Source organism: Agromyces sp. NBRC 114283 (assembly GCF_030268405.1).
Taxonomy (GTDB): domain Bacteria; phylum Actinomycetota; class Actinomycetes; order Actinomycetales; family Microbacteriaceae; genus Agromyces; species Agromyces mediolanus.
Window position 1 is genome coordinate 501779 of sequence record NZ_BSQP01000001.1, and the last position, 220846, is coordinate 722624.

Sequence of the window (220846 nt, forward strand, 5' to 3'; positions counted from 1 at the left end):
ATGACGACCTCCTTCGCCCGAATGGGCTCCGCCTGCGCCAACCATATACCCCCATGGGGTATTCCGTCGTGCGGGTGTCGGGAGGGCGAGGGGAGGTCAGGCGGCTGCGTGGCGGGACTTCAGGTGCTTCTGCACCAGCTGCCAGGCGGCGAAGGCGAGCAGCACCGAGAACGCGACGTTCGAGACGAACGGCGTGATGGACTGGGCCGTCCACGTGCCGAGGGGCGAGGCGACGCAGGCGGTCACGCCGATGATCGCGGCCATCCGCAGGTCGACGTTGCGCCGGCGGGCGTTGCCGATCGTGCCGGAGATCGAGCCGGGCACCATCATCGCGAGCGAGGTGCCCTTCGCGACGAGGTCGCTGGCGCCGAAGAAGAACATCAGCACGGGCACGACGACGATGCCGCCGCCCACGCCCATGAGGCCGGACAGGATGCCGGTCAGCACGCCGACCGCCACGAGCGCCGCGCCGAGCCACACGTTCAGCTCGATCTCGGCGTCGCGCTGCGGCACCACGAGCCAGAGGCTCACGGCGACGACCGCGAGGAAGCCCAGGAAGCCCCAGAACAGCGCGGCGCGCGGCAGCCGGGCGAGGAGGTAGGTGCCGAGCTGGGCGCCGACGATCATGCCGACGGCGATGAGCGCGGCGGCGATCCAGTCGACGTGGCCGGTGAGCCCGTAGGTCACGGTTCCGACGACGGCCGTGGGCAGGATCGCCGCGGTCGAGGTGCCCGCGGCGATGCGCTGGTCGACGCCGAACAGCATCAGCATCGGCACGAGTACGATGCCGCCGCCGACGCCGAAGAGCCCGGAGAAGTAGCCCATCATGACGCCGAGCAGGATGAGGATCCAGATCGACAGGCGCGTGCGCTCCTGCATCATCGGCCGGCCTCCTCGAGCAGCTCGGCGGCGGCCTCGACGACGATCGCCGAGCCGTCGGAGCGCGGGTCGCTGGCGGCGTCGTAGCCGCCCGCGACGACGCGGATGAGGTTCGAGTGCCCGAGGTTCTCGTCGCGCGGCGGCACGAGCCTGGGCTTCAGCCCGCTCGCGTGCAGCGAGGTCAGCGTCGCCTCCGGCACATCCCGCTCGATCGTGATGGTGGCCTCGACGTCGCCGGCGTCCTGCACGCCGACGACCCAGCGCGGCGAGCTCGTCGCCTCGAGCGCGGAGGCGCCGGCGAGGGTGCGCAGCAGCAGGTGCGCGTGGATCTGCGGCTGCGCCTGTCCGCCCATCGTGGCCTGCGCCTGCAGCAGCTCGCCGTCGCGCAGCACGAGCACGGGCATGAGCGTGTGCGGCGGACGGAGGCCCGGTCCGAAGGCGGCGGGGTGGCCGGGGTCGAGCGAGAAGGAGGTGCCGCGGTTCTGGAACAGCACGCCCGTGCTCGGCTCCAGCACGCAGGCGCCGAACGCCCAGTAGACCGACTGCACGAGCGACACGGCCCAGCCGTCGGCGCTCACCGCGGTGAGCCCGACGGTGTCGCCGGTGGCGGGGAGGTCGGCGCGGAGTTCGTCGAGCGGCGGGACGTCGGCGGCGACGAGCCCGGCGGCGTCGATCGTGGCGACATCGGGGTCGGACAGCCAGGCGCCGCGCACGCGGTTGTTGTCGTGGAAGACGGCCGCGAGCGCTCCGGCCCCCGCGCCGAGGGCGTCGGCGGGGGTGCCGAGCAGGCCGGTCGCGAGCGCCCGGACGGTGCGCAGCAGAGAGAAGCCCTGCGTGTTCGGCGAGGCGGTGACGACCTCGAGCTCGCCGACGGTCTCGGAGATCGGCGCCTCGACGACGGCGCGGGCGGCTGCGGCGTCCGCCGCGGTGATGCGGCTGCCGAGGGCGGTGAGGCCGTCGATCCAGCGGCTCGCGGTCGCGCCGGTGTAGAACTCGTCGGGCCCGTGCTCGGCGATGCGGTCGAGGGTGTCGGCGAGCGCGGGCTGCACGAGCGGCTCGCCCTCGTCGAGTGGGCGGCCGCCGGGCAGGAACAGCGCGCGGCATCCGGCGTCCGCCTCGAGCGCGGCGCGTTCATCGCGGATGGCCCGGGCGACCGAGGTCGCGGTGGGCACGCCATCGCGCGCGTAGCGGCGGGCGGCCTCGAGCCGCTCGGCCCAGGGCAGACGGCCGCCGATGGCGGCGAGCGCTTCCCAGCCGCGGATGCCGCCGGGGACCGTGACGGTGTCGACCCCGCGCGAGGGCAGGCCGCTGTCATGCCGGGCGCGGAGCGCGTCGAGCGATTCGCCCGCCGCGGAGCGGCCGGTCGCGTTGACGAAGCTCATCTCACCCTGCGGGCTGCGCACGAGGGCGACGAGGTCGCCGCCGAGCGCCACGTTGTTCGGGTAGACGACGCAGAGAGCCGCGGCGGCGGCGATCGCGGCGTCGACGGCGGTGCCGCCGGCCCGCAATGCGGCCGCGCCGGCCTCGGTGGCGAGGTAGTGCGAGCTCGCGACGGCGCCGAGGGGTGAGCTGGTGGTCATGGGCAGGGCCTTCTCGTTGCGGTCGATCGCGACGCGTCGATCCGCACGGCGGATGCGTCGGTGCTCACAGCGTCGCACTTGGTCCTACCAACTGTCAAACTTTCGCCCGACGGTGGTGTCGGCCGGCGCGACGGCGGCCGGATGCCTCGGCTCAGTCCGCCTCGTCGCCCGTCCTGCCGGCCGCCAGCGCCGCCGCGGCGTGCTCGATCTGCTCCCGCACGGCGCCGATGTGCAGCGCCGCCTCGTGCTCGGCGACCTCGGGCTCGCCGGACGCGATCGCCGCGAGGATGCGGCGGTGCGCCGCGGTCGAGGTGTCTCGCCGCTCCTGCGTCTGCAGCGCGGTCGAACGGCTCGGCGCGATGAGGTTCGCGATCTGCTCGTTCAGCATCGCGAGCAGCGGGTTGTGCGTGTACTGGGCGATGGCCTGGTGGAAGGCCCGGTCGAGCTCGGCGTAGTGCTCCTTCGACTCGGGCGACGCCATCTCGTCGACGAGCTGCTCGAGCTGCACGAGGTCGCGCGGGGTCGCTCGCTGCGAGGCGAGCGCGGCGATGCGCGGCTCGATGATCGAGCGGAGCTCGAGAATGTGCGCGATCTCGCCGCCCGTCGAACCGAGCACCTCGGCGAGGGCCGCGCCCGAGGCATCCCGCGCGTCCGCCGGAGAGAGCACGACGGTGCCGCGACCGGGCTTGCGGTCGATGAGGCCGCGTCGTTCGAGTTCGTGCAGCGCCTGCCGGAGCGAGACGCGCGAGACACCGAGGCGCTCGGTGAGCTCGAGCTCGGGCGGGAGCTTCTCGCCGGGCTGCAGCGTGCCGTCGAGGATGAGCCGCTCGAGTCGGATCGACAGCCGATCCGGCACCGACAGCGTGCGGCCCTGCTCGATCTCAGTCCAGTCCATGCTGTTCCCTTCCGAGTCGATTGAAGCAGCTCGACCGCCCGCGCGGTGGATTCCGGACGGTCCGTCCTGCTCGCCGACGCCGGGCGTTGACGCCGGAGACGACCCCGGGTACTCTCCGACTAATCGTCCTACAAACTAACCAGTAGTCAAGGCCGAATCAACGAAGGAGTTGTCAGTGTCCGTCGAGCTGCAGATCACCCCGAGCGAGTACGCCGCCCGAGTCGCGGGCGTGCGCCGGCTGATGGCCGAGTCCGAGCTCGACGCGATCGTCGTGTGGGGGCGCGGCGGCGGCACCATCGAGCGCTACGGAAACGTGCTCTACCTGTGCGGCCATTACGCCGTCTTCCCCACCATCCGCGACGTCGCGGGCGTCTGGAGCGATCGCGGCTACGCCGCCGTCGTCGTCACCGCCGACGAGGTCGTGCTCTGCTCGGAGGACGTCGACGCCGAGCCCATCGGCGCCACCCGCCACCTCGCCCTCGACGGCCGCACCGGCGGCAGCCTCGGCGAGCTCGTCGGCGAGGCGCTGCGCGGCGGCAGCGGCCTCCGCATCGGCGTCGTCGGCAGCGACACGATGACCGCCAAGCAGCTCGCCGCCGTCGACCGCGCCACCGAGGGCCTGCGCCGCGGCGCGCTCGTGCTCGCCGACGACCTCGTCGAGACCGTGCGCTCCATCAAGTCCGAGACCGAGATCGCCCTGCTCCGTCGCGCCGGCGAGATCGGCAATCGCGCGCTGACCGCCGGCGCCGAGTTCCTCGTACCCGGCGCACGCGAGACCGACGCCGTCGCCGCGATGGTCGCCGAGCTCACCCGCAGCGAGGCCGTCATGGCGAACGCCTTCGTCTACACCTTCGGCGCCGAGGCGCCCGGCATCCCCGCCCCGCCCACCTACTCGAACCGGGTGCTGCAGACCGGCGACCTCTTCACCGTCGACCTCACCGGCGCCTACCGCGGGTACTTCTTCGACTTCGCGCGGAGCCGCGTCGTCGGCGCCGAGCCGACCGCGGCGCAGGAGGCGGCCTACCGCCTCGCCCGCACCTCCATCGACGCGGCCGCCGACGCGGCCAAGCCCGGCGCGACCGTCGGCGACCTCGCCCGCGCGGCCGACGAGCTGCTCGCCGAGGGCGGTTACGACTTCGAGCACGCCGAGTTCCAGGCCGGCGGCCACGGCCTCGGCCTCGGCTTCGAAGCCCCGTGGATCCGTCCCGAGAACGAGCGGCCCATCGAGGTCGGCATGACCCTCGCCCTCGAGCGCTTCGTCGTGATGGGCGGCACCGCCGCCACCTTCGAGCGCAACGTGGTCATCACCGCCGACGGCGCGGTCGACCTCGCCCCCGTCCTCGACCTCTGGTAGGCCGGCGACTCCCCCGCACGCAGCACCGCACCAGCAGCACCACTCCCGCACCCCCGAAGGAGTCCTGACATGTCCCGCACCTCTCATCGCGTCGCCGCGGCGGCGCTCGTCGTCCCGCTCGCCGTGGGCCTCGCCGCCTGCTCCGCCGAGCGCCCCAGCCCGAGCGCCGGCGGCGGCTCGGCCGGCGCCGAGCTCGACTGGATCACCACGACGCCCGCCGCCTCCGGCCCCATCGACTCGTTCACGTGGAACCTGACGAGCGGCGAGCCCGCCTCGCTCGACTGGATCTACGCCTACAGCGACTCGGAGAACACCACCCTCGCGAACATGTGCGAGAGCCTCATGCTGCAGACGCCGGACTTCGGCCTCGAGCCCGGCCTCGCCGAGAAGGTCGACCGCCCCGACGACACGACGATGGTGCTCACCATCCGCTCGGGCGTCACCTTCTGGGACGGCAGCCCGCTCACCGCCGAGGACGTCGTCTTCAGCCTGTCGCGCAACCTCGACGACGCGGCCGGCTCGTACTGGGGCGTGCCCTTCTACGACCGGGTCGCCTCCATCGAGCAGACCGGCGAGCTTCAGGTGACCATCACCTTCACCGAACCCGACGCGCTCTTCGAGCGGATGCTCGCGACCGCGGCCGGCGTCATCGGCTCGAAGGCGTACGTCGAGCAGGCCGGCGAGGCCTACGGCACCGCGTCGGGCGGCATCATGTGCACCGGGCCGTTCCAGTTCGACGGCTGGAAGCCGGGCACGAACATCACCATGTCGCGCTACGCCGACTACTGGAACGGCGACCGCGCTGCGCTCGCCGACTCCGCGACGCTCACCTTCGTCACCGACGAGTCGACGATCGCGTCGAGCCTGCTCTCGGGCGACATCGACGGCACCTATCGGGTGCCGCTCTCGGCGACCGAGCCGCTGATGAACTCCGACTCCGGCAGCTTCTACCTGGGGGCCAGCACCGACTGGGTCGCCGTGCGCCCCACCGAGAAGGACGGCCCGTTCCAGAACGCCGAGCTCCGCCGCGCGCTGAGCCTCGCCTACGACCGGCAGGCGCTCGCCGACACGGTCTACCGCGGCACCGCCGCGCCGTCGCTGACCCCGATCCAGCCGGGCGCGTGGGGCTACGCGAAGGACGTCTGGGAGCAGGGCGCCGCCGAGCTCCCGCCGGTCGCGCAGGACGTGGATGCCGCGAAGAAGCTCGTCGACGACGGCGGGCTCGCCGGCCAGAGCATCACCGTCGCGCTGCCCGCCGAGACGGAGGCCGACAACAAGGCCGCCGAGCTGCTCGCCGCGGCCGGCAAGGCCATCGGCGTCGAGGTCAAGACGCAGACCCTGCCGCTCACGAGCTTCAACGCGCTCTACTTCGACGCGGCCGCCCGCGCCGAGTACGACGCCTTCATCGTGAACGAGTACGGCGCCGGTGTCGCCGACCCGATCGTGTCCCTGAGCGAGTTCACCCCGCTGAGCGCCTACAACTACGGGCTGCTCGACGAGCCGAGCGTTACGGACAACGTGGCGGCCGCCTTCGGCGAGCTCGACGACACCGCCCGCGCCGAGTCCCTCGTGGCCGCGCAGGCCGGGCTCGTCGACTCGACGGGGCTCATCAACCTGGTGAACCCGGGCATGCGGCTGTACCTGAACGACCGCATCTCCGGCGCGACCGCCTCGCTCGCGTTCCTCTACTACCCGTGGGCGGCGGGCATCGGCGCCAAGTAGCGCCGAGCCCCGTCCGAACCCGACCGAGGAGGGTCGTCGTCTTGCCCCGCTTCATCGCCATCCGTGTGCTCGAGGGACTGGCGACCCTCCTCGTGTCCTCGTTCCTGATCTTCGGGGCGCTGTACCTCGCGCCGGGCGATCCGCTCAGCTACCTGATCGGCAACCGCACCCTGAGCGACGAGGCGATCGCCGCGCTGCGCGAGCAGTACCACCTCGACGATCCCTTCCTGGTGCGCTGGGTCGCGTGGCTCGGCGACGTGCTCTCGGGCGACCTCGGCCGCTCGATCACCTACCGCGACGACGTGCTGTCGCTGCTCGGGCCGCGGCTCGCGACCACGACGCTGCTCATCGCCTACGCGCTCGTCGTCATCGTCGTGATCGGCGTCGGGCTGGGCATCGTCGCGGCGCTGTCCCGCCGGGCGCTCAGCGACGTGATCCTCGCGGGCACCTCGATCGGCGTCGCCATCCCCTCCTTCGTGGCGGCCTCGACGCTCATCTCGGTGTTCGCGGTGGGGCTCGGCTGGTTCCCCGCGTTCGGGCCCGGCGACGGATTCTTCGACCGGCTCTACCATCTGACCCTGCCGGTCATCGCGTTGACGCTCGCCTCCGGGTCCTACGTGATCCGGGTGACCCGGGCCGCCCTCCGCGAGGAGGCGGCGCGCGACCAGGTGAAGGCGGCCGTCGCGCGCGGCCTGCCGCGCGGCACGATCATCGGCCGGCACATCCTGCGCAACGGCCTCACCCCGGTGGCGACGGTCGTCGGCCTCACCCTCACGAGCCTCATCGTGGGCTCCGTGGTCGTCGAGCGCGCCTTCGCGCTCGACGGCATCGGCGCCCTGCTCACCGAGGCCGTCGCGAAGAAGGACTTCGGCGTGGTGCAGGCGATCTGCCTGCTGCTCATCACCGCCGTCGTCATCGTCGTGCTCATCGTCGACGTCATCCAGGTCGTGATCGACCCGCGGGTGCGCGAGCGTCAGGGGATCGCCGCATGACCACCGTCGTCTTCGAGGCGCTCCGGATGCGCCGGCGCCGCACGCGCCGGAGCCGCGGCTTCGGCGTCACCGGCATCGTCGCGACCGCCGTCGTCGGGCTCGCGGTGCTCGCCGCGCTGCTCGCGCCGGTCATCGCGCCCTACGACCCGAACGAGGTCGACTTCGGCCTCACCTACCGCCCGATGGAGCCGTGGGCGCTGCTCGGCACGGACGGCTCCGGCCGGGACATCCTGAGCCGGCTGCTGTGGGGCGCCCGCACGAGCCTGCTCGGCCCGGCGGTCGTCGTGCTCGTCGCCGCGGTCGTCGGCACGCTGCTCGCGCTCGTCGCGGCGATCTCGGGCGGCTGGGTCGACCGCATCCTGAGCCGCATCTTCGACATCGGCTTCGCGTTCCCCGGGCTGCTGCTCGCGATCCTCGCGGTCTCGGTGCTCGGCCCGGGCTTCACGACCGCGGTGCTCGCCCTCGCGATCGCCTACATCCCCTTCATCGCGCGGATCGTGCGCAGCGTCGCGGTCGGCGAGATGTCGCTGCCGTACCTCAGCGCCCTCGTCACGGTCGGCCAGTCGCGCACCAGGATCGCCGGGCGCCACCTGCTGCCCGCCGTGATGCCGACGGTGCTCGCCCAGTCGACGATCTCCTTCGGCTACGCGATGGTCGACCTCGCGGCGCTGTCGTTCCTCGGGCTCGGCGTGCAGCCGCCCGACGCGGACTGGGGGCTCATGATCTCCGAGGGGCAGCGCGGCGTGCTGCAGGGGTACTGGGAGGAGGCCACGTTCGCGGGCCTCGCCATCGTGATCGTCGTGGCCGCCGTCTCGCTCATCGGCGACCGGCTCGCCGATCGGGTCAGCCTGAACCGGGAGGGACGATGACCGAGCTGCTGAAGGTCGAGGACCTCGTCGTCGAGCTCTTCGACGGCGCCGAATGGGTGCGCGCCCTCGACGGCGTGAGCTTCACCGTCGCGCCGGGGGAGATCGTCGGCTTCATCGGCGAGTCCGGCTCGGGCAAGTCGACGGCCGTCAACGCGGTCGCCCGCCTGCTGCCGGCCTCGGCGCGGGTGAGCGGCAGCATCCGCTTCGACGGGCGCGACGTGCTCGCGTTCCGCCAGCGCGAGCTCGCCCGCTTCCGCGCCGACGAGCTCGGCATGGTCTTCCAGGACCCGCGCGCCTCCGTGAACCCCGTCACCACGGTCGGCGAGTACGTCACCGAGGGGCTGCGCAAGACGAAGCGGATGCCACGGGCCGCGGCGTACGCGCGCGCCGAGCAGCTGCTCGGCGAGGTCGGCATCGCCGAGCCCGCGCAGCGCCTGGCGGAGTACCCGCACCAGCTGTCCGGCGGCATGCTGCAGCGCGCGGTGATCGCCGCGGCCCTCTCGACCGATCCGCGGCTCATGCTCGCCGACGAGGCGACGACCGCGCTCGACGTGACCCGGCAGGCCGAGATCGCCGCGATCCTGCGCGCGGCGACCCGCGAGCGCGGGCTCGGCACCATCTTCATCACGCACGACCTGGAGCTCGCCGGGGCGCTCTGCGACCGCATCTGCGTCATGTACCGCGGGCGCATCGTCGAGCAGCTGCCGGCCGAGGAGCTGCACGGCGGTGCGAGGCATCCGTACACCCTGGCCCTGCTGCGCTCCCGGCCGAGCATCGAAGAGCGGATGCCCCGGCTGCCCACGATCACGGCGGCCGACCGCGAGGCGTTCCTCACCGCGCCGGCGGTGGCCGCAGGCGATGCCGGCGAGGCATCCGCGTCGGAGGCATCCGCATCAGGGGCATCCGCGTCAGAAGGAGGTTCGCGATGAGCGCCGAGCAGCCGGGGGCGGTTCCCGCCGTCGTCGTCGACGACGTCACCCGCGTGTTCAGCAAACGCGGACGGCGCACCGTCGCCGTCGACGGCGTCTCCTTCACCATGCGGGCCGGGCGCGACCTCGGCATCGTCGGCGAGTCCGGCTCGGGCAAGTCGACCCTCGCGCGCATCATCATGGGCCTCGACCAGCCGACGAGCGGCCGGGTGCTCGTGCACGGCGAGGACCTCACCGCGAAATCGCGCTCGCGGGCCGAACGGCTGCGCCGGGCGAAGCTCGTGCAGATGGTCTACCAGGACCCGTACGGCTCGCTCGACCCGCGGCAGACCGTGCGCTCCTGCCTGGTCGAGGTGCTGCGCCTGCACCCGCCGCGCGGCGGCAACGTCGCGGCCCGCGCGAGCGAGCTCGGCGACCTCGTCGGGCTCACGCCGGCGCAGCTCGACCGCAGCCCGGTCGGCCTCTCGGGCGGGCAGCGGCAGCGCGTCGCGATCGCGCGGGCGCTCGCCGTCGAGCCGCGGCTGATCATCCTCGACGAAGCGGTCGCCGCGCTCGACATCTCGATCCAGGCGCAGATCCTGAACCTGCTCGCGGAACTCCGCGACGAGCTCGGCACCGCCTACCTGCTGATCTCCCACGACCTCGCCGTCGTGCGCCAGCTCACCGACGACGTCGTGGTGCTGCACCACGGTCGGCTCGTCGAACAGGGCGAGACCGGCGCGGTGCTCGACGACCCCGCCGAGGACTACACGCGGCGCCTGCGCGACAGCATCCCGAGCCGGCACTGGCGGGAGCCCGGCATGCTCGAGGAGCTCACCCGGGTGGGGTGAGGGTCGGGGCGCCGAGCTGCGCGGAGAGTTCGGCGGCGCCGCGCGCGGCCAGCCGGCCGGCGGCGTCGAGGTGGGCGCCGAGGCGCGGCTTCGGGGCGCTGATGTTCACCGCGGCGATGATCTGCCCGCGGAAGTCGTAGACGGGGGCGGAGACGCCGACGACGCCCGCCTCGAACTCCTCGTCGACCGTGGCGTAGCCGCGCTCGCGGATGCGCCGGATCTCGGCGAGGAGGCTGTCGAAGTCGGTGACGAGCAGCTTGCCGGGCGGCGGTGGCGGGGGCGGGACCACGCTCGGGCCCGAGGGGCGCGAGGAGGCCGGGCTCACGATCGCCTCGTCGTGCCCGTGCAGCTCGTACCAGGCGGCGAGCTCCTCGTCGGACCATCCGCTCACGAGTACCCGCCCGGCCGAGGTGCGCCAGGCCGCGGTGCTCACGCCCTCCCAGCCGAGGCCGCGGAACGCGTGCTCGCTGAGCTCGCTCGCGAGCGTCAGCACGCTGCCGCCGCGCAGCACGCAGAGGTGCGTCGTCTCGTGCGTCGCCGCGACGATGCGGCGGAGGTAGCCGGTGGCCTCCCGCACGAGCCGGGCCTCCGCGGTGCGGGCCGCCAGGGCGTAGAGCTGGTAGCCGAGGCTGTAGCCGAGGGTCACCGGGTCGCGGGCGACGAGTCCGGCATCGGCGAGCGTCGCGAGCGTGCGGGAGACCTGGCCTTTGTCGCGGCCGGCGAGCTCGGCGAGCCGCACGACCCCGAGGCCGCCCTGCTGCAGCGCCTCGTCGCTGCCGAGCGCCTCGAGCAGTTCGAGATCCCGCCGGAGCCCGGCCGAGTTGCGCCGCTGCCCGCTCGCGGACGTCGTCGGTGGAGTCATGGGGCCAGCGTAGAGGTGTGTTGACACTTGCGCAACAGTAGTTGCGCATATCGTGACCCCGACGTATCGTCGCTGCATCGACCACCGAGCCCTCGGCGGTTCTCGACGACGAGAAGGGAGCACGCGACGTGAACGCACTCGACCTCGACGGTCTGCTCACGTTCTGGGGCCGCCGGTGGGACGACATCCTCGAGCTGGTGCTCCAGCACCTCGCCGTCGTCGCGCTCTCGCTCCTCATCGCGACCGTCGTCGGCGTGCTCATCGGCATCCTGGTCTGGAACCGGCCGGTGCCGCGTTCGCTGACGATCGCCGCGGCCGGCGTCGCCCTCACCATCCCCTCGCTCGCGCTCCTCGCCCTGATCACCCCCGTGTTCGGGCTCGGCTGGACGCCCACCGTGCTCTCGCTCGTCTTCTACTCGCTGCTGCCGATCGTCCGGAACACCGTCGTCGGACTCCGCGAGGTCTCGCCGGCGATCATGGAATCGGCGAAGGGCATGGGGATGTCGCCGGCGAAGATCCTCTTCGCCGTGCAGCTGCCCATGGCCTGGCCGATCATCCTCACCGGGGTGCGCGTTGCGGCCCAGCTCACGATCGGCATCGCCGCGATCGCCGCCTACGTGGCGGGCCCCGGCCTCGGTCAGTTCATCTTCCAAGGACTGTCGTCCCTCGGCTCCAAGAACGCGCTGAACTTCGCGCTCACCGGAACGCTCGGCGTCGTCCTCCTCGCGCTCGTCGTCGACGGCGCCTTCGTCCTCATCAGCCGCTCCACGACGTCAAGGGGTCTCCGTGTCTGAATCCACCGCCACCGGCATCACCGCGATCGCGCAGCACACGAGCGGCGTCGAGATCGTCCTCGACCAGGTCGTCAAGGTCTACCCCGGCCAGCAGGCCCCCGCCGTCGAGGACTTCTCGATGACCGTCGCCCCCGGCGAACTCGTCATGTTCGTCGGCCCCAGCGGCTGCGGCAAGACCACCACCATGAAGATGATCAACCGCATCATCGAGCCGAGCTCGGGGTCCATCTCCATCGGCGGCCGCGACGTGCTCTCGCTCGACCCGAACGAGCTGCGCCGGCACATCGGCTACGTCATCCAGCAGATCGGCCTCTTCCCGCACATGACGATCGCCGAGAACATCGCGACCGTCCCGAAGCTCCTCGGCTGGTCGAAGCCGCGCATCGCGGAGCGGGTCGACGAGCTGCTCGAGACCGTGCAGCTCGACCCCGGCACCTTCGCGAACCGCTATCCGAAGCAGCTGTCCGGCGGACAGCAGCAGCGCGTCGGCGTCGCCCGCGCGCTCGCCGCGGACCCGCCCGTCATGCTGATGGACGAGCCGTTCGGCGCGACCGACCCGATCACCCGCGAGAAGCTGCAGGCCGAGTTCCTGCGCCTGCAGGAGTTGATCGGCAAGACGATCATCTTCGTCACCCACGACTTCGACGAGGCCATCCGGCTCGGCGACCGCATCGCCGTGCTCTCCGACCGCAGCCGCATCGAGCAGTTCGACACCCCGGCGAACATCCTCGCCGAGCCGGCCAACGACTACGTGGCCTCGTTCATCGGGCACGGCGCCGCGCTCAAGCGCCTCGCCCTCGTGCCCGTCGTGGAGGCGACCCTCGGCGCCGCGGTCGGGACGAGCGGCGCCCCGACCATCGAACTCGCCGGAAACCTCCGCGACGCGCTCGACGTGCTCGTGCTCACCGGGCTCCCGGCCGTCGACGTCGTCGACGAGCACGGGCGGGCGGTCGGCTCGCTGAGCGTCGACCGCATCTCCGCGGTCCTCGGCGCCGAACTGCCCGGCCGGTCGGCCGGCTCACGAGCGGGCGCACGATGACCGTCACCACCGAGACCCAGGCGATCGGCGCGACGCGCGCAGCCGAGGCGCCCGCGCGGCCGAGGTTCTTCACGTGGCGCCGCTTCACGACGCCGATCGTCGTGGTCGTGGTGCTCGCGCTCCTGCTGCTCTGGGTGTCGACGCTGCAGCTGGACTCGATCGAGCAGCGCACGCTGAACTGGGGCTACATCACGCTCCGAGTCGGCGAGCACCTGAGCCTCACCGTCGTCGCCTCCGCGCTCGTCGCCGTGCTCGCGATCCCCACCGGGATCCTGCTCGCGAAGACGCGCTCGGCGACCGTGCGGAACGTCATCCTCGCGATCGCGAACATCGGCCAGGCCACGCCCGCCGTCGGCGTCGTGATCCTGCTCGCCATCCTCTGGCAGACGGGGTACACGACGGCGCTCGTCGCCCTCGTCGTGTACGCCTTCCTGCCGGTGCTGCGCAACACGATGATCGGCATCCAGCAGGTCGACGCGAACGTGCGGGAGTCGGCCCGCGGCATGGGGATGACCCCGAATCAGGTGCTCACGCGCATCGAGGTGCCCCTCGCCGTCCCCGTGATCCTCGCGGGGCTCCGCACCGCGCTCGTCTTCTGCGTCGGCGTCGCGACGATCGCGACCTTCATCAACGCCGGCGGCCTCGGCGACATGATCGTCAACGGCCTGAAGCTGCAGCGCTACCCCGTGCTCGTCGTCGGCGCCGTGCTCGTCGCCTGCATCGCCCTGCTCATCGACTGGATCGCCGGCTTCGCCGAAGACCTGCTGAAGCCGAAGGGCATCTGAGCGGCCTCCGCTCCCGCCATTCCACCCCGCCCCACCCCCGAATCCCGCACACAAGGAGTCCATCAATGAAGACGCGCACCCTCCTGTCGGCACTGGCGCTCGCCGCGGCCGGCGCCCTCGCCCTCTCCGCCTGCTCCTCCGGCGGCGCCGCCACCGGCAGCCAGGGCACCGAACTCGAAGGCCTGAAGGGCGACATCGGCGCCAAGGACTTCTCGGAGCAGTTCATCCTCGCCCACCTCACGAGCCAGCTGCTGAACGCCCACGGCGCCGAGACCGTCGCGAACACGAAGCTCGTCGGCTCCGCCAACGTGCGCCAGGCGCTCGAGAACGACGAGTTCCTCGGCTACTGGGAGTACACCGGCACCTCCTGGATCACCTACAACGGCAACACCGAACCCGTGAAGGGCGAGGAGGCGCAGTTCGAGGCCACCAAGGAGGCCGACGCCGCCAACGGCATCGCCTGGCTCGACCCGGCGCCCCTGAACAACACCTACGCCTTCGCCATCCGCGCCGACAAGGCGAAGGAGCTCGGCGTGAAGACGCTGAGCGACGTCGCCGCCCTGCCGGTGGAGGAGCAGACCTTCTGCGTCGAGAGCGAGTTCTCCACGCGCGACGACGGCTGGCCGGGCCTCAAGGCCGCCTACGGCATCGACGTCCCCGACTCGAACGTCGCGCTCCTCGACACCGGCGTCATCTACACGGCGACGCAGAAGGGCGACGACTGCAACTTCGGCGAGGTCTTCCAGACCGACGGCCGCATCCCCGCGCTCGACCTCGTGGTGATGGAGGACGACCTGCAGTTCTTCCCCGCCTACCAGGGCGCCTTCACCCTCAAGCAGTCCACCCTCGACGAGTACCCCGAGATCGCCGACGTGCTCGGCCTCCTCACGCCGCTGCTCACGACCGAGCAGATGCAGAAGCTCAACGCCCTCGTCGACGTCGACGGCGAGGACCCCGAGGACGTCGCCACCGACTGGCTGACCGAGCAGGGCCTCATCTGATGAGCGAGGGCCTCCTGATCGGCGAGAGCTTCGTCGGCGACGGCGTGAACGCCGCGCACGTGAACACCGTCTTCGGGCACCGCGAGGGCCCGGCCGGGGTGGCGTGGGCGACCGCGCTCGCCACCCCGAGCGCGGGGCACGTGCCCTTCGTGACGGTGCTCCGGCCCTCGCTGCCGGTGAAGCCGCTCACCCTCTTCGTGACGAAGTCGGCGCCGGCGAGCGACGAGCACGGCCTGCTGATCTGGGGGCCCGCGCAGGCGGGCATTGCCGCCGGGGTCGCCGACGCGCTCGCGGACGGCGTGATCACTCGGGAGGAGGCGGACAGCCACGTGCTGATCGCCGCCGTCTGGGTGAACCCCGGCGCCGACGACGCCGACGCGGTGTTCGAGCACAACCGCCGCTCCGTCCGCACCGCCCTGGAGAACGGGGCCAGGCACCTCCCCGGGACCGACGGGGTCATCGCGGCCCGTCACACGCCGTCGAACCCCTTCTACACGCCGAAAGACCGAGCATGAAGATCACCGCCATCACCCTCACCCGGCTCCTGCAGCCGCTCGATCCGCCGTTCGCGGCGGCCTGGGACCCGAACCCCCGCACGGAGTTCGCGGCCACGCTCGTCACGGTGCACACCGACGAGGGCGTGACCGGCTACGGCTCCGGCGACACCATGGACGGCTTCGAGGCCTTCGAGCACCTGTTCATCGGCACCGACCCGCTGCAGATCCTGAACCAGGTGCGCCGCATCGAGACGATCAACTTCCACGGCGGCCGGTACTGGCCGCTCGAGGCGGCGCTCTGGGACATCATCGGCCAGGTCGCCGGGCTCCCCGTGAGCGTCCTCTTCGGCGGCGCGCGCGACCGGCTGCCCGCCTACGCGTCCAGCGGCGAGCTGAAGGCCCCGGAGGCGCGGGCCGAGTCCGCGCTCGCCGCGAAGGAGCTCGGCTTCCGCGCCATGAAGATCCGCATCGCCAGGCATCGGCTAGCCGAGGGCGTCGCCGCCGTGCGCGCCGCGCGGGAGGCGGTCGGGGAGGACTTCGAGCTCATGGTCGACCTGAACCAGATGTGGCGCATGTCGGGCGACATCGAGGCGGCGCTGCCGCTCGCGAAGGTGCAGCGCGTCGCCGCGGAGCTCACCGAGCTCGGGGTGCTCTGGCTCGAGGAGCCGCTGCCCCAGGTCGACGTCGTCGGCGCGCAGCGCGTGCGCGCCGAGACCGGCATCCAGATCGCCGGCGGCGAGATGGTGCGGAGCCTGCCGGAGATCATGGCGCTCATCGAGGCCGACGCCTTCGACGTCTATCAGCCGGATGTCGCGCTCGCCGTGGGCATGTACCGCGCCCGCCAGGTCGCCGAGTCGGCGAACCTCAGGCACCGTCTGTTCACCCCGCACACCTGGTCCAATGGGCTCGGTCTGCTGGCGAACCTGCACGTGGCCGCCGGCGTCGACGCCGGCCCCTATCTGGAGTTCCCCTTCGACCCGCCCGGCTGGACGGCCGAACGGCGCGACTTCTTCATGACGCCGCTGATGATCGACGCGGCCGGCGACCTCGTCGTGCCGGATGCCCCCGGGCTCGGCGTCGAAATCGACCACGACGCCGTCGCCCGGTACACGGTCTGACGACGAGCACGAGGAGCTGCACCATGACCGACTGGATCGCCGCCGCGGCGGCGCTCACCCCCGAGACCCGGCTGTTCATCGACGGCGCGTTCCGGGACGCCGCGGACGGCGCCGTCTTCGACACCTTCGCCCCGCGCGACGGCCGTCGGATCGCGAGCGTCGCTGCGGCTGGCGAGGCCGACGTCGACGCCGCGGCGCGCGCCGCCCACCGCGCCTTCGAGGCCGGTGTCTGGTCGCGGGCCGACCGCCGCGAACGGCAGCGCGTGCTGCTGCGGCTCGCCGAGCTCATGCTCGAGCACCGCGAGGAGCTCGCGCTGCTCGAAGCGCTCGACTCGGGCCACCCGATCGGCGACTCCCTCAACGTCGACGTGCCGAACGCCGCCCGCGTCGTGCGCTGGTACGCGGAGGCCATCGACAAGCTCACGGACGAGATCGCCCCGGCCCCCGAGTCCGCGCTCGCGCTCGTCACCAGAGAGCCGCTCGGAGTGATCGGCGCCGTCGTGCCGTGGAACTACCCGCTCATCATCACCGCGTGGAAGATCGCCCCGGCCCTCGCCGCCGGCAACTCGGTCGTGCTGAAGCCGGCGGAGCTCACCAGCCTGTCGGCGCTGAAGCTCGCCGCGCTCGCCGCGGAGGCGGGCGTGCCCGACGGCGTCTTCAACGTCGTCCCCGGGCTCGGCCCCGTCGCCGGGCAGGCGCTCGGCCGGCATCCGCTCGTCGACAAGATCGCGTTCACCGGCTCGCCGGCCGTCGGCCGCGGCTTCCTCCGCTACGCGGGCGAGTCGAACGGCAAGCAGGTGAGCCTCGAGCTCGGCGGCAAGTCCCCGCAGCTCGTGCTCGCCGACGTCGGCGACCTGGAGGCGTGCGCCTCGGCCGTCGCCTGGGGCATCTTCTACAACGCCGGGCAGACCTGCCACGGCGGCAGTCGCCTCATCGTCGAGGAGCGCGTGCACGACGAGCTCCTCGAGGAGGTGCTGAAGGTCGGCCGCTCGCTCGTGCAGGGCGACCCGCTCGACGAGCGCACGCAGCTCGGCACCATCGCGAGCGAGACGCAGCTCGAGCGCGTGCTCGGCTACGTCGACGTGGCGCGCGCGGAGGGGGCGACCGTGCACGGCGGCGGGCGCGTCCGCCCGACCGGGCTCGAGGGCGGCTACTACGTCGAGCCGACCGTCTTCGACGGCGTCGACAACGCCGGGCGCATCGGTCAGGAGGAGATCTTCGGGCCGGCGCTGGCCGTCACGACGGTGCGGGATGCCGAGGAGGGCGTGCGCCTCGCGAACGAGTCCGACTACGGGCTCGCCGCGAGCGTCTGGACCTCCGACGTGACGCGGGCGCACCGGATCGCCCGACGCCTCCGCGCCGGCACCGTCTGGGTGAACGCCTTCGACGTCGCCGACGTGATCACGCCGTTCGGCGGCTTCAAGCAGTCGGGCGCGGGCCGCGATCGCTCGCTGCACGCCTTCGACGCCTACACCGGACTCAAGACCACCTGGATCAACCTGGGCGACGGCGCGCTCTGACGCCCGCCCGATCTGCGAGAGAAACGCGAGAGAGCACAGCATGACGCACGCAGTCCTGCCGACGGTCGGCTTCATCGGCCTGGGCAACATGGGGTCCGGGATGACCCGAAACCTGCAGCGGGCGGGATTCCCGCTCGTGGTGAACGATCTGCGGCGCGAGGCGGCCGCCGAGCTCGTCGCCGGCGGAGCGCGCTGGGCGTCGACCCCGGCCGAGGCCGCGGCCGCGAGCGACGTCGTGATCACGATGCTGCCGACGCCCCGGCACGTGGACGCCGTGGTGAACGGGCCCGACGGCATCCTCGCGGGTATCGCCGACGGCGGCACCTGGGTGGACATGTCGACCTCCGTGCCCGAGGTGGCCGACGCGGTGCGCCGGGCGCACGGCGCACGCGGCCTGCGCATCCTCGACGCGCCCGTCAGCGGCATGTCGGTCGGCGCGGCGAACGGCATGCTGCAGATCTTCGTCGGCGGCGAGGCCGAGGACGTCGCGCGGCTCCGCCCCGTGTTCGAGGCCATGGGCGACCCCGAGCGGATCCTCCACGTCGGCGGCGCCGGCGCCGGCTACGCCGTGAAGCTCATGATCAACCAGCTCTGGTTCTCCCACCTCGTGGCCACGGCGGAGGTGCTCGCGATCGGCGTGAAGGCCGGCGTCGACCTCGACGTGCTCCGGGGCTCGCTCATCGCGAGCCCCGCCAACTCCAACTTCGTCGAGCACGACGTGCTCTCGATCCTCGACCGCGGCGACTACGACGAGGGCTTCGCGATCGCCCTCGCGTGCAAGGACCTCGGCCTCTCGATCGACCTCGCCCGCTCGGTCGGGGTGCCGGCCGAGCTCTCCGCCGTCGTGGAGCAGATCTACCGCCGGGCGAAGGCCCAGTACGGCGACCTCGCCGGGGAGATGACGCCCGTGCAGCTCTACGAAGACCTCATCGGCCGCCCGCTGCGCCGCGAGGCGGTGGCGGCATGACCGGCACCCGCCTGGCCCCGCTCCCGCGGCCGCTCGCCGAGATGGAGCTCGTGCTCGACCCCAAGCCCATCGCGTACTTCGGTCGCGGCCGGGTCGCCGAGGCCGGGGCGATCGTCGCCGCGCACGGCGCCCGCACGGTGCTCATCGTCACCGACCCCTTCCTCGCCGGCTCGCCGATCGTCGCCGCGGTGCGCGCTTCCCTCGACGCCGCCGGGCTCGCCGTGCACGTCTACGGCGAGGTGACGCCGAACCCGACGACCACGAACCTCGACGCGGGCAGCGATCTCGCCGCCCGCGTCGGCGCCGACGCGATCGTCTCGGTGGGCGGCGGCTCCTCGCTCGACGCCGCGAAGGGCATCGCCCTCGGCGCCGTGAACCCCGAGCGCGGGATCGAGCTCGACTACCGCGCCGCCTTCGCCCGCCCGGCGCTGCCGATCGTCGCGATCCCCACGACCGCGGGCACCGGCGCCGAGGTGAACGCCTTCGGCGTCATCACCGACGTCGTCGGGCACCGCAAGTTCTACGTCGGGCACGACACCGCGCTCGCCAAGGCGGCCATCCTCGATCCGGAGCTCACGGTTGGCCTGCCGCCGAGCGCGACGGCCGCCACGGGCTTCGACGCGCTGACGCACGCGCTCGAGTCCTATCTCTCCGTGCGGGCGAACCCCTATTCCGACGGCATCGCGCTGCAGGTGCTCGCGACCGTCTCGACCCACCTCCCGCGCGCGGTCGTCGACGGCGGCGACCTCGAAGCCCGCTCCGAGCTGCTCCTCGCGAGCCACGTGGCCGGCGTCGGCTTCTCGCACACGGGCCTCGGGCTCGTGCACGGCATCGCGCATCCGCTCGGCGGCCGCTTCGACATCCCGCACGGCCTCGCCCTCGCGATCGTCATCGGCGGCGTGCTGCGCCTGAGCCGGGACGTGCGCGTCGAGCGCCTCGCGCGCGCCGCCTTCGCGCTCGGCGTCGGCGACACCGCGGCGACGGACGAGGAGAACGCGGATGCCGCGATCGACGCCGTCACGGGTCTCGCCCGGTCGATCGGCCTCGTCGGCCCGCTCTCGCGCTTCGGGGTGACCGAGGACGCCCTGCCCTCGCTCGCCGCCGACACCCTCGCCGACGCCGTCACGGTGAACGCGCCGCTGCAGCCCAGCGAGGAACAGATCATCGAGATCCTGCGGGAGGCGCTGTGAGCGGCACGCAGCTCAGCGACGTCGCCAGCGCCAACTCCGGCTCCGGCTCCGGCTCCGCGATGCGACCGGCCGAGCGCGCCCTGCTCGCATCGCTGCCCACCGGGCTCCTCATCGACGGCGAATGGCGCGGGGCATCCGACGGCGGCACCTTCGTCGTCGAGGACCCCGCCACCGGCGCCGCCCTCCTCTCGATCGCCGACGCGACGCCCGCAGACGGGGAGGCCGCGCTCGCCGCTGCCCACCGCGCGCAGGCGGGCTGGGCTCGGACCGCGCCCCGCGAGCGCGCCGAGATCCTGCGCCGCGCCTTCGACGCCGTCACCGCCCGCGCCGAGGACTTCGCCCTGCTCATGACGCTCGAGATGGGCAAGCCGCTCGCGGAGTCCCGCGGCGAGGTCGCCTACGGGGCGGAGTTCCTGCGCTGGTTCTCCGAGGAGACCTCGCGTGTCTCGGGCCGGTACGCGACCGCGCCGGACGGCCGCAGCCGACTCCTGGTGCTGAAGCGTCCCGTCGGTCCGAGCCTGTTCATCACGCCGTGGAACTTCCCGCTCGCGATGGCGACCCGCAAGATCGCGCCCGCGATCGCGGCGGGTTGCACGATGGTGCTGAAGCCCGCCGCGCTGACTCCGCTCACGGCGCTCCTCTTCGCCGCTGTGCTCGAGGAGGCCGGGCTGCCGCCGGGCGTGCTGAACGTCATCCCGACGACGAGCGCGGGCCGCGTGACCGGCCCGCTCGTCCGCGACCCGAGGCTGCGCAAGCTCTCGTTCACCGGCTCGACCGAGGTGGGCCGCCGGCTCATCGCGGATGCCGCGGACCAGGTGCTGCGCGTCTCGATGGAGCTGGGCGGCAACGCCCCGTTCCTGGTCTTCGAGGACGCCGACCTCGAGCAGGCTGTCGAGGGCGCGCTGCTCGCGAAGCTCCGCAACGGCGGCGAGGCCTGCACGGCTGCGAACCGGCTGCTGGTGCACGAGCGGGTCGCGGCGGAGTTCGCCGAGCGGCTGACCGCGCGGATCGCCGCCTACCCGGTGGCCCGCGGCACCGAGCCCGGCGCGAAACTCGGCCCGCTCGTCGACGCCGGTACGCGGGACAAAGTGCACGAGCTCGTCGAGTCGGCCCGGGCGGACGGGGCGACCGTCGCGCTCGGCGGCAGGCCCGTTCCCGGCCCGGGCTACTTCTACGAGCCGACGGTGCTGACGAACGTGCCTGCGGACGCGCGGATCCTGCGCGAGGAGATCTTCGGACCGGTCGCGCCCATCGTGACGTTCGCCGACGAGGCCGAGGCCGTCGCGCTCGCGAACGCCACCGAGTTCGGGCTCGTCGCCTACGCGTTCACCCGGGATCTCGATCGGGGGCTGCGCCTCGCCGAGGAGCTCGAGGTCGGCATGTTCGGCCTGAACACGGGCATCGTGTCGAATCCCGCGGCGCCGTTCGGCGGCGTGAAGCAGTCCGGCATCGGTCGCGAGGGCGGCTTCGAGGGCATCGAGGAGTACCTGGAGACCACGTACGTCGGCATCGCCGACCCGTTCCGCGGCTGAGCGCTGGCGCCTCAGCCCACCACGCTCGGGTCCGCGACCTCGACGACCACGGGCGCCTCCGGCATCCCCGCCGCGCGCCACACCCGCACGACCGCGCCGACGCCCGGGACCTGCGTCTGCAGCAAGCGCTGGGACGCCCGCTCGAGCCGCCACTCGGCCGTGAGCCGCGAGCCGTCGGCGAGCTCCACGTCGAGCTCGAAGGAGGTCGGTGTGCCCTCCTCGGCGAGCTGGGTGCGGCGGGCGACGACGCGGCCGGCGGTGGGGGTCGCCGAGTCGCGGGCGGCGCTCCAGGCGGCCTGCGCCGCGCGGTCCTCGCGCGCCGCGGCGATCGAGCCCGTGAGCAGGAACCACGGCACCAGGCCCATCGCGCCGAGTAGCACCGAGAAGAGCAGGCTGAACCACGAGCCGGGCGTCTCTTCCGTCCAGAGCAGCACGACGCCCCAGGCGGCGGCCGCGGTCGCGACGGCGGCCGCGGCGGCGAAGGCGAGACGGCCGGGCGTTCCGAGCCGACGCGGCAGGCGCAACGCCACCGGGGCGGCCGCGTCGGCGACGTCGTCGAGCCGATCGACGAGGTGGACGGCCCTGGTGGCGGGCTGGGCGGCGCGCGTCATCGGCATGGGCGCATCGTAGTGCGCCGGGGTGTCCGCCCGACAGCCGGGCGGGGAGGCTGGCGCTCGCCGGCGACCCCGGCGACGATGGAAGGAGTGCCGCGCCGAGCGGCGCCGACGAGGGGAGCAGCATGCAGCAGGAATTCGACCTCATCGTGATCGGCGGCGGGCCCGTGGGCGAGAACGTCGCCGATCGGGCCGTACAGGGCGGGCTCAGCACCGTCATCGTCGAGCACGAGCTCGTCGGCGGCGAATGCTCGTACTGGGCGTGCATGCCGTCGAAGGCGCTGCTGCGCGCCGGAGCCGCGATCAGCGCGGCCCGTCGGGTGCCCGGCGCGGCCGAGGCGGTGACCGGGCAGCTCGACGTGCAGGCGCTCTTCGCGCACCGCGACGACGTCGTGAAGCACTGGAACGACAGCGGCCAGCTCGAATGGCTCGACGGGGCCGGCATCCAGCTCGTCCGGGGGCACGGCCGCATCGACGGCCCGCGCCGCGTCGTCGTCGACACCCCGGACGGCGGCAGTGTCGAGCTGCGCGCCCGCGTCGCAGTGGTCGTGGCGACCGGCTCGGATCCGCTCATCCCGCGCATCGAGGGGCTCGCCGAGGCCCGGCCCTGGGCGAGCCGGGAGGCCACGAGCGCGGAGCAGGCGCCCCGCCGGCTCGCGGTCATCGGCGGCGGCGTGGTCGGCGTCGAGATGGCCGCCGCCTACGCCTCATTCGGCACCGAGGTGACCGTCATCGCCCGCAGCGGGCTGCTGCGCGAGTTCGAGCCCTTCGCGGGCGAGCTCGTCGGCGAGGGGCTGACCGAGCAGGGGGCGCGGGTCATCACGGGCGCGTCGCCGGTGCGGGTCGAGCGGGACGGGGAAGCGGACGCCGCGGATGCCTCGGGCGGCGAGGTGCGCATCGAGCTGTCGACCGGCGAGACGATCGTGGCCGACGAGGTGCTCGTCGCGACCGGGCGCACCCCGCGCACCCACGGGCTCGGGCTCGAGACGATCGGCCTCGAACCCGGCGACTGGCTCGAGGCCGACGACACGCTGCGAGTGCCCGGGCACGACTGGCTCTACGCCGTCGGCGACGTGAACCACCGGGCGCTGCTCACCCATCAGGGCAAGTACCAGGCGCGCGCCGCTGGTGACGCGATCGCGGCGCGGGCGCGCGGCGACGAGGCATCCGACGCCCCCTGGGGCGCGCACGTCGCGACCGCCGACCATCACGCGGTGCCGCAGGTCGTGTTCGCCGACCCCGAGGTCGCCGCCGTCGGGCTCACGGCGGCCGGCGCCGAGCAGGCCGGGCTGCGCACCCGGGTGCTCGACTACGAACTCGGCTGGGTCGCGGGCGCCTCGCTGCTCGCCGACGGCTACCGCGGCACGGCCCGCATGATCGTGGACGAGGACCGCGGGGTCGTCGTCGGCGCCACCTTCGTCGGCCAGGACGTCGCCGAGCTCGTGCAGGCCGCGACGATCGCGATCGTCGGCGCGGTGCCGATCGACCGGCTCTGGCACGCGGTGCCCGCCTACCCGACGATGAGCGAGGTCTGGCTGCGCCTGCTCGAGGCCTACGGCCGCCCGGCCGCCTGACCCTGCCTGGCTCGCTGAGCTCAGCGAAGCGTGTCGACTTCGCTTCGACGAGCTCAGCGAACCAGAGGGTCAGAGCCAGCGCCGGAGCTTGAAGACCCCGTACAGCGCGGCGCTCATGCCGAGCATGAGCAGCAGCGCGAAGGGGTAGCCGAGGCTCCAGTGCAGCTCGGGCATGACGTCGAAGTTCATGCCGTACACGGTGCCGATCAGGGTCGGCGCGAACAGGATCGCCGCCCACGAGGAGATCTTCTTGATCTCCTCGTTCTGGGCGAGGTTCAACTCCGTCATCCGGCGCATCTCCTCGTTCTGTCGCTGGGCGACGAGCGTCGCCTCGACCTGCAGGGCGTTGTCCAGGATGGCGCGGAACGCCCCCGCCCGCTCGACGATCCGCAGGGCGTGGTCGAGCACGTCGCGCAGCGAACGGCGCAGCTCGACGTCGACGCCGTACTTGTCGGAGCCGCGGGCGAGCCCCTCGAGCATCCCGACGAGCGGCTGCGCCGCGCGCTGGAAGTCGAGCACCTCGCGGGCGAGCTCGTAGATGCGCCGGGAGACGCCCTCGACGCCGGAGAACAGCTGGTCCTCGATCTCGTCGATGTCGTTCTCGAGCCCCGCGACGACCGGGCCGTACTCGTCGACGACCTCGTCGAGCACGGCGTAGAGCACCGCCTCGGGGCCCATCGCGAGCAGCTCGGGGGAGGCCTCGAGCCGCCGGCGCACCCGCCGCAGGTCGGGCGCCTCGGCGTGCCGGATCGTCACGACGAAGTCGGGCCCGACGAACAGGTGCAGTTCGCCGAACTCGACCTCCTCGTGCTCGTCGACGTAGCGGGCGGGGCGCAGCACGACGAAGAGGGTGTCGCCGTAGCGCTCGAGCTTGGAGCGCTGGTGGCCGGTGAGCGCGTCCTCGACGGCGAGCGGATGCAGCTCGAACTGCTCGGCCACCGAGCGCACCTCCTCGGGGCTGGGGCGGTACAGGCCGATCCAGGCCATGCCTCCGCCGGAGCGCATCACCTCGGACGTCTGCTGCAGGTTCTCGGGGGTGGCGGTGCGGAGGCCGTCCACGTACACGCCGTTGTCGATCAGGGTCATCATTTCGTCTCACCTCGTCTGGGTCGATCGCGCGACGTCCACGACGTCGCGGGGGCTGCGCGCTCGGCGCGCGGATGCCACCGCTCGGACCAGCGAGGGGACGGATGCCTCGGGCGGACCTGCGATCGTGCCGCAGCCGCGCGGCGTCGGGGACGCGGGGCGCTGCGGGCGGGACGATCAGTGCCGCGGGAGACCGGCTCGAAGGGGCGAGGCGGCGGCGCGGCTACTATCACCGGACATGTCGCATCACCTGCCTTCGATCGGGGCGGCCTCGTGCCGGAGTCGGCGGGAGGCCCGGGGGCCGGGAGGGCCCCGGTAACCATAGGCCGGGGCATCCGACAAGTCAATGCGCGGCGTCGGCCGGGATGTCGGTGGCCGGCACGAGACTCGCGTCATGACCTCTCACACGCACGGCATCCCGCGCACGATCGACTACATCGAGATCTCCGTCACCGACCTGCCCGCCGCACAGGCCTTCTACGGCGCCGCCTTCGGCTGGGAGTTCACGCCCTACGGCCCGCAGTACGCGGGCATCCGCACGGCGGCCGAGCGCGGCGGCGAAGAGGCCGGCGGGCTGATGCAGGTCGACGAGGTCAGCACGGGCGGCCCGCTCGTGCTGCTCTACAGCGACGACCTGGAGGGCACCGCCGAGGCGATCACCGCGGCCGGCGGTCGGGTGACCCAGGGGCCGTACGAGTTCCCCGGCGGCCGTCGTCTGCACTTCGCCGATCCCAGCGGCAACGAGCTGGGCGTCTGGTCGGAGCGATAACCGCTCCCACCAGGCGAATCCTTCTGCGTCGGGAATACCGCACGCGCTCCAGAAGTTGAGTCAACTGTACTCAAGTTTCACCGGATCGACTTGACGCGTTCACCTCGATTTGCGACACTTGAGCCGTTGAGACTCAAGTCTTGACGGGGCCAGCAATGGCCGTCAGAGATGACAGAGACTTCGGCTGCGGGCCAGCACGGCCGAGCCGCGCGCTGAACCGGGGTCTCGCTCAGGCGCATCCGCGCCGCCGGACACCGGTCAGCAGAAGGAGAGAAACACATGTCACGAGCAGTTGGAATCGACCTCGGCACCACGAACTCCGTGGTCAGCGTCCTCGAGGGTGGCGAGCCCACCGTCATCGCGAACGCCGAAGGCTTCCGCACCACCCCCTCGGTGGTCGCGTTCACGAAGGACGGCGAGGTGCTCGTCGGCGAGACCGCCAAGCGCCAGGCCGTCACGAACGTCGACCGCACCATCTCGTCGGTGAAGCGCCACATGGGCACCGACTGGAAGACGCAGGAGATCGACGGCAAGCAGTACACGCCGCAGGAGATCTCGGCGCGCATCCTGCAGAAGCTCAAGCGCGACGCCGAGCAGTACCTCGGCGACACGGTGACCGACGCGGTCATCACCGTCCCCGCGTACTTCAACGACGCCGAGCGCCAGGCCACCAAGGAGGCCGGTGAGATCGCGGGCCTCAACGTCCTGCGCATCATCAACGAGCCCACCGCGGCTGCGCTCGCCTACGGCCTCGACAAGGGCAAGGAGGACGAGCTCATCCTGGTCTTCGACCTCGGTGGCGGCACCTTCGACGTCTCCCTCCTCGAGGTCGGCAAGGACGAGGACTTCTCCACCATCCAGGTCCGCGCGACCGCCGGCGACAACCGCCTCGGCGGCGACGACTGGGACGAGCGCGTCGTCGAGTGGCTGATCAAGCGCTTCAAGGAGTCGACCGGCGTCGACGTCTCGAACGACAAGATTGCGAAGCAGCGGCTCAAGGAAGCCGCCGAGCAGGCCAAGAAGGAGCTCTCGTCGAGCATGTCGACGAGCATTCAGCTCCCCTACCTCTCGCTCACCGAGAACGGCCCGGCGAACCTCGACGAGACGCTCACCCGCGCGCAGTTCGAGAACATGACGAGCGACCTGCTCGACCGCACGAAGAAGCCCTTCGAGGACGTCATCAAGGAGGCCGGCATCAAGGTCTCCGACATCGCCCACGTGGTGCTCGTCGGCGGCTCGACGCGCATGCCCGCCGTCTCGGAGCTCGTGAAGCAGGAGACCGGCAAGGACCCGAACAAGGGTGTGAACCCCGATGAGGTCGTCGCCGTCGGCGCCGCGCTGCAGGCCGGTGTGCTGAAGGGCGAGCGCAAGGACGTCCTGCTCATCGACGTCACCCCGCTCAGCCTCGGCATCGAGACCAAGGGCGGCATGATGACGAAGCTCATCGAGCGCAACACCGCCATCCCGACCAAGCGCAGCGAGACCTTCACGACCGCCGACGACAACCAGCCGTCGGTCGCGATCCAGGTCTTCCAGGGCGAGCGCGACTTCACGCGCGACAACAAGGCGCTCGGCACCTTCGAGCTGACCGGCATCGCGCCCGCGCCCCGCGGCATCCCGCAGATCGAGGTCACCTTCGACATCGACGCGAACGGCATCGTGCACGTGTCCGCCAAGGACAAGGGCACGGGCAAGGAGCAGTCGATGACCATCACGGGCGGCTCGTCGCTCTCGAAGGACGACATCGACCGCATGGTGCGCGAGGCCGAGGAGCACGCCGCAGAAGACAAGAAGCGCCGTGAGTCCGCCGAGCAGCGCAACCAGGCCGAGCAGCTCGCCTACTCGGTCGAGAAGCTGATCAAGGACAACGAGGACAAGCTCCCCGAGGACGTCAAGACCGAGGTCCAGGGCGACGTCGACGCCCTGAAGTCGGCGCTCGCGGGCGAGGACGACGACGCGGTGAAGACCGCGTTCGAGAAGCTCTCGCAGTCGCAGGGCAAGCTCGGCGAGGCGATCTACGCGCAGCAGCAGTCCGAGGCGCCCGCCGGTGCCGGTGAGGACCAGAACGCCAGCGGCCAGGCATCCGACCAGGCGTCCGACGAGGACGTGGTCGACGCCGAGGTCGTCGACGACGAGGACCCGTCGACGGGCTCCGGGCAGGCGAAGTAACCATGGCTGACGAGAACCAGAACCCCGACGAGCCGGTCATCCGCGACAAGCGGAAGATCGACCCCGAGACCGGTGCGGTTCGCGAGCCGTCGAACGAGACGGATGCCGCGGCCGACGCCGCGGCATCCGTCGACGAGGCCGAGCTCACCGTCGACGACATCCTCAACGCGGCGCAGGCCGAGGTCGCGGAGCCGAACGACGAGCACCTCGCCGACCTCAAGCGGGTGACCGCCGAGTACGCCAACTACCGCAAGCGCACCGAGCAGAACCGCGAGCTCGAGCGCGACCGGGCGGTCGGCCAGACGGTCGCCGCGCTGCTGCCCGTGCTCGACGACCTCGACCGGGCCGAGAAGCACGGCGACCTCGAGGGCGACACCGCCTTCGGCACGATCGCCGCGAAGCTCCGCCAGGTCACCGAGCGGCTCGGCCTGGTGCGCTTCGGCGCGGTCGGCGAGCCGTTCGACCCGCAGCTGCACGAGGCGATCTTCCAGCAGCCCGCCGACGACGTGGAGGTCGACACGGTCGCCGACGTCGTCGAGACCGGGTACCAGCTGGGCGAGGTCCAGCTGCGGCCGGCCAAGGTCGTGGTGAAGAGCCCGCAGGGCTGAGCCCCGGCAGACCGCCCCACGAGACGGGAGGAGATTCGCGCCAGGGGAGGATGGGATCGTTCGATCCGACCTCCGCCGCAGCGAATCTCCTCCCGCACTCATTCAGATACGACAGACTTCAAGAAAGGAGGTGCCGATGGCCAGTCAGGACTGGTTCGACAAGGACTTCTACCAGGTGCTCGGCGTCTCCAAGGACGCGAGCGACAGCGAGATCAAGAAGGTCTACCGCAAGCTCGCGCGCAAGTACCACCCAGACCAGAACCCCGGCGACGCCGCCGCGGAGGCGAAGTTCAAGGAGATCTCCGAGGCGAACGCCGTGCTCTCCGACCCCGAGCAGCGCAAGGAGTACGACGCCATCCGGGCGATGGGCTCCGGGGCGCGCTTCACGGCGCCCGGCGCCGGCGGCCAGGGCGGCTTCGAGGACGTCTTCGGCGGCATGTTCAACCAGGGCGGCGGCGGCCAGCGCTACACCTTCCAGCAGGGCGGCGACTACGACGACCTGCTCGGCGGGCTCTTCGGCGGCGGCCGCTTCGGGCAGCCCTCCGGAGGATACCGAGGCTTCGGCGGGCCGACCCGCGGGCGCGACGTCACGGCGACGACCACGCTCGACTTCATCACGGCGACCAAGGGCGAGCAGATCACCCTGCAGACCTCCGACGGCAAGCCGATCACGGTGCGCATCCCGGCCGGCGTCGCCGACGGGCAGAAGATCAAGCTCCGCGGCAAGGGCCACCCCTCGCCCGACGGCGGCGAGACCGGCGACCTCATCCTCACCGTGCACGTGCGCAAGCACCCGGTCTTCGAGCGCGACGGGCTGAACCTCCGCGTCACCGTGCCCGTGACGTTCACCGAGGCCGCGCTCGGCGCCACGATCCAGGTGCCGACCCTCGGCGGCGACCCCGTCAAGCTGCGGGTCGCCCCCGGCACCCCGAGCGGACGGGTGCTGCGCGTCAAGGGCCGCGGCGTCGAGACGAAGAAGGGCACCGGCGACCTGCTCGCCGTCGTGCAGATCGCCGTCCCCTCCCACCTCTCGAAGGAGGCGAAGGAGGCCGTCGAGGCGCTCGCCGCCGCCCTCCCCGACGAGGACCCGCGCGAAGACCTGCTCGCCAAGGCGCGGAGCTAGCCGTGAACGAGACGAGCCCGCTCTTCGTGATCTCGGTCGCGGCCGAGCTCGCGGGCATGCACCCGCAGACCCTCCGGCAGTACGACCGGCTCGGGCTCGTGTCGCCCACCCGCACCGCCGGCAAGTCGCGCCGCTACTCCATGCGCGACGTCGTGCAGTTGCGCGAGATCGCCCAGCTCTCGGCCGAGGGCGTGAGCCTCGAGGGTATCCGCCGGGTGCTCGGCCTCGAAGACGAGGTGCAGAGCCTGCGCGCCCGGGTGCGCGAGCTCGAGGCCGCGCTCGCCGACGAGATGCTGAACCGGCCGGGTCGCCGCGTGTTCGCCGCAGGTTCGGCCGGTGAAGTCGTCACCCTCAAGGCCGGCACGCGCGTGCGCCGCGAGAACGCGCTCGTCGTCTGGCGCCCGCTCGAGCACGAGTAGCGCCCCGACCGCGGCGAAGCGCGGCGGCCAGCGCCGAACGCGCGCAGCCGGCTCAGCGCCCCCAGGCCTCGGCAGGCGCCTCGATGACGTCGTACGGCCGCGAGCTCCAGTGCGTGCCGTAGCCGTAGTGGCTCGAGGCCCACGGCGAGGCCCAGATCGCCTGCGCCGTCGCGTCGGCGGAGTCGCCGCGCTGCAGCGCGGCGTCGACGGCCGGGTACCGTCCGGAGCGCAGGTTCTCGGCGGCGTAGTACGCCGCGACGGCGAGGTCAGGGTAGCTCCCCAGCCCTGAGCCTCCGCCCGAGCCCTGCCCGTTGTTGAGCGGGTTGTTGCGGTTCCACCAGTTGTCGGCGCCGTTCTCCTGGCGCATCCAGCGCATCATGAACGTGACGTTCTCTTCGGTCACCGGCCAGTCGCCCTCGATCAGCACGAGCTTCGCCCAGTCGAGGTTGGTGCCGCCCGCCACGAGGGTCTGGGTGCCCGTGGACGCGACGTACGACTCCTCGGCGACGCCGGGCAGGGCCGCGGCGTCGTGCACCTCGATCGACTGCACCGCGTCGGCGACGGTGTCGGCCGATCCGTCGGCGACGAGGGCCACGGCCGCCGGGTCGGGGGCCGGCGAGCTCGGTGCCAGCGCGAGCCCCGCGGTCGTGCCGAGCACGACGACGGAGGCGAAGAGGGCCGCGAAGCGGCGGGCGACGGGCGGCCGTGCGGCGTCGCTGCGGGGTCGCTCGCGCGCCGCCGCACCGGGGTTCGGGGCGACGGCCGGGTCGGTGGAGCGGGGGAACCGGCGGTGACGCATGCGGATGCGAGGGTAGCAAACCCGACTGGATCCCTCCAGAGCGCGCCCAGTCGGCGCCGGGTAGCCTGCCGAGGTGGACTTCACTGCGCTGCGCCGGCATCCCGACGTCGAGGGGCCCGGGCTCGAGGCATCCGATGCCGCCGACCGGCTGATCCTCGACGAGGCGAGGGCGGCCGTCGGGGCGCTCGCGCCCGGTGAGCTCGTCGTCATCGACGACGCCTTCGGGGCCCTCGCGCTCGGCGCGGTGGACCTCGGCGCGCACGAGGTGCGCGTGCACCAGGACCCGATCACGGGCGAGCGCGCGCTCGCCGAGAACGCCGCCCGGCTCGGGCTCGCGCACGAGGTGCGCTCGGAGCCGCTCGCGCCGGCGCTCGTCGCCGGGGCGCGGCTCGTGCTGCTGCGGCTGCCGCGCTCCCTCGACCGGCTCGACGAGATCGCCGAGCTCGTCGCCCGCCACGCGGCTCCCGACGTCGAGATCGTCGCCGGGGGACGCCTGAAGCACATGTCGATCGCGATGAACGAGGTGCTCGGCCGAGCGTTCGCGCGCGTCGACGTGAGCCTCGCGCGGCAGAAGTCGCGGGTGCTGCGCGCGAGCGGCGCTCGCGCCGAGCTGCGACCGCCGGCCGGCGCCGCGGATGCCCCGTCGAATGCCGCGCCCGCCCGGTGGCCGCGCCGCGAACGCCACGACGAGCTCGGCCTCGTGGTCGTCGCGCACGGCGGCGTGTTCGCGGGCACGAAGGTCGACATCGGCACCCGCTTCCTCCTCGGCCACCTCGCCGAGGCCGTGCCCGGCGCGGCATCCGCCGTCGACCTCGCCTGCGGCAGCGGCGTCATCGCGACCAAGCTCGCGCTCTCGCGCCCGGGCATCCGCGTCACGGCGAGCGACCGCTCGGCGGCCGCCGCGGCATCCGCCCGCCTCACCGCGCTGGCGAACGGGGTCGCCGAGCGGGTGACCGTGGAACGCGCCGACGGCCTCGAGCTCCTCGCCGACGCGAGCGAGCCGCTCGTGCTGCTGAACCCGCCGTTCCACAGTGACGCGGCGCTCTCCACGGGCATCGCGGGGCACCTCTTCGCCGACGCGGCGCGGGTGCTGGCGCCGGACGGCGAGCTCTGGTGCGTCTGGAACTCGCATCTGCGCTACCGGCCGCTGCTCGAGCGCCTCGTCGGCCCGACGCGGCAGATCGCGAGGAACGCGAAGTTCACGGTGACCGCCTCCCGGCGCTCCGAGCGAACCGCCGAGCGAAGCGCCGAGCGGGCGGGCGCGTGACGGCCGCCGAGCAGCCGGCCGACGACGAGCGGCCGGACCCGCGCCGGCTCACCTCCGTCGAGCAGCGCATCGACGCCGCCGCGCACCGCCTGCTCGCGGGCGCGTCCGAGCACGGGGCGAAGGCCAAACTGCTCGAGTTCCTCGTGTTCGGGGCGAAGCAGGCCTGGGCGTGCGTCTTCGGCGCCGCGCTCCTCGCCGTCATCGTCGCGGCGCGGCTCTGGTACCCCGACGACGCCTGGCTCGCGCGCAACGACGCGCTGACCCTCGCGGCGATCGCCATCCAGATCGTCATGCTCGCCACCCGCCTCGAGACCGGCCGCGAGCTCTGGGTGATCGTGCTCTTCCACCTCACCGGCACCGCCATGGAGCTGTTCAAGACCGACGTCGGCTCCTGGAGCTACGACGGCGACGGCATCCTGCGCATCGGCGCCGTGCCGCTCTTCTCGGGCTTCATGTACGCGGCGGTCGGCTCGTACATGGTGCGCGTGTACCGGCTCTTCGACCTGCGCTTCACGCGCTATCCGCGGCGCTGGCTCACGGCGGTCGTGGCCGCGGCGATCTACGCGAACTTCTTCGGGCATCACTTCATCGTCGACTTCCGCTGGCTGCTGCTCGCCGCGGTGGTCGTGCTGTGGTGGCCGACGATGATGCACTTCCGGGTGTGGCGGCGGGTGCACCGGATGCCCCTGCTCGTCGCGTTCGGCCTCGTCGCCCTGTTCATCTGGTTCGCGGAGAACATCGCGACGTGGGGTGGCGCGTGGCTGTACCCGGACCAGCTCGACGGCTGGCACCCCGTCTCCGCGTCGAAGCTCGTGTCGTGGTTCCTGCTCATGATCATCTCGGTGGTGCTGGTGACGTTCGTCTACCGGCCGCGGGAACCGGATGCCCCGACGGAGCGCTGACGGGGGTGCGCGTCCGGCGGCATCGTGTCAGGCTGGAGGCGTGACCGGGATCCTCGAAGCCACCGACGTCGAGTTCGACGTCGACCTCGACCGCGCCACCCGCGAGGGGGCGGCGCGCTCGTGGCGGGCGATCGTCTGGGACGACCCGGTCAACCTGATGAGCTACGTGAGCTACGTGTTCCGCAGCTACTTCGGCTACTCCCGCGAGGAGGCGGAGCGGCTGATGCTGCTCGTGCACACGACGGGCAAGGCGGTCGTCGCGACGGGCAACCGGGAGGCGATGGAGCGGCACGTGCAGGCCATGCACGGCTACGGCCTGCAGGCGACGGTGGCGAGGGCGGAGCCGTGATCGTCGCGGGCCGCAGCGGCGAGGGCGTCCGGCTCGTGCTCGAGGCCGAGGAGGCGATGCTGCTCTCCGAGCTCGCCGACCAGGTCGACTCGGTGCTGCTCCTCGGCGCAGGCGACGACCCGGCGATCGACCGGCTGCTGCCGAACGCGTACCCCGACGACGCCGAGGCGGCGGGTGAGTTCGAGCGGTACACCCGCGGCAGCCTCGTCGACGGCAAGCGGCAGGCGGCGCAGTCGGTGCGCGACGCGACCGACGTCAGCGACGGCCGCGACCTCGTCGAGATCGAGCTCGACGAGTCGCAGGCGTGGGGCTGGCTGACCTTCCTCACCGATCTGCGGCTGATCCTCGCCGAGCGGGTCGGCGTCACCGACGACGGCGGCTACGCGGAGGACGAGGAGCGCGACGACTACCTGCGCGCGGCCTACGAGTGGGCGGGCTTCGTGCAGGGCTCGATGCTGGAGATCCTCGACCCGATGGACGCCTGAGCCGCGTCCGAGCCGATCCCGCCCTCCGTTCGCGGGCTTCCGCGGGTGCGCCGCGCATGGATAGGGTGCGTACGCGGCGTCTCGGGATCGCGTCGCGATGATCGTGACGACGGGGGACGGGCATGCGCGGACGGATGTTGACGAAGGCGGCCCTGGTCGCGGCCGGTGCGGCGCTCCTCGGAACGGTCGCGGCCGCCCCGGCCGCCCTCGCCGCTCCCGCCCCGTCGCCGGCCGAGGTGCCGATCATCGCCGAATCGCTCCGGGACGGCACCTTCCTCCCCGCGGTGGAGGTGCAGGTGGGCGGGCGCCCCCTGACCCTCCTGCTCGACACCGGCTCGGAGGGGCTCGTCGTCTACCCGAACCGCCTCGCGGGCGACACGACGGTCGATCGCACCGACGTGGTCGCGGATCCGGACTACAACGGCGCCCACGTCTTCGGGCATGTCGCGCTCGCCGACGTCGCCATCGGCGGCGCGGCACCCGCCCGGCTGCCGTTCGTGCTCGCCCATCGCTGCGAGCCCGTCGACTGCCTCGGCGGGAACGACGGCCTCGACGGCATCCTCGGCGTGAGCCAGGGGCTCCGCACCTGGGGCGAGGCCGGGGAGACGCAGTACCCCTGGTGGTCGGCGATCGCTCAGCTGCCCGACGGCGCCGGCGAGGGCCACACCATCCGCATCACGCACGCGCCCACAGCGCCGGGCGAGCGGATCGGCACCCTGTCGCTCGGCGCCCCGCTCGTGGGCGAGGCGGATGCCGTCCTCCAGCCCGCGCTGACGGGCGGCGGCGACTACCCGGGCAGCGATCACCCGATGTTCGCGAAGCAGGCCGAGAGCTGCTGGTCGATCGCCACGACCATGAACTGTCTGCCCACGACCGTCGACTCCGGAGAGCGCGGCTCGGTGCTGATGGGCGACTTCGGGGCCTGGGCGACGCCGATCCCCTCGCCCACCCCGTTCCCGGGCGGCGGTGCCGAGGAGATCGCGCACCTGAACGCGGGCACGCCGATCTCCTTCGCGACCCCCGGTGGGGAGCCGTTCTGGACGCGGACCGTCGCCGGCGGCTACCGCGCCGCCGGACTGTACCAGCCGACCGGCGCGTCGCCGAGCGAGGAAGCGGATGCGGGCGCGGATGCGGATGCCGCGGCGCTCGCCGCGAGCGGCCCCTACTTCAACACCGGCAACGTTTTCTTCGTGGGCCGCTCGATCGGCTTCGACAACCTCACCGGCCGGATCGTCGTGGGCCCGGTCGACGGGCTCCCGGCCGCGGTCCAGCAGGTGAGCCTGAGCGAGGGCGACCGCCGCGTCGAGGTCGGCTGGACCGACACGCAGCCCGGAGTCGAGTCCTACGTCGTCCGGTTGAAAACGACGGCCGGCGAACCGCTCCAGGAGCGTGTCGTGCTCGGCGCCCCGGCGCCGCAGGTGTTCACGGGCGTGGCCGACGGAGTGGACGTCGTCGCCGAGGTGGCCGCCGCGAACGCGGCGGGCGTCGGCCCGTGGTTGGCCTCGCCGAACCCGGCGCGGTTCCGCCCGCACCTGCCCGAGACCGGCCCCGAGGTGGCCGGCCCGGCCCTCGGCGGCGCGCTCCTCGGGGCCGCGGGCCTGCTACTGCTCGCCGCGCGCGGCGCGATCGGATTCCGCACCCGCCGTACGCCCGCGCCCTAGAGTGGTGCCGAGCGCGGCCGGTGGTCGGGCGCGCCGCGGGGGAGGCGCAATGAGCACGACGCAGGAGCATCCGGCCGGAGCGGCGCCCAGAGAGCACGAAGATCCCGTCTCGCTCCGCGCCGCGCTGCGGCATCCCGCCGAGAGCGCCGAATCGCTGGAGTCGGTGGCGCTGCTCGCCGGCAGCGCGTTCTTCGTGGTCGGCGGGCTCGTCTCGCTCGCCGTCTTCTGGGGTCGTGACCTCCCCATCGCGGGCGGGCAGGGCTCGCTCGGCGAGTTCGTCGGCATCGCCGGGGCCGTCGTCGCGGTCGTGGCCTTCGTGCTCGGCCGGGTGCTCGTGCGGCGCACCGCGAACCCGGCGCTCCGCCGCGAGATCGGGCAGGGGCTGTCGGTGCCCGGCGCCCGGCTGCACTGGTTCGACGTCACCGCCCTCGCGATCGCGCACGGCGCCATCGCCCTGCTCAGCTGGTTCGCGCTCGCCACGGTGCTCGAGTTCTGCTTCCGCGACGCCGTCGTGTTCACCCTGCCGGGGGCGGCGCTCGCCGCGGTCGCGATGGCCCTGACCGGCTACGTGTGCTTCCTCTCGGCGGCGCGGATGACCCCGATGCTGCTCTCGCTCGTGCTGGCCGTGTTCCTCGTGGTCGGCGCGCTCACGAGCATGCTCTCCGCGAGCGATCCGCACTGGTGGAAGGAGAACCTCTCGGCGCTCGGCATGACGAACGACGTCTCCGCGATGGCGTTCAACCTGACGCTCATCGTCGCCGGCGCGATCGTCACGATCATCGCGCGGTACGCGACGGCGACGCTGCCCGCCGGGAACCCGCCCGACCGGCGCGGGCGCGACCTCGTGCGGATCGGCCTGATCCTCATCGGCGTGTTCCTCGCCTGCGTCGGGATCTTCCCTGTCGACCGCTTCTTCCTCCTGCACAACACGGTGGCGACGGGCATGGCGGTCTGCTTCGCGGCGATCGTCGTGTTCCTGCCTTGGCTCATCCGCAGCGTGCCTCGGGTGTTCGTCGGGCTCGGCTACGTCTACGTGGTCGTCATCATCGTGATGGCGGTGTTCTTCGCCACCGGCTACTACAACCTCACCGCGGTGGAGCTCGTCGCCGCGTGCCTGATCTTCAGCTGGATCATCGTGTTCCTGCGGACCGCGGGCGCGGCCGGTGGTGCGCCGCTCGGAGCGACCGACGTCGCGGGCGAAGGGCCAGCAGCGCCGCGCCGCTGACGAGCACGGCGAGCGCGCCGAGCACCGTCGGGATCGCGTCGGCGCCCGTCCGGGCGAGCGTCGGCGCGGCGTCGTTCGCGTCCGCCGCGGGGGATGCTGCGGCGGGCTCGATCGGTGCCCCGGGGACGGCCGGCACGCCGGGTTCGATCGGCACGCCGGGTTCGATCGGCAGGCCGGGTTCGATCGGCACGCCGGGGACGGTGGCGTCGTCGCCCGGTGCCGCCGTCCACGACAGCTCGGCGGTCGCGGAGATCGTGAGCTCGCGCGTCTCGGCGATCATCATGGTCTGCCGACGCGGGGTATTGGGCGAGGTCAGGAGCAGCCCGTCGTAGCCTTCCCCGACGAGCTCGGAGCGGACGGCCGCAGTCCCAGCCCCGGCGTCGGCGGGCACATCGAGATAGAGGTCCGTGTCGCGCGGAGGGCGGGTCGGATCGATCGGGGTGCCGTCGGCGGTCACGAGCGGGAAGCCGGAGGGGTTGTCGAGCACCAGCTCGCCCGCCGATGCGGTGAGGGTCAGCGGGCCGAGCTGCTGCCCGGCGACGCCGCTCACCTGCGGCGGGGTGATGCGCAGCTCAGGTCTGCTCGACTCGGCGATCCCCGTGTTCGTGGGACCGGTGAGGTGGTCGACGAGCGCCTGGATCCTTCGCGCCGTCGGTGAGGTCGTGTCGAAGCCGTCGTCGACCACCAGGCCCCGATAGACGAAGTCAGCCGGAGCCGGGCTCGAATCGGTGAGCTGCCAGATCGCCACTTGGGTGCCGGTGATCGCTTCGTCGGCGGTGAGTCCGACGATGCCGGCTCGATCGGCGATCGACTCGAGCGACGACTGCGGATACGAGTTCGACACGATCCAGGCGACGCGTTCACGCACGCGCTGATCAGTGGCGAAGAGGTTCTCACCGGGGAACGAAGCCCAACCGCCTACGTCCATCCGCTCGCCGAAGCCCGGCCACACGGTGACCTCGATGCAGTAGGCGAAGAGATCGGGGGTGCTCCCCGCTCGCGTGTAGACCGCGTAGAGCTGCGTGATCGCCGAGGTCGATCCCCAGGCGATGTGGTGTCCGTCTCGGGACTCGCTCCAGGCTCCGACCCGGGGATACCCCGGTTCGTCTTCGAGCGCCTGGGCCGGCGCGCTCACGAAGGGGGAGATGACCAGCAGCAGGGCGAGGAGGATCAGCGTGCTCCGGGCGCGCGTGAAGAGGGAGAGCTTCGGGTGCATGCCACGAAGAATACCTCAGTTTCCCGAACGGGATACCAAGGCTCCACCCCCCGTCGGAGGGTGATCGGGAACGTGCGCCTCAGGCGACCAGATCGACTCCGAGCTCCGCGAGCAGCCGCCGCACGCGCGTCTTGATGTCGTCGCGCACGCGGCGCACGGTCTCGAGGTCCTTGCCGGCGGGGTCCTCGAGCTCCCAGTCCTCGTAGCGCTTGCCCGGGAAGATCGGGCACGCGTCGCCGCAGCCCATCGTGATGACCGCGTCGGCGGCGCGCACGTCGTCGGTCTGCAGCAGCTGGGGCACCGCCTCGCTGATGTCGATCCCCTCTTCGCGCATCGCCGCGATCGCGACGGGGTTGATCGCATTGCCGGGCTCGGAGCCGCCCGATCGCACCTCGACCGCGCCGCTGGAGAGGGTGCGGGCGTAGCCCGCGGCCATCTGGCTGCGGCCGGCGTTGTGGACGCAGACGAAGAGGACGGTGGGGCGGGTGTCGGTCATGGGGTCCATGCTTCCTGACTCGGGTGAACGGATGCTATGCGCAGCTCGACGGCGACGCCGGTCCGCAGCACGAGGAGCTCGTCGAGGCGGTGCCACCGAGGCTCGACGAGCACACGCCGGTCGCGGGGAGGACGAGCTCGACGTTCGCCGCCGCGGCGCGATCGCCGGCGAGGTGGGCGACGATCGAGCGCACCTGCTCGTAGCCGGTGGCGAGCAGGAAGGTGGGGGCACGGCCGTAGGACTTCATGCCGGCGAGGAAGAACCCGGGTTCCGGATGCTGGAGCTCGGCGAAACCGTGCGGGCGCACGGTGCCGCAGCTGTGCAGGTTCGGGTCGATCAGCGGGGCGAGCCGTCTCGGTGCTTCGACCACCTCGTCGAGGTCGAGCCGGATCTCGCGGAGCAGCTCGAGGTCCGGGCGGAAGCCGGTGGCGTTCACGACCGTGTCGGCCGTGAGCTCCTCGAGTGCGTCGCCGCGATGCCCGATCAGCGTCACCCGCTCGTCGTCGCGGCGGAGCCGGACGATCTCGAAGCGGTCGACGAGGCGCACCCGCCCCTGCGCCACGAGCTGCTGCACGCGACCGCCGAGTGAGGCGCGCGCCGGCAGTTCGTCGTCGGCCGAAGCGCTGACGCGGACTGCCGCGCTGTTCCGGATGACCCAGGTGATCGTGGTGCTGGGTGCGGACGACGCGAGTTCGGCGAGCTCGAGCAGGGTGTTCGCAGCAGAATGCCCGGCGCCGACGACGATCGTGTGACGGCCGGCGAACCGCTCGCGCTCCGCGCCCAGGACGTCGGGAAGCGCGTGCGAGATCGCATGGCGGACCTCCTCGGCACCGAGCGGATCGAGTCCGGAGGAGGCGAGCGAGTTCGGGGAGCGATAGGTGCCCGAGGCGTCGATGACCGCGCGCGCCCGCATCTCATGGGGGCCGGCGGCTCCGGTGACGCGAAGGAGGAATGCGGTGCGCTCGCGATCCCGCGTGCGGGTGCGGTCGGCGCCGTCACGGCTGACGCCCGAGACCCGCGCTCCGGTCGAGAGGTGTTCGGCGATCGCCGGCAGTGCGGCGAGCGGCCGCAGGTAGGCCTCCACGAGTTCGCTCCCGGTCGGGAGGTCGTCTTCGTGGGGGTGGGTCCACCCGGCAGCCTCGAGGAGTCGACGGGACGCCGGGTCGACCAGGTGCCGCCAGGGGGTGAACAGGCGCGTGTGGCCCCAGCTCTGGATCGAGTCGGCCACCCGTTCGCCGGCTTCGTAGATCTCGAAGGGGATGCCGCGTTCGACGAGGTTCGCGGCGGCCGCGAGCCCGACGGGGCCGGCGCCGATGATCGCGACGGGGAGGCCGTCGAGGGGATCGTCGTGCAGGGTCGGGGTCGTCAGGTCGACGAGGGTCACGGGCGCCTCCTTGGCATCGAAGAACATCGATGCAGCTCAGCATCCACCCTGTATCGAAGAATGTCAATATGGCGTAGAGTTGCGTCATGACCGAGGTGATCGAGCTCCCCCTGATCCAGCAGGACAGCTGCTGCGCGCCAGTGGCGAGCGCGCCGATCACGCTCGAGCAGGCGGCGACCACCGCGGGCCTGTTCAAGGCCCTCGGCGATCCCACCCGCGTGCTGCTCCTCTCGATCGTCGCCGCCGCCGAGGGACAGGAGGCGTGCGTCTGCGACCTCACCGAACCCACCGGGTTGTCCCAGCCGACCGTCTCGCACCACCTGAAGATTCTGAGCGAGGCCGGCTTCCTCAGCCGCACCCGGCGCGGCAGCTGGGCGTACTACGCCCTCGTGCCGGGCTCGCTCGATCGCCTCTCGACGGTCCTCGCCGAATAGGCCGAGCTCGCACGCGGACGACGACGGGGCCGGATGCCTCGCGGCATCCGGCCCCGTCGATCGGGTCGCGCGATCAGCCCTGGCGGGCGAGCGCCTTCGCCTTGAGGAGGTCGTACTCCTGCTGCGTGATGGTGCCCGAGTCGAGCAGCGCCTTCGCCTTCGCGATCTCGTCGGCGGGGCTCGCCGAGGTGCCGGCGGCCTGGCGGATGTACTCTGCCGTGGCCTGCTGCGCCTGCACGGCGTCCTTCTGGGCGCGCTCGGCCATGCCGCGGCCGCGGGCGATCAGGTAGATCAGCGCCGTCACGAACGGGAAGAAGAGCAGGAAGATGATCCAGAGCGCCTTCCACCAGCCGTTGAGCTTGTGGTCGCGGAACAGGTCCGTGATGATCGCGATGACCGCCCAGAGGTACGCGAAGAACGCGAAGATCCAGATGGTCCACCAGATGATGTCCCAGAAGCTCTGCCAGAAACTCATGAGTGAGCCCTTCCGATTCGAGGATCGCGACCGCTCGAGCGGCCGGAGGTCGCACTCGGGCTCGCATCGCGGCCGGAGCCGCGTTCCCCCCGGATGATGCTTCCGTCTGCACCATAGCGCGACACGGCGTGTGGTGTCAGTAGTCCTTCCTACGCGCTACGCTCGGCCGCAAGGGGGGATCGCATGGCGGAGTGGGTCGCGTCGCTCGACATCGACGGCTGGAGTCTGCTCTTCGCCGCCCTCGCCCTCGTCGCCGGCTGGATCCTCTCCCGGCTCGCCCGGCGGGGCCTCACCAAGCTGCTCGTGCGCCTGCCGTCGCTCGGCGATGGCGCGAAGACCGCGATCGTGCGGATCGTGGTCTACGCGATCATCCTGCTCGGTGTGGGGGTCGCGCTCGGCTTCCTCGGGGCGTCGGTGCAGCCGCTCCTCGCCGTCGCGCTCATCGTCGGCGTCGTGCTCGTGCTGGTGCTCCGCGGCATCGCCGACAACTTCGCGGCCGGCGTGGTGCTGCAGACCAGGCGTCCCATCGAGGTCGGCGACGTGCTCACGAGCGACGACGTCGAGGGCGAGGTCGTCGAGCTGAACGGCCGCGCGGTCGTCGTGAAGACCTTCGACGGCCGCGTCGTGCACCTGCCGAACGGCACCGTGCTGCAGCAGCCGCTCGTCAACGAGAGCGCGCACGGCGCCCGCCGCAGCGAGGTCGAGGTGCGCGTCGGCGGCGCCGCCGACGGGATGCCGGAGGCCATCGCCGCGGCGGTGCGCGCCGTTGACGGGGTGCACCAGCGCGAGCACGTCGACGTGCTGAGCCGCAGCCGCTCGCCCGAGCGACAGGTCTACCGGGTGCGCTTCTGGCACCACCCCAAGCACGGCACCACCGTGAGCTCCGCCGTCGTCGATGCGCTCGCCGAGGCGTTCGCCGGACGGGGCATCCCCGCGACCGTGACGAGCGATCCGCCCGCCGCGCCGCTCACCCCGCCGTTCGAGATCTGATCGGCGCGATCGGAAGGAGCCGAGCATGCAGCGCACCCCCGCCTCCGAGGCGCCGGGCTCCCCCACGGTGCGACAACTCCTGCTGCTCTCGATCCCGGCGCTCGTCATCGGCGCCGCCTCCGCGCTCGTGCTCTGGCTCGTCGACCTCCTCGCCGAGCAGCTGCACGTCGTGCTGTGGGAGGCGCTGCCCGGCGTCTTCGGCGCCGACGCGGCGACGCCCTGGTGGATCCTCGTCGTGCTCACCGCGACCGGTGCGGCCGTCGGCCTCGTCGTCCAGTTCGCGCCCGGCCACGCCGGGGCCGACTCGGCGACCACCGAGCTCGATGCGCCGCCGATGCCGCTCCTGGTCGTGCCGAGCCTCGTCGTCGCGGTCGTGCTGAGCCTCGCGGGCGGGGTGAGCCTCGGCCCGGAGAACCCGATCATCGCGATCAACACCGCCCTGGCCGTGGCACTGCTCGCGCGGCTCTCGAAGGCCGTGCCGCAGCAGCTCGTCGTGCTGCTCGCGAGCGCGGCCACGATCGGCGCGCTGTTCGGCACCCCCGTCGCGGCGGCGCTCGTGCTGACCGGCACAGTCGCCGCGGTGAAGGCCGGCGGCGCGCTCTGGGACAAGCTCTTCCTGCCGCTCGCCGCGGCCGGTGCCGGCGCGATCACGATGCACCTGCTCGGCGGTTCCTCGATCGCGTTCACGGTGACGCCCATGGGCGAGGTCGAGCCGGTGTTCCTGCTCACCGGCCTGCTCGTCGCGACGGTGTCGGCGCTCGCCGGCATCCTCGCGGCCTGGGCGCTGCCCGCGGTGCACCGCGCGTTCCACTCGCTGCGGCATCCGCTGCTCTTCACGACCCTCGGCGGCCTGGTGCTCGGCCTGCTGGGCATGATCGGCGGGCCGATGACGCTGTTCAAGGGCCTGGAGCAGACCGGCGAGCTCATCGAGCATCCCGAGCGCTACGGGGCGGGTCAGCTCGCGCTCTTCGCCGGCATCAAGATCGTGGCGCTCGTGATCGCCGCGGCGGCCGGGTTCCGCGGCGGCCGCATCTTCCCCGCCGTGTTCATCGGCGTCGCGATCGGGCTGCTCGGGTACGCCCTGATCCCCGGCCTGCCGCTGTCGCTCGCGATCGCCTGCGGCGCGCTCGGCATCGTCCTCGCGGCCACGAAGGACGGCTGGATCGCGATCTTCGTCGGCGTCGCTCTGGTCGGGGACCCCCTCGTTCTGCCACTGTTGTGCGTGATCGTGCTGCCGGTCTGGCTGCTCGTGACGAAGGCGCCGGAGCTCGTGGTGCACCCGTCGGAGCGGCCCGGAGTCGTGACCCCGCCGGTGGCGTCGTGAGGGGGGATCACGTGCAACGACCGATGGTCGGACTGACGCGCCGCAACCTCGTCCGCGAGCTCGTCGCGGGCGTGACGCTCATCGCGATCGCCATCCCGCTGAACATCGGCTACGCCCAGATCGCGGGGCTGCCGGCGACGGCGGGACTCTACGCGCTCATCGTGCCGACGATCGTCTACGCGCTCACCGTCTCGAGTCGCCAGCTGGTGGCGTCGCCGGATGCCGCGGCCGCCGCCCTCGTCGCGAGCTCCATCGGCGGGCTGGCCGTGGCAGGCAGCGACGACTACGCGACGCTCGCGCTCGCGCAGGCGGTGCTCTGCGGCATCATGTTCCTGCTGCTCGCGGTGTTCAAGCTCGGCTTCCTCGCGAACTTCCTCTCCAAGCCGATCCTCGTGGGCTTCGTCGGCGGCCTCGCCCTCGACATCCTGGTCAGCCAGATCGCGAAGATGCTCGGCGTGAAGATCGACTCTGGCGGCGAGTTCGTCGACAAGGTGGCCGGGCTCGTGACCGGCCTCGGCACGACCAACCTCATCTCGCTCGCGATCTCCGTGCTCTCGGTCGTCGTGCTGCTGGCCGGCAAGCGCTTCCTGCCCGCCGTGCCGTGGGCGCTCGTCGTGCTCGTCGTCGCGACCGTCGTGGTCGTGCTCGCGAGCCTCGACGATGCCGGCGTCTCGGTGCTCGGCGAGGTGCCCGCCGGTCCGCCCGCGCTGACCTGGCCGGTCATCGACTGGACGACCTGGCTGCTGCTGATCCCCTCCGCGATCGCGCTCACCCTCGTGACCACCGCCGAGGGGCTGCTCGTCTCCCGCTCCTACGGCGAGAAGCGCGGATACCCGACGAGCCCGAACCGCGACCTCTTCGCCTTCGGCCTCGGCAACCTCGCCGCGGGCGCCTCGGGCAGCTTCGCCGTCGGCTCCTCGACCTCGCGCACCGCCGCGATGGACCAGGCGGGCTCGCGCACGCAGCTGCCCTCGCTCGTGCTCGCGGTCGGCACGCTGCTGCTCCTCCTGTTCGGCACGGCCCTGCTCGCCGACATCCCGAGCCCCGCGATCGGCGCGATCGTCGGCGTCGCGATCCTGCCGCTGCTCGGCATCCGCGACTTCATCGGACTGTGGAAGGCCGACCGCTTCGAATTCGTGGTCGGTGCGGTCTGCTTCCTCGTGACGCTCTTCATCGGCTCCATCCCCGGCATCGTCGTCGCCTTCGTGCTCGCGCTCGTGAACCTCGCGAAGCGCGCGGCGAACCCCGCGATCGACGTGCTCGCCTCGAGCGGCGAACCCAGCGACTCGCTGCTCGACGAGGCGCCGAAGGGCCAGGTCACCGCGCCGGGCGTGGTCGTGGTGCGCCTCGCCGCCCCGCTGTTCTTCGCGAACGGCTCGGTCTTCAGCGACGCCGTCAAGCGCGCGGTCGAGCGGGCCCGGGCGGCCGGCAACGGGCCGGTGCGCCACGTCGTCATCGACATGGAGGCGGTCACCGACGTCGATGTCACCGGCGCCGAGAGCTTCGAGGCGCTGCTCGCCTGGCTCGAGCGCGAGCGCATCGACCTCAGCTTCAGCCGGGTGCGGCCCGACGCGAAGGCGCGGCTCGAGCACCTCGGCCTGCTTGGCGAGCGGGCGAGCTACGAGACGAACCGAGCGGCGCTCGCGGCGCTCGCCGGAGAGGCGGCGCCTGGCGCCGGAGAGACGGCGCACCGCGCCACCGAGCGCGGCGGCGCCTGAGCCGACCGCGATCGAGACCAGGAGAGGACCGGGGGGACCGAATGGGCACAGAACAGGCAGCGACCAGCATGAGCGAGCGAGAGCTCGCCGAAGCGGTCGAGCGGCTCAGCACGCCCGACGAGCTCGACACCCCGTTCGGGCGGATCGAGCTCTTCGACGGGGTGCCGCGCGACGCGAGCCTCGCGACGCTCTACGACGGCCTCGACCTGATGCGGGCCGCGGAGGCGTTCTTGAACGCCATCCCGGGCGCCTCGCTCGTCGCGATGCGCCGCGGCCTGCGGGCCGCCGGGCTGACGAGCCCGGACATCATCGGCATCACCGACCCGAGGGCGAACTCGGGCGGCCTGTACCTCACGCCGAACACCGAGACGACCTACGGCACGACCTTCCTCGACCTCCGGGCCTGGGGCCCGACGGTGATCGAGGCTCCGCCGCAGTCGCTCTGCGTCGTCGACGACTTCTGGTTCCGCTACGTCGCGGACATGGGCATCCCCGGCCCCGACCGCGGGGCCGGGGGCAAGTACCTCTTCCTCCCGCCCGGCTATGACGGGGAGCGGCCGGAGGGCTACTTCACGTACGAGAGCCCGACGTACGCCAACTGGGTCGTGCTGCGGGCGCTCGGCGGCGTGCCGGCGATGAAGCGGACCCGCATCTACCCGCTCTCCGAGGCCGACGCCCCGCGCGAGAACGTCTTCGTGAACATCGCCGGCGCGAAGATCAACACGGTGCACTCGAACGACGTGGACTTCTTCCACGAGATCGACGAGCTCGTGCAGGAGGAGCCGGTCGAGGCGCTCGACGTGGAGCGCGCAGGTCAGCTCGCCGCCCTCGGCATCGTGCACGGGCAGCCCTTCGCCCCGGACGCGCACCGGCTCGACCTCCTCGACCGTGGAGCGAAGCTCGGCGCCGCGATCGCGCGAGCGCTCGTCTACAAGCCGCGCGACCCGGCCGCGTTCTTCTGGGAGGGCGTCTCCTGGAAGAACGCCTTCGTCGGCGGCAGCTTCGAGTTCCTGCGGAACGGCGCACGCCTCCTCGACGCGCGCACCCAGTTCCACTACTTCGCGACCGTGATCACCCCGGCGATGGCGCACGCGCAGGTGGGCGCCGGTTCGGCGTACGCCTACACGGCGGAGGACGCCGAGGGCCACGTGCTCGACGGCGGGGCGACGTACTCCCTCCGCATCCCCGCGGACCCGCCCGCGAAGAACTTCTGGTCGATCGACCTCTACGACACCCAGACCCGCTCGCTGCTGCAGGTGCCCGCGACGCCGTACCCGGCGCTCTCGAGCCTCGACGGCACGGTGCAGGCGGAGGAGGACGGCAGCCACGTGCTCTGGTTCGGTCCGACGGCGCCCGAGGGGCGCGAGTCGAACTGGATCCAGACCGTGCCGGGCAAGAGCTGGTTCCCGATGCTGCGGCTGTACGGCCCGCTCGAGCCCTGGTTCGACGGCAGCTGGCGGCTGCCCGAGCTCGTGAAGCAGTCGCTCGCATGAACGGGGTCATCGGCGGCATCCTGCCGCTCGCGCTGGGGATCGCGATCAGCCCGATCCCGATCATCGCGGCCATCCTGATGCTGCTCTCGCCGAAGGCGAAGGGCACGAGCGTCGGCTTCCTGCTCGGCTGGGTGCTCGGCATCGTCGTCGCGGTGGTGGTGTTCACCCTGCTGGGCGCGATCATCCCGGCCTCCGACCCCGACGCCTCGAAGCCGATCGCCGGCACCATCCAGCTCGTGCTGGGCGTGCTGCTGCTCCTCCTCGCGCTGAAGCAGTGGCGCTCGCGGCCGAAGGGCGACGCCGAGCCGACGATGCCGAAGTGGATGGCGGCGATCGACCAGCTCACGGCGGTGAAGGGGGCCGGGCTCGGCTTCCTGCTCTCCGCGGTGAACCCGAAGAACCTGCTCATGGCGGTCGCGGCGGGCGTCGCGATCGGCACGGCCGGGCTGAACGGCGGCGAGTCGACGCTCGCGATCGTGGTCTTCACGATTGTGGCCGCGTGCTCGGTCGCAGTCCCGGTCATCGCCTACCTCGTCGCCTCGGCCAAGATGGCGGGGCCGCTGGAGTCGCTGCGGCACTGGCTCGTGCACAACAACGCGACCGTCATGGCCGTGCTGCTGCTCGTCATCGGCGTCGTCGTCATCGGCAAGGGCATCGGGCAGTTCTGATGGCGGACGGCGGGCTCGCGCACGGCACGCGCGTTCTGCTCACCCTCGCGGCGGCGGTCGTCGTGTTCGCCGGGGTCTGGCTCGCCCGCGACGTGCTCGCGCCCGCCGCGGTCGCCGCGGTGGTCGTGATCATTGCGCACCCCGTACGCTTCCCGCTCGAACGCCGCGGCTGGCCGAGCTGGCTCGCGACGACCGCCGTGATCGTCGTCGCCTACCTGATCCTCGCGGCGCTCGCCGCGCTGCTCGTCGTCGCCTCCGCCCAGTTCGTCGCGATGCTGCCGGACTACGCCGACGAGCTGCAGCGCACCGCGACGGAGATCGCCGGCTGGCTCGAGTCGCTGGGCGCCACGGATGCCACGGCCTCCGCCGCGGCATCCGCCCTGCACCCCGAGACGCTCGTGCCGATCGCGGCCTCGATCGCCGACGCGGTGCTCGGCTTCGCGACGGCGTTCTTCTTCGTGCTGGCGTACGTGATCTTCATGGCGGCGGATGCCTCGGGCTTCCGCCGCGGAGGGGCCGCCTTCGGCGGCGGGCAGGGCGAGGGCATCGCGGGCCGCTACTTCACCGGCGTGCGCCGCTATTACGTCGTGAACGCGAGCTTCGGCGCGGTCGTCGCGGTGCTCGACGGGCTGCTGCTCTGGGCGCTCGGCATCCCCGCGCCGCTCGTCTGGGCCATCCTCGCCTTCGTCACGAACTTCATCCCGAACATCGGCTTCGTGATCGGGGTGATCCCGCCCGCGGTGCTCGCGCTCGTCGTCGGCGGCTGGCCGCTCGCGCTCGCCGTCGTGCTCGCGTACAGCGTCATCAACGTGGTACTGCAGGTGCTCGTGCAGCCGAAGTTCGTGAGCGACGCCGTGGGGCTCAGCCTCACGCTCACGTTCTTCTCGGTCGTGTTCTGGGCGCTCGTCATCGGGCCGATCGGAGCGATCCTCTGCATCCCGCTCACGCTGCTCGTGCGGGCGCTGCTCGTGGAGCCCGATCCGGGCGCCGGCGTGCTGCGCCGGTTGTCGGGGGTTCCGCCGGAACGCGAGCGGGCCTAGGCTCACGGACAAAAGGGGGGATTCATGGCGGAATTCGAGTACGGCCCGGTCGAGATCGTGGTCGTGGCACTGCAGAACGAACGGCCCTCGGCGGGCACCCTCGACGCGCTCGCGGAGCTCGTGGAGGCCGGGCAGATCCGGCTGCTCGACGCGCTGCTCGTCTCGCGCGACCAGGACGGCGGCATCGAGGCGATCGAGATCGAGGATCTCGGCGACGAGCTCGACGTGACCGCGCTCGAGCTGCCCGCGAGCGGGCTCGTGGGGCACGACGACGTCGCGGAGTTCGCCGAGACGATCGAGCGCGGCACCTCGGCGGTGCTGCTCGCGGTCGAGCTCGTCTGGGCCAAGCGGCTCGCCTCGCGCTTCGCGGAGGCGGGCGGCGTCGTGCTGGAGTCGGTGCGGATCCCCGCGCCGGTTGTGAACCAGGTGCTCGCCGAGGCGAGCACCGAGGCGGAGTAGGAGGCGGCGATGCCGTTCATCAGGCGAGTCGGACGCCCGGGGCTCATCGGCCTCGCGGCGCGCACCGCGGTCGTCGCCGGCACCGCGACGGCGGTGTCGGGCGGGATGGCCCGGCGCCAGCAGCAGAAGGCGCAGGAGCAGTACGAGGCCGAGCAGTACCAGGCCGCCCAGCAGCAGGAGGCGATGCAGCAGGCGGCGGCGCAGGCCGCGGCCGCGCAGGCCCCCGCGGCCCAGGCAGCGGCCCCGGCCGGAGCCGCGGCGCCCGGGGGCGACCTCGTCGGCGAGCTGCAGAAGCTCGCGACGCTGCAGCAGCAGGGGCTCATCACGCCCGAGGAGTTCGCGGCGGCCAAGGCCAAGCTCCTCGGCGCCTGACCCGCGTCCTCACGTTGCGCTGAAACCCGAGTTGCCCGACTTTCATGAAAGTCGGGCAACTCGGTGGTTCAGGCGGTGGTCACTCGCGGGCGAGTGCCGCGAGGGCCTCGAGCTCGAGGTCGAGGTACTGCTCCTCGCTCACGTCGACCGCGACGCCGAGCAGCTCCCCGCCCTCGAAGCGGAACGGGTTCGTGTACTCGCTGCTCACGGCATCCGCACTGTCGTAGCCGACGCAGAGGCCGTCGCCGCAGAGCGTGAACTTGCCGACCTGCGCGCGCATCGGCCCCTCGGCCACGACCTGGTCGTCGACGTACAACCGGCAGGTGCCGATCGACTCGCCGTGCTCACCCGCCGACTCGCGCACGAACTCCATGCCGAGCGCGTGGTCGCCCGGCTCCAGCGCCTCGGAGACGAAGTGCTGCTCCGGCGGGATGCCGAGGAAGTTGTACACGTAGTGCAGCCGGCCGTCCTTCAGGAACAGCGAGTGCCCGCCGAAGCGCGAGCCGTGCGCGAAGATCACGCCCTTCGTGCCCGCCTCGAGCCGCACGTCGGCGATGATCTTGAACGAGCGCCCGCGCACGTTCACCGCGACGCTCTCGGGCACGGCGCCCGTGTCGGGGTAGTAGACGTAGCGCGTGCGCGGCGGCTCGGCCTGCGGCCGTTCGACGGTCAGCTGATCGCGGGCCGATCGGTCGTCGAGCGGCAGGGCGTGGTTCTTCTCGGCCTCGGCGAACCAGACGTCGATGAGCTCCTGCAGCTTCTCGGGGTGCTCGGCCGCGAGGTCCCTCGACTCGGAGCGGTCGACGTCGACGTGGTACAGCTCCCAGCGGTCTTCGTTGAAACGGCCGTGCCCGGTGAGCGGGGCGTGGATGGCGGACGCCTTCCAGCCGTCCTTCCAGATGCCGCGGGTGCCGAGCATCGTGTAGTACTGCACCCGCTTCTCGGTCGGCCCGTCGGGGGCGGCGTCGAAGCTGTACTTCATCGACACCCCGTCGAGCGGGCGCTGCTCGACGCCGCGGAACACGGTCGGGAACTCGATGCCGATCACGTCGAGGATCGTCGCGACCACGTCCGTCGAGTGGTGGTACTGGTGGCGCACCTCGCCCTTCGCCCGGATGCCGGCGGGCCAGTGCACGATCATCGGGTCGCACGTGCCGCCCGAGAACTGCGAGTACCGCTTGAACATCTGGAACGGGGTCGAGAACGCCGCCGCCCAGCCCGTGGGGTAGTGGTTGTAGGTTTCCGGGCCGCCGAGCACGTCGATCTTCGCGAGATTCTCGGCGAGGTCGTCGGGGAAGCCGTTGAAGAACTTGTTCTCGTTCACCGAGCCGTCGGGCGAGCCCTCGCCGGAGGCCCCGTTGTCGGCGCAGTAGAAGATGAGCGTGTTGTCGAGCTGGCCGGATGCCTCGAGATAGTCGATCACGCGGCCGATCTGCGCGTCGGTGTACTCGCTGAATCCCGCGAACACCTCCGCCATGCGGCTGAACAGCCGCTGCTCGTCGGCCGAGAGCTCGGCCCACGGCTTCACCCAGTCGGCGGGGTTGGCCTGGTCCTCCGGCATCGGGTTGAACGGGGTCAGCTCCGTGTCCTCGGGCAGGATGCCGCGCTCGATCATGCGATCCAACACCCAGCCCCGGTACGCGTCGTAGCCGTCGTCGAAGGCGCCGCGGTACTTCTCGATGTACTCCTCGGGCGCGTGGTGCGGGGCGTGGTTCGCGCCGGGGCAGAACCAGGTGTACCAGGGCTTCGAGGGGTTCGAGGACTTCTGGTCGCGGATCATCCGGATGGTCTGGTCGGCGAGGTCCTTCGAGAGGTGGTACCCCTCCTCCGGCGTGTACGGGGGCTCGATGAAGCGGTTGTCCTCCACCAGATCGGGGTACCAGTTGTTCGTCTCGCCGCCGAGGAAGCCGTAGAAGCGGTCGAAGCCCATCGCCAGCGGCCACTGCGCCTTGCTGCCGCCGGCCGAGACGTCCTCCTCCGGCACGTTGTGGTTCTTGCCGACCCAGAAGGTCGAGTAGCCGTTCTGCTGCAGCACCTGGCCGATGGTGGCGCAGCCCTCGGGAATGTGCCCCGCGTACCCGGGGAACCCGTTCGTGGCCTCCATGATGCTGCCCATGCCGTTCACGTTGTGATTGCGGCCGGTGAGGAACGTCGAGCGCGTCGGCGAGCAGAGCGCCGTGGTGTGCCACTGGGTGTAGGTCAGCCCGTTCGCGGCGAGCCGGTCGAGCGTCGGCATGTTGATGCGCCCGCCGTAGGGCGACCACGAGGCCATACCCGTGTCGTCGTAGAGGATGACGAGGATGTTCGGTGCCCCCTCGGGCGCCTTCGGTCGCTCGTAGGGCGCCCAATCGGCCACCGAATCGCGCACGTCGAGCGCGATCTTGCCCGAGAACGCCGGCTTGCCTGTGGACTCGTTCGCCATGGATCCCCCCGGATGCCAGGCGGTCGCGCGGGCGACCGCGAATCAGCGCGGCAGCGTCGCCGCACCCCTCACGCTACTGACGGATGCCTCGCCTGGGAAGGGCCTCCGACCGGTGCGCAACCCCATGGTGCCCGGCTCGACCGGCCACCTAGACTGCGGACCATGCGCGCCACCCTGAGAGGCCTTTCGACCGTCGTCCCGGCCACGGTCCTCGTGCAGCCCGAGGTCCGCGACGTGTTCGCCGCGCAACCCGGGCTCAACCGGCTCGGCCAGCGCATCGTCGGCACGAGCTTCGACGTGTCGGGCATCGAGACCCGGCACACCGTGCTCGCCGAGCTCACCCGCACCGCGCAGGCCGAGAACCCGGTCTTCTACGACGCGGCGAGCGGTGAACTCCTGCTGCCGGGCACGAAGGCGCGCAACGAGCTGTTCATCGAGCACGCCACCCGGCTGTACCTCGAGGCCGGAGCGGCGGCCATCGCCGCGACGCCCGGCCTCGACGCCGCCGACGTCACGCACGTCATCACGGTGAGCTGCACGGGCTTCTACGCGCCGGGGCCCGACTACGTCCTCGCCCGCGACCTCGGCCTCGACCCCGGGGTGCAGCGCTACCACCTCGGCTTCATGGGCTGCTACGCGGCCATCCCGGCGCTGCGCTTGGCGAGCCAGCTCTGCGAGGCCGATCCCGACGCCGTCGTGCTCGTCGTCTCGGTCGAGCTGTGCACGCTGCACCTCCGCGCCTCGAACGACCCCGACACGATCGTCGCCTCCTCGCTGTTCGCCGACGGCGCCGGCGCCGCGATCGTGAGCACCCGCGAGCCGGAGCCGGGCGAGCCCGCGTACCTGCTCGACGGCTTCGCCACCCGGATCACCCCGGTCGGCGAGGGCGACATGGCGTGGAAGATCGGCGACCACGGCTTCGAGATGGTGCTCTCCACGGCCGTGCCGGCGATCATCGACGCGCACATCACCGGCGCCCTCGAGCCGCTCTTCGCGCAGGAGGACGGGCTCGCGGCCGCGCTCGCCGCGGATGCCTCGAGCGAGGCCGTCGAGCATTGGGCCATCCACCCCGGCGGACGCAGCATCCTCGACAAGGTGGAGGCGCGGCTGGCCCTGAGCGCGGCGCAGCTGGCGCCGGCCCGGGGCATCCTCCGCGAGTACGGCAACATGTCCAGCGCGACCGTGCTGTTCGTGCTGCAGCGCATCCTCGACGGCGCCGACGCCGCCCGCCCCGGCGGCGAGGCGACCGCCCGGCCCGCGATGCCGGGGGAGCGCGTCGCCGCGATGGCCTTCGGACCCGGGCTGACCGTCGAGTCCGCCCTGCTCACCGTGGCCGGCTGAGCGGGCCGACGATGGGCTGGTGGCGAGCGCTCGGCAGTCGGGATGCCGACGCTGTCGAGCTGATGGACGACCCCGAGTGCGACGAGGCGGCGCTCGCGAAGACCTATGCGCGCTTCACGCCCGTGAACCGAGCGGTGTCCGCGCCGCGCGAGCGCTACCTGCGGTGGATCCGGCCCCGCCTCTCGCCCGTGTTCGAGACGCGCCTGCTCGACGTCGGCACGGGGGCCGCCGACCTGCCGGCCCTCTGGCTGCGCTGGGCCGCCGCGGACGGGCTGCGGCTGCGGGTCACGGCGATCGACCCAGACCGACGTGCGCTCGACTTCGCCGCCGCACGCACGGCGGGCCTCCAGGGGCTCACCCTGCTCGACGCGACGACCGCCGAGCTCGCCGCCGCGGACGAGCACTTCGACCTCGTCTGCTCGAACCACGTACTGCACCACCTCGACGGCCGCGAGTTCGGCGCCCTGCTCGCGGACTCGGAACGGCTCGCCGAGCTCGGCGGCACCGTCGTGCACGCCGACATCGAGCGGAGCCGGCTCGCCTACGCGGCGTTCGCGGTGGGCACCCTGTCGTTCGAGGCGACGTTGCTGCGCGGCTCGTTCATCCGGGCGGACGGGCTGACGTCGATCCGGCGCAGCCACACCGCCGCCGAGCTCGAGGCGATTCTGCCGGCGGGGTGGCGGGTGCGGCGCGCGTTCCCCGCGCGGCTGGAGCTCGTCTGGCAGGCGGATGCCGCGGGGCGCTCGCGTGTCTGATGCGACCGTCACCCGGTGCGACGTCGTGATCGTGGGCGGCGGACCGGTCGGCCTGCTGCTCGCGGTGCTGCTCGCGCAGCGCGGGCTCGAGCCGGTCGTGCTCGAACAGCGCACGCGCATCGCGACCCGGCCGAAGGCGGTCGGCGTGCACGCGCCCGGCTGGCGGGCGCTCGAATCGGCCGGGGTCGCCGAGCGACTGGAGCCGAGCAGCGTCGCGATCGTCGGCGGCGCGGTCGAGTGCGACGGGCGGGTACTCGGGCGGATGCGGTTCCCCGGCGACGCCGCGGTGCGCTCGGTGCCGCAGCACCTCGTCGAGGCGGCGCTCGAGGCGAGGCTCGCCGAGCTGCGCCCGGGGGCGCTGCGGCGCGGGGTCGAGGCGGTCGGGATCGAGTCGGGCTCCGGCGCGGACTCGGCGCGGGCGGGGGTCCGCGTGCGGCTCCTCGATGGCGCGGAGCTCGCGGCGGACTACGCGGTGCTCGCGGACGGGGTGCGCAGCCGGCTCCGGGCCGAGCTCGGCATCGCCTGGCGGCTGCGCCGCGGGAGCGCCCGCTACGCGATGGCGGACGTCGCGGGACCAGGGGCGGGCGGTGTCGCCGCGGGATCCGCCGCGGACGCCCGGCTCTGCTTCGAGCGCGACGGGGTCGTCGAAGCGTTGCCGATCCCGGACGGGCTCCGCTGGGTGACGCACCTGGGGCGACCGGGACGGCGCCGGCCCGGTTCCTCGGGGGCCTCGGCGTCCGACTGGCCGGATGCTCCGGCCTTCGCCGTGCTCGTCGCGGACCGCGTGGGCGTGCGCCTCCCCGGCGACGTCGAGCCGAGCGGCTTCGTCGCCCGGCAGCGGCTCGCCGCGCGCTTCGCGGTCGGACGCCTCGCGCTCGCCGGCGACGCCGCGCACGAGATCAGCCCGATCGGCGGGCAGGGCATGAGCCTCGGCTTCCGCGATGCCGAGGAGCTCGCCGAAGTGCTGGCCGGGGTGCTGGCTGCCGCGTCACCGAGCGGCGGGACGGCGGGCCCGGGTGCCTCGGCGCCGTTCGGGGCCTACGCGCGGCGCCGTCGTCGGGCCGCCTCCCGGGCGATCCGCCGGGCGGCGTTCAACATGGCGATGGGCGGGCCGGCCCGAGGCATCCGCCTCGCCCTGCGGAACCTCGCCGTGCGCCTGCTCGCGCTGCCCCCGGCGCGCGCCGCACTGGCCCGCGTCTTCACGATGCGCGGGCTGTGAGGCGCCGGGCTCAGATCCGGCTGAGCACGAAGACCGGGATCTGCCGCTCGGTCTTCGCCTGGTAGTCGGCGTAGTCGGGCCAGGTCTCGTTGGCCCGGGCCCACCACTCCTCGCGCTCGGCGCCCTCGACCTCGCGGGCGAGGTAGTCGTGCTTCTCGTCGCCGTCCTGCAGCTCGACCTCGGGGTGCGCCTTGAGGTTCCAGTACCACTGCGGGTGCTCGGGTGCGCCGCCGCGCGAGGCGACCACCGCGTACTCGCCGTCGTGCTCGACGCGCATGAGCGCGGTCTTGCGCAGCTTGCCGGACTTCGCGCCGAGCGTCGTCAGCACGATGATGGGCCGGCCGCGGAGTTCGTTGGCCTCGGCGCCCTCCGACGCCTCGAAGGCCTCGGCCTGCTTGCGCGCCCACTCTGAGGTGCTCGGTGCGTACTCGCCCTGCAGCGGCATGGGGATTCCCTTCGTCGAAACGGCTGCGTCTGCAGCTTCAACGGTACGCCGCCCTGGACCCTTCCCGCCGTCGCAGTTCGTGCGCCCGGGGCATCCGGCCGAAGTCGGCGGCCTCCGGCAGAATGCTCAGGTGACCGGTATGAAGACGTTCTGGCAGGCCCTCCCCACCGAGGGGCGCTGGCTGCTGTCCACTGTCGCCATCCAGACGCTCGGGCGCGGCATGACGCTGCCGTTCACGATCATCTACCTGCACGAGGTGCGGGGCTTCGACCTCGGGCTCTCCGGGGCGCTGATGAGCCTCATCGCGGTCACCGGGCTCCTCGTCACCGGGCCGGGGGGCACCCTCATCGACCGCTACGGCGCCAAGCGGGTGCTGCTCGTCGGGCTCGCGGCGATGATCGCGGGCTGCACGCTGCTCGCCTTCGCCACCCATCCCGCGGTCGCTGCGGTCGCCCTCGTGCTCATCGGCGTGAACTTCGGCGTCTCCTGGCCCGGCTTCAACGCGCTCATCGCCACGGTCGTCGACGGCGAGGTCCGGCAGCAGTACTTCGGCGTGAACTTCGCGCTCGTGAACCTCGGCATCGGGGTGGGCGGCATCATCGGCGGCTTCTTCGTCGACGTGCACAACCCGAGCACGTTCACCGCGATCTTCCTCGTCGACGCGGTATCGACGCTCATCCCCATGGCCCTGCTGCTCGGGCCGCTGCGCCGTGTGCGCACGCAGGGCGACCCCGAGCCGGGCGAGGCGCCCGTCGCGGGGTACCGGGCCATCCTGCGGCAGCCGGCCGTGCTGTGGCTGACGCTCCTCACCTTCATCTCGGTGTTCATCGGCTACGGGCAGATGGAGGCCGGGTTCCCGGCGTTCGCCCGGCAAGTGTCCGAGGTGTCGACGCGGGTCGTCGGCCTCTCCTTCGCCGTGAACACCGCGGTCATCGTGCTGCTGCAGTTCACCGTGCTGCGGCTCATCAGCGGGCGGCGGCGCACCCGCGTCATGCAGGTCATGGCGCTCATCTGGGCGGTGTCGTGGCTGCTGCTCGGGGCCACCGGTCTGCTGCCCGACTCGCTCGCGGCGGCGATCGGCGTGCTCGCGTTCATGGGGGTCTTCGCCTTCGGCGAGACCATGCTGCAGCCCACGGTGCCCGCGATCTACAACGACCTCGCGAGCGACCGCAATCGGGGCCGCTACAACGCGATCAACTCCGCGGCGTTCCAGGGCGGCGCGATCACGGGCCCCATCGCCGCGGGCGTGCTGCTCGGCGAGGGGCTGTCAGGCTGGTTCATCGCGGTCATGGTCGCCGGCTGCGCCGCGATCTGCGTGCTTGCGATCGCCCTCGAGCGCCGGGTGCCGCCCGCCGCGAACGGGGTCACCGCCGACGCGGCGGCCGGCGGCGCTGCGGGCGCCGAGGCCCCCGAGGCGGCGGGCGACTCGCGCGAGCGCTAGCGACTGCGCGGCAGCGGCGGCACCATCGTGCGGATCGCCCAGCCGAACAGTAGGAACAGCACGCCCGCGCCGCCGGCGAAGAGCGCCATGCCGAACGAGATCACCGAGGTGAAGAGCGAAGCGCGCAGGAACGAGGCGTTCATCACGACGGGTCGCAGCGGGTCGTCCTGGTCGAGCTCGGCGTAGGTCTTGCCGTCGGCCATCTCGCGCGCGTGCATGTCGATGACCCCGGCCTGCACGAAGGCGTCGATCGGCCCGTCGACGACCTTGCCCGCGAGGATCGGGGCGTCGTCCGGGATCACGATGTTCTCGGCACGGAGCTGCGAGGACACGCCGACCCACGCTACGACGGCCACGACGATCAGCAGGATTCCGCCGATGATGCCGGCGAGCCCGGTCAGCCGCACCACGTTCACCTGCGTGCGGTTCAGCACCGCGCCGCCCGCCTCGAACTCTTCGGTCATGCGTCCATCCCCCTTGGAGCGCGGCCGCTCCGGGGTCGTCCGGAGCGCGTCCGATGCGCCCACCGTAGCGGAGGGGCCGCATCCGCGTCGAGGCATCCGCCAGCGCCACTTCGGCGTCGTCGCGCCCACTGAAGTGGCGCGCGGTGACCGACGTGGCGCTGGCGGGAAGGGATGGCTGCCGGGGCGGCTACTCGTCGAGCAGCTCGGCCTCGACGACGTCGTCCTCGCCGGCGGGCCCGGTGCCGGGCACCTCGGCGCGCGACACGGTCAGCGCCTCGCCGTCGTCGGCGAGCCCCACCACGACGGTGTCGCCGTCGCGGATCGAGCCGTCGAGCAGCGCCCGGGCGAGCCGGTCGTCGATCTCCCGCTGCATGAGCCGGCGCAGCGGCCGGGCGCCGTAGAGCGGGTCGTAGCCGCGTTCGGCGAGCCAGGCCCTGGCGTCGGGCGTGACCCCGAGCTCGAGCCGCCGCTCGTGCAGCCTGGCGGTGAGCCGGTCGATGTAGAGGCCGACGATCTCGCCGAGGTCCTGCTGGCTGAGCGCCGAGAACACGACGATGTCGTCGAGCCGGTTCACGAACTCGGGCTTGAACGACTGCCGCACGGTCTGCAGCACCGCCTGCTCCTTCTCGTCCCACGTGAGCGAGGGGTCGACGAGGTAGTGCGAGCCCAGGTTCGAGGTGAGGATCAGGATCGTGTTGCGGAAGTCGACCGTGCGCCCCTGGCCGTCGGTGAGGCGCCCGTCGTCGAGCACCTGCAGCAGCACGTCGAACACCTCGGGGTGCGCCTTCTCGACCTCGTCGAAGAGGATCACCGAGTACGGCCGACGCCGCACGGCCTCGGTCAGCTGCCCGCCCTGGTCGTAGCCGACGTATCCGGGCGGGGCGCCGACGAGCCGCGACACGGAGTGCTTCTCGCCGTACTCCGACATGTCGATGCGCACCATGGCGTGCTCGTCGTCGAAGAGGAACTCCGCGAGCGCCTTGGCCAGTTCGGTCTTGCCGACGCCGGTGGGCCCGAGGAAGAGGAACGAGCCCGTCGGGCGGTTCGGGTCGTTGATGCCCGCGCGGGAGCGGCGCACGGCGTCGGCGACCGCGGCGACCGCGGGCTTCTGGCCGATGAGGCGCTTGCCGAGCTCGCGCTCGAGGTGCAGCAGCTTCTCGGTCTCGCCCTGCATGAGGCGGCCGACGGGGATGCCGGTCCAGGCGGCGATCACGGCGGCGATGTCCTCGTCGGTGACCTGCTCGTTGACCATGCGGCCCTCGCTGGCGTCGGCCGTGGCATCCGCCCGCTCCGCCTCGACGAGGTCGCGCTCGAGGCGCTTGATGGTCTCGTACTCGAGCTTCGAGGCGCGCGCGTAGTCGGCCTCGCGCATGGCGCGGTCGCGCTCGGTGACGGCCTCGTCGAGCTGCTTCTTCAGCTCGCCGACGCGGTTCAACCCCTGGCGCTCGCGCGCCCAGCGCGCCTCGAGGGCGGCGAGTTCGCGCTCCTGCTCGACGAGGGTCTCGCGGAGCTTCGCGAGGCGCTCCTTGGAGGCGTCGTCCTTCTCCTTCTTGAGGGCGAGCTCCTCGAGCTTCATGCGGTCGACCTGGCGCTTGAGCTGGTCGATCTCGATGGGGCTCGAGTCGATCTCCATCTTCAGTCGGCTCATGGCCTCGTCGATGAGGTCGATCGCCTTATCGGGCAGCTGCCGCGAGGTGATGTACCGGTTCGACAGCGAGGCCGCCGCGACGAGCGCCGCGTCGGAGATGGTGACGCCGTGGTGCGCCTCGTAGCGGCCCTTGAGTCCGCGGAGGATGGCGATGGTGTCCTCGACGGAGGGCTCGCCGACGTAGACCTGCTGGAAGCGGCGTTCGAGGGCCGCGTCCTTCTCGATGTACTCGCGGTACTCGTCGAGGGTGGTCGCGCCGATGAGGTGCAGCTCGCCGCGGGCGAGCATGGGCTTCAGCATGTTGGACGCCGCGACGGAGCCTTCGCCGCCGCCGGCCCCCATGAGCAGGTGCAGCTCGTCGACGAAGGTGATGATGCCGCCCTCGGCCTCGTTGATCTCCTTGAGCACGGCCTTCAGCCGCTCCTCGAACTGGCCGCGGTACATGGCGCCCGCGACGAGCGCGGAGATGTCGAGCGAGACGAGCTGCTTGTCCTTCAGCGATTCGGCGACGTCGCCCGCGACGATGCGCTGCGCGAGGCCTTCGACCACGGCGGTCTTGCCGACGCCGGGCTCGCCGATGAGCACCGGGTTGTTCTTGGTGCGGCGCGTGAGCACCTGGCTCACCCGCCGGATCTCCGAGTCCCGGCCGATGACCGGGTCGAGCTTGCCGGCCTTCGCGAGGTCGGTCAGGTTGACGCCGTACTGTTCGAGCGCCGACTTCTGCTCCTCCTGCGAGCTCGGCGCGCCCTGCATGTTCGCCACTCAGTCGATCCTTTCTGGGAACTCGGTCCCGTCGTCCTAAAGTTGAGTCTACTGAACTCAACTTTGGTGCTCGGTTCGATATTCCTGGATGCCTCGGCGGAATCCCCCTGCCGCTCACGGTAGACCGGATGTCCCGGGGCCGCCAGGGCTCAGGGCGTGCCGGCATCCCCAGGGCGGCGATCGAGGAGCTGACGGATCAGCCTTCACCGCCCGGTTCCAATGACGGATCGGCCGCAGACCGCCCCGGCATTCGCGCGAGCGCCCCTACGATCGGCTCCATGACCGCGCTCACGCGCCGCTCGCGGATCGGCTACGCGCTCGGCGGCATCGCCTCCGGCACCTACGGCACCGTGCCGGGCCTCATCCTCATGCCGTTCCTCACCGACCTCCTCGGCGTCGAGGCGGCCGTGGCCGGCATGATCGTGTTCGCGCCGAAGGCCTGGGACTTCTTCCTGAACCCGGTCGCAGGCCGGATCAGCGACCGCTCGAGGCATCCGCTCGACCGCCGCCGGCCGTTCGTGCTGCGCGCCGGCATCCTGCTCGCGCTCGCTTTCGCCGCCATGTTCTTCGGCCCGACCGCCCCGCCGCTCGCCGGCGCGCTCTGGGTGCTCGCGCTGTTCCTCGCCTCGGCCACCGTGTACGCCTTCTTCCAGGTGCCCTACCTCGCGATGTCGGCCGAGATCACCGACGACTACAGCGAGCGCACCCGGTTGATCGCCTGGCGCGTCGTCGTGTTCAGCCTCGCCATCCTCGTGTCCGGCGCCACGGCGCCCGCGCTCGTCGAGCTCGCCGGCGGCGTCGCCGGGTACCGCCTCATGGCCGGGGCGATGGCGGTGCTCATCCTCGTCGGCACGATCGGCGTGTGGTGGGGCACCCGGCGGGTGCCGCTCACCCGCGAGGAGGTCGCCGGCGGTCGCCTCTTCGGGCAGCTCGCCGAGGTGCTGCGCGACCGCGACGCGCGGAACCTCATCATCGCGTACGTGCTGCAGGCCGTCGCGATCGGCATGGTGCTCGGCGGCGTCGTCTACGTCGCGCGGCACGTCGTGCACGATCCCGGCGTCGCCACCATCGCGTTCGTCTGCTTCGTCGCCCCCGCGATCGTGCTCACCCCGGCGTGGTCCCGACTCGGCCGGGCGATCGGCAAGCAGCGCGGCTTCGCCGTGGCGACCGGGGTGCTGACCGTCGGGCTGATCGCCCTCCTCGCCGCGCGCACGGGCGAGGTGACCGTGCTGCTCGTCGCCGCGGGCGTCGTCGGCGTCGGGTATGCGGGGACGCAGCTGTTCCCGCTCGCGATGCTGCCCGACCTCGCTGCCGAGGACGCGAAGCGCAGCGGAACCAACCGGATCGGCATGATCTCCGGCGTCTGGTCGGGCTTCGAGCTGCTCGGCTACGCGCTCGGCCCAGCCATCCTGGGCCTGGTGCTCAGCCTCGGCGGGTACCGCGCCTCGGCGGGCGACGTCGTCGCGCAATCGGGCGAGGCGCAGTGGGCGATCGTGCTCGGGGTGTCCGCGATCCCCGCCCTGCTCTGCGCCGTGAGCCTCCTGCCGCTGTCGCGGTACCGCCTGGACGCCAGGCTGCGGCGGGCCGCGGATACCGAGGCGGCGACCCGCGCGGCGGGCTGAGCCTTTACCAGCGCACGGGCACGCGGGCGGCGGAGCGCCCGTTGGCGTCGAGCAGGTGCCCGTTCCGCTTCAGCTCACGCAGCACCGTCCAGCGTTCGACGATCTCGAGCTCGGCGCCCCAGGCCTGCTCGATGCGCGGCAGCTCGGTGAGCGAGCGCGCGCGGACGCAGACGAAGAGCGGCGCACCGCTCACGAGGATGCCGACCCGGTGCGCCTCGGGCAGCTGCACCGCCCGCGCGGCGGCCGTCTCGACGTCGGCGGCGCGCCCCCAGAGCACGGCCCCGCGCCGGTAGCCCGCCGCCGGCATCGCGAGATCGCAGCCGAGCCGGAGCACGCCGGCCGCGACAGCCCGCTCGACCGTTCGACGGGCGGTCGCCTCCGAGACGCCGAGCGCGACGCCGAGGGCTGCGGCCGGCATCCGGGGATCCGCTTCGAGCGCATCGGCGAGCTCCGCGACCACCTCCGGTCGCGGCGGCCGAGCCTCCGCACCCCGCGGCGCGGCGCTGAGCGTGCGCTGCTGGGCGCGCGACAGCACCCGCAGCCGCCAGCCCGAGTCCTCCGCGGGGATCGCTGCGGCGATGTCCGCGCGGTGCACCTCGCCGAATCCGCCGAGCGTGCGCACGCGCTCGCCGAGGGCCGCGAGCCCGGCGCCGCCCGCGGCGAGCACGAGCCAGCCGGCGGAGGTCTCGTCGACGCTCAGCACCCAGCTCAGCCGGGCGAGCTCGTCGATTCGCTCGGGCGGCGTCGCGCGATCGAGCAGGACGACGGCGACGTCGGTGGACGAGGACCAGCGCTCCGGCGTCGGCCAGGCGGTGAGCCAGGCGAGGGATGCCTCGCGCAACGCCTGCCAGTGCCGGGCGACGGTGGCCGGGTCCGCGCCGACGGCCGCGGCGACGCGCGTCCATGGTGCCCGGGCGTCGATCTGCAGCGCGTGCACGACCGCGAGGTCGAGTTCGTCGAAGGCATCCACGTGACGGATCGTACGCAGGCGGGCCGAAGAAGTGAAGGATCGTATCCAGCGAATCGCGGGAAGGCGAGGGCTGCCTACGCTCGGCTGCATGGTGGCGAGCGAGGCGGCGGCGGGCGAGTCCGCGATGATGGCGACGATCGAGGACCTCGTCGCCATGGCCCCTCGGGCGACCGGCTCGCCGGGCGGCGCGGCCGCGGCGGACTACGTCGAGCGGCGCTTCGCCGAGGCGGGACTGCAGACCGAGGTGCTCGAGGTGCCCTCCTTCGCCTGGCGCGCCGAGGCGTGCGAGCTCCGGCTCGGCGACACGGCGTTCGCCTGCTCGCCGATCCTGCACTCCGGACTCGCCGGGCACGAGTGGACCGGCGAGGTGCAGCACCGGCTCGACGCCCCCGTCGTCGACATCGGGGCGGACCGGGTGCGCCGCCACGACGTCCGGGGCGCCGTCGTGCTGTTCGACCTCAGCTTCGACATGACCGTGGCGCACTCGCTGCCGCTCACCCTCTTCCTTCACGACCCGGGCCGCCGGGTGCTGCGCCGCGAGGTGCTCCGCAGCCGCAACCCCTACGTCACCTCGCTCGCCCGCACGATGCGCGAAGCCGCCGAGGCGGGCGCGGTCGGCGTCATCGGGGTGCTGCGCGACTATCCGGATTCGCGGAACTATCACAACGAGTACTACCGCCGCACGCTGTTCCCGCTGCCCGGCGTGTGGGTGACCCGCGCCGAGGGGGCGCGGCTGCGCGCAATCCTGGGTCAGCAGTCGCGAGCCCGGCTGACCCTCGACGTCACCCGCCGCGAGGTCGTCTCGCGCAGCGTGATGGGGGTGCTGCCCGGGCGCACCCGCGACGCCGTGATGGTCCAGTCGCACCACGACTCGATCGGGCCCGGCGCGGTGGAGGACGCCTCGGGCACCGCCGCGGTGATCGCCCTCGCTGAGCGCTACGGTGCGGCCGCGCGGGCCGGCGCCGAGCGCGAGAAGACGCTGCTGTTCGTCACCTTCGACACGCACTTCACCGGCTACCAGGCGCACCGGGCGTTCGCCAGGCGGCACGTGCTCGCCCGCGACGCGCCCTGGAACGTCGTGCTCAACGCGACGATCGAGCACATCGGGCTTCGCGCGGTCGAGGGCGCCGACGGCGGATTCGCCTCGACCGGCGAGACCGAGCCGCGCGGTGTCTTCGTGAACGTGAACCCGGCGTTCACCTGGCGCATCGGGCGCGCGGTGCGTCGCCACGGACTGCACGGCACGAGCCTGCTGGGCGCGGGCGCGCTCGAGTTCTTCGCCGGCGGCATCCCCACCGACGCCTCGTTCACCTTCGTCTCCGGGGTGCCGACCGTGAGCCTCATCTCGGGGCCGTTGTACCTCTACGACGACGCCGACACGATCGACCGCATCGACCGGGCGCAGCTCGTGCCCGTCATCGACTTCTTCGCCGACGTCGTCGACGACGCCGAGCGGCACGACGGCCGGCGGCTCGGCACGATGCCGGCCGGCCTCCGGCGACGCCTGCCCAGGGGGCGCTGGTGACGGGCGAGCGCCGCGTCGTCGCCTTCCCCGCTCGCGGGATCGACGGGGCGGTGCACGAGCAGACCGGGTTGCTCCAGCTCCCGGGTATGCGCCCGCCGGCGGGCGGCTTCCCGATCGTCGTCTACGGCCACATGACCACGGGCGGCTCGCCGCGCTCCGCGCCGAGCACGGGCGGGCCCTCGCATCCGGAATGGCGTCGGATGTCGCAGGGAGACGCGCTGTGCGACGCGCTGCTCGCCCGGGGCATCGCGGTGCTGCGCCCCGACTACGAGGGCATCGGCGGCCCGGGCGTGCACCCGTACCTGATCGGCGCCTCGCTCGCCGAGTCGATGACCGCGATGGTGCGGGCGCGGGCCGCGTTCGGTGCGCCGCTCGGGGACGCGTGGGTGGCGGCCGGCCACTCGGAGGGCGCGGTCGCCGCACTGCACGCCTCGGTCGCCGTCGAGCCGGATGCCGCGTCCCGCCTGCTCGGCACGGCCGCCTTCGCGCCGGTCACGCGCATGGACCGCAGCATCGCCGCCGCGGTGCGGCTCGGCGTGCGCTTCCCCGGCTCCGGGATCGTCTCGGCCCTGGTCGCGCTCATGCTTCGCGGGGCGGCGACGGGCGACGAGCGGATGCGGGAGCTCATCGCGAGCGACGGCCTGAGCCCGGCCGCCGAGGCGCGCTGGGCCGAGCTCGACGAGCGCTGTCTCACGGAGCTGGCCGGCCCCGACTCCTGGGGCGCGATCGCGCCCGGGCGGATCGGCGGCGCCCGCGGCGAGGAGCTGTTCCAGCGCCTCTTCGCGTCGTTCCGGGCGAACGAGGTGGCCGGGCTGCGCGGCTTCCGAGCGCCGCTGCGCATCGACGCCGCGCGCTTCGACGAGGTCGCGCCGGCGCCGCTCTCCGCCGCCCTGCTGCGCGCCTACCGCCGTGCCGGAGTCGAGCTGACGAGCCGCTGGTGGCCGACGCACCACTCCGGCACGATGCATCCGCAGCACGCGCCCTCGCTCGCCGCCGACTGGATCGCCGCGCGCTTCGCCGACGCCGCGCAGGCCTAGTCGGGCGCGTCGGATGCCGACGAGGCATCCATGCGTCGGAATAGAGCTGCGCCGATGCCTGTTGCCACCGACGTGGAACGCTTCGGAACCCTCTCCTTCGGTCACTACGGCCCCCTCGGCGGCGGCCGCGAGCTCACCGCCGCCGACTCGATGCTGCAGGCGATCGACCTCGCCCAGGGCATGGACGAGCTCGGCGTCAACGGCGTCTACTTCCGCGTGCACCACTTCGCCCGGCAGCAGGCCGGGCCCATGCCGTTGCTCGCTGCGATCGCGGCGCGCACCCAGCGCATCGAGATGGGCACCGGCGTCATCGACATGCGCTACGAGAACCCGCTGCACCTCGCCGAGGACGCGGCCGCCGTCGACCTCATCTCCGGCGGGCGACTCGCGCTCGGCGTGAGCCGCGGATCACCCGAGACGGTCGTGCGCGGCTACGAAGCCTTCGGCTACACCGGCTCGCAGGACCCGCGCGGCGCCGACCTCGCCCGCGACCACTTCGCCCGCTTCCTGCAGGCGATCGAGGGCGAGGGGCTCGCAGAGCGGGATCCCTCGTCGCCGTTCGGCGGCGGCACCGGGCTGCAGCGCATCGAACCGCACAGCCCCGGCCTGCGCTCCCGCATCTGGTGGGGCGCCGGCACCCGCGACACCGCCGAGTGGGCGGGGCGCGTGGGCGTGAACCTGATGTCCTCGACGCTCCTCACGGAGGACCGCGGCATCCCCTTCGACGAGCTCCAGGCCGAGCAGATCGAGGCGTTCCGCGCCGCCTGGCGCGAGGCCGGGCACGCCGGCGAGCCGCGCGTCTCGGTGAGCCGCTCGATCTTCCCGATCACGACCGCAGAGGACGAGCTCTACTTCGGCGGGCGCGACGAGTCGGACGGCGTCGGCTACATCGACGGCTTCCGGTCGACGTTCGGCAAGACGTACGCCGACACCCCCGAGCGCCTCGTGGAGCAGCTGCAGCGCGACGCCGCGATCCGCTCGGCCGACACGCTCATGCTCACCATTCCGTCGCAGCTGGGCGTCGCGTTCAACCTGCGCCTCATCGCGGCGTTCGCGGAGCACGTCGCGCCGAGCCTCGGCTGGAAGCCGACGACGGCCTAGCGGCCGCTGGGCATGACGTCAGTATCTGCGGGTGCTGCGGCGCGCTGACCCGCAGATACTGACGTCATGCCGGGCGGGGCGAGGCGGGGCGGGCGGGGTCGGCGGGCGCTAGCCGCGGCGGTCGGCGTGCTCGGGCGGCCAGACCACCTCGAAGCGCTCGAAGACGATGTCGTGCGCCTCGGTCCACTCGATGCCGAGGGCGGCGCCGACGCGGGTCCAGTAGTCGCGGTGGCCCGCACGCCAGCTCTCGAGCGAACGGTCGCCCTCGCCCTCGTCGAAGGCGAAGCGCTCGTCGACGCTCGTGAACGGCCCGACGCGCAGCTCCACCGAGCGGAGCACGACGCGGGGCCGCCCGCTCGAGTCGCAGGCGATCCAGTGGCTGCCGACGCGCGGGAGCGGCTCGCCCTCCGCCTCGAACTCCGCGACGAGTCCCGCCGTGGCCCGCTTCGGGCCGTCGATGACGAGGCCGAGGAGTTCGTCGGTGAGCTCGGCGTGGTCGCCGAAGCGTTCGATCGAGGGCGCCCCGCCCTCGACCCAGTGGGCCGGGCTGGAGGCGCGGTACTCGGCCCAGAGGGCGTGGGCGGCGTCGGAGTCGATCGGCGCGTTGTCCATGCTCCGAGTCTGACAGCTCGCGCGGGCCGGCCCGCGCGAGCAGGGGGACGGTCAGCGCGGGCTCGCCCGCCCGCGCGGACTCAGCCGTCGATCTCGACCGAGCGGATGGTCGTGCGCAGCACGCCGCCCGGCACGGGCACCTCGTACCGCGCCGGCATCCCGGGCAGCTCCAGGGCGAACCAGAACACGGCGGCGGGTGCGCCGTCATCGCCCGCGAGCTCGTAGCGTCGGCAGGCCGCGCGGCCGAAGGGGAGGTCGAGCTCCTCGTCGCGCACGGTCGTCGTCGCCTCCGGGAACGCCGCGTGCTCCTGCAGCTCGCGCCAGCTCACCCGGCCTCGGCTCGGCTCGCCCTCGACGGTGCCGTCGGCGGCGAGCCGCCACTGCTCGAGCGTCGCCCCCTCGGCGTCGCAGTCGACGAAGCGGTTGACCCGCTCGAAGCTCGCGCCGCCGGGCTCCTCGACGAGCAGCCGGATCGTCTTGCCCGAGCCGCTCGCGGCCCGGATCTCCTCGGCGGTGAACGGCGTCGGCAGCAGGCCGGGGGCGAGGCGGTGCGGGTCGGCGTTCGCGGCATCCATAGCGTCATTGTGCGCCTGCCAGGCGCCCGAGTCATCCGCCGGTCGGATCGGCCCCGGCGTCATGCCGCGTCATCTGCGGCGCCTTCCAGGAGAACTCCATGGTTTCTCATACGTTCGTGCGCCACGCTGGAATCCCGTCACCGCGCCCCGACGCGACCCGTCGACCACGATGAACGAAAGAGTCCCATGCAGAAGCGCACCAAGATCATCACCGTCTCGATCGTCGCCGGAGCCCTCGTGCTCGGCGGCGCCGCCGCGATCGCGGGCCCAATCGTCTACCGCGACCTGATCGCCGCGAAGCCGGACACGGCTCCCACCGTCACCGCCGCGCCCGAGGCGAGCACGAGCGATCCCGCTGAGGTCGGCGACCTCAGCGGCGACTGGACGGTCGCCGACGGCTCCTTCGCCGGCTATCGCGTCGACGAGGTGCTGAACGGCACCGACGTCACCGTGACCGGCCGCACGGAGCAGGTCACCGGGGAGCTGACCGTCTCGGGACTCACCCTCGAGTCGGCCTCCTTCGAGGTCGACGTCGCCTCCATCGCGACCGACTCGGCGAACCGCGACGACTACTTCCGCACCGAGGCGTTGCGCACCGACGAGTTCCCGACGGCGAGCTTCGTGCTCACCGAACCGATCACGGTGGATGCCGCACCCGCCGTCGGCGAGGTGCGGACCGTGCAGGCGACGGGCGAGCTCACCCTCGCGGGCGTCACGAAGCCGGTCACGGTCGAGCTGCAGGCCGTGCTGAACGGCGCGACCGGGCAGGTCGCCGGCAGCATTCCGATCACCTTCGCGGACTTCGGCGTCGAGGCGCCGAACCTCGGCTTCGTCTCGGTCGAGCCGAACGGCACCGTCGAGTTCTCGCTGGAGCTCAGCCGCGCCTGACCCGCACCGGATCGGCGAGCACCGTCGTGCTGTCGCGGCCGCCGTCCCGACCGTCGCCCTCGCGGTGGAACTCGTGGTCGGCGCCGCGGCGGCAGCGGCAGCGCACACGGATGCGCTCGCCGGTCTCGGGGACGGTGAAGATCTCCGCGTGCTCGGTGGGGGCGGCACCCGGGAAGGCGGGGGAACGGGTCATACCTGAGAGACGGCGGATGCCGCTCAGGATGACGCGGAACGCTCAGCCGTGCAGCGGTTTCACAGCTCAGCCGGCCGGACCGTCGACGACGCGATCGCGCCGGCTCGGATCGGTGAACACGCTCAGGTAGATCGCCTCGGCGAGGCCGGTCTCGCGGCTCGCGATGGCCTCGAAGAGGAAGCGGTGCCCGCGCTTCACCTCCGCCGCCATTGGGGCGTGGGCGACGAGCATGCGCATGCGCGCCTCGACCAGCCGGCCGATCTCGAGCAGCAGCCGGTTCTCCGCCATCACGTAGACCTGCCGGCGGAATGCGAACATGCGGTCCAGCAGCTGCTCGGGGTCGTCTGGCGAGAGGCGCTCCTCCTCCAGCAGGCGGGCCTCGAGCAGGGCGAGCTCGTCGCGCGTCGGGCGCTGCGCGGCGAGGCGGCTGGCCAGCACGTCGAGCGTCACGCAGACGTCGAAGAAGTCCGCGGCCTCCTCGGGCGGGATGGCCCGCACCCGGGAGGGAATGCGCGAGGTGCCGTCGGTCGCGAGCCCCTCGAAGCGCAGTGCGTCGATCGCCTGCCGGACCGGGATGCGGCCGACGCCGTACTCCTGGGAGAGGGCGCGCTCGGAGAGCACCTCGCCGGGGCGCCGGCGTCCGGCGATGATGTCGGCGCGGACCCCCTCGATGACCGGGGCCGCGTCGCTCGACTCCGCGTCGGCGGACTCCCCCTCGGCGGCGGTGCCGCCGGCCGGTCGCATGTGAACCGTCGTGCGCGGCGCACCCGGCGACAGCGCATCGTCGAGGCGGCGCAGCATCCGTTCCTGGCGGGCGGCCCGCAGGTGCGCGCTGAACTCGGCCATCGCCGCATCCGCCGCGTCCGCGTCCCGCGCCTCGAACGCCGCGAGGAACCGCCGGTAGTACGGCAGCGGCGCCGTCGCCGAGCGCTCCGCGAGGGCGAACATGCGCTGCGTGCGGCTGAGCAGCGCGTCGTGGATCTCGAGCAGCGGCCGGTTCGCGCTGGCGAGGTAGGTGTCGGAGCGGAATCGCACGCCGACCCGCGCGAGCTCGTCGCGGTCGCCCGCCGCCTCGGCGGCCTCGGCGGCGGCGACGTGGCCGCGGAACCGCTCGAGGTCGGCCTCGCCGCGCCGCACGGCGGCCGTGCGGACGGCGAGCCGGTCGAAGGCGTGGTGGAGTTCGGCGACGTCGGCCACGTCGGAGCGCGTCATGGGCCGCACGAAGCTGCCGCGCCGGGGGAGCTGGTCGACGAGGCCGTCGAGCGTGAGCCGCCGGATCGCGATGCGCACGGGCAGCCGGCTGACCTCGTACTCCTCGGCGATGGTGCGCTCGACGAGGTGCTCGCCGCCCGGCCTGGTGCCGTCGATGATGTCGTCGCGGAGCCCCCGAAGGACCCGCTCGACGGCGGTGTCGTCGTTGCTGCGTGTCCTCGGCATCCCTATAAGGGATACCACAGCGGCGTCCGGTCGGGGGAACCGGACGCCGCTGCAGTCAGCCACGCCCCACCGCCGGGTCGACGACGACGGAGCGCGGGTCGTGGGCCTAGCCGACGCCCTCGAGCGCGTCGGTCTCGGTGTTGCCGATCCGGGCGATGACCTCGGGGCGGCGCTTGGCGAGGTGCAGGTACCAGGCGATCGCGGCGATCATCGTCACGAGGAACAGGTAGGGGATGACGTTCAGCGGCCACGCCGGCACCGGCCACACGTTCGCGAAGAACACGTAGGCCATGGCGGCGACCGAGACGATCGCGCAGAACCAGACGAGCCGGTTGCGCATCTTCTCGCGCTGCGTGTAGGCCACGCAGGCGATCGCCACGAGCGCGTAGGCGACCATGTATCCGTAGGTGCCGTAGGTGTCGACCCACACGACGATGTCCATCGGGTTCACGCCGATCGCGAGCAGGACCAGGTCGAGCACGATCGCGGCGGGGCCGGCGATGAGCAGCACCCGGTGCGGCGTGAGGTGGCGGTCGTGGGTGCGGCCGAAGCGCTCGGCGACCACGCCCTCCTTGCCCATCACGTAGATGATGCGGCCGACGACGTTCAACGGGGCGACCACGACGGCGAAGAACGAGGCGCCGACGCCGAAGGTCAGGATCGGGGCGAACCAGGCCGGCATACCGATCTGGGTGGCGATGGCCTCGAGCGGGCTCGCGACGGTGCCGAGGTCCTCGCCGAGCACCGCGATCTGGGTGTACGCGGCGAAGACGTAGAGGATGCCGACGGTGACCGCGCTCCACATGATGGCCCGGGGGATCGCGGTGTACGGGTTGCGCGCCTCGCGGCCGAGCGCGTCGGCCGAGGAGAAGCCGACGAAGCCCAGGATGCCGAGCACCATGCCGGCGGCGACGCCCTGGAACGGCACGCCCTCGAAGGAGAACTGGGCCGGGTCCCAGGCGGCCGGACCGGCCCAGACGAGGGCGAGCACGAGCAGGATGAGGATGATCGTGACCGAGACGAGCTCGAGCACGAGCGAGACGCGGGCCGAGAGGCGGATGCCGCGGATGGTGAACAGCGTCGCGAGGCCGCCGAGCACGACGGCGAGCGCCATCGACCAGCCGAGACCCTCGGCGGGAACCCCGACGAGCAGCAGGAACTGGTTCATGTACGACACGGCGCCGCCGAGCGAACCGGCCGCGATGCCCCAGCAGCCGACGAGGAGGGCGATGCCCGCGAGGTACGCGCCGAACGGCCCGAGGCCCTTCGACACGTAGGTGTAGAGGGAGCCGGCCGAGGCGTGCCGCTTCGCGAAGACGGCGACGCAGTAGCCCACGGCGAGGATGACGAGGGTGGCCAGCACGAAGGAGAGCATCGTGCCGTTGCCGGCGCCGAGGTAGATGCCGGCGGCGGTGAACGCGATGACGGCGCTCGGGGCGATGTTGGCGATGGCCTGGGCGGCGAGCTCGGGCCCGCTCATGACGCCGCGGCGGAGGCCGGCGTCGACGGGGGCCTGCGCGGGGGCACCGGCCTGGGTGGGGGCGGTCATGGCAACTCTCCAATGAGTCGGGTGGGGGGAACGGAGGAAGAGCGGTGGTGCGGGGGTGCCGGCCCGGGCGGCCGGTCGAGCTGCGGCCGGCCGCCCGGATCGGCGGGACTGGCGTCAGGGGATGAGGAGGGTGCGCAGCGCCTCGCCCGACTCGAGGTCGTCGAAGGCTGCGGCGGCCTCGACGAGGGGGCGCCGGGCCGAGATGAGCGGGTCGAGCTTCAGCTGGCCGTCCATGTAGCGGTCGACGAGCGCGGGGATGTCGATCGAGGGGCGCACCGAGCCGTAGTTCGAGCCGAGGATGCGCTGGTCGGCCTCCGCGAGCACGAGCGGCTCGAAGCTGGCCTTCGCGCCGGTCGGCGGCAGCCCGACGATGACGGCGGCACCGCCGAGGCCGAGCATGCGGATGGCCTGCTCGGTGGTGACGGTGCGGCCGATCGCGTCGAAGGCGTAGTCGACACCGTCGGGGATGAGCTCGAACAGCTGCTCGACGGCGTCGCCCTTCGAGGCGTCGATGCGGTCGGTCGCGCCGAACTGCAGGGCGAGCTGGGTCTTCTCGGGCAGCACGTCGATCGCGACGATCCGCTCGGCGCCGGCGAGCTTCGCGCCCTGCACGACGTTCAGGCCGACGCCGCCGCAGCCGATGACGACGACGGTCGAGCCGGGCTCGACGGCCGCGGTGTTGAGCACCGCGCCGACGCCGGTGGCGACCGCGCAGCCGACGACCGCGATGACATCGAGCGGGGCGTCGTCGCGCACCTTCACCGCGCCGGAGGCCGGGACGACGACCTCCTCGGCGAAGGAGGAGACGCCGAGGTAGTGGTGCAGTTCCTCGTCGCCACTGCTCAGGCGCGAGGTTCCGTCGAAGAGCACGCCCTTCGGTGCGACCACGGTGGCGACCTTCTGGCAGCGGGCCTCGTGGCCCGAGCGGCAGTACCGGCACTCGCCGCACGGCGGCACCCAGCTGAGCACGACGTGGTCGCCGACGGCGAGGGAGGTGACGCCCTCACCGAGCTCGACGACCACGCCGGAGCCCTCATGACCCATGACGAGCGGAGCCGGGGCGTCCCATTCCCCTCGCTTCACGTGCAGGTCGGAGTGGCAGACTCCGGCCGCGGCGATCTTCACGCGGACTTCGCCGGCCTTCGGGGCGGCGAGGGCGACCTCGGCGACCTCGATCTGCGTCTCCGGCTCGCGGAAGACGATGGCTTTCATGATGCTCCCTTGGATCTGTTGCTGGGCATGCCGATGCTAGGCACGGAGTCGAGGGTCCGTCATTGCGAAGAAGTGTGAACTCAGGCCGATTCGATCGACATTCCGTACAATCGAGGGATGGCCCGGCGACTCGACTCCGTCGCCGCGACCCTCGGCGGCGAACTGGTCGAGGGCCGCGTCGACCCGTCGACCCCCGTCGACGCCGCCGTGCCGCTCACCGACTTCGCTGTCGTCGGCCACCCCGCGTTCGCGACTCTCGTCGTCGGCACCGCCGCCGAGCTGCAGGCGGCGCTCCGCGCGGGCGACGCGCGCGCGCTCGCGCTCGCCGGAGCCGTGCTCGTCGCCCCGGCTCCCACGACGGCGTTGCGCGCCGCGCTCGCCGAGGCGGGGGCGACGGCGATCTTCGGCCGGGGCCAGTCGCCCGAACTGCTGCACGCCGCGCTCGTCGCCCAGCTCGCCGACGACCGCGCCGCCGAGGACCGCCTCGTCACCACCGGCACCAAGGTGCTCACGCAGGTCGCGCGCCGCGGCGGCGCGCGGGCGGTCGTCGCCGAACTCGCGCATCGGATCGACGGCTGGGCGGTGCTGCTCGACGTGCACGGCCAGGTCATCACCACGGCCGGCGCGGGCGGCCTGCACGTGCAGGACGCCGTGGCCGTCGCGTTCCACCGGCCGGTGCGGGTGCGGCATCCGGGTCTGCAGGTGCACGCCGTCGGCCCCGGCGAGGACCTCACCGCCTACCTCGTCGTCTCCTCCCGGGAGGCCTCGACGAGCCGCACGCGGGATCTCGCCTCGCAGGCCGCCGCGCTCCTCGACCTCCTGCTGCGCACCCACGACCACGGCGGCACCGAGCGGCTCGGCCGATCCGTCATGGTGGACACGCTGCTCGCGGGCGGCCCGGAGGCATCCGAGCTGCTGCACCGCTGGGGCGTGCGCGACCGGAGCCTCACCGCGTTCGCGCTGACCAGCCGTTCGAAGGGCGTCGACCTCGAGCGCCTCGTGACCCGATGGCTCGACGAACTCGGCGCGGTGCACGTCGTGACGGAGTCGCACGAGCGGGTCATCGGCTTCCTCCGCGACGGCCAGGTGGACGCCTTCGCCCGTCGGGTCGAGGAGTTCCTGCTCGACGGCCGGGTCGTGCTGCGCCTCGGCCTCGGCTCCTCCGCCCCGGTGGACGCGCTGGCCCGCAGCGCCGGCGAGGCGCGGCAGGCACACGAGGCGGCCGTCGCCGACGCGCGCGCGGTGGTGCGGTACCGCGCGCTGCCGACGGTCGCCTACGTGCTCGACCGGCTCGACGAGGATGCCTCGGCGCGCATCGGCGATCTGCTCGAGCCGCTCGCGGGCGGTGACGGCGAGCTGCTGCGCACGCTCCGGGTCTATCTCGCCGAGCACGGGGCGCTCGGCGTGACCGCGACCGCCCTCGGCATCCACCGACAGACCCTGGCGACGCGATTGCTCCGCATCGAGGAGCTCACCGGGCTCTCGCTGGCGAGCCCCGACGACCGCACGGCGGCCTGGCTCGCCATCCGCGCCCTCGAGCGCTGAGCCGCGGCGGGAGCCGCGCGCTCAGAACCCGACGGTGAAGACGACGTGCTGCCCCTCGCGACGTGCTGCCTCGAAGAAGGGCCGGAGCCCGGCGAGCATCGCGAGCGCGTACTCCTGCTCGTCCGGGCCGAACTCCGGGTTCCGCAGCTCCTCCGGCATCTCGGCGTAGGCGGCGGCGAACGCCGCGTCGTCGAGGCCGGCGAGGTAGTCGGCGACCTCAGCGGCCTCGCCCGGGTCGAGGTGCGTGACCCAGGACTCGTCGTCGTCCTGCTGCAGTGCGCGTGCGCCGCCGATGACGCCGCGCGCCGGCCACTCGCCCGACTCGCCCGCCGGAGCGATCGCGCAGGCGATCGGGTCCCAGGCCTTGTCGGTCTCGCACGCCCTGGCCCAGACCTCGTCGTCGGCCTCGAGCTCGGCGAGCACGGCGCCGAGGCGCTCGTCGTCGCCGGCGGCCTCGCGCACGCGCGCGGCCTCGGCGTCGGTCAGGCGGAAGTGCACTCCGAGCTCCATGGCTCGAGTCTGCCAGGCGCGGCGCTCCGCTCGCGGGCGGCGGTCATGAGCGCCCCGATCATGGTCGCCCGACTGCCCGAGCTCTGCTCGATCGGATCGCACAGCGCTTAATTTGCAGCGCTGTGCGTTGAGATTCTGGTATCCCTGACATACGATTCTGTGCATCGATGCCGGTCGAATAGTGCAAACCCGAAGCCGACCGGAGGCGAGGGAACGTGGAATGGGGGCCGTCATGGCGAAGCAGACGACGCAGCGGAGGACCGCCGGTCTCCGGCGAGTGCTGGCCGCCCTCGGCATCGGGGCGCTCGTCGCCGGCGCGGCGGCGGTCGTGCCCACCTCTGCGGCCAATGCGGCGGAACCCTTCAGCGCCGAGTATCTCTACGGACAGGGAGTCGCTTCGACCGGCCAGCCGGTGTCCCGCGCCATTTACCAGATCGACGCCACGACCGGCGCGACCACGCAGATCCTGACGGCACCACCGTCCACGAGCAGCTTCAACTCGCTCGCGTTGACCGCAGACGGCAATGCGATGCTGATGACGAACACCACGACGGTCTTCATGTACGACGCACCGAGCGAGTCCTGGCGGCAGGCTGCGCGACCGTCGAACGACGCGGCGAGCAACTTCATGGGGGGTGTGAACTCGGTCACCGGGTACTTCTACTACGGCGGCAACCGCTGGGCGGGTGCACCGAGCGACACCTTCGTCTTCGCGGCCTACGATCTGGCGAACAACACCGTCATCCCAAACGCGCTCACCGTCACGGCAGCCGGCAACACGGGCTGGAACGGCGACCTGGTCTTCGATCAGCAGGGCAACATGTTCATCCTCTCCTCGGACGCGACCGGTGCGAACCCCGAGGGCTCCGTGGTATATCGCGTGAATGCCTCCGACGTCTCGACGCAGACCGGCGGTACCGCGACCGCGACCGCCGTGGGCCCGAAGATCATGGGCACCCAGTACGCGAACGGTACGGCGTATGGACCGGACGGGTACGGGTACATCTCGAGGAACGACGACAACCAGAGCGGACCGAGCACCCTGCTGCGAACGGATCCCGTGTCGTTCAGCCTCGTCGGGACCGTCGCGCTCAACCCACCGGTGCGCCTCGTCGACCTCGCTTCCCGTGTGTTCCACCCGACGGCGCTGGTGAACGTGGATCTCCCGCAGGGCCGGCACAGCGACACCGACCAGTTCCACCTGAGCTACCAGGGCCCCGAGCCGGGCGACCCGCTTCTCGAAGCCGAGACGACGGGCACCGAGTCTGGGCTGCAGGATCAGGAAGCGGGAGAGTACATCGGTCGCACGGCGACCTTCCCCGGCGACACCTACACCTTCTCGCAGTCCGCGGCAGGCACGACGAACTTCGGGAACTACCGCACCACGTGGGCATGCGTGAACCTCGAGTCCGGTGAGACGGTGTCGAGCGGCACCGGCAACTCGGGCAGTTTCACCGTGCCGGTCGCGCCGATCATCGACGTCGACTGCACCTTCACCAACATCCCGCTCAAGCCCGGCCTGACCCTCGAGAAGTCCGCGGATCGCACCGAGCTCGTCGCGGGGCAGACGATCACCTACTCCTTCCTCGTCACGAACACCGGCGATGTCGCCCTCGAGGTCGCGGTCAACGAGATCTCCTTCACCGGATCCGGCGAGCTGTCGGACGTGAGTTGCCCCCGAACGAGCCTTGCGCCCACCGAGGCGGTGACGTGCACGGCGACGTACGAGGTGACGCAGGCCGACGTCGATCGGGGCTCGGTCGACAACTCCGCCTCCGTGACGGGGACGCCGCCGAACGGCGGCGACCCGGTCACCTCTGATCCGGACAGCGTCCGCGTGCCGGGGGTCCCGGCGCCTGGGCTGTCGATCGTGAAGTCGGCTGATACGGACGAGCTCGTCGTGGGTGAGACGATCACGTACGAGTTCGTGGTGACGAACACGGGCAACGTGACGTTGACCGAGATCGTGGTGAACGAGGGCGCGTTCACGGGGTCGGGTGAGCTCTCGGCCGTCGACTGCCCGGTGACGGTGCTCGCGCCGGACCGTCAGGTGACGTGCACGGCGACGTACGAGGTGACGCAGGCCGACGTCGATCAGGGGTCGATCGAGAACTCCGCGACCGCGACGGGCACGCCGCCGAACGGCGGCGATCCCGTCACCTCCGAGCCCGACGAGGTCGAGATCCCGCAGGATGCCGCTCCGGGCATCACGATCGAGAAGTCGGCGTCGCCCGAGTCGACCGGGGCCGCGGGCGACGAGATCACGTACACCTTCCGGGTGACGAACACCGGCAACGTGACGCTCACGGACGCGAGCGTCACCGAGGGCGACTTCTCCGGAACCGGAGAGCTCGGGCCCATCGTGTGCCCCGACGGCGCCGCCTCGCTCTCGCCGGGGGAGTTCGTGGACTGCACGGCCGGCTACACGCTGACCCAGGCCGACGTCGACGCCGGTGGCGTGACGAACTCCGCGACGGCGAGTGGGACGCCGCCGAACAGCGGCGACCCGGTCACCTCGGAGCCGGACGATGCGCGCGTCGACATCCCGCCCGCGCCGGAGCTGTCGATCGAGAAGTCGGCCGATACGGACGAGCTCGTCGTGGGTGAGACGATCACGTACGAGTTCGTGGTGACGAACACGGGCAACGTGACCTTGACCGAGATCGTGGTGAACGAGGGCACGTTCACGGGGTCGGGTGAGCTCTCGGCCGTCGACTGCCCGGTGACGGTGCTCGCGCCGGACCGTCAGGTGACGTGCACGGCGACGTACGAGGTGACCCAGGCCGACGTCGATCAGGCGTCGATCGAGAACTCCGCGAGCGCGACGGGCACCCCGCCGAACGGCGGCGACCCCGTCACCTCCGAGCCCGACGACGCGAACGTGCCGTCCGAACGGAACCCGGGCATCGAACTGATGAAGTCCGTCTCACCCGCTGAGGGTGGCGCGGCCGGAGATGAGATCGTCTACACCTTCACCGTGCGCAACACCGGCAACGTCACCCTGACCGAAGTGACCATCGACGAGGGGGACTTCAGCGGCACGGGGCCGCTCGGCCCGATCGTCTGCCCCGACGCGGCGCTGGCGCCGAACCGGGCGCTCGAGTGCACCGCGAGCTACGTGCTGACCCAGGCCGATGTCGACGCCGGTGGCGTGACGAACTCGGCGACGGCGACGGCGACCCCGCCGGACGGCACCACGCCGCCCGTCTCGCCGCCGTCCTCCGCCGAGCTGCCGATCCCGCCGGCGCCCGGGCTCTCGATCGAGAAGTCCGCCGACCGGGCAGAGCTGATTGTCGGCGAGACGATCACCTACTCCTTCGTCGTCACCAACACCGGCAACGTGACCCTCGCCGACGTCACCGTCGAGGAAGGCGACTTCTCCGGTTCCGGGGAGCTCTCGGCGGTCAGCTGCCCGGCTGAGGCCGCCTCGCTCGCGCCGGGCGACCGAGTGACGTGCACGGCGACGTACGAGGTGACGCAGGCCGACGTCGACCGGGGGTCGATCGAGAACTCGGCGACCGCCAACGGCGTCCCGCCCGCCGGCGGCGACCCCGTGGGGTCTGAGCCGGGCGAGGCCCGCGTGCCCCAGGATCCGGCACCCGGCCTCTCGCTCGTGAAGTCCGCCGATGCCGAGCGGGCCGAACGTCCCGGCCAGCTGATCACCTACTCGTTCACGATCAGCAACATCGGCAACGTCACGGTGTCGGACATCGTGGTGAGCGACGACGACTTCTCCGGCGCCGGCGAGCTTTCGGCGATCGAGTGCCCGACCGACCCGCTCAGCCTCGCCCCGGGCGAGACCGCCGTGTGCACGGCGACGTACGATGTGCGGCCGGGGGACCTCGACGGCCGCCCGCTGATGAACACGGCGTCCGCGAGCGGGACGGGACCGGGCGGGACGCCGGTCACCTCGGCGTCTTCGACGGTCGCGGTGCCGACGTCGGCCCAGGCGTCGCCTGTCCCCGGGCCTGGACAGCTGTCCCGGACCGGGATCGAGCTGGGCGCGGGCATCCTGCTCCTCGTCGCGCTGCTCCTCAGCGTCGGTGCCGGGACGATCGTGGTGGCGCGTCGCAAGCGGGTCGACGGATGACGCGCGGCCGAAGCATCCGCGGGGTGCGCGGTGCCCTGGCCGCGCTCGCGGCGGTGGTGGTCATCGCCGGAGGCATGGTCGCGGGAACGGCCGGTGCCGCACAGGCGGCGACCGAGACCGGCTGCTCGACCGCCGATCCGGGCTCCGGCCGCTTCGCGACCACGCTCTGCTGGTTCGACCTCAGCTCCTACGACTCCGCCCAGGCGCGGAGCGCCGCCGGCCAGGAGATGGAGGTGCGGCTCCCCGGCGGCTCTCGGATGTCATTCACGCTGAAGACCTCCGGCGGGATGATCCAGACCGTACCCTTCCCGACGTGGAGCGGCGCCTACCTCGGCAACCGCGAGTACACCGGGGTGAGCGGCCGGCCGGCGCTCTACCAGACGGGCCATCGCACGACGACCGACCTGACGCTCAGCGACATCCGCGTGGTCAACGCGTTCGGCCAGGAGATGACGGCGTTCGCCCTCGTCGGCGCCGACGCCGAGAGCACCGACACGAACGAGTCCATCCGGTGGCGGTCGAGCAACCCGATCTTCTCCCTGACCGCGAACGGCTCCGACCCGGGCGTGGGCACGGCGTGCGACGGACGTCTGCCGGGTCTCGGCACCACCGAGGTGAGCTGCGCCGCCACCCGCACCGTCAACAAGACCGGCAACGCCATCGTCGCGAGCGAGAATCCGGAGTTCTGGACCCAGCGCATGGTCGGCGGCGGCGTGCAGGCCGTCGCCTTCGGCGTGCTGCTTTCGCAGGTGGAGCTGAACAAGCGAGTCGAGTCCCGCTTCACCGGCGATGACTTCCGCATCTCGATCGGCGGTGAGGACGGCACCTGGGTGTACAGCGGTTCCACCGGCCCGACCGGCGCGAGCGCGACCACCGGACGGCAGACGGTCGTCGCCAAGGGGATGGAGACGAGGTTCACCTTCGCAGAGCGCATGATCGCGGGCGAGCTGACGAACTACGACGCCTCGTGGTCCTGCACGCGGAACGGGGCGGCGGACCCGACGCTGCCGACCGGTCGCTCCCCCGGCTACCGGGCCGAGGTGCACGTGGGCATCGGCGACCTGGTCTCGTGCACCATCACGAACGCCAAGAAGGACACCGGCCTCTCCCTCGTGAAGCGGGTCGCCGCCATCGAGGACGTGAATGGCAACGGCATCACCGACGCGGGCGACCGGATCCGCTACACCTTCCGGGTCACCAACACGGGCGAGCTGCCGCTCACCGACGTGCGCATCGACGACCCCAAGCTCGGCAGCGTGAGCTGCCCGCCGGGCGAGCTCGCACCGGATGCATCGGTGGACTGCGCGGCGGACGCGCCGTACACCGTGACGCCCGAAGACGAGCAGGCCGGCGTCGTCGAGAACCGGGCGTCCGCGGCCGGCACGGTGAGCGGCACGAGCGACGACGTGAGCTCGCGGCCCGCGCGCACCCGCACGCCGGCCGAGGCCGCCGCGCCCGCGCTGTCGATCACGAAGGCGGCGAGTCCCTCGGCGGCGGAGGACTTCGTCGTCGGCCAGCAGATCAGCTACACCTTCGTGGTCACGAACACCGGCAACGTGCCGATCGACGACGTCACGATCAGCGAGGACGCGTTCTCGGGCAGCGGGGAGCTCTCGGAGATCCAGTGCCCGGCCGATCGCACCGTGCAGCCCGACGACACCATGACGTGCACGGCGACCTACACGATCACCCAGGCCGACGTCGACTCCGGCTCGCTCAGCAACACCGCGAGCGCGAGCGGGATGCCGGCGGGCGAGGAGGAGCCCGTCGCCGCCGACCCGGTGGAGGAGGAGCTGCCGAGCGACCCGAGCCCCGAGATCGGCCTCGAAAAGCGCGCGAGCCCGCGCACGGTCGCCCGCGCCGGTGAGATCGTGACGTACACGTTCCACGTGACGAACACGGGCAACGTCACGCTGAACGACGCCGAGATCACGGAGGTGTCGTTCTCCGGCACCGGCGGGCCGCTGGAGATCTCCTGCCCGCCCGGCCCGATCCTTCCGGGCGACTCCGTCGACTGCACCGCGAGCTACGAGGTGACGCAGGCCGACGTGGACGCCGGACGCATCGACAACACCGCGACGGCTGCGGCGACGCCCCCGCCGGGCCAGGCCCGCCCCGGGTCGGGCGAGTCGAGCGCCGTCGTCGCGATCCCCGCGGAGACCGGCCTGGCGCTCGAGAAGTCCGCGGAACCCGCCGCGTTCGGCGAGGTCGGGCAGCTCGTCGAGTACCGCTTCGTCGTGACGAACACCGGGAACGTGACCGTGAGCGGCATCGCCGTGGACGAGCTCGAGTTCAGCGGGAGCGGGGAGCTCTCCGCGATCGAGTGCCCAGGCACCGCGCTCGGCGGCGGCGAGTCGATGACGTGCACGGCGAGCTACGTGGTGACCCAGGCCGACCTCGACCGAGGGGAGCTCTCGAACGCAGCCAGCGCGAGCGGCACGGCGGTCGGCGACACCGAGCCGATCGAGACCCCGCGCAGCGACGCGGACATCGAGGCGGCGCAGGACCCGGCGCTCGAACTCGTGAAGTCGGTCGAGCCGGTCGAAGCGCGCATCGGCGACACGGTGCTCTACCGCTTCACCGTCACGAACACGGGCAACGTCTCCGTCGTCGACCCGTGGATCGACGAGACGGGCTTCACCGGCACGGGCACGCTGAGCGACGTGTCCTGCCCGGAGATCGTGCTCGCGCCCGGGGAGTCCGCGACGTGCACGGCCAGCTACACGGTCGGGCCCGACGACGGTGCCGCTGGGACGGTGCGCAACACCGCGGTCGCCTCCGCGTACCCGCCGAGCGGGGCGGCGATACCGCACTCGAACGTGTCCGATGCGAGCCTGCTCGTGCACGCCCCGCCGGTCGTGCCGATCGCGCCGCCGGCGCCTGGAGCCCCGCTGCCCGGCGAGCTCCCGCGTACGGGCGTCGAGGTCGGCGAGGGCGTCGTGCCCATCGTGCTCCTGCTGTTGACCGTCGGCGCCGGCGCGATGGTGTTGGCGCGTCGCCGGCGGGTCGGCGGCTGATGCGAGGGCGGCCGGCGCGGGCCGGTGCGGAGAACTGTGGAGGTCAGGTTGGCCGGAGCGATCGAGGTGGTCGCACTCGACGAACTGCACACCGTCTGGACGGCTGCGTCGCTCACGGCGTTGCTCGACTCGCGCCGCGAGCACGGTGGCCACTTCCAGCTCTCGGCGCTCGGAGCGTCGTTTCCCGTGCTCGACATTCTGATCGCCGGAGATGTCGCGGCCGTGCACTACTTCCCGCGCGCGAAGACAGCCGGGTATCAGGCGCTGGGTACCATCGCGGGTGCCGGCGACGCGGGAGTTCCCGGAGACCGCGCTCGGCGAGCGCATTCGTCTGCCGGGGTCGGTGCTGCTCGAGGTCGAAGCTGCGCTGCGCTGCGCCGCGGAGTTCGCCGAGACGAACGACCGCCCCACCGTCGTCGACTGGGTGCGGCTGTAGCCGACCTCGACGGCATCGCCGTTCACGCCGGGCCGCTAGCATGCGCGCATGGTGGGGACGGCTGCGGGGGACGGGCTGCTGGTCGAGACCGAGCTCGGCGCGGTGCACGGCGTGCGCCGTCGCGGGGTCCGCACGTGGCGCGGAATCCCCTTCGCCGCGCCGACGGGCGGAGCGGCGAGGTTCCGCGCGCCGCAGCCCGCGAGCGGCTGGGACGGCGTCCGCGCCGCGCATGAGTTCGGACCGGTCGCCCCGCAGCTGCGTCGTGGGCAGTTCATCGGCGCGGCCCCGCACCTCCCGCGCAGCGAGGACTGCCTGAGCCTCAACGTGATCTCGTCGGAGGGCGCCGGGCCGGGCGCCGGGTTGCCGGTCATGGTGTTCCTGCACGGCGGGGCGTACAGCGTCGGTTCCTCCGGCGAGTACCCCCGCCAGGGCGAGCTCTTCGCGGCGCGGCACGGGGTGGTCTACGTCAGCTGCAACTACCGGCTGGGCGCCCTCGGCTGGCTCGACCTCCGCGCCTACTCGACGCCGGGGCATCCGATCGAGGCGAACCTCGGCCTCCGCGACCAGCTCGCCGCGCTCGAGTGGGTGCGGCGGAACATCCGCGCCTTCGGCGGCGACCCCTCGCGGGTGACGCTCTTCGGCGAGTCCGCCGGCGCGAACTCGGTGACGACGCTCATGACGGTGCCCGCCGCCGAGGGGCTCTTCGCGCGGGCGATCGCGCAGTCCTCCCCGGCGAACGCCGTCTACCCGGCCGAGATCGCGCAGCGCTGGGCGGCCGAGTACGTGCGGCTGCTCAGCCGGCTCGTCGACGACGACGACCTGGAGAGCGAGGCGCCGGAGGACGCGGCCCGGATGCTGCGCACCGCCGACCCCGCGGTGCTCGCCCGCGCCACGACGGAGCTCGCCGTGCGCACGCCCGACGAGAACCCGGGCACGATCAGCCTGGCCCCGGTGATCGATGGCGAGTTCCTGCCGTGGCGGCCGCTCGACGCGTTCAAAGAGGGGCGCGCCCACCGCGTGCCGCTCGTGATCGGCACGAACGACCGGGAGGGCTCGCTGTTCGAGGGGCGGATCGACATCCTGCCGACGACGAAGCCGCGCATCCGGGCGATCTTCGCGAACACGAAGAAGAAGGCGCGCAAGCGCATCAAACGGCAGTATCCCGGGCTCCCGGATCGGCGGCCCGCCGCGGACTTCGCCGGCGACTTCACCTTCTGGTTCCCGAGCGTGAAACTCGCCGAGCGGCACGCGCGCTTCGCACCGACGTGGAGCTACCGCTTCGATGCGGCGCCGCGGATGGCCCGGCTGCTCGGGCTCGACGCGACGCACGGCCTCGAGCTGTTCGCGCTCTTCGAGAAGTTCGACACCCCCGTCGGCGTCGGGCTCACCGTGCTCGGCGGCCGGGGCATGTTCGTCGCCGTCGGGCGTCGCATGCAGGCGCGCTGGGCGAGGTTCGCCACGACCGGGAGCCCGGAGCTGGCGCGCGCTCCCGGCGGACGAGGCGTGGCGGGCCCGGGCGACGACGGATGGCTCGACTGGCCGCAGTACGGCGAGCCGGAGCGGTTGACCCTGATTCTCGATCGGCGGGACCGGATCGAGGCCGACCCCCGCGGTGAGCGCCGGGTCGCCTGGCAGCGCTTCGTCCCCCACGTCTGAGCGTGGAACTGGCGCGATGTCTCTGTTCGGACGCATTGCGCGGGAACCCACAGCGTTTCTACCTTGAATCCGAACGCTGGAATCCCATACGCTTCAGAGATCCGCAAGACACCGACGTTTGGAGGATCGAATGAAGAAGTTCCGAGCAGCGGCCCTGGCCGCGACCGCGGCCGCCGCGATGGCCGCCACCCTCGCGGTCGCGGCTCCGGCCGAGGCTGCCGGCATGCGCGCCATCACCGGCCGCATCTCGTGCACCGCGTATCCGAACATCACGATCGGCACGACCGCCGTCGCCCGCGGCACCGTACAGTTCCAGCTCAACAACCCGCAGAACACCAACAGCAACACGGTGAGCCTCGGCTACTCCGCCGCGTACGCGAACTGGGGCTGGAAGTTCTGGACCAACGAGGCCGGCAACTTCTACGCCTACGGCCTCGGTTCGAACGGGGACGTCTCCTCCGCCAACCGGTACTGCCAAGCGATCTGATGCGGCGTCGGCGCTTCCTCGTTCTCCTCCCGGTCGCCGTGCTCGCACTCGCGGGGTGCAGCCCGACCTCGCCCGCACCGTCGAGCAGCGGTATCGACTCCCTCTTCGCCGGCGCCGACGTGGCCAGCGAGCGGGCGGCCTGCCTGGTCGAGCGGGGGTGGGACGTCCGGCTCGAGGGCACGGCGATCGTCGGGAACATCCCGCCCGAGCAGATGACCGCGTATCAAGCCGACGACCTGGAGTGCTTGGAAGCGGCCGGCATCGATCCCGACGCGCCGCTGTCGGCCGATCAGTACGAGCTGATCTACGACTGGTACGTCGAGATCGAAGAGTGCCTCGACGGCGCCGGGTTCCCCGTGCCCGAGCGGCCATCCCGCGAGGCGTTCGAGGAGACGTACGACAGCGAGCCGTGGATCCCCTGGTCCGCCGTTCCGGATCTCGACGCGCAGCGTGCGGGCGAGCTCTGCCCCATCATGCTCGCGCCGACGAGCTGAGCCCCGCGAACGCGTGGCTCCACCTCGTGCGCGTGCGGTCGCCCATCCCCCCGCGGCCGCACGCGCACTCCCTCCGCCGAGATCCCCTCGTGGGCTGCGGTATTCGCTACTCTGCGTCCATGAGCTCGAACGAGCCGGATCGCCGTCGCCTCGACGACCACGATGCGGAACCCGTGGACGACGGCAGCGGCCCCGCCACCACCTCGGCCGAACGCCTGAAAGCCTTCACCGACGCGGTCGTGGCGATCGCGATGACGCTGCTCATCCTTCCGCTCATGGAGAGCGTCACCGATGCGGGCGCGGAGGGCGGCGGCGTCGTCGCCTGGTTCGGCGAGCACGCCGAGCAGCTGATGAGCTTCGCGCTGAGCTTCGCGCTCATCGCGACCTTCTGGCTCGCCAACCACCGGGTGTTCGCCAGGGTCGAGCGCACCAGTCCCGCGCTGCTCTGGCTCACGATCGGCTGGATGTTCACGATCGTGTGGCTACCGGTGCCGACGGCGATGCTCGGATCGATGGACACCGACGACGCGCAGAAGCTCGTCTACATCGGCAGCCTCGTGCTCACGAGCGTCATGTCACTCGCCATCCGCTGGTACCTGCTGCGGCACCCCGCGCTGCACTCGGTCGCCGAGCTGCGGCTGCGCCGCGGCATCCTCGCCGACGTCATCACGACCGGGCTCTTCCTCGTCGCCCTCGCTCTCTCGATCCTGGTGCCCGCGATCGGCTACTGGGCGCTGCTGCTGCTCGTGCTGGTGTCGCCCGTGCACACACTGCTCTGGCGTGCGCTCGGCCGGGGCGGGCGGCGCAGCTCGACGTAACCGTCGGCGGCGTCCTCCCGCGCATCGCCTGTGTCGACGCGGACGAAGCCGTGCCGTGCGTACAGCCGTTCGGCGGGGTCGCCCGCCCACACCGAGAGCCCGATCGCTCGACCCGAGGCATCCGCCTCAGTCGTGAGCGAGCCGAGCGCCGCGCTCGCGACGCCGCGGCCGCGGGCGTCCGCGCGGACCGCGAGGTCGACGAGGCGGAGCTCCTCGCCGCTGCGGTCCACGACCAGGTAGCCGAGCGCCTCCTCGGTGTCGTCCCGGCCGGCCGGCAGCAGCTCAGCGGTGCTCGCCGGACGGGAGACGCGCATCGCCTCGAACTTCGCCCGCAGCTGCGCGGCGACGAGCGACGCGGCGAACTCCGCCGGGACGCCGGGGAGGCGTTCACGCAGCACCTCGGCCGCGATCTGCTGCACGAGCGGATGCCGCGGGTCGTGCTCGGTGGTCATCGGCGCGTCAGGGGCGCGGCGGGAACTCGCCGACGAGCGCGATGACGAAGTACATGCCGAGCACGGGCGGCAGGTTGTTATGCGGTTGACTGCCGCCGGCCATGCCGAGGGCGTCGCCGCGCATCGTCGCGTCGGTGCTGCTCGCGTAGGCCTTGCGGCCGACCCGGCCGTAGCGGGGCTGCGCCCAGACACCGTCGGTCGCGGAGCCGGACGTGCCGGCCGCGTCGATCGCGGCGGGCGCGTGGGTGTGGCGCGGCATCTCGGTCGGCAGCAGGGTCACGGTCGCGCTGCCGACGTCCATCCCGAGCGAACGGGGGGTGAGCCCCGGCCCGTCGCCCTGCCCCATCGCGAGGTGGCCGTTCAGATTGGGCAGGGCGAACGTGGACTTGCCGTCGCCGCCGTAGGTGGTACCGAGCACGGAGTACAGGGCGGTGTTCTGCGCGATGGGCATGAGCTGCCCGTTGCAGGGCGCCCAGTTGTACGGCGCGTAACCGAAGGCGACGGTGCGGATCTCGCCGTAGTAGGGGTCTGCCATGATGCTCCGTTCGGACCAGGGCGCGTCAGTTGCGCGAGGGGAAGATCCCCTGGGTGGCGATGATGTAGTTGACGACGAGGAACGGCGGCCGGTTCTCGTGGCGCTGATTGGCGCCGACCGACGTGACCGCGCTCTGGCGCAGCTGCGTCGTCGCCGAGCCGGTGCCGTAGGCCGCCTGCTCCGTCTGCGCCCAGACCGCGCCGGCCGGCGAGGTGCCGGCGGCGGCGGCGTTCGTCGCCGTCACCTGGTGCGTGTGCATCGGCATCTCGTTCTGCGTGAGGGCGTGGCTCTCCTCGCCGAGGACGGCGCCCCAGGGAATGCTCGATCCGACGCCGATCGGGCTGCGGCCACGGAGGTCCGGCAGGGCGAAGGTCGTGACGCCGTTGCCGCCGTAGGTGGCGCCGAGCAGTGCGTACAGCGCCTGGTTGTTCTGGATCGAGAGGATGCGGCCGTCGCACGGGAGCCAACCCTTCGGGGCGAACTTGAATGCGACACGTCGGATTTCTCCGATGAATGGGTCTGCCATGGTTCGTCCCCTCAGAACTCGGACGGAAAGATGCCGTAGGTGGCGATGATGTACGTCACCGCGAGCGACGGCGGCATGTTCTCGTGCGGGAACGAACCGCCGACCTCCTGCACCGTCTGCGCCTGCATCGTCGCCGACGGGTTCGCGGCCTGGTACGCGCCCGTGGTCTGCGAGGACCAGATCGCGTCGCCGGGGGTGGTGCGGTCGGGCACCGCGGTGGCGCGGGCGGCGTGCGTGTGCGCGGGCAGCTGATTCGCGGTCAGCGTCACCTGCTCGACGCCGCCCGGCGTACCGATCACGTAGGTGTCGCCGCCGGGCAGTGCGCCCTGGTGCACCGGCACCCGACCACGCAGATCGGGCAGGGCGAAGTTCGTGACCCCGTTGCCGCCGTAGATGGTGCCGATGAGGGTGTAGAGCGCCTCGTTCTCGCTGATCGAGAGCAGCTGCCCTGCGCAGAGCTCCCAACCGACCGGTGCGTAGCTGCCCGCGAAGACGCGGATCTCGCCGAGGAACGGTTCGGCCATCAGACGGCTCTCCGATCGACGACGCCCTCGAGCGTCGGCGCGCCGCCGCCGACGCGCGTCAGGTACAGGATCGCGTCGGGTTCGCCGGGCGCGCTCAGGCGGTAGATGCCGTCGCGCGCCGCGTCATCCGTCGTGAACCGCACGGCGAAGCGGTGCTCCGCGTCGCCGTCGCCGGGGAGGTCGCCGATGAAGGCGAGCTCGAGCCGATGAGCGGACCACTGCGACGCTCCGTCGTACCCGGTGCCCTCGCGGCCGAGGAACTGGGAGCGGACGGGCAGCGCCGGGTCGGGGCCGGCGGCCGCGGCCGGCGGAGTCGAGGCGGTCGCCGTGCGCGCCGCCTGCTGCGCCTGCGCCGGCGCAGCGGTGCCGACCGCCGCGGCACCGAGCGCAGCCGCGCCGGCGCCGAGGGCGGTGCGGCGTGAGAGTCCTGACGTCACGTCGCTCCTGAGATCCCGAAAACCCCCCGAACTGGGCGGCGGGCCCACACTATCTCTCCGATCGAATCAGCCGATAGCATTCCGACGTACCCAGTTGGGGTGCAAACGCGCCCTCGAGACGGCGCATCGGGAAAGGGCTTCGTTTGCGGGCTGGACACGTCCGGAGTGCCGCAGCGGCGCTCTCCATCGCTGCACTGCTCGCCGGCGGGGTGTTCGTCTCGCCCCCGGCGTACGCCGCCGACGCGATCACCGTCACGACCACCGCCGACGGCGACGTCAACAACGCCTGCGGGAACGACACCGTCACGACGACGGCGGACCCCGTGACGCTCCGCAACGCCTTCTGCGTGGCGAGCAACCTCGGCGGTGCGCAGCAGATCTCGGTGCCCGCCGGCGAGTACCGGCTCGGCGCGGCCGGCGCGCTCAAGCTCGGCACGGCGCCCGGTGCCGACATCACGGTCAGTGGCCCGGCCTCGGGCGAGGCGGCGATCATCGGCAACGGCACGACGCAGCTGCTGAGCGTCGACCCCGCGGTGGGCGGCGGCGTCTCCGTGACGCTCGAGCGGCTCACCTTCCAGGGCGGGCGCGACGCGGAGGCCGGCGGCGGTGCGATCATCGCGGGCTCCGCCGAAGCAGCCGCCCGCGACGAGCTCGTCATCCGCGACGCCGTCTTCCGGGACAACCGCTCGACGGCCGGCTCCTTCGCCCCGGGCGGCGCGGTGCAGGTCATGGGCGGCAGCCTCACCATCGAGGACTCCCTCTTCGATCAGAACACGGCCGGCATCGGCGCGGGCGGCGCGGTCTTCTACCAGGCGCTCGGTGATCCGGCCGATCAGGCGCTGCGCATCACCGGGTCGACCTTCACCGGCAACTCCGTCGTCGCGGCAGCCGGCCTGGACAACGGCGGCGGCGCCGTCGCGTACGACGCGGCCGGGGCCGCCGTCGAGATCAGCGGCTCGGCGTTCAACGGCAACCAGGTGGCGACGAGCGACGGCTCGCCGGCCCTTGGCGGCGCGGTGCGTCAGCTCTCGGGTCCCGCCACGATCACCGCGAACACCTTCACCGGCAACACGGTCGCGGGTGCAGCGGGCTTCGGTGCCGCCGTCGCGCTGGCGAACGGGCCGGTCACCGCGCAGTACAACCGCATCGCCGGCAACACGGGCGGCGGGGCCGCGTTCCGGGCGGATGTCTCGAGCACCGTCGCCGCCACGCTGAACTGGTGGGGCTGCAACGCCGGCCCGTCGACCGCGCCATGCGATCTCGCGAACCTGCCGGGCGGCACGGTCGCGCCGCACCTGACGCTCGCCGCGAGCGCGGCGGCCTCGACCGTCGACTCGGGCACCTCGACCGCGCTCACCGCCACCCTCGGCCGTGACTCCGCGGGCCTGCCCGTCGCCCCCGCGAACCTCACCGCGTTCGACGGGGCGGCGGTCGCCTGGGCGGCCACCGGCCCCAGCGGTTCCACCGTCTCGCCGGCCTCGGCCGTCCTGAGCGCCGGCACGGCCGGCGCCACCTTCACGGCCGGTGCGACGGGCGGGGCCGGCGGTGCGAGCCTCAGCTTCGACGCCGCCACCATCCCGATCGCCATCTTGGTGCGCGCAGTGCCGAACTTCACGAGCCCGGCGAGTCTCGTCGCGCCGATCGGCGACGCCGTCTCCTTCCCCGTCACGGCGACGGGCGATCCGACGCCGGCGATCAGCCTCGTCTCGGGCGCGCTCCCGACCGGCCTGTCGTTCTTGCCCGGCGCGCCCGGCGCCGCGCACATCTCGGGCACCCCCACCGCCGGTGCGCGCGGCAGCCACCAGGTCGTGCTGCGCGCGGACAACGGAGCGACGGTCGAGCAGACGCTCATCATCGAGGTCGGGTCGGCTCCGGTCTTCGACGGGCTCAGCGATCTCACCGTGCCGCAAGGCGACCTCGTCGACGTCACGATCAGGACCACCGGCGACGTCGCCCAGCGGATCTCGCTCGCCTCGGGCGGGTTGCCCGCCGGGCTGAGCTTCGACGACGTGGGCGACGGCACTGCGACGATCACCGGGCGACCGACGGCGTCGGGCCTCTTCCCGATCACGCTCGAGGCGGGCAACCGGTTCGGGAACACCTCAGCGTCGATCGCCATCACCGTGACGGCCCCGCCGGCCATCACGAGCAGTGCGTCCGCGACCTTCACCTCGAACGGCACGGAGCAGAGCGTGCCGATCACCTTCACGCCGGGCTACCCTGCGGCGACCGGCGTCCCGCAGCTCAGCGGCGCGCCGTCCTGGCTCAGGATCGACACCACCTCGGGCACGCGGCTCGTCGGCACGCCCCCGGCGGATGCGGGCGGCACGCACACCTTCACGCTCTCGCTCGGCAACCCGACGGGGACGGCGACGCAGTCCTTCACGCTCACCGTCGAGTCCGCCCCGAGCTACCTCGGCCCGACCTTCTACTCGGTGGCGGCCGGGACGAGCATCGACGAGACGCTCGTGTTCTCGGGCGCCCCCGTCCCGACCGTCACGGCGCTCGAGAACTCCTCGCTGCCGACCGGCATCGCCCTCACCGACCTCGGCAACGGGCGCGTCCGGCTGCACGGCACCGCCGCCCCCGCCGACGCGGGCTTCTACACGACCCGCATCGACGTCGAGAACAGCGTCGGCGGGCTGCACCAGACGATCCAGCTCGTCGTCGGGCGCGCCCCCGCGATCACGAGCCCGGGCACCGCGACCTTCACGGTCGGCACCGCCGGCGAGCTGCCCATCACCGTCGACGGCGGCTACCCCGACGCCGGTGCGGTCGTCTTCGACGGCACGGTGCCCACCTGGCTCGGCCTCACCGGCCCGGTCGGCTCGCAGCGGCTCGTCGGCACCCCGCCGGCCGGCGCGGGCGGCACGGTCGAGGTCGGACTCCTCATCTCGAACGCCTACGGCAGCGACCGACAGCTCGTCCGCCTCACGGTGAACGAGGCGCCCGTCGTGACGCAGAACCCGGTCGACGCCTCGGTCGTCGCGGGGACCGAACTCGCGTTCACCGCCGCGGCGAGCGGCTTCCCGGCTCCCGGCGTGCAGTGGCAGCGCTCTTCCGACGACGGAGCCAGCTGGCAGCCGATCGCCGGCGCGAGCGATGAGACGCTGACGCTCACCGCCACCCTGACCGACGACGGCGTTCGGTACCGGGCCGTGTTCACGAACGCGGCCGGCGAGGCGACGAGCGCCGAGGCGACGCTCACCGTCGGCGAGGTGCCCGTCTTCGCGGCGCAGTCGGACGTCACCGTGCTGCCGGGCGGGGCCCGCACGATCGAGGTGTCCGCCACCGGCCATCCCGCCCCCGCGATCACCGCGAGCGCCCTGCCCGCGTGGCTCACCCTCGTCGACCACGGCGACGGCACCGCGACCCTGAGCGGCACCCCCGCGCTCGGCGACGCCGCGACGTCGGCGATCGAGCTCACCGCGACGAACGCCTCCGGCGACGACGTGCTCGAGTTCTCGCTCACCGTGACCGACGAGGTCGCCCTGCCCTCGCAGCTGCCCGCCGCGGTCGACGGGGTGCTCGGGGGCGTTCCGGCCGAGCTCCGCCGCGGCCAGACGCTCACGGTTTCCGGAGAGGGCTTCCTCCCCGGCGCGCCGATCGCGCTCGGCGTCTACTCGACGCTCACGCCGCTCGGTTCGGCGGTCGCCGACGCCTCGGGCGCCTTCTCCGCGGAGGTCACGGTGCCCGAGGCGCTCGCGGCCGGAGAGCACGCGTTCGCGGCGAGCGGCGTCGGAGCGGATGGCTCGGCGCGCCTCCTCGCCGCCGAGACAGAGCTCGTGGTGCCGGTCCCGGTGCCCGGCGACGGCACCGGCAGTGCGCCGGGCGGACTCAGCCAGACCGGCGTCGACACGCTGCTGCCGATGCTGCTCGCGGCGGGAGGCATCCTCGCGGGGCTCGCCCTGCTGGTGCTGCTCGCCGTCCGCCGCCGCCGGGGCGCCTGAGCCACCGGCGGCGCGGGCGGCCGGCGCGCGCATGAGGGCGTAGGCTCGCCCTCATGCGCGCCACCCTGATCCACGGCCCCGGTGACATCCGTATCGAGACGGTGCCCGACCCGGTGCTCTCGACCGGCCGCGACGCGATCGTGCGGGTCGTCGCGGCCTGCGTCTGCGGCTCCGACCTCTGGCCGTACCGCGGCGTGACGCCGACGCGTGAGCCGCGCCGCATCGGGCACGAGTTCGTCGGCGTCGTCGAGGCGGTCGGCGAACAGGTCGAGCGCGTGCGCCCGGGCGACTTCGTGATCGCCCCGTTCTACGTCTGCGACGGCAGCTGCGCGAACTGCCGCAACGGGGTTTCCACCTCCTGCCTGCACGGCGGTTGGTGGGGCTCCGCCGACCGCGAGGGCGGCTTCGCCGACGGCGCGCAGGGCGAGCGCGTGCGGGTCCCACTGGCCGACGGCACGCTCGCCGTCGTGCCCGGTCCGGTCGCCGACGAAGCGGTGCCGGGGCTGCTGACGCTCTCGGACGTCATGGGCACCGGGCACCACGCCGCCGTCTCCGCGGGGGTCGGCCCGGGGGACGCGGTCGCCGTCGTCGGCGACGGCGCGGTCGGACTCTGCGCCGTGATCGCGGCGAAACGGCTCGGCGCGACGACGATCATCGCGATGAGCCGGCACCCCGAGCGGCAGGCGCTCGCCCGGGAGTTCGGCGCCACGCACGTCGTCGCCGAGCGCGGCGACGCGGGCATCGAGGCGGTCCGCGAGCTCACCGGCGGGATCGGCGCCGACCGCGTGCTCGAGTGCGTCGGCACGAAGGAGTCGATGGACCAGGCGATCCGCTCCGCCCGCCCCGGCGGCATGGTCGGCTACGTCGGCGTGCCGAACGGCGGGCCCGAGCTGCCCGTGCGGCGACTGTTCGAGACGAACGTCGGGGTGAACGGCGGCGTCGCACCGGTGCGCGGCTACATCGAGGAGCTGCTGCCCGACGTGCGCTCGGGCGCCATCCGCCCGGGGCTCGTCTTCGACCTCGAGCTGCCGCTCGAGGAGGCCGCCGAGGCGTACGCCGCGATGGACGAGCGCCGTGCGGTGAAGGTGCTGCTGCGCCCGTAGCGCCCGGTCAAGCGATGCGCGGCAGACCGTCGTCGTCGCCCGGGCGCCGGGCGGCCGTCAGCCGCTGCGGCGTCGCCGGCTCCGACGGCGGGATCGGCCGAGGACCGCTGCCCTCGCCCGCCCAGCCCGGGGCGTTCGCGTCCAGCCAGGCGATGCGCGTGGCGTCGAGCGTGCCGTCGCGGTGCGCGCGCCGCTGCGTCTGCAGCCAGGTGCCGAGGCGGCGGGACCGCTCGACCGTCGACCGTTCGGAGGGCAGCCGGCCGCGCTCCGAGAGGTAGGCCGCGACCTCCGCGGCGCGGCGGAGCCAACTCGCGAGGCGCGGGTCGCGCCACTCGGGGATGCGGGCGTCGAGCCACTGCTCGCGCTCGGGGATCAGACCGCGGCGGCGGGCCGCCGAGCGCTGGTTGTTCAGCCAGACGCCGAGCTCGAGCTCCGCGGCGTTCGCGTCGTCGCTGCGGGCCGGCAGTCGGCCGTGCTCGGCGCGGAAGGCGAGAAGGCGCGTCGCGGTGTGCTCCCACGCCGTCAAGCGGTGGTCCCGCCACCCGGGGAGCTGACGGTCGAGCCAGCGCTCGCGCGACTCGTCGAGCTCGCCGGCGGCGACGAGGCCGCGCTGCCGCTGCAGCCACCTGGCCAGCGATCGCTCCTCGGGGTCCTCGGCGCGGCTCGCGGGCGCGCCGGCGCCGAGCGCGAGCCGACGGGCGAGCCGGTCGGCCTGCTGCCGCCACTCGCGCTCGTCGTCGAACCAGCCGACGACCGACGCGTCCAGCAGGGCGCGGCGGGCGTCGCTCAGGCGGCCGGCCCGCGCGGCGGTGCGCTGCTCGGCGAGCCAGGCGGCGGCGCGGCGCTCCTCGTCGCCGGCGTCGGCGGTGCGGGCCGGCGCGCGGCCGGCCGCGGCGGTGAAGGCGAGGAGCTCGTCGAGGCGCATTCGCCATGCGGCATCGGGGCGCTCGCGCCAGCTCGGGACCGAGCGGTCGAGTCGGGCTGCCCGCGCCGGTGGGAGCGAGCCGGCGGCCGCGAGCCGGCGCTGCCCGGCCAGCCATTCGCCGAGTCTGCGCTCCAGCGGGTCGGAGGCGTGCTTCGCGGGCAGGCGGTCGTGCGCCGCGACCCATCCGGCGAGTCGCCGCGCGGTGCGGGTCCACCGCGCGGCGGCCGGGTCGAGCCAGCCGGGCACTGCGTCGTCCAGTGCCCGACGACGCTCGTCGTCCAGTCGGTCGTCGGCCGCGGCCTCGCGCTGCCGGCGGAGCCAGCCCGCCAGCCGCCGCTCGAACTGCTCCCCGTGGGCCGCCTCGCGCGGGAACCGCCCCGTCTCGGCGACGAAGCCGGCGACCGCCGCGACGGTGTCGTCCCAGCCCTCGTCGGCGGGGCGCCGCCAGCTCGGCAGGTTCAGTTCCAGCCAGGCGAGCCGCTCGGGCGACAGACGGCCGGATGCCTCGGCCCGCCGCTGCGTGCGCAGCCACGTCGCGAGGCGCCGCTCGGCGGCGTCGTGCGCGCTCGGGGAGGGGTAGGCGCCCGTCTCCGCGAGATGCAGTCCGACGGCGACGGCCGTGCCGTGCCAGTCGGTGCCGCGGGGGTCGCGCCAGCCGGGAACGACGGAGTCGAGGTGGCGGAGCCGCCGCTCGGGCAGCGCGCCCGTGCGGAGCAGCTCGCGCTGCCGCTTCAGCCAGCGGGCGACGGCGCGCTCCGCCTCGGGGGCGTTCGCGGCATCCCGCGGCGGTCGGCCGGTGGTGGCGAGGTGCTCGCGCAGCCGTGCGACGCGCGCCTCCCACTCGCCGTCACCGTCGTGCAGGGCGACGCCGTGCCGCGGCGTCGGCGTCGGCGTCGGCGTCGGCGTTCGCATCGTGCGACGGGCGATCGGCGCGTCGTGGCGCGGGCGCGCGGCGGCGAGGCCAGGACCCGACGCCTGCTGCGTCGGCGCCGAGCTGTCGTCGCCCATTCCATACCCCGAATCCGGCGGCGCTGCGCGCACGCCACGGCGACCGCCCCCGCGGTCGCCGAGGCGGCCGGAGACATTCGGAACCCGAATCCGAACGCCGGAACACCGGCCGCTGCGGCGATTCTCACAGCCACTGCACAGCTTGGGCAAGGAGGTGGGAAGGGGCCCTGACGAATCCGCTTCGGGGGAGCGCGCTCACCCCCGGCGGATCCGCGTGATTCCGGGCGAGTAGCGGGTCGTCGGCGGGGGCGGACCCGTCCGGTTCACCCCCGGACTGGGGGACGCTCGGCGAGTCCGGCGCGTCGCATCCCGGTGATCCACGGCGTCGGGAACGCGATCGACAGCTCCCACGCGAGCTCGCAGTCGGGCTCGGCCGCGACGACCGCGGCGATGCGCTCGGCATCCGCCTCCGCGAGCATGTGCGTCGGGGCATCGACGCCCCGGTTCCAGGCGGCCATCGCGCGGCGCTTCGCCGCGTTCAGCAGCTCCTCGGGCGAGGCGACGGGCGCACCGTGCTCGAGCCAGCGGGACCGGCGCGCGCTGCCGGCGTCCTCGAGGGCCGGGCCGTCGAGTCGGTGCAGGCGGGGGCCGCCGGCGGTCTCCTCGTAGAAACGGCGTTCGCCGGTGCGCAGCACGCGGACGCGGTGGTAGCCGCCCGGATGCGCTTCGGGCGCGCCGGTCTCGCCGAGGTAGCGGGTCTCCTCGACGCCGCCGGCGGTGGTCCAGCGCAGCACGCGCACCCGGCCCGCCTCGTCGTGCCACTCGAGCACGCCGTCGGCGGCCTGGCCGGCGAAGCACAGCTCCTCGGGGTGCGCGGGCGTCGGGATGCGCCGGCCGAACAGCCACGCCTCGCGGGCGCCGGCGCGGTCGACCGCCCAGCCGACGGCGCGGTGCCGTTCGCCGCGGCGCCAGTAGGAGACGCCGTCGGCGTGCTCGCGGCGCTCGGTCCACCCCTCCAGCGGGTGCGGGGCGGTCGTGGTCTGTTCTGCTGGCATCGTGCTCGTTCCTCGGGTTCGGCCCTCGCGGGCCCTGGATCGTGTGTGCAGCGGGTGCGGGTCCACCCGCCGGGCCGCCGAATCGGTGCGTTCGGCGGTGTCCTCATTAGTGCGGACATCCCGGCAAGAGATACATGCGCGGCACGGTCCGCCTTTGTGCCGACTTGCCCGACTTTCATGAAAGTCGGGCAAGTCGGAAAGGGAACGGGGGAGCGCGCTTACCGCGGGCGGGCGCACGGCCGATAGTCGGATGCATCGAGGAGAGGCGGTCCGCATGTCGTTGCACGAACTCTCCGCCGTGCTCTGGCGCGAGCGGGAGCTGCTCGACGTGCTGCTGTACAAGCTCGAGGTGGAACGCCTGCTGCTCGCCACCGACCGCCGCCGGTGGCTCGGCCGGGCCGCGCACGAGATCGAGTTCCTCACCGCCCGCCTCAAGGAGGTCGGGCTCGCGCGTGCCGTCGAGTCCGCCGAGGTGGCCGAGGAGCTGCAGCTGCCCGCGGAGGCGACGCTCCAGGAACTCGCCGACGCCGTCGGCGACGAGGTCTGGCGCGATATCCTGCTCGCCCACCTCGCGGCCCTCCGAGAGGTGACCGGCGAGATCAGCGAGCTCCGCGATGCGAACGAGCAGCTGCTCAAGCAGGCCGCCCGGCCCGCCGGAGTCGCCCAGCACGCCGCCCGTCGCGGCACCACGACCTACGACGCTCGCGGCCTCACCCGGGACGTCGTCGAAGCCACCCTGGTGGACGAGGAGACCTGATGAGCACCTTCGGCGGGCTGAACACCAGCCACACCGCCCTGAACGCCGCGCGCACCGCCGTCGACGTCGCCGGTCAGAACATCGCGAACGTGAAGACGCCCGGCTACACGCGCCAGCGCGCGGAGCTCGCCTCCTCGCCGGTCGCCGGTCCGATCGGCGTGCTCGCGCTCTCGCGCCCAGGCCCCGGGCAGGGCGTCATGGTCACCGGCATCGCCCGCCTCGCGAACGAGATGCTGAACGAGGGGGTCCGCGAGGCCTCCGCGAGCTCCGGCTACCACGCGACCCGCGCGGCCGCGCTCGAGACCCTCGAGACCGGCCTCCGCGAGCCCGGCAAGGATGGCCTCTCCGCACGGATGCAGGAGTTCTGGGCCTCCTGGCAGGACCTCGGCAACGCGGCCGGCGACGGTGCGGCGGCGGCCGTCGTGCTGCAGCAGGCGGCCACCCTCGCCGCGCGCATCGCCGACGGCTCCCGCGCGGTCTCCTCGCAGTGGACGGCGCTGCGGAAGGATGCCTCGACGATGGTCGACCAGGTCAACCACGCCGCCGCCCGGGTCGCTGAGCTGAACGACACCATCCGCCGCTCCACCCTCGCCGGCGGGCAGGTCAACGAGCTCCTCGACGAGCGCGACCGCGTCGCCGCCGACCTCGCCTCGATCGCCGGCGGCCAGGTCTACGACCGCGGCGACGGCACCGTCGACGTGCTCGTCGCCGGCAACCCGATCGTCACGGGCACGACCGCGAACCGGCTCGTGCTCGCGGGGCCGACGACCCCGGGCGGCACCGGCGCGGTCTCCGTGCAGTGGGAACGCCGACCGGGCACCGCGATCGACCTCGACGGCGGCGAGCTCGCCGGTGCGCTCTCCATGCTCGCTCCCGCGTCGGGCGGCACCGGCGGCCCGTTGAACGAGGCGCTCGCCTCCTACGACGCGGTCGCGACGGCGCTCGCCGAGCAGGTCAACGCCGTGCACCGCACCGGCGCGACGCCGAACGGCACGACCGGGCTCGACTTCTTCGCCTTCGACCCCGGCGTGCCGGCCGCGCTCGGCCTGCGCGTCATCCCGACCGACGTCTCGGGCATCGCCGCCGCCCTCCCCGGCGCCGGCGCGAAGGACGGCACCATCGCCGACCGCATCGCCGGCATCGGTCGGGCCGCGGGCTCGCCGGACGAAGTCTGGGGCTCCTTCGTCGGCAAGGTCGGCATCGCCTCCGGCGCCGAGTCCTCGCGGGCGCAGGTCGCCGCGCTCGGCCTCGTCGACGCCGTCGGCCGGCAGCAGTCGGAGTCCGCCGTCGACCTCGACGAGGAGAACCTCGCGCTCGTCACCGCGCAGACCGCCTACCAGGGGGCCGCGCGGGTGTTCACCGCGATCGACGAGATGCTCGAAGTGCTGATCACCCGCACCGGCGTGGTCGGGAGGTAAGCCATGATGAACCGCGTCACCACGATGTCCATCGCGCAGTCCTCTGCGCGCAACCTGCAGCTCGCGGCATCCCAGCTGGCCAGGGCGCAGCAGCGCGCCACCGATTTCAAGGCCATCACGAAGCCCTCCGACGACCCCGCGGCCACCGCACGCGCCATGCAGGTGCGCGCTGAGCAGCGCGCGAACCTGCAGTACTCGCGCAACATCCAGGACGGCAACGCCTGGCTCTCGACGATCGACTCCGCGCTGCAGTCGACGACGTCGCTGCTCGGCCGGGCCCGCGACCTCACCCTGCAGGGCGCGAACGACGGCGCCCTCTCGCAGACGCAGAAGGACGCCATCGCCGCCGAGCTCGACGCAGTGCGCGACCTGCTGCTCGCGCAGGCGAACTCGAGCTACGCGGGCCGCCAGGTGTTCGCCGGCACCTCCGACCAGCCGGCGTTCGACGCGAGCTACGCGTTCTCCGGCGGGGCGGGCACCGTGGAGCGCCGCATCGACGCGGGCACCACTGTCCGTGTGGACGTCGACGGCTCGAGCGTCTTCGGCGTGGGCGCGGACTCCGTGTTCGCGACCATCGACCGCATCGCCGCCGGCCTCCGCGCCGGCACCCCGGTCGGGGCCGAGCTCAGCGCGCTCGACGTGCACCGCTCGGCCGTGCTCGACGCGCACGCCGCGGCCGGGGCCCGGCACGCGACTGTGCTCCAGTCGGTCGACCGTAACCTCGCGCAGAAGATCGACCTCGAGGCGACCCGCAGCCGGCTCGAGGACATCGACGTGGCCACCGCCGCCATCGAGCTCTCGACGAGCGAGATCGCGCACCAGGCCGCGCTCGCCGCCACCGCCCGCGCCGTGCGCCCGACCCTGATGGACTACCTGCGATGACCCGACTGACCTTCCTCGCCCCGCCCTTCGGGCTCGCCGACACGGACTTCGAGCTCGTCGCGGTCGACGGCGCGCCGGGCCTGCTCGCCCTGCGGGCGGCGTCGGGCGACGCGCGCCTGTACCTGCTGGATGCCTCGCTCCATCTGCCCGGCTACCACCCGATCGTGCCCCGCATCGACCTGGACGAGCTCGGCGACCCCGAGCCCGCCGTCTACGTCGTGGTGAACCCCTCTGCGGCGCCGACCACCGTCAACCTGCAGGCGCCCATCGTGGTCGCCGCCGACGGCCGCGCACGGCAGACCATCCTCGACCGCGGCGACTGGCCGCTCCGCGCCCCGCTCGCCGAGGTGCTCGCCGCCGCCTGAGCGCGAGCCCGCGCGGACTTCAGCGACCGAGCAGCCGCAACAGCTCCGACTCGGCGCCGGCGCCGATTTCGGCGGCCTCGCGGTTCGCGTCGGTGACGCCGACGACGATCTCCTCGCGCTGGATGCGCCGGTCGCGCGGTGCCTCGATGCCGAGTCGCACGGAGCTGTCGCCCCGCACCTCCAGCACCGTGATGACGATGTCGTCGCCGATGAGCACGCGCTCGTTCGACTTGCGGGTCAGTACCAGCATCCCTGCTTCGCTCCTCCTGGCCGCAGACTCCCCGGCGGCCGTCACCACCATCATGCGCGGCACCGGCGCGGAGCGCGCCGGAATCAGCGAACGGTCAGCGGCCGGTCGAGCGGAGCGGATGCTCCGTCGGCCCTCGCCCGCCGATCGAGCAGCCCGGAGTCGCGGCTCGCGACCGCCTCGAGCACGAGCCGGTGCTCGCCGAGCGACGCGAGCGTGCCCGGCGAGCGGGCGCTGAACACGCGCAGGCGCGGCTCGATCGTTCGGGCGAGCTCCCGCAGCACGCGATTGCCGGACATGTCGTGGAGCTGCGCGCGGACCGCGAGCGCGGCCTCGTCGAGCTCGGCGGGGCTCGCGTCGCCGCGTCGCGCCAGTCGTTCCGCGTCCTGGGCCCGCTCCTCGAGCCCGGTGAGCGCCTCGGGCGTCGGTCGCTCGGCGGCGAAGCGGACGGCGAGGCGGTCGAGCAGCCTGCCGAGGTCGAGGAAGCCGCTGAGCTCCGTCTCCGGGATGTCGCGCACCCGCGCGGAAAGCTGGCCCGAGCCCGGCGCGACGAGCCCCTCCTTCGCCAGCTCGCCGATCGCGCCCCGGACGTCGGCGCGGCCGGCACCGTACCGCTCGGCGAGGACCCGCGTCGGCAGCGGCTGGCCCGGCGCCCGCGCTCCGCTGAGGATCTCGGCACGCAGGGCGGCCGCGATGCGCTCGACCGCGTGCGGCTCGGTGCCCGCCGCGGCGGTCGGGTCGCCGAGTTCGCGACCGAACCCGCCGTTTGACTCGTCGAGCCGGCGGAGCGCCCAGACGCGGCGGGCGGTGCGGAGCTCGGCGTTGAAGCGCCGCGCGGCCAGCTCCGCGGCATCCGCGTCGCGCGCGGTGAACGCCGCGTCGAAGTCGGCGAGTGCGCGCGCCGGGTCGAGCTCCGCGTCGTCCGCGAAGGCGAGCAGCCGGAGCGACCGGCTGAAGAGCAGATCGTGGAGTGCGAGCAGCGGGCCGTTGCCGGTCGAGCCATAGACCTCGGCCCGGAAGCGTCCGCCGATGCGGATCAGATCGAGGTCGTCGCCGCGCTGCAGGGCGCGTTCGGCCGCGGCGATCTGGCGGCGGAACCCCGCGAGGTCCCGGCTGGTTCGGCGGTGTGCCGCCTGGCGGGCCGCGACCCGGTCGAGCAGCGACTGCACCTCGGCGAGGTCGGCGGCGTCGGACCTGGTGAAAGAGGTCACCCGCCAGCCCTGAGCGGATGACTCGTCGACGAGTCGCTCCGAGACGAGCCGTCGGATCGCCGTCCGCACCGCGTGACGGCTGACCCCGGCCTCGCGCGCGATCGGGAGCTCGATGAGTCGCGAGCCGCCCGGCAGCGTGCCGATGATGATGTCGCCGCGCAGCTTGCGGAAGACGCGGGAGGCGGCGGCATCGGTGTAGGCCGAGACATCGCCCCGGCCGGAGGCGCCCCCGAGGAATCCGGGGCTGCCGCGACGGAGTTCGGTGGTGCGCGGCTCGGCCGTGGTCGTGGGGCGGTGCGGATCGACGGAGGGGCGGGGGACGAGGCGATCGAGAACCATCGTTGGACTCTCCTGGCAGCGGATCGACGGGACGCGGCGGAGCCGTCGTGCGCGGTCGGGCTCGCCGAAAAGCGCGCTCCGGGGCTGCGTCGCCGCCGCCCCGGAGCGCCGGGGGTCAGAACATGGTGTTGTCGTTGGCGGCTTCGGCGGGGACCGGCTGGATGACGTCCCAGTGCTCGACGATCATGCCGTCGTCGACCCGGAAGACGTCGACGACGGCGGAGCCGAGCTGCTCGGGGGCGTCGGTCGAGCGCACGTGCAGGTAGACGAGGTCGCCGTCGGTGGCGCTCCGCACGATCTCGGCGCGAGACTCGGGGTTCTCGGCGAAGAAGCCGGTGAAGAACGAGACGAACGGCTCCTTGCCGTCCGGCACGGCCGGGTTGTGCTGGATGTAGTCGTCGGCGATGACCTCGGCCGCCTCCTCCGTCTCGTGCTCGTTGAAGAAGCGGTCGTAGAACTCGAGCACGAGCTCGCGGTTCGCCTCCTCCGCGGCGAGGTCGCGGCCGGATGAGTTCGCCGGCTCGGCCGGGGACGCGGCCGGTGCCGCTGCGCTGCAGGCCGCGAGCGCGAGCACGGCGGGAAGGGCGAGGGATGCCAGGGCGGTGCGAATGGATTTGGAAGTTTTCATGTTGCATACCAGCGTATGAAGGGCAGCCCCGCCGATTCGATGTCAGAAAAGGGATTTCTTGTGGTGAAAATCGGATCCGAGGGGATACCTGTCGTGCGCTTCCGTCGACCGGGGTCCGCGTCGCGGGTGGAGCTGGTCCGGGTGGCCGAGCTGCGCGACGGCGAGGCGGCGGCCGCGGCGCTGCGCGAGCCGCAGCGCCCGAGCTTCGATCTGCTGATCGAGGTCGGCGCCGGCCGCGCCACCCACCGGGTGGATCAGGTGGAGCACCGCCTTCGAGCCGGAGACCTGCTCTGGGTGCGCGCCGGGCAGGTGCAGCAGTGGGGCGAGCTGAGCGAGTGGGACGGGCGGGTCGTGCTCTTCCGGCCCGAGGTCATCACGCCGGCCTCCGTCGAACTCCTGCGACGGGCGGGTGTCGCGGGCCGCGCGCACTGGCGCCGGGGGAGCTACCCCGACGAGGTGGTCCCGCTGCTGCAGGCGCTCGAGGAGCTCGACCGGGGCGCGACGCGCTGCACCGCCGCCGCCGTCGAGCACGTGCTCGAGGCGATCCTGTTGCGGCTCTGCAGCGGTGCGGCGCCTGCGGACCCGCCGCGGGGATCCGCGGCGCTCTACGAGCGCTTCGTGGGCCTCCTCGACGAGCGCGGGCCGCGGGGCATCGGCCGCTCCGTCGAGTCCGCTGCGCAACTGCTCGGCTGCACGCCGAAGACGCTGACCGTGGCGGTGCGCGAGCACGGCGGCCGTACGGCCAAGCAGCTGATCGACGAGCGGGTGATTCTCGAGGCGAAACGGTTGCTGACCCACCTGCCCGACGCGCCGGTGCGGGACGTCGCAGCCGCGCTCGGCTTCCACGACGCCGCGAACTTCTCGAAGTTCTTCAAGCGTCATGCCGCGGTGACGCCGGCTGCGTTCCGTTCCTCATCGATTTGAGTTTCTGGTATCCCGCTTTGTAGAGTTGCGGCGGGAAATCCCACGCGGTCGACGAATCGGGTTGGTCGACTGCGGGACCAGGGGGCTGCCGTTCTGCAGAACGTCCCAGGCGGCCCCCTGGTTTCCTTCTCCGGGAGTTGGCATCCCAACTGGGGTGGATGTCGGCATGGTTCGGGAGACCGTTTCGCTCACAGTGGAGGGAAAATGTCGCGTCCGCGTACACGTATGTCCGGGTTCGGGATGGTTCGGCGGGGGGTTGTCTCGTCGGGTTCTGGGCGGGCGGGGGTGGTGCGCGGGCTTGCCGCGGGCACCGTGGCCCTGCTCGTGGTCGGGGGTGGTGGGGCGCTGAGTGCGCAGGCCGCCCCTGGGGATCCGTCCCAGGCGTTGGGGCAGTTCCTGGGGGCGGATCTGCTGCAACTGCAGGCCGCGGACCTGGCCTACGCCTACGCCTCGGATCCGGGCGGTCCGCCCAGTGAGGCCGACCCGTTCGATCTCGCGGTGCTGCAGGCACTGGGCCTGCAAGTCGACCTGATCGGGAACGGGCTGGTGCAGGTGCCGCTGCTGACCGACGGGACCGGGCCGGGTTTGTTGAACCTCGGCGAGATCGGCGTGATCAACAGTTACGCCGGCACCGCGTCCACGACGGACTCGGTCGCCGCGTCCGGCGCGGTCGCCGATGACGGCACGATCTCGGTGTCCGAGGACGCCGACCCGGCCGATTTCGGCAACACGACGGTGAACCTCACCGATCTGCTCGACCAGCTCGGCGTCGCCGCCGTCACCGACGAGCTCATCGACGAGGCCTCCCTGGAAGTCGGGGCCCTCGCCACCCGCGCCGCGAAGAACGGCGGCACCGGGATCACCAGCGACTACCGCGTCACCGACCTGAAGCTGAACCTCTCCAGCCCCGCGGTCGCGGGCCTCGCGACCCAGCTCCGGGGGACCCTGAACACGGCGACCACCGAGCTCACCAGCGACCTCGAAGCCCTCGCGGGGCCGGGCGGCGCCGTGCAGGGCGTGGTCGACGCGATCGCCGACATCCAACTCCTCGGCGTCGCGAACGTCAGCCTCGGCGACGCGACCATCGCCGTGACGCCGCCGAACCTGAGCCAGCTCGTGGACCAGCTCCTCGGCGGACCCAACGCGATCCTCTACAGCGACGACGGCGCCATCAGCGTGAACCTCACCGACGGCACCGTCTCGGTCGACCTCGCCGAACTCGTCAACCCCGGCGGACCCAACCTCAACGGGCTCCCCGCCAACACTTCAGTGCTCACGCCCGAGGTCATCGGGATGATCACCGACGGCGTGAACCAAGCCCTCGGCAAACTCGTCGGCCACCTCACCGGCGGCCTCGACGCCCTCCTCGAATCGACCCAGATCTCGCTCAACGTCGGCCTCAGCGTCGTCGCCCTCCCCGCCCTCGGCGGACTCCAACTCGTCAACGCCCCCATCATCATCAACGGCACCCTCACGCAATTCCTCAACGGCACCGCCACCACCGATGTATCCGGTCTGCGGTTGCTGCCTGGGGCGCCCAGCTGCCTCGGCGCATCCGTCGGCGGCATCTGCATGGGAGTGGATGTGAACCGGCTGCTGGGTGCCGTGCTCGGCACCGTGACCGACACCGTGCTGCCCACCGTGCTCGCGGGGCTGGCGGCCCCGGTTCGCGCGATCCTCACCAGCTCGAGTGCAGCGACCACCGCCGTGCTCGACGGCGTCGTCGGTTCGCTGCTCACCATGCTGCGCCCGGCGCTCGACGGCCTGCTCGCGAACATCGCGGTCATCCGCATCAACGAGCAACCCACCGAAGCCCCCCTGAACGAGGCCGGCGGCGATCTCGGTCCGGGCTCCTTCACCGTGCGCGCGCTCAGCGTCACCCTGCTGCCCAACGTCGCGAACACCGACCTCGCGAAGGTGACGCTCGCTTCCTCGACCGTGCTGGCTGCGGACGACGACGTCGTGCCGGTGGGCGTGGTGCCGGTGTTGTCGGGGTTGGCGCCGTCGGAGGGTCCGGTGGCTGGTGGCACGTCGGTGACGGTGTCGGGGTCGGATCTTGGTGGTGCGACGTCGGTGACGGTTGGTGGGGTGTCGGTGCCGTTCGAGCAGGTGAGCGGGACGGAGATTCGTTTCGTGACGCCGCCTGGTGTGGCGGGTCCGGTGGATGTGGTGGTGACGACGCCGGGTGGGTCGAGTGATCCGCTGCCGTTCACGTATGTCGAGGATGAGGTGCCGGTGGGCGTGGTGCCGGTGTTGTCGGGGTTGTCGCCGTCGGAGGGTCCGGTGGCTGGTGGCACGTCGGTGACGGTGTCGGGGTCGGATCTTGGTGGTGCGACGTCGGTGACGGTTGGTGGGGTGTCGGTGCCGTTCGAGCAGGTGAGCGCGACGGAGATTCGTTTCGTGACGCCGCCTGGTGTGGCGGGTCCGGTGGATGTGGTGGTGACGACGCCGGGTGGGTCGAGTGATCCGCTGCCGTTCACGTACCTTGAGGACGAGGTTCCGGTGGTGGCGGTGCCGGTGTTGTCGGGGTTGTCGCCGGCTTCGGGTCCGGTGGCTGGTGGCACGTCGGTGACGGTGTCGGGGTCGGATCTTGCGGGTGCGACGTCGGTGACGGTCGGTGGGGTGTCGGTGCCGTTCGAGCAGGTGAGTGACACGGAGATTCGTTTCGTGACGCTGCCTGGTGCGGCTGGTGCGGTGGATGTGGTGGTGACGACGCCGGGTGGGTCGAGTGATCCGCTGCCGTTCACGTATGTCACCGAGACGGATGCCGGCAACGGGAACGGCGACGGGAACGGGAACGGCGACGGGAACGGGAACGGCGACGGGGACGGGAACGGCAACGGGAACGGCGACGGCACCGGGAACGGCGACGGGAACGGCACCGGGAACGGGAACGGCACCGAGAACGGGAACGGCAACGGCACCGGGAACGGCGTCGGCACCGGGAACGGCACCGGGAACGGCAACGGCACCGGGAACGGGAACGGCACCGGGAACGGCAACGGCACCGGGAACGGGAACGGCACCGGGAACGGCGACGGCAACGGGAACAGCACCGGGTCTGGGAACGGGAACGGCACCGGGACTGGGAACGGCGCCGGCACCGAGAGCACCAACGCAACCGGCTCGGGCTCCGGCGGCGCCTCGACGGAGCGCGACGCGCTCAGGGGCGGCTCGCGCGGGGCGGGCGCGTCCGATGGTCTCGCCTCGACGGGCATCGATCTGGCCGTGGCCGTCGGTGCGATCGTCGCCGTCCTGGCCGGGCTCGGCGCGATCGTGACGTCCTCGCTCGGCAGTCGTCGGAAGGCCGGCGTCCGACGCGGCCAGCGCGCCTGAGGGGTGCAGCGCAGCGGGGGCCGGTGCGCTGCACCGGCCCCCGCCGCGTCACGATCAGGCGCGCGGCTGCCGCCAGCCGACGCGCGGACCGAAGCGCGAGATGTCGAGCGGATGCCTCGTCCGCTCCACCCCGACGGCAGCGAGCGCCGAGATCGGCAGCGCGGCATCCACCCGGGCGAGCCAGTACGCCGTGTCGTCGGTGCGCCGGCTGACGTCGACGGCGGCCCACACCTCGTCCGGCCGGAGCTCGGCGATCGCCGTGAGGTCGTCGTCGAGGCCCACCGACACCGCGAGCACGACCGCGGCGTGCTGCTCGACGGCACGCATCCGCGCGGCCAGCGCCGCCCGCCGGTCGGGTACGTCGGCCTCGGCATCCGCCGCCCGGCCGTGCAGCAGCAGGGGTGCGCCGGCCGCTTGGCCGATGAGTCCGCGCGCCGCCGTCTCGGCATCGTTGCCGAGGCCGAGGACGAGCACGAAGTCGCCCGCGGACGCGCGGTCGGCGACGAGCGGGATGCCGGGCGCCTCGAGCTCCACGAGTGAGGAGCGCACGGCCTCGAGGACGATCGGGCGGTCCTCGGCGTCGGCGAGCTCCGGCTCCGGCGAAGCGCTCACGACGCCGTCGCCGCCCGGGCCATCCGCCGCCGGCGCTGCCACCGGCGGCGCCGCCGGTGCGGGGAGCGGCGGCACCGCGATCGCCCGCTCGACGTCGGCCAGCAGGGTCGCGAAGGCTCGGCTCGACGTCGAGGCCTGCGGGCCCGCGGCCGGCTCGATCGCTGCGGCCGCGCGGGGGCCGGCGGGGCCTGCGCCGCCATCCGCCCGGTCCGCGTCGGCGAGGAGCGCCGCGATGCCCGCGCGGTCAACGCGCTCCGGGTCGATCCCGCCCGCGGGGGCCGCGTCGTCGGGCACGATGACCGTCGCCTCGATCTCCTCGTGCGCGAGGAAGCGGCCGAGCCCTTTGCGGGTCACCCGGGTCGCCTCGGTGATGCGGGCCTCCGGCCCGTAGGCGAGGAGCACCTGCATGCGCAGCTCCTCGAGACTGGCCGCCTTACGCCGGAAGCTCGGCATCGCTCCGGATCACCCCCACGGTCTCGATGGTGGCGGCGCCCGCGGACGCCTGCTGGTAGGAGAGCACCGGGGTCCCCGGCGACTGCGCCGCGACCAGCCGGTGCACGGCGGGCCGGAGCGCGGGAGCGCACACGAGGACCGCCCGACCGCCCTCGGCCTCCGCCGAGCGGATCCGGTCGCGCACGCCCGTGAGCACGCGCTCGATCGTCTCGGGCGGCAGCAGGATCTGGCTGCCGTGCTCGCTCGGCCGCAACCCCTCGAGCATGCGCTGCTCGAGCATCGGGTCGATCATCACCACGCGGAGCACGCCGTCGTCGGCGAACGCGGCCGGCAGCACCGCGCCCAGGGCGTCGCGAGCGGCCTCGACGAGCAGCTCCGGGTCGGTCGTCGTCTTCGCCCGCAGCGAGACGGCCTCGTAGATGCGCGGCAGATCGGTGATCGGCACCCGCTCCGCGAGGAGGCCCTGCAGCACCCGCTGCACCTCCGCGAGGGACAGCGGCGTCGGCGTGAGCTCCTCGACCGCGGCCGGATTCTCGGCCCGCACGCCCTCGGTGAGCACCCGCACGTCCTCTCGGCTGAGGAGGCGTGCGGCGTGGTCGCCGACGATGCTCGACAGGTGCGTCACGATGACCGACACGCGGTCGATCACGGTCGCGCCGAGCAGCTCGGCGTTGCGGCGCGACTCCGTCGGCACCCATTTGCCGGCGAGGCCCCACACGGGTTCGATCGTCGGCTCGCCGGGCAGCGACTCCAGGTGGTCGCCGAGCGCCAGGGCACGGCCGGGCGGCGCCTGCCCGCGACCCACCTCGACGCCTGCGACGCGGATCGAGTAGGTCGACGGCGGCAGCTCGACGCTGTCGCGCGTGCGCACTGGCGGGATGACGAAGCCCATCTCCATCGCGAGCTTGCGCCGCAGCGCCTTCACCCGGGCCAGGAGGTCGTCGGCCGAGCCGTTGACGAGGTCGACGAGGTCGGTGGCGAGGCCGATCTCGAGGGCGTGCACCCGGGCCTGCGCGAGCAGGTCCTCGGTGGTCTCGGCGCGGGGCGCCGCCGCCTCGATCTCGTCCGCCCGCGCCTGCTGTTCGGCGGAGCGCTCCCTCGTGCGCACCCGCTGGGCGAGCATGGCGAGCACGATGCCGGCGCCGAGGAACGGCAGGATCGGCATCCCGGGGATGAAGCCCATCAGCACCGCGGCGCCCGCCGCGATGCCGAGCGCCGTGCGCGACTGCATGAGCTGCGCCGCCGCGCTGTCGCCCATGTCGGTCTCGCTGTTCGAGCGGGTGACGACCATGCCCGTCGACACCGCCATCAGCAGCGCGGGGATCTGGGTGACGAGGCCGTCGCCGATGGTCAGCAGCGTGTAGGTGTTCAGCGCATCGCCGATCTCCATGCCGCGCTGCACCATGCCGATCGTGATGCCGCCGATGATGTTGATCAGGATGATCACGATGCCGGCGATCGCGTCGCCCTTGACGAACTTCGAGGCGCCGTCCATCGCGCCGTAGAAGTCGGCCTCCGCCGAGACCTCCTCGCGGCGGCGGCGAGCCTCGGTCTCGGTGATGAGGCCCGCATTCAGGTCGGCGTCGATCGCCATCTGCTTGCCGGGCATCGCGTCGAGGGTGAAGCGCGCGCCGACCTCGGCGACGCGCTCGGCGCCCTTCGTCACGACGACGAACTGGATGACGACGAGGATGAGGAACACGACCGCGCCGATGATGATCGAGCCGCCCACCGCCACGTGCCCGAAGGCCGCGATGACCTGCCCCGCGTAGCCCTCGCCGAGCACGAGGCGGGTGGAGGCGACGTTGAGGCCCAGCCGGAACAGGGTCGCCACGAGCAGCAGCGAGGGGAACACCGAGAAGTCCAGCGGCTTCTTCACGAACATCGTCGTCAGCAGGATGACGAGTGCGAAGAGGATGTTCACGACGATGAGGGCGTCGAGCATCCAGGCGGGCACGGGCACGATCAGCAGCAGCAGGATGCCGACGACACCGAGCGGCACCGCGATCATGGAGAGCCTGCGGTTCATCCGACACCTCCGGCGGGGGTCATGGTGGTCAGGGCGTGCACGCCGGCGACGCTGCCGCGGCGGCGGAGGGCCTGTACGAAGGTGAGCACGACGGCGACGGCCTGGTAGAGCTCGACGGGGATCTCCTCGCCGAGCCGGCACGCCGCGTGCAGGGCGCGGGCCAGCGGCACGTCGCGCACCATCGGCACGCCGGCGCGCTCGGCCTCCTCGCGGATGCGGGCGGCGATGTGCCCCTTGCCCTTCGCGACGAGGCGGGGGGCGCTGCGCCCGGGCTCGTAGCGCAGGACGACGGCGACGTGCGTGGGGTTCACGACGACGACGCTCGCGTCGGCCACCGCGGAGATCATGCGGTTGCGGCTCATGGCGAGCTGCCGGGAGCGGCGCTGTGACTTCACGAGTGGGTCGCCGTCGGTGTGCTTCGCTTCGTCGCGCACCTCCTTCTTCGTCATCATCGTGTGCTTGCGGTTGCGGCGGCGCACGACGAGCACGTCGAGGGCGGCGAGTACGAGGCCCACCGCGACGGCGGTGACGACGAGCGCGGCGACGCCGTCCGAGGCGGCCTGCAGCACGGTGGTGAGCGGCAGCCCGCCCGCGCCGGCGAGGATCGGCATGAGCGACTGCACGACCGACCACAGCACGATGCCGAGCACCGCGGTCTTCGCGAGCGCCTTCGCGCCCTGCCAGAGCGCCTGGAAGCCGAACACCCGGCCGATGCCCTTCACCGGGTCGAACTGCTCGAAGCGCCAGAACTTGCGCCGGAAGTGCACGCCGCCCTGCAGCACCGCCGCGGCGAGCACGACGATCGAGACGACGACGAACGCGAGGCCGAGGGTCGGCAGCATCGAGGCGAATCCGGCCTCGAGCGCCTGCGTCGCCGCGGCGCCCGAGGGGGCGGCGGCGACGTCCGCCACGAGGTGGAACTGCGCCACCGCGGCATCCGTCCCGACCGCGATCGTCGCCGGCAGCACGACGGCGATCGCACCGATGCCGACCCAGGCCGTGAGGTCCTGCGAGCGCTGCAGCTTGCCCTCGCGGCGCACCTCGCGCATCCGCTTGTCGGTCGCCTGTTCGCTGCGCTCACCGACGTCGCTCATCGCTCACCACCCCTTCCGCATCGCGCCGATCGCGGTCTCCGTGAGCGCGTCGACGACGCCGGGGAGGGCGACGAAGACGGTCCCGGCGAGGGCGAGCGTCAGCAGGATCTTCAGCGGGAAGCCCATCGCGAAGGCGTTCAGAGCGGGCGCGACGCGGGTCAGCAGGCCGAGGCCCGCGTCGGCGAGGAACAGCACGACGAGGAGCGGCCCCGCGATCTGCGCCGCGGAGACGAGGATGCCGCTCGCCGCGTCGACCGCCGACTCCGCCGAGCGGGCCACGTCGATGCCGACGCCGAGCGGGATCGCGTCGAACGACTGGAACATGCCCATCAGCACCACGAGGTACGCGCCCGACGCGGCCATCAGCGCGATCGCCGCGAGGTTGAAGAAGCGGGCGAACTGGGCGCCCTGCACCATCGACTGCGGGTCGAAGCCCTGCGCGAGCTGGAAGCCGCCGAAGAGGTCGAGCAGCCCGCCCGCCGACTGGATCGCGCTGAACACGGCGTAGACGAGGAAGCCGAGCAGCGCCCCCGTGCCGATCTCGGCGATGAGGGCGCCGAGGAAGCCGGCGCCGTCGGGCGGCGTGTAGCCGGGCACCACGGCGGGCGACACGGCGAGCCCGAGCGCGAGCGCGAGCCCCGCCTTCACCCGCATCGGCACCGCCCGGTTCGAGAACGGCGGGGCGATCACGAGGAAGGCGGCCATCCGCACGCTCGCGAGCATCACGGCCTCGAGCCAGGCGGGGTCGAAGGCGAAGTCCATCAGCCGGCCCCCACGAGGCTCGGGATGCGCTCGAACAGGCCGAGCGTGAAGGCGACGATCTCGCTGATCATCCAGTGCCCGCAGACGACGAGCGCGATGCCCACGGCGACCGCCTTCGGCACGAACGACAGCGTCACCTCCTGGATCTGCGTGATCGACTGCAGCAGCGAGATGGCGAAGCCCACGACGAGCGCCGTGAGCAGCGCCGGCGCACCGAGTTTCGCGGCGACGAGGAGGCCCTGGAGGCCGATGTCGAGGACGGCGGCGGTGTCCACTCAGCCTCCCCGGTAACTGGAGACGAGAGTCGTGGCGAGCAGGCCCCAGCCGTCGACGAGGATGAACAGCAGGATCTTGAACGGCAGCGAGATCATCACCGGCGGCAGCATCATCATGCCCATCGACATCAGCACCGCGGAGACGACGAGGTCGATGACGAGGAACGGCACGAACACGACGAAGCCGATGATGAACGCCGAGCGCAGCTCCGAGATGACGAACGCCGGGATCAGCGTCCACAGGTCGACCGCCGAGGGATCGGCCGGGTTCGGGAGCCCTGCGGCCCTGGTCATCAGCGCGAGGTCCTCCTCGCGCGTAAACGACAGCATCCAGTCGCGCAGCGGCGCGACGCCCGCTTCGAACGCCTGGCTCGCGTCGAGCTGGCCGGCGAGGTAGGGCTGGATGCCGAGCTCGTTCACCTGCGCGAGCACGGGCTGCATCACGAAGAAGGAGAGGAACAGGGCGAGGCCCGCGAGCACCTGGTTCGGCGGGATCGCGGGCAGCGACAGCGCGTTCCTGGCCATCGCGAGCACCACGAAGATCTTCGTGAACGAGGTCGTCATGATCAGTAGCGCCGGGGCGACGGCGAGCAGGGTGATGCCGATGAGGGTGACGATCGCCGAGGAGGGCGTGCCGTCGGGGCCGTTGATGGACACGCCGAAGCCGCCCTGTCCGGGATCCACGGGGGCGACGGGGTCGCTGGGCGGTTCCGGGACGGTGGGGTCGATCTCCACGGCGAAGCCGGCTGCGGAGGAGAGCACGACCCAGAGGAGCGCGATCAGGATGGAAGCGGCCGCGATGGCGGCGATCCGCAGAGGCTTCCCCGACCGGCTGCTGCCGGCCGAGGGGCGCGTCATATGCCGAGGCCCTCCTTCACCCCGGCGAGCGAGCGCTTCCATGTCTCGGCCGAGAGGATCGACCCGCGGCGCGATCCGTGCGATGCGGGTGCGGTGGAGGCCGCTGCGAGGGCGGCACGACGGGTGACGGGCGCGTCGGCGTCCGCCGACGGCTCGTCGAAGATGGCGAGGGCGTCGAGCCCGTCGAGGACGTCGTCCTCGCGGCATGCCGCCGACGGCTGCGCGGATGCCTCGACGGGCACCGGCTCGGCGGGCGCGACCGCGGCGGCGAGCACCGCGTCGAACTCGGCGTCGGGCACCGGCGCCGGTCGGTCGCTCAGCACGGACACTCCGTGCTCGGTGACGCCCAGCACCAGGCGGCGGCCGTCGGCATCCACGATCGCGACCGAGGCTTTCGGCGACAGCGACTGGCGCGCGACGACCTGGACGAGCCCCGCCTTCTTCGACCCCGAACGCCGCCGGCTGAGCTGGCGGTGCGCCACCCAGATGACGGCGAGGACGACGCCGAGGGCGACGACCACGCGGAGGACGAGGAAGACGGCATCCACTAGCGGGCGCCCTCCTGGGCGTCGAGGATGCGGGTGACGCGCACGCCGTAGTCCTGATCCACGACGACGACCTCGCCGTGGGCGATGATGCGGCCGTTCAGCAGGATGTCGGCGGGAGCGCCGGCGGAGCGGTCGAGCTCCACCACGGCGCCGGGCTCGAGGCCCAGCACGTCGCGCACCGTCATCCGCGTCCGGCCGATCTCGACCGTGAGCGCCATCTCGACGCCGTTGATGCGGTTCAGCCGCTCCTCGGGGTCGCCCCCGAGCGGGCCGCCCTGGCGCGCCGAGCGGCGCGGCCGCACGGCGAACCAGCCGACGATCGTCTCGCCGTCGAGCAGCTCGAAGACTTCGGCATCCGGGTCGTCGAAGAGCCCGGCTCCCTCGCGGACCTCGCCGAGCACGCCCGTGCCGTAGACACGGGCGGCGGCGGCGAGCGCGGGGTGCACGAGGTTCTGCACGGCGAGGCCGTCGTGGGCGATCGTGCCGACGCCGAGGAAGCCGACCGCGACATCGACCGAGACCTGTCCGACCGAGCTCGCCTCGAAGGATTCGGCCGGCGCCACCCGGCCCGCCGGGCCGCCGACCGTGTAGCCGTTCTCGCTCGGCAGGGCGCGGGCGAGCTCGGCGGCGGCGTCGGCGGCGAGCGCGGCGGAGGCGGTCGTGGTCATCAGGGGATCTCCAGGGTCTCGGTGATGGTGCAGGCGAGCCGGTTGCCGGTGCGGCCGATCGCGGCACGGCCGACGGCGCGACCGTCGACGGTGACGAGGAACGGCTCGCTCGCGGCGTGCGCGAGCGGGATCACGTCGCCGACGGCGAGCTCGAGGATGTCGTGCGGGGTGACCGGAACGGGGGCGAGGCCGACGCCGAGCGGCACCGGGGTCAGTTCGATCTGCGCCGCGACGAGGCTGCGGGCGCGGTCGGTCGCGACCACCGGGTTCGACTCGCCGAGGCCGCGCAGCACCGCGTCGGCCGGCAGGGCGAGGGTCGCCGTCGTCTCGCGCTCGGCGCACTCCACGATGAAGCTCGCGACGATCATGAGCGCGGACGTCGGCGCGGCCTGCGCGAATTGCGCCGTGTGGTGCAGCGAGTCGAACTCCGGACGGGCGGGGAGGATGCGGCCGAGCGAGTACTGCAGGTCGTCGAGGAGGTCGTCGAGGAGCGCGCGCAGCAGCTGCTGCTCGATCTCGGTGAAGGTGCGCTCGGGCTCGATGCGCTCGCCGGAGCCGCCGAGCATGTGCGTCATCCAGCCGAGGGCGGCCGAGGCGGGGAACTGGATGACGGCCTTCGCCTCGTCGCCCGCGAGCCGGCAGAGCACCATCGTCGTCGCGGGCGGCAGTGAGGCGGCGTAGTCGTCGTAGGTGTGCATGCCGACCTGGAGGAACGTGGCCTGGGAGCGGGCGCGCACGTTCGCGGTGAGCTGCGTGCCCCACTGCCGGGCGAAGCTCTCGAAGGCGAGCTCGAGCACACGGGAGTGCTCGCGGGCGAGCGTCGTCGGGCGACGGAAGTCGTAGGGCTCGGCGGCGCGCGTCGGCGTCTCGGCCTGCTCCTCGGTTCTCGTCAGCACGAATCCGACTATCGGTCGCGGTGCCCGGCGCGGTTAGCGCCGCCCGCCGAGCTGGTTCGCTGAGCTCGTCGAAGCGTTGGTTCGCTGAGCCCGTCGAAGCGCCCCTCGACGAGCTCGGGGAACCAGGCTGGTTCGCTGAGCCCGTCGAAGCGCCCCTCGACGAGCTCGGGGAGCCGGCCGGGCTACTGCCCCGCCGTCGTCGCGGCTTCGAGCTGGTCGTAGAGGGCGGGGAGCAGCGCCCGCACGTCCTCTGGCTGGTCGGAGACGACGACGAGGTCGACGCGGCGGTTCAGCGCCATCCCCTCCTCGTCGGTGCGCGCCGTGATGGGGCGGGCCGAGCCGTAGCCGATCGCGACCGCGCGCTCGGGCGCCAGCGAGCCCTGCTCGACGAAGTAGCGCACGACGCGGGCCGCCCGCCCGCTGGCGAGCTCCCAGTCGGTGGGGAACGGCCCCGGCGAGCCGTGCGGGTCGGCGTGCCCCTCGACGCGGATCTCGTTCGGGATGGTCGACAGCACGCCGCCCACGATCGTCAGCACCCGCTGCGCGAGCTCGCTGAGGTCCACGCTGTTGCCGGTGAAGTACGTCTCCGCTCCGACGAGCCGGATGATGAGGCCGTGCTCGTCGATGTCGAAGGCCACGGCCTCGCGCAGGCCGGCCTGCTTCAGCGCGGCATCGATGCGGTCGCGGATCTCGACGAGGTTCTGCAGCTCCTGCTTCGCGAGGTCGAGCGGGGTCGGCTCCTGCTCCGTCTCCTCGCTGCGCAGCTCGGCGGGCACGACGTAGCCGTCCGAGAGGTCCACCTTGTCACTGGCCTCCTGGCCGAAGCCGGTGGCGAGCGAGTTGCTGAGCGCCTGGAACTTCTCGGCGTCGACGGTCGACATCGCGAAGAGCACGATGAACATGCACATCAGCACGGTGACCATGTCCATGTACGAGGCCATCCAGCGCTCGTCGTTGTGGACCTCGCCGTTCGCCGCGCGGCGCTTCCGCCGGGCGCTCATGCCGCCTCTTGCTGCTGCCCCAGGCCCGGGGCGATGGCCCGCAGGCGCTCGCCGAGGAGTCGCGGTTGACTGCCCGACTGGATGGCCAGCGCACCCTCCATGACGAGGGTCATGTGCTCGGCCTCGAGCGTGGTGAGGCGGGCGATCCGGTCGCCGATCGGCAGCCAGATGAAGTTCGCCGACAGCAGGCCCCAGAGGGTGGCGACGAAGGCGGTCGCGATGGAGGGGCCGAGGGTGTCGGGGGAGTCGAGCTTCTCGAGCACGTGGGTGAGCGAGACGACCGTGCCGATGATGCCGATGGTCGGCGCGTAGCCGCCGAGCGCCTTGTAGAACTTCGCGGACTGCATGCCGTCGCGCTCCTTGGAGGCGATCTCCTCCTCGAGCAGCGAGCGCAGCTCGTCGCCGTCGGTGCCGTCGGCGATGTTCTGCAGGGCGTTGCGGAGGAACGGGTCGTCGGTCTCCGAGGCATCCTGCTCCAGCGAGAGGAGGCCCTCGCGCCGCGCCTTCTCGGCGATCTCGACGAGTCGGTCGATCGTGCCCTGCGGCTTCGCGGTCTTGCCGCGGAAGGCGCGGGGGAGCGCCTTGACCGCGCGGAACGCGTCGCCGAGCGTCGCGCCGGCGATGCCCACCGCGATGGTCGCGCCGAAGACGAGGGCCATCGGGGCGGGGAGGAGGAGCGCCTCGACGTGCGCGCCCTCGAGCGTGATCATCGCGTAGAGCGAGCCGAACGCGAGGACGAGGCCGATGAGCAGGGAGGGGTCCACGGTCAGTCCGCCTTCGGTGCCAGGGTCAGGCGGGTCACGGGGGCGGGGGTGCCACGGTCGAGCTCCTGCGCGCGGGCGAGCACCCGGGCGCGGAACTCGACGACCCGCTCGATGACCTCTTCGACGGACTCCGTCACGACGTAGTTCGTGCCGTCGACCATCAGGAGCGTCGTGTCGGGGGTCGCGTGGATGCGCTCGACGAGGTCGGCGTTCAGCGCGAAGCTGCTGCCGTTCAGTCGTGTCACGACGATCATGGGTCCCCCGAAGCTGCAGGGGCGACCGGGGCGGCCGCCGCTCTCCACTCTCGGCCGCGCGGTGTCCCGCCGTTAGGGGATGGGGCGCGCACGCTGTGGAGAACTCCGGCGCGAATATATCGAAAGCGATATTGTGGGTTCAGAAGGGCAGAGGGAACGGAGGGCCGCATGGAGATTTCAGCGAAGCGCGCAGCGCAGCTGCTGCGGGCCGCGAGGCTCAGTCAGAGCATTCCCCAGGCAGAACTCGCCCGACGTGCCGGCACGGCGCAGCCCGACCTGTCGCTCATCGAGCGGGGCCGGCGCACTCCGACGGTCGACACGCTCGAGCGGATCCTCCGAAGCGCCGGCCATCAGCTCATCGCGGCTCCCGTGCTGGGGCTCAGCGGAGTCGAAGCGGCAGCCGAGATCGCGTCGTCGATCGAGGGTGCTGACGGCGAGCGGGCGTTCCGGGTCTTCCTGAGCTACTCCGACGCGCTCAAAGCCGCCGATGCAACCGGCAGGGTCGTGCTCACCGCTGCAGAACCGGCCACGATCGGCGACCCCAAGTGGGACGCCGCGGTCGCGGGACTTAGCGCGTATTGGCTGGAACGGGGGCGACTCCCGATCCCTGGATGGCTCGCACGGGGAGACCGGAGGCTGCCGGAGGCGACCCCGCTCGACCTCGGACCGTACGTCGGTGCACCTGACCCTGATCGCGTACCGACGGCATTCCTCGAACGAAACGTGCTGCTCGACGAGTCGACCCTGGCGAGCGTCTGATGGCCGCACTACTGGGGCTCGCCGAACTCGAAAGCGGGCTTCGCGAGCTCGCCGCTCGGGTGCGAGCCGCGGGCATCGGAGGGGTGCGCATGTTCATCGTCGGTGGTGCGGCGCTCCGCCTCGGCTACTTCGATCGGCCCGCGACCTTCGACATCGATGCGCGGATCGAGCCGAAGGCCGTGCTTGCGCCGTTCATCGCCGATATCGCAGTGGAACGAGGCTGGCCGCTGGATTGGCTGAATGACGACGCGGCGAAGTTCATCCCCGGCTACGGCAAGACGGTCGAGTGGGTGCCATTGCATGACGACGCCACCATCTCCATCTGGCTCGCGCCCGCCGACGCACTGCTCGCGATGAAGCTCAAAGCGATGGAGGGGCGGCGGGGTCGTGATGAGCGCGATGTCGCCTACCTGCTCGCGATCAACGGCATCCGCCGCTCGGAGGACGCCGAGGAGTTGCTCGAGGAGTTCTTCCCAGGCGACGCTCTCAACGAGCAGGCGGCGGAACGACTCGAGCGCATCTTCGCCGCAGGGCTCCCAGAAATCGAACCGGTGCACGGGTCGGCGCTCGAGCTGTAGCCGACCCGCCTCCGCTCGCGCTCTGAGGCACGTAGCGACCGCGGTCAGCCGGCGAGCGCGTCGAGCCGCGGCCCGAGCAGGGCCCGCAGCAGCACCTCGAGGGAGGCGTTGACGCGCTCGTCGGTCCAGGCCTCAGGGTCCTCGACCGTCTTCACGTGGAAGCCGCGGCAGTAGAGGTAGAGGATGTCGGCGATGTACTCGGGGTGCTCGAGGTCGGTCGCCTCGGCGCTCGACACGAACTCCTGGTAGGTGGCGTCGGTGACCTCGCGCACGACGTCGTACGCGCGCCGGGTGTCGCCGCGCACGTCGCCGATGACCTCCACCCAGAGACTGCGGAGCACGTTGTCCTCGGGCGTGGTCGAGCACATCCAGCGGGCGACCGCGACGAGGCGCTCGATGCCGGTGGCGTCGCGCAGCAGGGAGGCGCGCTCGGTGCGCCAGTGCGACTGGGCGTGCTCGAGGGCGTTCACCATCAGGTGCGCCCTGGAGGGGACGAAGTTCGTGATGAACGCCGTCGACCGGCCCAGGCGCTCCGCGACGGCCCGCAGGGTCACGGCGCGCGTGCCCCGCTCGTTCGCGACGGCCACCGTGGCGTCGGCGATCTCGGCGAGGCGCTCGCTCTCGTCCACCTCGATCGGCATCTCGGCATCCCCCTCCGCGCGCCCGCATGGCGGGCTGATTGGACCCTAGTGCACCACCGTCCGGATGCGACCTTGACGGGTCTGTGCTCCAAGGCTACCCTTCATAAAACGTTGTTGTAAAACACGACGATATCTCGCCGTGTCGACCGACCATCGCCGCACCGCCGCGGCCCACGCGCCGCGCGGTGCCGCCCAGACCGAGAGGGAACGGATGCCACGATCCACCCATCGCCGCGTGGGCCTCGTCGCCGACGAAGCGGGCTTCTGGCACGAGTCCAGGGCCGACTTCGGCCCCTCCGTCGAGCCCGGCGTGCAGCTCGAGACGCCCGAGGCCCGCCGCCGCCTGCTGCACCTCATCGAACGGCTCGGCCTGCGCCGCCGGATGACCCCGCTCGAGCCGCTCGCGCTCGCCGAGGCCGATCTCGCCCGGGTGCACACGGCCGACTACCTCGCCGCGTTCCGGGCCCAGTCCGCCGGAGCGGGCGGCGAGCTCGGCGACTTCGCCGGCTTCGGGCACGGCTCCTACGAGATCGCCGTGCGCAGCGCCGGCGGGGTCGCCGCCGCGGTGCGCGCGGTGCTCGACGGCGAACTCGACCGCGCCTACGCCCTCGTGCGCCCGCCCGGGCACCACGCCGAGCCCGACCGGGCCCGCGGCTACTGCCTGCTCGCGAACATCCCGATCGCACTCGAGCTCGCCCGGGCCCGGCAGGGCCTCGGCCGCGTCGCGATCGTCGACTGGGACGTGCACCACGGCAACGGCGCGCAGCGGATCTACTGGGACGACCCGGACGTGCTCGCGATCAGCCTGCACCAGGACCGGCTCTACCCCGTCGAGTCCGGCGCCGTCGAGGAGCGCGGCGGCGACGCCGCCCTCGGCGCGACCCTGAACATCCCGCTCCCGGCCGGTAGCGGCGAGGGCGCGTACCTCGCCGCCTTCGACCGGGTCGTCGCCCCGGCGCTGCGCGCCTTCCAACCCGAGCTCCTCGTCGTCGCCTGCGGCTACGACGCCGCCTTCCTCGACCCGAGCAGCCAGATGGCGCTCACCAGCGCGACGTTCGGCGACCTCACCCGACGCATGATCGAGCTCGCCGAAGCGCTCTGCGGCGGGCGGCTCGTCATCGCCCAGGAGGGTGGCTACTCGCCGCTCTACACCCCGATCTGCGGCGCGGCGGTGGTCGCCGCCCTGCTCGAGGCCGAGGCGGAGACCGAACTGCACGACCCATACGGGCGGCACCTGCACACGCCCGAGCAGAACCTCCTCCCGCACCAGCTGGAGGCCATCGAACGTGCCGGCGCAGCCGTCGGCACCGCACCACCGACGCACCACTAGCACCACCAGCACCACGCGCACCACCAGCACGACCCACACCACCGCAGCACTCATCACCACGAGGAGTCAGCACCATGAGAAGCACCATCCCCCGGACGGCCCTGCTCGCGGGCGCCGTCGGCGTCGCCCTGCTCGCCGGGTGCAGTTCCACCCCCGCCGGCGGCGGCAGCAGCGACGGAGGCGGCGATCAGCGCCTCACCTTCGTGACCTACGGCAGCGCCTTCCAAGAGGCGCAGGAGAAGTCGATGGTCGACCCGTTCATCGCGGAGACCGGCATCGACGTCACCGTCGAGAGCCCCGTCGACCCCGCCAAGCTCAAGGTCATGGTCGAGGCCGGCAACCCCACCTGGGACGTCTACCTCGCCGGCCAGCAAGACGTGCCCGCCTACTGCGGCACCCTCTTCGAGGAGCTCGACCTCTCGAACATCGACGAGGCGGACTTCGCGCCCGGCACCGTCGAGAAGTGCGGCGTGCCCGTCGACACCTACTCGTACATGGTCGCGTACAACGAGGAGAAGTACGGCGACAACCCGCCCACCTCGATCGCCGACTTCTTCGACCTCGAGAAGTTCCCCGGCACCCGCTCGATGGGCAGCGACCCGGCCGAGGGCAACCTCGAGCTCGCGCTGCTGGCCGACGGCGTCACACCCGACGAGCTGTACCCGCTCGACTACGACCGGGCGTTCACGGTGCTCGACAGGGTCAAGGCGGACACGGTGTTCTGGAGCTCCGGCGCCGAGCAGGTCGCGATCATGGAGGAGCAGCGCGCCGACATGATCCTCGTCTGGTCGGGCCGCGGCTACGAGGCCGTGCAGAACGGCGCGCCCTACGCGCCCATGTGGGAGGACAACTCCTACCACTGGGCCTCGCTCGCGATCGTGAAGGGCTCGCCCAACCGCGAGGCCGCGCAGCAGTTCATCGACTTCGCCGTCTCGCAGGGCCCGCAGACGGTCTGGGCGGAGTCGATCGCGTACGGCCCGGCGAACCTCACGGCCACGCCGAAGCTCGACGCCGCGGCATCCGCCTGGGACTCGTCCCTGCAGGAGCACCGCGACCTCTCCTGGCAGATCGACAACGCCTGGTGGGGCGAGAACCAGGACGAGGTCGTCCAGCGCTGGACCGACTGGTCGGCCGGATGATCCGGGGTGCCGCCGGCCGAGCGCCGGCGGCACCCGCCCGTCCGCCCGCGCCGACGCGCGTCCCCAGCCAGCATCCGAGCCATCGACGGAGCCATATGAACGACCTCGCCCTCGTGGGCGGCACCATCGCCACCCTGCACCCCGGCACGCCGGACGCCGAATCGCTGCTCATCGAGCACGGCGCCGTGCGCCTCGTCGGCACCACCGAGGAGGTGCTCGCCGCCGCCCGGCCCGGCACCCCCGTCGTCGAGCTCCACGGTCGCACCGTGCTGCCCGGCCTCATCGACTCGCACACCCACGTCGAGTTCTGCGCGCTGAGCCGCGACTGGCTCGACGTGCGGCAGGCGCCCCGCGCTGAGACGCTCGCCCGGCTGGCGGCGGCCGTCGCCGACGGCGTCGACGGCTGGCTCGTCGCCCAGGGCACCTACGGGCAGGACCTGCCGAGCCGCGACGAACTCGACGCGGTGTCCCGGGAGGTGCCGATCCTCGTCCGGGAGAGCATGCACCGGCTCACCGCGAACACGGCGGCCCTGGAGCGGGCCGGGCTCGTCCGCGGCGCCACCTCGCCCGTCGGCACCCTCGTCGTGATCGGCGAGGACGGCGCCCCGAGCGGCGTCGTCGAGGAGGGCTACCACCTCTTCCCGGTGCCGGCCCCGCCGCCCGAGCGGCTGCGGGCGATGCTCCGCGACGAGCTGCGCGAGTCCTTCGCCAGGCACGGCGTGACCACCATCTACGAGCTGCCGGCGACGGCCGACGGCATCCGCGCCTATCAGGCGTTGCGCGCCGCCGGCGAGCTGCCCGCGCGGCTCAGCCTCACGCTGACCGTCGCGCCCGGGCTGCACGCGATCCTCCGCTCGCCGGAGCAGCTCGCCGAGACGGGGCTCGCCTCCGGCTTCGGCGACGAGCGGCTCTGGCTCGGCGGCCTCAAGGTCTTCCTCGACGGCGACGACACCTCTGCCTTCGACTCGGCGCACCTCGACAAGAGCCCGGGGCACTGGAGCACGAACACCCGCCAGTACGCCGAGATCGTGCACGTGCTGACGGTGGCGCACCGCGCCGGGCTGCAGGTGTGGATCCACGCGATCGGCGACCTCGCCCAGCACCTCGCCCTCGACGCGATCGAGGAGGCCGCGCGCGTCGCCGGCCCCGGCGACCGCCGCACGCGGCTCGAGCACGCTGCGAACCTCTGGGTCGACGACGCGATCGTGCGCCGGATGCGGGAGCTCGACGTGATCGCGGTGCCGACGGCGGGATTCATCCACGCCGACGCCGGCACGGGCGTCTATGCGTACCGAACGCTCGTCGAGGCGGGGATGCGCCCGCCCGGCAACTCCGACACGGGCGGCACGCAGCCCTTCGCGACGAACCCCTGGTTCGGCGTCGCCCGCATGCTCGACCGGCGCACCGGCTCGGGCGCGATCGTCGCCCCCGAGGAGGCCGTCGACGTCGACACCGCGCTCCGCACCTACACGGAGTTCGCCGCCGAGGCGGGCTTCAACGAGCGCCGCATCGGCGCCCTCGGGGTCGGCATGCACGGCGACTGCGCCGTCTACGCGGAGGACCCGCGCACCCTCCCGCCCGAGCGGCTCGCCTCGCTCGAGGCCGAGCTCACGGTCGTCGGCGGCGAGATCGTCTGGCACCGGGAGGGCTCGGCATGAGGACCGCGCGCTCCCGCACCTGGGCGCTGCTCCTGCTGCTGCCCGCGCTCGCCGTGGTGCTCGTGTTCTTCGTGTACCCGGTCATCGCACTGTCGGCGCGGAGCTTCCTGGAGCCCACGCCGGGCTTCGGTCAGTACGTCGATCTCGTCACGAACGAGACGACGGTGACGATCCTCGTGCGCACCCTCGTCGTGGCCCTGCTCGTGACCGTCGTCACGCTCCTGCTCGCGTACCCGTACGCCTACCTGATGAGCCTCTGCGGTCCCGGGATGCGCACCTTCCTGCTCTTCCTCGTGCTGCTGCCGTTCTGGTCGAGCCTCATGGCGCGCACCTTCGCGTGGATCGTGCTGCTGCAGCCGAGCGGGCCCGTCGCGGGTTTCCTCGGCTTCCTCGGCCTCGACGGGGTGAAGCTGCTCGGCTCGCAGCTGGGCGTCACGATCGCGATGACGCAGGTGCTGCTGCCCTTCATGGTGCTGCCGCTGTTCAACACGATGACCGGCATCGACCGGCGGCTGCTGAGCGCGGCGCACTCGATGGGCGCCTCGCGCCTCCGCGCCTTCCGCACCGTCTACCTGCCGCTGTCCGTGCCGGGCGTCGCCGCGGGCTCGGTGCTCGTCTTCATCCTGAGCCTCGGCTTCTGGGTGACGCCGCGGCTGATCGGCTCGCCGCAGCAGTCCCTCGTCGGCCAGCTGATCGAGACGAAGGTCGGCAAGCTGCTCGACTTCCCGGGCGCCGGGGCCATCTCGGTCGTGCTGCTCGTCATCACGGTCGTGCTGCTGCTCGCCGTCGGCGGCGGGGTGCGCGCGCTCGTGCCCGGCGCGAAGACGGACGGAGGCCGTGACGATGGATGAGACCACCCGCGCCGGCTGGGGCCTCCGCCTCTGGGCGATCCTCGTCGCCGTGCTGCTCGTCGCACCGCTGCTCGTCGTGGTGCCGATCTCCTTCGCGGAGAAGCGGAGCTTCAAGTTCCCGCCGGACGGGCTCTCGGTCGACTGGTACGTGAACCTCTTCACCGACCAGCGCTGGACCTCCGCGATCGGCACCTCGATCCTCGTCGGCGTGCTCGTCACCCTGATCTGCACCGTGCTCGGCACGGCCGCGGCCCTCGGCATCCACCGCCTCGGCGGCCGCGTCGCCGCCCTTGCGACCGGCGTGCTCGTCGCGCCGATGATCGTGCCCGGCATCGTCTCGGCGGTCGCGATCTACTCGGTGTATCTGCGCTGGCAGCTCACGGGCAATCTGCTCGGCTTCCTGCTGGCGCACACGGTGCTCGCGATCCCCTTCGTCATCGTGACGGTGACGTCGAGTCTCAGCACCACCGACCCGATGCTGGAGCGCGCCGCGGCGAGCCTCGGCGCGGGCCCGTGGCGCACCTTCGTCAGGGTCACCCTGCCGGCGATCGCGCCGGGCGTGGGCGCGGGCGCGCTGTTCGCCTTCGTGACCTCCTTCGACGAGGTCGTCGCGGCGAGCTTCCTGCAGTCCCCCGCGATCCGCACTCTGCCGATCGAGATGTTCGTCAGCGTCACGAACGAGGTCGACCCCACGATCGCGGCCGTCTCCACCGTCATCCTCGCCCTCACCACGGCGATCGTCCTGCTGCCGGCCTTCACCCGCCGGCGCTCCAGCCAGAAAGCGAGCAGCTCATGACCGACCGCAGCGCCACGACCGCGCAGCCGGCCCCCACCACGCGCACCGGTGGGGTGCGTCTCGACCGGGTCACGAAGCGGTTCCGCTCGGGCACGATCGGCGTCGACGACGTCTCCCTCACCGTCGAGCCCGGCGAGTTCGTCACCTTCCTCGGCCCGAGCGGCTCGGGCAAGACGACGACGCTGAACACGATCGCGGGCTTCGCGAAGCCGAGCTCGGGGCGGATCGAGATCGCCGGCGCCGACGTCACCGCGCTGCCGCCGAGCAAGCGCAACCTCGGCGTCGTGTTCCAGAACTACGCGCTGTTCCCGCACATGACGGTGCGCGAGAACATCGCCTTCGGCCTGCACGGCCGGGGGCTCTCGAAGGTCGAGATCGGCGCGCGCATCGAGGAGTCGCTCGCGATGGTGCGTCTCGACGGCCTGGGCGACCGCACGCCGAAGCAGATCTCGGGCGGGCAGCAGCAGCGCGTCGCCCTCGCCCGGGCGCTCGTCTACCGTCCGCCGGTGCTGCTCATGGACGAGCCGCTCGGCGCGCTCGACAAGGCCCTCCGCGACCGGATGCAGGTCGAGATCAGCCGCATCCACCGCGAGGTGGGCACGACGTTCCTCTTCGTCACGCACGACCAGGGCGAGGCGCTCGGCCTCTCCGACCGGATCGTCCTCTTCGACCGGGGGCGGGTCGTGCAGGTGGGCGCGCCGACGGAGCTCTACGAGCGCCCCGCCTCGCTCTTCGCGGCCGAGTTCCTGGGCGAATCGAACGTGTTCCGCGGCGAGCTGGCCGGGCCGGGCGTGCTGCGCTTCGGCGAGCAGCCGCTGCGCTTCACGGGCGACGGTCCGGCGAGCGGCTCGGCCGCGGTCGTCGTGCGGCCCGAGCGGCTGCGCCTCGTCGGGGTCGCGGATGCCTCCGGCGGTGCGGATGCCTCGGGCATGGAGAACCGCGTCGAGGCCCGGGTCGTGAACATCGCGTACTTCGGTGCGTTCCGCCGGGTGACCCTGCGCTACGCCGACGGCTCGAGCGGCCTGCTGCACGACGGTGTCGACGCCCCGGCGCCGATCGCGCTCGGCGACACCGTCACGGTCGGCTGGGACGCCGAGCACGCCGTCGTCGTGCCGGTGCCCGGCTCCGCGGAGCGGGCGGCGTGAGCGGCCTCGCGCTGGACGAGGCATCCGTCGTTCCCGGCCCCGCCGTCGCGTACCGCGGCGCCCGCGTGCTCGTCGACGACGAGGCCGCGCCGCGACCAGCGGAGCTGCTCGTGCGCGACGGCCGCATCGTGCGGGTCGCCGAGCCCGGCGGGATCCGCGACGCCGAGGAGACCGTCGACCTCGACGGCCTCGTCGTGCTGCCCGGCTTCGTCGACGGGCACTGCCACCTCGAGCTCACCGTGCAGGCGCTCGAGCACCACGTGCCGCTGCACGGGCACGCGAGCCTCGCCGAGATGCTCGACGTGCTCGCCGCCGCGCGCCGGGCCCGGCCCGAGGGCTGGATCGTCGGCCGCGGCCCCTTCGGCCTGCAGCGCGACGTCGCCGAGGGCCGGCTGCCGCACCGGGCCGAGCTCGACCGGGTGAGCCCGACCCAGCCGATCGTGGTGCTCGCCGGCCTCCACGTCGCCTGCCTGAACACCGCGGCGATGCGCGAGCTCGGCCTCGCCGATCCCGACGCGCTGCCGGGGTGGATCACCGTGCACCGCGACGCCGACGGCCCGACCGGGGTGTTCACCGAGGTGTGGGACCGGCTGCCCACGTGCACCGTCGAGGAGGCGATGGCCGCGCTCCGCGCCCACGCCGTGCCGGTGTTCTCCCGGCAGGGCACGACGAGCCTCAGCACGATCTCGACCTCGGCCGACGACGTGCGCGCCCTGCACCGGCTGGCGCAGTCGGGCGAGCTGCCGTTCCGGGTGCGCTGGTTCACGCACGTGCCGCGCACCGCGAGCCTCGACGAGGTGCTCGCCTGGGGCCCCGAGTCCGGCTTCGGCGACGAGCGGCTGCGCTTCGGCGGGGTGAAGATCTTCGTCGACGGCGAGGGCGGCGACGGACTCGGTCACGCCCGTGACGACGTGAAGTGGGCGCCCGAGGAGCTCGCACGCTTCGTCGACCGCGCGGACGCCGCCGGGGTGCAGCTCATGATGCACGCGGTCACGCCCCGGGCCATCCGCCTCGCCTGCGACGCCGTGATCGCGACCCGCCGGGAGCGCCCGGCCCGGGTGCGGCACCGGATCGAGCACGGCGGCGACTACGTCGACCTCGCCGATCTGCCGCGCATCGCGGCCGCGGGGGTCGGCCTTGTGGCGACGCCGCACTTCGCGACGTCGTCCGACGCGGACCGCGAGGGCTTCCAGCCGCTCGCGAGCCTCGTCGCCGCGGGGCACCGCGTGATCGGCGCGACCGACTCGACCGGCACCGTACCCGACGCCGTCGGCCCGCTCGCGAACATCGCCGGTGCGGCCGGACGCACCGGCGCCGACGGCGGGCCCTCGCCCGAGCGGATCCCGGTGCGCGACGCGGTGCGGATGTTCACGAGCTGGGCGGCCGAGGGCGTCGGCGAGGAGCGCGAGAAGGGGCGGATCGCCCCGGGCCTCCGTGCGGACCTCGTCGTGCTCGACGCCGACCCGTACTCGGTCGCGCCCGACGGGATCGGCGGCATCGGCGTCGAGCGCACGATCGTCGGCGGTCGCACGGTCGCGGAGCGCGCCCGGTGAGCGCCCGAGCGACCGCGCACGACACATCGTCCGGACGGCGTCCGGAAAGCCAGCAGTTGGAGGGTGGCGCCCCGACCGGGGCGTCCCGCATGATCGAACGGACGGCCGTCGTCGGACGGAACGTCGCATGGAGGGAACGATGACGGGCAACGGCGGAGTGTCGTGGTGGTGGCAGCAGCTGGGACTCCCGGCGCCGCGCAAGGGACTCGACGGCGACCTCGACGTCGACGTCGCGATCGTCGGCGGCGGCTATACCGGGCTCTGGACGGCGTACTACCTGAAGACCCTCCAGCCCGACCTCCGAGTCGTCGTGCTCGAGGCGCGCTTCGCGGGCTTCGGCGCCTCCGGCCGGAACGGCGGATGGCTCACCAACTCCGTGACCGGCGGTCGCGAGCGCTACGCGAAGTCACACGGCCGCCAGGCCGCCATCGCCCAGCAGCGCGCCCTGAACGAGACGGTCGACGAGGTCGCCCGCGTCACCGAGGTCGAGGGCATCGACGCCGACCTCGTGAAGGGCGGCGAGCTCAACGTCGCGTACGCGCCCGCCCAGCTGGCCCGCCTGCGGGCGTTCGCCGCGGCGGAGGCCGAGTGGCCCGGCGCCGACGTCGAGCTGCTCTCGGCCGAGGCATCCGCCGCCCGCGTGAACGTCGCCGGCACGCTCGGCGGCGTGTGGCACCCGCACTGCGCCCGCGTGCACCCGGCGAAGCTCGCCCGCGGTCTCGCCGCCGCCGTCGAGGCGCTCGGCGTGCCGATCCTCGAGCAGACGCTCGTCACCGAGATCCGGCCCGGCGAGGCCGTCACCGAGCGTGGCGTCGTGCGCGCGGGTCATGTGCTGCGCGCCACCGAGGGCTTCACGGCGAACCTGAAGGGCGAGCACCGCCGCTGGCTGCCGATGAACTCCTCGATGATCGTGACCGACCCCATCCCCGCCGCGGTGTGGGACGAGCTCGGCTGGGCCGGCCGCGACACCCTCGGCGACTTCGCGCACGTCTACATGTACGCGCAGCGCACCGCCGACGACCGCATCGCGTTCGGCGGCCGCGGCGTGCCGTACCGCTACGGCTCGCGCGTCGACACCGACGGGGCGACGCAGGCGCAGACGATCGAGTCGCTCACGGCGCTGCTGCGCCGCTTCTTCCCGGCCGCGGCCGAGGTGCCGATCGCGCACGGCTGGGCCGGCGTGCTCGGCGTGCCGCGCGACTGGGCCGCCACGGTGGGACTGGATGCCTCGACCGGGCTCGGCTGGGCCGGCGGCTACGTCGGCACGGGCGTCACCGCGACGAACCTCGCCGGGCGCACCCTCGCCGACCTCGTGCTGCAGCGCGACACCGAGCTCGTGCGGCTGCCCTGGGTGGGGCACCGCGCGCGCAACTGGGAGTTCGAGCCGCTGCGCTGGCTCGCGGTGCAGGGCATCTACGGGCTCTACCGCAACGCCGACCGGGCCGAGTTCGCCGGGCGCAGCACGACCGCGCCGACCGCACGGCTCGCCGACCTCATCGCCGGCCGGCACTGAGGCGTCCGTCCATCGCCCCGGGCGTGCTCGATCGCCCGGTGGCGCGTCCCTGAGAGGAACCAGCATGACCGTCGAGTTCGTCATCCAGTCCCAGCCGCTCGCCGCCGAGCTCGGCGAGCCGGCCCCGAAGCCGACCGCCACGACGCCCGACGTCGTCGAGGCGACGAGCCCGCTCTGGAGCGCGGGCGGCACCGAGGTCGGCTTCTGGGAGTGCTCGCCCGGCAGCTTCACCGCGCGCCGCGACGGGTACACCGAGATCTGCCAGATCCTTTCCGGCTCCGTCACCGTCGAGACGACGGGCGGGCAGCGGGCCACGATCGGCGCGGGCGACACGCTCGTGATGCCGAGCGGCTGGGAGGGCGTCTGGCACGTGCACGAGACCCTGCGCAAGACCTACATCACGATCGACGACTGAGCGGGGGCCGCTATTCGCGCGCGGGCACGAGCCTCGGCACGAGCCGCGCGAGCGCGGCGACCTCGGCGCCGACCGCGGCGGCACCGCGGCGACGTTCACGAGCATCACCGTGCCGAGGAAGCGGACGTCCCACAGCGTACGCCCGACCCCGTCGATCGACACGCCCATGAACGTCGCGAACAGCAGCAGGGCGAGCGCCGGATTCGTCGCCGAGGAGAGCGCCGGGCGGGCGGGATGGATGGCTCGTGGAGTCGAGTCCGGTGAATATAAGCTTGCAGAAATATCCCTCTGCAAGCTTATATTTGTCTCCGTGGCACATCTGACGGAGAATCAGGCGCTGGAGATACTCCAGCAAGCAGGAATGGACGCCCGCATCGAGGGCGCAGCAGATCTCAAGGTCGACGGCGCCCTGGTGAATCTCAAGGTCAGATCACGCCCGAGCCGAGCCGATCTCGTGCGCGAACTCGAGCGGCATCAGGCGCGACATCCGCGGGATGTGGTCCTCGGTTACGTCGTTCCTCGGATCACGCCGGCTCTCGAAGAGATCGCGCGACACAACCGGCAGGTGATTCTGGTGTCCGTCAACGACCGCACCATCATCCACGGCGAAGTACGCCACGAGCTCCCACTGCTCTCAGAACCTTCGGCCCGTCCACCGTCGAAACGCACGGCATGGGCGCGCTTCGGCCTCATGAGAGTGTTGGCGATGCAACTCCCGCTCAGACGACAGATTGAGCTGGCCGAGGCAGTGGGGGTCAGCCAACCGGCGATCTCACACGCGCTGCGCGAGTTGGGCGACGTAGCTCAGGCAGCGCGCAACGGATCCAAGACTGCAGCTGGCGAGCTCTTCGACCAGTTCGTCGATCAGTACCCTGGTGCCGGCGGGTTCACGACGGATTGGTTCAGGCTGGACACGCCCTCCGCTCAGGCGCACGACGTGCATCGGCAGTTCCCCGACACCCTCGTCTCGGGTGACGTCGGCGCCGACGAACTCGCGCCATGGCGAGTGGTCAGACGCGCCGCCGTCTATGCGACACGAGGCCTCCCGCTGTCGGAGCTCGACTTCGCAGAGGCCGACGAACGCGAAGCGACCCTCACGCTCACCGTTGCGAAGGACCCGACGATCTGGGCGACGGCCGCCGCATGGGGCCAGTTCAGTTCAGCCATCGCGACGGTCGACCCGATCCTCGTGGCGTACGACGTGTCGAAGATCGGGGGACCCGATACGGGCGAGGCTGTGCAGAAGGTTCGGGAGATGGTGGACCGGCGATGGAGCTGATCCACCGTGCGGTGACGACCGTGTCGACATCGAACGCCGACGATGCGGCGTTCCGAGCGCTGGCCGATGCGTCCGCGATCATCGAGGCCCTGCCCGATGCCCGGATCGTGGGCGGCCAGATGGTGGCGCTGCTGCTCGCGGCGTTTCCGGCATCGGAGGCGATCCAGCGCCGGACGGCCGACGCGGACGCTGCGATCACCGCCGAGATCGCAGCAACGGGAGAAGTGCATGAGGCGCTGACGGCCGCTGGATATCGGGCCGAACGCGGCAATTCCTATTTCAACGGGCGGCAGGAGATCGACCTGCTGGTTCCTGCGCCCACCGGCAAGTTCGGTCAAGAAGAGCTCGGCGGGCGGATGTTCGACGCGGCCCCGGGGATTCACCTCGCGTTGGCGGTGCGGCCCATCGTCCTCGAGGTGTCAGTCCTGCTCCTCGACGGGTCGACGCTTGACTTCACCACACGCGTCCCGACGCCGGAGACCGCGACCGTGATCAAGGCGTACGCGACCACGTCGCGCGCGGAGGCGAAGGACCTGGTCGACCTGCACAATCTGCTGACGATCGCCGACACCTATCCGGTCGAGGAGATCGGCGGGTGGGCCTTGACGCCCGGTCCGTTGACGGGTGCTCGTCTCGATGCTGCTCGTATCATGACCGCGCTCGCACAGCAGATCCGGTTCGATCCGACGGCCAGGGGTGCGGCGTACCGATTCCGCGGCTCACCGCGCTCATCCGGAAGCGCGTCGCGGCGAACTGAGCGTGAGCGTACGCGGTCCGTCTGCGCCACTTCGGCCGCGTTGCGCCAGTACAGGAGGCGCGTGGAGCACGAAGTGGCGCAGACGTTGCCCGCGACCCGGGCGACGCCGAAGCGCGCTCCGGCTAGCGCTTCAGGTTCGTCAGCTCCTGCAGCACCTCGTCGCTCGTGGTGATGATCCGGGCGTTCGCCTGGAAGCCTCGCTGCGCGATGATCAGGTTCGTGAACTCCTGCGAGAGGTCGACGTTCGACATCTCCAGGTAGCCGCTCGCGAGCTTGCCGTAGCCGGGGTCGCCGGCGGCGCCGAGCTCGACGGCGCCCGAGTTCGCGGTCGCCCGGTACGAGGAGTCGCCCGCCTTCTCGAGGCCGCCCGGATTGACGAAGGTCGCGAGGGCGATGCGTCCGACGGCCTGCGTCGCACCGTTCGAGAAGGTGCCCGTGATCGTGCCGTCCGGGCCGATCGAGTAGGCGTCGAGCGTGCCGGCGGGGCGGCCGTCCTGCCCGGCGACCTTCAGCGTGCTGAGGTCGGCGAAGCCGGTGACCCCGGCGAGGTCGATCGTCGCGCCGGCGACGGTGACCGAGGTGATGCCCGTCGGCTGTCCGTCGACGAAGGTCATCGCGCCGAGGTTGGTGCCGCCCGAGGCGACGTCCCAGCCGGTCGCGCTGCGCGTGAACGAGAGGGTGACGCTCGTGGCGTTGCCCGAGGCGTCGTAGACGTCGATGTCACGGACGATCTCGGTGCCGGCCGCGGCGTCCAGCGGCAGGTTGCCGGTGAACCGCACCGAGGTGGTCGGCACGGCCGGGGCGACGACGCCGCGGGGGAGGGTGATGTTCTGCAGCCCGGCGCCTTGGTTCACGACGCCGTTCTGCGCCATCCAGCCCTGCACGAAGCCGCCGTTCGGCGACACCAGGCGACCCTGCGCGTCGAAGTCGAACGAGCCGGCCCGGGTGTAGAGCGTCTCGCCGCCGGCGTTGACGACGAAGAAGCCGTCGCCCGAGATCATCAGGTCGCTCGCGCGGCCGGTCGCCTGCGCGGAGCCCTGCGTGAAGTTCGTGCTGATGCCGGCGATCTGCACGCCGAGGCCGATCTGGGCGGGGTTCGTGCCGCCGATCGCGGCGCCGGGCGCGCCGCCGCCCTGGATGAGCTGCGACAGCGTGTCCTGGAACTGCGTCGCCGAGCCCTTGAACCCGGTGGTGTTGACGTTGGCGATGTTGTTGCCGGTGACGTCGAGCATGGTCTGGTGGGCGCGGAGTCCGGAGATCCCGGAGAACATCGAGCGGAGCACGGTGGCGTCCTTTCGGTCGTGCGCTGGAGCGCGGGGTCGGTCGTGGTGGTCGGTGCGGTCGCGAGCGGATGCCGCGACGGGGTCAGGTGCGGACGGCGGAGAGCTTGTCGAGCGCGACGGAGACCCCGCCGACGTCGACGGTCGGGATCGGGCCGGCGAAGGACACGGAGCCGGCGACGCCCTTCACGGTCTTGCCGTCGGCGTCGAGGTACTCCACCTCCTTGCCGATCAGGGCGGCCGCGGCGGTGCGCATCTGCAGCGAGAAGGACTCCTCCTGCCGCTTCGACAGCGCCGTCAGCTGCTCCATCGTGGCGAGCTGCGTGGTCTGCCCGATCATGGCGTTGGTGTCCATGGGCGAGCTCGGGTCCTGGTTGGCGAGCTGGGTGACGAGCAGCTTCAGGAACAGCTCGCCGTCCATTTCCTGCTTCGGCCGGCGGGTCGCCACCTGGCCGGTGTACATGCTCGCGCCGGCGCTGCCGGCGGTCGCGTTCACGGAGTCGACGGTCATCCGGTGCCTCCTAGGCGATCACGTCGAGGCCGGTGCCGGGCGGCATCGGTCCGGTGGGGACGGGGGTCTGGGCGAGGGTGCGCGCGGGCGCGGCGGCGGCGCGCGGCTCCTCGGCGGGGGCGGCGGTGCGGGCGTCGTCGCCGGTCTGCCGTCCGCCGTCGCGGTCCTGCGGGGCGAGGTCGAGCGAGCCGGAGAGGCCGGCGGCCGCGCCGTCGCGGCGGAGGTCGCCGAGCGCCTGGCGCAGCGCCTCGCGGCCCGCATCGTTCGGGGCGTGCAGCTCGACGCGCACGTGCCCGTCGGCGCCGACGACGGCCCGCACGGTGACCGGGCCGAACTCCTCGGGGGCGACGCGCACCGAGACGAGATGCTCGCCGGGTCCGCGGCGGGCGAGGGAGACGAGGTGGCCGCCGAGCTGCTCGGCGAGCGGCGGCGTGGTCGCGGCGGATGCCCCGGCGGGGGCCGCGGCGGGTGCGGCGGGTGCCGCGGGTGCGGTGACCGCGACCGGTGCGGCCGGCGCGGAGGCCGCGAGCGAGGTGATCCCCTCGCCCGTCGGCGCCGTGGCCGGCGTCGCGGGGGCGGTCGCGGATGCCGAGGGGGCGGCCGCGCCGGGCACGGTCGAGCCGGGCGGCGGAGCGGATGCCTCGGCCCCGGCGCGAGCGCGCTCCGTGCCGTCGGCGGTGGCCTGGCCCTGACGCGCCGCTGCGGCGGGGTCGGCGGACGCCGCACCGCTCGCGTTCGCCGGCGCCGGCGCGGTGCTCGATGGGGAGCCGGCCGGCGCCTCGCCGTTCGCGCCGCCGCCGAGCCCGGAGCCCGGCTGTCCGCCGAGCCCGTCGCCGGTGACGCCGCCGGCGGGCGCGCCGCCGGCGACGCCCAGGGGGCTGACCGGGGTGCCGCCCGAGGTGCTGCTCGCCGCCTCGCCGCTCGCAGCCGTCCTCGCAGCAGACCCGGGCGCCGAAGCAGCGGCCGAGGCGAGCACGGCACCGGCCGCGGCGTCGCCGTCGCCCGCACCGCTCACGACGAGCGCCCCGTCCTGGACTGCGCCGGGCTCGGCCTGCGGCAGCCCGAGCCCGGGCCCGAGCCCGAGCCCGGGCCCGAGCCCGAGCCCGGGCTCCGCGGCGGGAGCCGGAACGGGAGCCGTCGGCGCGAAGGCCGCGGGGAGTGCGGCGGCGAGGGAATCGAGGGCCGCCTCGCTCGCCGGTTGCTGCGCGGCGCCGCCGTCGGGCGCCGGGCCGGTTCCCGCACCCGGAGCGGTGCCCGAAGCATCCGGCTGCTGCGCGGTGCCCGCGACGCCCGCGAGCGCGGCCGCGAAGCCGCCGTCGTGGGCCCCTGCGCTGCCCGAGGGGCCGCCGGTCCGCGTGGCGGGGGCGGGCGCGGGGAGCGCCGGGGCGATCGCGGTCATGCGGCGCTCCGGAGGATGGCCTGCAGCTGGGCCGCGGCGACGAGGTCGCCGAGCCCGCCGGCGCCCTGCGCACCCGTGCCGAGGCCCGATCCCGCTCCGAGGCCGGAGCCGAGCCCGGAGCCGAGCCCGCCCGTGCCGCCGAGGCCGAGCAGGGCGCTGAGCATCCCGGCCGTCCCGAGCCCCGTGAGCCCACCGCTCGACGAGGCCAGCAGCGCCTGCAGCTGCGCCGCGACCTCCGCGCCGCCGAGCCCACCGGCTCCGGCGGCGACCGGAGCGGCCGCGGCGGGCTGCCCGGCATCCGGCACGACCCGGCGGATCGTCAGCACGTCCGACTCGTCGAGGTAGTTCTTCTGGTACGAGACCGTGCGGCCCTCGTACGGCGCGTGCACGATCATGCCGTCGCCCGCGTAGATCACGACGTGGTCGGCGTTGTTCGTGATGATGAGGTCGCCCGGCTGCGCCTGCGCCATCGACGGCACCTCGACGCCGAGATCGGTCTGCAGCGAGACGCGGCGCTCCGCGTCGATGCCGAACTTCGCGAGCACCTGCTGCACGAGGCCCGAGCAGTCGACGCCGGAACGGTCGTTCCCGCCGAGCACGTACGGCACGCCGACCCAGGTCTTGGCCTCGGCGACGAGGTCCTCGCCGGTGACGCCCTGGGCGACCGGGCCGCTCTGCCCGAGCGAGGCGGCGGAGGCGGCGTTCGCGGCGGTGGTCCCGTTCGCACCGAGCGCGGCGAGCAGCGCCTGGGCGAAGGCCGTGCCGTCGCTCGCGGCGGCCTGGCGGCCCTGCAGCGCGGCGACGGTCTGGCTGATCTCCTGCATTCGGGCGACGGCGTCGACGGCGGCCATCACTCCTCCCCTCCGCGGGCACGACGCCCGTTCGCGATCTCGTCCAGTCGGTTCTGCTCGACGCGCAGCTCGGTCTCGAGCTCGGCCTCGACGTGCGCGGCCTCCATGCGTTCGAGGGTGCGCACGCGGCGGCGCGCCTCGTCGTGCGTGAGCTTCGCCTCGTCGACCTCGGCCTCGAGCAGGGTGCTCGCGGCGAGGAGCTCGGCGAGCATCGCCTCGCTCGAGGCCCGCGCCGCGGCGATCGCGCGCAGGGTCTCGAGCTGCGTGCCCGGCTCCCCGTAGGCGGAGAGCTCGCGCTGCGCCCTGGCGCGCAGGGCCTCGCTGTCGCGCAGCTTCGCGGTGCGCGAGGCGAGCACGCTCGCGGTGCGCTCCTCCTGCACCCGGCGCACCCGCAGCAGGCCGTCCAAGCGGAATCCCTTCATGCTGCGGCACCTCCGATCGCAGTGACGAGCGCCGCGAGGGCGGCGGTGGTCTGCTCCAGCGGCGTCGACTCGCCCAGCCGTTGCCCGAGGAACGCATCGATCGCGTGCTCGTTCGCGAGCGCCGCGTCGACGAGCGGGTTGGCGCCGGGCTGGTACGCGCCGACGTCGATGAGGTCCTGCGCCTGGGTGCGGGCGGCGAGGGCACGGCGCAGGGCGGCGGCGTCGGCGAGCTCCGCGGGCGGCGTGATCCGGCCGGCGACACGGGAGACCGAACCGAGCACGTCGACCGCGGGGTAGCGCCCGGCCACGGCGATGCGGCGATCGAGCACGACGTGCCCGTCGAGCAGCGACCTGGCCTGGTCGGCGATCGGCTCGTTGTGGTCGTCGCCGTCGACGAGCACCGTGTACAGCCCGGTGACCGAGCCGCTGGTGCCGGCGCCGGCGCGCTCGAGGAGCCGCGCGAGCAGCGCGAACGTCGAGGGCGGATAGCCGCGCGTCGCGGGCGGTTCGCCGGCCGAGAGGCCGACCTCGCGCTGCGCCATGGCGACGCGGGTGAGGGAGTCCATCATGAGCACGACGTGCGCGCCGCGCTCGCGCTCGTGCTCCGCGATCCGGGTGGCGAGCTGCGCGGCGCGCAGGCGCATCGGCGCGGGCTCGTCGGCCGTCGCCACGACGACGACCGAGCGGGCGAGGCCGGCGGGGCCGAGGTCGTCCTCGAGGAACTCGCGCACCTCGCGGCCGCGCTCGCCGATGAGCGCGATGACCGAGACCTCGGCCTCGGAGCCGCGGGCGATCATCGACAGCAGGGTCGACTTGCCGACGCCCGAACCCGCGAAGAGGCCGAGCCGCTGGCCGCGGCCGAGCGGCACGAGGGCGTCGAGCACGCGCACCCCGGTCTGCAGCCGTCGGTCGATGCGGGCGCGGTCGAGCGGCGGGGGCGAGGGATGCCGGAGCGGCACCTGCGCCTCGGCGCGGATCGGGCCGCGGCCGTCGATGGGCCGGCCGAGCCCGTCGATCACCCGGCCGAGGAGGCCGCGACCGACGGGGGCGGTCGCCGTGCCCGCGACGCGGTGCACGGGCAGCCCGACGGCGGGGGCGTCGAGCGGGGTGAGCAGCATGCACGAGGCCGCGCCGGGGCGCACGGCGACGACCTCCGCGGAGGCTCCGCCGAGCTCGACGACCTCGCCCACCGCGAGCGGCAGACCCTCGACCTCGAGCGCGAGGCCGACGGCGCTGCGCACCCGGCCGAGGCGGGCGGGTCGGGCCGCGTCCAGGGCGGAGCGGAAGGCGGGGGCGTCGAGGATCGTCGTCATCGCGACTCCCGGATGGCACGGCGGGCCCGGTCGAGGGCCGCGGCGATGCGGGCGTCGACGAGCCCGTCGGGCAGCTCGGCGATGGCGTCGGCCTCGCCGAGGCTGGCGTCGGCGACGAGTTCGAGGTGCTCGGGGGCCGCGGCGGCGACGCGGGCGAGGGCGGCGGGATGCATCCGCACGCGCGTGACGAGCGCTGCGTCATCGTGGTCGAGCGCCCGGCCGAGGGCGGCCCGGGCCGCTCCGTCCGGGTCGGCGGCGAGCTCGGTGCCGAGCACCGTTTCGGCGAGGGCGAGCGCGCCCTCCGCGAGCTGCCGCTCGGCCGCGGCGAGCACCGGCAGCGCCGCCGCCTCGAGCGCCGTGCGGGCGAGCACGAGCGCCTCGATCGCGGCGCGGTGCTCGGCGTCGCGGCGCGCCTCGCGCTCGGCGGCCTGCGCGGCGATCGCCGTCAGCAGCTCCTCGCGCTCGGCCTCGGTGCGTCGGCGGGCGGCCGCGAGCCCCTGCGCGTAGCCGCGCTCCTCGGCCGCGGCATCCGCCTCGCCCTGGCGCCCGATGCGCGGGAAGTCGATCGTGCCGAACGCGGCCTCACGAGACGAACTCATCGGCGTCCCCTCGCTGCACGGTGATCCGGCCCTCCTCGGCGAGCTCGCGGATGGTGCGCACGAGCTCGGAGCGCGCCTCCTCGACCTGCGAGACGCGCACCTGGCCGAGCAGCTCGACCTCGGAGTTCAGCAGCTCGCGGTTGCGCTCCGAGAGGTTGCCGCGGATCTTCTCCTCGACGGCGGCGGGCGCCCCGCGGAGGGCGAGGGCGAGCACGCCCATGTCGATGCCGCGCACGATGAGCTGCACATCGCGGTCCTCGAAGCGCACCAGGTCGGTGAAGGTCAGCAGCCGGCTGCGCACCTCGGCGGCGAGCTCGGGGTTGCGCTGCTCGAGCGCCTCCAGCACGGCCTTCTCGGTCGCGACCGGGGCGCGGTTGATGATGTCGACGAGCGGCTGCACGCCGCCGGTCACCTCGGCGGCGCTGCGCGGCGAGATCATCGACGCGGCGCGCGACTTCAGCACCTGCGAGACGATCGCCACGGCGGCGGGCGTCGCGCTCGACAGCCCGGCGATGCACTCGGCGACGTCGGCCCGGCGCACGTCGGGCAGCGCCGCGAGGATGTTCGAGGCCTGCGGGGTGCGCAGGTGGGTGAGCACGAGGGCGACGGTCTCGGCCATCTCCGCCTCGAGCAGCGAGATGACCTGGGCGGGCTCCGCGGCGTCGAGGAACTCGAAGGAGCGCCCGGCGAGCGAGGAGGCGACGCGGTTCATCACGCCGGTGGCGCGCTCGCTGCCGAAGGAGGACTCGAGCAGCCCCTCGGCGACGTCGAGGCCGCCGCGGGCGGCGAGCCGGCCGCGCATGGCGAGCTCGTGGAACTCGGCGATCGCGTGGTCCGCGGCGTCGAGGTCGACGCGCTGCAGCCGGATGATCTCGGCGGCGATCTCCTCGGCCTCGGTCTCGCTGAACTCCTTCAGCAGCGCGGCCGCCTGGTCGCGCTCGAGGTTCATCAGCACGAGGGCGACCTTCTGGGCGCCCGTCATCGTCGCGGCGTCGTTCACCCGGCGCTCCGATCATCGAGCATGGCGCGCAGCAGCTTCGCCGTGCGCTCGGGATCCTGCTGGGCCATCCGGGCGATGTCGCTGCGGCGGCTCTCGGCCGGGTCGGGGCCGATCGGCTCCGTCGGCGCGTCGAGGGCGATGGGCTCCGGCGCGGACTCGAGCACCTGCGTGTAGTGCGGCACGGCCTCCTCGAGCTCGAGCGGTTCGCGGCGCGGGCGCAGGCGGCGGGCGATGACGATCGCGCCGACGATCCCGACGACGAGGGTCACGAGGGCGATGGCGCCCCAGCGGATGAGCTCGGCCATGCGGTCCTGCTCGGCCTGCGCCTCGGCCGAGCGCAGCGCCTCGGTGGCCCGCTCGGAGTCGGCGGTGCTGAAGTCGACGAGCTCGACGTTCACGGCATCGCCGCGCTGGCGGTCGATGCCCGCGGCGGCGGCGACGAGGTCCTGGATCGCGTTCGAGGAGAGCCCCTTCGCCGCGGTGCGGTCGATCGCGACGGACACGGTCTGCCTGGCGACGGCGCCGGCCGGGATGCTGCGGGTCTCGGTGACCTTGTCGACGGCGTTGTTCTGCACCCGCTGCTCCGAGGTGTACGTGCCGTCGCCGCCGGTGCCGCCCGGGACCGCGATGTTGTCGGGGCCGAGCACGCCCGCCTGGGCGCCGCCCGTTCCGGTGTAGGTCTCGGTGTTCACCGACTCGTTGAGCGCCGGGGTGTCCTCGGCCCCCTCGAAGCGCTCGGTCGTCACCTCGGCGGACTCGTCGCTGATCGTCGCGGCGACGGCCACGCTGGAGTTGCCCGAGCCGAGGATCCGGTCGAGCATCTGCTGCACGGCCGTCGTGGTGCGGGTCTCGTAGTCGGCCGCGCGGCTCTCGGCCCCGCCGGAGGCGCCGACGCCGACCGCGGACAGCACGTTGCCGTTCGCGTCGACGACCGCGACGTCCTCGGCCTTCATGCCCTCCACCGCAGCGCTCGTGAGGTGCGTGATCGCGTTGACCTGCGTCGTCGAGAGGGTCGTGCCGGCGTCGGTCTCGATGAAGACGGATGCCGTCGGGTCGACCTTCTCGGAGACGAACACGGTCTCCTCGGGCAGCGCGAGCTGCACGGAGGCGGAGCGCACGCCCTTCATCGCCTTGATCGTCGACGCGAGCTCGCCCTCGATGGCGCGCTTGTACGTCACCGACTGCTGGAACGAGGAGGTCGTCATGCCGAGGTCGTCGAGCAGCGCGTAGCCGCCGCCGTCGGAGTTCGCCGGGAGGCCGGCCGAGGCCGCCTTGATGCGCTCCTCGTAGACGACCTGCTCGGGCACGAGCACCGTGGTGCCGCCGTCGGCGAGCTCGTAGGGCACGTTGCCGGAGCGCAGCTGCTCGACGACGGCGCTCGCGTCGGAGCCGGACAGCCCGCTGAACAGCGGCGTGTACGACGGCTTCGTGAGCCAGGCGGCGAGCCCGACGACGCCGAGCACGAGCAGGCCGACCGCGAGCACGGCGAGCACCCGCTGCGCGGTGCTGAAGCCGCCGACGAACGCACCGATCCGCGCGAGCCCGGCCTTGACGGGGGCGGGCATCAGGCCTGCATCCGCATGATCTCGTTGAACGCCTCGACGCCCTTGTTGCGCACGGCGGCGACGAGCTCGAGCGTGACGGCCGCGCGCGAGGACGCGAGCGTGGCCCGGTGGATGTCGGTGAGGTCGCCCGTGACGGCCTTCAGCGCGAGCGTCTTCGACTCGGCCTGCAGCGCCTGCGCGCCGTCGACGGCGCCGAGCACGCCCGCGAAGGCCGCGCCGCCGGTGCCGGCCACCCCGCTCGTGCGGCTCGCGTCCGCCTCGAGGTAGGCGCTCTGCGCCACCGCCTGCACACCGGCCTGCACGCCGTTCACTCCGGGGATGGGCATCAGCTGCGTCCGATCTGCAGGGCCGACATGTAGGTCTCACGGGCGCGGTCGACGACGGCCGCGTTCGCCTGGTAGCCGCGCTGCGCCATGATCAGCGAGCCCATCTGGCTGGACAGGTCGATGTCCGGGTACCGCACGTAGCCCTCCGCGTCGGCGAGCGGGTGCGCCGGCTCGTAGACCATGCGGCCCTCGGCGTCGCCGTACGCGGCGCCCTGCACGTACACGCCGGAGGTGCCCTCGCCGGCCTGGGCGATGACGTAGCGCGCCTGGAAGGCGTCGCCGTTCGTCGGCGTGGCCGTGTTGACGTTGGCGAGGTTGTCCGAGACCGCGTCGAGCCACTTGCGGTGCACGGTCAGAGCGGAGCCGGCGATGCCGATCGCGTCGAAGGTCATGGGGTCCTCCGGGTCATCCGTTGGTGCGCATCGCGGTGCGCAGTGAGGTGAACTGGCCGTTCGCGGCCTGCGCCGCGAACTGGTACCGCAGCACGGTGTCGATGTTCGACAGCGTCTCGGTGTCGAGGTTGACGTTGTTGCCGTTGAGCTTCGTCGGCTCGAGCGAGTTCTGGGTGGTCGCGCGCACGCGGCCGTCGCCGGCCTCGATGGAGGCGGCGAGGGCGTCCTCGAACTGGACGCGCTTGGCCGTGTAGAACGGCGTGTTCACGTTCGCGATGTTGTTCGCGATGGCCCGCTGGCGCTCGGCGAGGCCGTCGAGCGCGCTCGCGAGGGCGAGCGAGGAGACGGATTCGAGCACGATCCTCCCAGGGTGCGTGGTGGGGCCGATCCCTGGCCTCGTCTCGAGCGATCCGTGCTCGAAGGTCACTCTCGGTCGCGGGTGCCGCCGCCGTTAGCTGCGGTGCCGGAGCTGCGCAGGACGGCTCAGGCGGTGGCGTCGAGGTAGGCGGGGCGTGGGGCGGAGGATGCCGCGGCCCCCGCCGCACCGAGCCGGGCGAGCTCGGCGGCGGTGTCGTCGCGGTCTCGGCGCAGCTCGGCGGCGCGCGCGTCGATCCGCTCGCGCAGGGCGGCGGCCCGGGCGGCGAGCTCGGCGGGCAGACGGTCGAGTCCCGCGGGCTCGGGGAGCGTGGCCGGGCCGTCCGCCGCGAGCGCCAGCTCCAGCTCGTCGAGCCACCGGGCCCAGCTCGTGGACGGCTCCGAGGCGGCCGCCCCCAATGCGGCCGTCTCCGAGGCATCCGCTCCCTCGCCGAGCCGTTCGGTCGGCTCGAGCCGTTCGGTCGGATCGTGCTGCTCGGCCGGGACGGTCGGCTCAGCCGACACGCGCGACTCCGCCGAGCGGTGCGGCGACCGGCATCGCGGCGGCCTCGTGCCACGCCTGGCGGAGCGGCTCGAGCCGGGCCTGGCACTCGCGGGTGAGCTCCACGTCGCGCGAGATGTTCGCCCGCACGAGCGACTGGTACACGTAGTCGTAGATCGCCATGAGCCGGCTCGCGCCGTCCCAGACGCGCACGTCGAGGGTGCGCTGCAGCTCGCTCACGATGTCCTGGGCGTGCAGCAGCTGCGCGCTCGCCTCGCCCCACTGCTCCGCGAGCTGGGCCTGCTCGGCGCGGTCCAGGTCGAGCAGCAGTCGGTCGTAGAGCATGGTGAGCAGCTGCGCCGGGCTCGCCGAGAGGATGGCGGTGCGCTGGTAGTCGTTCAGCCGATCGGTCATGCCGACTCCTTCCGGGCGGGGATCACTTGTTCGAGTTCGACCACGTCGGCAGGTTCGCGAGCTGCGAGGCGAGGTAGTCGGACTGCTTGTTCATGCTGCTGAGGGCGACCTCGAGCGCCGAGTAGGTGCGCTTCAGGGTCGCCTCGCGCTGTTCGAGCCGCCGCGTCCAGGACTCGATCTGCTTGTCCATGTCGGCGATCGTCGTCTGACGCCCCTGGATCTGCTTGGTGAGCAGGCCGTCGAAGCGGTCGGCGTACCGGTCGGTGACCTCCTCGATGCGGGTCGCGACGGTGGCGAAGGCCGAGCGCACCGCGGCCGGGTTCGTCTCGAGCGCCTTCTGGAACTTCTCGGCGTCGAACTCGAGCTCGCCGTCCTTCGAGACGCTGATGCCGAAGGGGGCGATCGAGTTGCCGGCGACCGGGCCCTGGATGGCCGAGACGAGCGCCTGGCGGAGCGTGCGGATGTTCGAGTCGCTCGTGAAGCTGCCGACGACCGTGATCGGGTTGCCCGAGGCATCCGTCGACTTCGTGCTCGCGGACTTCGCGTCGATGAAGGCGAGCACGTCCTTGATCTTGTCGAGGAACGCCTGCGCGGCGGTGGCCGACTCCTTCGTGTTCGGCGCGATGTCGATCGTGACCGGGGCCGAGGTGACTTTCGAGATGGTGACGTCGACGCCCGGGAGCAGGTCGGTGAAGGTGTTCGAGGCGCTCGTCAGCTGCTGCTCGGCCGCCGTGCCGGCGAAGAGGGTGACCTGGGCGTCGGCGCCCTGGCGCAGCAGGGCCGCGCCGGGCTGATCGGTGAGCTCGGTGGCGGTGCCGGCGTCGACGTCGGCCTCGCTGCCGATGAAGACGCGGAAGGACGCTGCGGCGCCGGTCTCGGTCGAGGCGAGCTGGAGTCGCGAGAGGGCCGCGCCGCCGGCGTCGGTGCCGGCCTGGATGCGAGTGGCGCGGATGCCGAGCTCCGCGTTGTTCACGGCGCGGGCGACGTCCTCGATCGAGCTGCTGCTCGCGACGAGCTGCGTGCGCGTGCCGTCGGGGCGCACGATGGTGAGCACGGGCGGCACGCCCGGCAGGCTCGGCATCGCGGCCGAGACCATGACGTGCGCGCTCGCGACGCGGGTCACGGTGAGGTCGATGCCGCCGGCGGAGGCGCCGGGGCGGGTCGCGACCGAGACGGAGGGGTCGGTCGCGGAGGTCGTGAACTTCGACAGCGCTTCGGGCTTCGCCGCGCCCTGGGCGAGCTCCATGAGGGAGGCGAGGCGCGCGTTCAGCGAGAGCAGGTCGGTGACGACGGAGGAAGCCTTCGCCTTGCTCTGCACGAGGAGCGCGCGCGGCGCGGCCTCGGCGGCCATGAGCTTCGCGATGAGCTCGGTCGTGTTGAGGCCGCTCACGAGGCCGTCGAGGGAGATCCCCATGCGTTGCTCCTTGCGGTCGGTCGTGGTGCGGTGGAACGGGACGAACCCGGCGGTGACGGGGCGGAGTGCAGCGCCTCGGTCACCGCCGGGTTCGGTCAGATGATCCCTGCGGCTCAGCCGAGGAGCTTCAGCACGCCCTGGTTGGCCTGGTTGGCCTGGGCGAGCATCGCGGTACCGGCCTGCGAGAGGATGCTGGCGCGGGTGTAGCTGACCATCTCGGCCGCCATGTCCGTGTCGCGGATGCGCGACTCGGCCGCCGAGAGGTTCTCGGCCGAGACGTTCAGCGTACGGATGGTCGACTCGAAGCGGTTCTGCTGCGCACCGAGGTCGGCGCGAGCGGTCGAGATCGCCGTGATGGCGGTGTCGATCGCGGTCAGCGTGGTGTTCGCGGTCGCGTTGCTGGTGACGACGAAGCCCGCACCGGCGGCGGTGCCGTCGGCCGAGGCCAGCGTGCCGACCGAGGTGCCCACGTTCGCGAGGTTGATCGCGATCGTGTCGTTCGCGGTGTCGCCCGCGCCCACCTGGAAGTTCAGCGAGCCGCCCTTGAGCAGGTCGATCCCGTTGAAGTTCACGCCCTCCGAGACGCGGTAGAGCTCGAGGCTCAGCGCGTCGGCCTCCTTCTGGATGGCGGCGCGCGACTCGGTGTTGTTCGAGTCGGAGGCGCCCTGCACCGCGAGGTCGCGCATGCGGTGGAGGATGTTGTGAACCTCGGTCAGCGCACCTTCCGCCGTCTGGATGACGGAGATGCCGTCCTGCGCGTTGCGCGCCGCGACCTTGGTGCCGGAGATCTGCGAGCGCAGGCCCTCCGAGATCGCGAGGCCCGCGGCGTCGTCGGCAGCACGGTTGATGCGCAGACCGCTCGAGAGCTTCTCGAGCGACTTCGACAGCTCGTTCTGCGTGTTGGTCAGGTTGCGGTGCGCGTTGAACGCCGCAACGTTGGTGTTGATCTGCATACCCATGGTGTGATCTCTTCCTTGATCGGTCGCGGTCCATCCGTGGACCGTCGAGAGCCACTCTCGGTCGCGGCATCCGGGTCCGTTAGCCGCGGTTCGGGCCGCGTCGCCCCCGGTGGCCACGAGGACGGCGGGGAGTCAGCGCCGCGTGGGCGCCTCGGGATCGATCCGCTACGCTCGGGATACCATCACGTCGAGCGCGGCGACCCGGATTCCTGGCCCGCGCACCCGCACGCCGACCGCATCCGAACCGAGCAGGATCCCAATGACGAACCAGCCGCCCTCCCCGCCTCAGCTCCCGCCGCAGATCGTGCTGGCCGCCGCTCCGCCGCCCCCGCCCCGGGGGCTCAGCATCACCTCGATGGTGCTGGCGCTCGTGTCGATCGTCTTCGGGTTCACGTTCCTGCTCCCGCTGCTGTCGCTGATCCTGGGATTCATCGGCCTGAAGAAGGAACCGGCCGGCCGCGGCATGGCGATCACGGGCGTCGTGATCAGCGGGCTCATCCTGCTCGTCTGGGCCGCCGTCTTCGCCGTGGTCATCGTGATCGGCGTCGTGGCCGCCGCGAGCGCCGGGACGTCGTAGACGTTCGAGGAGCGGCCGGCGCGCGGGGATGCCGCGGCGGCCTCAGCCTGACGAGGTGCCGGGAACCAGCGGATTGCCGGGGCCGTGAAGCCGGCCCGTCGCGGGGTCGACCCAGTTGCCGGAGCCGGTCGCCCGGTGCCAGCGCTTGTGGAACGAGAGGTCGGTGCCCTCGGCTTCGACGACGGCTGCGCCGCACAGATCGCAGATGCGCAAGAGGACGACGTCGCCGCCCGCAGTCGTGACGGAGATCTCCCCGTCCGGGAATACGACGCCCATCGGCTCCTCCTCGTGCTGCACCCGACCATCGCGGTCAGGGTCCGAGTCTGCCACCGCTGAGCGCGCGCGACGTCAGTATTTGCGGGTCGCCGGGCCTCCGCACCCGCAAATACTGCCCGCATGCGGCGCAGTGGCCGACCGGAGGGGGTCACCTGAGCCGGGCCAGGGGGTGCCCGGCTCAGGCGAGTGTGGTGCTGCGGCGCCCGCCGAAGGCGCCGCCGAGGTCGTCGAGGTACTTCTTCGCCCGCGAGGTGCTCGGGGCCGGCACCTGCAGGGGCAGTTCGGTCTCGTCCGCGAGGTACCCCGCAGCGCCGAGGCGCAGGAGGCGCAGGCCCTCGCTGCGCTGCTGCGAGACGGCCGAGTGCGTGACGCCCAGTTCCTCGGCGAGCTCGGTGACCGCACGGTCGTGGAAGTAGATCTCCTCGATCACGTAGCGCAGCCGCTCGGGCAGCGCGGCGACCGCGGCGTGCGCGAACTCGATCCGCTCGCGCACGACGAGCTCCGCCTCCGGGAGCATGACCTCGGATGCCTCGTCGCCGACGAAGGCCTCGTCGTAGGGACCGACCCGGCGGGACGCGAGGCCCTCGTACTCGGAGGCCGTCGCGCGGTCGACGCCGAGCGCCGAGGCGAGCTCGCCCGTCGAGGGGCGACGGCCGAGGGCCGCGGTCAGCTGCTCCTGGACGGCGACCGTCTCCTTGATGGTCTGCCGGGTGCTGCGCTTCGCCCAGTCGGTGGCGCGCATCTCGTCGCGGATGCCGCCGAGGATGCGCTCGCGCGCGTAGGCGCCGAACGGCACGCCCCGTTCGGCGTCGTACGCGTCGACCGCCTTGACGAGGGCGACGGCGCCCGCCTGCGCGAGATCGTCGCGGGAGAGGTGGGTGGCGCTCGCGATCACCTTCGACACCAGGAAGCCCACGAGCGGCAGGTGCTCGACGATCATCCGATCGCGTTCGTCGGTCTTCACCGGGGGTCCCTCACTCTCAGTGCCGGGCCGTCGCGCTCCCGCGACGGTCACCCGGCGCTCAGTACATGCGCGGCGGCGCTCCCGCGGCCCCCGGACGCGGGGACGGTGAATTCCGGCGCGGGATCTCTGAATCGCTTCGGCGGATGCCGCGTCGGGATCCGGTGAGGATCGCGCCGCGCAGCGGGGGAGACGGCCGGATTCGCGGGGCCGGTGGATCGGCGGCGACCACTGCGTCGGATCCGGGGGATCCGCGGGGGCCTCCGGCGATTCGGCGCCGCGCACGATGGGCGCGTGGAACACCTCGACCGCCCAGCCGGGAACGCGCAGCCCGTCACGGCCCCGCGCGACTGGACGGTCGATCTCGCGAGCGACGATCCGCACGAGGTGCGCCGGGCCGCTGCGGAGCTCCTCGACGAGACCGTCCGCGCGGTGCGCGGGCTGCGTTCCCGCATGGGCCTCGGCGACGCCGACGTGCAGGACGCCATCGGCGAAACCCTGCTGGAGCTCGCGAAACGGCTCGAGGCGGGGCATCCCGTCCCCGGCGCGATCGTGCAGCGCGTGGCGACCACCGTGTGCTCCCGCTTCGTGAACGGGCCGGTTCGCCACGAGACGGCGAAGGCGCTGCGCATCCTGAAGGAACGCGTCGCGGCGGAGGAGGCGGTGCTCGGCCGCTCGCTGTCGAGCCGCGCGGTCGCCGCGCTCGCCGAGGAGGTGCGCCTCGGGCCGGACTTCAACCCGCGGCACCGCCCGGTGGAGCGCTTCCACCTCGTGGAGGGGTTCTCGAAACCGCTCTCGATCGACCGCTACGACGCCGACGTCGTCGACGTGCTGCTCTCGCGGGCGGTGGACGCGCGCGCCACGAGCGACGGAACCGCGGATGCCGCGGCCGCGGGGCTCTCGGGGGCCGCCGCAGGCGGGGCGTGCGACCGGCTGCTCGACCGGCTCGAACGCGGGCGGGTGACCCGCCGCGAGGCGAGGCTCGAGCTGTGGGGCGCCGTCGCCGCCGACGAGGAACTGCCGCGCCCGGCGCAGGGGCGTCTCGACCGTCGGCTCGCCGCCGACCTGCAGGCCTACGTCGAGGCGCTGCCGGAGGGGGTCGTCACGGCCTGCCGCGAGCAGCTCGACGGGCGGGAGACGCGAGCCGTGTTCGCGCTGTTCGCCCCCTTCGCCGATCTCGACGAGCCGCAGAAGGATGCGATCGCCGAAGCCCTCGCCCGTCGGGGCGGCTTCGCCACCCGGATCTGGGCGAGCGCGGTCGCGCAGGCGCAGCTGCCGGCGCGGGAGTGGTCGGCCGGCGCCGGGCTCTCACGGGTCGCGGCCATCCGTCCGCCGATCCGCGCGGTCGCGGGTGCGCGGGCCTAGCCTGCGGCCATGATCATCACCCCACCCGCGGCAGAGTCCGCGACGGGCACGGTCGCCGAGCTCTACGACGACGACCTGCGAGCGGACGGCCTCGTCTACGCGCACACCGCGGCGATGGCGACCAACCCCGAGGCGTACCGGGCGTTCGAGGCGCTGGTCCGGGCGGTCGTGCCGTCGATCGGCATCCGCCTGTACGAGGCGGCGACGCTCGGCGCGGCGCGCGCCATCGGCTCCGAGCACTGCCTGCTCGCGCACGGGCGCAAGGCGCTCCGTGCCGAGGTCATCGACGAGGCCGGGCTCGCCGCCTTCGCCGCGGGCGACGACTCGGGGTTCCGGAACGACGAGCGGCTCGTCATCCGCTATGCCGAGCGCCTCTCGCGCGATCCCGCGGCCATGACGGATGCGGACACGCAGGAGTTGCGCGACGCGGGCTTCAGCGACCGGCAGATCGTCGACCTGACCCTCGCCGCCGCGGCCCGGAACTATTTCAGCCGGGCGCTGCTCGCCCTCGCGGTGCCGGTCGACGAGGTGCCAGGGCTCGCTCCGGAGCTCGCGGAGGCGCTGCGCGCCGCGACGTGAGCGCCCCCGGCTGACGGCGAGGCACGGGCGGGGCCGGGATGCGGCCCCGAAGGGAGGCGGGGCGGCATCCCGGGTCTGCTGAGCCCGGAACCCGAACCGGAGCGTCAGGAGACGAACATCCGCTGACCCGATCTCCGACCGCTACCCGAGGCTGCCGGCGGCTCGACGGATATCCCACGAGCGGAGTGTAACTCCGGGGATACCACGCGGCAAGAGGGGCCCGCGGAGCCCGCCGAAGGGGGGCCGGCGGACTCCGCGGTCCCCGACTCCGATGCAACCCCTTGCCCGGAGCGAGGTGGGTGACCCCGAGGCTGAGCGTAGGGTGCGGTGTCGCTCCGGCGGGAATCGTTCGTGCGGATCATCCAACTCATGGCCCCTTGCCGACCACAGGGATACCAAGATCTCCAAACTGTGACCATCGCTCGGCTCCTCGGCGGCCGGATCGCCAATCGGGCGCGCAGGCTTCACCGACGGTGGCGCGGTGTGATTCAGTGGTCCTATGCGTGCACTGCTCCCCCGATCCTGTCCTCTCGCCCGCGACCATTCGACGCACCCGTGCCCGGTGCGCGTCGGTGCCTGAGCGGATCGCCTGGTACGACGCGGATCGCGTGCCCGACGACGCCGTCGCGCGACTGCACGCGCACTTCCGGGAGCGGCGCCCGGTCGGCGTGGTCGGCCAGGGTGAGACGCAGCGCGCGTTCTACGCCCGGCTGACCGTCACCTCCGCGGGGGTCCTCGAGGCCGAGGGTGTCGAAGCGTGGGGCGTGATCGAGAGCGCCGAGCACGGTGCGGTGCTGGTGCCCGCCGAGCTCGCCGCCGCCTCAGCGCTGCCGGCGCTGCCGCCCGCCCTGCAGCGGCTCGCCGCTCGCGTCGGCCCCGCGAATCGGCGCCTGCGGCAGGCAAAGGACGCGACCGATGCCAGGCCGGCCGTGCAGCGGTTCCGGGAGCGGTTCATCGCGGCCGCCGTCGCCCACGCCGAGCTGCACCGCAGGCTGGAGGAGTGGCAGCCGCGGGCCGAGCGGGAGCGCGACGCCGACTGAGCCGGGGCCTCGCGGGCTCGGTTCGGGCTAGGCCTCGATGTCGTCGAGGCGGTCGATGACCACCTCCAGGAGGCGGGCGAGTTCGCCGCGCTCCTCGTCGCTGAGATCCTGCAGCACGTCGGACTCGACGACATCGGAGCTGCGGATGGCGAGGCTGAACAGCTGCCAGCCCTCCTCGGTGAGGTTCACGAAGATGCGGGTGCGGTTCGCGTCGTCGGGGGTGCGTTCGACGAGTCCGCGTTCGGCGAGCTTGTCGAGCCGATGGGTCATCGACGACGGGGCCACGTTCGTGAGGTCGGCGAGCTGGCTCGGGGTGAGCGGTTCGCCGGCCTTCGCGAGGGAGGTGACGACCGCCCACTCCCCGGCCGTCACGTCGAGATCCGCGAGCTGTCGGACATACCACTGGTCGAGCTTCTTCGTGAGGCTCTGCACGGCCGTGATGACGCGCTGCACGGACTCCTCGCCGCCGGCGGCGACGTAGGTCGCGACGGCCCGGCGGTGCAGCTCCGGGGCGCTCGGGATGCGTCTGGCCATCTGGGAATTCTCGCACGGCTCGTTCGGTTGCTAATATTTCGACATCGAATAGTTCGTATTCGAAGCGCGCGGATGCCTCGGCCCGGTGCGGCGCCGGGAGAGCCCGTCGCGAGCACCATCCGGACCTCGGCCCGCGACGGCATCCCGTCGCGAGCCCACCGAAGCTGAGACTCTGAAAGGGGGCGCGACCCCATGCGCGCGAAACTGCTGATCTTCGCCTCCGCCATCGGCATGCTCGGCTGGGGGGCCGTGCTGCCCTACCAGTACGCCTACGCCGCGGACACCCGCGGCTGGGGCGCGCTCGTGGCCGCGGGGGCATCCTCCCTCTTCTCCATCGGCGCGCTCGTCGCCGCGCCCATCGCCGGGCGCCTGGCCGACCGCTTCAACCCGGTGCTCGTCGCCGTCGTCGCGCAGCTCATCGGCGCGGCCGGCGTCGGCGCGCTCGCCTTCATCGACAGCCCCGGCCTCTTCCTCGCGGGCATGCTCGTCTTCGGGCTCGGCCTCGCCGGGGCCGTGCCCGCGAAGCAGGTGCTCGCGCTGCAGTGGTCGACGAGCGACGACCGGCGCAAGGTGTTCGCCTACAAGTTCACGGGTGAGTCGCTCGGCATGGCGGCGGGCGCGTTCCTCGCCGGGCAGATCGTCGACCTCGGCCGGCCCGACGGGCTCGACGTCGGCTTCGCGATGGCGGCCGCGGGCTTCGTGCTCTCCTCGGCGATCATCGCGCTCGCGGGCCGCGGCGCCGTCGTGCCGAGCGAGTTCGCCGTCGCGGCGGTCGCCGACGGACGCCCGGTGACGGGCAGCGTCGGGGCGATCGAGGCCGCCACGGGCGCGATCGCGGCCGTCGACGTGCGCGCGGCCAAGCGCGACCGCAGCGTGGTCCGAGCGATCCTGCGCACGCCCGCGCTGCGGTGGACCGCGATCGTCACCGTCACGCTCGCGCTCGGCTTCTACGCCCAGTTCGAGTCCGGCCTTCCCGCGTACGGGCTCACCGTGCTCGGCGTCGACGCCTCGGCGATCGGCATCGCCGCCGCCGTCAACTGCATCGTGATCGTCGCGCTGCAGGTGCTCGTCGTGAAGCTCACCGCCAGGCGCAGCGCGCCGTCGCTGCTCATGGTCGTCGGCATGATCTGGGTGGTGTCGTGGCTCGCGCTCTCGGCCGCGCAGTTCGCGCCGGGCATCGCGACCGCGCTGTTCGTGACGACCTACGGCGTCTTCGCGATCGGCGAGACGATCTACAGCCCCGTGCTGAACCCGCTCACCGCGCAGCTCGCGCCGAAGGGCATGGTCGGGCAGACGCTCGGCACGATCGGCGCCCTGCAGACCGCGTTCTCGGCGGCCGGCCCGCTCGTCGCGGGCGTGCTGCTCGGCGCCGGGCTCGCCGACGTGTTCCTCGGCATGCACCTCGCCGTGAGCGTCATCGCGGTGTTCGCGGCGTGGCGGGTGAAGCGGGCCATGGAGGCGATGCCGGTGCCGGCGGCGTCCGAACGGGTCGACCCGCCGACCGCGCCGGTGCCGTTGCACTGAGGCGGGCGGCGGGCCGGCCCCCGCGCCGCGACCGGCTACTCGCCGACGGTGACGAAGTCGGCGAGCGGCTTGCGCTGGCGCGGGGCGACCTCGCGCTCGCGGAGCACGTCCGAGAGCCGGTCGACGTCGCCGAGCGCGCCGATCGTGGTGATCGAGACGACCTCGTGGCGCTCGTCGAGGCCGAACGCCTCGTGGATGGCCTGCGCGTCGAAGCCGCCCATCTGGTGCGTGTGCAGCCCCTCGTGCTGTGCCTGCACGGTGAGGTGCGCGACGGCCTGACCGAGGTCGTAGCGGGCCCATGGGCGCGGGCGGCCCTCGGCATCCACCGTCTCGGCGATGTTCACGATGAGCACGGCGGCCGAGTCGGCCCACTCCTTGTTGAAGCCGGCCATCGCGCCGTGCAGCGAGGCGAAGGCGGCGGTGCCGCGGCGGGCGACGATGAAGCGCCACGGCTGCGAGTTGTTCGCCGAGGGGGCCCAGCGCGCCGCCTCGAGGATGGTGCGGAGCTTCTCGGACTCGACGACGGCCTCCGGGTCGAAGGCGCGGGGGCTCCAGCGCTCGGCGAGCGGATCGATGAGCGGGGCCTCGGTGGCGGCCTTGCGGCTGGTGAGATCGGTGACGAGGGTCATGGTGCGGCTTTCGTGGAGGTGGAGTGCTGCCGGGGCGCCCTTGACCCGTGTATTCGAACGTATCGAGTTTCGAGCCTATTCCGTGCGCGTCGTCCGGGGTGCCGGGGAGCGGGCACAATACCCGTATGGATTCCGCAGCCGACGCGCCCGCGCGCGTGCCCGCCAGCGTGCTCGCGATCGACGCCGGGCAGACCGGGGTGAAGGTGCGGCACCGCTCCTCCGCCGGCGTCGTCGAGTGGGCCGAGCCGGGCGTCCGCACCGACCAGCCGTTGCCGCCGCAGCTCGCCGACGCGATCCGGGGCGCCGCCGCGCGCGGGCTCACGGCTGAGGCCGTCGGCATCGGCACGACCGGGCTGACCTCCCCCGACTTCGACGCCGAGCCGCTCATCGAGGCGGCCGCGCCGCTCGGCACGCGCGAGTTGATCCTCGCCCACGACTCGATCACCGCCTACCTCGGCGCCCTCGATGAGGCGCCGGGCGTCGTCGTCGCGGCGGGCACGGGCGTCGTCACGCTCGCGGTCGGGGCGACGGCCGTCGCGCGCATCGACGGCTGGGGCAACATCATGGGGGATGCCGGCAGCGGGTACTGGATCGGCCGCGCCGCGCTCGAGGCCGTCATGCGCGCGCACGACGGGCGCGGCGAGGCGACGGCGTTGACCGCCGTCGTGCGCGAGGAGTTCCCCGAGCTCGAGGACGCGTACATCGTGCTGCAGGGCGACGGGGAGCGGATCCGCCGGGTCGCCCGCTACGCCCGCGCCGTCGCCGAGCTCGCGGAGACCGACCCGGTGGCTGCCGGCATCGTCGACGGCGCCGCGCGCGAACTCGCGCACGCCGCCGTCACCGGCCTCCGCCGGGTCGGTGAGGACCTCGCCGCCGCGCCGACCGTGCGCGCCGTCGGCGGCGTCTTCGGCTCGACCCGCCTGGCAGGTGCATTCGAGCGCGCGGTGCGGTACGAGATCCCGGCGGTCGAGGTCGAGATCGGCTCGACCGACCCGCTCGACGGCGCCGCGCGGCTCGTCACCATGTCGGCCGGCAACCCGCTGCGGGGCCACGTGGCCGCCGCCTCGCGCTGAGCGCACTGACGGCGCGTGGCGCGCGCAGTCAGCGCGCGCGGTCAGCGCGCGGCGAGCTCCTCGCGGATGCCGGTGACGAAGGCGTCGATGTCGGCCTCGGTGGTGTCGAAGGAGCACATCCAGCGCACCTCGCCGCGCGAGGCATCCCAGTCGTAGAAGCGGAAGCCGCGCTCGCGGAGCCGGTCGGCGACGCCCTCGGGGAGCACGGCGAAGACGCCGTTCGACTGCGTCTCCTGCGAGAAGCCGAGGCCGGGCAGCTCGCCCGCCGCGATGCCGGCGTCGAGCGCGTCGCGCAGCCGGCGGGCCATCGCGTTCGAGTGCCGCGCGTTCTCGAGCCACAGCTCGCCCTCGTACAGGGCGATGAGCTGGGCGGAGACGAAGCGCATCTTCGAGGCGAGCTGCATGTTCAGCTTGCGCAGGTACTTCAGGCCCTCGGATGCCTCGGGGTTCAGCACGACGACGGCCTCCGCGCCGAGCGCGCCGTTCTTCGTGCCGCCGACGCTCAGCACGTCGACGCCCGCGTCGCGGGTGAAGGCGCGCAGCGGGACGCCGAGCGAGGCGCCGGCGTTCGCGATGCGGGCGCCGTCGAGGTGCAGCTTCATGCCGAGCGAGTGCGCGTGATCGGCGATCGCCCGCACCTCCTCGACGGTGTAGGCGGTGCCGAGCTCCGTGGTCTGCGTGATCGACACGACGAGCGGCTGGGCGCGGTGCTCGTCGCCCCAGCCCCAGGCCTCCTGGTCGATGAGCTCGGGGGTGAGCTTGCCGTCCTCGGCGGCCACGGTGAGCAGCTTCATGCCGCCGACGCGCTCGGGCGCACCGCCCTCGTCGGAGTTGATGTGCGCGGTCTTCGCGCTGACGACGGCGCCCCAGCGCGGCAGCATCGACTGCAGCCCGGTGACGTTCGCGCCGGTGCCGTTGAACACGGGGAACGCCTCGATCCCCTCGCCGAAGTGCCCGGCGAAGACCTCCTGCAGGCGCTCGGTGTAGGCGTCCTCGCCGTAGGCGACCTGGTGGCCGTCGTTCGCGGCCTGGATGGCGGCGAGCACGGCGGGGTGCACACCGGAGTAGTTGTCGCTGGCGAAACCGCGGAACGTCGTGTCGTGGAGCTGCGAAGTCACCGAACCATCCTGCCACCCGCTCCCTGGCAGCGTCTCACCGGGTGGCGCACGGAACGCGCGCCGCGCGCCCCGTCGACGCACGGATGCCGCGCGCCTGGCCCGCTGAGCTCGTCGAAGCGAGCTCGTCGAAGCGCGCGCCTGGCCCGCTGAGCTCGTCGAAGCGCGCCCGGTGGCTCAGGCCTCGACGGTCACGTCCGTGACGGCGCCGTCACGGTCGAGGTGCACGGCGGGCCAGTAGCCCTCGGGGAAGTGCTCGCCGCAGGAATCGTCGAGGTGCACGGTGACCGTCCCATCGGGGTGCGCCTCGATCGTCTGCAGCTCGAGGTCGCTCGCGGCGTCGTCGAGCTCGGCGGCGGTCGGCCCGCCCTCGCTGAAGCCCGTGACCACCGCGTCGCTCAACACCCGGCGGAGCGTCGGCAGCGCCTGCACGGTCTCCGCGATCCGCGGCAGCATCGCGCGCACCTCCTCGGGCGATCCGCTCGCCGCGGTGAGCTCCACGGACTCGCCGTCGATCTCGATGAGCGCCGAGTACCAGTCGTGGTCGAGGACCTCGCCGTCGAGCAGCTCGGTGCGGGCGCGCCGGAAGGCGCCGAGCTCGGGGTGGCTGATCTCGGGTGCGTCGCTCATGCCCCCACGGTAGCGGGCGTGCGCGTCGGGACGGGCGCCCCGACGACCGCGGCGATGAGCTCCTCGTAGGAGACGCCGGCGGCGGCGAACATGCGCGGCACCTGCGAGTGCGCGGTCATGCCCGGGATCGTGTTGATCTCGTTCAGCACGAGGCGTCCGTCCGGCGTGACGAAGAAGTCGAGGCGCGCGATCGCGTCGCAGCCGAGCGTCTCGAAGAGTCGGAGGGCGGTGTCCTGCAGCCGCCGAGCGGTGGCGTCGTCGATCGCCGCGGGCACCGTGAACCGCGCCGAGCCGTCGTACTTCGTCGCAGCGTCGAACACGCCGTCCCCGTGGATCTCGAGCGGCGGCGGGACGAGCAGTTCGCCGGCCGCCGTGCGGACGACGGCGACGTCGATCTCGCGGCCCACGACGGGCTGTTCGACGAGCACCCGTTCGTCGAACAGCCGCGCCTCCGCGATCGCCGCCGCGAACTCGGCCGCGGTGCGCGCGAGCCGCACGCCGTGGCTGGAGCCCGCGGTCGCCGGCTTCACGATGACGGGGCGGACGAACGGGATGCCGGCGTCGAGCTCGGCCGCGCTGTGGCAGCGACCCGGGGCGACGTCGACGCCGTTCGCAGCGGCGACGAGCTTGGTGAGCTCCTTGTCCATGGTCACGGCGCTCGCCGTCAGCGGGGAGCCGATCACTCGGATCCCGGCGAGCGTCGCGAGCGCGGCGAGCGCGCCGTCCTCGCCCGGGGCGCCGTGGATCATCGGGTAGACGGCGTCGCAGTCGGCGAGCAGTTCGAGTGCCGCGGCGAGGCCAGCCGCCGGGCTCGGGCCGAGCGGGCGCCCGCGGCTGCTCCAGCAGCCGTCCCGTTCGACGCGGAGTCGGACCGCCTCGACGCCGATCCGGGCGAGCGCGGCCTCGACGGCGGCGGCGCTCGCGACGCTCACGTCGTGCTCGGCGCTCGTGCCGCCGGACACGACGGCGATGCGCCGGGCGGTCCCTGCGGCGGGCTCCCTCGGGGGGTGCGGTCGTGACATGGCTGCCTCCTCGTCGTCGAGTCCAGCGGTCCGGATGTTGCGTGGGCGTATCGGAATCCGCAGACGGCCGCGCAACACGCCCGCCGCTGGACTGGCCGCATGGCCCCACCCGCATCCGAACTCCTCGTGCACCACGACGCGATCCGCGCGAACGCCGCGCACTTCGCGGCGTCGACCGACGGCCGCCTGATGGCCGTCATCAAGGCCGACGCCTTCGGCCACGGGCACGAGCGCGTCGCCCGGGTCGTGCTCGACGCCGGCGCGAGCTGGCTCGGCGTCGCCTCCTCGGAGGAGGCGCTCGCGCTGCGGGCGGGAGGCATCGACGCGCCGATCCTCAGCTGGCTGAACGCCCCCGACGCCGACTTCTCGGCGGCCGTCGCCGCCGACGTCGATCTGGCGGTGCCCAGCGCCGCCGTGCTCGGCGCGGTGAGCCGGGCGGCGGCGCAGCTCGGGCGGCGGGCGCGGGTGCACCTGCACATCGACCTCGGGATGGCCCGGGAGGGCTGCCCGCGGGAGGGCTGGTCCGCGCTCTGCGAACTCGCGCAGGAGCTGCAGTTGCAGGGCTCCGTGCGCGTCGTCGGGATCATGGGGCACCTCTCGTGCGCGGAGATCCCCGGCCACCCGCAGAGCCGGCTCGAGCGTCAGCGCTTCGTCAACGCGGTGCTGGCCGCGCGGCGGCGTCGGCTCTCGCCGAACGTCGTGCACCTCGCGGCCACCGCGGCGACGGTCACGGGTGACGGGGCGGGCTTCGGCCTGCACCGCATCGGCGCCGGACTCTTCGGCATCGACCCGTCCGGCAGCTCGACCTCGCTCCGGCCGGCGCTGTCGCTCGTCACGCGCGTCGTCGGGTCCCGCGAGGTCGAGGCCGGCACCGGGGTCGGCTACGGCCTCGATCACGTCGCGGAGGCGCGGACGAACCTCGCGCTGCTGCCGCTGGGCTACGCGGACGGCGTGCCGCGCGCCGCGTCGGGGCGGGCGGAGGTCCTCGTGCGGGGTCGGCGCCGCCCGCTCGTCGGCCGGTTCTCGATGGACATGGTCGTGGTGGACACGGGCGGCGAGCGGGTCCGGCCGGGGGAGCCGGTGACCGTGTTCGGTCCCGGCGACGCGGGCGAGCCGACGGTCGCCGAGTGGGCCGGCTGGGCGGGCACCATCGAACACGAGCTCGTGACGCGGGTCGGCGCCCGGGTGGCGCGCGTACACCGGGCGGATGCCCCGGCCGGCAGCAGCCTCGGGCGCACCGCATGAGCCGGGTCGAAGGGACCGGCCGGCCGGCGTCGACCGCGCGCAGCGGGCCGGCAGCGCCCCGCGAGACCTGGGGCGACGTCGTCAAGGGCGTGCTCATCGTGCTCGTCGTGTTCTGGCACGTCGTGATGAAGAGCTACCTCGAGGTCGACTGGCAGCTCGGCGTGCCGATCCCCGGGGCGTGGGGGCTGCTCGCCGACCTGATCTGGCCGTTCCTCATGCCGCTCTTCCTGCTCGTCTCCGGGACCTTCGCGGCGGCGGCGTTCTCACGGCCCTGGGCGCTCGTGCTGCGCACCCGGGTCGTGCGCTTCCTGTACCTCTACCTGCTCTGGTCGCTCATCCACACCGCGGCGCTCTGGGCGTTCCCCGACTTCCCGACGCTCGTGCCGCGGGGCGTCGCCGAGTTCGTCGAGGCCGTCACGATCAGCCCGCCGAACACCTGGTACCTCTTCGCGCTCGCGCTCTACTTCCTCGTGGCGAAGGCGCTCGCCCGGGTGTCGCCGTGGCTCGTCGTCGGGGCGGCCGCCGTGCTCTCGGTCGTCGTCGCGGCCGGCTACGTCGAGATCGTGAGCAACCGCGGCTCACTGCTCTACAACCTCACCTTCTTCCTGCTCGGGCTCCATCTCGCTCCGCACGTGCGCCGGCTCGCGGGCCGGGTGCGGCCGGCGCCGCTCGCGCTCTTCGGGGCGGGCTACCTCGCGGTGTTCGCGGCCATGCGGCTGACGGGCAGCGAGACGGTGCCCGGGGTCTGGCCCCTCGTCAGCCTCGTGGGGGTCGCGTTCGGTCTCGCCGCGGCGCCCGCCTTCGCCCGGATCCCGATGCTCGGACCCGGCGCCGCCTGGATCGGGCGGCGGAGCCTCCCGATCTACCTCCTGCACATGCCCCTGCTCGCCGTCGTCGACATCGTGCTCGTCGAGTGGCTCTCGCTCGTCTCGCGCCCCGTGCAGCTCGCTGCCGCCGTCGCGCTGCCGATCGCGGTGACCGCGGTGATCGTCGCGGCCTGCGTCGGGCTCGAGCGCGTGCTGGTCCGCGGCGGCGCCGACTGGCTCTTCGAGCTGCCCGAGCGGCGCACGGATGCCTCGGCGAGGGCCGCCGCCGTCGAGGCATCCGCTCCCCGTCCCGCGCCGCGACCGTCCCGCGGGCCCGCCTGGCGCGCGGTCGTCGTCGTCGCGCTCGTCGTCGCGAGCGGCGTCGTCGCCGTCCGGGCGACCGCGATCCCCGGCTGCGACGGGAATCCGCCGGTGCAGGCCGCGGCCGAGCCGGGGCGCGTGAGCATCGGCGCGGTCGGCGACGTGCTCATGCACGACGTCGGCCACGTGGTGCCCGCCGACGGCGGTGCGGCGCACTTCGACGCCGTGCGGCCGTGGTTCACGCAGGACCTCGTCACCGGCAACCTGGAGCAGGTGATCGCGGACGACCCCGGCTACGACAAGTGCGGCGGCGCTGCGGACTGCCTCGCCTTCCGCAGCGCCCCCGACACGGCCCGGATCCTCGACGGCTTCGACCTCATGAACCTCGCGAACAACCACACGGGCGACTTCGGCCCCGTCGGGTACGCCGACACCCGCGCGAACCTCGCGGCGAGCGGCATCCGCTCGGTCGGCGATCGGAACGAGATCGCCTGCACCCGCATCGGCGACACGACGGTCGCGGTGATCGGCTTCGCCCCCTACCGGGACACGAACCGGGTCACCGACCTCCGGCACGCGCGGCGGCTCGTCGCCGCCGCGGCCGAGAGCGCCGATCTCGTCATCGTGCACGCGCACATGGGGGCGGAGGGGCCGACGGCGAACGTCGTGACCCCCGGGCCCGAGGAGGCCTACGGCGAGCAGCGCGGCGACGTGGTCGCCTTCTCGCACGCGGTCGTGGACGCCGGCGCGGACCTCGTGATCGGGCACGGCCCGCACTCGCTGCGCGGGATGGAGTTCTACCGGGGGCGGCTCATCGCGTACAGCCTCGGCAACTTCGGCGGCGGCGGCGTGTTCGGCGCCGAGCAGGCGACGAGGTACGGCGCGTACCTCGACGTGACGCTCGAGGCCGACGGCCGCTTCGCCGGCGGGCGAGTGCGCTCGATCGACTTCGAGCAGGAGGGCGGCGTGCCGCGGCCGGATCCGGAGGGGACGGCGGCGCGGCTCATGGCCGAGTTCGGGGCGCGCGACTTCCCGGAGCGCGCGGCGCGGATCGGGGCGGACGGCACCATCGCGCCGCCGGATCCCGAGCGCCCGCGCTGAGGCCGATCGGTTCGCAGACCCGTCGCGGCTCGCGCCGGCCGAGCGGGTGTCGGACTAGACGCTCGCCGCCGGGGCGTCCACGTTCGCGACGTCGTCGACGGTCTGCAGCCAGTCGCCGTACTCCGCGACCCAGCGTTCGATGAGCCCGGCGGCGTAGTGGCTGGCGTCCCAGCCCGCGTAGAGCGACATCCGCACCTGTCGGCCGTCGCGCATGACGCGCACGGGATGCAGGCCGAACACCGCCTCGTTGGTGAGCACGGCGGCGCCCCGACCGGCGGCGGCGAGGCCCTGCGCCATGAACGAGGAGCTCAGCTCGGTGGCGTCGGGCAGGGCGAGGCCCGACTCCGCGAGCGCGTCGTCGAAGACCATCCGGGCCTGGTTCGTGCGGTCCATCAGGATCAGCGGATGGCGCACGAGCTCGGCGACCTCGACGTCGGGCCGGCCGTGCAGCGGATGCCCCGGGGCGACCTGCGCGCTGATGCCGATGGGGGAGAGCCGGTGCCCCGCCCAGTCCGCGGGCGGCGGCACCGTCGAGACGCCGAAGTCCGCGCCGAGCGCGACGGTGCGTTCGAACACGAGGCTCGGCTCGCACTCGATCGCGTCGATGACGGGATGCCTCGCGCCGTGCGCTGCGGCGAAGGGCGCCAGGGTGCGCAGGATCGTGGCGAACGGCGCGACGGCGACGAGCCGGGTCTCGAGCGGGCGCTCGAGGCCGACCGCGTTGCGGGCCATCTGCTCTCGGCGCACGAGGTCCCGCCCGACTCCGAGGAAGCGCCGACCCGCCTGGGTGAGCCGGAGCGCACCGTGGCCGCGCTCGAAGAGCTCGACGCCGAGCTCCTGCTCGAGCGCGCGCAGCTGCCGGGATACCGCGGGCTGCGAGATCCGCACCTGGCGGGCGCCCTCGGTGATCGACCCCGCCTCGGCGACGGCGAGGAAGTACTTGACGACGCGGAGCTCCATCGATGCCTCCAAGGCATGCCACAGACCGTTTGGGGATGTCGAAAGCATGCCATGGGCGGTCGCCGCGTGTGGAGGACGGGCGCGGGCATCGCCGTGAACTGGTACATTTCTTCATGCAAGGCCCTATGCGACCCGTGAGGTCGCTCGGAGGGTCTTGCACCCCGCGAACCCCTGGCCCAGGCTGGGGGTTCTTGCGTTGGCGGGCGTCACTCAGTCGAGCCAGTAGACCCCGTCGTCAGTGTCGTCGGGCCAGTGGGCGCGCGCCTGCAGATATGCGCGGACGGCGGCCGCGCTCGTGGCGTGCGGTGCCGTCCAGATCTCGGGGTGGCGCTGTCTGTGGCGGTGGTAGGCACCATACGCCAGGAGGTCGGCAGCTTGGATCAGCTGACTGTACCGGCTGTCCTGCATCATGGGATCCTCGAGGATGCGCCGCGAGCGCAGCTCGAGGGCGCGGTGCGCCGCACGGTAGGGGGCCGCTGATCGGACGGCGCGTTCCCAGATGTTCCGACGCTGCGCGGGGTCCAGCTCGGGTGCCTCGTCGGTCCCCTGCTGCCCGTCGTAGAAGACGAGGACTCGGGTGTCCCGCGCCTCCGCCCAGTCCTCGAGGCGTGCGACGAAACGCGCGTAGAGCGTTGCGGGCGACCGATCTGTCGAGCCGACGGTGAGGACCGTGAATGCGCTGCGCTTGCTGAGGTGGCTGAGCATGATCCGGCCGGTGGCGGCACGCTGCGCCGCGCCAAAGCGGCGGTTGTCGGCGGACGATTCGCAGTACCTCCCGCGACCTTTGTACAGCTCGTTGGCGTGCAGCTCGCGGAGCTTCGGAACCCCGAACGCCCGGTGGATCTCCCGCCTGCCCGAAAGCCAGGCGTCGAGCACCGACGTCCAGTGCGCGTCCTCGACGATCAGCGCGGTGAGGGTCGTTCCGTGTCTCGAATCGCCGGAGTCGTCCACGTAGCAGAGGTGCATTCGGGCAGCCCGCTCAGTTGAAGAGCGGGTACGGCCCGAGCAGCAGGCCGACGAGGAGTTCGGCGACGGCGGCGGCGGCGAGCGCGATGGCCGCGCCGGCGAGAGCCGGGCGGGCGAGTCGCCGGACCAGGACGACGCTGCCGCCGGCGATCGCCGCCGCCGCGAGGAGGCCCGCGAGCGCGAACTGGGCCACATGCGCGATCGGGGCGAACTGCACGAGGGACACGACGGTGAAGGAGCCGCCCCAGTACAGCGCGGAGAGGACGAGGCGGAAGCCGAGCACGACGAGGAGCGCGAGCAGGCCGGCGGCGAACGAGAGCGGAGCGAGGGGCGAGCGGGTCATGGCTGGACCGTAGTGGGCGGCCCTGCCCCGGCGACTCCGCCATCCACAGGTCATGCCATTGAGGCATGAAAACAGTGCAGATTCGGTATTCGACAGCATGATGCCGCCGCGCGCAGAATGGGGCGATCCCGGGACATCCACCTCGTCAGCACCCATCCCCCGCAACGGAGCACCCATGGCACAGACCGAGACGCGCCCCAGCGCCCGCACCTCCCCCGAGCGGCAAGGCCGCACCGCCCGCATCGCCGCCTTCCTCGGCACGACCGTCGAGTGGTACGACTTCTACATCTACGGCACCGCCGCCGCCCTCGCCTTCGGCCCCGTGTTCTTCCCGAACGTGGATGCCTCGACGGCCATCCTCGCCTCTTTCGCCACCTTCTGGGCCGGCTTCCTCGCCCGCCCGATCGGCGGCATGGTCTTCGGCCACCTCGGCGACAAACTCGGCCGCAAGAACACCCTCGTCGCCACCCTGCTGATCATGGGCGTCGCGACCTTCTGCATCGGCATCCTCCCCGGGTACGCGACCATCGGCGTCGCCGCGCCCGTGCTGCTCACCCTGCTGCGCGCCCTGCAGGGCTTCGCCGTCGGCGGCGAATGGGGCGGCGCCGTGCTGCTCGCCGCCGAGTCCGGGCCGAAGTCGAAGGCCGTGCGCGGCGGCATGTTCGTGCAGCAGGGCTCGCCTGCCGGCAACATCCTCGCCACGACGGCCTTCGCGCTCGCCGCCTTCCTGCCCGACGAGGCGTTCCTCGCCTGGGGGTGGCGGATGCCGTTCCTGCTCTCCGCGCTGCTCGTCGTCATCGGCCTCGTCATCCGCCTCCGCCTCGAGGAGCCCGAGGAGTTCGCCCAGACGAAGGCCGCCGCCGAGACCGTGAAGGTGCCCCTCTTCGAGCTGCTGAAGCACCACTGGAAGACCGTCGTCGCCGCCGTCTTCGCGAGCGGCCTCGGCATCGGCATGGCGTACTTCGTCAGCACCTTCATGCTCTCCTACGCCACCACCACCCTCGGCGTCGACCGTCAGGTGATGCTGAACATCCTGCTCGTGGGCGCGGTGATCCAGTTCGTCTGGCAGCCGATCGGCACCCGCATCGCCGAGCGGGTCGGCACGACGAAGTTCATGATCTGGAGCCTCGCCGCGAGCGCCCTGCTCGCCGTGCCGCTCTTCCTCCTCGTCACGACCGGCGAGCCCTGGCTCATCCTGCTCGGCATCGGCCTGTCGATGATCGCCGGCACCGGCTACTACGCGGTGCTCGCGGGCTTCCTCGCGCAGGCCTTCCCCGTCGAGGTGCGGTACAGCGGCGTCTCGCTCTCGTACCAGCTCTGCTCCACCCTGATCGGCGGCACGACGCCGCTGCTCGCCCAGCTGTTCCTGAACCTCGGCGGCGGGCACTGGGGCGGCGTGGCCGGCTTCTTCATCGCCCTCATCGTCATCACCGTCGCCGGCGTGCTCGCGCTCGCCGCGATCACCGGATTCTCCGCGGCGCGCGAGCGCGAGCTGCGGAACGCGGAGTAAGGAGCCGCACCCCGACATGCGCATCGACACCATCCTCAGCAACGCCCGCATCACGACGCTCGACCCCGAGCGGCCGACCGCGAATCGCGTCGGCATCCTCGGCGGCCGTGTCGTCGGCTTCGACGAGGAGCTGCACGGCGTCGTCGCCGACGAGCAGCTCGACCTCGGCGGCGCCCCCGTCGTGCCCGGGTTCAACGACGCCCACCTGCACTTCTCGATGCTCGGCAAGGAGCAGGTGCAGCTCGACCTCGCCTTCGAGCAGGCGCCCACCCTCGACGCGCTCTACGCGCGGGTCGAGGCGTGGGCCGCCGCGAAGCCCGAGGGCGCCTGGGTCATCGGCAACGGCTACGACCAGAACAAGATCGGCGCCCACCCCGACCGGGCCGTGCTCGACCGGATCGCCGGCGGCCGCCCCGTCTACCTCGTGCACAACTCGAATCACATGGCCGTCGCGAACACCGAGGCGTTCCGTCGCGCCGGGCACGCCGACCCCGACGCGCTCGAGGCCCCCGCCGGCGGCAGCATGGTGCGCGAGGGCGGCCGGGCGACCGGCCTGCTGCAGGAGCAGGCGATGCAGCTCGTGAACCACGTGCTGAAGCCCGTGCCGCAGGAGGAGCTCGTCGCCGCGCTCGCCGCCGCGAGCGAGTGGGCGCTGCGCAACGGCGTCACGAGCGTCACGGAGCCCGGCATCGGCGGCACCCTGATCGGGCACGGCCCCGCCGACGTGCGGGCGTTCCAGCTCGCCCGGGAGCGCGGCCTGCTGCGCACCCGGGTGACGCTCATGCCGTACATCGACGCGATCCACGATCTCGGGCCGCTCGGCGACGGGGTCGACGGCTGGGGCGTCGACCTCGGCATCCGCAGCGGGCTCGGCGACGAGTGGCTGCGGATCGGCCCGATCAAGGTCGTCTCAGACGGCTCGCTCATCGGCCGCACGGCGGCGATGTGCTGCGACTACGCGGACACCCCCGGCAACGCCGGCTACCTGCAGTGGCAGGCCGAGGAGATCCGCCGGTTCATCCTCCGCGGGCACGAGAACGGCTGGCAGCTCGCGACGCACGCGATCGGCGACGGCGCGCTCGACGTCGTGCTCGATGCGTACGAGGAGGCGCAGCGGCGGATGCCCCGGGCCGACGCGAGGCACCGGATCGAGCACGTCGGCGTCGCCTCCGACGAGCAGGTGCGCCGGATCGTCGCGGGCGGGCTCGTGCCCGTGCCGCAGGGGCGCTTCGTCTCGGCGCTCGGCGACGGCTTCCTCGCGGCTCTCGGCGAGGAGCGCGCGCAGCTCGCGTACCGCATGCGCAGCTTCGTCGACGCGGGCGTCGAGCTGCCGGGATCGACGGATGCCCCGGTCGTGCCGGGCGAGCCGCTGATCAGCCTGCACGACATGGTGAACCGCCGCTCCGCGAGCGGGGCCCCGATCGGACTGCACGAGGCGCTCACCCCGGCGCAGGCGCTGCGGGCGTACACGATCGGCTCGGCGTACGCCGTGCACGAGGAGGCGCGGAAGGGGGCGCTCTCGCGCGGCAAGCTCGCCGACCTCGTGGTGCTCTCGGACGATCCGCTGCGGGTGGCGCCCGAGCGCATCCGCGAGCTCGAGGTCGGGGCGACGATGGTGGGCGGCGTGTTCGGCTTCGACGCCGCCGGGGAACTGGCGCGGGCGACCGCGGCCTGAGCGGCGGAGGCCACTGCGCGAAGGGGTCGGATTCCGACTGAGCCACCGCATCGCGGTCGTGCTCCGGTCGGGATCCGACCCCCTCGGCAGGAGTGGGCCGGGTGGATCAGCCGGCGCTGGGGCGACGGCGGCGCGCCGCCAGCAGCCCGAGGCCGCCGAGGAGCCCGGCCGCCGCGAGCCCGGCCAACGGCAGCGCCCACTCGGTGCCGGTCGCCGCGAGGGAGCCCGAGGCATCCGCGCCGCTGCCGGCCGAGCCGGAGCCGCCGCCCGTCGAGCCGCCGCCGGTGCCGCCGGTGCCGCCGCCCGTGCCCGGGTCGACCGGGGTGGTGGCCGCCGTCGGCGTGACCTCGGCCGAGGGCTCGGAGTCCGCCGAGGTGCCGGCCTCGTTCGCGGCGACGACCCGCACCGTGTACGCGGAGCCGTTCACGGCGCCCCCGATCGTGCAGGCGGTGCCGGTCGTCGTGCAGCTGAGCGGCGCGGCGGCGGCGAGCACCGAGGCATCCGCGCCCGCCGTCTCAGCAGCAGGTGCCGCGGCGACCGGCGTCGCGGTCGCCGTGTAGCCCGTGATCGGCGCGCCGCCGTCGGACTCGGGCGCCGTCCAGGACACCGCGATCCGGCCGTCCCCGGCCGTCGCCGTCACGCCGGTCGGGGCGCCGGGCGCGGTGATCGCGGGGGCCGCGTCCTGCTCGAGGCGCACCTGGTCGACCGTCCAGAAGGCGCTGTTCGTGCCGGTGTAGTGGAAGCGGAACTGCGCGGCCCGCGCGCCCGCGGGCACCTCGAACTCGAGCCGCTCGAACCGGTTCGTGTCGATGCGGTAGTTCTTCAGCGACTGCGGCTCGCCGCCGTCGAAGCTCACCGAGACCTCGGCCGACTGGGGCCCGTCGATGAAGTAGTTCGTCGCGTAGGCGAGCGTCGCCGTCGCCGCACCGCTCAGCGGGTAGGCGGGGCTCACGAGGGTCGAGTCGAACTGGCCGGGGTCGTGGGTCTTGTCGTCCCACTCGTCGGAGTCGGCGACGGCGAACACGTCGCGGTTGCGCACGCTCGTCTCGCGCATCTGGCCGCGCTCCGCGCCGGTCCAGAAGTCGTCGGTCGCGAACGACCAGCCCGCCCACTCGGCGACGCCGCCCGCGGGCATCTTCGAATTGTCGATCGTCCAGCCGCTCGGGGCCTCGTGCGTCCAGCCGAGTACGCCGGCGCCGGGCCGGGTCTCGTCCTGCTGCGGCTTCAGCACCGGGCGCAGGGTGTCGAAGTCGTCGCCCTCGAGCTCGCCGAGCGCGGTGCCGTCGAGGCCCCAGGCGGGGTCGTTCGCGATGCCGTCGGCGGCGAGCACGGTCGGGGCGATGTCGGTGATCTTCACGTCGTGCCGCACCGAGCCCGCCTCGATGCCGGGGCCCGCGGCGATGACGAAGGTCTTGCGCTCGGCCGCGGAGTTGCCGCCGTGGCCGCCGGTCGGCGTGTGCCCGTGGTCGGCGGTGACGACGACGAGCCAGTCCTCGGCGGCCCGCGTCGCGCGGGCGTCGATCGCCGCGAGGATCTCGCCGAGCTGCGCGTCGGCCCGGCGCAGCGCCTCGCCGTAGGCGGTGCCGTTCGTGCCGACCGAGTGGCCGGCCCCGTCGACCTCGTCGAGGTGCACGAACACGTCGTCGGGGTCGCCCGTGGAGAGCGCCTGCACGACCTTCGCCGTCGTCCCGGCGTCGTTGCCGCCCGCGACGCGCTCGTCGACGGCGGGGCCGAAGACCGTCTGCGGGATCGGCGTCCACGTGCCGACGACGAGCGTCTCGCGCTCGGGGGCGGCCGCTTCGATGCGGGTCAGGTAGTCGGGGTACTCGGCGTAGTTCGGGTCACTGAAGCTGTTGTCGACGACGCGGTGCTTGTCGGGCCAGACGCCCGTGGCGATGCTCGACCAGCCGGCGCCCGAGATCGTGCCGGCCATCGGCTGCGCGTACAGATTGCTCGAGGCGGTGAGGCCGGCGGCGCGGAGGCCGGCGAGGGTCGGCATGCCCGCGGGCTCGAGGAAGTCGAAGCTCGCGCCGTCGATGCCGACGACGAGGGTCTTCACCGCGCGCTCGGGGGCGGCGGCGGGCTGGACGGCGGTCGGGGCTGCGGCCTGAGCGGTGGGCAGCGCGGCGGCCGGGGCTGCGGCCGCCTGGGCGCAGACCGGCACCGCGACGAGCGCGGCAGCGAGGAGCGAGGTCGAGACGGCGCGGGCGGCGCGGTTCGGCGAGGGCATGAGGGTCTCCGGACTTCGGGGCGATGCGGCGGCGGATGCCGCGCGCTGCCCAGTCTTCGGAGGGCCCCGAGGGTGGTTCAAGCGAAAACGCCGCTTGTCGAGACACGTTCGCCGCGGGTTCACGCGGATCCGGCGCGAACCGGCCGCCACGTCCCCCGAGGAAGGTGAACACCTCGCGAACCCGGGCCCGAGGTGTCGATACAGCTGGAAGGCCTCGCTACCCCCGCAGCGCCTCGGCGAGCTTCACCCGCGTGCCGGTGCGGAGCAGCGAGTTGCGGTACACGCGGTCGCCGATCGCGAGCGCGGCGAGGGTCGTCGCGACGAGGATCAGCAGCGAGAGCACCGGCTCCCACCACTCGGCCTGGCCGAGGAAGATGCGCACCGGCATCCCCACCGGCGCCGAGAACGGGATGTAGCTCATCACCGTCAGGATCGTCGGGTTGTCGAAGAAGAACACCACGGCGAAGTACGGGATCATCACGAGCATCGTCACCGGCGAGGTCACCGAGCCGACGTCCTCGGCGCGCGACACGAGCGCCGCCGACGCCGCGAACAGCGCCGCGAGCATCACGAAGCCGATCGCGAAGAACACCACGAACCAGATCACCGAGGAGCCGAGCACCCCGAGCAGCACCCGCTGCCCCGTCGCGAGCAGCCCGACGAGGGCGAGCACCGCGATCGCGATGATCTGCCCGAACGCGAGCACGCTGTTGCCGATCACCTTGCCCGTCAGCAGCTCGCGCGCCGAGACCGTGGACAGCAGGATCTCGATGATGCGGGTCTGCTTCTCCTCGACCACCGATTGCGCGATGGTCGAGCCGAAGGTGATCGCCGACATGAAGAACACGATGCCGAAGCCGAAGGCGATGAAGTACGCCAGCAGCGGGTCGACCGTCGCCGGGTCGAGCAGCTCGACGCCGGGCTGCGCCGACAGCGCCTGCACCACGCCGCCGGGAGCGCGGTCGAGCCCGATGACCTGCAGACCGGTCGGGTCGGATGCCTCGGGCACGATGATCGCGTCGACCTCGCCGTCGCGGAGCAGCGCCTCGCCGGCAGCCCGGTCGTCGACCGGCACGGCCTCGAGGGCGGGATTGCCCTCGACGGCCGTCGCGGCCGCGCCGACCACGGCGACCTTCGCCGGGTCGGACTTGCCGCCGAAGATGCCGCCGAGCACGACCGAGGCCAGCACGGCGAGCATCAGGATGCCGGTGGAGATGAGGAACGCCTTGCTGCGCAGGCGCGTGGTGACCTCGCGGCCCGCGATGAGGCCCACCGTCTCGGTGAACTTCGGCGTGCGGAGCTCGGCGGTGCTGCGTGACGTGCTCACTGCACGACCTCCTTGAAGATCTGGGCGAGCGTCGTGTGCTCGCGGGTGAAGCCGGCGACCTCGCCCCGGCGGAGGGCCTCGGCGAGCACCGCGCGGCGCGCGGCATCCGAGTCCGCCTCGAAGCGGGCCCAGCCCCCGTCGAAGTCGGTGACCACGATGCCGGGGAGCTCGCGCACCCAGCCGGCGTCGCCGTCGGTGAGCAGCTCCCAGCGCTCGGAGCCGTGCTCCGCGCGGAGCTCCTCGCCCGAACCGGCGGCGCGGATGCGGCCGCCGGCGATGATGACGAGGTCGTCGCAGATCCGCTCCACGATGTCGAGCTGGTGCGAGGAGAACAGCACGCGCGCGCCCGAGTCGGCCGCGTCGGACAGCACCGACTGGACCGTCTCGACCGCGATGGGGTCGAGGCCCGAGAATGGCTCGTCGAGCACGAGCACCTCGGGGCGGTGCACGAGCGCCGCGGCGATCTGCGCGCGCTGCTGATTTCCGAGCGAGAGGCTCTCGACGGGGTCGTCGTGCCGCTCGGCGAGACCGAGGCGCTCGAGCAGTTCCTCGGCGTTGCGGCGGGCCGCCGCCGGGGACCAGCCGTGCAGCCGCGCCAGGTAGACAGTCTGCTCCAGCACGCGCATCTTCGGGTAGAGGCCGCGCTCCTCCGGCATGTAGCCGAAACTGCGGCGGTCGGCGGTGCCGAGCGGGTGGCCGTCGAGCGTGACCGTGCCGGTGTCGGCGCCGAGCACGCCGAGCACGATCCGCATCGTGGTCGTCTTGCCGGCGCCGTTGCCGCCGACGAATCCGGTCAGGCGGCCGGGCGCGACGCGGAACGACACGTCGTCGAGGGCGACGCGCTCGCCGAAGCGCTTGCCGAGGTGCTGGAGTTCGAGCATGCTCCCACGCTAGGCAACCGGCACGCCGCGGGCATCCGCCGCACGACGGGTTCCCCCGCCTGCGCCGCCGCGCGCCTCCCCCCTGCGGGGGAGAGCCGCCTGGGAGGCGGCAGGGGCGGTGCCGTTCAGCCGGAGGGGGAGACGACCCCGTGCTCGTAGGCGAAGACCACGGCGTGCACCCGGTCGCGCAGGCCGAGCTTCATCAGCACCTTCGACACGTGGCTCTTCACCGTCGCCTCGCCGACCCACATGCGCCCGGCGATCTCGGCGTTCGACAGCCCCTCGGCGAGCAGCACGAGCACCTCGCGCTCCCGATCGGTCAGGGCGTCGAGCTCGGGCGGCGCGCTCGAGCGCGCGGGCGGGGCGGATGTCTCGTCGCCGGCGTCGTGCACCTGCGCGGGCCCGGGCGCGCCCGAGGCATCCGCGCCGTCCGAGCCGCTGCCGCCCGCGGCGAGCACGCCGTGCCGCCGCGCCGCCTCGATCACGCGCCTGGTGACGTCGGGCGCGAGCAGCGCCTCGCCGCCCGCGAGCACCTGCACCGCGTCGATGAGGCGCTCCGGGCTGGAGTTCTTCAGCAGGAAGCCGCTCGCGCCCGCCTCGAGGGCCGCGAAGAGGTAGTCCTCGCGGTCGAAGGTCGTGAGCACGAGCACCGCGGCCTCGACGCGCGGATCGGCGGTCAGCCGGCGGGTGGCCTCGAGACCGTCGACGTTGGGCATCTGCACGTCCATGCAGACGACGTCCGGCGCGAGCTCCAGGGTGCGGGCGACGGCGAGCTCGCCGTCCTCCGCCTCGCCGACGACCTCGATGCCGGGCTCGGAGTCGAGGATCGTGCGGAAGCCCGCCCGCACGAGGCTCTGATCGTCCACCACGAGCACGCGGATCATCGGGCTTCTCCGTTCGTCGCGGGCCGCCGCCCGTCGCTCTGCAGCGGGAACGCCGCCCGCACGAGATAGCCGCCGCGCGCCCGCGGCCCGAGCTCGAGCTCCCCGCCCGTGGCCGCGACCCGCTCGCGCATGCCGACGAGGCCGAGCCCGGCGGTCTCGCCCGCGTCGCCCGCGCTGCGCCGCACGATCCCCGTGTTCGCGACCTCGAGCTCGACGCGCTCGGCCGTCCAGCGGATGCGCACATCGGCGGTCGCCGCGGCGCCGGCGTGCTTGCGCACGTTCGTGAGCGCCTCCTGCGCGACCCGGTACGCGCTCGCCTCGACGAGCGTCGGCGCCTGGCGCGGCTCGCCCACCACGGCGAACGCGGTCGGCAGCCCGGCCGCGCTCGCCTCCGCGGCGAGGGTCTCGATCTGGGCGATGCCGAGCGTGCTGGCGGTGGGCTCCGGCTCGCCGTCGGCGCGCAGGGTGCCGAGCAGGGCGTGCAGCTCGGTCACGGCCTCGCGGGAGCTCGTCTCGATCGCCGAGAGCGCGTCGACCGCGGCATCCGGCTTCGAGGACAGCACCCGCCGCGCCGCCCCAGCCTGCACGCCGATCACCGAGACGTGGTGCGCGACGACGTCGTGCAACTCGCGGGCGATGCGCACGCGCTCGAGCTGGACCGCCTGCCGCCGCGAGCGCTCGCGCTCGGCGGCGAGCTCCGCCGTGCGCTGCTCGAGCGCCGCCCGCTCGCGCGCCGAGCGGTAGCTCGCGTCGCCGAAGTACCAGGCGCCGCCGAAGTACAGCAGATTGGTCAGCACGTTCACGAGGCCGTAGGCGAGGTAGGGGGAGAGGAAGCCCTCGCGCCCGAGCTCGGGCGCCACCTCCTGCACCGTCGAGAAGTAGATGAGCGACCAGAGCAGCCAGCCGAACATCGCGAGGACGATCACGAGCCGCACGACGAACGCGCGCCGGCGGTTGCGCCCCCACGCCCCGACCGTGTAGATCGCGATGAACAGGGCGATGTTGCTGAACAGCGCCTCGCTGAGGTACAGCACCGCGCCGGTGATGAACGCGGCGGACGCCACGACCGCGATGACGTCGGGGAAGCGCCGCCGCAGCGCCAGGGGCAGCGTCATCGCCGCGGCCCAGAGGAGCGAGGCCCACCACGGGCCGTCCTGGTTGTAGCCCGTCGCGCGGTAGAGCACGAGGCTCGCCGCGCTCGCCGCGGCGAGCACCAGGGCGAGCAGCACGTCGTTGCGCAGCTGCCGCCGGGTCGGTCCCGGGCGGACCCACTCGACGCCCTCGATCACGGGTGGGGCTGGGGGCTGCTGCTGCATCCCCTCACGCTAGCGGCGCGGATGCCTCGGGGCATCCGCCGTGCGGGGGAGGCGTCGCGCCCAGGCCCGGGCAGGGGCCCGCGGGGTTCCGGATGTCGGCGGCGGTGAGTACCCTCGCACCGTGGACGAGCAGCGGGGACCCACGGCCGAGGAGGGCGCGGCGCCGAGCGCGCCCGCGCCTGCGGCGTCAGCGCCGGCCGCGCCCGCCCCGCCCGCGAACGGCTTGCGCACCTTCGCCCAGGTGCTCGTGAACACGATGGTGGCCAACGTCACCACGAGCTTCCTCTGGTTCGCGCTCACCTTCTGGGTGTATCTCGAGACGGAGTCGGTGCTCGCGACGGGCATCATCGGCGGCGCGTACATGCTCCTCATCGCCTTCTTCTCGATGCTCTTCGGCACGATCGTCGACCGGCATCGCAAATACCGGGTCATGATGCTGTCGAGCGTCGTCACGCTGGCGTCCTTCGCGCTCGCGGGCCTGCTCTACGTGCTCCAGCCCGAGCGGGCACTGCTCGATCTCGGCGGCCCCTGGTTCTGGGTCTTCACGGGCGTCATCCTGTTCGGCGCCGTCGTCGAGCACCTCCGCAACATCGCGCTGTCGACCACCGTGACGCTGCTCGTGCCCGTCGAGCGGCACGCCAACGCGAACGGCCTGGTCGGCACCGTGCAGGGCCTCGCCTTCATCGTGACGAGCGTGTTCTCGGGGCTCGCGATCGGCCTGCTCGGCATGGGCGGCACCATGATCATCGCCGTGGGGCTGACCTTCGTCTCGCTGCTGCATCTGCTGTTCGTGCGCATCCCGGAGGCGAAGCCCGTCGTCGAGGAGGGGCGCCCGCCCGCCATCGACTTCCGCGGCAGCATCGCGGCGATCCGGCAGGCGCCGGGGCTCTTCGCGCTCATCCTCTTCTCGACGTTCAACAACCTCATCGGCGGCGTCTACATGGCGCTGATGGACCCGTACGGCCTCACCCTGTTCGAGGTGGAGTGGTGGGGCGTCGTGTTCGGCATCGCGTCGACGGGCTTCATCGTCGGCGGCCTGATCATCGCCAAGTGGGGGCTCGGGCGCAATCCGATCCGCACGATGCTCGTGGTCGTCATCGGCATGGGCCTGCTCGGCGCGTTCTTCACCGTGCGCGAGTGGTGGTGGCTGTACGCGGTCGGCATCTGGCTCTACATGGCGCTCGTGCCCGCGGTCGAGGCCGCCGAGCAGACCGTCATCCAGAAGGTCGTGCCTTTCACCCGGCAGGGGCGCGTCTTCGGCTTCGCGGCCGCGTTCGAGGCGGCCGCGGCCCCGATCACGGCGTTCCTGATCGCGCCGATCGCGCAGTTCTCGATCATCCCGTACATGCGTTCCGACGCCGGCTACGAGACCTGGGGGTGGCTCCTCGGCGAGGGCGACGCGCGCGGCATCGCCCTCGTGTTCCTCGTGAGCGGTCTTGCGACGGCCGCCCTCGGCCTCGCCGCCTTCGCCACCCGGGCGTACCGCACGCTCTCGGCCGAGTACCGCACGGCCGCGGCGACGACGCCCGACGAGGCGCAGGCCGGAGAACCCGGCGTGCAGGCCGACGAAGCCGAGGCGCAGGCCGGTGAGCCGGGGGCGACGCCGCCCGACGAGGCGCAGGCCGTCGCTCCCGAGGCCCGCTAGCCCGCTACCGCGCCAGCCGGTACGTCAGCCCGAGGTGCCCGGTGGGGAAGCTCACCGCGTGGTCGAGCTCCAGGCGCTGCAGGGCGAGCGCGTCCGGCGTGAACGAGCGACCGGCGCCGAGCAGCATCGGCACGACACGGAGTCGCAGCGTGTCGACGAGCCCGGCCGCGAGCAGCGCGTCCGCGAGCTGCAGGCTGCCCCAGACGATCACGTGCGCGCGCTCCGCCTTCAGCGCCGCGACCGACTCCGCGGGGTCGCCGCGCAGCAGCGTCGCCTCACCGTCGCCCCAGGGCGCCCGCTCGAGCGTGCTCGACACGACCCATTTCGGCAGCCGGGCGATCGGCTCGGCGACGGGCTCGGTGGCGGGGTCGGCGACGGGCCAGTACTCGACGAACATGCGGTAGCTGTTCGCGCCGAGCAGGATCGCGTCGACGTCCTCGAGGTAGGCGAGCTGGTCGTCGTCGGTCACGTCGAAGGCGGGCACCGCCTCGACGAAGTCGAGCCCGCCGTGCTCGTCGGCCGCGTAGCCGTCGACGGAGACGATCTGCTCGAGCGTCAGGCGGCCCATCAGCGCGCCCCGTCCGCGAGATGCTCCTCGAGCACGTCGAACGCGGAGGCCCAGCCGTCGTACACGTTGTCGTCGCCCGGGGCGGCGTCGATGCCGACGAGGTGGAACAGCATCTCGGTGCGCTCTTCGTCGAGCTCGCGCAGGAGCACGGTGATGAGCGGGGCGGCGTCGTCGGCATCCTCCGGCGAACCCCAGGTGAACGCGAGCCGCTCGGGCGGATGCACCTCCCGGTAGACGCCGGCGGTGGGGTAGCGGGAGCCGTCGGCGGGGTTGACCATCGTGTAGCGGTACCTGCCGCCGGGGCGGACGTCGAGCTCGAGGCTGCCCTCCTCGACGTCGATGCCGCGCGGGTGCCACCAGGCGCCCGCCTGCTCCGGCTCGGTCCAGGCGCGCCAGACGAGCTCGCGCGGGGCGTCGAGGATGCGGGTGATCGTGAACTGCGGTCGGTCGTCAGGCTCGGTCATCGCCGGTTCCCTTCAGTCGGCGGAGCTGCTCGTCGAGCAGATCGAAGCGCTCGTTCCACTCGCCGCGGTGCCGTTCGACCCACTCGGATGCCTCGTCGAGGGGCTCCGTGCGCAACGTGCAGCTGCGCCACTGGGCCTGGGCGGTGCGTTCGATGAGTCCGGCCCGCTCGAGCACCTTCAGGTGCTGCGAGACCGCGGGCCGGCTGATCGCGAACGGCTCGGCCAGTTCCCCGACGGTCGCCGAGCCCGAGCGGAGCCGCGAGAGCATCGCGCGGCGGGTGGGGTCGGCGAGCGCCTGGAAGACGAGACTGAGCTGATCGGTCATGTAAGCAACTCCTTAATTAAGGATTTGCTTAAATTAGCGCGACGGCAGTGTGGTGTCAAGGGTCGCGTTCGCGGAACGGGTGGAGTTCCTGCGGGCTACTTGCGCTTCTCGGCGCGGTCCTTCAAGAAGATGAGCGGCAGCAGCCAGCCGCCGAGCGCCGTGATGATCCACACGACCAGCGTCGCGAGCACCCAGGTGACCGCCCCGTCGATGTGGATGCCGCCCGGGAAGAGCGAGGCGATGAGCAGCGCGAGGAACGTCGTCACCAGGCCGATGCCGCCCAGCACCGCCGAGGCGTACTGTCGGGCGAGGTTGAAGACGAAGGGGCCGAGGATCGCCTGCGCCACGGAGAACACGATGATCGCGACGAGGAAGCCGCCCCACTCCAAGTGGAAGTCCGGCAGCACCCACGAGGCGACGAGGAGGCCGAGGGCGGCCGTCACGAGCGAGATCGCCAGCCGGATCAGAAAGCGCACCATGGCGCGAGCGTAGCGCGTGGGGCGCAGTCCGGGGTGCTCGGCTTCACGCCCGTGGTGCCGGAGGGGATGGGATGCCCCCCTTGCAGGGGGGGGATCCCTCGCCTACGGTGGAAAGGGATGCCTCGTCCGCGCGATGTTCCTCGTGCGCCGCGTCCCGAGCGGACCCGGCGCCACGCGGCGACCGCGTCCACCGGTGACGCGCACCGCAGGCACGCGCACCGCGACCGTGCGCCGCGGGCCTCCGGGCCGATGATCGCGATCGCTGCGGCCGGCGTGGCTGCGCTGTGCACCGTCGCCGCGGTCGCTGGCGTGCACGCGGCGATCGGCGACAACGATGGCCCCGCCGTGCAGCTCGCCCACCGCGGGGTCGATCTGCGCCCCGAGGCGGAGCGCGGCGGGTCGACGGAGCTGAACGACGGCTCGGCCGCCGGCTCGCCCGAGACTCCGGCGCCGAGCGCCCCGCCCACGGCGCCGTCCACCCCGCTGCCGACGATCCCCGCCCCGAAGCCCGCGCCCGAGCCGTCGCCGAGCCCGCGCCCGGAGCCACCGTCGCCAACGCCGACCCCCTCGACGCCGCCGAAGAACCCGTACCTCGACCCGGCCGACCCCCGCTTCGTCTCCGAGGCCGACCGCGCGGCGTGGTCGACCGGACAGCGGGCCGTGCGAGCGTGCATGGCCGAGGCCGGGTTCGAGTACCGGGAGTGGGAGTGGTGGAACGGCGGCACTCCGAAGCCCGCCGGGCTCGACGAGCAGCGCGACACCGCCTGGCGCTTCGCCCTCCAGGGCGACGAGGGCACCGCGGGCTGCGCAGCCGAGGCGGGCGATGCCCCCGCGATCCCGCCGGAGGCCGTGCCGCCCGGGCTCAGCCCGGAGACGGCCCCGCCGACGGAGGCGCCCGAGTCAGGGGGCGGCCCCGAATCCGGCGCTCCGCCCGCGAGCAGCGCCCCCGCGCCTGGAGCGATCGAGGCGCCGGGCTCCGTCGAGGCTCCGGTCGACTAGCGGGCGCCGCTGCGGGCCGTGTCGCGGCTCAGTGCGCGAGCGCGTCTTCCGCGACGAGCGGTTCGATCCACTCGAAGACCGGCTCCAGGGCGTCGCGCTTGAGGTGGTGCAGAGTGGCCTGGTCGACGCGGCGCGCCTTCACGAGGCCGCTGCGGCGGAGGATGTCGAGGTGGCGCGACGCGGTGGAGCGGGAGACTTCGATGCGCTCGGCGAGATCCGTGATCGACACCCAGTGCGCGCCGTTGAGCGCCTCGAGGATGTGCCGCCGCACGGGATGCGCGATGGCGTCGAAGACGGTCGATCGTTGACGGAGCACAGGCGCTCTCCTCTCTGAGATCCGCAGCGGGCGTCGGGGTCCGCGGTGAGCCACCGACAGCTTGCCCAGTCGCGCCGACGCTCGCCGCATCCAAGTGGATATAGGATATAGGAATCAAGCGACGGTGCAGGCCGTCGACCGATCCGACCCCAAGGAGGAGCCAATGCGGTTCGCCCGACTCGGTCGCCCCGGCGACGAGGTCCCCGTCCTGCTCGACGGCGACCGCGCCTTCGCGCTGCGCCCGCTCATCGCCGAGCTGGCGGGCATCCCCGACGACCCCGCCGCCCGACTCGACCTCGACGGCGCGTTCCTCGCCGCCGGTGGTCTGCGGGCCGCCCGCGACGCGCACGCCGCCGGCCGTCTGCCGGAGCTCGATCGCGCGGGCCTCCGCGTCGGCGCCCCGATCGCCCGGCCGAGCGCGGTGTACTGCATCGGCATGAACTACGCGGCCCACGCCGCCGAGTCCGGCGCCGAGCCCCCCGCCGAGCCCGTGGTCTTCATGAAGGCGCCGAACACGATCGTCGGTCCCGACGATGCCGTCGCAATCCCGCGCGGCAGCGCGAAGACCGACTGGGAGATCGAGCTCGGTCTCGTGATCGGCAGCCGTACCGACACGCTCGACGACCCGGCCCGCGCCAGGGACCACGTCGCCGGGTACGTCGTCGCGAACGACCTCTCGGAGCGCGACTGGCAGCTGGGCCGGGTCGGCGGGCAGTGGACGCTCGGCAAGTCCGCGCCGGGCTTCTGCCCGCTCGGGCCCTGGCTCGTGCCGGCGGATGCGTTCGATGCCGACGACGCGCGGCTCCGCAGCTGGGTGAACGGCGAGCCGCGGCAGGATTCGCGCACGGCCGATCTGATCTTCGGCATCGACCGCATCGTGTGGGAGCTGAGCCGCTTCCTCGTGTTGGAGCCCGGCGACCTCGTGCTGACGGGCACGCCCGAGGGCGTCGCCCTGTCCGGGCGATTCCCGTACCTGGCTCCCGGAGACGTCGTGGAGCTCGAGATCGACGGGCTCGGCCGGCAGCGCCAGGAGGTGATCGGCTGATGGGCGCCTTCGACGGGCTCGTCGCGATCGTCACCGGCGGGGCATCCGGACTCGGCGAGGCGATCGCCCGCCGGCTGCGGGCCGAGGGGGCGCGCGTCGCCGTCTTCGACCTCCGTGCCGCGGACGCGGCGCACGCCGATCTCGCGGTCTCGCTCGACCTCGGCGACGACGCCGCGGTGCGAGCGGGCGTTGAGCGCGTCGCGGCCGAGCTCGGCGGCATCGACGTGGTCGTGAACAACGCCGGCATCGGCGCCCAGGGCACCGTCGCCGACCACGACGACGCCGAGTGGCACCGGGCGTTCGACCTCAACGTGGTGGCGATCGCGCGGGTGAGCCGCGCTGCGCTGCCGCATCTCCGGCGCTCCTCGGCGGCGAGCATCGTGAACACCTCCTCGATCGCCGCCACCGCGGGGCTGCCGCAGCGCGCGCTGTACTCGGCGACGAAGGGCGCGGTGCTCGCGCTCACCCGGGCGATGGCCGCCGATCACCTCGCCGAGGGCATCCGAGTGAACGCGGTCAGCCCCGGCACCGCGGACACCCCCTGGATCGGCCGCCTGCTCGAGCGCGCCGCGGACCCGGTGGCCGAGCGCGCCGCGCTCGAGGCGCGCCAGCCGCACGGGCGGCTCGTCTCGGCCGACGAGGTCGCCGACGCGGTCGCCTATCTCGCGAGCCCGCGGGCCGGCTCGACCACGGGCGTCTCGCTCGCGGTGGACGGCGGGATGCAGGAGCTGCGCCTCCGCCCGCGCGGCTGAGGCGCCGCGCGCCCGCGCGGGTTGCGCCGGGCAGCCGCGGCGGCTATTCGGCCGCCTCGTCGGCCTGCGGGACGAGGCGGGCGCGCGAGGTCTCGAGATGCGTGCGCATGGCGAGCTCGGCGGCGTCGGCGTCACCGGCTTCGAGCGCGGCGAGGATGGCGGCGTGCTCGTCCGCTGTGTCGTCGGCGATGCCGTGCTGGAAGTACAGCCGGTACAGGTGCACGTGCGAGCGGAGCCGGATGATCGCGTCGGCGAGCAGGGGGTTGCCCGAGGCGCGGGCGATGGTGTGGTGGAACGCGGCATCCCGCTCGGCGAAGTCGCGGTAGTTGCGGAAGCCGGCCTCCGCGCCGTCGGATGCCGCGGCCTGCCGCATGCCGCGCAGCTGCACCGCGAGCTCCCCGCGGGCGACGGCGTCGAGCCGGGCCGTGGCGAGCCGGGCCGCCCGCGGCTCCAGCAGGATGCGCAGCTCGTACAGCTGGTCGAGGCCCCCCGCGTCGAGCAGCTCGGCCGCGGTGTAGCCCTTGCGGGCCTCGCGGAGCACGAGCCCCTCGGCCTCGAGTCGGGTGAGCGCCTCGCGCACCGGGGTGGGGGAGACGTCGAGCTGGCGGGCGACCCCGTCGATCGAGAGGCGCGCGCCCGGCGCGATCTCCTGGTCCATGAGCAGCGAGAGCAGGGCGTCGTAGACGTCGTCGACGAGGGCTCGACGCGGGGGGATGGTCACGCTCACGGCACCCAGGGTCATCCGGGAAGTCTACCGCCCGCCCTATTCCGTGCATCCTCTAGCTATTTCCTATAGGATCTACGAACAAGCCTCCCAAGGAAGTGAACCCATGGCCCGCATTACCCAGGCGACCGCGTCGCTCATCGACCTCGAGGTCGAGACCGTCCGCACCGACGCCACCCAGAGCTTCGAGAAGCAGGAGACCATCGTCGTCGACCTCACGACCGACGAGGGGCTCCGCGGCACCGGCTACTCCTACACGATCGGCACGGGCGGCCGCTCGGTGATCGAGCTGCTGCGCGGCACGCTGCTGCCTCAGCTCCTCGGCCAGGATTCCCGCGAGGTCGAGGCGCTCTGGCGGCGCCTGCACGACCGCACCCACGCCACCACCGTCGGCGCGATCACGAGCCTCGCGCTCGCGGCCGTCGACACCGCGCTCTGGGACCTGCGCTGCCTGCGCTCGAACGAGCCGCTCTGGCGCGCCGCGGGCGGCTTCCGCAACGCCGTGCCGCTGTACGACACCGAGAACGGCTGGCTGCACCTCGGCACGCAGGAGCTCGTCGACGGCGCGATCGCCGCGAAAGCGGCCGGCTGGAGCGGCACGAAGATCAAGGTCGGCAAGCCGCACATCGCCGAGGACCTGGAGCGGCTCGCCGCGGTGCGCGAGGCCGTCGGTCCCGGCTTCGACCTCATGGTCGACGCGAACCAGGCGTTCACGAGCGCCGAGGCCATCCGCCGCGCCCGTGCCTTCGAGTCGCTCGAGCTGTTCTGGTTCGAGGAGCCGCTGCCGGCCGACGACGTCGACGGGCACGTGCGACTCGCCGCCTCGACCGCCATCCCGGTCGCGGTGGGGGAGTCGATGTACTCGCTCGGCCAGTTCCGCGACTATCTGCAGCGCGGCGCCGCGACCGTCGTGCAGACCGACGTCGCCCGCATCGGAGGCATCACCCCCTGGCTGAAGGTCGCGCACCTCGCCGAGGCCTTCAACGCCGATGTCTGCCCGCACTTCCTGATGGAGCTCCACGTCAGTCTCGTCGCGGCGATCCCCAACGGGCGCTACGTCGAGCACATCCCGCAGCTGCGGGCCGTCACGAACGACGAGATCCGCCTCGACGGCGGCCGCGCGGTCGCCCCCGGGCAGCCCGGCCTCGGCATCAGCTGGAACCGCGACGCGATGGACGACCGCCGGGTCGCGTGAGCCGAGGCATCCGCCGCCCGCACCCGCAGCGTTCTCCGCACCCTCCCCCGCCCGCGAAGTACCCTCGACACGAATAGGACAAGGATGTCTCGAACCGCACTCCCCCCGACCGATCGCCCCGCCAAGCACAACTCGATGCTCGGCGTCGGCGCCGCCTCGCTCGTGGGCTCCGCCCTCGAGTGGTACGACTTCTACCTCTACGGCACCGCGGCGGCGCTCGTCTTCAACCGCATCATCTTCGTCAACTCCGACCCGCTCGTCGCGACGCTCGCCGCGTTCGCGACGTTCGCGGTCGGCTACCTGATCCGCCCGCTCGGCGGCCTCATCTTCGGCCGCATCGGCGACACCCACGGGCGCAAGTACGTGCTCGTGCTGACGCTGCTCGTGATGGGCGTCGCGACCTTCCTGATGGGCCTCGTGCCGAGCTACGAGCAGGTCGGCATCTGGGCGCCGATCATGCTCATCGTGCTGCGGCTCGTGCAGGGGATCGGCGCCGGCGCCGAGTTCGGCGGGGCGGCGATCTTCTCCGTCGAGCACGCGAACCCGCGCCGCCGCGGGCTGCACGGCGCCTGGCCCTCGGCCGGCGTGTACCTCGGCCTGCTGATGGCCTCGGGCGTCTTCGCGATCGTCACCCAGCTGCCGGAGGACGAGTTCCTCGCCTGGGGCTGGCGCATCCCGTTCCTGCTCAGCGCGGTCGTCGTGGTCGTGGCGCTCGTCATCCGGCTGAAGCTCGCGGAGAGCCCCGCCTTCGTCGCGCTGCAGGAGCAGGAGCACGCGCCCGCCTCCCCCGTGAAGGAGGTCTTCGCCCGCGAGAAGACGGCGATGCTCACGCTCTTCCTCGCGCAGACCCCGCAGAACGTGGTGTCCTCGATCAACCTCGCCTTCATCACCGCCTACCTCGTCGGCAACCTGCACCTCGCCTCCTCGATCGGGCCGCTCGCGACCACGATCGGCACCGCGGTCACGATGGTGCTGCTGCCGCTGTTCGGCTGGCTCTCCGACCGGGTCGGCCGACGGCCGGTGATCCTCTTCGGCATCGTGTTCTCCGCGATCTTCGCCTTCCCGTACTTCTGGCTGATCGACGGGGCGCAGGCGCCGTTCCCGATCGTGCTCGCCATCGTCGTCAGCCTCGGTCTCGGCGTCGGCGCGATGTTCGGCCCGCAGGCGGCGTACTTCGCCGAGCTCTTCACGGGCGGCGCGCGCTTCACGGGCCTCGCGTTCTCGCGTGAGCTCGCCGGCGCGGTGAGCGCGGGCACCACTCCGCTCATCGCCGTCGCGCTCGTCGCGGCGGTCGGCGGCGGTACCTGGGGTGTGGCGCTGTTCATCGTCGGCGCGTGCGTGCTCGGTGCCATCGCGGTGTGGTTCGGCGGCGGGACCCGTGGGCGCCGGATGAGCGCGACCACGGTCGAGGAGCTCAAGGCCTCGACGGGCTCCTTCGAGTCCTGAGGGGCCCGGCCCGGAAACGCGGAACGCCGCCGACGGATCCTCCGTCGGCGGCGTTCCGGCGTGCGGCGCTGCGGGCGCCACGGGCGCCACGGGCGCCGCGCGCCGCGGGCTCAGGCCGCGCGCGAGCCCTGCACCCGGCGGATGAGGTCCGCGAAGGCGCCGAGGAAGCCGCGCAGGTACTCGGCGAGGCCCTCGTCGGTCACCCGGCCGTCGGCCAGGAGGCCCTCGGTCGCGTGCACGAAGGTCTCGGGCTGGCCGAGCGTGGCCGCGTTCAGGTTGCCCAGGATGCCACGCAGGTGCTGCTGGGCCGCGGCCGTGCCGATCGAGCCGATGGAGGCGCCGGTGATCGCGACGGGCTTGCCGTCGAAGGCGTTCTGGCCCCAGGGGCGGGCGGCCCAGTCGAGCGCGTTCTTCAGCACGCCGGGAATCGAGCGGCTGTACTCGGGCGTCACGATCAGCACGCCGTCGACGTCGGCGATCGCCTGCTTGAAGTTCTGGGCGACCAGCGGGTAGTCGGCGTCGTAGTCGGGCGAGTAGAAGGGCAGTTCGGCGATGGAGATCTCCACGAGGCGCACGCCCTCGGGGGCGAGGTTCGCGAGGGCCTTCGCGTACTCGCGGTTGACCGAGGTGCTCGAGATGCTGCCGACGAGGTAGCCGATGGTGGTCACTGGTGCTCCGATTCCTGCCGGACTCCGTGCCCGGCCACCAGGACGCAACGGGATACCATGCGAACGTATTCCCGGCTCGGCCGATCCGCCGTCGAACTCGTCGGTCTCGCGACATCCGGCGGCCGGACTCAGTCCGCCGAGAGCGTCTCCACCCGGCCGTTCAGCGCCGCGGCATCCTCGTGCCAGAGCGCGACCACCCGCTCGGCGAAGCGCTCCTCGAGCCCCTCGAGCGCCTTCACCCGGAAGGTGACCGCCGCGCCGCGGTCGCCGGCCTTCCCGAGTCCCTGTGCGACGCTCTGCATCCACGACTCGCTCGCAGCCTTCACCGCGGTGTAGTTGGCGCCGCCCGCGGTCGGGTGCTCGACGGTCGTCGAGGAGATGATCGTGATCCGCCCGGCGGGGGAGCCGACGAGGTCGTCCCACAGCGCCCGGCTGAGGTGGCGCAGCGCCGAGAAGGAGCGCTCGAGCACGCGGTAGTCCTCCTCCGTCTGCCCGGGCAGCCCGCCGCCGCCCCGCCAGCCGCCGACGAGGTGCACGACGCCGTCGACGTCGCCGACGCGGCCGTGCACCCGCATCGCGAGCGGCCAGACCTGCTGCTGATCGGTGAGGTCGGCGAGCTCGGTGACGAGCCCGGGGAGCTCGTCCGCCATCGCCTCGAGGCGCCCCCGGTCGCTGCCGACCGCGACCACCACGGCGCCCGCGTCGAGCAGGGCGCGCGCGACGGCGCGGCCTGAGGCGCTCGTCGCGCCGGCGATCAGCACGACCCGGCCCGCGGGCCCGTTCGTCGAATCATCCACCATGTCGTTCTCCATCCGCTCGCTCCGTGCTCGCTCCGTGCTCGCCGTGTTCCATCGAAGCGAATCACCCCGAGCGCCGGAACGGAAGCTCCGTGCGCCCGGGGTGATCCGGTGAATCCAGTGCTCAGGCCTCGTCGGCGCCCGTGATGCCGACCGTCGACTCGATGACCGGCTTCATCTTCTTGTCGAGCGCCTCGAAGAACATCGACAGCGGGAACTCGTCGTCCATCACGAGGTCGGTGTAGCCCTTCGGCGGGCCCGCGAGCACCTCGCGGGGCAGGCCCTCGGCCCACACCGACGCGGGGTTCGGCGTGACCACCGAGGTGACGAGCTCGTACGCCTTCAGCCAGTGCACCGTCTTGGGGCGGTCGATCGACTCCCAGTAGAGCTGGTCGATCGCGTCGCCGAGCTCGACGACCGCGTCGGCGACGGCGTCCCAGTCGAAGCTCAGCTCGACGTCGCGCCACTCCAGCACGTGCTTCTGGTGCAGCCACGCGAACAGCAGCTGCCCGCCGAGCCCGTCGTAGTTGCGCACCCGGCTGCCGGTGATCGCGAAGCGGAAGATGCGGTCGAAGATGACCGCGTACTGCACGAGCTTGCCGGTCGAGCGCATCTGCTCCTCGACCTCGGTGAGCTCCTCGCCGGCCGCGAGGCGGGCGTCGAGCGCGCGCTGGATCTTGACCGACTCGCGGAAGGCGGTCAGGTCGCAGCGCAGCTCCTCGAGCGAGTAGAGGAAGAACGGCATCCGCTGCTTGATCATGAACGGGTCGAACGGCAGATCCCCGCGCATGTGGGTGCGGTCGTGGATGATGTCCCACATCACGAAGGTGCGCTCGGCCAGCTGCTGGTCGTCGAGGAGGCTCGCGGCATCGTCGGGCAGCTCGAGCTTTGTGATCTCGCTCGCGGCGCGCACGACGCGACGGTAGCGGGCGGCCTCGCGGTCCTGGAAGATCGCGCCCCAGGTGAACTGCGGGATCTCGCGCATCGCGACCGTCTCGGGGAAGAGCACCGCCGAGTTGGTGTCGTAGCCGGGCGTGAAGTCGACGAGCCGCAGGCTCACGAAGAGCTTGTTGCCGTAGTCGCCGGCCTCGAGGGCGGCGATGAACTCCGGCCAGATGGTCTCGACGACGAGCGCCTCGACGTGGCGGTCGGAGGAGCCGTTCTGCGTGTACATCGGGAACACGACGAGGTGGCGGATGCCGTCGACGCGGTGCCGCTGCGGCTGGAACTCGACGAGCGAGTCGAGGAAGTCGGGGATGCCGAAGCCGGCGCCCTGCCAGGTACGGAAGTCGGCCTGCAGCGCCGTCAGGTACGCGGCCTCGTGCGGGAAGCGCGGTGCGAGCGCGGCGACGGACTCGACGATCGTGTCGACGAGCGCGGATGCCTCGGGGCGGTCGGTCTCGACCGGCACCGAGCCGTCCTTCACCTGGAGCGCCTGCAGCCGGGTCGCCGCGTCCTTCAGCGCCAGCCAGGCGGGGTCCTGCTCGACCCCGGCCGCGAGGGCGATCGTCTCCGGCGTGACCGCGTCCTCCAGGACCTCGGGTTCGCCAACGATGGTGTCAAGAGTGGTCTGTGACATTCGGAACCTCCCGTCGTCGTGGTGGTCTGCGGCAGCGCAGAATCGCCGCCCATCCCAGGGTAGGCGCACGCGCTCCGCGATTGGTTGCGGTGCGACGCGGGAATCTTGCGCCGATCGAACGATCCACGCTGGCGATCGCCTGCCCGCACACGAATCCGAGAGCGGAGGCATAGGGGATGCATAGCGGGCGTGCGTACCGTCGCTCGAGGCCGGGCGACGGACTCCTCCGCACCGGCCCGGCGCACCGGCATCCGTCTCGGCGTCCGCCGAACTCGACCAGACGAAACGAGTCCCTCATGACCCACTCCCGCCCCTCCGCCGCCGTCGCCCTCGTCGTGCCGACGATCGCCCTCGCCGGCTCCGCCGTCGTCACGGTGATCGGCGCGATGTGGACCTCGCAGGCGAACGCCACGCTCAACGCCGCGCTCACGAGCGGCACCGGCACCGCCGTCGACGTCTACGGCAGCCAGTCGGAGATCGTCGTGTCCTCGGGTCTGCTCACCGGCGGCATCGTCGGCCTCGTCGTCTCGCTCGCGCTGTTCGCCGTGCTGATCGGCTTCGGCGCGCTCTCGCGCCGGGTGCCCGCGCCGGTGCTCGCGGCCGAGCCGCAGGCGGAGCCGGAGCTCGCGGCCGAGCCGGAGCCGGAGCCGGAGCCGGAGTTCACGGCCGAGCCGCAGACGGAGACGGCGCCGGAGCTGGAGCCGGAGCCGGCCGACGGTCCGAGCCCGGCTGAGCCGGGCGAGCACCGTGATTCACGGGGCTGACGCGCGGCGCGACGCACCTGGCCCCGCCTCGGCGCCGTGATCATGCGTGCACGCCACCCTGGTGCGCCGCTCGCTCCGCGGCCGCTCTCGAACCGTGCGCGCGGTCGCGGAACCGGGCGGCGGCGTCGCGCCGCCCGAGCCTCGTGGCGGCGGCGAGCCACCGGGCCCGACGTTCGGGTGACGAGAAGCGCACCGGCGTGAACCGAGTGACGCCGATCGCGCGAATCCCGACGTACGCGAGCGTCGCCCGCGACAGCGAGGTCTCCGCGGCATTGCGGTAGACGAGGCGGTTCCAGACCCGCGGGGCGTCCATCGTCATCATCAGGCGGGCGGTGCGCCCGCCGAGCAGGCGAGTGGAGACGTGACCTCGCCCGTGCCGGTAGGCGCGGCCGGAGAGGACGACGCGGTCGATGAACGCTTTCAGCACGGCGGGGTAGGTGCCCCACCACTGAGGGAACGCCAGGACGACGTGCTCGGCCCATTCGACGTCGTCGATGAACGAGCGGATCCGGGCGTCGAGGTGCGTCGTCGTGCCACCCGGCGCTCGGAGCTCCGCCCGTTCGGCGGCGACGAGCTCGAACTCGTCTCGCGCGAGGTCGATCACGCGCACGTCGGCGCCGCCGTCCCGCGCGCCCTCGATGTAGCGCGTGGCGAGCGCGTGCGTGAAGCTCCCGGCGAACGGGTGCCCGATGATCACGAGCGTGCGCCGCACCTCAGGCGCCCGCCCGCTCGAGGTGGGCGACGAGCAGCGCGAGATCGCGGTGCAGGGAGCCGAGCTCGACGCCGTCGACGCCGGCGAGGAGCCCCGAGAACGCGGCGTCGAGGGCGGGCCCAGCCCGTTCGATCAGCTGGAGCGCCGCCGGCGTCGGTTCGAGCAGGACCCGGCGCGCGTTCGCCGCGTCGGTGCTCGTCGTGACGAGTCCAGCCTCCACGAGGCCGGGAACGCGCTTGCTCACCGCAGCCTTGGTGATGCCGAGGCACTCGGCGAGCGTCGTGATGTCGGGCGGAGGGGCGATCGTCGCAAGCGTGGCGATGAAGACGAACTGTGCGTGGCTCACGCCGAAGCGCTCGCGCAGGAACCGGTCGCCGAACTGCTGCATCAGGGTGCTGAGGTGGTGGAGGGTGACCGTCAACCGGTCGCCGAGAAGCGCATTCACCCGGCTAGTCAACCAGTTGACACACGATGGTGTCAACTGGTTGACGAAACGGTTGGCGATAGCGTGCAGGCATGGTTGGAGACGAACTCCGGACCGCCGCCGAGGTGCGGGCCGCGCTCGCCGCGGCGTCCTCCCCCGAGCGCGCCGCCGGCGCCGCCCGCTTCTTCAAGACGGGCCCCGGCGAGTACGCCGAGGGCGACGTCTTCATCGGGGTCACGGTGCCCGCGACGCGCGCCATCGTGCGGCGCTCGCTCGCGCTGCCGGCCGCCGAGACCGCCGAGCTCGTCGCGAGCCCGATCCACGAGGAGCGTCTCGCCGGGCTGCTCGTCATGGTCGAGCGCTTCCGCCGGGCCGGGCGGCCGCGCGGGCGCGACGACGCGGTGCGCCGCGCCGAGCACGAGGCGTACCTCGCGGCCGTGCGCGCCGGCCGGGTCGACAACTGGGACCTCGTGGACGCGAGCGCCGAGGTGCTCGTCGGCGAGGTCGTCTACCCCGGCCCGAGCGCCGACGAGCCGCTGCCGCCGCTCGTCGCGGAGCTCGCGGCCTCCGCCTCGCTCTGGCAGCGCCGGGTCGCCGTGCTCGCGACCTTCGCGGCGATCAAGGGCGGGGACGCCGCGCCCACCCTCGCCATCGCCGAGCGGCTGCTCGACGACCGCGAACCGCTGCTGCACAAGGCCGTCGGCTGGATGCTGCGCGAGGTCGGCAAGCGGGTCGACCGGACCGCGCTCACCGGCTTCCTCGACCGCTTCGCCGCCCGGATGCCGCGCACCATGCTGAGCTACGCCTGCGAGCACCTCTCGCCCGAGGAGCGGGCGCGCTACCGGGCCCTGCGCTGAACGGGGCTGGTGCGCGGCCGGTCGCAGGTGCAGGCTGGACCCGGATGCGCGGCGCCGCTCCGCGCCGCCACGGAGCAGGAAGGATCGCGCCATGCAGATCGAACCCATCCACCACGAGCCGCCGTACCGGGTGGGCGTGTTCATCGGCAGCCTCGCGAGCGACTCGATCAACCGGCTGCTCGCCGGGGCGCTCGAGCGGCTGGCCCCGCCGGAGCTCGAGTTCCACGAGATCGTCTACCGCGAGCTGCCGCTCTACAGCCGGGACTACGACGCCGACTACCCGCAGGTGGCCCGCGACTTCAAGGCGGCCATCCAGGCGTCGGACGCCCTGCTCTTCGTCACGCCCGAGTACAACCGCTCGTTGCCGGGGCCGCTGAAGAACGCGATCGACTGGGCGAGCCGGCCCTGGGGGCAGAACGTGCTCACCGGGCGGCCGAGCGCGGTGATCGGCGCGTCGACCGGCGCGATCGGCACCGCGGTCGCGCAGCAGAGCCTGCGCAGCATCCTGAGCTTCTCCAACGCGCCGCAGATGAACTCGCCTGAGGCCTACCTGCAGTTCACGCCGGGGCTGATCGGCCCGGACGGCGAGGTGACCGTCGAGAGCACCGAGGAGTTCCTCGCGACGTTCATGCGCCGCTTCCTCGAGTTCACCACGCGCGTGCTGACGGTGCTGCCGCGCCCCGACTGAGCCTCACCCCCGACTTGCCCGACGTTCATGGAAGTCGGGCAAGTCGGGGGTGCGAGTCCGGTCAGCGCCGTCCGCGGCTCAGGCCCACTTGCGCACGGCCCAGCGCTCGAACAGGCCGACGATCGCGTCGGTCAGCTTGCCGAGCACGGCGAGCAGGATGATCGCGAGGAAGATGCGGTCGATCCGGCCGTTGTTGCCCGAGTCCACGAGCAGGAAGCCGAGGCCCATCGAACTCGCGATGAGCTCCGCGGCGACGAGGAACAGCCACGACTGCGCGAGCGCGAGCCGAAGTGCCGAGACGACCGAGGGCACCGCCGCGGGCAGCTGCACGACCGAGAGCAGCCGCACGCCGCGCAGGCCGAACGCCCGCCCGGCCTCCAGCAGCTGCCGGTCGACGTGCCGCAGCGCCGCCGCGACGATCGTGTACACGGGGAAGAAGGCGCCGATCGCGATGAGCACGACCTTCGACTCCTCGCCGATCTTCAGCCACAGGATGAGCAGCGGCACCCAGGCGAGCGAGGGCACCGCGCGGATCGCGCCGAGCGTCGGCGAGAGCAGGATGTCGCCGAGCTTCGACAGCCCGACGACGGCGCCGACGACGAGGCCGAGCGCGGCGCCCACGGCGAAGCCGATGAACACACGCTGCGTCGAGATCGCGATGTAGAGGCCGAGCAGGCCGCGCTCGGCGAGGTCGACCCCGGCCGTCCACACCATCTCGGGGCTCGGCAGCATCGAGACGGGCACGGCGCCCGAGGTCGAGGCGAGCTGCCAGGCGACGAGCAGCACGAGGGGGAGCAGCGCCCCGCCCGCGATCCGGAACCAGCGCAGGTCGACGAGGCGGCGGCGCGGGGCGACGCCCGAAGGCCCGGCCGGGCCAGCGCCGTCGGCACGGAGGTCGGATGCCTCGCGCCGGTCGATCCCGGAGACGCCGAGCGGCCCCGCGGCGGCGACCGCGAGGCCGCCGTCCGCGACGGGCGCGTTCGACTGCCGATCGACCGAGGTCACGCCCGCGCGCCCGTCCCCGGCGCCGGCGCGGCCGGTGCCGGGGTCGGTGCTCGTGAGCGCGTCCCCGCGCGAGGCATCCGCCGTCATCGGATCCGCCTTACTCGAAGCGCGACGCGTCCGCCTTGGCGGCGAACGTGTCGTTCACGATCGAGGCGAGCGCCTCGTCGACCTGCTGCTGGCTGGCGACGTCGCCGAGTTCGACGAAGATCGGGCCGATCTTCTCGAGCACCGCGATCTGCGCGTCCCCGGGCACGTGGTCGACGTCGAGGTTCGTGCGCTCGTCGATCACCTTGGTGGCCACGGCGAGGTCGAGGCCCGCGACGTCGGCGAGGATCTGCGCGGTCTCCTCGGGGTTCTCCTCGGCCCACTGGCGGGCGTGCTCGTAGGCGTCGACCACGGCCTGGGCGACCTCGGGCTTGTTCTGGATGAAGTCCTCCGTGGCGTTCAGGAAGCCGTAGGAGTTGAAATCGACATTGCGGTAGAAGAGGCTCGCGCCCTGCTCCTCGGCGCCGGCCATGATCGGGTCGAGGCCCGCCCACGCCTGCACCGAGCCGTTCTGCAGCGCGGCCCAGCCGTCGGCGTGCTGCAGGTTCTGCACGGTGATGTCCGACGCCTGGAGGCCCTCGGCCTCGAGCGACTGCAGCAGGAAGAAGTACGGGTCGGTGCCCTTCGTCGCCGCGACCTGCTTGCCCTTCAGGTCGGCGACCGAGGAGATCCCGGTGCCGTCGACCGTGACGAGCGCCGCCCACTCGGGCTGCGAGAAGAGGTCGATGACCTGGATGGGCGAGTTGTTCGAGCGGGCCAGCAGGGCGGCGGAGCCCGCGGTCGAGCCGACCTCGATCGCGCCGGCGCGCAGCGCCTCGTTCGCCTTGTTCGAGCCGGCCGACTGCACCCAGGTGACGTCGAGTCCGGCGTCCTCGAGCCAGCCCTGGTCCTTGATGACGAGGCTCAGCGGGTTGTAGGTGGCGAAGTCGATCGCGAGGGTCTGACCCTCGAGCGAGCCGGACTCGGCGCTCGGGGCCGGCTCGGCGGCCTGGCCCTCGCCGGCGACGCAGCCGGAGAGCAGCAGGGCGCTCGCCGCGGCGCCCGCGACGAGCGCGGTTCGGATGAGACTGGTGCGGGACATGTGACTCCTCGGGGGTGGGGTGCAGGCGGGGCCCGGCGCGCTCAGTAGGGGAACGCCGGGATGGTGCTGGTGGACTGGATGCCGCGGGCGGCGCCGTGCCGGTCGATGCCGAGCCCGTCGAGCAGGCGGCCTCGGAGCTCGGCGAGCTCGGCGGAGCCGCGGTCGCGAGGCCGGGTGCCGGGCACGACGACGGTCTGGCGGATGCTCGCTCCCGGCGTCGCGTCGGTGTTCGCCTCGGTGCCGAGCACGACGATGCGGTCGGCGAGCTGCAGCGCCTCGTCGACGTCGTGGGTGACGAGGAGCACGGTCGTGGGCTCGGCGGCGTGGACCTCGAGCAGCAGGTCCTGCATGCGCAGCCGGGTCAGGGCGTCGAGCGCGCCGAAGGGCTCGTCGAGCAGCAGCACGTGCGGCGAGCGGGCGAGCGCCCGCGCGAGCGAGGTGCGCTGCGCCATCCCGCCGGAGATCTCGCGCGGGCGGTGCTCGGCGAACTCGGCGAGCCCGACGAGTTCGAGCAGGCGGGCGACATGCGCCCGGCCCGCGGCGCGCGGGGTTCCGCGGGGCAGACCGAGGGCGACGTTCTGGGCGACGGTGCGCCACGGCAGGAGCCGGGGCTCCTGGAAGCCGATCGCACTGCGCGCGTCGTAGTCGGCGACGGGACTGCCGGCGATCGTGACCCGCCCGCTCGTCGGCCGGTCGAGGCCGCCCGCGATGCGCAGCAGGGTCGACTTGCCGCAGCCGCTCGGGCCGAGGATCGCGAGGATCTCGCCGGCCTCGACGACGAGGTCGACGTCGCGGAGCACCGGCCGGGGGCCCGCGGCGGTCGGGAACGCGCGACCGACGCCGCGGAACTCCACGGGCAGCGCGGCTGCGCTCGTGCTCGTCGGCGTCGCTGGCATCTGGGCTCCCGGGTTCCGGGCTCGCCGGAACCGAACGGCGGCGCCCATCGGGGGAGATCAGCGCGCAGGGCGGTGGTGGATGCCCCGACGGTACCCAGCCGACGCCCGCGCTGTCAGCCCGTCACGACCCATGGCGTAACACGGGGTGCGCGGAACCGCGGGCTCGTCAGCCGAAGATCATCGGCAGGTCGCCGTCGTCGTCGCCGCCGAGGTCGAGCTCGACGAGCACCGGCACGTGGTCGCTCGGCGCGTCGCCCTTGCGCTCGTCGCGGTGGATCGACGCGCTCGTGACGGCCTCGGCGAAGGCCTCGGAGCCGAGGATGAAGTCGATGCGCATGCCCTCGTTGCGGGGGAAGCGCAGTTGCTTGTAGTCCCAGTAGGTGAACAGGCCCTCGGGCACGCGGGCGCGCACCACGTCGCTGACGCCGGCGTTCTCGAGCGCGAAGAACGCCTCGCGCTCGGCGGGGGAGACGTGCGTCGTCTGGCCGACGATCACGGTGGGGTCGCCGTTGTCGACGTCGAGCGGGGCGACGTTGAAGTCGCCCATGAGGGCGAACGGCACCTCGGGGTGCGCGCTCGTCTGGGCGCGGGTGTACTCGGTGAGCGCCGCGTACCAGTCGAGCTTGTAGCTGTAGTGCGGGTCGCCCAGGGCGCGGCCGTTCGGCACGTACAGGCTCCACAGCCGCACGCCGTCGACGGTCGCGCCGATCGCCCGGGCCTCGCGGGGCAGGTCGGGGCCCTCGTGGCCCTTCAGGAAGCCGGGCATGCCGGGGAACTCGTGCTCGACGTCGTGGATGGGCGAGCGGCTCGCGATGGCGACGCCGTTCCACTGGTTGAGGCCGTGGATCGCGAGCTCGTAGCCGGCCTGCTCGAACGCCTCGTGCGGGAACTGCTCGGGCTTGCACTTGATCTCCTGCATCGCGAGCACGTCGACGTCCTCGCGCACCATCCAGTCGACGACACGGCCGACGCGGGTGCGGATCGAGTTGACGTTCCAGGTGGCGATGCGCATGGGATCCAGCGTATCCGCCGCATCCGACGGTCAGACGCTGACGGACTGCATGAGCAGCACGAGGAACCAGATGAACGTCACGCCGCCGAGCACCAGGCCGACGATCGAGGTGACGAGGCTGTACCGAGGCCACTTCGCGCCCGGCGCCCGGCTCAGCCGAAGGCCCTGGAGCGCGAAGAGCAGCGGGATGAAGCTCCCCAGCATCGAGTAGCTCCACTCCCCGCCCGTCGACCCGATCGAGGCGGCCATCCAGACGAGCGCGGCGCCGGCGACCACGGCGATCGTGCCGCAGACGCGTGCCGAGATCTCGTCGCGCGACGCTCGGGACTGCGACATTGCGGCTCCTCCTCGTGCTCGGCCAGGACCTTGGAAGTGTACCCAGCCGAATCGCCCGACTGCCGCGCGCCCGGCATTGCTGCCATGATCGAAGCCGAGCGAGGAGGCGACGATGGGATTCAGCGTCGAAGGCGTCGAGGGCATCGGCGAGATCACGGCGGGCGCCGATCTGGCGGCGATCATCGCGGGGGCCGCCTCGCTCGAGCACGGCGACATCCTCGTCGTGACCTCGAAGATCGTCTCCAAGGCCGAGGGCCGGATCGTCGAGGCATCCGACCGCGAGGCGGCGATCACCGCCGAGACGGTGCGCGTCGTGGCGACACGCGAGTACGACGGCGGCGTCACCCGCATCGTCGAGAACCGGCAGGGCATCGTCGGCGCCGCCGCGGGCGTGGACGCCTCGAACTCCCCGGACGGCACGGTGCTGTTGCTGCCCGTCGACCCCGACGGCTCGGCGCGCGCGCTCGCGACCGGGCTGCGCGAGCTCACCGGCCGCCGCGTCGGCGTCATCCTCTCCGACACGCTCGGCCGGCCGTGGCGCGAGGGGCAGACCGACATCGCGATCGGCGCGGCCGGCGTGCACGTCTTCGACGACCTGCGCGGACAGGTGGATGCCTCGGGCAAGGCCCTCGCGGTGACCATGCCGTGCGTCGCCGACGAGATCGCGGGCGCCGGCGAGCTCGTGAAGGGCAAGAGCGCCGGGGTGCCGGTGGCCGTCGTGCGCGGGCTCGATCGCTACGTGGGCGACCTCGACCTGCCCGGCGCCCGGTCCATCCAGCGGCCCTCCGACCGCGACCTCTTCCGGCTCGGCGCCGACGAGGCCTACGACGAGGGGTACCGTGCGGGCTTCGACGAGGCGCAGGCGGAGGGCGGCGAGCGCTGAGCGAGGGGCGCGCCGCAGCGGGCGCGCCGCGGTTCCGAGATCTTGGATCCAATTTGCGTGCCCGGCGCCCATCCATCCGCTAGCCTCGTCGCCATGAGCGAACGCGAGACCCGCACCGCCGGAGCGAGCGCGCCGAGCGCCGAAGCGCTGCAGAAACTGGCCGGTCGGCACCAGGCGGGATACCGCTCGGTCGGCACGATGGCCTACGACATCCTGCGCGACGCGATCCTCGACGGCACGCTCGCCCCCGGGCAGAAGCTCCGCCAGGAGACCCTCGCCGAGACGATCGGCGTGTCGCGGCTGCCCGTGCGCTCGGCGCTCATTCAGCTCGAGGCCGACGGCCTCGTCGAGTTCCATGCCCGGCGCGGCGCGGTCGTGAAGGCCCTGTCGGCGGAGCAGGCGCGCGAGGTCTACGACATCCGCGTCCTGCTCGAGATCGATGCGCTGCGGCACTCGATGGACGAGATGGCGCCCGAGCGCATCGCGCGCCTGCGCGAGCTCGGCCGCACGGCCGACGCCGAGGAGGAGGGCGCCGACTTCGTCGACGCCCGCACCCAGTTCTATGCGGAGCTCTACGGCGCGGCCGCCCGCCCGGTGCACTGGGAGATGATCGAGCAGCTGCGGCTGAAGGTCGGCCGCTACGTGCTCGGCTGGCGGCTCGTCGGCGGCGGCGAGCATGGGCACTCGCACGAGGAGCTCGTCGCGGCCGTCGAGGCAGGGGATGCGGATGCCGCGGCCGAGGTGCTGCGTTCGCACCTCACCGGCGTGCGGGACGCCGTGCTCGCCATGCTCTCCGCCGAGGGCGGCGCCGGCGCGCGCTGAGCCGCCGTGGCGACGACCGGCCGGCGCCGGCGCACTTGCTTTTGGATCCAGTATCCGAAAGACTGTTCCCGCGGGAGGTGGACCCGCCTCGCGAGTTCGCTCGCGTGACGCCGGTACGACGACGCGTCAGGATGGAGGGGTGTCAGTGCACATCGGTTACGCCGCCATGCTCGAGCAGTTCCCTCCGTCCGACGCGGTCGCCTTCGCCGCTGCGGCGGAGCGTCACGGCTTCAGCGGCACCATGGCCACCGATCCGTTCCAGCCGTGGTTGCCGCGTCTCGGCCAGGCCTCGCATGTGTGGAGCGTGCTGGGTGCGGTCGGCGCGGCAACCCGGGGCGACCTCGGCCCCGGCGTCACGACGCCGACCTTCCGCATGCACCCCGCCGTCGTCGCCCAGGCGAGCGCGACGCTCGCCTCGATGTACCCCGGCCGGCACTGGCTCGGCATCGGCTCCGGCGAAGCGATCAACGAGCACGTCGTCGGCGCGTACTGGCCCGAGCCGCCCGACCGCATCGCCCGCATGTTCGAGGCCGTCGAGCTCATCAAGAAGCTCTTCGCCGGCTCGATCGCCGGGCGCGACGTTCGCCACGCCGGCCCCAGCTTCAAGATGGAGTCCACCCGGCTGTGGACCATGCCGAAGACGGCCCCCGAGATCTACATCGCGACCGCCGGCCCCGTCACCGCGCGGCGGGCCGGCCGGGTCGCCGACGGGCTGATCACGCAGAGCGGCCCCTCCGAGCGGCTCGAGGTACTGCTCGCGCGCTTCGCCGACGGCGCCCGCGACGGCGGCCGCGACGCGGCCAAGATGCCCCGCGTGCTGCAGCTGCACCTCTCCTGGGCCCCGACCGACGAGGAGGCGATGCGCAACGCGCTCGCCGAGTGGCCGATCGCCGGCATGCGCTTCGGGCGCGGCGACATCCGCTCGCCGTTCGAGCTTGAGCAGCTCGCCCGCACCGTGCGGCCCGAGGACTTCGCGGGCCGCATGGTCGTCTCCGCCGACCCCGATCTGCACCGCGCCGAGATCCAGCGCCACCTCGACCTCGGCTTCGACCGCATCTACCTGCACAACGTCGGCCGCAACCAGCTCGAGTGGCTCGAGGTCTTCGGGCGCGAGGTCCTGCCGGGGCTGCGGCCATGAGCGGCGGCGACTGGGTGGTCGTCATCCCCGTGAAGCTCTTCGCCGCGGCGAAGTCGCGGCTGCGCCCGCAGCTCGGCGACGAGCAGCGCGCGGCCCTCGCCCGCGCCTTCGCGCTCGACACGGTGGATGCCGTGCGCAACGCCGAACGCGTCGCCGAGGTCGTCGTCGTCACCGCCGAGCCCGAACTCGGCGCGGAACTCGCCGCGCTCCCCGACGTCGAGCTCGTGCCCGAGTCGGGCGAACCCGGCCTGACCGCCGCGATCGAGCTCGGCATCGGGCACGTCAGGCACGGCGGCGGGCGCCACCTCGCGGTGCTCCTCGGCGACCTGCCTGCGCTGCGCTCGGCCGCGCTCGACGGGGCGCTCGAGGCCGCGTGCGGCCACCGGCTCGCCTTCGTGGCCGACCTCGAGGGGACCGGCACGACGCTCGTCACCGCGCTCGCCGGCACGGGCCTCGAGCCCGGCTTCGGGCCCGACTCCGCCGCGGCCCACCGGGCCGCCGGCTTCGCCGACCTCGCCGCCATCGGCAGCATCGACCTCGGCCTGCGGCGCGACGTCGACACCGTCGAGGCGCTCGAAGCGGCCCTCGGGCTCGGCGTCGGTCCGCGCACCGCCGAGGTCGTCGCCGCCTTCGCCGACGAAGCGCTCCCGCACGCGCCGGCCGAGGCATCCGATCCGCTCGCCCCGGACGCCGCGGAAGCCCCCGCGGCCCCCGCACGTTCTCAGTGATCAGCAGTTCCCAGCAGAAGGAGACCAATCGTGACCCTCACCCTCGGGTACAAGGCCAGCGCCGAGCAGTTCGACCCCCGTGAGCTCGTCGAGATCGCCGTCGCCGCCGAAGGCCACGGCATGGAGTCGGTGTTCGCGAGCGACCACTTCCAGCCGTGGCGGCACACGGGCGGTCACGCGCCGTTCTCGCTCGCCTGGATGGCCGCCGTCGGCGAGCGCACCAGCTCGGTGAAGATCGGCACCAGCGTGATGACGCCGACGTTCCGCTACAACCCCGCGGTGCTCGCGCAGGCCTTCGCCTCGCTCGGCCTGCTCTACCCCGACCGCATCATCGCCGGCTTCGGCTCCGGTGAGGCGCTGAACGAGATCGCGACGGGCTTCCGGGGCGCGGGCGAGCAGGACTGGCCCGAGTTCCGGGAGCGCTACGCGCGCCTCCGCGAGTCGGTGCGCCTCATGCGGGCGCTCTGGAACGAGGAGGGGCAGGTGAACTTCCAGGGCGAGTATTACTCGACCCACGACGCCTCGATCTACGACCGGCCCGAGACCGCCGTGCCGGTCTACATCGCCGCGGGCGGCCCGCAGGTCGCCAAGTACGCCGGCCGCGCGGGCGACGGCTTCATCTGCACCTCGGGCAAGGGCGCCGAGCTCTACGCCGATCAGCTCATGCCCGCCGTGAAGGAGGGCCTCGCCGCCCGCGACGACGGCCGCACCTTCGACGAGTACGACCGGATGATCGAAATCAAGCTCTCCTACGAGGAGACCGAGGAGGCCGCCCTCGAGAACACCCGGTTCTGGTCGCCGCTCTCGCTCTCGAAGGAGCAGAAGCACGACATCACCGATCCGGTCGAGATGGAGCGGGCCGCCGACGCACTGCCGATCGAGCAGATCGCGAAGCGCTGGATCGTCGGCACCGATCCCGACGCCGTCGTCGAGCAGATCGGCCAGTACATCGACTGGGGCTTCAACCACCTCGTGTTCCACGCGCCCGGCCACAACCAGCGCCGCTTCCTCGAGCTCTTCGAGCGCGACCTGGCGCCGCGCCTCCGCGCCCGCGGCTGAGGCGGCCGCACGCGAGCTCCGGGCCCGGCGCGTGGGTGAGCGCGCCGGGCCCGGCCCGGGCACCGGCCCGCCGTGTCAGACTCGTGACATGACGGCGACGGGCTGGGCGGTGCGCGATGGGCGGGCCGAGCTCGAGATGTCGGCGCTGCGCGCCCGCAGCGGGGTGATGCACGCCGTGCTCGCCGTCGCGCTCGTGCTCGCCGCGGGGGCGGTCGTCACCGCGTTCTTCGTGGCCGACGCGCGCGGCGGGGTGATCGGCCCGCAGCCGCTGCTGCTCCTCGGCGGGGCCGTGTTCCTCGCCGTCGCCGGCCTCGGCATCGTGGTCGCGCGGCCGTTCCGCCGCCGGGGGGTGCTCTCGATCAGCGCCGGTTCGATCCGATGGCGCGATTCCCGCGGCGAGCTCATCGTGCCCCTCTCGCAAGTCGAGCGGATCACGGTGCGCCGCCGGTTCCTCCCCGGGATCGACGTGGATGCCGGGCGTCGGAGCTGGGGGCTGCGCACCTCGGCGTCCATCCTGGATGCCGCGCGCGACGACATGCGACCGCTCTCGGCCCGCGCCCGGCGCGCCCTCGACGAGGCGGGGTTCGTGCCGAGCCCGAATGGGAACGTCACCGTCTGGGAGCGGGCGTAGTCGAGAGCCGAGCCCGCCCGCTCAGTGCAGGCCGGGGCGGTTCACGCTCGGCGGGATCGCGCAGTAGTCGTAGAAGTACCGGCTCGGCGCGCCCTCGTCCGAGAGGTCGACGATGACGTTCGCGCCGGAGTGCGGCAGCTCGTCGCCCGCGAGGGTCCAGACCGAGAAGTGCCAGATGCCGCGCACCGCGTCGTCGAGGAGGCCCTGGCCGTCGACCACGAGCACGGCGTCGGGGCCGTCGGCGTCGCCCGCGCGGAACGGCTCGACCGTGCCGCTGCGGAGCTCCGGCTCGGTCACGGCGCCGAGCGAGCGGCGCACGACGTCGTCGCCGGATGCCCCGGCGATCGCCTGCGCCAGGGCGTCGGCGAAGCGGGCGGCGCGCCCGGCATCCGCCCCGTCGACCGCGACGAGGCGTCGTCCGCGATTCGCGTTGTGCAGGAACTCGGCGGCGATGCCGTCGACGACCGATTCGCTCACGCCTCCAGGCTACGCGCTCGGGGTGCCGCCGGTGCCGGCCGGGACCGCGCCGGGGGCCGCCGTCGCCGCCTCCGCGGCCGCCCCGCCCGCGACCGCGACGAGCGGCCGGCCGGTGATCGGGTGGTCGATGATCTCGGCGCGGACGCCGTAGACCTCGTGCACGAGCTGCGCCGTCAGCACCTCGCGGGGCGGGCCTGCGGCGACGACGCGTCCCTCGGCGAGCACGAGGACGTGGTCGGCGTAGGCCGCCGCCTGGCTGAGATCGTGCAGCGCCGCGACGACCGTGAGCCCGCCGCGGGCGAGGCCCGCGAGCAGCTCGAGCGCGACGAGCTGGGCCGAGAGGTCGAGGTGGTTGGTGGGCTCGTCGGCGAGCAGCAGCTCGGGCTCCTGAGCGAGGGCGCGGGCGAGCGTGATGCGCTGGCGCTCGCCGCCCGAGAGCTGCCCGATCTGGCGCTCGCCGAGGTGCGCCGCGCCGCTCGCGGCCAGGGCGTGCGCGACGAGCGCGTGGTCGCGCGGACCGGCAGGGGCGAAGGCGCCGAGGTGCGGCGTGCGGCCGAGCAGCACGGCCGCCGAGACGGTGAGCTGCGGGTCGAGCTCGGCCTGCTGCTCGGCGAGGGCGACGAGGCGGGCGCGTTCCCGTCGGCGCATCCGGCCGAGCGCCCGGCCGTCGAGGGCGAGTGCGCCGTCGTCGGCCCGTTCGATCGCGGCGATGAGGTGCAGGAGGGTGGACTTGCCGGCCCCGTTCGGCCCGATGAGCGCGGTGAGCGCGCCGCCGGGCAGCGTCGCGTCGACGCCGTCGATGATGGTGCGGCCGCCGCGGGCGAAGCGCACCCGATCGAGATCCAGGGTCATGCGTTCCTCCTCGAGCGGAGCAGCAGCCACGCGAGTTCTGCGCCTCCGCCGATCTGGTGCTCGCCAGTCATGCGTTCCTCCTCGAGCGGAGCAGCAGCCACGCGAAGACCGGACCGCCGATGAGGGCCGTCAGGATGCCGACCGGCAGCTCGCGCGGATCGAACAGGGTGCGCGCCCCGGTGTCGGCCCACACCAGGAAGATCGCGCCCGCGATCGCCGAGAGGGGCAGCAGCGCGCGGTGGCTCGGGCCGATGACGAGCCGCACCGCGTGCGGCAGCACGAGGCCGACGAAGCCGATCGAGCCGCTCACCGCGACGAGCGCGCCGGTGAGCAGCGCGGTGCCGCCGAGGAGCAGCGCCCGGCTGCGGGCGACGTGCACGCCGAGCGCCGCGGCGCCGGACTCGCCCACCGCGAAGGCGTCGAGCGTGCGGGCGCTCGCGATGAGCGGCGCGCCGACGACGAGGAGCGCGCCGCCGGCGATCGCGACCGAGGTCCAGTCGGTGCCCGAGAGCGAGCCGAGCAGCCAGTTGAGGATCTCGCGGTAGCTGTCGTTCGTCGCGCTCCAGAAGATCACGAGGCTCGTGATGGCGCCGAACACGCTCGTGACGGCGACGCCGGCGAGCACGGTCGTCGTCGGGGCGAGCCGGCCGCCGCGCCCGGCGGCGAGGGCGAGGCCGAGGGTCGCGACGAGCGCGAGCACGGCGCCGCCGAAGGCCGCGAGCGGCAGCAGCAGTCCCCAGCCGAGCACGAGCACGACGACGGCGCCGACGGAGGCGCCGGAGGAGAGCCCCAGCAGGTAGGGGTCGGCGAGCGGGTTCCGGGTGATGGCCTGCATCACCGCGCCGCACAGCGCGAGGCCCGCCCCGACGGCCGCGGCGGTGAGCACCCGCGGCATCCGCAGCTGCCAGACGATGCCGTCGCGCAGCGGCGACAGCGTCGGCTCGCCGAAGCCGAGGTGCGCGGCGAGGCTCGCGAGCACCTCGCCGGGGGAGAGGTCTGCCGGGCCGAGCGTGACGGCGACGACGAGGGAGGCGGCGAGCAGCACGAGCCCGAGCAGCCCGGCCGCGACGGCGCGGCCGCCGCCGCGCCGCCCGCGCGAGGCGGGCCCGCGCGAGGCCGGGCCGCGCGAGGCCGGATCCGTCGGTGCGGCGCGCAGCCCGTCGACCCCGGCCGGGCCCGTGGCCCGCACCGTCGTCTCCGTCCGCCCGGCCGCGCGCATCAGCCCGCCAGCGTCGCGAGCTGCTCGACGAGCGACTGCACGGCCGAGACGTTGCGCACGCCCGCCTCGGTCGCGGGGAAGTCGACGACGAGGAAGCGCTGCTGCGCGACCGCCGGCAGCGCCGCCGTCACCGGGTTCTGCTGCAGCAGCTCGATCTTCGATGCGGCGGTGTTCCAGGGCGCGTCGACGAGCACGATCACGTCGGGCTCGGCGTCGACGATCGCCTCCCAGCTCATCGAGGTCCAGGTGTCGCGCACCTCGGCGGCGACGTTCTCGAGGCCGGCGGCGTCCATGATCATCTGCGGGGCGCCGATGCCCGCGCCGACGAAGGGCGTGTCGCTGCCCGAGCTGTACCAGAGCGCGGTGAGCCCGTCGGCGTTCGGCTCGACGGCGTCGAGCGCGGCGCGCTGCTCGGCGACGAGTTCGGCCGCGGCATCCGGCACGTCGAAGATCGCGCCGAGCTCCTCGAACTCGCGGAAGACCTCGTCGAAGGTGAGCGGGTCGGGCATGTAGCCGGCGCTCTTGCACGCGGCCGGGGCGACGTAGCTCGCGACGCCGAGGGCGGCGAGCTGCGAGCGCTCGCCGGCGCCTTCGGCGGAGAGGTTCGACTCCCAGCCGGCGTAGACGAGATCGGGCTCGAGCTCGAGGGTGGCCTCCTGCGAGGGCACCTTGTCCGAGACGGCCGGCACGCCGGTGAGGTCGTCGGCGTACTCCTCGGGCACCGGCCCGTCGCTGAAGGCCGTGCCGACGACGCGGTCGCCGAGGCCGAGCGCGAGCATGAGCTCGAGCGTGGAGGACTTGATCGTGACGACGCGCTCGGGCGCGGCGTCGAAGGTGACCTCGGTGCCGCAGTTGTCGAGCGTGAGCGGGTAGCCGCTCGCGGCCGGGGTGGATGCCTCGGGGTGCTCGGCCGAGGCCGGCGCGGCGCAGCCGGCGAGCGCGACGGTCGAGGCGACGGCGAGGCCGAGCGCGGTCGCGACGAGCGCGGGGCCGCCGAGGCGGGCGCCGCGGGCCGAACTGCGGGGACGGGTGGGACTGGTGGTCATGCGGGGTCTCCTGGGCAGGGGCGAGCGATGGGGAATCCGACGAGGTCGGCGACTCGCGGCCCAATCCCGGACCACTGACACCGGGCAATCCCGCCCGGCCGTCCCAGAAGAGCCTAGCTCCGAGCACGATCTCGGATCAATACTGGATTCTGGATCCAAGATACGACATGATGGGCTCGGCGGGCCCGATCGGAAGCTTCCGATCGACACCGCGGATGCCGATTCATCCGCCGCGTGCCGGGCCCCGCGCAAGGAAGCGTCGAGATCCGGGAGGACCCGCATGAGAAGCACAGGCGTCGAGTTCTACAGCGAGGGCGATCGCATCGCCGCCATCTGGCGCACGCCCGAGACGCCGGGCCCGTACCGGGCCATCGTGCAGGGGCCGGGGTGGCTCGGCCTCAAGGACGCGAAGCTCTACGTGCGCTACCACGAGGCGCTCGTCGCGGCCGGCTTCGCCGTGCTCGTCTTCGACTACCGCGGCTTCGGCGACTCCGAGGGCGACCGGGGCATCCTCTCGCCCGCGCGCCAGCTGCAGGACCTCGTGAACGCCGTGAGCTACCTCACCACCCGCGACGACGTCGTCGCCGACGCCATCGGCGTCTTCGGCACCGGCGGCACCGGCGGCGGCAACGCCGTGCTGCTCGCCGACGTCGACCCCCGCGTGAAGGCGGCCGTCAGCCAGGTGCCCGTCGCCGACGGCACCGACTGGCTGCATCGCATGCGCGAGGAGCACGCCTGGCTCGCGTTCCTCGCGAGCCTCGAGGAGGACCGCCGACTGCGCGTCGCCACCGGCCAGGGCCGGCTCGTGCACCCCCGCGAGGAGATCATGGTGCCGACCCCCGAGCGCCGCGCCACGAACATCAAGGCCGACGTCGACGACCGCATCCCCAGCGCCATCCCGCTGTCCTGCGCCGAGGAGATCCTCGCCTACCGCCCCATCGACGCCGCGAACCGCCTGCGCACCCCGCTCCTCGTGATCGGCGTCGAGGGCGACGCGACCACCCCCACCGACCACGCCGAGGCCCTCTACGCCGCGGCGAAGGGGCCGAAGCAGCTGATCATGCAGCGGCACACCACCCACTACGCGGCCTACGACCGCTACTGGGAGCAGACCACCCCGCTCATCGTCGACTGGCTCGACCGCTACGTGCGGCCGAGCGACGTCGTCGTGCGCACCACCACCTCGTCCGAGCAGGGCGAGACCATCGAGCTCATGGAGGCACCGAAGTGACCATCGACCTCAGAATCGCCGGCGGCACCGTCGTCACCCCCGCCGGCCCCGAGCGGGCCGACGTGCTCGTGCACGACGGCCGCATCGCCGGCCTCGTCGGCCCCGACGTCGCGATCGACGCCGCGCGCACCGTCGACGCCACCGGGCGCCTCGTGCTCCCCGGCATGGTCGACGTGCACGTGCACACCCGCGAGCCCGGCTACGAGCACAAGGACGACATCCTCACCACGACCCGCCAGGCGGCGGCCGGCGGCGTCACGACCATCTTCGGCATGCCGAACCTGAACCCGCCGACCGTCGACGTCGAGACCCTCACCGACGTGTTCGAGCGCTACGCCTCGACCTCGATCGTCGACTGGAACCACAACCCCGCGCCGACGAAGTTCGACGAGATCGAGCCGATGGCCGAGATGGGCATCAACGCCTTCAAGATCTACATGGTCGTCGACACGGGCCGCACCTACCCGCACCCGGCCGGCACGGGCATCCACGACCACGGCCACCTGCTGCAGATCATGGACCGCATCGCGAAGACCGGCAAGCGCTTCATCGTGCACCCGCACGACCAGGCGCTCATGGACTACATCGAGGGCGAGGTGCTCGCCCGCGGCGAGAACACGCCGCAGGGCTACGCCTCCGCGTACGCCGCCCGCGAGGGCGTCATCTGGGACACGGCGATCGACGTCGTGCTGCGGCTCGCCGAGGCATCCGGATGCCCCGTGCACATCGCGCACATCCAGACTCGCCGCTCGATCGAGGCGGTGCGCCGCGCGAAGGCCGCCGGCATCGACGTCACCTGCGAGGTGAACCACTGGGCGCCGTTCCTCTCCACCTGGAACGACGTCGAGACCCTCGGGCCGTACGCCCTGTCCTACTGGGTGCCCGACGACAACCGGGCCGCCATCTGGGAGGGCATGCGCGACGGCACCATCGACATCGCGAGCTCCGACCACGCGCCGCACACGCGCGAGGAGAAGGAGATCGGCTGGACCGAGATGTGGAGCGCGCACACCGGCACGCCCGGCATCCAGTACTACTACGAGCTCATGCTCGACGCCGTGAACCGCGGCGAGCTGACCCTCGAGCGGGCCGTCGACATGGTCGCGACCATCCCCGCCGACAAGTTCGGCCTCGCCGGCGTCAAGGGCACCATCCAGGTCGGCGCCGACGCCGACCTCGTCATCGCCGACCCCGCCCACGAGTGGACGATCACGAACGACGACGTGCTCTCGAAGATCGGCTGGACCCCGTACGACGGGCGCACCATCAGCGCCCGCATCGAGCGCACCCTCGTGCGCGGCCAGGACGTGTACGCCGACGGCGAGGTCGTCGGCGCCCCCGGTCACGGAAAGCTCGCGGCCGCCCCGGCCGCAGCACATGCGGCACGCGCCGCCGAACCCGCGCTCGCCGCGAAGGAAGGGAACTGACACATGAAATTCGGACTGCTGCTGCCGCACTTCGGCGAAGAGGCGAGCAAGGAGAAGCTGCTCGAGGGCTCGAAGCGTGCCGAGGAGCTCGGCTTCGACTCCGTCTGGGTGCGCGACCACCTGGTGTTCGAGCCGCACGGCGAGATGGAGAAGCCGAACCGCACCTTCTACGACGCGCTCACGACGCTCACCGCGATCGGCGCCGTCACCGAGAAGCTCGAGCTCGGCACGGGATCGCTGATCCCCTTCCGCCACCCGCTCGTCACCGCCCTCATGGCCGGCACGATGACCCAGCTCCTCGGGCCGCGCCTCATCCTCGGCTTCGGCGCCGGCACCTTCGACCACGAGTTCGAGGCGATCGGCTGGGGCGACCTCAACCGCGTCGACATGGTGCGCTCGAACGCCGAGATCCTGAAGCGGGTCTTCACCGAGAACGACGTCACCTACGACGACGGCATCTTCTCCTTCGAGAACGTGACGATCGAGCCGAAGCCCGTCGGCGGCAGCGTGCCGTTCTGGTACTGCGGCGCGACGCCGCGCTCGGCGCGCCTCGCGGCCGAGTACGCCGACGGCTGGATGCCGGGCCGCATCTCCCTCGCCTCGATGGCCAAGCGCATCGAGGTCATGAAGGAGATGACGGATGCCTCGGGCCGCCCGATGCCGACCGTCGCCGTCATCCCGCCGACCTCGATCGAGGAGACCCGCGAGGAGGCCCTGAAGCACGTGAACGTGCCCGGCCTGCTCGCCTGGGCCAACAAGGCCAAGTTCGCCGTCAAGCCGCCGTCGGGTAGCTTCGAGACCGTCGAGGACCTGGAAGGCCAGCTCATCGTCGGCAACCCCGATGAAGCGGTCGCCGAGCTCAAGAAGTTCGAGGCGACGGGCGTCGAGCACGTCGTGTTCGACTTCCGGTTCAAGTTCGACAAGTTCTTCGACCAGATCGAGCTGCTCGGCAGCGAGGTGCTGCCGAAGATGCGCTGACGCGGCAGCTCCGCCGCGCCCCCGAAATGGAGAATGAGATGACGACGACGTCAATCGAACGGAACGAGGCGGGTGCGCCGCTGATCTCGGTGCGCGACCTGTCGGTGAGCTACGACGTAGCGCGAACGGGCAAGCGGCTGACGGCCATCGAGGGCGTGGACCTCGACGTGCACGAGGGTGAGTTCATCACCGTGCTCGGGCCGTCGGGGTGCGGCAAGACGACGTTCATGAACGTCGTCGCGGGACTGGTGAAGCCGACGACGGGCACGGTGCTCGTCGGCGGCTCGCCGGTCACCGGGCCCGGGCCGGACCGCGCGGTCGTGTTCCAGGACTACGCGCTGCTGCCGTGGCGCACGGTCTTCGACAACGTGAAGTTCGGGCTCGAGATGCAGAAGGCGCTGAAGGGCGCCGGCTGGCGGGAGCGGGTGCAGGAGGCGATCGAACTCGTCGGCCTCGCCGGCTTCGAGAACTCCTACCCCCGGGAGCTCTCCGGCGGCATGCAGCAGCGCGTGGGCCTCGCCCGCGCGATCGTCGCGGAGCCGCGCATCCTGCTCATGGACGAGCCGCTCGGCGCCGTCGACGCCCTCACCCGTGAGGTGATGCGCGACGAGATCGAGAAGCTCATGGCGGCCACCGGCAAGACGGTGCTGTTCATCACGCACTCCATCGAGGAGGCCATCCTCCTCGGCGACCGGATCGTGGTGTTCAAGAGCCACCCCGGCGCCATCAAGGAGATCATCGAGACCGGGCTCGAGCGCCCGCGCTCCGAGCGCAGCATCCAGCACGACCCGCGCTTCCTCGAGCTGCGCGACCACCTCTGGGACGCCCTGCAGGGCGAGGCCACGGCGGCGGCGGTCTCGAAATGAGCGCCTTCCTCGCCGCCGGGCCGAACCTCGGCCGGGGCGGCATCGGCGCCTGGCTCGCCGGACTCAGTCCGGCGGGCAAGGCGGGCGTGCTCGCGATCGAGGTCGTGGTCATGCTCCTCGTGTGGCAGCTCGTCGTCGGCGTGTTCGGCTGGATCAACCCCGTGTTCCTGCCGCCGCCCACCGCCATCGCGCAGGGCTTCGTCGAGCTCGTCTCGGGCGGCGCGCTCTGGCCGAACATGCTGATCTCGGCGCAGGCGTGGCTCATCGGCTTCGCGATCGCCGCGGTGATCGCGATCCCGGTCGGCCTGCTGATGGGCAGCTCGCTGCCGATGGACCGGGTCGTCGGGCCGATCGCGTGGACGATCTACGCGACGCCGACGATCGCGTACCAGCCGCTCGCGAAGGCCTGGTTCGGCTTCGGCATCGGACCGGTGATCTTCCTGGTCGCGGTGAGCGCGCTGTTCCCGATCCTGCTGAACGTGGCGGCGGGCATGCGCACGACGAACGCCTCGATCATCCGGGCGGGCAAGGTGTACGGCGCGAGCCGCACGCAGCTGTACCGCTCGGTGTACCTGCCGTCGACGGTGCCGTTCCTCTTCGCCGGGCTCCGGCAGGCGGTCGTGCTCGCGACGATCGGCATGGTCGTGGCGGAGCTCGCCGGCTCGGCCTCCGGCATGGGCGCGCTCATCATCAAGGCGGCCAACACGTACCAGACCGACCAGGCGTTCGCCGCGATCGCGATCGTGGTGGCGTGGAGCGTCGGGATGACCCAGGTGGTGACCCTCGTCGAACGATGGGCCGCCCCGTGGACGAGGAAGGGCCGGCGATGACCGTCACCAGTGCGACCGGCACGATGCGCATCGTGCGCCCCCGGCGGGTGATCCGGCGGAGCGAGGCCAAGTGGACCTGGCTGCTCGTCGGCGTCATCGCCGCCATCCTGCTGATCTGGGAGGCCGCGGTCAGCTGGCTGCAGCTCATCCCGGCGTCGTTCCTGCCGCCGCCCTCGGCGATCGCGGTGTCGTTCGGCAAGCTGCTCGTCGACCCGGAGTTCTGGGGCGCGTTCGGCTACAGCCTCGGCAATGTCGCGATCGGCCTCGTCATCGCCGTCGTGGTCGGTGTCACCGTCGGACTCGCGGTCGGCTGGTCGCCGGTGCTGCGCTTCACCGTCGCGCCGTTCCTCTGGCTGCTGTACTCGACGCCGAAGGTGGCGCTCGCGCCGCTGTTCATCCTCGGCCTCGGGCTCGGCAGCGAGTCGAAGATCGCGCTGGTGTTCCTGCTCGCGGTGTTCCCGATCATCCTGAACACGATGGAGGGCGCCGTCACGGTCAGCACCTCGCTCGTGAACGCGGGGCGGGTGTACGGCGTGAACGGCATCGCGCTCGGCTGGAAGATCATCGTGCCCGCGACGCTGCCGTACAGCCTGTCGGGCATCCAGCGCGGTGCCGCGCTCGGCTTCACCGGCGAGGTGCTCGGAGAGTTCCTCGGCGGCACGGGCGGACTCGGGCACATGCTCGAGTACGCCGCCTACCAGTTCCAGATGGATGACGCGATCGCCATGGTCATCGTGATGGTGATCATCGCGAACCTGACGCTGCTGCTCATCTCCACGCTGCGACGCCGCCTGGCGCCGTGGTACGACGACCGGAAGATCGCGGGGGCCTCCTGATGCACAAGCAGATCGTCGTCCCCGAGGGCGTCTACCCGCCCACGGCGGACTTCAGCCAGGGGATCCGGGTCTCCGGCGGAGACCTGGTGTTCCTGAGCGGCATCATCGGCATGCGGCCGGACGGCACGATGCCGGCCGAGCCCGCCGCGCAGATCGAGCTCGCCTTCGAGAACCTCGTGAAGGTGCTCGAGGCGGCGGGGGCGACGGCGGCGGATGTCGTGAAGGTGAACGTGTTCGTGCGGGACGACTTCTCGCTCGTGCGCGACGAGCTGCGGGCCATCCGCGCTCGCTACTTCACGCACGACTTCCCGGTGTCGACGCTGATCCAGGTCGCCGGCTTCGCCGGGCCCGACTACCGCTTCGAGATCGAGGCGATCGCGGCGGTGCCCTCGGGCTGAGTCGCGGCGCTGCGTGCTCGGTGCTGCGTGCTGCGGCGCTCGTGGCGAGAGACTGCCGGCCCCCGTTTCATGCGCGATGACGGGGGCCGGCTTCGTCGTGCCCGCCCCGCGCTCCCAGCGCCCCTTCCCCCTTCCCCCTCCCCTCTCACCCCGGCAAGACGTCACTATTGGTGGGTGGCGGCGCTCGCGTACCCGCGAATAGTGACGTCTTGCCGGGTGGGGGCTGCCGGGATCGGGGAGGGGATGCCCCGTCCTTCGCGCGCCCGCGCATGCGAGTGCGCCACTTCGGCGTCGGTGCGCCAGCCCAGGTGGCGCAATCGGCACGAACTGGCGCGGCCGCCCCCGGCGAGGCATCCGCCCGCCGTCCGCCCGCCCGTGCCCCCGCCCCCGCCCCCGCCCGTGCCCGCGCCCGCCCGTGCTCCCCACCTGCCCGTGCTTCAACAAGACGTCAGTATTTGTGGGTGGCGGCGCTCGCGCACCCGCAAATAGTGCCGTCTTGCGGGTGGGGAGGCCGGGCGGGGTGCCGCGGCCGGCCAGACACGACGGAGCCCCCGCCGTCATGCGCTGCGGCGGGGGCTCCGAGGATCGGGGTGAAGCCCGATCAGGGGTACGGCAGGGTGGCCGGCGGGTCGTTCTCGACGCCGACGAGCTCCTGGGCCTTCTTGAGGTACGCGAGCTGCCCCGCGTCGAACTCGAGCGGCTCGAGCGACTGCGTCTCGATCGTGGTGTCCCACGCGTCCTGGTCAAAGTACAGGTTCGAGCAGGCGAGGTGCCCGTCGAGCACCCACACGCTGTCCGAGCCGCGGAGCGCCGACACGTCGAAGTCGTTCGCCTCGTAGATGTCGAGCACCTCGTCGACGTTCTCGGGGAACTCGCCCGGCGCCGGAGCGGTCATGAAGTCGGCCGCCTTCAGGGTCGCACGGAGGAAGCGGACGAGCGTGTTCGGGTTCTTCTGCGCCCAGTCGGTGCCGGCGACCTGCACGTCGTTCGCCCAGTTGCGCAGCGCCTCGACGACGATGTTCGCCCCGTGCTCCTCGAGCGCGGGCCGGTCGTCGGCGTAGAACGGCTGCAGGCTGATGCGGTCGTTGACGAAGAACTCGGTCCAGGACTCCGAACCGGGGCCGGGGTACACGACCTCGACGTTCACGGTGTCGAGGTCCCAGCCCTCTTCCTTGAGCACCAGCTTGCGCTGGAACTCGGCCGGGTCGCCGGGCGTGCCGGCGAGGGTGATCGTCGTGCCGTCGAGGTCCTCGACCGAGTCGATGCCCTGCTGCACCGCGAAGTCGAAGTTCTGCCGGCAGTAGTGTCCGCCGACGAGCTCGATCGGGACGCCGCCGCGGATTGCCTCGATGACGGTGCCGGTCGACTCGACGCCGATGTCGGCGCTGCCCGACGCGACGGCCGCGGTGACGTTGTCGGCGGTGATGACCTCGACGGTGAGGCCCTCCTCCTCGTAGTAGCCGAGGTCCGTGCCGAGCACGTACATCGAGTACATCGTGATGTCGGGGAAGGGGATGGCGACGGTGATGTCGGTGTCCTCGGCGGCGCCGGGTTCGCCGTCGCCGAGGTCGACCGGGCCGGACGGCGCCGGTGCGGCGGAGCTGCAGCCGACGAGCAGCGCCAGTGCTGCGATGCCGGCGGCAGCCGCCAGGCTGCTGCGGGGGATGGATTTGCGCATGACTCTCCATTCTTGGCGGGATAGACCCTCGCGGTCGGATCCCGCGGGAACGGCACCGTCCGCGAGTATGGATACGGTATCCAATCTGCTCCGGGCTGTCCATGCCCTCTTTCGAGCGGGTGGCGGAGGCGCTCGCGAGGTCGCGCGGTCGGTGCGAACGGCGGGGTGGCCGCGCGCTTCCCGCGACTCCACGAGGCGGAGTCGCGCGAATCGTGCGAAGTCGGGTCGGAACGGGGCGCGTTGCGCGAGCTGGCCCAGTGGGTTGGGGCGCCGGTGCGCCCGGCGGTGGGATGCTCGTAGCACTGGACGCGGATTGCAATTTTGGATACCGTATCCAGAAAGACGACGCGAGGAGGCGGAGTGCGGGCAGCGCTGCTCACCGATCACACCCTGGAGGCGCTCGCCGTCGCCGAGGTGCCGGTTCCGGCTCCGGGGGCGGGCGAGGTGCTCGTGCGCGTCGAGACCGTCGGCGTGAACCAGCTCGACCGCAACGTCATCGCCGGCATCGGGCCGGGTGCCGTCGCCAAGCTCCCCCGCGTGCTCGGCATCGACCCGGCCGGCACGATCGTCGCCGTCGGACCCGGCATGAGCGAGGCGCGCCTCGGCCGGCCGGTCGTCGTGAAGCCCAACATCCCCTGCGGGGAGTGCCGCAGCTGCGCCGCCGGCCGCGAGGCCGACTGCCCCGCGCAGACCGTGCTGGGCGTGCACCGCAACGGGGGCGCCGCCGAGTTCGTCACCGTGCCCGAGCGCAACGCGATCGACCGCGGCGAGATCCCCGCGGCCCTCGCCACCGCCGCCGTGCACACCGTGCCGATCGTCCTGAACGCCTTCGAGTCGATCGGCGTGGGCGAGGGCGACCGGCTCCTCGTCACCGGCGCCGGCGGCATGCTCGGTCAGATCGCCCTGCAGCTCGGCGTCGCGAGCGGGGCCGTGACCGTCGGGGCATCCCGCTCGGCGGCCCCCGCACCCGACGGCGCGCGCGTACTCCGCGCCGGCTCGCCCGCCGAGCTCCGCGAACGCCTCGCCGCCGAGGCGCCCTTCGACGCGGTCGTCGACGTCGGCGGACACGGGCCGACCTTCGCCGCAGGCATCGCCGCACTCGCCTGGGGCGGTCGCGCCGTGACCTGCGCCGCTTCCGTCGACCCGGTGCTCGAGCTCGACCAGCGCAGCTTCTACCTGCGCCGGCTGCGGCTCGTCGGCGTCGCGAGCGCCGACTTCGCGCAGGTGCGCCGGGCCCTGAAGCTCGTCGCCGAGGGGCGGGTCGTCCCGCCCGTCGTGGCGCGCTTCCCGCTCGAGCGGATCGCGGATGCCTACCGCGCCCCCCGCACGGCACCGGGCAAGGTCGTCGTCGAGGTCAGCGCAGCCCCCGTCCCCCGTGCAGCAAGAGGAGAGGACCTCCCCGCATGACCCCCACCCCCAGCGGCCCGCTCGCGGGCGTCCGCGTCATCGAGCTCGGCCAGTACATCTCCGGGCCCTACGCCGCGAAGCTCCTCGCCGACCTCGGCGCCGACGTCGTGAAGGTCGAATCGCCCGAGGGCGACCCCATGCGCCGCTGGGAGGGCAGCGGGCAGATGAGCCCGCAGTTCGCCGCGTACAACCGGGGCAAGCGCGCCGTCGTGCTCGACCTGAAGAGCGAGGCCGGGCTCGCAGCCCTCCTCGACCTCGCCCGCGACGCCGACGTGCTGATCGAGAACTTCCGCCCCGGGGTCGCCGCGCGCCTCGGCTTCGGCCCGGACGTGCTCGCCCGGGTGAACCCGCGCCTCGTCTCCTGCGCGATCACCGGCTTCGGCCCCGAGGGGCCGTACGCGAAGCGCCCCGCCTACGACACCGTCATCTCGGCCGTGGGCGGCATGTACAGCCAGGTCGTGCCCGAGGACCTGCTGCGGCCGCTCGGCCCCGCCTTCTCCGACCTGCTCTCGGGCATGTCGGCCGCGCAGGGCGTGCTCGCGGCGCTGCACGCCCGCGGCGACGCCGGCCCGGGCGAGCACGTCGAGGTCTCGATGGTCGGCTCGCTCATCGACTTCCTCACCGAGGCGGCCTCGACCTACCTCGAGACCGGGCAGGTCGCGGGCCCTGACTCCCGGCCGCGCCGAGCGCAGGCCTACGCGTGCCGCGGCTCTGACGGGCTCGACTTCGTCATCCACATGTCGGTCCCCGAGAAGTTCTGGACCGGGCTCCTCGAGGTGCTCGAGCGGCCCGAGCTCGCCGACGACCCGCGCTTCGCGACGCGCGAGGCCCGGGTGCGCAACTACGACGAGCTCGACGCGGAGCTCAAGGCGACGACGGCGCTGATGCCCCGGCAGCACTGGCTTGACCGGCTCGTCGCGCACGACATCCCGCACGGCCCGCTGAACACGGTCGCGCACCTCTTCGACGACCCGCAGATCGCCGCGATGCGGCTGGTCGAGGAGATCGAGGGACCGGATGGCTCGGCCCTCCGCGTCCCCGTGCCGAGCACGCGCTTCCACCGTTCGGGCCGGCCCGCGCTCGCCGCGGCCCCGCGGCTCGACCAGCACGGCGCCGAACTGCTCGGGGCACCGCTGCCCGGGGCTCCGCTGCTCGGGGCCGCGGCAGACGCGAAGCCCGAGGCATCCGCCCCATCCGCCGCATCCACCACCCCCGAGAGGAGCCGCGCATGAGCCGTCTCGACGAGCTCGTCGCCATCGACGTGCACACCCACCCGCAGACCGAGGAGTTCCTGCAGGCGATGGGCCAGCGCCACCAGCAGATGGCGAAGCACTTCGGCCGTGAGCGCCCCGTGGTCTCCTTCGCCGAGCAGGCCGACCAGTACCGCGAGCGCAAGATGATGGCCGTCATCGTGAACTCGGACTCCGAGACGACCTCGGGCATCCCGGGCGCGCCGAACGATCTGCTCGGCAAGGCGCAGCTCGACCACCCCGACGCCTTCATCGCCTTCGCGGGCATCGACCCGTGGAAGGGCGAGGCGGCGATCGCCGAGATCCGCCGCATGCACGCCGAGTACGGCATCAAGGGCGTCGGCGAGCTGAACGCGGCCCGGCAGAAGTTCCTGCCGAACGACCGGCGCTTCTTCCCGATCTGGGAGACCTGCGCCGAGCTCGGCCTCGTCGTGATGTTCCACTCGGGCTTCCCCGGCGCGGGCGCCGGCACCCCGGGCGGCGGCGGCTACCGGCTCGAGAACTCCCGGCCGGTGCCGTACCTCGACGACGTCGCGGCCGAGTTCCCCGAGCTGAAGATCATCAGCGCGCACCCCGCCTGGCCGTGGCACCTCGAGAACCTCGCGATGGTGTGGCACAAGTCGAACGTGTACCTCGACCTCTCGGGCTGGGCGCCGAAGTACCTGCCGCCGGAGGTGGTCCGTTACGCGGACTCGCTCATCACCGACCGGGTGCTGTTCGGCTCGGACTGGCCCGTGATGACCGCCGACCGCTGGATGACGGAGTTCGCCGAGCTGCCGTTCAAGCCCGAGTCCAGGCAGAAGATCCTCCTCGACAACGCGCGCGCCCTGTTCGGGATCTGAGCCGCGCCCCGACCTCGCATCCCCTCGCACCTCCGGAAGGACCCACATGGCCGAGCTCGTCCTGGCGGCAGCCACGCCGCACAACCCGCTGCTCTGGCGGGCGATGAACGACCCGGTGCCCGACGACCTGCAGCCGATCGCCGCGAACTTCGCGCGCATCCGCGAGGCGGTCGCGGCGCACGACGTCGACGTGCTCGTCGTCATCGGCACCGATCACGTGCGGCAGTTCTTCTACGACAACTCGCCGGCGTTCGTCGTCGGCAAGGCCGAGTCGTACCACGGCACCTGGGAGAACGAGGTGCGCACCTTCGGCATGGAGTACGTGGAGCTCGCCGGGCACCGCGAGCTCGCCGACGAGATCACCGGGCGCACGGTGCTGCCCGAGACGATCGACCTCGCCGTGAGCCTGGAGTGGCGGCTCGACCACAGCTACGTGATCCCGCTGCAGTACGTGCGGCCCGAGCTCGACCTGCCGGTCGTGCCGATCCACACGAACGCCTCGATGCCGCCCGTGCCCTCGGTGCGCCGCTTCGTCGCGCTCGGCGAGCACCTGCGCGACGCGATCGAGCGCTGGGACTCGGACGCCCGCGTCGCGATCCTCACCTCCGGGCACATGGCCAACGACGTCGGCGGCCCGCGCACCTTCGCGGGCTCGCCCGACCCGGACTTCGACGAGGCGGCCGCCTCGTGGATGCGTGACGGCGACCTCGAGGGCGCCATCCGCGTCTGCAGCGACTTCCAGCGCCTCCTCGAGGCGGGCTGCATGACGTATCAGTACCTGAACGCGGTGGCGGCGCTCGCCGCGATGGGCGGCCGCCCGGCCGACTTCGCCGAGGTGACGCCGTCGCGCTTCGCTTCGAGCCCGTTCTTCCTGTGGGGGAGCCGCTGATGAGCAAGTACATGGTCGACAAGTTCATCCGCGCGGTGGAGCTGAGCGACGCGGCGGTCGCGGCGTACGTCGCCGACCCGGCCGGGGTCGTGGACGCCTGGCTCGCCGGAGCCGGCGGGCCGACCGGGCCGAGCGACGACCGGGAGCTGACGACCGCCGAGCGCGACGCCTTCGCGGCGCGCGACTACGAGGCGCTCTACGCGCTCGGCGCGCACCCGTACCTGCTCTGGCACTTCACCGAGGCGGTGCACGAGCACGAGTACACGCCCGAGTCCGGCTGGCGCGAACTCGTCGAGCGCTACCGCGCGGCCGTGGCGCCGCAGGGGATCGTCGACTACATCCCGTAGGCGGCGCCGCTCGCGCTACTCCTCGACGCCGGGGTCGCCCCCGCGGAGGCCTCCGCGGTCGGAATCGGTCATCGGCTCGCCCCGTTCGGCGGGACCGGTGCCCGGCACGGGGCCGTCGCGACCGGCGTCGGCCCGGTCGATCGGCTGGGTGGTGCCCAGCGCGTCGTCTTCGTCGTCGTCCCGGTCGAGCTCGACGCGCCGCTCCTCGTCGGGGACGACGGCGTTCTCGGGCAGCTCCGAGTCGACGTAGGAGCCCTCGCCCTCCTCGGGCACGTACTCCTCGCCCGGGATCTGCGACTCCACGTAGGAGCCGGCGTCCTCCTCGGGCACCCAGTCTTCGTTCCTCGACATCGCGACCTCCCCTGCTCGCGTTCGTGCGGTGGACGAGGCCAACGCTCGCAGGCGCGGCCCGCCGCGGCAACGGGCTTGACACCCGGTGCAGGAACGCCGTACCCGGCACCCGCCGCCGCCGCCTTCTTCTCGACTTGCCCGACTTTCATGAAAGTCGGGCAAGTTGAGATCAGGCGGGGCGCAGGGCGCTCGCGAGGTCGAGGGCGGCGCCGGCGACGGCGGCCGAGGTGTCGGGGTCGCGCATCCAGAGCGGCGCGGCGTGCGCGCGGATGCCGGATGCCTCGAGCGCGGGCACGGCCGCGGCATCCGCCTCGTCGACGAGCCAGCCGTCGAGCAGTCCGCCGTTCGCGCGGGCGCCGTAGTGCCGGGCGACGGCCACGGCATCCGTCTCCACGCCGATCGCGGCGAGGCATGCGTCGGCCATGCCGCGCACGACCTTGCCGCCGATGATCGGCGAGACGCCGACGACGCGCGCCGCGGTCGCGCGCAGGGCGTCGGCGATGCCGGGGATCGCGGTGATCGTGCCGATCGACACGACCGGGTTCGAGGGGGCGAGCAGCACGACGTCGGCCTGCTCGATCGCCTCGACCACGCCGGGCGCGGGCCGCGCCTCGGCGATATTCCGTTGCCGGAATGCGCTCGCGGGCAGGCTCGCCCGGTGCCGGGTCCACCACTCCTGGAAGTGCAGCTCGCGCCGGCCGTCGTCGGTCGGCTCGGCGATCTCGACCCAGGTGTCGACCTCGGTGTCGGTCGCGGGCAGCAGGTGCACGCCGAGCGGCCAGCGGCGCTGCAGGCGTTCGCCGATCTCGGAGGGGGTGAGCCCCTCGCGGAGCCAGGAGGTGCGCGCGAGGTGCGTGCCGAGGTCGAGGTCGCCGAGGGTGAACCAGGGCCAGCCGACGCCCCACTCGCGCAGCTCCGCCGCGACGCGCTCGGACTCGCCGGCCCGGCCCCAGCCGCGCTCGGCGTCGTTCACGCCGGCGAGGGCGTAGAGCAGCGAGTCGAAGTCGGGCATGAGGCGGACGCCCGCGAGCCAGACGTCGTCGCCGGTGTTCACGACGACCGACACCTGATCGTCGGGTGTCGGCTGATCGGGTGGGACGGATGCCCCGGGCAGCGCATCGGCGCGGGCCGCCCGGCGCCGCAGTTCCTCCCTGAGCCCGCGCACGAAGCGCGAGCCGCCGACGCCGCCGGCGAGCACGGTGATCCTCACGGCTCCAGCGTAGGCGGCGCCGCGTGCACGTCCCGCTCACCCTCGGCCGTGCGCGCCGGTTCCGAGCTGCTCATCCGAGCAATCCATTGCCCCGAGCCGCGCCTCGGGAGAGGATGAGCCGAACAGGAACCATGAGCCACGAGTGCACGACGATGTGCGGTAGGAGGCAGCATGACCATCGTTCGAGCGGCGATCACGCAGACGAGCTGGACCGGCGACAAGGCGTCCATGCTCGACAAGCACGAGCAGTTCGCGCGGGACGCCGCGGGGCAGGGCGCGGAGGTGATCTGCTTCCAGGAGCTCTTCTACGGGCCCTACTTCGGCATCACGCAGGAGCAGAAGTACTACCGCTTCGCGGAGCAGGCCGACGGCCCCATCGTGCAGCGCTTCGCCGACGTCGCGAAGGAGCTCGGCACCGTCATGGTGCTGCCGATCTACGAGGAGGCCGAGACGGGGGTGTACTACAACACCTCGGTGCTCGTCGACGCCGACGGCACGATCCTCGGCAAGTACCGCAAGCACCATCTGCCGCACCTCGACCGCTTCTGGGAGAAGTTCTACTTCCGGCCGGGCAACCTCGGCTACCCCGTCTTCGACTCGGCGGTCGGCCGCATCGGCATGTACATCTGCTACGACCGGCACTTCCCGGAGGGATGGCGCGAGCTCGGCCTCAACGACGCGCACATGGTGTTCAACCCGAACGCGACGAAGCCCGGGCTCTCGAACCGGCTGTGGGAGGTCGAGGGACCGTGCGCCGCCGTCGCGAACGGCTACTTCGTGCTGCAGCCCAACCGCGTCGGCCGCGAGGACAACGAGTACGGCGAGCTCGCCGTCGACTTCTACGGCACGAGCCAGGTGATCGACCCCCGCGGCAACTTCGTCGGGGAGCGCGGCTCCGGCGAGCACGAGGAGATCCTCGTGCGCGACCTCGACCTCGACATGGTGCGGCAGATGCGCGACGACTGGCAGTTCTACCGCGACCGCCGGCCCGACTCGTACACCCGGATCGCGCAGCCGTGACCGCCGCAGCCCTTGGACCAGCAGCCCTTCGACAAGCTCAGGGAACCAGCATCGTGACGCAGCATCCCTTCGACCAGCTCAGGGAGCCAGGACTATGACCACGACCCTCATCTCGGGCGGCACCGTCGTCGGTGCGACCGGCCGCGGCGCCGCCGACGTGCTCGTCGACGGCGAGCGCATCGTCGCCGTGCTGGAGCCCGGCAGCACGCTGCTCGGCGCCGAGCTCGCCGGTTCCGTCGACCGGGTGATCGACGCGAGCGGCAAGTACGTCATCCCCGGCGGAATCGACGCGCACACGCACATGCAGCTGCCGTTCGGCGGCACGGAGGCCTCCGACACCTTCGAGACCGGCACCCGGGCGGCCGCGCACGGCGGCACCACGACGATCATCGACTTCGCCGTGCAGCGGTACGGCGAGCGGGTCGAGGACGGGCTCGCGGCCTGGCACGAGAAGGCGGCCGGGGAGTGCGCCATCGACTACGGCTTCCACCAGATCGTGGGCGGCGTCGACGAGGCATCCCTCCAGGCCATGCGCAAGCTGCCCGACGAGGGCATCACGAGCTTCAAGCTCTTCATGGCCTACCCCGGCGTGTTCTACTCCGACGACGCGCAGGTGCTGCGGGCCATGCAGGTCTCCCGCGAGACCGGCATGCTCACGATGATGCACGCCGAGAACGGGCCGGCGATCGACGTGCTCGCCGAGCAGCTCGCCGAGCAGGGCAAGACCGACCCCTACTTCCACGGCATCGCCCGCGCCTGGGAGATGGAGGAGGAGGCGACGCACCGCGCGATCATGCTCGCGAAGCTGACCGGCGCCCCGCTCTACGTCGTGCACGTCTCCGCGAAGCAAGCGGTCGAGCAGCTCGCCTGGGCCCGCGACCACGGGCAGCACGTCTTCGGCGAGACCTGTCCGCAGTACCTCTACCTCTCGCTGGAGGAGCAGCTCGGCGCCTCGAGCGAGCAGTGGGGCGCGTTCGAGGGGGCGAAGTGGGTCTGCTCGACGCCGCTGCGCAGCCGCGAGGAGCGGCACCAGGACGCGATGTGGCAGGCGTTGCGCACGAACGACCTGCAGATGGTCTCGACCGACCACTGCCCGTTCTGCATGAAGGACCAGAAGGAGCTCGGCCTCGGCGACTTCCGCAAGATCCCGAACGGGATCGGCTCGGTCGAGCACCGTATGGACCTCATGTACCAGGGCGTCGTGACCGGCGAGCTCACCCTCGAGCGCTGGGTCGAGCTCACGAGCACGACGCCGGCGCGGATGTTCGGGCTCGCCGGCCGCAAGGGCGCGATCCAGCCCGGCGCCGATGCGGACCTCGTCGTCTACGACCCGAACGGGCGCACGACGATCGGCATGCCGGTCGACGAGCAGGGCAACCCGACCGGCCGCACCCACCACATGAACATGGACCACTCCGCGTGGGAGGGCTTCGAGGTCGACGGGCACGTCGACGTCGTGCTGTCCCGGGGCAAGGTCGTCGTCGAGGGCGACGAGTACCTCGGCCGCAAGGGCGACGGCCGATACCTGAAGCGCGGGCTGTCGAGCTATGTGAGTTGAACGTTCCAGAGACGGAGGCACCACCCATGGACTTCGGCGTCGTCCTGCAGACCAACCCGCCCGCCTCGCGGACCGTGCACCTCGCGAAGCTCGCCGAGCAGTTCGGCTTCTCGCACGTGTGGACGTTCGACTCGCACCTGCTCTGGGAGGAGCCGTACGTCATCCATTCCCAGATCCTCGCGGAGACCCGGCGGGTGATCGTCGGACCGTTCGTCACGAACCCGGCGACCCGCGACTGGACGGTCACGGCGAGCGTGTTCGCGACGCTCAACGAGATGTACGGCAACCGCACGATCTGCGGCATCGGCCGGGGCGACTCGGCCGTGCGCGTGACGAACGGCAAGCCGACCACGATGGCGGAGCTCCGCGAGTCGATCCACGTCATCCGCGAGCTCGCGAACTCGCGCGCCGTGGAGTTCAACGGCGCGACGCTGCAGTTCCCGTGGTCGGTCGGCTCCCGGCTCGACGTGTGGGTCGCAGCCTACGGGCCGATGGCGCTGAAGCTCGCCGGCGAGGTGGGCGACGGCTTCATCCTGCAGCTCGCCGACCTCGACATCGCGGCGTGGATGATCCGCACGGTGCGGAACGCGGCCGAGGCCGCCGGGCGCGACCCCGACGAGATCGCGTTCTGCGTCGCGGCGCCCATGTACATCGGCGACGACCGCGAGCACATGCGCGAGCAGTGCCGCTGGTTCGGCGGCATGGTCGGCAACCACGTCGCCGACCTCGTCGCGCGCTACGGCGAGCACGGGCAGGTGCCGGAGGCCCTGACCGAGTACATCCGCGGTCGCGAGGGCTACGACTACAACAGCCACGGCCGGGCGTCGAACGACCACGTCGACTTCGTGCCCGACGAGATCGTCGAGCGATTCTGCCTGCTCGGCCCGCCGGAGGAGCACATCGAGAAGCTGCAGCGGCTCGCCGAGCTCGGCGTCGACCAGTTCGCCGGGTACCTGCAGCACGACAACAAGGAGGAGACCCTGCGCGTCTACGGCGAGCAGGTGATCCCGGCGCTCCGCGAGCACCTCGTCGCGAAGCGCTGACCGCCGAGCCGATCACCCAGTCGATCACCGAACGGAGCGCATAATGACCGATCCCGGGTCCGACCACACCGACGTCACCGACGAGCTCGCGCGCGAGCTCGACCGGGCGCACGTCTTCCACTCGTGGTCGGCGCAGGCGCAGACCTCCTCGCTCGTCATCGCCTCGGGGCGCGGATGCCGCGTCTGGGACCACGCGGGCGTCGAGTACCTGGACTTCTCGAGTCAGCTCGTGAACGTCAACATCGGCCACCAGCATCCGGCCGTCGTCTCGGCGATCCGCGAGCAGGCCGAGCTGCTCACCACCGTCGCCCCGGCCACGGTGAACCTCGCCCGCGGCGAGGCCGCGAAGCGGATCGTCGCCCGCGCGCCCGAGGGGTTCCGCCGGGTGTTCTTCACGAACGGCGGCGCCGATGCGAACGAGAACGCGATCCGCCTCGCCCGGCTCACCACGGGGCGCGACAAGATCCTCTCCACGTACCGCTCGTACCACGGCAACACGGGCGCGGCGATCGTCTCGACCGGCGACTGGCGGCGGGTGCCGAACGAGTTCGCCCGCGGGCACGTGCACTTCTTCGGACCGTACCTCTACCGCTCGGAGTTCTGGGCGCGGAGCCCGGAGGAGGAATGCGAGCGGGCCCTGCAGCACCTCCGCCGGGTGATCGAGTCGGAGGGGCCGCAGACCATCGCGGCGGTGCTGCTCGAGACCGTGCCGGGCACCGCCGGGGTGCTCGTGCCGCCGCCCGGCTACCTCGCCGGCGTCCGCGAGCTCTGCGACCGGCACGGCATCCTGCTGATCCTCGACGAGGTGATGGCGGGTTTCGGCCGCACCGGCCGGTGGTTCGCCTTCGACGGCTACGAGGTGCGGCCCGACCTCATCACCTTCGCGAAGGGCGTGAACTCCGGCTACGTGCCGGCCGGCGGGGTGATCATCGACGAGCCGATCGCGGCGGGATTCGACGAGCGGGTGTTCCCGGGCGGCCTGACCTACTCGGGGCATCCGCTCGCGATGGCCTCGATCGTCGCGACGCTCGACGCGATGGCCTCGGAGGGCATCGTCGAGCACGCGCGCGCGATCGGCGAGACGGCGATCGGCCCGGGGCTCGAGGATCTCGCCGAGCGGCACGAGCTCATCGGCGAGCTGCGCGGCGAGGGCGTGTTCTGGGCGATGGAGCTCGTCGCCGACCGCGAGACGCGCGAGCCGCTCCCGGCGCCGGCGATGGGGGAGCTCAAGGCGGCGCTGCTCGCGCGCGGGCTGCTGCCGTTCATGCAGGACAACCGCATCCACGTCGTGCCGCCGTGCGTCGTGACCGCCGACGAGGTGGCCGAGGCGATGGCGATCTACGACGAGGTGCTGAGCGCAGTGGGAGGCGCATTATGAGCGAACAGGAGTCGAGCGAGCACGACTTCGTCGAGCACTGGATCGACGGGGCCGCGACGAGCGGCGCGGGCGAGCGCACCGGGCCCGTCTACGATCCGGCCCGCGGCGTGGTCGCGCGCCGGGTGCGGTTCGCCGAGGCATCCGACGTGGATGCCGCGGTGGATGCCGCGGCGCGCGCCTTCCCCGCCTGGCGCGAGGTGTCGATCGCGAAGCGGCAGCAGATCATGTTCCGCTTCCGCGAACTGCTGGCGGCGCGGAGCGACGAGCTCGCCGCGATCCTCACGAGCGAGCACGGCAAGGTGCTCGGCGACGCCGCCGGCGAGATCGCCCGCGGACTGGAGGTCGTCGAGCTGGCGTGCGCGATGCCCGCGTACACGAAGGGCGAGTACTCCGAGAACGCCTCGACCGGCATCGACGTGTACACGGTGCGGCAGCCGCTCGGGGTGGTCGGCATCATCAGCCCGTTCAACTTCCCCGCGATGGTGCCGCTGTGGTTCTTCCCCATCGCGATCGCGTGCGGCAACACGGTGGTGCTGAAGCCGAGCGAGAAGGATCCGAGCGCCGCGGTCTGGCTCGCGCGGCTGCTGCAGGAGGCCGGGCTGCCCGACGGCGTGCTGAACGTGGTGCACGGCGACAAGGTCGCGGTCGACGCGCTGCTCGAGCACCCGGAGGTGCGCTCCATCTCCTTCGTCGGTTCCACCCCGATCGCCCGGTACATCTTCGAGACCGCCGCGCGCACCGGCAAGCGCGTGCAGGCGCTCGGCGGCGCGAAGAACCACATGCTCGTGCTGCCGGACGCCGACCTCGAGCTCGCGGCCGACGCCGCCGTGAATGCCGGCTTCGGCTCGGCGGGCGAACGCTGCATGGCGATCTCCGCACTCGTCGCGGTCGAGTCGATCGCCGACGAGCTCGTCGGGAAGATCGCCGAGCGGATGGCCCGGCTGCGCACCGGCGATGGCACCCGCGGTTGCGACATGGGGCCGCTGATCACCCGGGAGCACCGGGACAAGGTGGCCGGGTACCTCGATGTGGCCGTGGCGGACGGGGCATCCCTCGTGGTCGACGGGCGGGACCCGCAGGTGGACGGCGAGGCGGACGGCTTCTGGCTGGGGCCGACGCTCATCGACCGGGTGCCGACCGACTCGGCCGTGTACCGCGACGAGATCTTCGGACCCGTGCTGTCGGTCGTGCGGGTCGCGGGGTACGAGGAGGGGCTCGCGCTCATCAACGGCTCGCCGTACGGGAACGGCACCGCGATCTTCACGAACGACGGCGGCGCCGCGCGGCGGTTCCAGCGGGAGGTGACGGTCGGCATGGTCGGCATCAACGTGCCGATCCCGGTGCCGGTCGCGTACCACTCCTTCGGCGGCTGGAAGGACTCGTTCTTCGGCGATACGAAGGCGTACGGGCCGCAGGGCTTCGCGTTCTTCCAGCAGGAGAAGGCGATCACCTCGCGCTGGCTCGACCCGAGTCACGGCGGTGTCGACCTGGGGTTCCCGCGGCA

Annotated in this window: 217 protein-coding genes and 1 pseudogene (2 of these 218 cut by a window edge); 117 read left to right on the forward strand and 101 right to left on the reverse strand. The window is 72.8% G+C overall.

The window, feature by feature from the left end; genetic code table 11:
* From QSJ60_RS02410 to QSJ60_RS02425, 4 genes are all read right to left on the reverse strand, one after another.
* Positions 1 to 2, reverse strand: a 2-nt sliver of a protein-coding gene (locus QSJ60_RS02410) for an MFS transporter (RefSeq protein WP_285462368.1). 1282 nt of this gene lie to the left of the window's left edge; only 2 of the gene's 1284 nt are visible here; its start codon straddles the left edge of the window (only 2 of its three bases are visible, at positions 1 to 2); its stop codon lies off the left edge, out of view.
* 94 nt (positions 3 to 96) lie between these two features.
* Positions 97 to 882, reverse strand: coding sequence for a sulfite exporter TauE/SafE family protein (locus QSJ60_RS02415; RefSeq protein ID WP_352230680.1), 786 nt, complete (start codon positions 880 to 882; stop codon positions 97 to 99).
* The gene (locus QSJ60_RS02420) at positions 879 to 2459 is read right to left on the reverse strand and encodes a gamma-glutamyltransferase (RefSeq protein ID WP_285462369.1); all 1581 of its coding nucleotides are present in this window, start codon (positions 2457 to 2459) and stop codon (positions 879 to 881) included. The genes QSJ60_RS02415 and QSJ60_RS02420 overlap by 4 nt, the downstream gene beginning before the upstream one ends.
* 151 nt (positions 2460 to 2610) lie before the next feature.
* Positions 2611 to 3354: a FadR/GntR family transcriptional regulator gene (locus QSJ60_RS02425; protein WP_285462370.1), complete on the reverse strand. Its 744-nt coding sequence runs from the start codon at positions 3352 to 3354 to the stop codon at positions 2611 to 2613.
* 175 nt (positions 3355 to 3529) lie between these two features.
* Here QSJ60_RS02425 and QSJ60_RS02430 point away from each other — a divergent pair, with 175 nt between their 5' ends.
* From QSJ60_RS02430 to QSJ60_RS02455, 6 genes are all read left to right on the forward strand, one after another.
* Positions 3530 to 4708, forward strand: a complete 1179-nt coding sequence (locus QSJ60_RS02430; protein ID WP_285462371.1) for a M24 family metallopeptidase — start codon at positions 3530 to 3532, stop codon at positions 4706 to 4708.
* 69 nt (positions 4709 to 4777) lie between these two features.
* Positions 4778 to 6430: an ABC transporter substrate-binding protein gene (locus QSJ60_RS02435; RefSeq protein WP_285462372.1), complete on the forward strand. Its 1653-nt coding sequence runs from the start codon at positions 4778 to 4780 to the stop codon at positions 6428 to 6430.
* A gap of 41 nt (positions 6431 to 6471) precedes the next feature.
* The gene (locus QSJ60_RS02440) at positions 6472 to 7422 is read left to right on the forward strand and encodes an ABC transporter permease (RefSeq protein WP_189084093.1); all 951 of its coding nucleotides are present in this window, start codon (positions 6472 to 6474) and stop codon (positions 7420 to 7422) included.
* Positions 7419 to 8291, forward strand: coding sequence for an ABC transporter permease (locus tag QSJ60_RS02445; RefSeq protein ID WP_285462373.1), 873 nt, complete (start codon positions 7419 to 7421; stop codon positions 8289 to 8291). Before QSJ60_RS02440 ends, QSJ60_RS02445 begins: the two co-directional genes overlap by 4 nt.
* Positions 8288 to 9220 carry an ABC transporter ATP-binding protein gene (locus QSJ60_RS02450; RefSeq protein ID WP_230765345.1) on the forward strand — a complete coding sequence of 311 codons (933 nt, stop codon included), beginning with the start codon at positions 8288 to 8290 and terminating at the stop codon, positions 9218 to 9220. The genes QSJ60_RS02445 and QSJ60_RS02450 overlap by 4 nt, the downstream gene beginning before the upstream one ends.
* The gene (locus QSJ60_RS02455) at positions 9217 to 10050 is read left to right on the forward strand and encodes an ABC transporter ATP-binding protein (RefSeq protein WP_285462374.1); all 834 of its coding nucleotides are present in this window, start codon (positions 9217 to 9219) and stop codon (positions 10048 to 10050) included. Before QSJ60_RS02450 ends, QSJ60_RS02455 begins: the two co-directional genes overlap by 4 nt.
* Here the strand turns inward: QSJ60_RS02455 and QSJ60_RS02460 are convergent.
* The gene (locus tag QSJ60_RS02460) at positions 10034 to 10912 is read right to left on the reverse strand and encodes an IclR family transcriptional regulator (protein ID WP_285462375.1); all 879 of its coding nucleotides are present in this window, start codon (positions 10910 to 10912) and stop codon (positions 10034 to 10036) included. The genes QSJ60_RS02455 and QSJ60_RS02460 overlap by 17 nt on opposite strands.
* A gap of 128 nt (positions 10913 to 11040) precedes the next feature.
* On the opposite strand from QSJ60_RS02460, the gene QSJ60_RS02465 reads away from it, so the two are divergent.
* The 10 genes from QSJ60_RS02465 to QSJ60_RS02510 all read left to right on the forward strand — a co-directional run bounded on the left by QSJ60_RS02465 (position 11041) and on the right by QSJ60_RS02510 (position 21355).
* Complete coding sequence (locus QSJ60_RS02465; RefSeq protein WP_189084097.1) at positions 11041 to 11706, forward strand: ABC transporter permease; 666 nt, start codon at positions 11041 to 11043, stop codon at positions 11704 to 11706.
* Entirely contained in the window at positions 11699 to 12745 is a 1047-nt protein-coding gene (locus QSJ60_RS02470) for an ABC transporter ATP-binding protein (RefSeq protein WP_285462376.1), read from the forward strand. Before QSJ60_RS02465 ends, QSJ60_RS02470 begins: the two co-directional genes overlap by 8 nt.
* Positions 12742 to 13530: an ABC transporter permease gene (locus QSJ60_RS02475; protein WP_189084098.1), complete on the forward strand. Its 789-nt coding sequence runs from the start codon at positions 12742 to 12744 to the stop codon at positions 13528 to 13530. The genes QSJ60_RS02470 and QSJ60_RS02475 overlap by 4 nt, the downstream gene beginning before the upstream one ends.
* Positions 13531 to 13595: 65 nt before the next feature.
* Positions 13596 to 14531, forward strand: a complete 936-nt coding sequence (locus tag QSJ60_RS02480) for a glycine betaine ABC transporter substrate-binding protein (protein ID WP_189084099.1) — start codon at positions 13596 to 13598, stop codon at positions 14529 to 14531.
* Positions 14531 to 15046, forward strand: a complete 516-nt coding sequence (gene fae / locus QSJ60_RS02485; protein ID WP_285462377.1) for a formaldehyde-activating enzyme — start codon at positions 14531 to 14533, stop codon at positions 15044 to 15046. Before QSJ60_RS02480 ends, fae begins: the two co-directional genes overlap by 1 nt.
* Positions 15043 to 16146, forward strand: coding sequence for a mandelate racemase/muconate lactonizing enzyme family protein (locus QSJ60_RS02490; RefSeq protein WP_285462378.1), 1104 nt, complete (start codon positions 15043 to 15045; stop codon positions 16144 to 16146). The genes fae and QSJ60_RS02490 overlap by 4 nt, the downstream gene beginning before the upstream one ends.
* 23 nt (positions 16147 to 16169) lie before the next feature.
* Positions 16170 to 17666, forward strand: coding sequence for an aldehyde dehydrogenase (locus QSJ60_RS02495; protein ID WP_230765358.1), 1497 nt, complete (start codon positions 16170 to 16172; stop codon positions 17664 to 17666).
* Positions 17667 to 17706: 40 nt separating this feature from the next.
* Positions 17707 to 18633: an NAD(P)-dependent oxidoreductase gene (locus QSJ60_RS02500; RefSeq protein WP_285462379.1), complete on the forward strand. Its 927-nt coding sequence runs from the start codon at positions 17707 to 17709 to the stop codon at positions 18631 to 18633.
* On the forward strand, positions 18630 to 19823 hold the full coding sequence (locus QSJ60_RS02505) for an iron-containing alcohol dehydrogenase family protein (RefSeq protein ID WP_230765363.1): 1194 nt from the start codon (positions 18630 to 18632) through the stop codon (positions 19821 to 19823). The genes QSJ60_RS02500 and QSJ60_RS02505 overlap by 4 nt, the downstream gene beginning before the upstream one ends.
* A gap of 59 nt (positions 19824 to 19882) precedes the next feature.
* Positions 19883 to 21355, forward strand: coding sequence for an NAD-dependent succinate-semialdehyde dehydrogenase (locus tag QSJ60_RS02510; protein WP_230765381.1), 1473 nt, complete (start codon positions 19883 to 19885; stop codon positions 21353 to 21355).
* Positions 21356 to 21366: 11 nt separating this feature from the next.
* Here the strand turns inward: QSJ60_RS02510 and QSJ60_RS02515 are convergent, their stop codons facing one another.
* Entirely contained in the window at positions 21367 to 21972 is a 606-nt protein-coding gene (locus QSJ60_RS02515; RefSeq protein WP_285462380.1) for a hypothetical protein, read from the reverse strand.
* A 122-nt stretch (positions 21973 to 22094) separates the two neighbouring features.
* On the opposite strand from QSJ60_RS02515, the gene QSJ60_RS02520 reads away from it, so the two are divergent.
* Positions 22095 to 23543 (forward strand): dihydrolipoyl dehydrogenase family protein, encoded by a 1449-nt coding sequence (locus QSJ60_RS02520; protein WP_285462381.1) that lies wholly within the window; start codon positions 22095 to 22097, stop codon positions 23541 to 23543.
* A 69-nt stretch (positions 23544 to 23612) separates the two neighbouring features.
* Here the strand turns inward: QSJ60_RS02520 and QSJ60_RS02525 are convergent, their stop codons facing one another.
* Positions 23613 to 24629, reverse strand: coding sequence for a magnesium and cobalt transport protein CorA (locus QSJ60_RS02525; RefSeq protein WP_189084107.1), 1017 nt, complete (start codon positions 24627 to 24629; stop codon positions 23613 to 23615).
* Between the two features lie 394 nt (positions 24630 to 25023).
* On the opposite strand from QSJ60_RS02525, the gene QSJ60_RS02530 reads away from it, so the two are divergent.
* From QSJ60_RS02530 to QSJ60_RS02550, 5 genes are all read left to right on the forward strand, one after another.
* Positions 25024 to 25398: a VOC family protein gene (locus QSJ60_RS02530; RefSeq protein WP_285462382.1), complete on the forward strand. Its 375-nt coding sequence runs from the start codon at positions 25024 to 25026 to the stop codon at positions 25396 to 25398.
* Positions 25399 to 25677: 279 nt separating this feature from the next.
* A complete protein-coding gene (gene dnaK, locus QSJ60_RS02535; protein WP_230765385.1) occupies positions 25678 to 27567 on the forward strand; it encodes a molecular chaperone DnaK in 1890 nt (629 codons plus the stop codon).
* Positions 27568 to 27569: 2 nt separating this feature from the next.
* Complete coding sequence (locus QSJ60_RS02540) at positions 27570 to 28175, forward strand: nucleotide exchange factor GrpE (protein ID WP_285462383.1); 606 nt, start codon at positions 27570 to 27572, stop codon at positions 28173 to 28175.
* Positions 28176 to 28311: 136 nt separating this feature from the next.
* Entirely contained in the window at positions 28312 to 29298 is a 987-nt protein-coding gene (locus tag QSJ60_RS02545; RefSeq protein ID WP_189084111.1) for a DnaJ C-terminal domain-containing protein, read from the forward strand.
* A gap of 2 nt (positions 29299 to 29300) precedes the next feature.
* Complete coding sequence (locus QSJ60_RS02550; RefSeq protein ID WP_189084112.1) at positions 29301 to 29717, forward strand: heat shock protein transcriptional repressor HspR; 417 nt, start codon at positions 29301 to 29303, stop codon at positions 29715 to 29717.
* Positions 29718 to 29769: 52 nt separating this feature from the next.
* Here QSJ60_RS02550 and QSJ60_RS02555 read toward each other — a convergent pair whose 3' ends face one another.
* Positions 29770 to 30516 (reverse strand): hypothetical protein, encoded by a 747-nt coding sequence (locus tag QSJ60_RS02555; RefSeq protein WP_230765388.1) that lies wholly within the window; start codon positions 30514 to 30516, stop codon positions 29770 to 29772.
* 73 nt (positions 30517 to 30589) lie between these two features.
* Between QSJ60_RS02555 and QSJ60_RS02560 the strand changes: the two genes are divergently transcribed.
* The 6 genes from QSJ60_RS02560 (at position 30590) to QSJ60_RS02585 (ending at position 36405) form a co-directional block, all read left to right on the forward strand.
* Positions 30590 to 31783, forward strand: a complete 1194-nt coding sequence (locus tag QSJ60_RS02560) for a class I SAM-dependent methyltransferase (RefSeq protein ID WP_285462384.1) — start codon at positions 30590 to 30592, stop codon at positions 31781 to 31783.
* Positions 31780 to 32685, forward strand: coding sequence for a DUF817 domain-containing protein (locus QSJ60_RS02565; protein WP_285462385.1), 906 nt, complete (start codon positions 31780 to 31782; stop codon positions 32683 to 32685). The genes QSJ60_RS02560 and QSJ60_RS02565 overlap by 4 nt, the downstream gene beginning before the upstream one ends.
* A gap of 40 nt (positions 32686 to 32725) precedes the next feature.
* Entirely contained in the window at positions 32726 to 33034 is a 309-nt protein-coding gene (gene clpS, locus QSJ60_RS02570) for an ATP-dependent Clp protease adapter ClpS (RefSeq protein WP_230765391.1), read from the forward strand.
* Positions 33031 to 33519 carry a DUF2017 family protein gene (locus QSJ60_RS02575; protein ID WP_230765392.1) on the forward strand — a complete coding sequence of 163 codons (489 nt, stop codon included), beginning with the start codon at positions 33031 to 33033 and terminating at the stop codon, positions 33517 to 33519. Before clpS ends, QSJ60_RS02575 begins: the two co-directional genes overlap by 4 nt.
* A gap of 122 nt (positions 33520 to 33641) precedes the next feature.
* Complete coding sequence (locus QSJ60_RS02580) at positions 33642 to 35180, forward strand: pepsin/retropepsin-like aspartic protease family protein (RefSeq protein WP_285462386.1); 1539 nt, start codon at positions 33642 to 33644, stop codon at positions 35178 to 35180.
* 49 nt (positions 35181 to 35229) lie between these two features.
* Positions 35230 to 36405 (forward strand): DUF998 domain-containing protein, encoded by a 1176-nt coding sequence (locus QSJ60_RS02585; protein WP_285462387.1) that lies wholly within the window; start codon positions 35230 to 35232, stop codon positions 36403 to 36405.
* Here the strand turns inward: QSJ60_RS02585 and QSJ60_RS02590 are convergent.
* The 3 genes from QSJ60_RS02590 to QSJ60_RS02600 all read right to left on the reverse strand — a co-directional run bounded on the left by QSJ60_RS02590 (position 36311) and on the right by QSJ60_RS02600 (position 39501).
* Positions 36311 to 37621 carry a thioester domain-containing protein gene (locus QSJ60_RS02590; RefSeq protein WP_285462388.1) on the reverse strand — a complete coding sequence of 437 codons (1311 nt, stop codon included), beginning with the start codon at positions 37619 to 37621 and terminating at the stop codon, positions 36311 to 36313. The two genes, QSJ60_RS02585 and QSJ60_RS02590, sit on opposite strands and share 95 nt — an antisense overlap.
* Positions 37622 to 37700: 79 nt before the next feature.
* Entirely contained in the window at positions 37701 to 38117 is a 417-nt protein-coding gene (locus QSJ60_RS02595; protein ID WP_285462389.1) for an arsenate reductase ArsC, read from the reverse strand.
* 34 nt (positions 38118 to 38151) lie between these two features.
* Positions 38152 to 39501 carry an NAD(P)-binding domain-containing protein gene (locus tag QSJ60_RS02600; protein ID WP_285462390.1) on the reverse strand — a complete coding sequence of 450 codons (1350 nt, stop codon included), beginning with the start codon at positions 39499 to 39501 and terminating at the stop codon, positions 38152 to 38154.
* Positions 39502 to 39587: 86 nt separating this feature from the next.
* On the opposite strand from QSJ60_RS02600, the gene QSJ60_RS02605 reads away from it, so the two are divergent.
* Positions 39588 to 39935, forward strand: a complete 348-nt coding sequence (locus tag QSJ60_RS02605; protein ID WP_230765402.1) for an ArsR/SmtB family transcription factor — start codon at positions 39588 to 39590, stop codon at positions 39933 to 39935.
* 73 nt (positions 39936 to 40008) lie between these two features.
* Here QSJ60_RS02605 and QSJ60_RS02610 read toward each other — a convergent pair whose 3' ends face one another.
* Positions 40009 to 40410, reverse strand: a complete 402-nt coding sequence (locus QSJ60_RS02610; RefSeq protein WP_285462391.1) for an SHOCT domain-containing protein — start codon at positions 40408 to 40410, stop codon at positions 40009 to 40011.
* Positions 40411 to 40593: 183 nt separating this feature from the next.
* Between QSJ60_RS02610 and QSJ60_RS02615 the strand changes: the two genes are divergently transcribed.
* From QSJ60_RS02615 to QSJ60_RS02650, 8 genes are all read left to right on the forward strand, one after another.
* Complete coding sequence (locus QSJ60_RS02615) at positions 40594 to 41400, forward strand: mechanosensitive ion channel family protein (RefSeq protein WP_230765403.1); 807 nt, start codon at positions 40594 to 40596, stop codon at positions 41398 to 41400.
* 25 nt (positions 41401 to 41425) lie between these two features.
* On the forward strand, positions 41426 to 42724 hold the full coding sequence (locus QSJ60_RS02620) for an ion channel protein (RefSeq protein ID WP_230765404.1): 1299 nt from the start codon (positions 41426 to 41428) through the stop codon (positions 42722 to 42724).
* An 11-nt stretch (positions 42725 to 42735) separates the two neighbouring features.
* Positions 42736 to 44442, forward strand: a complete 1707-nt coding sequence (locus tag QSJ60_RS02625; RefSeq protein ID WP_230765405.1) for a SulP family inorganic anion transporter — start codon at positions 42736 to 42738, stop codon at positions 44440 to 44442.
* A gap of 68 nt (positions 44443 to 44510) precedes the next feature.
* Positions 44511 to 45935, forward strand: a complete 1425-nt coding sequence (locus QSJ60_RS02630) for a DUF1254 domain-containing protein (RefSeq protein ID WP_230765406.1) — start codon at positions 44511 to 44513, stop codon at positions 45933 to 45935.
* Entirely contained in the window at positions 45932 to 46603 is a 672-nt protein-coding gene (locus tag QSJ60_RS02635) for a GAP family protein (RefSeq protein WP_285462392.1), read from the forward strand. Before QSJ60_RS02630 ends, QSJ60_RS02635 begins: the two co-directional genes overlap by 4 nt.
* The gene (locus QSJ60_RS02640; RefSeq protein WP_285462393.1) at positions 46603 to 47643 is read left to right on the forward strand and encodes an AI-2E family transporter; all 1041 of its coding nucleotides are present in this window, start codon (positions 46603 to 46605) and stop codon (positions 47641 to 47643) included. The genes QSJ60_RS02635 and QSJ60_RS02640 overlap by 1 nt, the downstream gene beginning before the upstream one ends.
* A gap of 24 nt (positions 47644 to 47667) precedes the next feature.
* Positions 47668 to 48102 (forward strand): DUF6325 family protein, encoded by a 435-nt coding sequence (locus QSJ60_RS02645; RefSeq protein ID WP_230765409.1) that lies wholly within the window; start codon positions 47668 to 47670, stop codon positions 48100 to 48102.
* 9 nt (positions 48103 to 48111) lie between these two features.
* Entirely contained in the window at positions 48112 to 48474 is a 363-nt protein-coding gene (locus QSJ60_RS02650; RefSeq protein ID WP_230765410.1) for an SHOCT domain-containing protein, read from the forward strand.
* 79 nt (positions 48475 to 48553) lie between these two features.
* Here QSJ60_RS02650 and QSJ60_RS02655 read toward each other — a convergent pair whose 3' ends face one another.
* The gene (locus QSJ60_RS02655) at positions 48554 to 50896 is read right to left on the reverse strand and encodes an arylsulfatase (RefSeq protein WP_285462394.1); all 2343 of its coding nucleotides are present in this window, start codon (positions 50894 to 50896) and stop codon (positions 48554 to 48556) included.
* Between the two features lie 162 nt (positions 50897 to 51058).
* On the opposite strand from QSJ60_RS02655, the gene QSJ60_RS02660 reads away from it, so the two are divergent.
* The 3 genes from QSJ60_RS02660 to QSJ60_RS02670 are packed head-to-tail and all read left to right on the forward strand — an operon-like array spanning position 51059 to position 54211.
* Complete coding sequence (locus tag QSJ60_RS02660; RefSeq protein WP_285462395.1) at positions 51059 to 52237, forward strand: type III polyketide synthase; 1179 nt, start codon at positions 51059 to 51061, stop codon at positions 52235 to 52237.
* An 11-nt stretch (positions 52238 to 52248) separates the two neighbouring features.
* A complete protein-coding gene (locus QSJ60_RS02665) occupies positions 52249 to 52992 on the forward strand; it encodes a methyltransferase domain-containing protein (protein WP_285462396.1) in 744 nt (247 codons plus the stop codon).
* A complete protein-coding gene (locus tag QSJ60_RS02670) occupies positions 52985 to 54211 on the forward strand; it encodes an FAD-dependent oxidoreductase (RefSeq protein WP_285462397.1) in 1227 nt (408 codons plus the stop codon). Before QSJ60_RS02665 ends, QSJ60_RS02670 begins: the two co-directional genes overlap by 8 nt.
* Before the next feature lie 10 nt (positions 54212 to 54221).
* Here the strand turns inward: QSJ60_RS02670 and QSJ60_RS02675 are convergent, their stop codons facing one another.
* Positions 54222 to 54656 (reverse strand): nitroreductase family deazaflavin-dependent oxidoreductase, encoded by a 435-nt coding sequence (locus QSJ60_RS02675; protein WP_285462398.1) that lies wholly within the window; start codon positions 54654 to 54656, stop codon positions 54222 to 54224.
* 139 nt (positions 54657 to 54795) lie between these two features.
* On the opposite strand from QSJ60_RS02675, the gene QSJ60_RS02680 reads away from it, so the two are divergent.
* Positions 54796 to 56097 (forward strand): MFS transporter, encoded by a 1302-nt coding sequence (locus QSJ60_RS02680; RefSeq protein WP_285465241.1) that lies wholly within the window; start codon positions 54796 to 54798, stop codon positions 56095 to 56097.
* On the opposite strand, the gene QSJ60_RS02685 is transcribed toward QSJ60_RS02680, so the two are convergent.
* Complete coding sequence (locus tag QSJ60_RS02685) at positions 56094 to 56561, reverse strand: aromatic ring-opening dioxygenase LigA (RefSeq protein WP_285462399.1); 468 nt, start codon at positions 56559 to 56561, stop codon at positions 56094 to 56096. The genes QSJ60_RS02680 and QSJ60_RS02685 overlap by 4 nt on opposite strands.
* A gap of 187 nt (positions 56562 to 56748) precedes the next feature.
* Positions 56749 to 58962: an ATP-dependent Clp protease ATP-binding subunit gene (locus QSJ60_RS02690; RefSeq protein WP_230768673.1), complete on the reverse strand. Its 2214-nt coding sequence runs from the start codon at positions 58960 to 58962 to the stop codon at positions 56749 to 56751.
* A 287-nt stretch (positions 58963 to 59249) separates the two neighbouring features.
* Between QSJ60_RS02690 and QSJ60_RS02695 the strand changes: the two genes are divergently transcribed.
* Positions 59250 to 60593 carry an MFS transporter gene (locus QSJ60_RS02695; RefSeq protein ID WP_285462400.1) on the forward strand — a complete coding sequence of 448 codons (1344 nt, stop codon included), beginning with the start codon at positions 59250 to 59252 and terminating at the stop codon, positions 60591 to 60593.
* 4 nt (positions 60594 to 60597) lie between these two features.
* Here the strand turns inward: QSJ60_RS02695 and QSJ60_RS02700 are convergent, their stop codons facing one another.
* On the reverse strand, positions 60598 to 61563 hold the full coding sequence (locus QSJ60_RS02700; RefSeq protein ID WP_285462401.1) for an Lrp/AsnC family transcriptional regulator: 966 nt from the start codon (positions 61561 to 61563) through the stop codon (positions 60598 to 60600).
* An 88-nt stretch (positions 61564 to 61651) separates the two neighbouring features.
* Between QSJ60_RS02700 and QSJ60_RS02705 the strand changes: the two genes are divergently transcribed.
* The 3 genes from QSJ60_RS02705 to QSJ60_RS02715 all read left to right on the forward strand — a co-directional run bounded on the left by QSJ60_RS02705 (position 61652) and on the right by QSJ60_RS02715 (position 65226).
* Positions 61652 to 63088, forward strand: coding sequence for a M28 family peptidase (locus QSJ60_RS02705; RefSeq protein WP_285462402.1), 1437 nt, complete (start codon positions 61652 to 61654; stop codon positions 63086 to 63088).
* Positions 63085 to 64125: an alpha/beta hydrolase family protein gene (locus QSJ60_RS02710; RefSeq protein WP_285462403.1), complete on the forward strand. Its 1041-nt coding sequence runs from the start codon at positions 63085 to 63087 to the stop codon at positions 64123 to 64125. Before QSJ60_RS02705 ends, QSJ60_RS02710 begins: the two co-directional genes overlap by 4 nt.
* Before the next feature lie 72 nt (positions 64126 to 64197).
* Complete coding sequence (locus tag QSJ60_RS02715) at positions 64198 to 65226, forward strand: LLM class flavin-dependent oxidoreductase (RefSeq protein ID WP_285465245.1); 1029 nt, start codon at positions 64198 to 64200, stop codon at positions 65224 to 65226.
* Between the two features lie 108 nt (positions 65227 to 65334).
* Here the strand turns inward: QSJ60_RS02715 and QSJ60_RS02720 are convergent, their stop codons facing one another.
* Together QSJ60_RS02720 and QSJ60_RS02725 are read right to left on the reverse strand one after the other, a co-directional pair.
* Entirely contained in the window at positions 65335 to 65838 is a 504-nt protein-coding gene (locus tag QSJ60_RS02720) for an ASCH domain-containing protein (RefSeq protein ID WP_285462404.1), read from the reverse strand.
* 80 nt (positions 65839 to 65918) lie between these two features.
* Positions 65919 to 66413: a hypothetical protein gene (locus QSJ60_RS02725; protein ID WP_285462405.1), complete on the reverse strand. Its 495-nt coding sequence runs from the start codon at positions 66411 to 66413 to the stop codon at positions 65919 to 65921.
* A gap of 186 nt (positions 66414 to 66599) precedes the next feature.
* Between QSJ60_RS02725 and QSJ60_RS02730 the strand changes: the two genes are divergently transcribed.
* On the forward strand, positions 66600 to 67301 hold the full coding sequence (locus QSJ60_RS02730; protein ID WP_230768639.1) for a YceI family protein: 702 nt from the start codon (positions 66600 to 66602) through the stop codon (positions 67299 to 67301).
* Here the strand turns inward: QSJ60_RS02730 and QSJ60_RS02735 are convergent.
* From QSJ60_RS02735 to QSJ60_RS02750, 4 genes are all read right to left on the reverse strand, one after another.
* Positions 67288 to 67494: a hypothetical protein gene (locus QSJ60_RS02735; RefSeq protein WP_230768641.1), complete on the reverse strand. Its 207-nt coding sequence runs from the start codon at positions 67492 to 67494 to the stop codon at positions 67288 to 67290. The two genes, QSJ60_RS02730 and QSJ60_RS02735, sit on opposite strands and share 14 nt — an antisense overlap.
* Positions 67495 to 67560: 66 nt before the next feature.
* Positions 67561 to 68931, reverse strand: a complete 1371-nt coding sequence (locus QSJ60_RS02740; protein ID WP_285462406.1) for a GntR family transcriptional regulator — start codon at positions 68929 to 68931, stop codon at positions 67561 to 67563.
* A gap of 106 nt (positions 68932 to 69037) precedes the next feature.
* On the reverse strand, positions 69038 to 70411 hold the full coding sequence (locus QSJ60_RS02745) for an APC family permease (RefSeq protein WP_308085563.1): 1374 nt from the start codon (positions 70409 to 70411) through the stop codon (positions 69038 to 69040).
* Positions 70412 to 70594: 183 nt separating this feature from the next.
* Positions 70595 to 71692, reverse strand: a complete 1098-nt coding sequence (locus tag QSJ60_RS02750) for an alcohol dehydrogenase catalytic domain-containing protein (protein WP_285462407.1) — start codon at positions 71690 to 71692, stop codon at positions 70595 to 70597.
* Between the two features lie 117 nt (positions 71693 to 71809).
* Here QSJ60_RS02750 and QSJ60_RS02755 point away from each other — a divergent pair, with 117 nt between their 5' ends.
* Positions 71810 to 73237 carry a PucR family transcriptional regulator gene (locus tag QSJ60_RS02755; protein ID WP_230768648.1) on the forward strand — a complete coding sequence of 476 codons (1428 nt, stop codon included), beginning with the start codon at positions 71810 to 71812 and terminating at the stop codon, positions 73235 to 73237.
* A 21-nt stretch (positions 73238 to 73258) separates the two neighbouring features.
* Here QSJ60_RS02755 and QSJ60_RS02760 read toward each other — a convergent pair whose 3' ends face one another.
* Positions 73259 to 73747: a DUF1877 family protein gene (locus QSJ60_RS02760; RefSeq protein WP_230768650.1), complete on the reverse strand. Its 489-nt coding sequence runs from the start codon at positions 73745 to 73747 to the stop codon at positions 73259 to 73261.
* Between the two features lie 232 nt (positions 73748 to 73979).
* Here QSJ60_RS02760 and QSJ60_RS02765 point away from each other — a divergent pair, with 232 nt between their 5' ends.
* From QSJ60_RS02765 to QSJ60_RS02795, 7 genes are all read left to right on the forward strand, one after another.
* Positions 73980 to 77837: a CLIPPER-2 domain-containing protein gene (locus QSJ60_RS02765; RefSeq protein WP_285462408.1), complete on the forward strand. Its 3858-nt coding sequence runs from the start codon at positions 73980 to 73982 to the stop codon at positions 77835 to 77837.
* A 23-nt stretch (positions 77838 to 77860) separates the two neighbouring features.
* Positions 77861 to 80854: a CshA/CshB family fibrillar adhesin-related protein gene (locus QSJ60_RS02770; RefSeq protein WP_285462409.1), complete on the forward strand. Its 2994-nt coding sequence runs from the start codon at positions 77861 to 77863 to the stop codon at positions 80852 to 80854.
* A 280-nt stretch (positions 80855 to 81134) separates the two neighbouring features.
* Entirely contained in the window at positions 81135 to 81290 is a 156-nt protein-coding gene (locus QSJ60_RS02775) for a hypothetical protein (protein ID WP_285462410.1), read from the forward strand.
* Positions 81291 to 81338: 48 nt separating this feature from the next.
* Positions 81339 to 82946 (forward strand): carboxylesterase/lipase family protein, encoded by a 1608-nt coding sequence (locus tag QSJ60_RS02780; protein ID WP_285462411.1) that lies wholly within the window; start codon positions 81339 to 81341, stop codon positions 82944 to 82946.
* Positions 82947 to 83076: 130 nt separating this feature from the next.
* On the forward strand, positions 83077 to 83433 hold the full coding sequence (locus QSJ60_RS02785) for a hypothetical protein (RefSeq protein WP_230768656.1): 357 nt from the start codon (positions 83077 to 83079) through the stop codon (positions 83431 to 83433).
* The gene (locus QSJ60_RS02790; RefSeq protein ID WP_285462412.1) at positions 83433 to 83927 is read left to right on the forward strand and encodes a hypothetical protein; all 495 of its coding nucleotides are present in this window, start codon (positions 83433 to 83435) and stop codon (positions 83925 to 83927) included. The genes QSJ60_RS02785 and QSJ60_RS02790 overlap by 1 nt, the downstream gene beginning before the upstream one ends.
* Before the next feature lie 119 nt (positions 83928 to 84046).
* On the forward strand, positions 84047 to 84745 hold the full coding sequence (locus tag QSJ60_RS02795; RefSeq protein ID WP_189084162.1) for a TMEM175 family protein: 699 nt from the start codon (positions 84047 to 84049) through the stop codon (positions 84743 to 84745).
* Here QSJ60_RS02795 and QSJ60_RS02800 read toward each other — a convergent pair.
* From QSJ60_RS02800 to QSJ60_RS02820, 5 genes are read right to left on the reverse strand one after another with little or no spacing between them, the layout of a single operon-like run.
* Positions 84652 to 85197, reverse strand: coding sequence for a GNAT family N-acetyltransferase (locus QSJ60_RS02800; RefSeq protein ID WP_285462413.1), 546 nt, complete (start codon positions 85195 to 85197; stop codon positions 84652 to 84654). The two genes, QSJ60_RS02795 and QSJ60_RS02800, sit on opposite strands and share 94 nt — an antisense overlap.
* A gap of 7 nt (positions 85198 to 85204) precedes the next feature.
* A complete protein-coding gene (locus tag QSJ60_RS02805) occupies positions 85205 to 85732 on the reverse strand; it encodes a phage tail protein (protein ID WP_285462414.1) in 528 nt (175 codons plus the stop codon).
* A gap of 25 nt (positions 85733 to 85757) precedes the next feature.
* A complete protein-coding gene (locus QSJ60_RS02810) occupies positions 85758 to 86258 on the reverse strand; it encodes a phage tail protein (RefSeq protein ID WP_285462415.1) in 501 nt (166 codons plus the stop codon).
* An 11-nt stretch (positions 86259 to 86269) separates the two neighbouring features.
* Complete coding sequence (locus tag QSJ60_RS02815; RefSeq protein WP_285462416.1) at positions 86270 to 86782, reverse strand: phage tail protein; 513 nt, start codon at positions 86780 to 86782, stop codon at positions 86270 to 86272.
* On the reverse strand, positions 86782 to 87219 hold the full coding sequence (locus tag QSJ60_RS02820) for a hypothetical protein (protein WP_285462417.1): 438 nt from the start codon (positions 87217 to 87219) through the stop codon (positions 86782 to 86784). The genes QSJ60_RS02815 and QSJ60_RS02820 overlap by 1 nt, the downstream gene beginning before the upstream one ends.
* A 143-nt stretch (positions 87220 to 87362) precedes the next feature.
* Between QSJ60_RS02820 and QSJ60_RS02825 the strand changes: the two genes are divergently transcribed.
* Positions 87363 to 91169, forward strand: coding sequence for a beta strand repeat-containing protein (locus tag QSJ60_RS02825; RefSeq protein WP_285462418.1), 3807 nt, complete (start codon positions 87363 to 87365; stop codon positions 91167 to 91169).
* 53 nt (positions 91170 to 91222) lie between these two features.
* A complete protein-coding gene (locus QSJ60_RS02830) occupies positions 91223 to 92272 on the forward strand; it encodes a zinc-dependent alcohol dehydrogenase family protein (protein WP_285462419.1) in 1050 nt (349 codons plus the stop codon).
* Positions 92273 to 92279: 7 nt separating this feature from the next.
* Here the strand turns inward: QSJ60_RS02830 and QSJ60_RS02835 are convergent, their stop codons facing one another.
* Both QSJ60_RS02835 and QSJ60_RS02840 read right to left on the reverse strand, forming a co-directional pair.
* On the reverse strand, positions 92280 to 94205 hold the full coding sequence (locus QSJ60_RS02835) for a helicase associated domain-containing protein (protein ID WP_285462420.1): 1926 nt from the start codon (positions 94203 to 94205) through the stop codon (positions 92280 to 92282).
* A 263-nt stretch (positions 94206 to 94468) separates the two neighbouring features.
* Entirely contained in the window at positions 94469 to 95200 is a 732-nt protein-coding gene (locus QSJ60_RS02840) for a hypothetical protein (protein ID WP_285462421.1), read from the reverse strand.
* A gap of 274 nt (positions 95201 to 95474) precedes the next feature.
* Between QSJ60_RS02840 and flgN the strand changes: the two genes are divergently transcribed.
* From flgN to QSJ60_RS02860, 4 genes are read left to right on the forward strand one after another with little or no spacing between them, the layout of a single operon-like run.
* Positions 95475 to 95957 carry a flagellar export chaperone FlgN gene (gene flgN, locus QSJ60_RS02845; protein WP_189084172.1) on the forward strand — a complete coding sequence of 161 codons (483 nt, stop codon included), beginning with the start codon at positions 95475 to 95477 and terminating at the stop codon, positions 95955 to 95957.
* Positions 95957 to 97375, forward strand: a complete 1419-nt coding sequence (gene flgK, locus QSJ60_RS02850) for a flagellar hook-associated protein FlgK (RefSeq protein ID WP_189084173.1) — start codon at positions 95957 to 95959, stop codon at positions 97373 to 97375. Before flgN ends, flgK begins: the two co-directional genes overlap by 1 nt.
* 6 nt (positions 97376 to 97381) lie before the next feature.
* The gene (gene flgL / locus QSJ60_RS02855) at positions 97382 to 98257 is read left to right on the forward strand and encodes a flagellar hook-associated protein FlgL (RefSeq protein WP_285462422.1); all 876 of its coding nucleotides are present in this window, start codon (positions 97382 to 97384) and stop codon (positions 98255 to 98257) included.
* The gene (locus tag QSJ60_RS02860; protein ID WP_285462424.1) at positions 98254 to 98622 is read left to right on the forward strand and encodes a flagellar assembly protein FliW; all 369 of its coding nucleotides are present in this window, start codon (positions 98254 to 98256) and stop codon (positions 98620 to 98622) included. Before flgL ends, QSJ60_RS02860 begins: the two co-directional genes overlap by 4 nt.
* Before the next feature lie 19 nt (positions 98623 to 98641).
* On the opposite strand, the gene QSJ60_RS02865 is transcribed toward QSJ60_RS02860, so the two are convergent.
* The 3 genes from QSJ60_RS02865 to QSJ60_RS02875 form a co-directional block, all read right to left on the reverse strand.
* A complete protein-coding gene (locus tag QSJ60_RS02865; protein WP_285462426.1) occupies positions 98642 to 98872 on the reverse strand; it encodes a carbon storage regulator in 231 nt (76 codons plus the stop codon).
* An 83-nt stretch (positions 98873 to 98955) separates the two neighbouring features.
* Positions 98956 to 100419, reverse strand: coding sequence for a GntR family transcriptional regulator (locus QSJ60_RS02870; RefSeq protein ID WP_285462427.1), 1464 nt, complete (start codon positions 100417 to 100419; stop codon positions 98956 to 98958).
* A gap of 115 nt (positions 100420 to 100534) precedes the next feature.
* Positions 100535 to 101047: a nuclear transport factor 2 family protein gene (locus QSJ60_RS02875; RefSeq protein WP_285462429.1), complete on the reverse strand. Its 513-nt coding sequence runs from the start codon at positions 101045 to 101047 to the stop codon at positions 100535 to 100537.
* A gap of 93 nt (positions 101048 to 101140) precedes the next feature.
* On the opposite strand from QSJ60_RS02875, the gene QSJ60_RS02880 reads away from it, so the two are divergent.
* Both QSJ60_RS02880 and QSJ60_RS02885 read left to right on the forward strand, forming a co-directional pair.
* A complete protein-coding gene (locus tag QSJ60_RS02880; RefSeq protein WP_285462431.1) occupies positions 101141 to 101971 on the forward strand; it encodes an AraC family transcriptional regulator in 831 nt (276 codons plus the stop codon).
* 312 nt (positions 101972 to 102283) lie between these two features.
* A complete protein-coding gene (locus QSJ60_RS02885; RefSeq protein ID WP_285462432.1) occupies positions 102284 to 105307 on the forward strand; it encodes a choice-of-anchor G family protein in 3024 nt (1007 codons plus the stop codon).
* A 54-nt stretch (positions 105308 to 105361) separates the two neighbouring features.
* On the opposite strand, the gene QSJ60_RS02890 is transcribed toward QSJ60_RS02885, so the two are convergent.
* The 12 genes from QSJ60_RS02890 to QSJ60_RS02945 all read right to left on the reverse strand — a co-directional run bounded on the left by QSJ60_RS02890 (position 105362) and on the right by QSJ60_RS02945 (position 115521).
* The gene (locus tag QSJ60_RS02890) at positions 105362 to 106327 is read right to left on the reverse strand and encodes a hypothetical protein (RefSeq protein WP_285462434.1); all 966 of its coding nucleotides are present in this window, start codon (positions 106325 to 106327) and stop codon (positions 105362 to 105364) included.
* A 25-nt stretch (positions 106328 to 106352) separates the two neighbouring features.
* Positions 106353 to 108401, reverse strand: a complete 2049-nt coding sequence (gene flhA, locus QSJ60_RS02895; RefSeq protein ID WP_230767260.1) for a flagellar biosynthesis protein FlhA — start codon at positions 108399 to 108401, stop codon at positions 106353 to 106355.
* Entirely contained in the window at positions 108398 to 109495 is a 1098-nt protein-coding gene (locus QSJ60_RS02900) for an EscU/YscU/HrcU family type III secretion system export apparatus switch protein (RefSeq protein WP_285462436.1), read from the reverse strand. Before QSJ60_RS02900 ends, flhA begins: the two co-directional genes overlap by 4 nt.
* 3 nt (positions 109496 to 109498) lie before the next feature.
* Positions 109499 to 110257 (reverse strand): flagellar biosynthetic protein FliR, encoded by a 759-nt coding sequence (locus tag QSJ60_RS02905; protein ID WP_230767266.1) that lies wholly within the window; start codon positions 110255 to 110257, stop codon positions 109499 to 109501.
* Positions 110257 to 110532: a flagellar biosynthetic protein FliQ gene (locus QSJ60_RS02910; protein WP_189084186.1), complete on the reverse strand. Its 276-nt coding sequence runs from the start codon at positions 110530 to 110532 to the stop codon at positions 110257 to 110259. The genes QSJ60_RS02905 and QSJ60_RS02910 overlap by 1 nt, the downstream gene beginning before the upstream one ends.
* Positions 110533 to 111390, reverse strand: a complete 858-nt coding sequence (fliP, locus tag QSJ60_RS02915; protein WP_230767283.1) for a flagellar type III secretion system pore protein FliP — start codon at positions 111388 to 111390, stop codon at positions 110533 to 110535.
* Positions 111387 to 111938 (reverse strand): FliO/MopB family protein, encoded by a 552-nt coding sequence (locus QSJ60_RS02920; RefSeq protein WP_285462439.1) that lies wholly within the window; start codon positions 111936 to 111938, stop codon positions 111387 to 111389. Before QSJ60_RS02920 ends, fliP begins: the two co-directional genes overlap by 4 nt.
* On the reverse strand, positions 111938 to 112606 hold the full coding sequence (gene fliN / locus QSJ60_RS02925) for a flagellar motor switch protein FliN (RefSeq protein WP_230767288.1): 669 nt from the start codon (positions 112604 to 112606) through the stop codon (positions 111938 to 111940). Before fliN ends, QSJ60_RS02920 begins: the two co-directional genes overlap by 1 nt.
* The gene (locus tag QSJ60_RS02930) at positions 112606 to 113502 is read right to left on the reverse strand and encodes a flagellar motor switch protein FliM (RefSeq protein ID WP_229781532.1); all 897 of its coding nucleotides are present in this window, start codon (positions 113500 to 113502) and stop codon (positions 112606 to 112608) included. The genes fliN and QSJ60_RS02930 overlap by 1 nt, the downstream gene beginning before the upstream one ends.
* Before the next feature lie 182 nt (positions 113503 to 113684).
* Complete coding sequence (locus tag QSJ60_RS02935; RefSeq protein WP_285462442.1) at positions 113685 to 114503, reverse strand: OmpA/MotB family protein; 819 nt, start codon at positions 114501 to 114503, stop codon at positions 113685 to 113687.
* Complete coding sequence (locus QSJ60_RS02940) at positions 114500 to 115267, reverse strand: motility protein A (protein WP_189084191.1); 768 nt, start codon at positions 115265 to 115267, stop codon at positions 114500 to 114502. The genes QSJ60_RS02935 and QSJ60_RS02940 overlap by 4 nt, the downstream gene beginning before the upstream one ends.
* A 2-nt stretch (positions 115268 to 115269) precedes the next feature.
* On the reverse strand, positions 115270 to 115521 hold the full coding sequence (locus QSJ60_RS02945) for a flagellar FlbD family protein (protein ID WP_285462444.1): 252 nt from the start codon (positions 115519 to 115521) through the stop codon (positions 115270 to 115272).
* Positions 115522 to 115689: 168 nt separating this feature from the next.
* Here QSJ60_RS02945 and QSJ60_RS02950 point away from each other — a divergent pair, with 168 nt between their 5' ends.
* A complete protein-coding gene (locus tag QSJ60_RS02950) occupies positions 115690 to 116280 on the forward strand; it encodes a helix-turn-helix domain-containing protein (RefSeq protein ID WP_230767294.1) in 591 nt (196 codons plus the stop codon).
* 89 nt (positions 116281 to 116369) lie between these two features.
* Complete coding sequence (locus QSJ60_RS02955) at positions 116370 to 116858, forward strand: hypothetical protein (protein ID WP_285462446.1); 489 nt, start codon at positions 116370 to 116372, stop codon at positions 116856 to 116858.
* 44 nt (positions 116859 to 116902) lie between these two features.
* On the opposite strand, the gene QSJ60_RS02960 is transcribed toward QSJ60_RS02955, so the two are convergent.
* Positions 116903 to 117499 carry a TetR/AcrR family transcriptional regulator gene (locus QSJ60_RS02960; protein ID WP_230767299.1) on the reverse strand — a complete coding sequence of 199 codons (597 nt, stop codon included), beginning with the start codon at positions 117497 to 117499 and terminating at the stop codon, positions 116903 to 116905.
* Between the two features lie 211 nt (positions 117500 to 117710).
* On the opposite strand from QSJ60_RS02960, the gene QSJ60_RS02965 reads away from it, so the two are divergent.
* The 11 genes from QSJ60_RS02965 to QSJ60_RS03015 all read left to right on the forward strand — a co-directional run bounded on the left by QSJ60_RS02965 (position 117711) and on the right by QSJ60_RS03015 (position 130107).
* Positions 117711 to 118829 (forward strand): histone deacetylase-like amidohydrolase, encoded by a 1119-nt coding sequence (locus QSJ60_RS02965; RefSeq protein ID WP_285462448.1) that lies wholly within the window; start codon positions 117711 to 117713, stop codon positions 118827 to 118829.
* 74 nt (positions 118830 to 118903) lie between these two features.
* Positions 118904 to 119968: a polyamine ABC transporter substrate-binding protein gene (locus tag QSJ60_RS02970; protein WP_285462450.1), complete on the forward strand. Its 1065-nt coding sequence runs from the start codon at positions 118904 to 118906 to the stop codon at positions 119966 to 119968.
* 95 nt (positions 119969 to 120063) lie between these two features.
* The gene (locus tag QSJ60_RS02975) at positions 120064 to 121626 is read left to right on the forward strand and encodes an amidohydrolase (protein WP_285462451.1); all 1563 of its coding nucleotides are present in this window, start codon (positions 120064 to 120066) and stop codon (positions 121624 to 121626) included.
* Positions 121623 to 122477: an ABC transporter permease gene (locus QSJ60_RS02980; RefSeq protein WP_285462452.1), complete on the forward strand. Its 855-nt coding sequence runs from the start codon at positions 121623 to 121625 to the stop codon at positions 122475 to 122477. The genes QSJ60_RS02975 and QSJ60_RS02980 overlap by 4 nt, the downstream gene beginning before the upstream one ends.
* Positions 122470 to 123273, forward strand: coding sequence for an ABC transporter permease (locus QSJ60_RS02985; RefSeq protein WP_230767314.1), 804 nt, complete (start codon positions 122470 to 122472; stop codon positions 123271 to 123273). The genes QSJ60_RS02980 and QSJ60_RS02985 overlap by 8 nt, the downstream gene beginning before the upstream one ends.
* The gene (locus tag QSJ60_RS02990) at positions 123270 to 124418 is read left to right on the forward strand and encodes an ABC transporter ATP-binding protein (RefSeq protein ID WP_285462454.1); all 1149 of its coding nucleotides are present in this window, start codon (positions 123270 to 123272) and stop codon (positions 124416 to 124418) included. The genes QSJ60_RS02985 and QSJ60_RS02990 overlap by 4 nt, the downstream gene beginning before the upstream one ends.
* Entirely contained in the window at positions 124415 to 125971 is a 1557-nt protein-coding gene (locus tag QSJ60_RS02995) for an amidohydrolase (RefSeq protein WP_285462456.1), read from the forward strand. The genes QSJ60_RS02990 and QSJ60_RS02995 overlap by 4 nt, the downstream gene beginning before the upstream one ends.
* A 127-nt stretch (positions 125972 to 126098) precedes the next feature.
* The gene (locus tag QSJ60_RS03000) at positions 126099 to 127484 is read left to right on the forward strand and encodes an NAD(P)/FAD-dependent oxidoreductase (protein WP_285462458.1); all 1386 of its coding nucleotides are present in this window, start codon (positions 126099 to 126101) and stop codon (positions 127482 to 127484) included.
* 64 nt (positions 127485 to 127548) lie between these two features.
* Positions 127549 to 127899, forward strand: a complete 351-nt coding sequence (locus QSJ60_RS03005; RefSeq protein ID WP_285462460.1) for a cupin domain-containing protein — start codon at positions 127549 to 127551, stop codon at positions 127897 to 127899.
* A gap of 166 nt (positions 127900 to 128065) precedes the next feature.
* Positions 128066 to 129178, forward strand: coding sequence for a helix-turn-helix domain-containing protein (locus QSJ60_RS03010; protein ID WP_285462461.1), 1113 nt, complete (start codon positions 128066 to 128068; stop codon positions 129176 to 129178).
* Positions 129169 to 130107 (forward strand): hypothetical protein, encoded by a 939-nt coding sequence (locus QSJ60_RS03015; protein ID WP_285462463.1) that lies wholly within the window; start codon positions 129169 to 129171, stop codon positions 130105 to 130107. Before QSJ60_RS03010 ends, QSJ60_RS03015 begins: the two co-directional genes overlap by 10 nt.
* Here the strand turns inward: QSJ60_RS03015 and QSJ60_RS03020 are convergent.
* The 16 genes from QSJ60_RS03020 to QSJ60_RS03095 form a co-directional block, all read right to left on the reverse strand.
* Positions 130058 to 131218: a flagellar hook protein FlgE gene (locus QSJ60_RS03020; RefSeq protein WP_189084205.1), complete on the reverse strand. Its 1161-nt coding sequence runs from the start codon at positions 131216 to 131218 to the stop codon at positions 130058 to 130060. The genes QSJ60_RS03015 and QSJ60_RS03020 overlap by 50 nt on opposite strands.
* Before the next feature lie 82 nt (positions 131219 to 131300).
* Positions 131301 to 131726 carry a flagellar hook assembly protein FlgD gene (locus QSJ60_RS03025; protein ID WP_189084206.1) on the reverse strand — a complete coding sequence of 142 codons (426 nt, stop codon included), beginning with the start codon at positions 131724 to 131726 and terminating at the stop codon, positions 131301 to 131303.
* 10 nt (positions 131727 to 131736) lie between these two features.
* The gene (locus tag QSJ60_RS03030) at positions 131737 to 133125 is read right to left on the reverse strand and encodes a flagellar hook-length control protein FliK (protein WP_285462466.1); all 1389 of its coding nucleotides are present in this window, start codon (positions 133123 to 133125) and stop codon (positions 131737 to 131739) included.
* Positions 133122 to 133976: a C40 family peptidase gene (locus QSJ60_RS03035; protein WP_285462467.1), complete on the reverse strand. Its 855-nt coding sequence runs from the start codon at positions 133974 to 133976 to the stop codon at positions 133122 to 133124. Before QSJ60_RS03035 ends, QSJ60_RS03030 begins: the two co-directional genes overlap by 4 nt.
* A complete protein-coding gene (locus tag QSJ60_RS03040) occupies positions 133976 to 134398 on the reverse strand; it encodes a flagellar FliJ family protein (RefSeq protein ID WP_230767326.1) in 423 nt (140 codons plus the stop codon). The genes QSJ60_RS03035 and QSJ60_RS03040 overlap by 1 nt, the downstream gene beginning before the upstream one ends.
* On the reverse strand, positions 134395 to 135711 hold the full coding sequence (locus tag QSJ60_RS03045) for a FliI/YscN family ATPase (protein ID WP_285462468.1): 1317 nt from the start codon (positions 135709 to 135711) through the stop codon (positions 134395 to 134397). Before QSJ60_RS03045 ends, QSJ60_RS03040 begins: the two co-directional genes overlap by 4 nt.
* The gene (locus QSJ60_RS03050; RefSeq protein ID WP_285462469.1) at positions 135708 to 136310 is read right to left on the reverse strand and encodes a FliH/SctL family protein; all 603 of its coding nucleotides are present in this window, start codon (positions 136308 to 136310) and stop codon (positions 135708 to 135710) included. Before QSJ60_RS03050 ends, QSJ60_RS03045 begins: the two co-directional genes overlap by 4 nt.
* Positions 136294 to 137310 carry a flagellar motor switch protein FliG gene (gene fliG, locus QSJ60_RS03055; protein ID WP_308085220.1) on the reverse strand — a complete coding sequence of 339 codons (1017 nt, stop codon included), beginning with the start codon at positions 137308 to 137310 and terminating at the stop codon, positions 136294 to 136296. Before fliG ends, QSJ60_RS03050 begins: the two co-directional genes overlap by 17 nt.
* Complete coding sequence (fliF, locus tag QSJ60_RS03060; protein ID WP_285462470.1) at positions 137307 to 138875, reverse strand: flagellar basal-body MS-ring/collar protein FliF; 1569 nt, start codon at positions 138873 to 138875, stop codon at positions 137307 to 137309. Before fliF ends, fliG begins: the two co-directional genes overlap by 4 nt.
* A complete protein-coding gene (fliE, locus tag QSJ60_RS03065; RefSeq protein WP_285462471.1) occupies positions 138875 to 139201 on the reverse strand; it encodes a flagellar hook-basal body complex protein FliE in 327 nt (108 codons plus the stop codon). The genes fliF and fliE overlap by 1 nt, the downstream gene beginning before the upstream one ends.
* Positions 139201 to 139593 (reverse strand): flagellar basal body rod protein FlgC, encoded by a 393-nt coding sequence (locus QSJ60_RS03070; protein ID WP_285462473.1) that lies wholly within the window; start codon positions 139591 to 139593, stop codon positions 139201 to 139203. Before QSJ60_RS03070 ends, fliE begins: the two co-directional genes overlap by 1 nt.
* Before the next feature lie 13 nt (positions 139594 to 139606).
* On the reverse strand, positions 139607 to 139951 hold the full coding sequence (locus QSJ60_RS03075; protein ID WP_189084215.1) for a flagellar basal body rod protein FlgB: 345 nt from the start codon (positions 139949 to 139951) through the stop codon (positions 139607 to 139609).
* A gap of 125 nt (positions 139952 to 140076) precedes the next feature.
* On the reverse strand, positions 140077 to 140472 hold the full coding sequence (locus QSJ60_RS03080; protein WP_285462475.1) for a hypothetical protein: 396 nt from the start codon (positions 140470 to 140472) through the stop codon (positions 140077 to 140079).
* Entirely contained in the window at positions 140462 to 140863 is a 402-nt protein-coding gene (gene fliS / locus QSJ60_RS03085) for a flagellar export chaperone FliS (protein ID WP_285462477.1), read from the reverse strand. The genes QSJ60_RS03080 and fliS overlap by 11 nt, the downstream gene beginning before the upstream one ends.
* Positions 140864 to 140885: 22 nt before the next feature.
* Complete coding sequence (gene fliD, locus QSJ60_RS03090; RefSeq protein WP_189084218.1) at positions 140886 to 142277, reverse strand: flagellar filament capping protein FliD; 1392 nt, start codon at positions 142275 to 142277, stop codon at positions 140886 to 140888.
* A 113-nt stretch (positions 142278 to 142390) separates the two neighbouring features.
* The gene (locus QSJ60_RS03095) at positions 142391 to 143236 is read right to left on the reverse strand and encodes a flagellin N-terminal helical domain-containing protein (protein WP_285462479.1); all 846 of its coding nucleotides are present in this window, start codon (positions 143234 to 143236) and stop codon (positions 142391 to 142393) included.
* 259 nt (positions 143237 to 143495) lie between these two features.
* On the opposite strand from QSJ60_RS03095, the gene QSJ60_RS03100 reads away from it, so the two are divergent.
* Entirely contained in the window at positions 143496 to 143813 is a 318-nt protein-coding gene (locus QSJ60_RS03100; protein ID WP_285462481.1) for a DUF4190 domain-containing protein, read from the forward strand.
* Between the two features lie 42 nt (positions 143814 to 143855).
* On the opposite strand, the gene QSJ60_RS03105 is transcribed toward QSJ60_RS03100, so the two are convergent.
* Positions 143856 to 144089: a histidine ammonia-lyase gene (locus tag QSJ60_RS03105; protein WP_285462483.1), complete on the reverse strand. Its 234-nt coding sequence runs from the start codon at positions 144087 to 144089 to the stop codon at positions 143856 to 143858.
* A 178-nt stretch (positions 144090 to 144267) separates the two neighbouring features.
* Positions 144268 to 145053: a sigma-70 family RNA polymerase sigma factor gene (locus QSJ60_RS03110; protein ID WP_189084221.1), complete on the reverse strand. Its 786-nt coding sequence runs from the start codon at positions 145051 to 145053 to the stop codon at positions 144268 to 144270.
* Positions 145054 to 145344: 291 nt separating this feature from the next.
* Here QSJ60_RS03110 and QSJ60_RS03115 point away from each other — a divergent pair, with 291 nt between their 5' ends.
* The 3 genes from QSJ60_RS03115 to QSJ60_RS03125 all read left to right on the forward strand — a co-directional run bounded on the left by QSJ60_RS03115 (position 145345) and on the right by QSJ60_RS03125 (position 148034).
* Positions 145345 to 146415, forward strand: coding sequence for a hypothetical protein (locus QSJ60_RS03115; protein ID WP_285462485.1), 1071 nt, complete (start codon positions 145345 to 145347; stop codon positions 146413 to 146415).
* Between the two features lie 9 nt (positions 146416 to 146424).
* A complete protein-coding gene (locus QSJ60_RS03120) occupies positions 146425 to 146994 on the forward strand; it encodes a carboxymuconolactone decarboxylase family protein (protein ID WP_285462487.1) in 570 nt (189 codons plus the stop codon).
* Positions 146995 to 147566: 572 nt separating this feature from the next.
* Complete coding sequence (locus QSJ60_RS03125; protein ID WP_285462489.1) at positions 147567 to 148034, forward strand: hypothetical protein; 468 nt, start codon at positions 147567 to 147569, stop codon at positions 148032 to 148034.
* A gap of 27 nt (positions 148035 to 148061) precedes the next feature.
* Here the strand turns inward: QSJ60_RS03125 and QSJ60_RS03130 are convergent, their stop codons facing one another.
* Positions 148062 to 148568: a MarR family winged helix-turn-helix transcriptional regulator gene (locus QSJ60_RS03130; RefSeq protein WP_285462490.1), complete on the reverse strand. Its 507-nt coding sequence runs from the start codon at positions 148566 to 148568 to the stop codon at positions 148062 to 148064.
* A gap of 192 nt (positions 148569 to 148760) precedes the next feature.
* On the opposite strand from QSJ60_RS03130, the gene QSJ60_RS03135 reads away from it, so the two are divergent.
* Positions 148761 to 150092, forward strand: coding sequence for an MFS transporter (locus tag QSJ60_RS03135; RefSeq protein ID WP_285462492.1), 1332 nt, complete (start codon positions 148761 to 148763; stop codon positions 150090 to 150092).
* Between the two features lie 35 nt (positions 150093 to 150127).
* Here the strand turns inward: QSJ60_RS03135 and QSJ60_RS03140 are convergent, their stop codons facing one another.
* Entirely contained in the window at positions 150128 to 150721 is a 594-nt protein-coding gene (locus QSJ60_RS03140) for a nitroreductase family protein (RefSeq protein WP_285462494.1), read from the reverse strand.
* A 125-nt stretch (positions 150722 to 150846) separates the two neighbouring features.
* On the opposite strand from QSJ60_RS03140, the gene QSJ60_RS03145 reads away from it, so the two are divergent.
* Complete coding sequence (locus QSJ60_RS03145; protein WP_285462495.1) at positions 150847 to 151794, forward strand: BadF/BadG/BcrA/BcrD ATPase family protein; 948 nt, start codon at positions 150847 to 150849, stop codon at positions 151792 to 151794.
* Between the two features lie 41 nt (positions 151795 to 151835).
* On the opposite strand, the gene QSJ60_RS03150 is transcribed toward QSJ60_RS03145, so the two are convergent.
* The 3 genes from QSJ60_RS03150 to QSJ60_RS03160 form a co-directional block, all read right to left on the reverse strand.
* Positions 151836 to 152912, reverse strand: coding sequence for a threonine aldolase family protein (locus tag QSJ60_RS03150; protein ID WP_230767369.1), 1077 nt, complete (start codon positions 152910 to 152912; stop codon positions 151836 to 151838).
* A gap of 174 nt (positions 152913 to 153086) precedes the next feature.
* The gene (locus QSJ60_RS03155; protein ID WP_285462497.1) at positions 153087 to 153539 is read right to left on the reverse strand and encodes a hypothetical protein; all 453 of its coding nucleotides are present in this window, start codon (positions 153537 to 153539) and stop codon (positions 153087 to 153089) included.
* Positions 153536 to 154561 (reverse strand): D-alanine--D-alanine ligase family protein, encoded by a 1026-nt coding sequence (locus tag QSJ60_RS03160; RefSeq protein ID WP_285462499.1) that lies wholly within the window; start codon positions 154559 to 154561, stop codon positions 153536 to 153538. The genes QSJ60_RS03155 and QSJ60_RS03160 overlap by 4 nt, the downstream gene beginning before the upstream one ends.
* 99 nt (positions 154562 to 154660) lie before the next feature.
* Between QSJ60_RS03160 and alr the strand changes: the two genes are divergently transcribed.
* Positions 154661 to 155806 (forward strand): alanine racemase, encoded by a 1146-nt coding sequence (gene alr, locus QSJ60_RS03165; RefSeq protein ID WP_285462501.1) that lies wholly within the window; start codon positions 154661 to 154663, stop codon positions 155804 to 155806.
* Complete coding sequence (locus tag QSJ60_RS03170) at positions 155803 to 158034, forward strand: CapA family protein (protein WP_285462502.1); 2232 nt, start codon at positions 155803 to 155805, stop codon at positions 158032 to 158034. Before alr ends, QSJ60_RS03170 begins: the two co-directional genes overlap by 4 nt.
* Positions 158035 to 158088: 54 nt before the next feature.
* Here the strand turns inward: QSJ60_RS03170 and QSJ60_RS03175 are convergent, their stop codons facing one another.
* From QSJ60_RS03175 to QSJ60_RS03185, 3 genes are all read right to left on the reverse strand, one after another.
* Positions 158089 to 158994, reverse strand: coding sequence for a LysR family transcriptional regulator (locus tag QSJ60_RS03175; protein WP_285462503.1), 906 nt, complete (start codon positions 158992 to 158994; stop codon positions 158089 to 158091).
* Positions 158995 to 159204: 210 nt separating this feature from the next.
* Positions 159205 to 159945, reverse strand: coding sequence for a DUF3800 domain-containing protein (locus QSJ60_RS03180; RefSeq protein ID WP_285462505.1), 741 nt, complete (start codon positions 159943 to 159945; stop codon positions 159205 to 159207).
* 28 nt (positions 159946 to 159973) lie between these two features.
* Positions 159974 to 160303 (reverse strand): hypothetical protein, encoded by a 330-nt coding sequence (locus QSJ60_RS03185; RefSeq protein ID WP_230767385.1) that lies wholly within the window; start codon positions 160301 to 160303, stop codon positions 159974 to 159976.
* Positions 160304 to 160478: 175 nt separating this feature from the next.
* Between QSJ60_RS03185 and QSJ60_RS03190 the strand changes: the two genes are divergently transcribed.
* On the forward strand, positions 160479 to 161813 hold the full coding sequence (locus QSJ60_RS03190; RefSeq protein WP_285462507.1) for an MFS transporter: 1335 nt from the start codon (positions 160479 to 160481) through the stop codon (positions 161811 to 161813).
* Positions 161814 to 161829: 16 nt separating this feature from the next.
* The gene (locus tag QSJ60_RS03195; RefSeq protein WP_285462509.1) at positions 161830 to 163488 is read left to right on the forward strand and encodes an amidohydrolase; all 1659 of its coding nucleotides are present in this window, start codon (positions 161830 to 161832) and stop codon (positions 163486 to 163488) included.
* Positions 163489 to 163594: 106 nt separating this feature from the next.
* Here QSJ60_RS03195 and QSJ60_RS03200 read toward each other — a convergent pair whose 3' ends face one another.
* The 5 genes from QSJ60_RS03200 to QSJ60_RS03220 form a co-directional block, all read right to left on the reverse strand.
* Positions 163595 to 165718 carry an alkaline phosphatase family protein gene (locus QSJ60_RS03200; RefSeq protein ID WP_285462511.1) on the reverse strand — a complete coding sequence of 708 codons (2124 nt, stop codon included), beginning with the start codon at positions 165716 to 165718 and terminating at the stop codon, positions 163595 to 163597.
* 217 nt (positions 165719 to 165935) lie between these two features.
* Entirely contained in the window at positions 165936 to 167045 is a 1110-nt protein-coding gene (locus QSJ60_RS03205) for an ABC transporter permease (protein ID WP_285462513.1), read from the reverse strand.
* A complete protein-coding gene (locus QSJ60_RS03210) occupies positions 167042 to 167926 on the reverse strand; it encodes an ABC transporter ATP-binding protein (RefSeq protein ID WP_230767400.1) in 885 nt (294 codons plus the stop codon). Before QSJ60_RS03210 ends, QSJ60_RS03205 begins: the two co-directional genes overlap by 4 nt.
* A gap of 125 nt (positions 167927 to 168051) precedes the next feature.
* Entirely contained in the window at positions 168052 to 168810 is a 759-nt protein-coding gene (locus QSJ60_RS03215; protein WP_285462516.1) for a response regulator, read from the reverse strand.
* Entirely contained in the window at positions 168807 to 170126 is a 1320-nt protein-coding gene (locus tag QSJ60_RS03220; RefSeq protein WP_285462518.1) for a sensor histidine kinase, read from the reverse strand. The genes QSJ60_RS03215 and QSJ60_RS03220 overlap by 4 nt, the downstream gene beginning before the upstream one ends.
* A gap of 256 nt (positions 170127 to 170382) precedes the next feature.
* On the opposite strand from QSJ60_RS03220, the gene QSJ60_RS03225 reads away from it, so the two are divergent.
* A complete protein-coding gene (locus QSJ60_RS03225) occupies positions 170383 to 171771 on the forward strand; it encodes an MFS transporter (RefSeq protein ID WP_285465248.1) in 1389 nt (462 codons plus the stop codon).
* 4 nt (positions 171772 to 171775) lie between these two features.
* Here QSJ60_RS03225 and QSJ60_RS03230 read toward each other — a convergent pair whose 3' ends face one another.
* From QSJ60_RS03230 to QSJ60_RS03245, 4 genes are all read right to left on the reverse strand, one after another.
* The gene (locus tag QSJ60_RS03230; RefSeq protein WP_285462520.1) at positions 171776 to 172339 is read right to left on the reverse strand and encodes a dihydrofolate reductase family protein; all 564 of its coding nucleotides are present in this window, start codon (positions 172337 to 172339) and stop codon (positions 171776 to 171778) included.
* A complete protein-coding gene (locus tag QSJ60_RS03235; protein WP_285462521.1) occupies positions 172339 to 172803 on the reverse strand; it encodes an SRPBCC family protein in 465 nt (154 codons plus the stop codon). The genes QSJ60_RS03230 and QSJ60_RS03235 overlap by 1 nt, the downstream gene beginning before the upstream one ends.
* Positions 172790 to 173128, reverse strand: coding sequence for an ArsR/SmtB family transcription factor (locus QSJ60_RS03240; RefSeq protein ID WP_230767415.1), 339 nt, complete (start codon positions 173126 to 173128; stop codon positions 172790 to 172792). Before QSJ60_RS03240 ends, QSJ60_RS03235 begins: the two co-directional genes overlap by 14 nt.
* A gap of 95 nt (positions 173129 to 173223) precedes the next feature.
* Positions 173224 to 173607, reverse strand: coding sequence for a phage holin family protein (locus QSJ60_RS03245; RefSeq protein ID WP_230767418.1), 384 nt, complete (start codon positions 173605 to 173607; stop codon positions 173224 to 173226).
* 249 nt (positions 173608 to 173856) lie between these two features.
* Here QSJ60_RS03245 and QSJ60_RS03250 point away from each other — a divergent pair, with 249 nt between their 5' ends.
* Entirely contained in the window at positions 173857 to 174606 is a 750-nt protein-coding gene (locus tag QSJ60_RS03250; protein WP_285462523.1) for a hypothetical protein, read from the forward strand.
* A gap of 28 nt (positions 174607 to 174634) precedes the next feature.
* On the opposite strand, the gene QSJ60_RS03255 is transcribed toward QSJ60_RS03250, so the two are convergent.
* Positions 174635 to 174922: an ArsR/SmtB family transcription factor gene (locus QSJ60_RS03255; protein WP_230767421.1), complete on the reverse strand. Its 288-nt coding sequence runs from the start codon at positions 174920 to 174922 to the stop codon at positions 174635 to 174637.
* Positions 174923 to 175085: 163 nt separating this feature from the next.
* On the opposite strand from QSJ60_RS03255, the gene QSJ60_RS03260 reads away from it, so the two are divergent.
* Both QSJ60_RS03260 and QSJ60_RS03265 read left to right on the forward strand, forming a co-directional pair.
* Complete coding sequence (locus QSJ60_RS03260) at positions 175086 to 175967, forward strand: fumarylacetoacetate hydrolase family protein (RefSeq protein ID WP_285462526.1); 882 nt, start codon at positions 175086 to 175088, stop codon at positions 175965 to 175967.
* Positions 175967 to 176719 (forward strand): SDR family NAD(P)-dependent oxidoreductase, encoded by a 753-nt coding sequence (locus QSJ60_RS03265; protein WP_285462527.1) that lies wholly within the window; start codon positions 175967 to 175969, stop codon positions 176717 to 176719. Before QSJ60_RS03260 ends, QSJ60_RS03265 begins: the two co-directional genes overlap by 1 nt.
* A gap of 43 nt (positions 176720 to 176762) precedes the next feature.
* Here the strand turns inward: QSJ60_RS03265 and QSJ60_RS03270 are convergent, their stop codons facing one another.
* Positions 176763 to 177461 carry a GntR family transcriptional regulator gene (locus tag QSJ60_RS03270; RefSeq protein WP_285462529.1) on the reverse strand — a complete coding sequence of 233 codons (699 nt, stop codon included), beginning with the start codon at positions 177459 to 177461 and terminating at the stop codon, positions 176763 to 176765.
* 88 nt (positions 177462 to 177549) lie between these two features.
* Here QSJ60_RS03270 and QSJ60_RS03275 point away from each other — a divergent pair, with 88 nt between their 5' ends.
* Together QSJ60_RS03275 and QSJ60_RS03280 are read left to right on the forward strand one after the other, a co-directional pair.
* On the forward strand, positions 177550 to 178638 hold the full coding sequence (locus tag QSJ60_RS03275; protein ID WP_285462531.1) for a mandelate racemase/muconate lactonizing enzyme family protein: 1089 nt from the start codon (positions 177550 to 177552) through the stop codon (positions 178636 to 178638).
* Positions 178639 to 178722: 84 nt separating this feature from the next.
* Positions 178723 to 180084, forward strand: coding sequence for an MFS transporter (locus QSJ60_RS03280; RefSeq protein WP_285462532.1), 1362 nt, complete (start codon positions 178723 to 178725; stop codon positions 180082 to 180084).
* Between the two features lie 110 nt (positions 180085 to 180194).
* On the opposite strand, the gene QSJ60_RS03285 is transcribed toward QSJ60_RS03280, so the two are convergent.
* The 3 genes from QSJ60_RS03285 to QSJ60_RS03295 all read right to left on the reverse strand — a co-directional run bounded on the left by QSJ60_RS03285 (position 180195) and on the right by QSJ60_RS03295 (position 183128).
* Positions 180195 to 180752 carry an NADPH-dependent FMN reductase gene (locus QSJ60_RS03285; protein WP_230767436.1) on the reverse strand — a complete coding sequence of 186 codons (558 nt, stop codon included), beginning with the start codon at positions 180750 to 180752 and terminating at the stop codon, positions 180195 to 180197.
* Positions 180753 to 180880: 128 nt separating this feature from the next.
* Complete coding sequence (locus tag QSJ60_RS03290; RefSeq protein WP_189084259.1) at positions 180881 to 181552, reverse strand: SDR family NAD(P)-dependent oxidoreductase; 672 nt, start codon at positions 181550 to 181552, stop codon at positions 180881 to 180883.
* A gap of 121 nt (positions 181553 to 181673) precedes the next feature.
* Entirely contained in the window at positions 181674 to 183128 is a 1455-nt protein-coding gene (locus tag QSJ60_RS03295) for a DUF6421 family protein (RefSeq protein ID WP_189084260.1), read from the reverse strand.
* Positions 183129 to 183424: 296 nt separating this feature from the next.
* On the opposite strand from QSJ60_RS03295, the gene QSJ60_RS03300 reads away from it, so the two are divergent.
* On the forward strand, positions 183425 to 183892 hold the full coding sequence (locus tag QSJ60_RS03300; protein WP_230767531.1) for a hypothetical protein: 468 nt from the start codon (positions 183425 to 183427) through the stop codon (positions 183890 to 183892).
* Positions 183893 to 183932: 40 nt separating this feature from the next.
* Here the strand turns inward: QSJ60_RS03300 and QSJ60_RS03305 are convergent, their stop codons facing one another.
* Both QSJ60_RS03305 and QSJ60_RS03310 read right to left on the reverse strand, forming a co-directional pair.
* On the reverse strand, positions 183933 to 184604 hold the full coding sequence (locus QSJ60_RS03305) for an NAD(P)H-dependent oxidoreductase (RefSeq protein WP_230767441.1): 672 nt from the start codon (positions 184602 to 184604) through the stop codon (positions 183933 to 183935).
* A gap of 1 nt (position 184605) precedes the next feature.
* Entirely contained in the window at positions 184606 to 185049 is a 444-nt protein-coding gene (locus QSJ60_RS03310; RefSeq protein WP_230767444.1) for a MarR family winged helix-turn-helix transcriptional regulator, read from the reverse strand.
* Positions 185050 to 185120: 71 nt separating this feature from the next.
* Here QSJ60_RS03310 and QSJ60_RS03315 point away from each other — a divergent pair, with 71 nt between their 5' ends.
* Together QSJ60_RS03315 and QSJ60_RS03320 are read left to right on the forward strand one after the other, a co-directional pair.
* Positions 185121 to 185885: a DNA alkylation repair protein gene (locus QSJ60_RS03315; RefSeq protein ID WP_285462536.1), complete on the forward strand. Its 765-nt coding sequence runs from the start codon at positions 185121 to 185123 to the stop codon at positions 185883 to 185885.
* 91 nt (positions 185886 to 185976) lie between these two features.
* Positions 185977 to 186573: an NADPH-dependent FMN reductase gene (locus tag QSJ60_RS03320; protein WP_230767450.1), complete on the forward strand. Its 597-nt coding sequence runs from the start codon at positions 185977 to 185979 to the stop codon at positions 186571 to 186573.
* Positions 186574 to 186651: 78 nt separating this feature from the next.
* Here the strand turns inward: QSJ60_RS03320 and QSJ60_RS03325 are convergent, their stop codons facing one another.
* The 5 genes from QSJ60_RS03325 to QSJ60_RS03345 form a co-directional block, all read right to left on the reverse strand.
* On the reverse strand, positions 186652 to 187665 hold the full coding sequence (locus QSJ60_RS03325) for an ABC transporter permease (RefSeq protein ID WP_285462538.1): 1014 nt from the start codon (positions 187663 to 187665) through the stop codon (positions 186652 to 186654).
* A 10-nt stretch (positions 187666 to 187675) separates the two neighbouring features.
* Complete coding sequence (locus tag QSJ60_RS03330) at positions 187676 to 188704, reverse strand: aliphatic sulfonate ABC transporter substrate-binding protein (RefSeq protein ID WP_230767456.1); 1029 nt, start codon at positions 188702 to 188704, stop codon at positions 187676 to 187678.
* A gap of 41 nt (positions 188705 to 188745) precedes the next feature.
* A complete protein-coding gene (locus tag QSJ60_RS03335; RefSeq protein ID WP_285462539.1) occupies positions 188746 to 189600 on the reverse strand; it encodes an ABC transporter ATP-binding protein in 855 nt (284 codons plus the stop codon).
* A 166-nt stretch (positions 189601 to 189766) separates the two neighbouring features.
* Positions 189767 to 190612 (reverse strand): exodeoxyribonuclease III, encoded by an 846-nt coding sequence (locus QSJ60_RS03340; protein ID WP_285462541.1) that lies wholly within the window; start codon positions 190610 to 190612, stop codon positions 189767 to 189769.
* Positions 190613 to 190642: 30 nt separating this feature from the next.
* On the reverse strand, positions 190643 to 190948 hold the full coding sequence (locus QSJ60_RS03345; RefSeq protein WP_285462542.1) for a hypothetical protein: 306 nt from the start codon (positions 190946 to 190948) through the stop codon (positions 190643 to 190645).
* Positions 190949 to 191060: 112 nt separating this feature from the next.
* Between QSJ60_RS03345 and cofE the strand changes: the two genes are divergently transcribed.
* The 6 genes from cofE to QSJ60_RS03375 all read left to right on the forward strand — a co-directional run bounded on the left by cofE (position 191061) and on the right by QSJ60_RS03375 (position 196209).
* Entirely contained in the window at positions 191061 to 191831 is a 771-nt protein-coding gene (cofE, locus tag QSJ60_RS03350; RefSeq protein WP_189084269.1) for a coenzyme F420-0:L-glutamate ligase, read from the forward strand.
* Positions 191832 to 191924: 93 nt separating this feature from the next.
* Positions 191925 to 192653 (forward strand): GntR family transcriptional regulator, encoded by a 729-nt coding sequence (locus tag QSJ60_RS03355; protein WP_285462544.1) that lies wholly within the window; start codon positions 191925 to 191927, stop codon positions 192651 to 192653.
* A gap of 139 nt (positions 192654 to 192792) precedes the next feature.
* Complete coding sequence (locus tag QSJ60_RS03360) at positions 192793 to 193791, forward strand: TIGR03557 family F420-dependent LLM class oxidoreductase (protein WP_285462545.1); 999 nt, start codon at positions 192793 to 192795, stop codon at positions 193789 to 193791.
* Positions 193788 to 194519: a 2-phospho-L-lactate guanylyltransferase gene (gene cofC, locus QSJ60_RS03365; RefSeq protein ID WP_285462547.1), complete on the forward strand. Its 732-nt coding sequence runs from the start codon at positions 193788 to 193790 to the stop codon at positions 194517 to 194519. Before QSJ60_RS03360 ends, cofC begins: the two co-directional genes overlap by 4 nt.
* Before the next feature lie 30 nt (positions 194520 to 194549).
* A complete protein-coding gene (gene fgd, locus QSJ60_RS03370; protein WP_285462548.1) occupies positions 194550 to 195578 on the forward strand; it encodes a glucose-6-phosphate dehydrogenase (coenzyme-F420) in 1029 nt (342 codons plus the stop codon).
* An 88-nt stretch (positions 195579 to 195666) separates the two neighbouring features.
* The gene (locus QSJ60_RS03375; RefSeq protein ID WP_285462549.1) at positions 195667 to 196209 is read left to right on the forward strand and encodes a hypothetical protein; all 543 of its coding nucleotides are present in this window, start codon (positions 195667 to 195669) and stop codon (positions 196207 to 196209) included.
* A gap of 21 nt (positions 196210 to 196230) precedes the next feature.
* Here the strand turns inward: QSJ60_RS03375 and QSJ60_RS03380 are convergent, their stop codons facing one another.
* From QSJ60_RS03380 to QSJ60_RS03395, 4 genes and pseudogenes are all read right to left on the reverse strand, one after another.
* Entirely contained in the window at positions 196231 to 196686 is a 456-nt protein-coding gene (locus QSJ60_RS03380) for a nucleoside/nucleotide kinase family protein (RefSeq protein WP_285462550.1), read from the reverse strand.
* Positions 196687 to 197028: 342 nt separating this feature from the next.
* Positions 197029 to 197538: pseudogene (locus QSJ60_RS19130) on the reverse strand (ABC transporter ATP-binding protein); the annotation flags it as partial.
* Positions 197539 to 197605: 67 nt separating this feature from the next.
* Positions 197606 to 198727 (reverse strand): putative F420-0 ABC transporter permease subunit, encoded by a 1122-nt coding sequence (locus QSJ60_RS03390; protein WP_502871375.1) that lies wholly within the window; start codon positions 198725 to 198727, stop codon positions 197606 to 197608.
* A 29-nt stretch (positions 198728 to 198756) separates the two neighbouring features.
* Positions 198757 to 199803, reverse strand: coding sequence for a putative F420-0 ABC transporter substrate-binding protein (locus QSJ60_RS03395; RefSeq protein ID WP_285462552.1), 1047 nt, complete (start codon positions 199801 to 199803; stop codon positions 198757 to 198759).
* A 280-nt stretch (positions 199804 to 200083) separates the two neighbouring features.
* On the opposite strand from QSJ60_RS03395, the gene QSJ60_RS03400 reads away from it, so the two are divergent.
* Genes QSJ60_RS03400 through QSJ60_RS03430 form a run of 7 tightly spaced genes read left to right on the forward strand, consistent with a single transcriptional unit; the run spans position 200084 to position 206369 of the window.
* Complete coding sequence (locus QSJ60_RS03400; RefSeq protein WP_230767488.1) at positions 200084 to 201034, forward strand: alpha/beta hydrolase; 951 nt, start codon at positions 200084 to 200086, stop codon at positions 201032 to 201034.
* Complete coding sequence (locus QSJ60_RS03405; RefSeq protein ID WP_189084277.1) at positions 201031 to 202461, forward strand: dihydroorotase; 1431 nt, start codon at positions 201031 to 201033, stop codon at positions 202459 to 202461. Before QSJ60_RS03400 ends, QSJ60_RS03405 begins: the two co-directional genes overlap by 4 nt.
* A gap of 3 nt (positions 202462 to 202464) precedes the next feature.
* Positions 202465 to 203439, forward strand: coding sequence for an LLM class flavin-dependent oxidoreductase (locus QSJ60_RS03410; protein WP_189084278.1), 975 nt, complete (start codon positions 202465 to 202467; stop codon positions 203437 to 203439).
* 38 nt (positions 203440 to 203477) lie between these two features.
* Positions 203478 to 204305: an ABC transporter ATP-binding protein gene (locus QSJ60_RS03415; protein WP_285462555.1), complete on the forward strand. Its 828-nt coding sequence runs from the start codon at positions 203478 to 203480 to the stop codon at positions 204303 to 204305.
* A complete protein-coding gene (locus QSJ60_RS03420) occupies positions 204302 to 205135 on the forward strand; it encodes an ABC transporter permease (RefSeq protein WP_285462557.1) in 834 nt (277 codons plus the stop codon). Before QSJ60_RS03415 ends, QSJ60_RS03420 begins: the two co-directional genes overlap by 4 nt.
* Entirely contained in the window at positions 205132 to 205971 is an 840-nt protein-coding gene (locus QSJ60_RS03425) for an ABC transporter permease (RefSeq protein WP_285462559.1), read from the forward strand. The genes QSJ60_RS03420 and QSJ60_RS03425 overlap by 4 nt, the downstream gene beginning before the upstream one ends.
* Positions 205971 to 206369: a RidA family protein gene (locus QSJ60_RS03430; protein WP_285462561.1), complete on the forward strand. Its 399-nt coding sequence runs from the start codon at positions 205971 to 205973 to the stop codon at positions 206367 to 206369. Before QSJ60_RS03425 ends, QSJ60_RS03430 begins: the two co-directional genes overlap by 1 nt.
* A 601-nt stretch (positions 206370 to 206970) precedes the next feature.
* Here QSJ60_RS03430 and QSJ60_RS03435 read toward each other — a convergent pair.
* Positions 206971 to 208047, reverse strand: coding sequence for an ABC transporter substrate-binding protein (locus tag QSJ60_RS03435; RefSeq protein WP_285462563.1), 1077 nt, complete (start codon positions 208045 to 208047; stop codon positions 206971 to 206973).
* Between the two features lie 360 nt (positions 208048 to 208407).
* Between QSJ60_RS03435 and QSJ60_RS03440 the strand changes: the two genes are divergently transcribed.
* The 5 genes from QSJ60_RS03440 to QSJ60_RS03460 are packed head-to-tail and all read left to right on the forward strand — an operon-like array spanning position 208408 to position 212782.
* Complete coding sequence (locus QSJ60_RS03440) at positions 208408 to 209454, forward strand: alcohol dehydrogenase catalytic domain-containing protein (RefSeq protein WP_285462566.1); 1047 nt, start codon at positions 208408 to 208410, stop codon at positions 209452 to 209454.
* Entirely contained in the window at positions 209451 to 210686 is a 1236-nt protein-coding gene (locus QSJ60_RS03445) for a CaiB/BaiF CoA transferase family protein (RefSeq protein ID WP_285462568.1), read from the forward strand. Before QSJ60_RS03440 ends, QSJ60_RS03445 begins: the two co-directional genes overlap by 4 nt.
* Positions 210683 to 211546: an amidohydrolase family protein gene (locus tag QSJ60_RS03450; protein WP_285462570.1), complete on the forward strand. Its 864-nt coding sequence runs from the start codon at positions 210683 to 210685 to the stop codon at positions 211544 to 211546. Before QSJ60_RS03445 ends, QSJ60_RS03450 begins: the two co-directional genes overlap by 4 nt.
* Before the next feature lie 46 nt (positions 211547 to 211592).
* Entirely contained in the window at positions 211593 to 212435 is an 843-nt protein-coding gene (locus QSJ60_RS03455) for a DODA-type extradiol aromatic ring-opening family dioxygenase (RefSeq protein ID WP_285462572.1), read from the forward strand.
* On the forward strand, positions 212435 to 212782 hold the full coding sequence (locus tag QSJ60_RS03460; protein WP_285462574.1) for a hypothetical protein: 348 nt from the start codon (positions 212435 to 212437) through the stop codon (positions 212780 to 212782). Before QSJ60_RS03455 ends, QSJ60_RS03460 begins: the two co-directional genes overlap by 1 nt.
* A 15-nt stretch (positions 212783 to 212797) precedes the next feature.
* Here QSJ60_RS03460 and QSJ60_RS03465 read toward each other — a convergent pair whose 3' ends face one another.
* Positions 212798 to 213133 (reverse strand): hypothetical protein, encoded by a 336-nt coding sequence (locus QSJ60_RS03465; protein WP_285462576.1) that lies wholly within the window; start codon positions 213131 to 213133, stop codon positions 212798 to 212800.
* 169 nt (positions 213134 to 213302) lie between these two features.
* Entirely contained in the window at positions 213303 to 214343 is a 1041-nt protein-coding gene (gene cofD / locus QSJ60_RS03470; RefSeq protein WP_285462577.1) for a 2-phospho-L-lactate transferase, read from the reverse strand.
* A 171-nt stretch (positions 214344 to 214514) separates the two neighbouring features.
* On the opposite strand from cofD, the gene QSJ60_RS03475 reads away from it, so the two are divergent.
* The 5 genes from QSJ60_RS03475 to QSJ60_RS03495 all read left to right on the forward strand — a co-directional run.
* Positions 214515 to 215363: a nitrilase-related carbon-nitrogen hydrolase gene (locus tag QSJ60_RS03475; RefSeq protein WP_230767512.1), complete on the forward strand. Its 849-nt coding sequence runs from the start codon at positions 214515 to 214517 to the stop codon at positions 215361 to 215363.
* 94 nt (positions 215364 to 215457) lie between these two features.
* Positions 215458 to 216921, forward strand: a complete 1464-nt coding sequence (hydA, locus tag QSJ60_RS03480) for a dihydropyrimidinase (protein WP_285462580.1) — start codon at positions 215458 to 215460, stop codon at positions 216919 to 216921.
* A gap of 26 nt (positions 216922 to 216947) precedes the next feature.
* Positions 216948 to 217964: a TIGR03842 family LLM class F420-dependent oxidoreductase gene (locus QSJ60_RS03485; protein ID WP_285462582.1), complete on the forward strand. Its 1017-nt coding sequence runs from the start codon at positions 216948 to 216950 to the stop codon at positions 217962 to 217964.
* A 43-nt stretch (positions 217965 to 218007) separates the two neighbouring features.
* On the forward strand, positions 218008 to 219342 hold the full coding sequence (locus QSJ60_RS03490) for an aspartate aminotransferase family protein (protein WP_285462584.1): 1335 nt from the start codon (positions 218008 to 218010) through the stop codon (positions 219340 to 219342).
* Positions 219339 to 220846 carry the 5' portion of a CoA-acylating methylmalonate-semialdehyde dehydrogenase gene (locus tag QSJ60_RS03495; RefSeq protein WP_285462586.1) on the forward strand. 7 nt of this gene lie beyond the right edge of the window, so 1508 of the gene's 1515 nt are visible here — the first part of the coding sequence; it begins with the start codon at positions 219339 to 219341; its stop codon lies off the right edge, out of view. The genes QSJ60_RS03490 and QSJ60_RS03495 overlap by 4 nt, the downstream gene beginning before the upstream one ends.

Excerpts from the sequence above, each read along its gene's own strand:
- QSJ60_RS02415 (WP_352230680.1), bottom strand. The coding sequence starts at position 882 with ATGATGCAGGAGCGCACGCGCCTGTCGATCTGGATCCTCATCCTGCTC.
- QSJ60_RS02420 (WP_285462369.1), bottom strand. The coding sequence starts at position 2,459 with ATGACCACCAGCTCACCCCTCGGCGCCGTCGCGAGCTCGCACTACCTC.
- QSJ60_RS02425 (WP_285462370.1), bottom strand. The coding sequence starts at position 3,354 with ATGGACTGGACTGAGATCGAGCAGGGCCGCACGCTGTCGGTGCCGGAT.
- QSJ60_RS02435 (WP_285462372.1), top strand. The coding sequence starts at position 4,778 with ATGTCCCGCACCTCTCATCGCGTCGCCGCGGCGGCGCTCGTCGTCCCG.
- QSJ60_RS02445 (WP_285462373.1), top strand. The coding sequence starts at position 7,419 with ATGACCACCGTCGTCTTCGAGGCGCTCCGGATGCGCCGGCGCCGCACG.
- QSJ60_RS02450 (WP_230765345.1), top strand. The coding sequence starts at position 8,288 with ATGACCGAGCTGCTGAAGGTCGAGGACCTCGTCGTCGAGCTCTTCGAC.
- QSJ60_RS02455 (WP_285462374.1), top strand. The coding sequence starts at position 9,217 with ATGAGCGCCGAGCAGCCGGGGGCGGTTCCCGCCGTCGTCGTCGACGAC.
- QSJ60_RS02460 (WP_285462375.1), bottom strand. The coding sequence starts at position 10,912 with ATGACTCCACCGACGACGTCCGCGAGCGGGCAGCGGCGCAACTCGGCC.
- QSJ60_RS02475 (WP_189084098.1), top strand. The coding sequence starts at position 12,742 with ATGACCGTCACCACCGAGACCCAGGCGATCGGCGCGACGCGCGCAGCC.
- QSJ60_RS02480 (WP_189084099.1), top strand. The coding sequence starts at position 13,596 with ATGAAGACGCGCACCCTCCTGTCGGCACTGGCGCTCGCCGCGGCCGGC.
- fae (WP_285462377.1), top strand. The coding sequence starts at position 14,531 with ATGAGCGAGGGCCTCCTGATCGGCGAGAGCTTCGTCGGCGACGGCGTG.
- QSJ60_RS02490 (WP_285462378.1), top strand. The coding sequence starts at position 15,043 with ATGAAGATCACCGCCATCACCCTCACCCGGCTCCTGCAGCCGCTCGAT.
- QSJ60_RS02495 (WP_230765358.1), top strand. The coding sequence starts at position 16,170 with ATGACCGACTGGATCGCCGCCGCGGCGGCGCTCACCCCCGAGACCCGG.
- QSJ60_RS02500 (WP_285462379.1), top strand. The coding sequence starts at position 17,707 with ATGACGCACGCAGTCCTGCCGACGGTCGGCTTCATCGGCCTGGGCAAC.
- QSJ60_RS02505 (WP_230765363.1), top strand. The coding sequence starts at position 18,630 with ATGACCGGCACCCGCCTGGCCCCGCTCCCGCGGCCGCTCGCCGAGATG.
- QSJ60_RS02510 (WP_230765381.1), top strand. The coding sequence starts at position 19,883 with ATGCGACCGGCCGAGCGCGCCCTGCTCGCATCGCTGCCCACCGGGCTC.
- QSJ60_RS02515 (WP_285462380.1), bottom strand. The coding sequence starts at position 21,972 with ATGCCGATGACGCGCGCCGCCCAGCCCGCCACCAGGGCCGTCCACCTC.
- QSJ60_RS02520 (WP_285462381.1), top strand. The coding sequence starts at position 22,095 with ATGCAGCAGGAATTCGACCTCATCGTGATCGGCGGCGGGCCCGTGGGC.
- QSJ60_RS02525 (WP_189084107.1), bottom strand. The coding sequence starts at position 24,629 with ATGACCCTGATCGACAACGGCGTGTACGTGGACGGCCTCCGCACCGCC.
- QSJ60_RS02530 (WP_285462382.1), top strand. The coding sequence starts at position 25,024 with ATGACCTCTCACACGCACGGCATCCCGCGCACGATCGACTACATCGAG.
- dnaK (WP_230765385.1), top strand. The coding sequence starts at position 25,678 with ATGTCACGAGCAGTTGGAATCGACCTCGGCACCACGAACTCCGTGGTC.
- QSJ60_RS02540 (WP_285462383.1), top strand. The coding sequence starts at position 27,570 with ATGGCTGACGAGAACCAGAACCCCGACGAGCCGGTCATCCGCGACAAG.
- QSJ60_RS02545 (WP_189084111.1), top strand. The coding sequence starts at position 28,312 with ATGGCCAGTCAGGACTGGTTCGACAAGGACTTCTACCAGGTGCTCGGC.
- QSJ60_RS02555 (WP_230765388.1), bottom strand. The coding sequence starts at position 30,516 with ATGCGTCACCGCCGGTTCCCCCGCTCCACCGACCCGGCCGTCGCCCCG.
- QSJ60_RS02580 (WP_285462386.1), top strand. The coding sequence starts at position 33,642 with ATGCGCGGACGGATGTTGACGAAGGCGGCCCTGGTCGCGGCCGGTGCG.
- QSJ60_RS02585 (WP_285462387.1), top strand. The coding sequence starts at position 35,230 with ATGAGCACGACGCAGGAGCATCCGGCCGGAGCGGCGCCCAGAGAGCAC.
- QSJ60_RS02590 (WP_285462388.1), bottom strand. The coding sequence starts at position 37,621 with ATGCACCCGAAGCTCTCCCTCTTCACGCGCGCCCGGAGCACGCTGATC.
- QSJ60_RS02595 (WP_285462389.1), bottom strand. The coding sequence starts at position 38,117 with ATGACCGACACCCGCCCCACCGTCCTCTTCGTCTGCGTCCACAACGCC.
- QSJ60_RS02605 (WP_230765402.1), top strand. The coding sequence starts at position 39,588 with ATGACCGAGGTGATCGAGCTCCCCCTGATCCAGCAGGACAGCTGCTGC.
- QSJ60_RS02610 (WP_285462391.1), bottom strand. The coding sequence starts at position 40,410 with ATGAGTTTCTGGCAGAGCTTCTGGGACATCATCTGGTGGACCATCTGG.
- QSJ60_RS02615 (WP_230765403.1), top strand. The coding sequence starts at position 40,594 with ATGGCGGAGTGGGTCGCGTCGCTCGACATCGACGGCTGGAGTCTGCTC.
- QSJ60_RS02620 (WP_230765404.1), top strand. The coding sequence starts at position 41,426 with ATGCAGCGCACCCCCGCCTCCGAGGCGCCGGGCTCCCCCACGGTGCGA.
- QSJ60_RS02630 (WP_230765406.1), top strand. The coding sequence starts at position 44,511 with ATGAGCGAGCGAGAGCTCGCCGAAGCGGTCGAGCGGCTCAGCACGCCC.
- QSJ60_RS02635 (WP_285462392.1), top strand. The coding sequence starts at position 45,932 with ATGAACGGGGTCATCGGCGGCATCCTGCCGCTCGCGCTGGGGATCGCG.
- QSJ60_RS02640 (WP_285462393.1), top strand. The coding sequence starts at position 46,603 with ATGGCGGACGGCGGGCTCGCGCACGGCACGCGCGTTCTGCTCACCCTC.
- QSJ60_RS02645 (WP_230765409.1), top strand. The coding sequence starts at position 47,668 with ATGGCGGAATTCGAGTACGGCCCGGTCGAGATCGTGGTCGTGGCACTG.
- QSJ60_RS02650 (WP_230765410.1), top strand. The coding sequence starts at position 48,112 with ATGCCGTTCATCAGGCGAGTCGGACGCCCGGGGCTCATCGGCCTCGCG.
- QSJ60_RS02655 (WP_285462394.1), bottom strand. The coding sequence starts at position 50,896 with ATGGCGAACGAGTCCACAGGCAAGCCGGCGTTCTCGGGCAAGATCGCG.
- QSJ60_RS02660 (WP_285462395.1), top strand. The coding sequence starts at position 51,059 with ATGCGCGCCACCCTGAGAGGCCTTTCGACCGTCGTCCCGGCCACGGTC.
- QSJ60_RS02665 (WP_285462396.1), top strand. The coding sequence starts at position 52,249 with ATGGGCTGGTGGCGAGCGCTCGGCAGTCGGGATGCCGACGCTGTCGAG.
- QSJ60_RS02675 (WP_285462398.1), bottom strand. The coding sequence starts at position 54,656 with ATGCCGCTGCAGGGCGAGTACGCACCGAGCACCTCAGAGTGGGCGCGC.
- QSJ60_RS02680 (WP_285465241.1), top strand. The coding sequence starts at position 54,796 with ATGAAGACGTTCTGGCAGGCCCTCCCCACCGAGGGGCGCTGGCTGCTG.
- QSJ60_RS02685 (WP_285462399.1), bottom strand. The coding sequence starts at position 56,561 with ATGACCGAAGAGTTCGAGGCGGGCGGCGCGGTGCTGAACCGCACGCAG.
- QSJ60_RS02690 (WP_230768673.1), bottom strand. The coding sequence starts at position 58,962 with ATGCAGGGCGCGCCGAGCTCGCAGGAGGAGCAGAAGTCGGCGCTCGAA.
- QSJ60_RS02695 (WP_285462400.1), top strand. The coding sequence starts at position 59,250 with ATGACCGCGCTCACGCGCCGCTCGCGGATCGGCTACGCGCTCGGCGGC.
- QSJ60_RS02705 (WP_285462402.1), top strand. The coding sequence starts at position 61,652 with ATGGTGGCGAGCGAGGCGGCGGCGGGCGAGTCCGCGATGATGGCGACG.
- QSJ60_RS02720 (WP_285462404.1), bottom strand. The coding sequence starts at position 65,838 with ATGGACAACGCGCCGATCGACTCCGACGCCGCCCACGCCCTCTGGGCC.
- QSJ60_RS02725 (WP_285462405.1), bottom strand. The coding sequence starts at position 66,413 with ATGGATGCCGCGAACGCCGACCCGCACCGCCTCGCCCCCGGCCTGCTG.
- QSJ60_RS02730 (WP_230768639.1), top strand. The coding sequence starts at position 66,600 with ATGCAGAAGCGCACCAAGATCATCACCGTCTCGATCGTCGCCGGAGCC.
- QSJ60_RS02735 (WP_230768641.1), bottom strand. The coding sequence starts at position 67,494 with ATGACCCGTTCCCCCGCCTTCCCGGGTGCCGCCCCCACCGAGCACGCG.
- QSJ60_RS02740 (WP_285462406.1), bottom strand. The coding sequence starts at position 68,931 with ATGCCGAGGACACGCAGCAACGACGACACCGCCGTCGAGCGGGTCCTT.
- QSJ60_RS02745 (WP_308085563.1), bottom strand. The coding sequence starts at position 70,411 with ATGAGCGGGCCCGAGCTCGCCGCCCAGGCCATCGCCAACATCGCCCCG.
- QSJ60_RS02750 (WP_285462407.1), bottom strand. The coding sequence starts at position 71,692 with ATGAAAGCCATCGTCTTCCGCGAGCCGGAGACGCAGATCGAGGTCGCC.
- QSJ60_RS02755 (WP_230768648.1), top strand. The coding sequence starts at position 71,810 with ATGGCCCGGCGACTCGACTCCGTCGCCGCGACCCTCGGCGGCGAACTG.
- QSJ60_RS02760 (WP_230768650.1), bottom strand. The coding sequence starts at position 73,747 with ATGGAGCTCGGAGTGCACTTCCGCCTGACCGACGCCGAGGCCGCGCGC.
- QSJ60_RS02765 (WP_285462408.1), top strand. The coding sequence starts at position 73,980 with ATGGCGAAGCAGACGACGCAGCGGAGGACCGCCGGTCTCCGGCGAGTG.
- QSJ60_RS02780 (WP_285462411.1), top strand. The coding sequence starts at position 81,339 with ATGGTGGGGACGGCTGCGGGGGACGGGCTGCTGGTCGAGACCGAGCTC.
- QSJ60_RS02785 (WP_230768656.1), top strand. The coding sequence starts at position 83,077 with ATGAAGAAGTTCCGAGCAGCGGCCCTGGCCGCGACCGCGGCCGCCGCG.
- QSJ60_RS02790 (WP_285462412.1), top strand. The coding sequence starts at position 83,433 with ATGCGGCGTCGGCGCTTCCTCGTTCTCCTCCCGGTCGCCGTGCTCGCA.
- QSJ60_RS02795 (WP_189084162.1), top strand. The coding sequence starts at position 84,047 with ATGAGCTCGAACGAGCCGGATCGCCGTCGCCTCGACGACCACGATGCG.
- QSJ60_RS02800 (WP_285462413.1), bottom strand. The coding sequence starts at position 85,197 with ATGACCACCGAGCACGACCCGCGGCATCCGCTCGTGCAGCAGATCGCG.
- QSJ60_RS02805 (WP_285462414.1), bottom strand. The coding sequence starts at position 85,732 with ATGGCAGACCCCTACTACGGCGAGATCCGCACCGTCGCCTTCGGTTAC.
- QSJ60_RS02810 (WP_285462415.1), bottom strand. The coding sequence starts at position 86,258 with ATGGCAGACCCATTCATCGGAGAAATCCGACGTGTCGCATTCAAGTTC.
- QSJ60_RS02815 (WP_285462416.1), bottom strand. The coding sequence starts at position 86,782 with ATGGCCGAACCGTTCCTCGGCGAGATCCGCGTCTTCGCGGGCAGCTAC.
- QSJ60_RS02830 (WP_285462419.1), top strand. The coding sequence starts at position 91,223 with ATGCGCGCCACCCTGATCCACGGCCCCGGTGACATCCGTATCGAGACG.
- QSJ60_RS02835 (WP_285462420.1), bottom strand. The coding sequence starts at position 94,205 with ATGGGCGACGACAGCTCGGCGCCGACGCAGCAGGCGTCGGGTCCTGGC.
- QSJ60_RS02840 (WP_285462421.1), bottom strand. The coding sequence starts at position 95,200 with ATGCCAGCAGAACAGACCACGACCGCCCCGCACCCGCTGGAGGGGTGG.
- flgN (WP_189084172.1), top strand. The coding sequence starts at position 95,475 with ATGTCGTTGCACGAACTCTCCGCCGTGCTCTGGCGCGAGCGGGAGCTG.
- flgK (WP_189084173.1), top strand. The coding sequence starts at position 95,957 with ATGAGCACCTTCGGCGGGCTGAACACCAGCCACACCGCCCTGAACGCC.
- flgL (WP_285462422.1), top strand. The coding sequence starts at position 97,382 with ATGAACCGCGTCACCACGATGTCCATCGCGCAGTCCTCTGCGCGCAAC.
- QSJ60_RS02860 (WP_285462424.1), top strand. The coding sequence starts at position 98,254 with ATGACCCGACTGACCTTCCTCGCCCCGCCCTTCGGGCTCGCCGACACG.
- QSJ60_RS02865 (WP_285462426.1), bottom strand. The coding sequence starts at position 98,872 with ATGCTGGTACTGACCCGCAAGTCGAACGAGCGCGTGCTCATCGGCGAC.
- QSJ60_RS02870 (WP_285462427.1), bottom strand. The coding sequence starts at position 100,419 with ATGGTTCTCGATCGCCTCGTCCCCCGCCCCTCCGTCGATCCGCACCGC.
- QSJ60_RS02875 (WP_285462429.1), bottom strand. The coding sequence starts at position 101,047 with ATGAAAACTTCCAAATCCATTCGCACCGCCCTGGCATCCCTCGCCCTT.
- QSJ60_RS02890 (WP_285462434.1), bottom strand. The coding sequence starts at position 106,327 with ATGCAGGTGCTCCTCGCCTACGGGCCGGAGGCCCGCATCACCGAGGCG.
- flhA (WP_230767260.1), bottom strand. The coding sequence starts at position 108,401 with ATGAACCGCAGGCTCTCCATGATCGCGGTGCCGCTCGGTGTCGTCGGC.
- QSJ60_RS02900 (WP_285462436.1), bottom strand. The coding sequence starts at position 109,495 with ATGAGCGACGTCGGTGAGCGCAGCGAACAGGCGACCGACAAGCGGATG.
- QSJ60_RS02905 (WP_230767266.1), bottom strand. The coding sequence starts at position 110,257 with ATGGACTTCGCCTTCGACCCCGCCTGGCTCGAGGCCGTGATGCTCGCG.
- fliP (WP_230767283.1), bottom strand. The coding sequence starts at position 111,390 with ATGACGCGCCCCTCGGCCGGCAGCAGCCGGTCGGGGAAGCCTCTGCGG.
- fliN (WP_230767288.1), bottom strand. The coding sequence starts at position 112,606 with ATGACCACGACCGCCTCCGCCGCGCTCGCCGCCGACGCCGCCGCCGAG.
- QSJ60_RS02935 (WP_285462442.1), bottom strand. The coding sequence starts at position 114,503 with ATGAGCGCCCGGCGGAAGCGCCGCGCGGCGAACGGCGAGGTCCACAAC.
- QSJ60_RS02945 (WP_285462444.1), bottom strand. The coding sequence starts at position 115,521 with ATGATCGTCGTGACACGACTGAACGGCAGCAGCTTCGCGCTGAACGCC.
- QSJ60_RS02950 (WP_230767294.1), top strand. The coding sequence starts at position 115,690 with ATGGAGATTTCAGCGAAGCGCGCAGCGCAGCTGCTGCGGGCCGCGAGG.
- QSJ60_RS02955 (WP_285462446.1), top strand. The coding sequence starts at position 116,370 with ATGTTCATCGTCGGTGGTGCGGCGCTCCGCCTCGGCTACTTCGATCGG.
- QSJ60_RS02960 (WP_230767299.1), bottom strand. The coding sequence starts at position 117,499 with ATGCCGATCGAGGTGGACGAGAGCGAGCGCCTCGCCGAGATCGCCGAC.
- QSJ60_RS02965 (WP_285462448.1), top strand. The coding sequence starts at position 117,711 with ATGCCACGATCCACCCATCGCCGCGTGGGCCTCGTCGCCGACGAAGCG.
- QSJ60_RS02970 (WP_285462450.1), top strand. The coding sequence starts at position 118,904 with ATGAGAAGCACCATCCCCCGGACGGCCCTGCTCGCGGGCGCCGTCGGC.
- QSJ60_RS02975 (WP_285462451.1), top strand. The coding sequence starts at position 120,064 with ATGAACGACCTCGCCCTCGTGGGCGGCACCATCGCCACCCTGCACCCC.
- QSJ60_RS02980 (WP_285462452.1), top strand. The coding sequence starts at position 121,623 with ATGAGGACCGCGCGCTCCCGCACCTGGGCGCTGCTCCTGCTGCTGCCC.
- QSJ60_RS02985 (WP_230767314.1), top strand. The coding sequence starts at position 122,470 with ATGGATGAGACCACCCGCGCCGGCTGGGGCCTCCGCCTCTGGGCGATC.
- QSJ60_RS02990 (WP_285462454.1), top strand. The coding sequence starts at position 123,270 with ATGACCGACCGCAGCGCCACGACCGCGCAGCCGGCCCCCACCACGCGC.
- QSJ60_RS03000 (WP_285462458.1), top strand. The coding sequence starts at position 126,099 with ATGGAGGGAACGATGACGGGCAACGGCGGAGTGTCGTGGTGGTGGCAG.
- QSJ60_RS03005 (WP_285462460.1), top strand. The coding sequence starts at position 127,549 with ATGACCGTCGAGTTCGTCATCCAGTCCCAGCCGCTCGCCGCCGAGCTC.
- QSJ60_RS03010 (WP_285462461.1), top strand. The coding sequence starts at position 128,066 with ATGAACGTCGCGAACAGCAGCAGGGCGAGCGCCGGATTCGTCGCCGAG.
- QSJ60_RS03015 (WP_285462463.1), top strand. The coding sequence starts at position 129,169 with ATGGAGCTGATCCACCGTGCGGTGACGACCGTGTCGACATCGAACGCC.
- QSJ60_RS03025 (WP_189084206.1), bottom strand. The coding sequence starts at position 131,726 with ATGACCGTCGACTCCGTGAACGCGACCGCCGGCAGCGCCGGCGCGAGC.
- QSJ60_RS03030 (WP_285462466.1), bottom strand. The coding sequence starts at position 133,125 with ATGACCGCGATCGCCCCGGCGCTCCCCGCGCCCGCCCCCGCCACGCGG.
- QSJ60_RS03035 (WP_285462467.1), bottom strand. The coding sequence starts at position 133,976 with ATGGCCGCCGTCGACGCCGTCGCCCGAATGCAGGAGATCAGCCAGACC.
- QSJ60_RS03040 (WP_230767326.1), bottom strand. The coding sequence starts at position 134,398 with ATGAAGGGATTCCGCTTGGACGGCCTGCTGCGGGTGCGCCGGGTGCAG.
- QSJ60_RS03045 (WP_285462468.1), bottom strand. The coding sequence starts at position 135,711 with ATGACGACGATCCTCGACGCCCCCGCCTTCCGCTCCGCCCTGGACGCG.
- QSJ60_RS03050 (WP_285462469.1), bottom strand. The coding sequence starts at position 136,310 with ATGAGTTCGTCTCGTGAGGCCGCGTTCGGCACGATCGACTTCCCGCGC.
- fliF (WP_285462470.1), bottom strand. The coding sequence starts at position 138,875 with ATGCCCGCCCCCGTCAAGGCCGGGCTCGCGCGGATCGGTGCGTTCGTC.
- fliE (WP_285462471.1), bottom strand. The coding sequence starts at position 139,201 with ATGCCCATCCCCGGAGTGAACGGCGTGCAGGCCGGTGTGCAGGCGGTG.
- QSJ60_RS03070 (WP_285462473.1), bottom strand. The coding sequence starts at position 139,593 with ATGACCTTCGACGCGATCGGCATCGCCGGCTCCGCTCTGACCGTGCAC.
- fliS (WP_285462477.1), bottom strand. The coding sequence starts at position 140,863 with ATGACCGATCGGCTGAACGACTACCAGCGCACCGCCATCCTCTCGGCG.
- fliD (WP_189084218.1), bottom strand. The coding sequence starts at position 142,277 with ATGGGGATCTCCCTCGACGGCCTCGTGAGCGGCCTCAACACGACCGAG.
- QSJ60_RS03095 (WP_285462479.1), bottom strand. The coding sequence starts at position 143,236 with ATGGGTATGCAGATCAACACCAACGTTGCGGCGTTCAACGCGCACCGC.
- QSJ60_RS03100 (WP_285462481.1), top strand. The coding sequence starts at position 143,496 with ATGACGAACCAGCCGCCCTCCCCGCCTCAGCTCCCGCCGCAGATCGTG.
- QSJ60_RS03105 (WP_285462483.1), bottom strand. The coding sequence starts at position 144,089 with ATGGGCGTCGTATTCCCGGACGGGGAGATCTCCGTCACGACTGCGGGC.
- QSJ60_RS03120 (WP_285462487.1), top strand. The coding sequence starts at position 146,425 with ATGATCATCACCCCACCCGCGGCAGAGTCCGCGACGGGCACGGTCGCC.
- QSJ60_RS03130 (WP_285462490.1), bottom strand. The coding sequence starts at position 148,568 with ATGGCCAGACGCATCCCGAGCGCCCCGGAGCTGCACCGCCGGGCCGTC.
- QSJ60_RS03135 (WP_285462492.1), top strand. The coding sequence starts at position 148,761 with ATGCGCGCGAAACTGCTGATCTTCGCCTCCGCCATCGGCATGCTCGGC.
- QSJ60_RS03140 (WP_285462494.1), bottom strand. The coding sequence starts at position 150,721 with ATGACCCTCGTCACCGATCTCACCAGCCGCAAGGCCGCCACCGAGGCC.
- QSJ60_RS03145 (WP_285462495.1), top strand. The coding sequence starts at position 150,847 with ATGGATTCCGCAGCCGACGCGCCCGCGCGCGTGCCCGCCAGCGTGCTC.
- QSJ60_RS03155 (WP_285462497.1), bottom strand. The coding sequence starts at position 153,539 with ATGAGCGACGCACCCGAGATCAGCCACCCCGAGCTCGGCGCCTTCCGG.
- QSJ60_RS03160 (WP_285462499.1), bottom strand. The coding sequence starts at position 154,561 with ATGTCACGACCGCACCCCCCGAGGGAGCCCGCCGCAGGGACCGCCCGG.
- alr (WP_285462501.1), top strand. The coding sequence starts at position 154,661 with ATGGCCCCACCCGCATCCGAACTCCTCGTGCACCACGACGCGATCCGC.
- QSJ60_RS03170 (WP_285462502.1), top strand. The coding sequence starts at position 155,803 with ATGAGCCGGGTCGAAGGGACCGGCCGGCCGGCGTCGACCGCGCGCAGC.
- QSJ60_RS03175 (WP_285462503.1), bottom strand. The coding sequence starts at position 158,994 with ATGGAGCTCCGCGTCGTCAAGTACTTCCTCGCCGTCGCCGAGGCGGGG.
- QSJ60_RS03185 (WP_230767385.1), bottom strand. The coding sequence starts at position 160,303 with ATGACCCGCTCGCCCCTCGCTCCGCTCTCGTTCGCCGCCGGCCTGCTC.
- QSJ60_RS03190 (WP_285462507.1), top strand. The coding sequence starts at position 160,479 with ATGGCACAGACCGAGACGCGCCCCAGCGCCCGCACCTCCCCCGAGCGG.
- QSJ60_RS03195 (WP_285462509.1), top strand. The coding sequence starts at position 161,830 with ATGCGCATCGACACCATCCTCAGCAACGCCCGCATCACGACGCTCGAC.
- QSJ60_RS03200 (WP_285462511.1), bottom strand. The coding sequence starts at position 165,718 with ATGCCCTCGCCGAACCGCGCCGCCCGCGCCGTCTCGACCTCGCTCCTC.
- QSJ60_RS03210 (WP_230767400.1), bottom strand. The coding sequence starts at position 167,926 with ATGCTCGAACTCCAGCACCTCGGCAAGCGCTTCGGCGAGCGCGTCGCC.
- QSJ60_RS03215 (WP_285462516.1), bottom strand. The coding sequence starts at position 168,810 with ATGATCCGCGTGCTCGTGGTGGACGATCAGAGCCTCGTGCGGGCGGGC.
- QSJ60_RS03220 (WP_285462518.1), bottom strand. The coding sequence starts at position 170,126 with ATGCAGCAGCAGCCCCCAGCCCCACCCGTGATCGAGGGCGTCGAGTGG.
- QSJ60_RS03225 (WP_285465248.1), top strand. The coding sequence starts at position 170,383 with ATGGTGGCCAACGTCACCACGAGCTTCCTCTGGTTCGCGCTCACCTTC.
- QSJ60_RS03230 (WP_285462520.1), bottom strand. The coding sequence starts at position 172,339 with ATGGGCCGCCTGACGCTCGAGCAGATCGTCTCCGTCGACGGCTACGCG.
- QSJ60_RS03235 (WP_285462521.1), bottom strand. The coding sequence starts at position 172,803 with ATGACCGAGCCTGACGACCGACCGCAGTTCACGATCACCCGCATCCTC.
- QSJ60_RS03240 (WP_230767415.1), bottom strand. The coding sequence starts at position 173,128 with ATGACCGATCAGCTCAGTCTCGTCTTCCAGGCGCTCGCCGACCCCACC.
- QSJ60_RS03245 (WP_230767418.1), bottom strand. The coding sequence starts at position 173,607 with ATGGTGCGCTTTCTGATCCGGCTGGCGATCTCGCTCGTGACGGCCGCC.
- QSJ60_RS03250 (WP_285462523.1), top strand. The coding sequence starts at position 173,857 with ATGATCGCGATCGCTGCGGCCGGCGTGGCTGCGCTGTGCACCGTCGCC.
- QSJ60_RS03260 (WP_285462526.1), top strand. The coding sequence starts at position 175,086 with ATGCGGTTCGCCCGACTCGGTCGCCCCGGCGACGAGGTCCCCGTCCTG.
- QSJ60_RS03265 (WP_285462527.1), top strand. The coding sequence starts at position 175,967 with ATGGGCGCCTTCGACGGGCTCGTCGCGATCGTCACCGGCGGGGCATCC.
- QSJ60_RS03270 (WP_285462529.1), bottom strand. The coding sequence starts at position 177,461 with ATGACCCTGGGTGCCGTGAGCGTGACCATCCCCCCGCGTCGAGCCCTC.
- QSJ60_RS03275 (WP_285462531.1), top strand. The coding sequence starts at position 177,550 with ATGGCCCGCATTACCCAGGCGACCGCGTCGCTCATCGACCTCGAGGTC.
- QSJ60_RS03280 (WP_285462532.1), top strand. The coding sequence starts at position 178,723 with ATGTCTCGAACCGCACTCCCCCCGACCGATCGCCCCGCCAAGCACAAC.
- QSJ60_RS03290 (WP_189084259.1), bottom strand. The coding sequence starts at position 181,552 with ATGGTGGATGATTCGACGAACGGGCCCGCGGGCCGGGTCGTGCTGATC.
- QSJ60_RS03295 (WP_189084260.1), bottom strand. The coding sequence starts at position 183,128 with ATGTCACAGACCACTCTTGACACCATCGTTGGCGAACCCGAGGTCCTG.
- QSJ60_RS03300 (WP_230767531.1), top strand. The coding sequence starts at position 183,425 with ATGACCCACTCCCGCCCCTCCGCCGCCGTCGCCCTCGTCGTGCCGACG.
- QSJ60_RS03315 (WP_285462536.1), top strand. The coding sequence starts at position 185,121 with ATGGTTGGAGACGAACTCCGGACCGCCGCCGAGGTGCGGGCCGCGCTC.
- QSJ60_RS03320 (WP_230767450.1), top strand. The coding sequence starts at position 185,977 with ATGCAGATCGAACCCATCCACCACGAGCCGCCGTACCGGGTGGGCGTG.
- QSJ60_RS03325 (WP_285462538.1), bottom strand. The coding sequence starts at position 187,665 with ATGACGGCGGATGCCTCGCGCGGGGACGCGCTCACGAGCACCGACCCC.
- QSJ60_RS03330 (WP_230767456.1), bottom strand. The coding sequence starts at position 188,704 with ATGTCCCGCACCAGTCTCATCCGAACCGCGCTCGTCGCGGGCGCCGCG.
- QSJ60_RS03335 (WP_285462539.1), bottom strand. The coding sequence starts at position 189,600 with ATGCCAGCGACGCCGACGAGCACGAGCGCAGCCGCGCTGCCCGTGGAG.
- QSJ60_RS03340 (WP_285462541.1), bottom strand. The coding sequence starts at position 190,612 with ATGCGCATCGCCACCTGGAACGTCAACTCGATCCGCACCCGCGTCGGC.
- QSJ60_RS03345 (WP_285462542.1), bottom strand. The coding sequence starts at position 190,948 with ATGTCGCAGTCCCGAGCGTCGCGCGACGAGATCTCGGCACGCGTCTGC.
- cofE (WP_189084269.1), top strand. The coding sequence starts at position 191,061 with ATGGGATTCAGCGTCGAAGGCGTCGAGGGCATCGGCGAGATCACGGCG.
- QSJ60_RS03355 (WP_285462544.1), top strand. The coding sequence starts at position 191,925 with ATGAGCGAACGCGAGACCCGCACCGCCGGAGCGAGCGCGCCGAGCGCC.
- cofC (WP_285462547.1), top strand. The coding sequence starts at position 193,788 with ATGAGCGGCGGCGACTGGGTGGTCGTCATCCCCGTGAAGCTCTTCGCC.
- QSJ60_RS03375 (WP_285462549.1), top strand. The coding sequence starts at position 195,667 with ATGACGGCGACGGGCTGGGCGGTGCGCGATGGGCGGGCCGAGCTCGAG.
- QSJ60_RS03395 (WP_285462552.1), bottom strand. The coding sequence starts at position 199,803 with ATGACCACCAGTCCCACCCGTCCCCGCAGTTCGGCCCGCGGCGCCCGC.
- QSJ60_RS03400 (WP_230767488.1), top strand. The coding sequence starts at position 200,084 with ATGAGAAGCACAGGCGTCGAGTTCTACAGCGAGGGCGATCGCATCGCC.
- QSJ60_RS03410 (WP_189084278.1), top strand. The coding sequence starts at position 202,465 with ATGAAATTCGGACTGCTGCTGCCGCACTTCGGCGAAGAGGCGAGCAAG.
- QSJ60_RS03415 (WP_285462555.1), top strand. The coding sequence starts at position 203,478 with ATGACGACGACGTCAATCGAACGGAACGAGGCGGGTGCGCCGCTGATC.
- QSJ60_RS03420 (WP_285462557.1), top strand. The coding sequence starts at position 204,302 with ATGAGCGCCTTCCTCGCCGCCGGGCCGAACCTCGGCCGGGGCGGCATC.
- QSJ60_RS03425 (WP_285462559.1), top strand. The coding sequence starts at position 205,132 with ATGACCGTCACCAGTGCGACCGGCACGATGCGCATCGTGCGCCCCCGG.
- QSJ60_RS03430 (WP_285462561.1), top strand. The coding sequence starts at position 205,971 with ATGCACAAGCAGATCGTCGTCCCCGAGGGCGTCTACCCGCCCACGGCG.
- QSJ60_RS03435 (WP_285462563.1), bottom strand. The coding sequence starts at position 208,047 with ATGCGCAAATCCATCCCCCGCAGCAGCCTGGCGGCTGCCGCCGGCATC.
- QSJ60_RS03445 (WP_285462568.1), top strand. The coding sequence starts at position 209,451 with ATGACCCCCACCCCCAGCGGCCCGCTCGCGGGCGTCCGCGTCATCGAG.
- QSJ60_RS03450 (WP_285462570.1), top strand. The coding sequence starts at position 210,683 with ATGAGCCGTCTCGACGAGCTCGTCGCCATCGACGTGCACACCCACCCG.
- QSJ60_RS03455 (WP_285462572.1), top strand. The coding sequence starts at position 211,593 with ATGGCCGAGCTCGTCCTGGCGGCAGCCACGCCGCACAACCCGCTGCTC.
- QSJ60_RS03460 (WP_285462574.1), top strand. The coding sequence starts at position 212,435 with ATGAGCAAGTACATGGTCGACAAGTTCATCCGCGCGGTGGAGCTGAGC.
- QSJ60_RS03465 (WP_285462576.1), bottom strand. The coding sequence starts at position 213,133 with ATGTCGAGGAACGAAGACTGGGTGCCCGAGGAGGACGCCGGCTCCTAC.
- QSJ60_RS03475 (WP_230767512.1), top strand. The coding sequence starts at position 214,515 with ATGACCATCGTTCGAGCGGCGATCACGCAGACGAGCTGGACCGGCGAC.
- hydA (WP_285462580.1), top strand. The coding sequence starts at position 215,458 with ATGACCACGACCCTCATCTCGGGCGGCACCGTCGTCGGTGCGACCGGC.
- QSJ60_RS03485 (WP_285462582.1), top strand. The coding sequence starts at position 216,948 with ATGGACTTCGGCGTCGTCCTGCAGACCAACCCGCCCGCCTCGCGGACC.
- QSJ60_RS03490 (WP_285462584.1), top strand. The coding sequence starts at position 218,008 with ATGACCGATCCCGGGTCCGACCACACCGACGTCACCGACGAGCTCGCG.